This is a genomic window from Sporosarcina sp. P26b (assembly GCF_002743245.1).
GTDB classification, from domain to species: Bacteria; Bacillota; Bacilli; order Bacillales_A; family Planococcaceae; genus Sporosarcina; species Sporosarcina ureae_C.
In genome coordinates this window covers 230686-393615 of the sequence record NZ_PDYW01000001.1, presented here as the reverse complement: position 1 = coordinate 393615, position 162930 = coordinate 230686, and the positions used below count along the sequence as shown (strand labels likewise).

At 40.9% G+C, this 162930-nt stretch carries 150 protein-coding genes, 2 tRNA genes and 2 other annotated features (1 of these 154 only partly in view); of the genes, 20 read left to right on the top strand and 132 right to left on the bottom strand.

From position 1 onward, the window contains the following. Nucleotides 1-106 precede the first annotated feature (106 nt). From CSV69_RS01905 to CSV69_RS01840, 14 genes are all read right to left on the bottom strand, one after another. The gene (locus tag CSV69_RS01905) at nt 107-1798 is read right to left on the bottom strand and encodes a dynamin family protein (RefSeq protein WP_143560789.1); all 1692 of its coding nucleotides are present in this window, start codon (nt 1796-1798) and stop codon (nt 107-109) included. Nucleotides 1799-2057: 259 nt separating this feature from the next. Further along, nucleotides 2058-3353: a glutamate-1-semialdehyde 2,1-aminomutase gene (gene hemL, locus CSV69_RS01900; protein WP_085426433.1), complete on the bottom strand. Its 1296-nt coding sequence runs from the start codon at nt 3351-3353 to the stop codon at nt 2058-2060. Nucleotide 3354: 1 nt separating this feature from the next. Further along, nucleotides 3355-4335, bottom strand: coding sequence for a porphobilinogen synthase (hemB, locus tag CSV69_RS01895; RefSeq protein ID WP_085426434.1), 981 nt, complete (start codon nt 4333-4335; stop codon nt 3355-3357). Beyond that, nucleotides 4332-5096: a uroporphyrinogen-III synthase gene (locus CSV69_RS01890; RefSeq protein ID WP_099692615.1), complete on the bottom strand. Its 765-nt coding sequence runs from the start codon at nt 5094-5096 to the stop codon at nt 4332-4334. Before CSV69_RS01890 ends, hemB begins: the two co-directional genes overlap by 4 nt. Beyond that, nucleotides 5089-6018, bottom strand: a complete 930-nt coding sequence (gene hemC / locus CSV69_RS01885) for a hydroxymethylbilane synthase (RefSeq protein WP_099692614.1) — start codon at nt 6016-6018, stop codon at nt 5089-5091. Before hemC ends, CSV69_RS01890 begins: the two co-directional genes overlap by 8 nt. Before the next feature lie 15 nt (nt 6019-6033). Further along, nucleotides 6034-6864, bottom strand: a complete 831-nt coding sequence (gene ccsA / locus CSV69_RS01880; protein ID WP_099624617.1) for a cytochrome c biogenesis protein CcsA — start codon at nt 6862-6864, stop codon at nt 6034-6036. A gap of 222 nt (nt 6865-7086) precedes the next feature. Further along, entirely contained in the window at nt 7087-8463 is a 1377-nt protein-coding gene (gene hemA, locus CSV69_RS01875; protein WP_085426438.1) for a glutamyl-tRNA reductase, read from the bottom strand. A 131-nt stretch (nt 8464-8594) separates the two neighbouring features. Further along, a complete protein-coding gene (gene yihA, locus CSV69_RS01870) occupies nt 8595-9176 on the bottom strand; it encodes a ribosome biogenesis GTP-binding protein YihA/YsxC (RefSeq protein ID WP_085426439.1) in 582 nt (193 codons plus the stop codon). After that, nucleotides 9173-11494, bottom strand: a complete 2322-nt coding sequence (lon, locus tag CSV69_RS01865) for an endopeptidase La (protein ID WP_099692613.1) — start codon at nt 11492-11494, stop codon at nt 9173-9175. Before lon ends, yihA begins: the two co-directional genes overlap by 4 nt. 132 nt (nt 11495-11626) lie before the next feature. Beyond that, on the bottom strand, nt 11627-12895 hold the full coding sequence (gene clpX, locus CSV69_RS01860) for an ATP-dependent protease ATP-binding subunit ClpX (RefSeq protein WP_085426441.1): 1269 nt from the start codon (nt 12893-12895) through the stop codon (nt 11627-11629). Nucleotides 12896-13103: 208 nt separating this feature from the next. Then, nucleotides 13104-14390: a trigger factor gene (gene tig / locus CSV69_RS01855; RefSeq protein WP_085426442.1), complete on the bottom strand. Its 1287-nt coding sequence runs from the start codon at nt 14388-14390 to the stop codon at nt 13104-13106. A gap of 244 nt (nt 14391-14634) precedes the next feature. Then, entirely contained in the window at nt 14635-15609 is a 975-nt protein-coding gene (locus tag CSV69_RS01850) for a tetratricopeptide repeat protein (RefSeq protein WP_158232584.1), read from the bottom strand. Between the two features lie 78 nt (nt 15610-15687). Next, nucleotides 15688-16614, bottom strand: a complete 927-nt coding sequence (locus tag CSV69_RS01845; RefSeq protein ID WP_099692611.1) for a diacylglycerol/lipid kinase family protein — start codon at nt 16612-16614, stop codon at nt 15688-15690. A gap of 70 nt (nt 16615-16684) precedes the next feature. Then, the gene (locus CSV69_RS01840; protein WP_099692610.1) at nt 16685-17314 is read right to left on the bottom strand and encodes an SIMPL domain-containing protein; all 630 of its coding nucleotides are present in this window, start codon (nt 17312-17314) and stop codon (nt 16685-16687) included. Between the two features lie 146 nt (nt 17315-17460). On the opposite strand from CSV69_RS01840, the gene CSV69_RS01835 reads away from it, so the two are divergent. Beyond that, a complete protein-coding gene (locus tag CSV69_RS01835) occupies nt 17461-17652 on the top strand; it encodes a hypothetical protein (protein WP_099692609.1) in 192 nt (63 codons plus the stop codon). A 328-nt stretch (nt 17653-17980) separates the two neighbouring features. Here CSV69_RS01835 and CSV69_RS01830 read toward each other — a convergent pair whose 3' ends face one another. The 3 genes from CSV69_RS01830 to CSV69_RS01820 all read right to left on the bottom strand — a co-directional run bounded on the left by CSV69_RS01830 (nt 17981) and on the right by CSV69_RS01820 (nt 20315). Continuing rightward, a complete protein-coding gene (locus CSV69_RS01830; RefSeq protein WP_099692608.1) occupies nt 17981-18607 on the bottom strand; it encodes an HD domain-containing protein in 627 nt (208 codons plus the stop codon). An 82-nt stretch (nt 18608-18689) separates the two neighbouring features. After that, nucleotides 18690-19805: a peptide-methionine (R)-S-oxide reductase MsrB gene (gene msrB, locus CSV69_RS01825; protein WP_099692607.1), complete on the bottom strand. Its 1116-nt coding sequence runs from the start codon at nt 19803-19805 to the stop codon at nt 18690-18692. Between the two features lie 18 nt (nt 19806-19823). Further along, nucleotides 19824-20315 (bottom strand): redoxin family protein, encoded by a 492-nt coding sequence (locus CSV69_RS01820; protein WP_099692606.1) that lies wholly within the window; start codon nt 20313-20315, stop codon nt 19824-19826. A 220-nt stretch (nt 20316-20535) separates the two neighbouring features. Between CSV69_RS01820 and CSV69_RS01815 the strand changes: the two genes are divergently transcribed. Together CSV69_RS01815 and CSV69_RS01810 are read left to right on the top strand one after the other, a co-directional pair. Continuing rightward, on the top strand, nt 20536-21171 hold the full coding sequence (locus CSV69_RS01815) for a helix-turn-helix domain-containing protein (protein ID WP_085426450.1): 636 nt from the start codon (nt 20536-20538) through the stop codon (nt 21169-21171). 90 nt (nt 21172-21261) lie between these two features. Beyond that, the gene (locus CSV69_RS01810; protein ID WP_099692633.1) at nt 21262-22296 is read left to right on the top strand and encodes an LCP family protein; all 1035 of its coding nucleotides are present in this window, start codon (nt 21262-21264) and stop codon (nt 22294-22296) included. 198 nt (nt 22297-22494) lie between these two features. Here CSV69_RS01810 and CSV69_RS01805 read toward each other — a convergent pair. The 3 genes from CSV69_RS01805 to CSV69_RS16750 form a co-directional block, all read right to left on the bottom strand. Next, nucleotides 22495-22568: transfer RNA gene (locus CSV69_RS01805), tRNA-Arg, on the bottom strand. A 58-nt stretch (nt 22569-22626) separates the two neighbouring features. Beyond that, entirely contained in the window at nt 22627-23025 is a 399-nt protein-coding gene (locus CSV69_RS01800) for an SET domain-containing protein (RefSeq protein ID WP_085426451.1), read from the bottom strand. 34 nt (nt 23026-23059) lie between these two features. After that, nucleotides 23060-23200: a hypothetical protein gene (locus CSV69_RS16750; RefSeq protein WP_158232583.1), complete on the bottom strand. Its 141-nt coding sequence runs from the start codon at nt 23198-23200 to the stop codon at nt 23060-23062. Between the two features lie 233 nt (nt 23201-23433). Here CSV69_RS16750 and CSV69_RS01795 point away from each other — a divergent pair, with 233 nt between their 5' ends. Beyond that, a complete protein-coding gene (locus tag CSV69_RS01795; RefSeq protein ID WP_099692605.1) occupies nt 23434-24288 on the top strand; it encodes an Rv1352/Rv1906c domain-containing protein in 855 nt (284 codons plus the stop codon). Between the two features lie 44 nt (nt 24289-24332). Here CSV69_RS01795 and CSV69_RS01790 read toward each other — a convergent pair whose 3' ends face one another. From CSV69_RS01790 to CSV69_RS01710, 17 genes are all read right to left on the bottom strand, one after another. Continuing rightward, nucleotides 24333-24686, bottom strand: a complete 354-nt coding sequence (locus CSV69_RS01790) for a DoxX family protein (RefSeq protein WP_099692604.1) — start codon at nt 24684-24686, stop codon at nt 24333-24335. Nucleotides 24687-24851: 165 nt separating this feature from the next. After that, complete coding sequence (locus CSV69_RS01785) at nt 24852-26540, bottom strand: FAD-dependent oxidoreductase (RefSeq protein ID WP_099692603.1); 1689 nt, start codon at nt 26538-26540, stop codon at nt 24852-24854. A 107-nt stretch (nt 26541-26647) separates the two neighbouring features. Further along, the gene (locus tag CSV69_RS01780) at nt 26648-28600 is read right to left on the bottom strand and encodes a hypothetical protein (protein WP_099692602.1); all 1953 of its coding nucleotides are present in this window, start codon (nt 28598-28600) and stop codon (nt 26648-26650) included. Nucleotides 28601-28861: 261 nt separating this feature from the next. Continuing rightward, entirely contained in the window at nt 28862-29089 is a 228-nt protein-coding gene (locus CSV69_RS01775) for a helix-turn-helix domain-containing protein (protein WP_085426457.1), read from the bottom strand. A 15-nt stretch (nt 29090-29104) separates the two neighbouring features. Then, on the bottom strand, nt 29105-29596 hold the full coding sequence (locus tag CSV69_RS01770; protein ID WP_085426458.1) for a DUF2975 domain-containing protein: 492 nt from the start codon (nt 29594-29596) through the stop codon (nt 29105-29107). 331 nt (nt 29597-29927) lie between these two features. Further along, nucleotides 29928-30326, bottom strand: coding sequence for a VOC family protein (locus CSV69_RS01765; RefSeq protein WP_085426459.1), 399 nt, complete (start codon nt 30324-30326; stop codon nt 29928-29930). A 71-nt stretch (nt 30327-30397) separates the two neighbouring features. Next, nucleotides 30398-30895, bottom strand: coding sequence for an SRPBCC family protein (locus tag CSV69_RS01760; protein ID WP_085426460.1), 498 nt, complete (start codon nt 30893-30895; stop codon nt 30398-30400). Nucleotides 30896-31050: 155 nt separating this feature from the next. Continuing rightward, on the bottom strand, nt 31051-31479 hold the full coding sequence (locus CSV69_RS01755) for a VOC family protein (RefSeq protein ID WP_099692601.1): 429 nt from the start codon (nt 31477-31479) through the stop codon (nt 31051-31053). A 123-nt stretch (nt 31480-31602) separates the two neighbouring features. Continuing rightward, entirely contained in the window at nt 31603-31995 is a 393-nt protein-coding gene (locus tag CSV69_RS01750) for a VOC family protein (protein ID WP_099692600.1), read from the bottom strand. A gap of 367 nt (nt 31996-32362) precedes the next feature. Continuing rightward, nucleotides 32363-32731 carry an iron chaperone gene (locus CSV69_RS01745; RefSeq protein ID WP_099692599.1) on the bottom strand — a complete coding sequence of 123 codons (369 nt, stop codon included), beginning with the start codon at nt 32729-32731 and terminating at the stop codon, nt 32363-32365. 460 nt (nt 32732-33191) lie between these two features. Further along, the gene (locus tag CSV69_RS01740) at nt 33192-34736 is read right to left on the bottom strand and encodes an acyl-CoA carboxylase subunit beta (protein WP_099692598.1); all 1545 of its coding nucleotides are present in this window, start codon (nt 34734-34736) and stop codon (nt 33192-33194) included. A 26-nt stretch (nt 34737-34762) separates the two neighbouring features. Further along, nucleotides 34763-35545 (bottom strand): enoyl-CoA hydratase, encoded by a 783-nt coding sequence (locus tag CSV69_RS01735; protein ID WP_099692597.1) that lies wholly within the window; start codon nt 35543-35545, stop codon nt 34763-34765. Nucleotides 35546-35549: 4 nt separating this feature from the next. Beyond that, nucleotides 35550-36467 (bottom strand): hydroxymethylglutaryl-CoA lyase, encoded by a 918-nt coding sequence (locus tag CSV69_RS01730; RefSeq protein WP_099692596.1) that lies wholly within the window; start codon nt 36465-36467, stop codon nt 35550-35552. Between the two features lie 20 nt (nt 36468-36487). Further along, complete coding sequence (locus CSV69_RS01725; RefSeq protein ID WP_198166208.1) at nt 36488-36700, bottom strand: acetyl-CoA carboxylase biotin carboxyl carrier protein subunit; 213 nt, start codon at nt 36698-36700, stop codon at nt 36488-36490. A 17-nt stretch (nt 36701-36717) separates the two neighbouring features. After that, nucleotides 36718-38079, bottom strand: coding sequence for an acetyl-CoA carboxylase biotin carboxylase subunit (locus CSV69_RS01720; RefSeq protein WP_099692595.1), 1362 nt, complete (start codon nt 38077-38079; stop codon nt 36718-36720). A gap of 95 nt (nt 38080-38174) precedes the next feature. Further along, nucleotides 38175-40148, bottom strand: coding sequence for an acetate--CoA ligase (locus CSV69_RS01715; protein WP_099692594.1), 1974 nt, complete (start codon nt 40146-40148; stop codon nt 38175-38177). Between the two features lie 41 nt (nt 40149-40189). Then, nucleotides 40190-41329, bottom strand: a complete 1140-nt coding sequence (locus CSV69_RS01710; protein ID WP_099692593.1) for an acyl-CoA dehydrogenase — start codon at nt 41327-41329, stop codon at nt 40190-40192. 225 nt (nt 41330-41554) lie between these two features. On the opposite strand from CSV69_RS01710, the gene CSV69_RS01705 reads away from it, so the two are divergent. After that, on the top strand, nt 41555-43363 hold the full coding sequence (locus CSV69_RS01705; RefSeq protein WP_099692592.1) for a helix-turn-helix domain-containing protein: 1809 nt from the start codon (nt 41555-41557) through the stop codon (nt 43361-43363). 259 nt (nt 43364-43622) lie between these two features. Here the strand turns inward: CSV69_RS01705 and CSV69_RS01700 are convergent. The 23 genes from CSV69_RS01700 to zapA form a co-directional block, all read right to left on the bottom strand. Next, nucleotides 43623-43696, bottom strand: a tRNA-Arg gene (locus CSV69_RS01700). 73 nt (nt 43697-43769) lie between these two features. Continuing rightward, the gene (locus CSV69_RS01695; protein WP_085426472.1) at nt 43770-44261 is read right to left on the bottom strand and encodes a metallophosphoesterase; all 492 of its coding nucleotides are present in this window, start codon (nt 44259-44261) and stop codon (nt 43770-43772) included. Further along, a complete protein-coding gene (locus CSV69_RS01690) occupies nt 44258-44872 on the bottom strand; it encodes an XTP/dITP diphosphatase (RefSeq protein ID WP_099692591.1) in 615 nt (204 codons plus the stop codon). The genes CSV69_RS01695 and CSV69_RS01690 overlap by 4 nt, the downstream gene beginning before the upstream one ends. Beyond that, nucleotides 44869-45627: a ribonuclease PH gene (gene rph / locus CSV69_RS01685; RefSeq protein WP_085426474.1), complete on the bottom strand. Its 759-nt coding sequence runs from the start codon at nt 45625-45627 to the stop codon at nt 44869-44871. Before rph ends, CSV69_RS01690 begins: the two co-directional genes overlap by 4 nt. Before the next feature lie 129 nt (nt 45628-45756). Then, on the bottom strand, nt 45757-46545 hold the full coding sequence (racE, locus tag CSV69_RS01680) for a glutamate racemase (RefSeq protein ID WP_085426475.1): 789 nt from the start codon (nt 46543-46545) through the stop codon (nt 45757-45759). A gap of 9 nt (nt 46546-46554) precedes the next feature. After that, complete coding sequence (locus CSV69_RS01675) at nt 46555-46977, bottom strand: MarR family winged helix-turn-helix transcriptional regulator (protein WP_099692632.1); 423 nt, start codon at nt 46975-46977, stop codon at nt 46555-46557. Between the two features lie 175 nt (nt 46978-47152). Next, on the bottom strand, nt 47153-47365 hold the full coding sequence (locus CSV69_RS01670) for a helix-turn-helix domain-containing protein (RefSeq protein ID WP_085428963.1): 213 nt from the start codon (nt 47363-47365) through the stop codon (nt 47153-47155). A 75-nt stretch (nt 47366-47440) separates the two neighbouring features. Beyond that, nucleotides 47441-47890: an acyl-CoA thioesterase gene (locus tag CSV69_RS01665; protein ID WP_085426476.1), complete on the bottom strand. Its 450-nt coding sequence runs from the start codon at nt 47888-47890 to the stop codon at nt 47441-47443. Between the two features lie 597 nt (nt 47891-48487). Next, nucleotides 48488-49285 carry a succinate dehydrogenase iron-sulfur subunit gene (sdhB, locus tag CSV69_RS01660; protein ID WP_085426477.1) on the bottom strand — a complete coding sequence of 266 codons (798 nt, stop codon included), beginning with the start codon at nt 49283-49285 and terminating at the stop codon, nt 48488-48490. A gap of 6 nt (nt 49286-49291) precedes the next feature. Continuing rightward, a complete protein-coding gene (gene sdhA / locus CSV69_RS01655) occupies nt 49292-51046 on the bottom strand; it encodes a succinate dehydrogenase flavoprotein subunit (protein WP_085426478.1) in 1755 nt (584 codons plus the stop codon). A 50-nt stretch (nt 51047-51096) separates the two neighbouring features. Continuing rightward, a complete protein-coding gene (locus tag CSV69_RS01650; protein ID WP_085426479.1) occupies nt 51097-51705 on the bottom strand; it encodes a succinate dehydrogenase cytochrome b558 subunit in 609 nt (202 codons plus the stop codon). A gap of 416 nt (nt 51706-52121) precedes the next feature. Next, complete coding sequence (gene uvrC, locus CSV69_RS01645) at nt 52122-53924, bottom strand: excinuclease ABC subunit UvrC (RefSeq protein ID WP_085426480.1); 1803 nt, start codon at nt 53922-53924, stop codon at nt 52122-52124. Between the two features lie 52 nt (nt 53925-53976). After that, nucleotides 53977-54291: a thioredoxin gene (trxA, locus tag CSV69_RS01640; protein WP_029052960.1), complete on the bottom strand. Its 315-nt coding sequence runs from the start codon at nt 54289-54291 to the stop codon at nt 53977-53979. Between the two features lie 85 nt (nt 54292-54376). Beyond that, on the bottom strand, nt 54377-55351 hold the full coding sequence (locus tag CSV69_RS01635) for an electron transfer flavoprotein subunit alpha/FixB family protein (RefSeq protein WP_085426481.1): 975 nt from the start codon (nt 55349-55351) through the stop codon (nt 54377-54379). A gap of 36 nt (nt 55352-55387) precedes the next feature. Beyond that, nucleotides 55388-56161 carry an electron transfer flavoprotein subunit beta/FixA family protein gene (locus tag CSV69_RS01630; RefSeq protein WP_085426482.1) on the bottom strand — a complete coding sequence of 258 codons (774 nt, stop codon included), beginning with the start codon at nt 56159-56161 and terminating at the stop codon, nt 55388-55390. Nucleotides 56162-56184: 23 nt separating this feature from the next. Further along, entirely contained in the window at nt 56185-56958 is a 774-nt protein-coding gene (locus CSV69_RS01625) for an enoyl-CoA hydratase (protein WP_085426483.1), read from the bottom strand. 26 nt (nt 56959-56984) lie between these two features. Then, nucleotides 56985-57569: a fatty acid metabolism transcriptional regulator FadR gene (locus CSV69_RS01620; protein WP_085426484.1), complete on the bottom strand. Its 585-nt coding sequence runs from the start codon at nt 57567-57569 to the stop codon at nt 56985-56987. 89 nt (nt 57570-57658) lie between these two features. Further along, nucleotides 57659-59362: a long-chain-fatty-acid--CoA ligase gene (locus CSV69_RS01615; RefSeq protein WP_099692590.1), complete on the bottom strand. Its 1704-nt coding sequence runs from the start codon at nt 59360-59362 to the stop codon at nt 57659-57661. Nucleotides 59363-60110: 748 nt separating this feature from the next. After that, nucleotides 60111-60524, bottom strand: coding sequence for a DUF350 domain-containing protein (locus CSV69_RS01610; protein WP_099692589.1), 414 nt, complete (start codon nt 60522-60524; stop codon nt 60111-60113). Nucleotides 60525-60587: 63 nt separating this feature from the next. Then, on the bottom strand, nt 60588-62945 hold the full coding sequence (locus CSV69_RS01605) for an endonuclease MutS2 (RefSeq protein WP_099692588.1): 2358 nt from the start codon (nt 62943-62945) through the stop codon (nt 60588-60590). A gap of 16 nt (nt 62946-62961) precedes the next feature. Beyond that, a complete protein-coding gene (polX, locus tag CSV69_RS01600; RefSeq protein WP_099692587.1) occupies nt 62962-64668 on the bottom strand; it encodes a DNA polymerase/3'-5' exonuclease PolX in 1707 nt (568 codons plus the stop codon). A gap of 86 nt (nt 64669-64754) precedes the next feature. Next, nucleotides 64755-65294, bottom strand: a complete 540-nt coding sequence (locus tag CSV69_RS01595; protein WP_085426490.1) for a CvpA family protein — start codon at nt 65292-65294, stop codon at nt 64755-64757. A gap of 10 nt (nt 65295-65304) precedes the next feature. Next, nucleotides 65305-65565, bottom strand: coding sequence for a cell division protein ZapA (zapA, locus tag CSV69_RS01590; protein WP_085426491.1), 261 nt, complete (start codon nt 65563-65565; stop codon nt 65305-65307). Nucleotides 65566-65739: 174 nt separating this feature from the next. Between zapA and rnhC the strand changes: the two genes are divergently transcribed. Beyond that, entirely contained in the window at nt 65740-66678 is a 939-nt protein-coding gene (gene rnhC, locus CSV69_RS01585; RefSeq protein ID WP_099692586.1) for a ribonuclease HIII, read from the top strand. 58 nt (nt 66679-66736) lie between these two features. Here the strand turns inward: rnhC and pheT are convergent, their stop codons facing one another. The 3 genes from pheT to CSV69_RS01570 all read right to left on the bottom strand — a co-directional run bounded on the left by pheT (nt 66737) and on the right by CSV69_RS01570 (nt 71339). Further along, nucleotides 66737-69148 carry a phenylalanine--tRNA ligase subunit beta gene (pheT, locus tag CSV69_RS01580; protein WP_099692585.1) on the bottom strand — a complete coding sequence of 804 codons (2412 nt, stop codon included), beginning with the start codon at nt 69146-69148 and terminating at the stop codon, nt 66737-66739. A gap of 12 nt (nt 69149-69160) precedes the next feature. Further along, a complete protein-coding gene (gene pheS / locus CSV69_RS01575) occupies nt 69161-70198 on the bottom strand; it encodes a phenylalanine--tRNA ligase subunit alpha (protein ID WP_085426494.1) in 1038 nt (345 codons plus the stop codon). Nucleotides 70199-70280: 82 nt separating this feature from the next. Then, nucleotides 70281-70515, bottom strand: a binding site (T-box leader). Between the two features lie 53 nt (nt 70516-70568). Continuing rightward, nucleotides 70569-71339, bottom strand: a complete 771-nt coding sequence (locus CSV69_RS01570; RefSeq protein ID WP_099692584.1) for a TrmH family RNA methyltransferase — start codon at nt 71337-71339, stop codon at nt 70569-70571. 83 nt (nt 71340-71422) lie between these two features. On the opposite strand from CSV69_RS01570, the gene sspI reads away from it, so the two are divergent. Then, the gene (gene sspI, locus CSV69_RS01565; protein ID WP_085426496.1) at nt 71423-71638 is read left to right on the top strand and encodes a small acid-soluble spore protein SspI; all 216 of its coding nucleotides are present in this window, start codon (nt 71423-71425) and stop codon (nt 71636-71638) included. 236 nt (nt 71639-71874) lie between these two features. On the opposite strand, the gene CSV69_RS01560 is transcribed toward sspI, so the two are convergent. The 5 genes from CSV69_RS01560 to CSV69_RS01540 all read right to left on the bottom strand — a co-directional run bounded on the left by CSV69_RS01560 (nt 71875) and on the right by CSV69_RS01540 (nt 77516). Beyond that, nucleotides 71875-73497, bottom strand: coding sequence for a long-chain fatty acid--CoA ligase (locus CSV69_RS01560; RefSeq protein ID WP_099692631.1), 1623 nt, complete (start codon nt 73495-73497; stop codon nt 71875-71877). 223 nt (nt 73498-73720) lie between these two features. Further along, the gene (locus CSV69_RS01555; protein WP_099692583.1) at nt 73721-74179 is read right to left on the bottom strand and encodes a small multi-drug export protein; all 459 of its coding nucleotides are present in this window, start codon (nt 74177-74179) and stop codon (nt 73721-73723) included. Nucleotides 74180-74282: 103 nt separating this feature from the next. Then, complete coding sequence (gene argF / locus CSV69_RS01550) at nt 74283-75248, bottom strand: ornithine carbamoyltransferase (protein ID WP_085426498.1); 966 nt, start codon at nt 75246-75248, stop codon at nt 74283-74285. 147 nt (nt 75249-75395) lie between these two features. Then, a complete protein-coding gene (locus CSV69_RS01545) occupies nt 75396-76481 on the bottom strand; it encodes a M42 family metallopeptidase (RefSeq protein WP_099692582.1) in 1086 nt (361 codons plus the stop codon). A gap of 48 nt (nt 76482-76529) precedes the next feature. Beyond that, a complete protein-coding gene (locus CSV69_RS01540) occupies nt 76530-77516 on the bottom strand; it encodes a diaminopimelate dehydrogenase (protein WP_099692581.1) in 987 nt (328 codons plus the stop codon). Between the two features lie 156 nt (nt 77517-77672). Here CSV69_RS01540 and CSV69_RS01535 point away from each other — a divergent pair, with 156 nt between their 5' ends. Next, the gene (locus CSV69_RS01535) at nt 77673-78842 is read left to right on the top strand and encodes an MFS transporter (RefSeq protein ID WP_099692580.1); all 1170 of its coding nucleotides are present in this window, start codon (nt 77673-77675) and stop codon (nt 78840-78842) included. Between the two features lie 283 nt (nt 78843-79125). Here CSV69_RS01535 and recQ read toward each other — a convergent pair whose 3' ends face one another. From recQ to pssA, 3 genes are all read right to left on the bottom strand, one after another. Further along, nucleotides 79126-80898, bottom strand: a complete 1773-nt coding sequence (gene recQ, locus CSV69_RS01530; RefSeq protein WP_099692630.1) for a DNA helicase RecQ — start codon at nt 80896-80898, stop codon at nt 79126-79128. A gap of 30 nt (nt 80899-80928) precedes the next feature. Then, on the bottom strand, nt 80929-81348 hold the full coding sequence (locus CSV69_RS01525) for a hemerythrin domain-containing protein (protein ID WP_085426502.1): 420 nt from the start codon (nt 81346-81348) through the stop codon (nt 80929-80931). Between the two features lie 106 nt (nt 81349-81454). Next, nucleotides 81455-81988, bottom strand: coding sequence for a CDP-diacylglycerol--serine O-phosphatidyltransferase (gene pssA, locus CSV69_RS01520; protein WP_085426503.1), 534 nt, complete (start codon nt 81986-81988; stop codon nt 81455-81457). 57 nt (nt 81989-82045) lie between these two features. Between pssA and asd the strand changes: the two genes are divergently transcribed. After that, nucleotides 82046-82825 carry an archaetidylserine decarboxylase gene (asd, locus tag CSV69_RS01515; RefSeq protein ID WP_099692579.1) on the top strand — a complete coding sequence of 260 codons (780 nt, stop codon included), beginning with the start codon at nt 82046-82048 and terminating at the stop codon, nt 82823-82825. 17 nt (nt 82826-82842) lie between these two features. After that, nucleotides 82843-83331 (top strand): DedA family protein, encoded by a 489-nt coding sequence (locus CSV69_RS01510; RefSeq protein WP_099624653.1) that lies wholly within the window; start codon nt 82843-82845, stop codon nt 83329-83331. 152 nt (nt 83332-83483) lie between these two features. Here CSV69_RS01510 and cydC read toward each other — a convergent pair whose 3' ends face one another. The 5 genes from cydC to CSV69_RS01485 form a co-directional block, all read right to left on the bottom strand. Then, nucleotides 83484-85211, bottom strand: coding sequence for a thiol reductant ABC exporter subunit CydC (cydC, locus tag CSV69_RS01505; protein WP_099692578.1), 1728 nt, complete (start codon nt 85209-85211; stop codon nt 83484-83486). Beyond that, the gene (cydD, locus tag CSV69_RS01500; protein WP_099692577.1) at nt 85208-86929 is read right to left on the bottom strand and encodes a thiol reductant ABC exporter subunit CydD; all 1722 of its coding nucleotides are present in this window, start codon (nt 86927-86929) and stop codon (nt 85208-85210) included. Before cydD ends, cydC begins: the two co-directional genes overlap by 4 nt. Beyond that, nucleotides 86929-87945, bottom strand: a complete 1017-nt coding sequence (cydB, locus tag CSV69_RS01495; RefSeq protein WP_085426507.1) for a cytochrome d ubiquinol oxidase subunit II — start codon at nt 87943-87945, stop codon at nt 86929-86931. The genes cydD and cydB overlap by 1 nt, the downstream gene beginning before the upstream one ends. Beyond that, nucleotides 87932-89335 carry a cytochrome ubiquinol oxidase subunit I gene (locus CSV69_RS01490; RefSeq protein ID WP_099692629.1) on the bottom strand — a complete coding sequence of 468 codons (1404 nt, stop codon included), beginning with the start codon at nt 89333-89335 and terminating at the stop codon, nt 87932-87934. The genes cydB and CSV69_RS01490 overlap by 14 nt, the downstream gene beginning before the upstream one ends. Nucleotides 89336-89688: 353 nt before the next feature. Further along, complete coding sequence (locus CSV69_RS01485; RefSeq protein WP_143560788.1) at nt 89689-90174, bottom strand: hypothetical protein; 486 nt, start codon at nt 90172-90174, stop codon at nt 89689-89691. 343 nt (nt 90175-90517) lie between these two features. Between CSV69_RS01485 and CSV69_RS01480 the strand changes: the two genes are divergently transcribed. Next, nucleotides 90518-91942: a catalase gene (locus CSV69_RS01480; RefSeq protein ID WP_232319618.1), complete on the top strand. Its 1425-nt coding sequence runs from the start codon at nt 90518-90520 to the stop codon at nt 91940-91942. 685 nt (nt 91943-92627) lie between these two features. Here the strand turns inward: CSV69_RS01480 and CSV69_RS01475 are convergent. Both CSV69_RS01475 and CSV69_RS01470 read right to left on the bottom strand, forming a co-directional pair. After that, entirely contained in the window at nt 92628-93443 is an 816-nt protein-coding gene (locus CSV69_RS01475; RefSeq protein WP_085426510.1) for a DUF368 domain-containing protein, read from the bottom strand. A gap of 192 nt (nt 93444-93635) precedes the next feature. After that, entirely contained in the window at nt 93636-95015 is a 1380-nt protein-coding gene (locus tag CSV69_RS01470) for a polysaccharide deacetylase family protein (RefSeq protein WP_085426511.1), read from the bottom strand. 389 nt (nt 95016-95404) lie between these two features. On the opposite strand from CSV69_RS01470, the gene trhO reads away from it, so the two are divergent. Then, on the top strand, nt 95405-96379 hold the full coding sequence (trhO, locus tag CSV69_RS01465; RefSeq protein WP_099692576.1) for an oxygen-dependent tRNA uridine(34) hydroxylase TrhO: 975 nt from the start codon (nt 95405-95407) through the stop codon (nt 96377-96379). A 94-nt stretch (nt 96380-96473) separates the two neighbouring features. Here the strand turns inward: trhO and pstB (CSV69_RS01460) are convergent, their stop codons facing one another. The 6 genes from pstB (CSV69_RS01460) to CSV69_RS01435 form a co-directional block, all read right to left on the bottom strand. Continuing rightward, a complete protein-coding gene (pstB, locus tag CSV69_RS01460; RefSeq protein WP_099692575.1) occupies nt 96474-97250 on the bottom strand; it encodes a phosphate ABC transporter ATP-binding protein PstB in 777 nt (258 codons plus the stop codon). 12 nt (nt 97251-97262) lie between these two features. Continuing rightward, on the bottom strand, nt 97263-98063 hold the full coding sequence (gene pstB / locus CSV69_RS01455) for a phosphate ABC transporter ATP-binding protein PstB (protein WP_099692628.1): 801 nt from the start codon (nt 98061-98063) through the stop codon (nt 97263-97265). Nucleotides 98064-98106: 43 nt separating this feature from the next. After that, nucleotides 98107-98991 carry a phosphate ABC transporter permease PstA gene (gene pstA / locus CSV69_RS01450; RefSeq protein ID WP_099692574.1) on the bottom strand — a complete coding sequence of 295 codons (885 nt, stop codon included), beginning with the start codon at nt 98989-98991 and terminating at the stop codon, nt 98107-98109. Further along, nucleotides 98991-99920 (bottom strand): phosphate ABC transporter permease subunit PstC, encoded by a 930-nt coding sequence (gene pstC / locus CSV69_RS01445; protein ID WP_199170380.1) that lies wholly within the window; start codon nt 99918-99920, stop codon nt 98991-98993. The genes pstA and pstC overlap by 1 nt, the downstream gene beginning before the upstream one ends. A 42-nt stretch (nt 99921-99962) precedes the next feature. Beyond that, entirely contained in the window at nt 99963-100871 is a 909-nt protein-coding gene (locus CSV69_RS01440; protein ID WP_099692573.1) for a phosphate ABC transporter substrate-binding protein PstS family protein, read from the bottom strand. 238 nt (nt 100872-101109) lie between these two features. After that, a complete protein-coding gene (locus CSV69_RS01435) occupies nt 101110-101814 on the bottom strand; it encodes a response regulator transcription factor (protein ID WP_099692572.1) in 705 nt (234 codons plus the stop codon). Between the two features lie 282 nt (nt 101815-102096). Between CSV69_RS01435 and CSV69_RS01430 the strand changes: the two genes are divergently transcribed. Then, complete coding sequence (locus tag CSV69_RS01430) at nt 102097-103122, top strand: NADP-dependent oxidoreductase (RefSeq protein WP_099692571.1); 1026 nt, start codon at nt 102097-102099, stop codon at nt 103120-103122. Nucleotides 103123-103272: 150 nt separating this feature from the next. Here the strand turns inward: CSV69_RS01430 and CSV69_RS01425 are convergent, their stop codons facing one another. Both CSV69_RS01425 and CSV69_RS01420 read right to left on the bottom strand, forming a co-directional pair. Continuing rightward, nucleotides 103273-104256 carry an NAD(P)/FAD-dependent oxidoreductase gene (locus CSV69_RS01425; protein ID WP_085426519.1) on the bottom strand — a complete coding sequence of 328 codons (984 nt, stop codon included), beginning with the start codon at nt 104254-104256 and terminating at the stop codon, nt 103273-103275. 109 nt (nt 104257-104365) lie between these two features. After that, the gene (locus CSV69_RS01420) at nt 104366-104653 is read right to left on the bottom strand and encodes a DUF6509 family protein (protein WP_085426520.1); all 288 of its coding nucleotides are present in this window, start codon (nt 104651-104653) and stop codon (nt 104366-104368) included. Between the two features lie 170 nt (nt 104654-104823). Between CSV69_RS01420 and CSV69_RS01415 the strand changes: the two genes are divergently transcribed. Then, nucleotides 104824-106515, top strand: coding sequence for a M3 family oligoendopeptidase (locus CSV69_RS01415; RefSeq protein WP_099692570.1), 1692 nt, complete (start codon nt 104824-104826; stop codon nt 106513-106515). A 63-nt stretch (nt 106516-106578) separates the two neighbouring features. On the opposite strand, the gene CSV69_RS01410 is transcribed toward CSV69_RS01415, so the two are convergent. The 5 genes from CSV69_RS01410 to CSV69_RS01390 form a co-directional block, all read right to left on the bottom strand. Continuing rightward, nucleotides 106579-108060, bottom strand: coding sequence for a GGDEF domain-containing protein (locus tag CSV69_RS01410; protein ID WP_158232582.1), 1482 nt, complete (start codon nt 108058-108060; stop codon nt 106579-106581). Between the two features lie 177 nt (nt 108061-108237). Next, the gene (locus CSV69_RS01405) at nt 108238-109917 is read right to left on the bottom strand and encodes a formate--tetrahydrofolate ligase (RefSeq protein ID WP_085426523.1); all 1680 of its coding nucleotides are present in this window, start codon (nt 109915-109917) and stop codon (nt 108238-108240) included. A 34-nt stretch (nt 109918-109951) separates the two neighbouring features. After that, nucleotides 109952-110935: a zinc-binding dehydrogenase gene (locus CSV69_RS01400; protein WP_085426524.1), complete on the bottom strand. Its 984-nt coding sequence runs from the start codon at nt 110933-110935 to the stop codon at nt 109952-109954. A gap of 365 nt (nt 110936-111300) precedes the next feature. Beyond that, entirely contained in the window at nt 111301-111789 is a 489-nt protein-coding gene (locus tag CSV69_RS01395; protein ID WP_158232581.1) for a helix-turn-helix domain-containing protein, read from the bottom strand. Nucleotides 111790-111911: 122 nt separating this feature from the next. Then, the gene (locus tag CSV69_RS01390; protein WP_085426526.1) at nt 111912-112397 is read right to left on the bottom strand and encodes a dUTP diphosphatase; all 486 of its coding nucleotides are present in this window, start codon (nt 112395-112397) and stop codon (nt 111912-111914) included. 94 nt (nt 112398-112491) lie between these two features. Here CSV69_RS01390 and CSV69_RS01385 point away from each other — a divergent pair, with 94 nt between their 5' ends. After that, entirely contained in the window at nt 112492-112872 is a 381-nt protein-coding gene (locus CSV69_RS01385; protein WP_085426527.1) for a sigma-w pathway protein ysdB, read from the top strand. Between the two features lie 42 nt (nt 112873-112914). Here CSV69_RS01385 and CSV69_RS01380 read toward each other — a convergent pair whose 3' ends face one another. The 20 genes from CSV69_RS01380 to citZ form a co-directional block, all read right to left on the bottom strand. Continuing rightward, complete coding sequence (locus CSV69_RS01380; RefSeq protein WP_085426528.1) at nt 112915-113205, bottom strand: DUF1294 domain-containing protein; 291 nt, start codon at nt 113203-113205, stop codon at nt 112915-112917. 78 nt (nt 113206-113283) lie between these two features. Then, nucleotides 113284-113643: a 50S ribosomal protein L20 gene (rplT, locus tag CSV69_RS01375; protein WP_029052910.1), complete on the bottom strand. Its 360-nt coding sequence runs from the start codon at nt 113641-113643 to the stop codon at nt 113284-113286. 43 nt (nt 113644-113686) lie between these two features. Further along, on the bottom strand, nt 113687-113887 hold the full coding sequence (gene rpmI, locus CSV69_RS01370) for a 50S ribosomal protein L35 (protein ID WP_029052909.1): 201 nt from the start codon (nt 113885-113887) through the stop codon (nt 113687-113689). Between the two features lie 26 nt (nt 113888-113913). Next, on the bottom strand, nt 113914-114420 hold the full coding sequence (gene infC / locus CSV69_RS01365; RefSeq protein ID WP_143560340.1) for a translation initiation factor IF-3: 507 nt from the start codon (nt 114418-114420) through the stop codon (nt 113914-113916). 491 nt (nt 114421-114911) lie between these two features. Beyond that, nucleotides 114912-116846, bottom strand: coding sequence for a threonine--tRNA ligase (gene thrS, locus CSV69_RS01360; protein WP_085426530.1), 1935 nt, complete (start codon nt 116844-116846; stop codon nt 114912-114914). Nucleotides 116847-116892: 46 nt separating this feature from the next. Then, nucleotides 116893-117123 (bottom strand) — a binding site (T-box leader). Nucleotides 117124-117226: 103 nt separating this feature from the next. Then, nucleotides 117227-118168 carry a primosomal protein DnaI gene (gene dnaI, locus CSV69_RS01355; RefSeq protein ID WP_085426531.1) on the bottom strand — a complete coding sequence of 314 codons (942 nt, stop codon included), beginning with the start codon at nt 118166-118168 and terminating at the stop codon, nt 117227-117229. Between the two features lies 1 nt (nt 118169). After that, complete coding sequence (locus CSV69_RS01350) at nt 118170-119531, bottom strand: replication initiation and membrane attachment family protein (RefSeq protein ID WP_099692568.1); 1362 nt, start codon at nt 119529-119531, stop codon at nt 118170-118172. A 33-nt stretch (nt 119532-119564) separates the two neighbouring features. Further along, nucleotides 119565-120032, bottom strand: a complete 468-nt coding sequence (nrdR, locus tag CSV69_RS01345) for a transcriptional regulator NrdR (protein ID WP_085426533.1) — start codon at nt 120030-120032, stop codon at nt 119565-119567. A gap of 120 nt (nt 120033-120152) precedes the next feature. After that, nucleotides 120153-121175, bottom strand: coding sequence for a glyceraldehyde-3-phosphate dehydrogenase (locus CSV69_RS01340; RefSeq protein ID WP_099692567.1), 1023 nt, complete (start codon nt 121173-121175; stop codon nt 120153-120155). A 129-nt stretch (nt 121176-121304) separates the two neighbouring features. Next, nucleotides 121305-121904: a dephospho-CoA kinase gene (gene coaE / locus CSV69_RS01335; protein WP_085426535.1), complete on the bottom strand. Its 600-nt coding sequence runs from the start codon at nt 121902-121904 to the stop codon at nt 121305-121307. A 12-nt stretch (nt 121905-121916) separates the two neighbouring features. Continuing rightward, nucleotides 121917-122789: a bifunctional DNA-formamidopyrimidine glycosylase/DNA-(apurinic or apyrimidinic site) lyase gene (mutM, locus tag CSV69_RS01330; protein WP_099692566.1), complete on the bottom strand. Its 873-nt coding sequence runs from the start codon at nt 122787-122789 to the stop codon at nt 121917-121919. Nucleotides 122790-122799: 10 nt separating this feature from the next. After that, the gene (polA, locus tag CSV69_RS01325; protein WP_099692565.1) at nt 122800-125424 is read right to left on the bottom strand and encodes a DNA polymerase I; all 2625 of its coding nucleotides are present in this window, start codon (nt 125422-125424) and stop codon (nt 122800-122802) included. Between the two features lie 98 nt (nt 125425-125522). Then, nucleotides 125523-126548: a protease modulator HflC gene (hflC, locus tag CSV69_RS01320; RefSeq protein ID WP_085426538.1), complete on the bottom strand. Its 1026-nt coding sequence runs from the start codon at nt 126546-126548 to the stop codon at nt 125523-125525. Then, nucleotides 126545-127522 carry an FtsH protease activity modulator HflK gene (gene hflK, locus CSV69_RS01315; protein WP_085426539.1) on the bottom strand — a complete coding sequence of 326 codons (978 nt, stop codon included), beginning with the start codon at nt 127520-127522 and terminating at the stop codon, nt 126545-126547. The genes hflC and hflK overlap by 4 nt, the downstream gene beginning before the upstream one ends. Nucleotides 127523-127591: 69 nt before the next feature. Further along, nucleotides 127592-129007: a two-component system histidine kinase PnpS gene (gene pnpS, locus CSV69_RS01310; RefSeq protein ID WP_099692564.1), complete on the bottom strand. Its 1416-nt coding sequence runs from the start codon at nt 129005-129007 to the stop codon at nt 127592-127594. After that, nucleotides 129008-129709, bottom strand: a complete 702-nt coding sequence (locus CSV69_RS01305; RefSeq protein ID WP_085426541.1) for a response regulator transcription factor — start codon at nt 129707-129709, stop codon at nt 129008-129010. Then, entirely contained in the window at nt 129699-130184 is a 486-nt protein-coding gene (locus CSV69_RS01300) for a MaoC/PaaZ C-terminal domain-containing protein (RefSeq protein WP_099624675.1), read from the bottom strand. The genes CSV69_RS01305 and CSV69_RS01300 overlap by 11 nt, the downstream gene beginning before the upstream one ends. A gap of 149 nt (nt 130185-130333) precedes the next feature. Beyond that, the gene (mdh, locus tag CSV69_RS01295) at nt 130334-131272 is read right to left on the bottom strand and encodes a malate dehydrogenase (RefSeq protein ID WP_085426543.1); all 939 of its coding nucleotides are present in this window, start codon (nt 131270-131272) and stop codon (nt 130334-130336) included. A 69-nt stretch (nt 131273-131341) separates the two neighbouring features. Further along, nucleotides 131342-132610: an NADP-dependent isocitrate dehydrogenase gene (gene icd / locus CSV69_RS01290; RefSeq protein WP_099692563.1), complete on the bottom strand. Its 1269-nt coding sequence runs from the start codon at nt 132608-132610 to the stop codon at nt 131342-131344. Between the two features lie 71 nt (nt 132611-132681). Further along, entirely contained in the window at nt 132682-133797 is a 1116-nt protein-coding gene (gene citZ, locus CSV69_RS01285) for a citrate synthase (RefSeq protein ID WP_085426545.1), read from the bottom strand. 96 nt (nt 133798-133893) lie between these two features. Here citZ and CSV69_RS01280 point away from each other — a divergent pair, with 96 nt between their 5' ends. Continuing rightward, a complete protein-coding gene (locus CSV69_RS01280) occupies nt 133894-134946 on the top strand; it encodes an AI-2E family transporter (RefSeq protein WP_085426546.1) in 1053 nt (350 codons plus the stop codon). Here CSV69_RS01280 and CSV69_RS01275 read toward each other — a convergent pair. From CSV69_RS01275 to CSV69_RS01240, 8 genes are all read right to left on the bottom strand, one after another. Beyond that, on the bottom strand, nt 134939-135322 hold the full coding sequence (locus CSV69_RS01275; protein ID WP_085426547.1) for an FxsA family protein: 384 nt from the start codon (nt 135320-135322) through the stop codon (nt 134939-134941). The genes CSV69_RS01280 and CSV69_RS01275 overlap by 8 nt on opposite strands. A 58-nt stretch (nt 135323-135380) precedes the next feature. Next, nucleotides 135381-137141, bottom strand: coding sequence for a pyruvate kinase (pyk, locus tag CSV69_RS01270; protein WP_099624679.1), 1761 nt, complete (start codon nt 137139-137141; stop codon nt 135381-135383). Between the two features lie 38 nt (nt 137142-137179). Continuing rightward, nucleotides 137180-138139 carry a 6-phosphofructokinase gene (pfkA, locus tag CSV69_RS01265; RefSeq protein ID WP_099692562.1) on the bottom strand — a complete coding sequence of 320 codons (960 nt, stop codon included), beginning with the start codon at nt 138137-138139 and terminating at the stop codon, nt 137180-137182. 63 nt (nt 138140-138202) lie between these two features. Then, entirely contained in the window at nt 138203-139156 is a 954-nt protein-coding gene (locus CSV69_RS01260) for an acetyl-CoA carboxylase carboxyltransferase subunit alpha (protein ID WP_085426550.1), read from the bottom strand. Continuing rightward, nucleotides 139153-139974: an acetyl-CoA carboxylase, carboxyltransferase subunit beta gene (gene accD / locus CSV69_RS01255; protein WP_099692627.1), complete on the bottom strand. Its 822-nt coding sequence runs from the start codon at nt 139972-139974 to the stop codon at nt 139153-139155. The genes CSV69_RS01260 and accD overlap by 4 nt, the downstream gene beginning before the upstream one ends. A 47-nt stretch (nt 139975-140021) precedes the next feature. Beyond that, nucleotides 140022-140684: a FadR/GntR family transcriptional regulator gene (locus CSV69_RS01250; RefSeq protein ID WP_099692561.1), complete on the bottom strand. Its 663-nt coding sequence runs from the start codon at nt 140682-140684 to the stop codon at nt 140022-140024. A 226-nt stretch (nt 140685-140910) separates the two neighbouring features. Next, entirely contained in the window at nt 140911-143979 is a 3069-nt protein-coding gene (locus CSV69_RS01245) for a DNA polymerase III subunit alpha (RefSeq protein WP_099692560.1), read from the bottom strand. 19 nt (nt 143980-143998) lie between these two features. After that, nucleotides 143999-144940, bottom strand: coding sequence for a DHH family phosphoesterase (locus CSV69_RS01240; RefSeq protein ID WP_085426554.1), 942 nt, complete (start codon nt 144938-144940; stop codon nt 143999-144001). Between the two features lie 119 nt (nt 144941-145059). Here CSV69_RS01240 and CSV69_RS01235 point away from each other — a divergent pair, with 119 nt between their 5' ends. Then, nucleotides 145060-145389 (top strand): YtpI family protein, encoded by a 330-nt coding sequence (locus tag CSV69_RS01235; RefSeq protein ID WP_085426555.1) that lies wholly within the window; start codon nt 145060-145062, stop codon nt 145387-145389. A gap of 10 nt (nt 145390-145399) precedes the next feature. Here CSV69_RS01235 and CSV69_RS01230 read toward each other — a convergent pair whose 3' ends face one another. Both CSV69_RS01230 and CSV69_RS01225 read right to left on the bottom strand, forming a co-directional pair. Further along, the gene (locus CSV69_RS01230; protein ID WP_085428967.1) at nt 145400-146707 is read right to left on the bottom strand and encodes a DRTGG domain-containing protein; all 1308 of its coding nucleotides are present in this window, start codon (nt 146705-146707) and stop codon (nt 145400-145402) included. A gap of 126 nt (nt 146708-146833) precedes the next feature. Next, complete coding sequence (locus CSV69_RS01225) at nt 146834-147511, bottom strand: metal-dependent hydrolase (protein WP_099692559.1); 678 nt, start codon at nt 147509-147511, stop codon at nt 146834-146836. Nucleotides 147512-147617: 106 nt separating this feature from the next. Between CSV69_RS01225 and CSV69_RS01220 the strand changes: the two genes are divergently transcribed. Beyond that, nucleotides 147618-148712 (top strand): M24 family metallopeptidase, encoded by a 1095-nt coding sequence (locus CSV69_RS01220; RefSeq protein ID WP_099692626.1) that lies wholly within the window; start codon nt 147618-147620, stop codon nt 148710-148712. Nucleotides 148713-148838: 126 nt separating this feature from the next. Here CSV69_RS01220 and ald read toward each other — a convergent pair whose 3' ends face one another. After that, complete coding sequence (gene ald / locus CSV69_RS01215; RefSeq protein ID WP_085426558.1) at nt 148839-149960, bottom strand: alanine dehydrogenase; 1122 nt, start codon at nt 149958-149960, stop codon at nt 148839-148841. A gap of 242 nt (nt 149961-150202) precedes the next feature. Here ald and CSV69_RS01210 point away from each other — a divergent pair, with 242 nt between their 5' ends. Then, a complete protein-coding gene (locus tag CSV69_RS01210) occupies nt 150203-150658 on the top strand; it encodes a universal stress protein (RefSeq protein ID WP_085426559.1) in 456 nt (151 codons plus the stop codon). Nucleotides 150659-150798: 140 nt separating this feature from the next. Here the strand turns inward: CSV69_RS01210 and CSV69_RS01205 are convergent, their stop codons facing one another. From CSV69_RS01205 to sppA, 5 genes are all read right to left on the bottom strand, one after another. Beyond that, on the bottom strand, nt 150799-152025 hold the full coding sequence (locus CSV69_RS01205; protein WP_099624684.1) for an acetate kinase: 1227 nt from the start codon (nt 152023-152025) through the stop codon (nt 150799-150801). Nucleotides 152026-152178: 153 nt separating this feature from the next. Then, nucleotides 152179-153093, bottom strand: coding sequence for a class I SAM-dependent methyltransferase (locus CSV69_RS01200; protein ID WP_085426561.1), 915 nt, complete (start codon nt 153091-153093; stop codon nt 152179-152181). Between the two features lie 51 nt (nt 153094-153144). Continuing rightward, nucleotides 153145-153648 (bottom strand): thiol peroxidase, encoded by a 504-nt coding sequence (gene tpx / locus CSV69_RS01195; RefSeq protein WP_085426562.1) that lies wholly within the window; start codon nt 153646-153648, stop codon nt 153145-153147. 28 nt (nt 153649-153676) lie between these two features. After that, nucleotides 153677-154222, bottom strand: a complete 546-nt coding sequence (locus CSV69_RS01190; RefSeq protein ID WP_232319574.1) for an RDD family protein — start codon at nt 154220-154222, stop codon at nt 153677-153679. 17 nt (nt 154223-154239) lie between these two features. Then, nucleotides 154240-155244: a signal peptide peptidase SppA gene (sppA, locus tag CSV69_RS01185; RefSeq protein ID WP_085426564.1), complete on the bottom strand. Its 1005-nt coding sequence runs from the start codon at nt 155242-155244 to the stop codon at nt 154240-154242. A 105-nt stretch (nt 155245-155349) separates the two neighbouring features. Between sppA and CSV69_RS01180 the strand changes: the two genes are divergently transcribed. Then, nucleotides 155350-156150, top strand: coding sequence for an NAD kinase (locus CSV69_RS01180; RefSeq protein WP_099692558.1), 801 nt, complete (start codon nt 155350-155352; stop codon nt 156148-156150). A gap of 81 nt (nt 156151-156231) precedes the next feature. On the opposite strand, the gene mbcS is transcribed toward CSV69_RS01180, so the two are convergent. From mbcS to ezrA, 5 genes are all read right to left on the bottom strand, one after another. Beyond that, nucleotides 156232-157806 (bottom strand): acyl-CoA synthetase MbcS, encoded by a 1575-nt coding sequence (mbcS, locus tag CSV69_RS01175; RefSeq protein WP_099692557.1) that lies wholly within the window; start codon nt 157804-157806, stop codon nt 156232-156234. Between the two features lie 754 nt (nt 157807-158560). Next, nucleotides 158561-158764: an alpha/beta-type small acid-soluble spore protein gene (locus CSV69_RS01170; RefSeq protein ID WP_085426568.1), complete on the bottom strand. Its 204-nt coding sequence runs from the start codon at nt 158762-158764 to the stop codon at nt 158561-158563. A gap of 77 nt (nt 158765-158841) precedes the next feature. Continuing rightward, a complete protein-coding gene (gene thiI / locus CSV69_RS01165; protein ID WP_099624687.1) occupies nt 158842-160044 on the bottom strand; it encodes a tRNA uracil 4-sulfurtransferase ThiI in 1203 nt (400 codons plus the stop codon). Further along, nucleotides 160041-161174 (bottom strand): cysteine desulfurase family protein, encoded by a 1134-nt coding sequence (locus CSV69_RS01160; protein WP_099692556.1) that lies wholly within the window; start codon nt 161172-161174, stop codon nt 160041-160043. Before CSV69_RS01160 ends, thiI begins: the two co-directional genes overlap by 4 nt. Before the next feature lie 75 nt (nt 161175-161249). Beyond that, nucleotides 161250-162930, bottom strand: the 3' portion of a protein-coding gene (ezrA, locus tag CSV69_RS01155; protein WP_085426571.1) for a septation ring formation regulator EzrA. It continues 11 nt past the right edge of the window; 1681 of the gene's 1692 nt are visible here — the last part of the coding sequence; its start codon lies beyond the right edge, outside the window; it ends in the stop codon at nt 161250-161252.

The following is a 162930-nucleotide window of genomic DNA, read 5'->3' as shown; positions in this document are numbered from 1 at the left end:
AGGATAGCATTCGGATGAAATACAGAAAAACCCTTTTTAAAGAATGAAGTGTTGAGTCTTAATTGATGAAAACTGTTGAAAGTTATTTATCGAAAACTGTTGAATTCTACTTGACGGTTACATCTATAGGCATATCAAAAGATTCTTCCTGAATAATTTCGAATAAGTATTTAGCTTTTTGGTATTCGAAATTAAATTTAATTTCTTCGTATTCTTGTCCAAAAAACATTGGCATTTCATTTATAAATACATCACATGCATGCTGTATTTTTTTTATTCCCTTTAAGTTGGGAAGTGAAATCTTTGATAACTGCTGATTTTGTTCGTTCCATAATTCATACCATTGTTTTTCAGCTTCATCCCTATAGTCTAAGACATCTGCATAAATAGAGTGAATAGCAGCTGTTAGACTTTTCGCATAGGCTTCTAAATCCTTTTCTGCTTCTGCTAATAAGAATTCCGCTTCATTTTCTAATTCAATAATTTCTGTACGTTTATTATTAAATTCATATTGCTTTGTGAAGATCATTTCCAAAGCATGCTTTCTTAGAAAAGCAAACTTACTTTCTTTCTGCCAACTTCTTGATACATTTTCTCTAAAAGACTTTAATTTTATACTTTCATTATCTATCTGTTGATGAATATCATTGATTCTATTGATACTATTCCAATTATACTTTGGTAGTTGACCAATTAAACCAAATTCCAGTAAGGTTGCTTTTAATTCTTCATGGTAAGTGTGATCTAGGTACCTAACATCTTCATACAAAACATCCGCTAATGCTAAGCAAAGTCTATCGAAAACTTCTATCTTCTTTTTTAGTTGAAGATGTTTTTTAAAGGTGCTTGGTAAATTTCCGTCTAATAATTCACCCATTATACTTCCATAAAAAGTAATTGGGTATTTTGTCTTTTCCTTCTTAAGCGTCGTGTGAAAGTACTGAAAGCATTCTACTAATTTAGAAAGCACTCTATTAGTTCTCTGGTCTTGCGTTAGATGAAGACTTTTTATTAAATCTTCAACAACTTCGAAATTACTACTTCGATATAATTCCTGGTCATTTTTTACTTTTCCTTCATATGCATCAAGAGCTGATATACAATCTAAAGAAATAATCAGTTTACCTAGTGCATTTTTTAAATTAATGATGATTCCATCGTCTTCTTCTCCATCATTAACTTGCATACTACTTCTGTCTCTATCATTATAAATTCCATGTACTGGAACTTTATTTTTTTGGAATAACTTCAGCATTTCTATTGTTGAGGCTGCATTTCTATCTACTAGCACAATAGCGAAATCGACTTCATCAATAATTTTCTTTGATACGTCATCATGATGAGTATTGATAGATGAAAATCCTGGAGTGTCAATAATGACTTTATTTTTCAATCGTTCATCGGGTATTTCACAATTAAAATATTCTATATTATCTCTTTCAGACCTTGTTTCAGGAATTTCTATAGAAAGTTTACTATATAATTCTTTACTTAGACTTCTTGATGTCCCATCTTTGTATTGGACTTCATATTTATTTTTCATACCATATGTATACTTAGTTGCGACTGCAGTAGTTGGTCTATCACCTTCTATCGCTAATTTCTCGCCTAATAAAGCGTTAAGAAAAGTAGATTTACCGACTTTGAATTCCCCAAATATCCCTATCACTGTATTTTCTTCCGCTTGCATATAATTTAGAAGCTCTGAAAGGTTTAGACCTTCCCACTTCTGATCTAATGATTCTATATCTTGCTTCCATACTCTTAAAGTTTCTGATAAATGTTCTTTCCAAATCACCAAGGCATTTGCTCCTTATTTTTATTTTGAAGAACATAACTCTAATCACAGTTCTTTATATCTAATATTAACAGATAAAGGTACGACCTTCTACCCTTTGAAATAAGTTATAATGTACTACTCATTGTTAATAATTATAATATAACAGAATTTTTAATAGTTGATTATAGAACCAGAATTTTGGAAGCCGAAAAGAGGGAGTAGCATAAGCTACTCCCTCACCGAATTAAGTTATTATTTTAAGATTAGTTTTTCCTAATTATCGTTTCAATTTAGCAAACACTGTATGGAATGCTTCCACAGTTTTCGCGATATGCTCTTCTGTATGAGCCGCTGACAAGAACATTCCTTCGAATTGGGAAGGTGGTAAGAAAATACCTTCTTCCGCCATCAGACGGTAATATTCTGCGAATAGTTCCAAATCAGATGTTTTCGCTTTATCGTAATTATTGACGCGTTCATTTGTAAAGAAGAACCCAATCATCGAACCTGCACGATTGACAGTATGCGGAATATTATTAGCTTTCGCTGCTGCGCGGAAACCTTCTTCCAATTGATCGCCAAGCTTAATGAAATGTTCATATGTTTTCGGCGTTAACTTTCTCAATGTTTCAATTCCCGCTGTCATCGCTAACGGATTACCAGACAATGTACCAGCTTGATAAATAGTTCCTGCTGGTGCAACATGCTCCATAATCTTGCGTGAACCGCCATACGCTCCTACAGGCAGTCCGCCACCGATTACTTTACCTAGACATGTAATGTCCGGTTTGATGTTGAAATGACCTTGTGCGCATTTATAACCAACACGGAATCCAGTCATCACTTCATCAAAGATGAGTAATGAACCGTTCTCTTCGGTCAAATCACGTAAGCCTTTAAGGAAGCCGTTATCCGGTCCTACAACACCCATGTTTCCTGCAACAGGTTCTACAATAATCGCAGCCAAGTCGTCTCCGTACTCTTTGATAGCCAATTTAACACTTTCCAGGTCGTTATATGGAACCGTAAGCGTGTTTTGCGCAATCGATTCAGGTACTCCAGGGCTATCTGGTAAACCTAATGTAGCGACACCCGATCCCGCTTTAATAAGCAAAGAATCCGCATGTCCGTGGTAGCAACCTTCGAATTTAAGGATTTTATTACGCTTCGTATAGCCACGTGCTAAACGAAGTGCACTCATTGTCGCTTCCGTACCTGAAGATACCATACGTACCATTTCAATTGACGGAACACGGTCGATGACAAGCTCAGCTAATTCATTTTCTAGAAGAGTCGGTGCTCCGAAACTTGTACCAGTTTCAGCTACTTTTTGGATTGCTGATACTACGTCAGGGTGTGTGTGTCCTAGGATTAGAGGACCCCAAGATAAAACGTAGTCAATATATTCATTGCCATCAATATCCTTAATGATCGCCCCTTTACCACTTTCCATAAAGATCGGATCCATATTGACTGATTTGAATGCACGAACTGGTGAGTTGACGCCACCCGGCATTAAATCAACTGCTTTTTTGAATGCTTGTTCAGATTTCGTATATGATTTATGTCCCATATTACTTCTCCTCCAACCAGCGAGCAGCATCTTTTGCATGATACGTCATGATGATATCTGCGCCTGCACGCTTCATACTTGTTAACGTTTCTAGTACAATTTTCTTCTCATCTACCCAGCCGTTTAATGCAGCTGCTTTGACCATTGCGTATTCTCCACTGACGTTGTACGCCACGACAGGCAATAGTACATGATTCTTTACGTCGCGAATGATATCAAGGTAAGACAATGCCGGCTTCACAATAAGGAAGTCTGCACCTTCAAGAATATCGGATTCCGCTTCACGCATAGCTTCCATTCGATTTGCTGGATCCATCTGATACGTTTTACGATCGCCGAATTGTGGAGTGGATTGCGCTGCTTCACGGAATGGACCGTAATAAGCAGATGCATATTTCACCGCATACGACATAATCGGAATGTTCTGGAATCCTGCATCGTCAAGTGCTTGGCGAATGACCGCAACAAATCCGTCCATCATATTCGACGGCGCAATGATATCTGCTCCTGCTTTCGCTTGACTGACTGCCGTCTTCGCAAGCAATACAAGGCTTGCATCGTTATCTACATCATTATCGTGAATAACGCCACAGTGACCGTGATCTGTATACTCGCATAAACATGTATCCGCCACTACAACTAATTTTGGATGACGTTCTTTTACAGCACGTGTAGCACGTTGGATGATTCCCTCATCGTCATACGCTTCAGATCCGGTAGCGTCTTTTTCATTAGGGATACCGAATAAAATAATCGATGAAATACCTAGTTCAACTACTTCATCCGTCTCTTTCAATAATAAATCAATTGAAAACTGATCTACTCCTGGCATCGAAGCGATTGGATTACGTACGTTCTCGCCTTCTGTAACAAAGATAGGATAAATGAAATCCGCTGCTTTAATTTCTGTCTCCCTTACCATCGCACGCACTGTTGGGTGTGTACGAAGTCTACGATGACGCTTAAATTCTATTGGATTCATTTAAATTCTCCCTTTCGTTTGGCTAATTCGTGAACTAGCTCGACTAATGTATACGTTTCAGGTTTGACGTGAACAGGTGCACCTACTTTTAACAATGCACGTTCCGTAACATGTCCGATCGCACAAACTGTAAAGCCGAACCACGTCGTTTTCGGTGCAATACGTGAAGAGAACACTTCCACCGCTGACGGGCTTGCGAACAAAACAGACACCTGATTTTTATGAAGTATAAAACGACTCAATTTATCTATTTCACTCGTTGCACTTTTTGTCTCATAGACTGTCCATTCCGATACATGAAACGGCAACTCCTCGCGAATCAGACTACCCGCAAGCGTACCTTTCAAAAAGACCACGTGCAACCGTTCTGATTTTTTCGGATTAAACTGTTTGACGAAAACATCTGCACTAAATACGCTTGGTATGAAAGACACAGCAAAACCAAGTTGATCTAGCGCAGCGGCTGTTCGAGTTCCGACCGCAGCAACTTTTCCATTGTACGCATCAGCCGTTACATTGAACCGCAACATTTTCGCACGGAACGCAGCAACTGCTGATTGGCTCGTAAAAATGAGCCAATCAGCTTTCATTGCTTGTTGCAACTTTTGCTGATCAGCCTTCTTCTGTATTTCTTCTACTTGAATAAGTGGAATCGAAATCGGAATGCCACCGTACTTTTTCACGAGTTCAGCAGCTTCCGAAGATTTTGGTGTGCCGGTGAAAATAACCGTTTCTCCTGCTAACGGTAATGCGTTACGCATCCATCTCCGCCTTCACTTTCTCGATAACTTCAGCAGCACCTTGGTCACGTAAAATTCTACTGACTTCTTTACCGACTGCAACAGGATCTGTTCCTTTCACCGTTTCACGGAATACTTGAACTGCATCCGGAGACGCGATGAAACCAGTCATTTCCACTTCATTACCATCAAACGTTGCAAATCCTCCGATTGGTACTTGGCAAGAACCGTCCATTTCGTTAAGGAACGTACGCTCAGCCTGTAGCTCAATCCATGTGTTCTCATCTGTTAATTTCGCTAGTTCATTTAGCAATTCTGTATCATCTTCACGACATTCAATTGCTAATGCACCTTGTCCTACTGCTGGAATACAATCTTCGAGCGATAGGTGTTCTGTGACGATGTTATCATCCCAGCCCATACGCTTAAGTCCTGCAGCAGCCAAGAGAATTGCATCATATTCACCATCTTGGAGTTTACGAAGACGTGTGTCAATATTGCCGCGTATCCACTTAATTTCAATATCCGGACGTAACATCAACAACTGTGAACTACGACGTAGACTGGATGTACCGACAACCGCTCCGATTGGTAAGTCCATGAAGCGAACATGGTCATTTGCGATGTACGCATCACGCGGATCTACACGTTTAGGGATACAACCGACAGTCAAGCCGTCAGGAATTACCGCCGGCATGTCCTTCATGCTATGTACGGCAAAATCAATTTCTTTATCAAATAATGCTTGCTGGATCTCTTTTACGAATAATCCTTTACCGCCAACTTTTGACAACATGACGTCCAATATTTGATCGCCTTTCGTCACAATCTCTTTCACTTCAAACTCAAATGGTGCACCCGCTTGCTTCATTTGTTCGATGAACCATTTCGTTTGAGTTAATGCCAGCTTACTTCTACGTGAACCTACAATAATTTTTCTCACAAAACTCTTCCTCTCTTATATCCATAAATGAAATTGTGACAGCGTACTGCCCAAAAAGAAATTAACGACCGTTAAGAGAAATGCAAATATCGTCATCCAAGCGAACTCCACTGATTGGAGCTTGCCCTTGTAGTTGTAAAAAACCACTGACGAGTAGATGAGCAATACCGCAAATGATCCCATGATTTTCACATCAAACGGAGACCAGTCTTCTAGCGCTACATATGCCCATTGCACACCAAACAACAAACTAACAAATAAAATCGGGATGCCCGTGTAGATCGACATTTTCATGCCCATCATCGTTTGATGCAAATTCGGCAGACTAGAAAACCGCTTACCAAGTTTCTTACTTTTCAATACGTTATATACAATCAAATATAATATCGCGAAAACAAATGCTAATGCGAACACCGCATACGAGAGGATTGCTGATGTAATATGAACAAATAACACTTCTGAAATAAGCGAATCACCTACAGTGGACGCTGTATATTTTAGATTGGAAAACACATGAATCATTAAAAAAGCAAAACCAATGATATTTGTAAAAAATACCATGAAATTCACTTTATAAATCAACTGGAACACGATGGATAGTGTAACTAGTAACCATACATAAAAGTAAATTCCTTCAACTAGCGATAGCACGGGAAAACGTTTCATTTCAAAAATGTAAAAAGATAAAATAATCGTTTGCGTAACCCATACAGAAACGATGAGCCAAAAAGCAGTACGTTGCACGACTTTTGACTTTTTAAAGTAATCAATTAAGTAAAAAACAAGACCGAGGGCATAAAGAACAATCATGAATTCCTGAAGTCTTGCGACGGTTAAATCAACCATATGCTATTCTCTGCCTTTCAAGCGAAAACCTCTCTTTTGCTAGTAAGGAGTGTTCGTTTATATTGTCTCAAATGAGAGGGTGTTACTGCAAATATTTGCATCCATAGAAAGCATATTTCTCATAGTGCCACGAGTATTTATACATTTCTTGCTTATTTAACTGCATTAAAAAAAGTGGACCTGTATCGTTCTTGTGAAAGACAGATACAGAACCACCAGGGATTAGTGTTGATAATTTAAGTTCGTCACATCAACGACATCTGATTTTTCATCAGCACGTTTTTGGAGACGTTCTTTTGCCTGTAATGCCAGCTGTTCCTTTTCTGTTACGACATCTTCAGAAATCCCAAAGATTTGTTCAAAAAGTGCGAGTTTCTCTGCTGCTTTTTTATCAGTAGATAATTCTTTAGCTTGTAAAATAGGCTCTTTCAGCAATTGATTGATAATCGATTTTGTATGCTTGTTCAGAACTTTCTTTTCACGTTCTGTTAAATCCGGCATTTTATTTTCGATGCTAGCCATTGTTTCACTCTGAATGCGACTTGCCTTCTTACGCAATGCAGAAATCATTGGCACGACACCAAGTGTTGTCAACCATTCTTTAAATGCAACTACTTCTTGTTCAATCATTAAACCGATCTCATCAGCTGCACGCTTACGTTCGGCCAAGTTTGCTTCGACAATACCTTGAAGATCATCGATATCGTACAAGAATACACTGCTCAGTTCACCGATTTTTGGATCAAGATCACGTGGTACAGCTATATCCACCATAAATAGCGGCTTGCCTTTACGTAGTCTCTCTACAAAATCCATCAATTCATAATCGATGACATATTCAGTAGCACCAGTTGAACTGATCAAAATATCCGCTTCGAGTAACAAACACTGCAACTCTTGCATAGATTTCGCTTCACCATTAAATTTCGCCGCTAGAATTTCTGCCTTAGAGAATGTTCGGTTGATTACAGTAATCTTCCCAACACCGCTTCCTTGCAAGTTCTTGACTGCTAATTCACCCATCGTACCAGCTCCAAGAATGGCAATATGCTTATCTTTGAGAGAACCGAAAATCTTTTTCCCAAGTTCTACGGCTGCATAGGAAACTGACACGGCATTTTCACCAATTGCTGTGTCGGTATGTGCTCTCTTCGCTGTTGTGATCGCTTGTTTGAACAATTCATTGAATACGGTACCTGTTGTACCAATATTTTGTGCAGCAAAAAAACTACTGCGAACTTGTCCTAGTATTTGCGTTTCACCCAGTACCATGGAATCAATGCCTGCAGTTACACGTAATAAGTGTTCTATTGCACCATCTTCTTCATGAATAATCAAGTGACTGGAGAATTCCTCAATAGGTATCGAAAACCAATCGGCAAGGAATTTCTTTATATAATATCGTCCTGTATGAATCTGATCGACCACCGCATAAATTTCTGTACGGTTACAAGTAGAAATAATGATGTTTTCTAAGATGCTCTTTTGCTGTTGCAATGTTTGCATCGCTTGTGGCAAATCAGCTTCGACGAATGATAGCTTCTCTCTAATTTCGACAGGGGCGGTTCGGTGGTTAACACCGACAACGACTGTATACATTAGGTGCTCACACCTTTCGGAATCTTTTTCGTACATTCATTATAACATACATAGCGCTTTAGTCGGAATGTAAATTGTGAACATCATTTGAAGTCATAATGTAGCAATTCCCCCCGAAACTATCGCGTTATTTACATGCGACTTTCAATTTCACGCCATGCTTCATCCATACCCATTCCTTTTTCGGATGAAAACAAGATCAGCGGCTCATGGACTTCCATGTTAAATGTTGTACGAACGACTTTCTTATGCTTCTCCCATTTACCTTTAGGAATTTTATCGGCTTTTGTCGCAACGACAATTGTAGGGATATTATAGTGGGCTAGGAAATCATGCATCATGCAGTCATCTTTTGTTGGTGGATGGCGCAAATCGACAATTTGCACTACCGCACGCAACTCTTCACGTGACGTAATGTATTGCTCGATCATACCGCCCCACTTTTCTTTTTCTGTTTTAGACACTTTCGCATAGCCGTAACCAGGTACGTCAACGAAAAATAATTGTTCTTCAATTTTATAGAAATTGAGCGTTTGGGTCTTTCCTGGTTTTGAAGACGTACGAGCTAAGCTCTTGCGTCCGATCATTTTATTGATGAATGAAGACTTCCCTACATTCGAGCGACCGGCTAACGCAAATTCAGGATAGCCTTCTGTTGGATATTGTTCAGGTCTAACGGCACTCATAATCATTTCAACGTTATGGACTTTCATTTCTTTTCCTCCAAAGCGATATCGAGTACTTCATGAGCATCCGACACGAGTTTAAATGTTAATTCTTTTCTTACACTATCTGGAATATCATCTAGATCACGTTCATTATCAGACGGGATGATGATCGTGCGAAGACCTGCACGGTGGGCACTTAGTGTTTTTTGCTTCAGTCCACCAATAGGCAACACTCGTCCACGCAATGTCACTTCACCTGTCATACCGACTTCACGGCGTATCGGGCGTTCCGTCAATGCGGATACTAGTGCCGTTACGATTGTTATACCGGCGGAAGGTCCATCTTTTGGTGTGGCGCCTTCTGGAACATGTATATGGATATCCCACTTTTCATGGAAATCTGGATCTATATCAAATGTCATAGCTTTAGAACGCACATACGACAATGCTGTTTGTGCAGATTCCTTCATAACATCGCCAAGTTTTCCAGTCAGCAATAATTTACCTTTACCTGGTGATAAGGATACCTCAATTTGCAATGTATCTCCACCTACTGATGTATAGGCTAACCCTGTTGCTGCTCCGACTTGATTGACCGTTTCTGCCTGTCCGAATCGGAAGCGTTTTTTGCCAAGCAATGTTTCCAATGTTTTCGGGCTCACAGTCAAGCTTTTCTTATCACCTGCGAGGATCTGACGAGCAGCTTTACGACAGATACTGGCGATTTCACGTTCCAATGAACGCACACCCGCCTCTCGCGTGTAATAACGAACAACTTCCAGTACGGCTTCATCTTGGAAACGTAGCTGGGATTTCTTCAGGCCATGTTCTTTCATTTGTTTGGGAATCAGATGATTGATGGCAATCGATTGTTTTTCATGCTCCGTGTAACCTGGGATCGATATGATTTCCATGCGATCACGTAGCGGTCCAGGAATAGCCCCCAGATCATTCGATGTAGCGATGAATAAGACACTTGAGAGATCATACGGTTCTTCAATATAATGATCGCTGAAGGTGCTGTTTTGTTCAGGATCCAGCACTTCTAACATAGCAGACGATGGATCACCTCGGAAATCATTCGACATTTTATCAATTTCATCGAGTAAGAAAACTGGATTCACAGTACCCGCTTTCTTCATACTTTGAATAATACGTCCGGGCATAGCACCTACATACGTTCTACGATGACCTCGAATTTCTGATTCATCCCGTACGCCGCCTAGAGACAAACGGACAAATTTGCGTCCTAATGACTCGGCAATTGAACGTGCCAATGATGTTTTACCAACCCCTGGAGGTCCATCCAAACAAAGGATAGGACCACGGAGTGAATTGGTCATCTGACGCACCGCTAGATACTCAAGAATCCGTTCTTTAACGTTTTCCAAGCCTTCGTGGTCACGATTCAATATTTCTTCAGAACGCTTCAAATCCAATTGGTCTTTTGTAGCATCGGTCCACGGCAGCATGATCAGCCACTCGATATAGTTACGGATGATACCACTCTCTGCGGAAATAGAAGGAATTTTTTCATAGCGTTCTAGTTCTCGCTCTGCTGTTTCTCTTACAGATTGAGGCATATTCGCTTCTTCAATTTTCTTATTCAGCTCCGTCACTTCAAGACCTTTACCGTCTTTATCGCCCAGTTCTGTCTGAATTGCTTTCAATTGTTCACGTAAATAGAACTCTTTTTGTGTACGTTCCATTGCTTCTTTTACGCGTTCATTAATTTTTTGTTCAAGCTCCATGATTTCCTGTTCATTATACATACGACTAATTAGCCATTCCAAACGTTCAGGTACATCGATCATTTCAAGCACTTCTTGTTTCGCTGTTAATTTTAACGGTAAATTCGATGCGATCATATCCGCTAATCTTCCCGGTTCTTGAATACTCTCAACTGTTTCGAGTGTTTCATCGGAAATACGTTTACTGTTTTTCGCGTATCGTTTAAACTGTGCAACGAGTGAACGCATCAGCGCTTCTGCCTCAGCATCTTTTTCATCGTTCTCTTCGTAGCATTCCACATTCACAACGGGATATAGATCCGCTTCCTCGTAACCACACCACTTGGCTCTATGTATCCCTTCAATCAATACCCGATAGGTACCATTTGGCAATTGCGTCATCGATTTGATATTCGCTAACGTACCAATCGTTTGTAAATCATCTTTTTCTGGATTTTCTAAGCTTAAATCTTTCTGCGTTGCTAGGAAAATTTGATGATCACCTGCTAAAGAATGTTCAATAGCAAAAATCGAACGCTCTCGACCTACATCGATATGTAAAAGCATCGTCGGATATACAATCACTCCGCGAAGTGGCAATAATGGGATGTTCTGTTTTTGAATCGTCGGCATGATAAGCCACCTCCAAATAAATTATGTCTAAGTATGTATATAGTTCATAAATAAAATCTTATGTAAGAAAAAGCCGACTGCCGAACGTATAGGATACGCATCGGTGGAGCCGGCCTTTTTGCCATTTCGGCGTTATGCAGTATTTTTTTCGTTATCTGCTTCGTAAATTGATCCGTCTTCTTTATACAAGATCGGAGTAGATGTACCAGTGACAGAATCTTTAGTGATGATACATTTCTTTACTTCTTCAAGTGAAGGAAGATCATACATTACGTCCAACATGATATTTTCGATAATCGAACGAAGTCCACGAGCACCCGTTTTACGAGCAATTGCTTCTTTCGCGATTTCGATTAATGCGTCATCTTCAAATTGAAGTTCAACATCATCAAGTTCGACCATCTTCTGGTATTGTTTAACGATCGCATTTTTCGGTTCAGTTAGAATTTGATACAATGTATCCGCATCTAGTGTATCGAGAGTTGCGATAACCGGCAAACGACCGATGAATTCCGGAATCAAACCGTATGATTGTAGATCTTCAGGAATCAATTTAGCCAATAGACTATCTTGTTCATTGATTTCTTGCTTCGATTCAGAACCGAAACCGATGACTTTACGTCCAATACGGCGTTTAACGATATCTTCAATGCCGTCAAATGCTCCACCCACAACGAACAAGATATTCGTTGTATCGATTTGCAAGAATTCTTGATGAGGATGCTTACGACCGCCTTGTGGTGGTACGCTTGCAACTGTTCCTTCCAAAATCTTCAGCAAGGCTTGTTGTACACCTTCACCAGATACGTCACGTGTAATCGATGCGTTCTCGGATTTACGAGCTACTTTATCGATTTCATCGATGTAGATAATTCCTTTTTCAGCTTTATCGATATCGAAATCCGCTGCTTGAATTAATTTCAAGAGGATATTCTCTACGTCTTCCCCAACGTAACCTGCTTCAGTTAATGAAGTCGCATCTGCAATCGCAAATGGTACATCCAAAATACGAGCCAATGTTTGAGCGAGTAAAGTTTTACCGCTACCTGTTGGTCCGATTAAGACGATATTGGATTTAGCCAGCTCGACTTCATCAATTTTACTACCTGAATTCACTCGTTTGTAATGATTGTATACTGCTACTGCAAGTGATTTCTTTGCACGATCTTGCCCGATGATATAATCATCGAGGATACTTTGGATCTCTCTTGGTTTTGGAACGTCTTTTAGTTCAAAGCCTTCTTCAAGACCGACTTCCTCTTCCACGATTTCCGCACAAAGTTCAACGCATTCATCACAAATATAAACACCTTGACCAGCTACTAGTTTGCGGACTTGCTCTTGAGATTTCCCGCAAAAAGAACAGCTCAAGTTATCGTTTTCATCATTAAATTTGAACATTATGCTCACCCCTATTCAAGTGAATATACTACAAGATTACTTTGACTTAATCAACTAATTAGAACTTAACGACCAACACAACCAGCCTGATATGTATGGTTATTTACGCTCTAGCTTATGGAGTTTAGAAAACTCTATACATGAAGTCTTTTATTTAAGAAAAACAAGGTACGGGCAAACCGTACCTTGTTTTATCTATATAGAAAGATTAGTCGACGATTTTAGCGCTGTCAACAAGTAGTTGAACTGTTTTGTTGAAACGAAGATCGTTTTCAAGTACAGATGTGCCACCAAGAGTAGTCTTGATTTGCTCAACGTCCATACCGAATTGCTCAGACATCTTTTCAAGTTCTGCATTAATATCTTCTTCAGGAACTTCAACGTTTTCAGCAGCACCGATTGCTTCAAGTGTTAATGAAACGCGTACGCGGCTTAGAGCGTCGTCCTTCATTTGGTCGCGAAGTGTTTTCTCGTCTTGACCAGAGAACTGGAAGTAAAGATCCAAGTTCATGCCTTGCATTTGTAGACGTTGTTCGAAGTCCTGCATCATACGATCCGTTTCTGAATCGATCATCGCTTGTGGAATTTCCATCTCAGCGTTGCTTGCAGCCTGTTCTACTAGATCGTCACGAAGAGCTGTTTCAGAATCATTCTTCTTCACTTCTTCAGCTTCTTCTTTCAACTTCGTGCGTAGCTCTTCTACTGAAGAAACGCTCTCGTCGATTTCTTTTGCTAACTCGTCATCAAGTTCAGGTACTTCTTTAGACTTGATTTCGTTAACTTTCACTTTGAATGTAGCAGGTTTACCAGCTAGTTCAGCAGCATGGTATTCTTCAGGGAAAGTGATTTCAATATCTTTTTCTTCTCCTGTTTTCATGCCTACTACTTGCTCTTCGAATCCTGGAATGAATGAACCAGATCCAACTTCAAGTTCGTAGTTTTCTGACTGTCCGCCTTCGAATGCTTCGCCATCAGCGAATCCTTCGAAATCGATTGTAGCTGTATCGCCATCTTCAACAACGCCGTCTTCTTTGACTACCATTTCTGCTAGTGCTGCTGTACGTTGTTCAAGCTGTGCTTCAACTTCCTCGTCTGTTACTTCAACTGATTGACGAGTCACTTCAAGACCTTTGTATTCGCCAAGTTTCACTTCTGGCTTAAGTGCGATAACTGCTGTGAATACAACCGGCTCGCCTTTTTCTAACTTTTCGATGTCAATCTCAGGTGCAGCGATTGGATCAACGTCTGCTTCGTCTACTGCTGCAGAGTATGCTCCAGGTAGCACGATATCGATTGCATCGTTGTAAAGTGATTCTTCACCGTACATTTGGTTGAACATCTTACGTGGCATTTTTCCTTTACGGAAACCAGGTGCTTGTACTTTCTTTACTACTTTTTTGAACGCTTCATCTAGTGCTTCGTTGAAACGCTCTACGGAAACTTCAAACGTAAGTTTCCCTTCACTGCCTTCTAATTTTTCCCATTTAACTGTCATATGTATGACCTCCAAATCATTTGCAATACTTTTATTTTTATTTTAATCAATTATACCTTCGCATGATTGTATCTAAATTTTTTCTGTACTTCCTAAAAAATCTTCGACACTCTTTGAAGGCTTTACCTGAATCAGCTCATTTTGTTGTGCCTATTACAAGCAACAACGTTACTGAATACAGATAAGCAGTTGACAACCATTTTAGTATAACATAGTCTATTCATCTTTCAAGAATTAATCACTGTTAGCTTTCCATTTCTTCATCGACCGAACGTATGAACGTTAGCAATGAAGATTCCTCTGTCGGCTTACCGTATAATAACTGCTTCGTATACGCTACATATGCGCCCGCCACTTCGTCCGCCGTATAAGGACCCCAGTGGAACGGAAACAGCAAAACACTGTATTTCAATATCAGGTTCACTACTAGCTCACTCGCTGTAGGATCTTTCTCAAATTGTGCCTTTGCAAGAAACTGGACCTCCCCAATAAATTGATCTTCTTCAGGGGACACAAGTCTCGATGGATTCGTCTCCGTCTCAAAGTGATACTTGCGAATAGCTAATGTTTCTTGATAACCCGTTTGCTGCAGTAAAAGTAAGGCATATGTCTTCACAACAGGTAATGTATCCTCTGCTTCGATGACATCCACCAGCAGCGGAATATACGGTTGCAGTTTCTGATGTTGCAACGACAATAAAAATTCTTGTTGCTCCATCGATCCCATCTTATAAAAATGGCTACTTGTAATAGAAGGCTCCTCAATAGAAGGTTCTTCATAGCGATCGGATAATCGTCCATTTAATTCGCGTAAATATTGAAACTTTTGCAAGCTACTTTTCGGAATCATTTCTTTTTCTAGAAGACCTTGTATCGTCAGCTCCACTTCATCATATTGCTGGAGTTGGATCGAAATTGAAAGATAAAGCTCGAGTAATTCTATGTAATCGCCTGCTTGATTTTGCATAGCAAGCAAGGCAAATTCTTTCGCTCGTTCATATTCTTTCATTTCGTATAAGGAAATGGCCATACCGTCGAAAACAGAATAATCTTCGGGGTCAATTTCCAATACAGATTCAAAATGGCGGATCGCATCTTCATGCAAATCACGTTCCATTGCCTCTCTACCATCTCGGTGAAGACGCTCGAGTGTTCCGGGAAAGACTACCATATTTCCTTTTTTAATGACTTGTCTACGTTTCTTTTGCACTGTACTCACCTGCCTGCTTTGTTACTTTCACTATAGCACAGCATTCTAAAACGATTCCAGCTTGAAGCAAAGAATGAAGGAAGACGGTTATACTGACGACTGATCCGCCACATACCACTTTCGCTCGTCCACCTTGCAAATAACGGGTCGGTCTGAAGTGGTTCCAATATACTCTCCGTCAGTGTGGCAACCTACTACTCGATCGGGTTCAATGATGAACGTATCACTCTTATAAGTAGAAACTCCCTTTAACTTCGTATGACTTCCATTAAAGACAGTTAAGAATACGGTGAGGAATTTCAGCGTGGATATGGAATGAACGACTGTCAGCTCAAACTCTCCATCATCGTAAATGGAATGCGGAGAAATTTTCATGCCGCCACCGTAATACTTTTGATTGCTCACTGTGATCATCCAAACTTTACGGAACACGCGAGTATCCGAATCTATTCGAATTTCCGCGTTAAAAGGTTTGAAAGCTAGTAGACTCTTTGCAACCGTCAATGCATACACTACGCTACCTAGCTTCCATTTATTCAATGTCTTTTTAATAGTAGATCGACTAGCTGCCAATGAAATATCCGCATCCAAACCAAATCCACTATTACTCGCAAAATAGCGTTGATGAACAGTGTCTAATTGAACCGATCCAAAGTCTACCGTTTTTCGCTTAATCGGTTTGGTTGCGATATAGTTTTCAATTTCCTGCAAACTAGTAAACGCAGGGAACTCCCTGGCGAAATCATTACCCGATCCTGCTTTCATGACCCCGACGGTTACATGAGGATAACCTACCACCCCATTTAGCACTTCGTGAATCGTGCCATCCCCGCCTATCACGATAAGCAACAATGACTCAGAAGTTTGTCCAGCCAGTTGCTTTGCCAGTTCTATCGCATGACCACGCCGCTCTGTCAGATGATATGGATAGTTACTATTCTTCCGCAGGATCGCCCACACTTTAGCCCCTTTACCGTCACCAGCCTGTTCATTAATAATGAAATGCACTTCCATGTGTACCGCCTCTTTCGAAAGCCTTTTTCATCATAGTAGCAGACTGCCAAATGACATACTAGCTAATTTATTAGATGATTTGATACTTCACTTGTAGACTTGCGCTAATCGTAATAGTACCAGATTCGATCGGCGTTCTACCTGTATCCGCCATGGCCATCGCTCGAAATGCAACTGGCTGAGACGTATGCTGTTCTTCAATTTTCATTGGAATCGGCTTATTTTGTAACTTCAATGAAGTACCAATTGTAATCATTTTTGTTTCAGCGTCTGTAAGGGCTAGCGCCAAAGCTTGTTGATATCGGTCATCTTGATCCTGCATAGTGAATTCAATACTCCCCACTTGATTGACACCATTTTTGACTGCGAGATCGACTAGTTCACCCGTTCGTGACAGTTCGTTGCTTGTAATCCGGATGGAGTTGATCACTTCGTAGCCTTGAAATCGTTGTTCGCCATTGACGTATTCATAGACTGGTCGAATTTGAAAATCTATTGTTTGAATGGATGATTCTTCTATTCCTACTTTTTTCAGTGATTGGATGACTTGGTTCATACGACTAGCATTTTCTTGTTGGATATCCTTAAGTTCCATTCCTCTTGTGGTAACAGATAACACCATATGAACCGTATCAGGTGAAACTTTCACCGCACCTTCGCCAAAGACAGTAATAGTTCGTGTTTCTTGTTCGTTATACATACAAAACACTCTCCTTTTTTTACAGTACTATCATTTCTATGCAACACCTGTACCTATTCATACTTCATTTATGGCTTAATTACTTAGTTGAACGAGAACAAAGATTTTATCATAACTTATAAGAAAACAGTTAAGGAGAGTTCTCTATGAGTGAAAATGAAAAACAGATTGCTAAATTGGCATTGCTCGGTGAATCCATCGGCTTGTTCGGCCAAGCGATTACAACATTAGCTGCCTATCTCGCATTAGAAGAAGAGAAGATTGAAGAAGATCAATTGGCTAAAATGCAGGAACAGATAGATTATGTGTTAAAAGAACTTATACAGATAAAAAAATGAATCTGGAGACATCCGGACATCTACATAGATAACCGGATGTTTTCTGTTTTAGAGAAGTAAATTAAATCAAAGTTTCGCTAAATCCAAATAAAAATAGCCCTCGATCTAGTATGACCGATGAGCTACGAATATTGGTGATTATATTAAAATGTAATGAATCCTTTTTGCACGGCGAATCCACCTAATGTAAACAAGGCGATGACAACGAGTGTAATGATGAATAATCGATTATTTCTGTCCAAGACGTCACCTATTTCTCTATCGAATAGATTATTATTTCTAGTGACTTCATTCTATCCTATCAAGTTCAGTATAAGCAATCTAATTTTCATTCAATTTCTTTCTTTAACTGATTCAAAAAAACTACCATAAACTCATGTCGCTCTTCCGCCAGCCGTGTCCCTTCTTTCGTTACCATCAACTCTTTCAACAATAGTAACTTCTCGTGAAAATGTGTTACTGTGGCCGTTTCTTTTTTGCGGTATTCCGACTCTGACATATCCATTCGTGCTTCTTCTTGTTGGTCATAGAGTTTTCTACCACGCGCACCTCCAAATGCAAATGCACGCGCTATTCCTACTGCTCCGATCGCATCCAAACGATCAGCATCCCTAACGATGGCTCCATTAATTGAAGTAAGTTCTTTTGCGTTGCCTCCACTGAATGAAACACTTTCAATCGCAGACAGCACTTGATTCGTAATCGATTGCGTCGCACCTATTCTTTCAAGTAATTCCACAGTCGTTGCCTCATGCATCTTTTCATACTTCGTATCTTCTACGTCATGTAACAGAACAGCTAGTTTAACGACTAGTTCATCAGCATCCGGCTCTGTCATTAAGATTTTCTCTGCATTTTTCATTACGCGGTCAATATGATCGAGATCATGGCTTGCATCAAATTTATTGTAAATCCCTTCGACTTCCGACCTGCACTTCGCTATCATTTCTTTCATTGAACCCGGTCCCTTCTTTTTATCGTGTAAAAAGGAAAGGTTGCCAAGGAGGCCCCTTTCCTTTTGTTATATTCAGTGTACATTATTTCACATAACTTGTCAGATAGCCGTATCCTTTAGCTTCCATCTCTTCTAGAGGTACGAAGTCGATCGCTGCGCTATTTATACAATAACGTAATCCGCCGCGATCTTTCGGTCCATCAGGAAAGATATGGCCAAGATGACTATCGCCCGCACGACTTCTCACTTCAGTTCGCACCATATTGAAACTTTTATCTGTATGTTCCGTCATAACTTCTGGTATGATCGGCTGCGTAAAACTCGGCCAACCACATTGCGAGTCATACTTATCCGCACTTGAGAATAAAGGTTCCCCTGTTGCGACATCTATATAAATGCCGTCTTCAAATGTATCCCAGTACTCATTCGAGAATGCCGCTTCTGTATTGTTGTCTTGTGTCACTTGATATTGAGCTTTCGTCAATTTCTTTTTCAATTCTTCATCGCTCGGCTTCGGATAGTCCGCAGCGTCAATTACAGACGGAATGTCTTGATCTTCAAGTGTATCGAACTCTACATGACAGTACCCATCTGGATTTTTCTCTAAGTAATCTTGATGATATTCTTCTGCCAAAGTATAGCTCGTTAATGGCTCTACTTCTGTAACAATTTTCTCGTCATAACGCTCTTGTTCTGTCGTAACGACTTCATCAATGATTTTTTTGTCGTCGGGATTCGTATAATAAATACCTGAGCGATATTGTGTACCACGGTCATTTCCCTGTTTATTTAAAGATGTCGGATCTACAATCATGAAAAAGTGCTCCACAATTGTTTTCAAGTCTGTACGCTCTGGATCGAATTGCACATGCACTGTTTCCGCGTGACCTGTTTTGCCTGTAATGACTTCATTGTATGTCGGATTTTCCGTTGTGCCGTTCGCAAATCCTGATGTCACGTCATATACACCATACACTCTTTCCATATAGGCTTCTACACCCCAGAAACAACCTCCAGCCAAATAGATATCCTGAAGATTTTCTTCATCAAATGTTAAATCTTCGTTCGGATTGGCTGGATACTTAGAATCTGAGGATACAGTCAGTGAACCTAGACTAGTGGATGAATCTGAATTTCCTATGCCACATCCTGCAAGCAGCAAGATGCAAAATAAACTAAGTATATATTTCAGTTTCATAATAAAGGACTCCCCTCATTAATTAATTTGTGCCATAGCATCGATGATTTGTTTATTCGATAAGTGTCCTGGTTGTGAGCGGACTAGTTTTCCTTTTGTATCAATGAAAGCAGATGTTGGATACCCTTTTACATTGAAGTCTTGCACTAGACTGCCACCATCATTTAATAACACCGGTAAATCGTCCACATTTTGAACACCTTTGAACCATTTTATGAAGTCATCATGTTTCTTTTCATTATTATAACCAGGTGCTACTACAGTCAGCACTTCGAAATCAGTAGATTCTCTAGCTAATATATTCACTTCATCGAGACCTGCTAAACAGATAGGACACCAAGAAGCCCAAAACTTTACATACACTTTCTTGCCTTCATAATCCGCAAGACTGACGGTTTTTCCATCAAAGTCCTGTAAAGCAATGTCATTCGCGCTACTCGCTGTATCAGAAGACGAACAAGCACCTAAAACGGCAACAATTGCCAACAACATAATGAACTTTTTCAACATGGTGATTCCTCCTTTTTCCTATTCATATACCTAGTATAAAATGAATACATGGTAGAACGTATTGAATAAGACTCGGAAAAAATTTAAAATGAGTAAATGCCGACATTTTCCGACAAAAAGTAGTTCTTCGCCTATAACTGTTGACAATTTGTCAACAAGCATTTATTATTTTGAGAGCGAAGAAATTTTTGCGTTGTCTTGGAAAAGGAGGGATAGTATCATGTCAGAAGGCAGCCTTGGTTTGAGTATAGGGCAGTTATTGCGTGAAGTATTAGAAGAACGTTCATTGTCCATGCGTAAACTAAGCGAACTTACAGATATTGATACTGCGACGATCTCCCGAATCATCAACGACAAACGAAAAGCAACACTTGATCATCTGGAGAAATTTGCGACGATTTTAGACATCCCATTAGCAAAACTACTTCAAGCGGCAGGCTATCCAGTTAATCAAAAAAACGCAAAGCGGACAGCTTATGACGAAACCATTCAACAACTGGTTGATACATCAGAACTTCTATCTGCTGATATCTCCATTGAAAAAGTAGAACTCCAATTGGCAGGTTACGAAGCGTATGTCCAGACGAATGAAGGAAGAGAAAGAATTTTACATGACTTTGACAAGAAGTTAAAATTGGCTGGCGGAGTAGGTCCGTTCGTCGATCAAATGAAGGAATTATTTACACGGTTCAAAATGCAAGATGTTGCAAAACGTGATCTTGCCATTATCGGTAGCGCATTATTGTACTTTATCGTTCCAGTGGACGTTATTCCCGATTATATATTCGCGGTCGGGTATTTAGATGATGCGATAGCAGTTCAAATTGCTTCAAGCGTACTAACAAAAAATTCATAATCTGATGAGTAGGTGGCACTATTGGAAAACAGAGAGACAGAAAAGCGTCGTAAGAAAAAACTTAAAAGAAAATATAAACGCGTAATCTTCATGATATTCACGTTGTTACTATTAGCGGGTGGCGGATATGTGGCTGCGCAATATTCAAACGGCCTATCCTTTGCGAATGATGACAAAACCAATGATATACATACAGAACTTAGCGATAGCAGTAATACATTTTCCGATAGTGATTCGGCTTTTGATGATTTTGAAGGTGGAGAATCACAGTTCGGTGAAATCAATGTGTTGCTGATCGGTGATGACGCAAGAGGCGACGAAGAAGACACTCGTTCAGATGCTTTGATGATCGGTCACTATGACCAAACAACCAATCAAGTGAAGTTAGTCTCTCTCATGCGTGATACATACGTTGAAATCCCCGATCACGGCATGGAAAAAATTAATGCGGCCTATGCTCTTGGTGGACCCGAATTAGTCCGTAAAACTATTAAGCATAATTTTGATGTAGACGTACAATACTATGCGATCGTAAACTTTGAAGGTTTTTCAAAAATGGTTGATGTAATTGCTCCTGAAGGAATTGAAGTGGATATTCCCTATGAAATGTCACATGGTTTAGGTTTGACGCTCTATCCTGGTCAACAGAAACTAAATGGTGACCAATTACTTGGATATGTGCGATTCCGTCACGATATCCATAGCGATTATGGACGGGTGGAACGGCAGCAAGAAGCTTTGTCGAAGCTTAAAGATGAAGCGATTAGTTTCCAAACAATCGTCAATTTACCTAAGTTATTAGGCGTAATGGAGCCTTATATCAATACAAACATCGATAAAAAAACGATCTTCTCAATCGGTAAAGGTATGTTAACCGGTGGTAAAGATAATAAAATGGAATCACTGCGTATTCCAGTCGAAGGTTCATTCGGTGACTTACGTACAGATGTAGGGCAAGTACTTGATATTAATCTAGAACAAAACAGACAAGCATTGCGGGAGTTTTTATCTTTAGAGGATGAAAACGAGCAAAATGGTGAGTATGTTGAAAATCTTGAAGAAGACCAGAATATGGATTATCAAGAAGAAACAGAAGAATATACTTCTAATACAAGAAACTACTGAGATTCCACAACATAAGATCAATAATTCTATACTAAAAAGAAGTTGTCTATAAAAGACAGCTTCTTTTTTTGTATCATGCAAAAGCACCGAGGATTCAAACATAAAGCGCATTATATGAAAATGCAAAAAAGTGCACTTAGGAAGTTAGATTTACATACTAACTTCTCAAGTGCACTAAAATCATAGACACGTATTTGACGTCCCAGAAGGGATTCGAACCCCCGACCTACGCCTTAGGAGGGCGTTGCTCTATCCAGCTGAGCTACTGAGACATGATAAAAACGAGAAACACTTTGACTATACATCGCATCAAAGCGTTCTCATGATTTATTAATCGTTGGCCGTACCATCATAATCTTCATTGAACCATAATTGCTCATCATCATCCACATCGCCATTATAGTTGATCAAAATCTCTTCTCCAGCTTTAATATCTCTATACGCAAAGAAATCAAATGTGTGATTGTCGAAATTAATGTCATATGTCGCGTTCGGTTCGTAGGAATGATTGAATAACATTCCGTAGCCAAGTAGTACCGCTGTATGGTTAGCTCCATACTCAAAAGCGTAATCAGCAAGAACCGTTTTCTCGATATGTTGATGTTGTTCGTTTGGATAGGAGATCACAGGCGCTTCGTGTAATAGCTGCCCTTCTTTGATATCGCATTTCGCGAACACACCCCTATTGAATTCGCCTTCGCCAATTGGAGAAAGTTTTACTTCTATCATATCTTTCACCTACTCGCTTGTAAATTATACTTGGCTAGTATACCATTAATCCGGCTAGATTGCTGATTTCTTTTCTCGTGATAAAAATAAAATCATTCTCTTCTTTTTGTGTAAGGAGTCCCGTAATGAAATGATCGGGTATACTCAATAAATCACTACAGTTTAAACGCTTCATTAGCCAATTCTTCACTTTACATAATACTATTATTTTTAAATATATTCATTTATAGAAAATCTAGTGAAGATTTTTACCTTTAAGAATTTCTCACTTATTGAGTTGGAATTGACTGTATATTAATTTATACGTACTAATATTTTCAGCTTTCCAAAAATACCCTATAAGTAGATTCCACCATAGACTATCATGTATCATATAGACATCATGATAAAAGTGAGGTTACATACTATATGAACAAAAAACAATTAAGTTGGGCAGCTGTTGGTGCAGCTGTATTATTGTTCGCGTTGATTATAGCGATCGTAAGCAACAAAGAGACAACTGAAACTGTGATGAAAGAACCTATGATTACTGACACTTCGACACCGGACACACTTGAGGAATCTAGTGAGGAACTTGTACTTCAAGAAGAGTCTAAGAAAGATCAGTCTGAAGTTGAAGCCCCTGATAAAGAAGTGCCAAATCGCGAAGAATCAAAAAAGGAACAATCAACAAATCCTGATACAGATTCATCTAAAAACGTTCAAAGCACACCAAAAGCACAACCGTCAACATCTGCACCTAAGCCACCCGAACCACAAAAACAACCTACTTCGGCAGCTACGACACCAATAAAAGATGGTACCTATCAGGTGGGGGCTGATATTGAACCAGGTGAATATCTCGTTTTTTCTAACGGCATTACGCTACTCGAAAACACAAAAGATCAATCGGGGAATCCTGACAGTATAGTGTTCAACGTTGCACTAGATGGTCGTTCCCACACGTATGTAACACTATTGCAAGGAGAATACTTCACATTAAAAGGTGGAGAAATGTATCCTGTAGCTTCTGCACCTGATATTAAACCAGCTAACGGAATATACAAAGATGGACAATATAAAGTAGGAACAGATATCCCCGCCGGTACACACACTTTGAAGGTGGATGATCAAAACGATATAGGTTTTTATGAAATCAGTAAAAACAGCAGACAAGATATGATAGACCTTCTCGTAAGTGATGTAGTAGAAGGTGAAACGTCTATTAACGTAACGGATGGTCAATATTTGACGATAAGGAATGCTTATCTAGAAGCACAATAAAAGAACACGCAAAACCATCACTGGTTTTGCGTGTTCTTTCGCTTTTATACTTTTCGAACCTTCAACACCCACCAAATTAATACGAATTGTAATGGAAGTCGAATCCACAATGCCGCTGCAGGCAAATCATAATTTTCTGCTGTGAGTGCCATATAAATATTAACCGGTAATACAAGAACTAAAAATACCGCAATTAAAAAACCAGTAACATAGCGCGTTCTCTTCAAAAATAATCCGATAGCCAATGCAATTTCCATTATACCTGATATGTAAACAATGGCTTTTCTAAATGGTATCCATTCGGGCATGGCCCCTGTAAAGAATGACTCCAATGCAAAGTGTCCAATTCCTGCTGCAAAAAAGAACAAACAAAATGCATATAATGCAAATTTTTTCATAAAGTGATCTCCTTACTTTCCTCTACTTTGCTTGTGCCCTTTATAGCTCCCTCATAAACCTCATTTCACTAGATTATTATATCAAAATATAATACGAGCTACTACTGATTTAAATTCATTAAAAAAGCCTACATTCCTTAAAGGAACGTAGGCTGCAAAGTATAATTAATTAAAATTATAAGCTGTCAAAATTTTCTCCCTATCCGATACTACATCATTGAAGTATTCATACAAAGAAATGCCTAGGAATGAACCTGAGATATTGACAATATTATCAAAACCACTATTTTGCAACGCCATTAACACGTTATAACTGCGTTGTGAAGATCGGCAATGAACATAGACCGGTACATCCTTTGGCACTTCATTCATGCGGTCGCGCAGCTGGCTGAGTGGTATGTTTATCGCATTCACTAAGTGACCATTCGCAAATTCATTCTCTTCACGCACATCAATAATTACAGCGTTTTGCTCTACCAATTCACGCACTTCGGATACATGAACTTGATTAAAACGACCATACAATATATTCAATGCAACAAGTGCTGCGAGATTGACGACATCTTTAGCTGTGCTATACATAGGCGAATAGGTCAACTCTAGTTCTTTTAGATCTTCCAGCGTTCCACCCATTGAAATGAGAGTTGCGATGACATCAATCCTCTTATCCGCATTTCCTTTACCAATTGCCTGAGCCCCTAATACTTTTCCTGTTGGTACTTCAAACACTAATTTGAAGTGAAGTGGATTACTGTTAGGCATTAATGAAACTTTATCAGCAGCGATTATATACACGCTGTCATGTTGGATTCCTGCTTGTGTCGCCATTTTTTCATTGAGACCTGTAGAGGCTGCTGCCAAGTCGAAAATCTGTATACTCGAAGAGCCAATGACACCTTTATTTTGATGAGGAATTCCATACATATGATCCGCCGCGGCACGCGCCTGACGCTGTGCAGGTCCCGCTAGAGCCAGTCTTGTTGGTTTATGAAGAAGTTGATGGTAGACTTCAATCGCATCACCAACAGCATAGATCGAACTGTCGCTTGTTCGGTAATTAGCATCTACTTTTATTCCGCCAAGCTCACCGATTTCCAAATCTGCTTCTTCCGCTAGTCTTGTTTCAGGGCGAACACCAATGGCCAAAACAACGACCTGTGCTTCTACTTGTTTACCAGAATTCAACGTAACGTCTGTATCAGTTATTTTAGCTAAACCATCTTCAACTATTACATCGATTCCTTTATCGATCATTTCCTTATGCAGAATTTGAACCATATCATAATCAAAAGGCATCATGATTTGATTGGCAAATTCAATCAACGATACATTTCGTCCAGCGAGCTTTAAGTTTTCTGCTACTTCGACTCCGATGAACCCTCCGCCAATTACCGCAATATTATTGATATCTTTTGTTTGAATATAATTTTGCAGATGCTCTATATCTTCCACGTTGCGAACTGTAAAGACATGTTTTGAATTGACACCTTCTAGATTCGGCACTATTGGACTCGCTCCAGGTGATAGCACTAGTCGATCGTAGCTTTCTTCATACATTTCACCTGTCAGCATATTCAAAATGGTCACAGTTTTTTCTTTCCTATTAATCGTTGTTACTTCTTGTCTGACACGCGCTTCGATATTATATTTATTTTTAAATGCTACTGGATCCATTAATACGAGCTTATCGCTATCTTCCACAATCCCACTGAGATAAAACGGTAAAGAACAGTTGGAGAAAGATACGTGCGGTCCTTTTTCAAACATAATAATTTCCGCTTGTTCATCCATACGTCGAATTCGCGCAGCTGTGGATGCTCCCCCTGCTACTCCGCCAATGATAACAAATTTCATTTTGCCATCCCCTTGTTTTGTAATTAACCTTAAATAAACTATATACCCCTGCGGGTATATAGTCAATAAATTCATTTTAGACTCGAAGTTAATTTAAAGTGTAGGGATTAATTCGACATATCTGCCAGTAAACGTCTTAGAACGACTAATGTTTCTCTTCTCAAAACGTGAGCTTTTTCAATTGATAACTCACTGTTCTTGTCAAAAGATGAAGCACGAACAGTATGTACCCAACGCGTCATATATTCTACAACTTTTAGTTTATCTGCATCCGTTTTTAACAAGCTTGTACCGTTTTCTCTTAAATAATGATAAAGACTTCCGAGCGTAATATAGTGATAGTATTGCTCACTGCCGATTTCAACAGAAGTTAATCCTGTTTCAGGTATCACTACATCTAGTAAAGGCATATTCTCTTTTTCTGCTTTCGCTTTAATCAGAACATGACTGAGAAACTCTTCTACTGCTTTTACATAATCCGCGATAACAAAAGCGAGCTTCTGACTCGGTTGCTGATTGTCTAGTGGCATGTCTTTAGTCAATTCATGCCACTTTGCTTCAGCAGAAGGCAATAGACGTTTCACTTCTTGTGATTTTACTAAACGTGATAATTGAGATCCTGCTTTTTCAAAACGTTCTTCTTCTGATTTTGTGAAGAGTAACGCACTATGGGAGTGCAATGATGTAAAGGATTCTTCCAACAAAACCATCGCCTGCTTTTGGTCGATTGGTTTCAGATCGTATTGTTCTGCCTTTTGTATGACCGCTTCTACTTCATGGGATAAGTCATCCAAGTAAAACTCTGTCAAGAATTCATCCAATTGTATCAACGCATCGGAAATCATGATTTCACGGTACGTGATTCCTTCGTCAGGTATTAATGACAGAACACGATTTCTCAACTTCATGCCTTCATTGCCCAGTTCCCAGCCAATTAGTAAATTTAGCGCAGGTTCCTTCGTGTTCCCTTCTTCAGACGTCAATGTTTTATCTGCTTTATAAAAACAAATCATTGCATTTAATAAGTTTCTTAACATCACGTCTTGATCTTCAAACGGTAATTCAGAAAAATTCACTGTACACATTTCTTCAATTTTACATTCATAAAAGAAGAAGTTGAAATCGGCCTGGATAAAGGAATCTTCATTGATTTTCCCGCCATGTTGCTCTTCAATAACATTCTTCATTCGTAAAATGTACTCGGAAATCTTTGTTAATTGGGAAACGATATCCCCTTTATATTTTTCAATACGGTATTGAACTGCTTGTATATCACCATGAAGAACATGTACGGCGTGATAATCATGTGCAGACTTGGAAAGATTCACTAGACTAATGACAGTCGGAATATCATTCAAATCAAATAGATCGTTAAACGTGATATAGAATTCCAGCCCGACGCTATGCATGTCCTTATATTTCATCATATGAATCAAACGCTCACAAAAACTCCGCTTTGTCGCGAAGTCGATCAATGTATCGTTATGGACGACTTGCAGAAATAGATCATACAGATTCATGATGGTCTTTTTCGTAACACTTTCCAAAATATCCGGATTCCTTGTTTTTTCCATTAAAACACAAAGCTCATTAAAATATCTCGCTAGTGTCTGCATGTGATCGGCACGTGTATGAATCAATGTTGCACATAATGGATAGATCTTTTTATTGAATAACTCCCAAGACTCTGCCACATGTCCTTCATTATTGAAGAAATAGAACCACAGATGATATCTCCAATCTCCTTTGGCCTTCGTGTCTTGATCCAGCTCAAAAGGATCGAAATCTTCACCATAAGCTAGTGCGAGCAACGTTTCATTATATTGACTCGCTAGCGTAATTTCACTCTCATACAAGTCAGATAGTTCTACGAGCAATGCATATCGGTCATCATCCCTGCATTCGTTAATTACTTTCGTAAACGAAGGATGGTCGATGACATGACAAACATCCAAGTGACGCCCTTTTAGCAACCACTGACGCAGCATATAATCCAGAAACTCTTCCGAATCTAAATATGCCCCAAAATGTCGGGCTGAAAATTCCTGATAAATATCCAAACTAATTCCCCCTTAACCTCTACCCACTCGTTGATCTGTACGAATAACAAACTTTATTCAAAGTATAATAAAGTTTGAGCTATCCCTATCATATCGCGATTACCTATTTTTCTCTACCTAGAAATCATAGTTTCAAGAAAGCTAGACTGACAGTGATATAAATTTATTTTATTATAGACAAAAATATAGAACATTCCATATTCCACGGAAGTGCTCTATATTTTTAAAATTTTTTATAAAATTATTACATTCACTTACTTTCTAATCTGGACTTACTGTATCTTCCTCCATTTTGTATTCTAATATATCGCCAGGCTGACACTCTAAAGCTTTACAAATCGAGTCCAATGTTGAAAGTCGAATGGCCTTCGCCTTTCCATTTTTCAGTATTGAAATATTGGCCATTGTAATTCCAACTCGCTCGGAAAGTTCTGTAACACTCATTTTTCTCTTAGCTAACATTACATCAATATTGATTATAATTGTCATGTTATTCACCTCAGCTCAGACTATTAAATCATTTTCCTCTTTTATATCTATCGCTTCTTTTAAAAGCCTTTGCAAAACAGCAGCAAAAACGGCAATCACTATGGATGCAAAGATAGGGATCATTCCGACTATAACGAGACCCGGAGCGTCATCTATCTCCGCCATGATAAAGACGAATGGAAGAGCTACTGCATACAAGCCGCTGATTATGATCGCACAGTATTTAATTTTCTTTAAAGCCCTAACAGATATCTCAGAGAAAGCTTGATTTTTATCAATAAAGTTTAATAAGTTAAAGGTCTGATATAATGCGAAATAAAATGGAATCACCGAAATATACATGACTGCTAAAATACTATATACCACATATGCAAAATCCCAACCTCTACCTGCAGCTTCGCTTGCCTCATACGCTAACTGCGGCAATAAAAATATGCATAAAGCTAGAACTGGAATTCCTATAAATATAACAGCTAACTTTAAGAATAGCGTTGTTCCTCGTTTCATAAAACGCACCTCATTTATTTTCTATATTGTAAATTTCACTTTAACACTTAATTTATCGATTAACAATAAATATATTTCGTTTATTAATATATTATTATCGCTAAGCATCTAACATATCTTCTTTTCGAAACAAAACGGTAGAAAATTTCTTGAAACTGTAAATATCTTCATGACGCTCTCGTAATATTGTTAATTGAAAAACGCTGGCCTCATTTATATTAAATAAATGGGGTCAGCGTTTAATTGTACATTATTTTGTCTACAAAATAAAAAGTATGTCTAGGCTTTCAATTAAGCAGCCGATTGTGAAATATCTCAAATTCCTTTTACATTACTCTGGTAAGTTCAACTGCCAAGAAATTCCGAATTGGTCATTCAGCCATCCGAATTTTTTACTGAAGCCATAGTTATCTAAAGGCATGAGTGCTGTACCATTTTGCATCATTTTTTCATAAAGTCTGTCAATTTCCTCTTCAGAATCGCATGTTAAATAAATAGAAAATGATGGCGTAAACGTAAACTCATGATCGATATGGCTGTCGATACACATGAACTCTTGTCCTTTTAACGAAAATACCGCTTGTATGACTGTACCTTCTTCACCAGGCCCTTCCGCTCCGTATCGAATAATACTTTTAATTTCTGAATCCTCGATGAGTGAAGTGTAGTATTTCATAGCTTCTTCTGCGGTACCGCCTTGAAACATTAAAAAAGGTTTGACGTCTTTCATATATAACTTCCCTTTCTTTACATTAACTTTATTTTTGATTAAACTATTTTAACTAGCTATTTCAACATGTATTACCCTTTGTAGCTAACTTCACCTGTTTCAACTAATTCCTTCAGTCCCATAAACATATAATTCCAGCCTACTTCAGTACCATCACGCATTTCGTCAAGTGCTATTTTAATCTCAGGATCTGTCGAATTCAATTCTTGAGCAACATGGATCAATTGTAAGAATGTCATCTCGCAGCCTTTCTCTAGCTCTTTTAGCTCAACTGTTAGCGTATCTTCTAAATCGCTCATTTCTGGCATCTTAAAAGTGAGCTTGATTTTTTTAGGAGAATCAAGTTCAAGGTATTCGCCAATCGCACGGTAATCTTGTCCTCCTCTGTGGTCAATAATTTCCCAAGTACCGCCCACTTGAGGATTATTTCGAGTCACTTTATTCGTTCCTTCCAACGTGAAGAACCATTTTCTCATCATTTCTGGTTTTAACCAAGCATCAAATACTATTTCAGGTGCCACTTCAAAATTTCTTATCATTTTCAAACTTGTAGATGAAACTTTACTCATACTTACACCCCTTATACTTAATTATTGTATTGCTCAATAGCAATTTATCGTAAACATAATTTTTTTCATTCATTAATGAATGTATGAAATATAGTTGAAACAGCTAATCAATACAAATAAATCACGAATTATTAAGCAGTTTAAATTTAGCGCTATTAATAAGCTGCGAGTTCTTTGTTTACACTCAATTGCCAAATCACACCGAATTTATCAGTGATACTACCATAAAGATTTGCCCAGAATGTCTCTTGGAGCTCCATCCCAACAGTTCCACCTTTTTTTAGTTTTTCGTAAATCGTTTGTAACTTTTTCACTTCGGTGCATTGGTAAGCTAGGCTTATATTGTTGCCAAGCGTGAAAGGAGAACCAGGGAACGTATCTGAAAACATCACAGTGCTACCTTCGATAGCTAAACGAGTATGCATAATTAAGTTTTTGGCTTCTTCTGGAAGAGGGTATTCTGGATTTGGTGATTGATCCCCAAAAGTCATAATATTAGGTTTTTCTGTTTCAAAAACCTCTGTGTAAAATTCAACAGCTTCACGGCAATTTCCATTAAACGTTAAATAAATATCAACAGCCATATTCTACCACTCCTTTAATTTAATCAAAACTAATGTAGTTGATCTGCAAATAAATCCATTAAAATCATTGCAGAACAAAACGTCTCTTTAGTTTAAGATTATATTCCCCACAAAAAAACCTTATCATTTTGCATTTTTATCTGGTTGATGAAGCCCAAAAACATTACCCTCGGTATCCAAATAATAGCCTTGCCAAGCCATTCCTGGCAACGCGTATTTAGGTAATGCAACACTGCCTCCACCATCAATAATTTTTGCTTCCGTTAAATCGTAATTATCGACTCCTATAGTACAAGCATAGCCATTTAGTGGTTGGTTACGTTCTGGACGTGGACCTTGACGTTGCATTAATGCTCCATCCACTCCAAGGTCACTATCACCAGTCACTGCTCCGTAGTAAGGCATTCCTGCATACTCACTCCAGTCCTGAAAGGTCCATCCGAATACATCCCCATAAAACTTTTGTGCCCTTTCCATGTCGTCTACGAGAATTTCAAAGTGAACTACTCTTCCCATCTTTTCCCTCCTCCTTTTAGTACAGAACATGTTCCCCATTTATATCCAATCGTTCTTACTCCGATAATTAAAAGCAGCTAGATTTTGATATATACCCATTTTTAACTTATCAGTAGTAATTAGTATGTCTTCCTCTTGCGCCTTCTATCCCTCACTACTCTCGGAGGGTAGCATTTCACAGAATGGATTACTAGTAAAATTGAATTACTAAATAAATTAATCAAGACAATTTCTTAGAGTCTTAATTGCCGGTTTAAGGGTGATTAGAAGACGTTTATTTAACAATTCTTTGAGAGTAGCTATTCTCTATTTGCTCTTCAATGGTTTTGCCAGAATGATTAAAATATCAGTGGGTAGTTTCGCTTGTCTATTTCCGCCAAAAGCTCGTAACGTCCATTTTATCCTCTATATTAAACTCAATAATTTTCTTAAGCAGTTCGTAATTGATTGGCTTATTCCACTGAATTCTAAACAAGCCTTTAGTTGCACTGTAGCCGTGTTGCGCAATATCATCTGCAAATTTCGTGATCCCTGCGTATTCGGGTGAGATGCTCATATGTTGCTTTGCTACGGAAAAACCAATTATAAAAGTGCCGTGATTAGAAAACATTGGTGTATTCCATTTGATGATTGGTTCCAAATCGGGAAATTCATTAGCAACCCACTTCAGTACTTCCTCCATCCGTTCACGATGGTCGGGATGATCGATACTTGCCAGGTATTTTGAAAAAACCATAACGTGACCTCCTTTAATATAATTAATAATATCATCTCTATTAACGGGAATGTATGTTCTAATTATAGCAGATGAATATATACTTTGGCTAGTACCAACCGACATTCATCTTACGCTTACTCATGGGGGCAATGAACGATTCATTCTATTTAACAGGGGTCTTCTGCCGGAAGTTAGAGAAATATTTGTGAGGGACCAAATCTCCTTGACAGTGAAAAAATATAATTCGGGTATGTGTTGAATAGTCCAATCTGAGACATAGTGAACACTTGGATTTAATTTTAACATTTTACGTTGATGTTCATTGAAAAATATTTCACTCACTTAAAACACTTTGATCCGAATAGTTACCTTTAGTATACAGAAGAAGTGACATATAAAAACCCCAAATGGAGTCACTTTTTAAAGTGTCTATCATTTGGGGTTCAGTTCACGGTGACGCGGTACACGTCACCTTGCATCATACCGGATAAACCGGATGCTTGCGGGTTGTAAACTGGATATATTTCGTTGCATATGCTTCGTAACGCGTAATCAGCTCATCGCGCAGTGAGTCCGCCGGGACAATGCCGTCGATAATCAATTCTGAAGCTAAATGGTAAATATCGATATCTTCTTTGTATTCGTTACGCTTCTCTTCAATATAAGCTGCTCGCTCTTCTTCAGGCAGCGCAGCGATTTTATTTGCGTAGACTGCATTGATAGCTGCGTCCGGCCCCATAACAGCGATGGAAGCGGTCGGCAGTGCTAAACAGGCGTCTGGTTCAAATGCCGGGCCTGCCATGGCGTACAACCCTGCGCCATATGCTTTGCGTACGATGACAGAAATCTTTGGCACTGTCGCTTCTGCCATCGCAGAAATCATTTTCGCCCCATGACGGATGATACCTGCACGTTCTACTTTTGTTCCGATCATGAATCCAGGCACGTCGACTAAGAACAGCAGCGGAATGTGGAATGCATTGCAAAGGTTGATGAATTTCGCTGATTTGTCAGCAGAGTCGTGGAATAGCACGCCACCTTTTACGCGCGGTTGGTTCGCGATAATGCCGACTGCTTTTCCATCGATGCGCGCAAGGCCAGTAATGAGCTCGCCTGCAAACAGTTTCTTAATTTCAAAAAATGAATCTTCATCGATAATTCCTTTAATCAAGTCGTGCATATTAAACGGAGCATTTTCATTTTTAGGAATGATTTCTTCGAGTGTTTTATCCAGCTGTTTCGGAGACACTGCGTCATGTACAGGCGGCTTTTCCGAAAAGTTTGCCGGGAAATACGATAAATATCTTCGCGCCGCTGCGATTGCGTCTTCTTCGTTTTTTGCTAGCACATCGCCACAGCCTGAAGTTGAACAGTGCATGCGCGCGCCGCCCATTTCTTCGAGCGTTACTTTTTCACCGATAACCATTTCCGCCATGCGCGGCGATCCAAGGTACATCGATGCATTTTTATCGACCATAATGACGATATCGCAAAACGCTGGAATATATGCACCGCCAGCAGCTGATGGGCCGAACAATACGCAGATTTGCGGAATACGTCCAGATAATTTCACTTGATTGTAGAAAATTCTACCAGCACCGCGGCGACCCGGGAACATTTCAACTTGATCGGTAATCCGTGCGCCTGCTGAATCGACTAAGTAAATGAGCGGTACATTCAATTTTTCAGCAGTTTCTTGGATTCGGATAATTTTTTCCACTGTCCGTGCGCCCCATGAGCCTGCTTTAATTGTGGAATCATTCGCCATGACGCAAACGACTTGGCCGTTAATCTTCCCCATGCCTGTTACAACACCGTCAGCAGGAAGATCGCCCGCCATGCAGTTCGCGAATTGGCCGTCTTCGATTTCGAGATCTGAATCGAATAGTAATTTCAAGCGATCACGAACGAATATTTTCCCTTGTTCTGCATTTTTTTCATGGTATTTTGGCGCTCCACCTTCTTTTATCTGCTCTACTCTTTCATTCAATGCTTGCTGCAAAGATTTCGTATCTGTAGTCATCGTCCTGCCTCCCTTATGATCATTCCTCATTCGCCAGTGTATACGGGCTTACGTTTTTCTTTAAATGCCTGCAGTCCTTCAAGCCGGTCTTTGGAAGGAATCGTCACTTCATAGGCGTTCTGTTCGATGGCGAGTCCCGTCTGCAGTTCGACGTCATAACCGTGGTCAATCGCGAACTTCGCCTGCGCAACAGCAAGCGGTCCGTTCGCCGCGATTTGTCCTGCCACGGCAAGTGCTTTATCCATCAGCTGATCAGGTGCCACAATGTATTCAGCCAGCCCGATTTCCAATGCTTCTGCCGCTTCGACTCTGCGCGCAGTGAAAATAAGCTCTTTCGCCCGTCCTTTGCCGATCAATCTTGGCAGTCGCTGCGTACCTCCGGCTCCCGGAATAATACCGAGCGAAGTTTCCGTCAATCCGAACTTTGCCGTATCTGCTGCAATACGGATGTCACATGCCAGCGCCAGTTCTGTACCACCGCCAAGCGCAACTCCGTTAATTGCAGCGATAACCGGCTGCGGCAGTGATTCAATACTGTTAATTGTCTGGCGGATCAATGAAACTGTCTTGCGGACATCAATCGGATTCATTCCTGAGCGTTCTTTTAAATCAGCGCCCGCACAAAATGCTTTTTCACCGGCGCCTGTTATAATAACTGCCCGGATCTCCCCGTCGTAGCGACATTCTAGCAGCGCACTATAAAGTTCGTTCAGCATCTCGACTGACAATGCATTCGCCGCTTCGGGACGATTCAATAAGATGACCGCAATTCCGTCGTCGCGCCTCTTTACTACCACTTTATTCCCCATTCACTCACGTCCTTCGCTTATCATGCGCACCGGCAGCCTGCAAGTTTTTACTAGGAAGTGCATAGCCGATTTTTTTTTGAATAAACGCGGATGCCGCTAAAATCTTTTCTTCATCGACACCGGTATGAATGCCCATACCGTGCAACATATACAATAAATCGTCCGTCGCGGCGTTGCCTGAAGCACCGGGTGCGTAAGGACAGCCTCCGAGACCGCCAGCTGAACTGTCGAACACCGTAATGCCCATATCAAGCGAGGCTAGGATATTCGCTAAAGCTGTCCCACGCGTGTCATGGAAATGCATCGCCAATTTGTCTACCGGAAAACGTTTCAGTAACACGTCAAGTACTTCCTGGACTTGCCTCGGATTTGCAACGCCGATTGTATCTCCTAACGATAATTCGTCAATACCCATGTCAAACAGCGATTCCGATACGCGGACGACCGCTTCTGTATCAACCACACCTTCGTATGGACAGCCAAACACTGTAGACACATAGCCTCTTGTCTTCTTGCCCGCTGCATTCGCATCTTGGACAATTTCTTTTAATACAGGCAATGTATCCACGATCGTCTTATTAATGTTTTTCAAGTTATGTGTTTCGCTCGCTGACATGAACACAGCCGCTTCATCGATATTCGCAGCAAATGCTCGTTCAAGCCCTTGGCGGTTTGGGACGAGTGCTGAATAAGTGATCCCAGGCTCCCGCTTAATGCCTGCCATCACAACACTTGCGTCCGCGAGTGCCGGTATCCATTTCGGATTGACGAAAGACGTCACTTCAATCGATGACAGGCCGCTTTTGGAAAGCTTATTAATCCAGGCAATTTTGTCTTCTGTCGGAATGAAGATTTTTTCATTTTGCAGTCCGTCGCGCGGTCCTACTTCTTTAATCGTAATCGTTTCAGGCCACTTCATCATTTCATCTCCTTCTACAGGAATTATTCAATGATTGCGATGACGTCTCCTTCGTTGACGAATTCGCCTTCGTTCACTTTTACCTCTTTTACGACTCCATCAAAATCAGTAGCAATCGGTATTTCCATTTTCATCGATTCCAAGATTGCAATGTCTTGGTCTTCTTCTACTTCGTCTCCTACTTTGACGAGTACTTTCCAAACGCTTCCTGCCATGCTTGCTGTAATTTCAGTCATACTAATTCCTCCCAAAGTCATTTCGTCTGCTTTTGTTTTTTCTTCACCAAATATTTTTCCACGAATTCGGTCGTCGTATCTCCCAAACGGAATGCTTCATGCGCTGCTACTTCCTGAAGCATAGGAATATTCGTCTTTATACCTTCTATATGGTAATTCGAAAGCGCTTCTTGCAGTCGTTCGATTGCTTCGTCCCGGTCTTTGCCTTTGACTACGAGTTTCGCGATCATTGGGTCGTAAAATGGTGTGACGACTGACTCACCGTGAACTGCCAATTCGTGGCGGATGCCTGTTCCTTCTGGTAGCTTCAGTTTCGTGATCGTTCCCGGCGAAGGGAAAAATGTTTTCGGATCTTCGGCGTAAATTCGCACTTCAATTGCGTGCCCGTCACGTTTAACGTCTGTCTGCCCAAATGAAAGTGTTTTCCCAGCTGCAATATCCAACTGCTCTTTTACTAAGTCAAGCCCAGTAATTTCTTCCGTAATCGGGTGCTCGACTTGCAGCCTTGTATTCATTTCAAGAAAATAGAAGTTTTGATCTGCATCGACTAAAAACTCGATTGTTCCGGCATTTTTATAGCCGATGGACTTAGCTGCTTTAACCGCCGCTTCGCCCATTTTTCTTCGCGTCTCTTCCGAAATGAATGATGACGGTGCTTCTTCCACGACTTTTTGGTGGCGGCGCTGGATTGAGCATTCGCGCTCCCATAAGTACACTGTATTTCCTTCATTGTCCGCTAAAATCTGAATTTCAATATGGCGTGGTTTTTCAACGAATTTTTCAATATACATTGCACCATCTCCGAAGAAATCAGTAGCTCGTTTTTTATTGCCTTCGAACGCTTTGCTTATTTCGTCAGCGCCGTAGACGACTTGCATACCGATTCCGCCACCACCTGCAGATGCCTTCAGCATAACTGGGTAGCCAATACTATCCGCCACTTCGATTGCTTCTTCCGCGTCTGCTAGCGAACGGGTGACACCTGGTACGACTGGAACACCGGCTTTTTCCATCGCCTTGCGTGAAGCAATTTTGCTGCCCATTTCAGAAATAACTTCAGGTGAAGGCCCAATGAACACGAATCCTTCTTCTTCGCAACGTCGCGCAAATTCCGCATTTTCAGAAAGCAGACCATAGCCTGGATGGATCGCTTCTGCTTTTGATTTATGTGCTGCTTCTAAAATTTTATCGATTTTCATATAGCTTTCCGTTACACGCGGTCCTCCGAGCAAATATGCTTCATCCGCCTGCTTAACGTGGACAGCTTCCGCATCCGCTTCCGAATAAACTCCGACCGTTTGAATGCCTAGAACTTTGCATGTACGCATGACACGGGCCGCTATTTCCCCGCGATTCGCAATCAAAATTTTCTTAAACATGATGTTCACCCTTTCAATTAATCATGTAGTCTAGCTTTTATGTGCAACAATTTAGGAAAAGAGGAGGCTAGCTGTAAAGAGGCCCGCTCCACTGTTCATTTTATTTGTCCCGCAGGTTTTGCTTCCATGACACTCTGAAGTTCCGCAACTGTCGACGGATCTTCAAGCCCCGTCACATCGCCTGCGACACTGCCTGTCGTAACGATTTCTTTAATTAAGCGGCGCATAATTTTCCCACTCACTGTTTTTGGCAGAGAGTCAGTTACAACGATTTCTTTCGGCTGGGCTATTTTTCCGATCTGGCGGATGATGTTTTCTTTAATCCACTCTACAACTTCTCGCCCATCTGCTACATCTTCAGAAAGGCGGACAAAAACGAAAGGCACTTCTCCTTTAATTTCATCCGGCACACCAATGACCGCGCATTCCGCTACGCCTGCACATTCAAGCACGGCACTTTCCATTTCCATCGTGCTCAAACGGTGACCTGCAACGTTGAACGCATCGTCGGAACGGCCAACCACCCAAATATAGCCATCTTCATCGATCAGCGCGAGATCGCTTGCATAGTAGCTTCCATCGACTTGGCTGTAGTATGAACCGTAGTAACGTTCTGGCTCTCTCCAAATCGTCCGGCACAGCATCGGAAACGGCTGTTTAATGATCAAGTTGCCGAGCTGTCCGGCTTTCACGGGTTCGCCCGCTTCATTGACGACATCCAACACTGCGCCTAAAAATGGTGAGCCGGAAGAGCCGGGTTTCATCGGCGTCAGCCATGCTGCTCCTGCAATCGGTGAGCCGGCTGTTTCGGTCTGCCCCCACGTGTTGTTAATATAAACTTTTTTCTTGCCAAGCACTTCATATGTCCAGTGCCATGTCTCCGCATCGAACGGCTCGCCGACGAGTGCGATCACGTCAAGACATGTTAAATCAAACTGCTCCATCGGCTTCTCGCCCATGCTTTTCAACATACGCAACGCTGTTGGAGCGGTAAATAGTTTATTGACACGATATTTTTCAATGATTTCATAAAAACGTGTCTTCTCTGGATAATCAATTGCTCCTTCGTAAACGACTGTCGTGACGCCGTTCGCAAGAGATCCGACGATACCCCAAATATGCATCGTCAACCAGCCGATATCCGCTGTACACCAAAACACGTCGTCATCGCGATGGTCGAGATGATATTTTGCGTATACATAGTTCTGCACTACAAATGCCGTCCCTGAATGCACGATCCCTTTCGGCTTGCCTGTTGTGCCACTCGTGTAGAAAACTATGCCGCTTTCATTTGCTTCAAGGCGTTCGGGTTCGCAATGGATGCTCGCTTTTTCCGTCAACTCATGCCACCAGTAATCCCGGCCTTCTTGCATATCGATATCAATGCCCATACGATTGACAACGATGACTGCTTCAACTGAAGGAGTAGACGGCACCACTTGATCGACTTTTTCTTTCAAGCGAATTTCTTTGCCTCGGCGTATTGTCGCATCTGCCGTGACGATGACTTTCGGTTCAAAGCTTGCTAGCCGATCGGATAAAGAGCGCTCAGAATAACCAGAAAATACTGCGTTATAGATCGCCCCGACACGGAAACAAGCGAGCACCGCTATGACTGACTCCGCTAAGTTCGGCAGATAAATCGCAACACAATCACCTTTTTTCACGCCAAATGACCGAAGCACATTGGAAAAACGGTTCACTTCCGCAAGAAGCATCGAATACGTGTAAAATTTCGAATCGCCGTTCTCACTTTCCCAAATGAGCGCTGTCCGGTTACCAGCACCATTTTGAATATGCCGATCGAGTAAATTGATACTCGGATTCGTAATACCATCAACGAAAAACTTGAAATCAGGGAGTGTGCCGCTGATCGTCTCTGTCCACGGTTCATACCATTTGAGCTCACGGGCCTGCTGATCCCAAAATGCAGCCGGATCTTCTTGGGACTGCCGGAGAAGTTCTTGGAAAGCTTCTGCGCTGCCGATCGATGTCGAGCGCGCCTTTTCTTCACTAGGATAAATAAGTTTACTATTTGCCGCTAATTGTAAAACTCGTTCAATATCCATTCAATCGCCCCTTTGTTAATTCATAAAAATTTTTTCACAAATCAGCAGCCGATCTGTTTTGCAATGACCATGCGCTGAACTTCGGACGTGCCTTCACCGATTTCTAAGAGTTTCGCATCGCGGAAGAAACGCTCGACTTGGTATTCTTTAATATAGCCATAGCCACCGTGAATCTGCACTGCTTGATCGCAGATCCGCATGCACATTTCAGAGGCGAATAACTTTGCAAATGCCGCTTCTTTTTTGAAAGCACGACCTTGATCTTTCAGCCAAGCAGCTTTATACACCATATTGCGTGCCAGTTCGATATTCATCGCCATATCCGCGAGTTTGAACTGAATCGCCTGGAAGTTCGAAATGCTTCTACCAAACTGCTTTCGTTCCTGCGCGTAATTTAACGCCTTCTCGTACGCTCCCTGTGCGATGCCCACACCCATCGCTGCGATGCCAATGCGTCCGCCGTCAAGCGTCGCCAAAAATTGTTTGTAACCGTTTCCAATTTCACCAAGAAGATTTTCTTTTGGCACACGAACATTCTCCAAAATCAATTCCGTCGTGTTGGAAGAATGAAGTCCCATCTTTTCGTAGTTTGCGATAACTGTAAATCCTGGCGCATCAGTTGGCACGATAAATGCACTGATACCGTTCGTACCTTTCGAACGGTCTGTAATCGCCGTTACGGCAAGATGTTTCGCATAACTCGCATTCGTAATGAAACATTTCGAACCATTTATGACCCACTCATCGCCTTCAAGTACAGCTGTCGTTTCTGTACCGCCAGCATCGGACCCAGCATTCGGTTCAGTCAATCCAAACGCCCCGAACGATTCGCCCGTACAAATCGGCGTGAGATATTTCTCTTTTTGCTCCGGTGTGCCGAATAAATGAAGTGGCGCTCCGCCAAGTGAAATATGCGCAGAATACGTGATGCCTGTCGAAGCGCAGACACGGCTCAATTCTTCTGTAACAATCGCAAAACTCGTCGTATCCGCTCCGCCACCGCTATATTCTTCCGAGAAAGGCAGTCCCATCAAGCCAAGCTCGGAAAACTTTTCAAAAATCTCTTTAGGGAATTCTCCTGTACGATCGCGCTCATCCGATCCCGGTGCCACTTCGGCTTCCGCAAACTCGCGAACGAGCTTACGCACCATTTGTTGTTCATCTGTCAAATCAAAATTCATATCCAATACCCTCCATTCTTTCATTGCCACACATTGTTTTGCTAATGCTTAAATTGCAAACGCTTTCATCTATACGTATACTTTCAATAGACCAGCTTTCATTTTATTTCCAGTTCACTTATAATTATAAACAATAAGAAAAATCAATTCTATGTATGATCTTCTGAAAGAATTTGTGTGTTTTACACAAAAAATATAAATACTATAAGGTTAGGATGATAGATTATGCAAGACACGTTAACTCACCGTCAGCTCAAATCTCTCGTACATGTTTCCACTGTTATTAACTCTTCATTAGAAATTGAGACGATTTTCGACTTGATAATTGGTGAAGCAATTTCTGCAGTAGACGCAGCAGGAGGCGGTTCAATCTGGGTTTTCGACCAGCAGAAACAGCGCTTGATGGCCAAATCCGCGCATGGCTTGTTTTATCCACAAATCTTTAAATCGATTGAATTAAGCAACGGTGAATCTATGACAGGCATGACATTTCAAGCGAAAAAAGGGTTAGTGTTTAAAAATGAAGAAGAAATCAAACAGGCGCTCGATACACTCACTCCTGGCAACCGAACGTTGCTCGACGAATCGATTCCTGGTAATTTCCATTTCACTTCGATCATTTCATCGCCAATTTTATTGAAAGGAACATGCATAGGCGTCATTACGCTTGATTCATTCGATAAATCGCTAAATTTCAAAAAAGAGGATATGCAGCTGTTAGAGGCGATCGCACAACAAGCCGCCATTGCGCTCGAAAAGTCGAATATATATTATGAAGAAAAAAAGACCGTTCAGCAGCTGTCGCGCTCGATTGAAACACAGCGCAACATTGCCAATCTCGTCGTCAACGGAGAAGGAATACAATCCATTATCGACTATATTTACGAAACAATTGGCGAGCATATTTTCTTATTCGATGAAATAGGCGAATTGACCGCTTCTGCCTGCCGCACGCCTGTTACAGAAGAGATGAAAAGCGAGGCGCAACGTTTTGCGAAACATAACGAGCAGTCGCCCGGCAGCCCGTACAGCGTCTCTGAAATCACGCTAGGCCGCGAAAACTATCAATTTATCGCGCTATCGTTACAATCGAAAATGAAGACGCTTGGCACGCTCATCATCGTCTCAAAAGATCCAATCGGACAAGCCGAAATCAACGCGCTCGAACACATCTGCACTGTTATCATGCTCGAGCTAGTCAAAGTACAAACTGTCTCTGAAACACAGCAGCGTCTACAGAGCGAATTCATGATAAAAATTTTATCCGGTCAGGCAATGGATGAAACATTAAGAAAGCAGGCAAAAAATCTACAATTCGACTTGAACCGCAACTACATCGCCGTCAGTGTTAACGTCGAAAACAAAGACAAATTGCAGCACGGTGCTATCAGCGAAAACGTCATCAACAATATGCTGCAAATGACGAACAAATACTTCCTAGGAAAAAACTCGCAAGATGCCGCGCTCATCGATCACAACAAACTTGGTGCCTTATTCTCCTACCCTGCTAAACTGCAGGCAACAAACCAAGTAGGCGATATTAAACGACTCGCCTTACACTTGCAACAGGAAATCGAAAAAACATACAGCGAACTCGACATCACTATCGGCATCGGCAGAATGAAATCAAACCTTGCCGCCGCCCATGAATCATTTAATGAAGCTGAAAAATGCATCACATTCATGAAAAGCTACCATTTCGAAGAACGTGCCCTGTCCTACACAGATCTCGGTATCCAGCGCTTCATCTTACAAAATTCAGAAGAAGAACTACTGGATTTCGTCCACGAAGTCATCGGCTCGCTTATTCAATATGAACAAACCCGCAAAGGGGACTTGTTGCAAACATTACTTACCTATTTTCGTCAAAATCAAAACATCAAACGAACCGCTGTCGCCCTTCACGTCCACACCAACACACTGAACTACCGCCTGAAACGAATTGAAGAAATTCTTTCAGCCGATCTGACTGATGGCCAGCAATTATTTAACATTCAGCTAGCGGGGAACATTTACCGTTATATTAAACGGTGACAAAGGGATAGGCTCCTTGTCATCGTTTTCATCTAAATAGCTGGGTTGCCTAACTCCCCAATTCTTTTACACAATGAAGTTTGTAAGCATAAACATGTTCAAAAGTAAAATCTATATGGGGATTATGGACAGCAATGCCCGCGTGGTTAAATTTCAAAAATACTAATTGCTGTTTTACCTCACAATAAAAAGCGCTGCGAACGTCATTTTTCAACGTTTACAGCGCTTTTTATATTATCTTCCAATACATTTTTCATGACGTCCCAGGAGGGATTCGAACCCCCGACCGATGCCTTAGAAGGGCATTGCTCTATCCAGCTGAGCTACTGAGACAAACACCTGCAACCACAGGCACAAGAACTATTATATGCATAATACAAAGAGAAGTCAACACTATTTCATAAAACTATTTATTTAATATAATTTGGTCTATTAAGTCGTGGTTCATGCTATAAAAACTCACGGTATACGCATCAGCTATTTCGATGACGGCGTATGTCGCTACCCTGCCGCCACGTGGTTGAGTCGTGCTTCCCGGATTAACAAACAATACATCGTTGATCATCTCTGCGCCATATAAATGGGAATGTCCGAATAAAGCAATGGTTGCTTGTTGTTCATCTGCTGCGTAAGAAAGAGTGAGCATAGAGCGCTTGACGTTGTGCTCATGGCCGTGGACGATGAATATAGTCTCATCGCCCACTTTCTGTACAATGGTTGCTGGAAACTGATCATCACCGTCACAGTTACCACGAACAATATGAACTCCATTAAGCAATGGATCTTCTGCCGATAACTCACTGTCGCCACAATGGAATATGGCGTCTGCTTGCAATGATTTAATCTGCTTCACTGTATTTACGTCGCCATGTGAATCACTTAAAACAATTAGCTTCATTTTATTTCACCTAACCTCGTGATAAATTCTGGTAGCTGTTCTTTTAGCTGAGCTAATGCCGCACCGCGATGAGAGATCGCACTTTTCTCTTCTGCAGATAATTCGGCCATCGTCTTTTCTTTATTAGGTACATAAAATATTGGATCATAGCCGAATCCATTCGTTCCTTGACGTTGATCAGTAATGACGCCCTCGCAACTGCCGGAATAAGTAGTTGTCTCGATATTAGGACCCGCAATCGCCAAAACGCACCGAAAACGAGCTTGACGCGCCGTTTCAGGTACTTCCACAAGATTAGCTAGCAACTTATCGATATTCGCTTCATCGTCTGAAGGCTCGCCTGCATAGCGTGCAGAGTAGACACCCGGTTCACCGTTGAGTGCATCAACTTCTAGCCCACTGTCATCTGCAATTACTACTTTTCCTAGTAAATTTGCAACAGTCTCCGCTTTTAGAACGGCATTTTCAACGAAAGTGGTACCCGTTTCTTCTACATCAATTGATTCTTCTATATCTTGCAATGTCAGTACAGTGATACCTAAAGGGCGAAAGAGAACTTCAAAATCTTTCGCCTTACCTTTATTATTCGTTGCAATTAACACTTCTTTCATTGCACTTCGCCTGCCTGTTGTCCGATCTTATCCGCCAACTCACCTAACACTTCTTTTTGAATCGCAATCAATTGTTCAATTCCCGATTCAGCCAGCGTCAATAAATCATTCATTTCTGCGCGAGAAAAAGTAGCTTCTTCGCCTGTCCCTTGCAGTTCCACGAATTGCCCTTGTCCCGTCATTACCACATTCATATCGACGTCAGCTGAAGAATCTTCTACGTAGTCCAGATCTGTGATCAATTGACCGTCAGCCAGTTTCCCTACGCTTGTAGCAGCAAGGAAGTCACGAACTGGGAATACGGGCAGATTCTTTTCGATTTGTAATTTATTCGCAGCAATGACCAATGCAACGAATGCACCTGTAATAGAAGATGTACGTGTTCCTCCATCTGCTTGAATAACATCACAGTCGATCCAAATCGTACGCTCACCAATAGCATCTAAATCAACTACCGCGCGTAAAGCCCGTCCAATCAAACGCTGTATTTCCATTGTACGACCGCCGACTTTACCACGGGATGATTCACGAATTGTTCGTTGTCCTGTAGCACGCGGCAACATGGAATACTCAGCAGAAATCCAGCCCTTTCCACTATTACGCATAAATGGCGGCACTCGATCCTCAATCGTCGCTGTACAAATCACTTTTGTATTTCCAACTGAAATCAGTACGGAACCTTCTGGGTGAATCAAATAATCTTTCTCAATTGTTACTGTACGAATATCTTCTGTAGCTCTTCCATCATGTCTCATGCGCTTTCCTCCGTTATGGTTCATATATTTGTTGTGACCAGTTCATCAAGTCTACATTCAACCTATCTTACCATAAACACAACAAAAAACCCGAAAACAACGTACTGTTTTCGAGTCCTGCCTTCTATTTTAAAACGTTAATAAGCGTACGTCAGGTTGAGGAATGGAAAGCCAATCTTCAACAATGACTTGAAACTTATCCATCGAGCCTGTTGTATAAAATATAGGCTCTTCAGCTGAAACAGACAGCATATTTGCCGCTTCAAGAATACGCTCCACGTCAATCACAGTCTCCACTGCTGAAGAAATAACATTTTTCTGATGAGAGAAATGGGCTTCAATATGATCTTGTAATAATGGATAATGCGTACAACCAAGTATAACAGAATCAAACGAATGGCTGTGCAAAGGCAATAATGTCTGATCTACAATATCTCTTGCCGCCTGTGTACGATATTCTCCACTCTCTACGATTGGTACAAATTCCGGACACGCAAGCGAATGAACAATTGCTTGTGGTCTCAGCTCATGTATTGCTTCTTCATATGCTTTACTCTTCACGGTGCCTATTGTACCAAGCACAGCGATTTCACCTGTTTGCGATGCGTTAACAGCGGCTCTGGCCCCCGGTTGAATAACTCCAACCACAGGAAAGTCAAATTGTTTTCGTACTTCTTCAAGCGCAATAGCAGTCGCAGTGTTACACGCAATAACGAGCATTTTTATACCCATTTGCGCTAAACTATTTACCATGTCCATCGTAAATCGCAACACTTCCTCCGCAGGCCGAGGACCATACGGACAACGTGCATCATCGCCGATATAAATTATAGGTTCATTCGGCAAATATTTGCGTAACTCTCTAACTACTGTAAGCCCGCCGACTCCTGAATCAATTACTCCAATAGGTGCATTCAATGTAATCCCTCAATCTCTTATCATCTGTTCGTGCAATTTAGCTAGCAATCCTGAAAACTGCTGAATTTCTTGTTCATCTGAGTTCACAAGGACATCCTGTAAATACTCTTGTCTCTTCTGTATAACCTCTTCAATGATACGTATACCTTCAGGTAATAAATGAACGCGAACAACACGACGATCGTTTTCATCTCGCACTCGCTTTACTAGTTGATTATTTTCCATTCGGTCTACTAAATCAGTCGTTGTACTAAAAGCCAAGAACATTTTATTGGATAGATCGCCAATTGTCATATCTCCATATTCCAGCAGCCATTGTAAAGCGCTAAATTGAGGAGGTGTAATCGTAGAGTTTTTTAATATTTTTCGTCCTTGCTCCTTGATAATGGATGCAATGTAACGCAGATCTTTTTCCATCTTTGCGATATCCATTGATATGTTTTGTCGTTCATTCAAAAAAAATCAGCTCCCTGAAATGAATCCTATCTTTTCATTGTACCGTTTTCGTTGATGAACGCAACAATTTTACAAGCGATCTTTTGCTAGAGAGAGAGTGACCGACACGGTTTGCACAAAATTAGACAATCATCCTAGGGGGGTAGTACTTTTAGTTCAGTTGAAGTTCTCCTAAACGTAGTAACTCAACAATAGCCTGTGCTCTGCCTGATACGCCAAGTTTTTGAATCGTATTCGAAATATGATTTCTTACGGTTTTCTCACTAATAGTCAGCTGTCCAGCAATTTCTTTTGTTGTAAAATCGTCTACTAGCAAAGTGAAAATTTGTCGTTCCCGGTTTGTTAATAAAGAACGGTTTTGCATTTCATCCAAGATGCGCCCCTCCTCTTTACGCTTTCACCTTAAGATATGTAAGCGCAAGGGCGGCTGTGTAGGCTTTTAAGAGTTTTTCAAGAACACTAACTTTTCTTCTTCAGTCCAAGCAACAGGTTTACCGTCTTTTCTTCCCACTTGAACAATTGCGCCTCTACCCGTACAGACAATTTCATTACGTTCATTTTTTGCCATGTAGTGCAAGTCTACGGAACTATTGCCCATAGAATTAGCCTTCACATAGATTCGAAGCTTCTCGTCAAAGTATACTTGTTTGACGAAGTCGCATTGTAAATCCGCGACGATTGGTATTGTTAAACCTTTCGGGTCCAACCATTTCGCCATATGATTCAGGTCTTTTAAATACTCGATGCGTGCGTATTCAAAGTACGCGAATACCTTCGTGTTGTTTAGATGTCCATACATATCCGTTTCCGAAAATCGTACAGAGACATCAGCGTGAAATTCAAACCCTTTTTCCCATTGCTCTGCATCTTCGATATAACTTGCTCTCATTTACATATCCCCCTTTTTCTACAAATGAATGACTATTCATTCTTTCATTATATCAAAATATGTATGAACGTCAAATGACATAAAAAATGTTACTGTGTTTGAACGGGTTTAAGTTCATTAGCTAGTGCTTGAGAATAGCGAGTAAGATTGTGAGTACTAGGTATGGAAGCTCTAGCTGGCGGTCGCTTTCTCATGGGTCCGCCAGCTGGAGCTTCCATCCTACTTTATTAGTGCTAGTACTTAGATGACTCACTGTAAGTAGTGTGAGAATTATTGTTTTGTCTTAACTTCTTTAGTTTCAAGTTCTACAGTTCAATACCCATTACAACACTTTCTTTAATGCACAACAAAAAGTATCACCCACTTACACTGCAAGGGATTGGCACGTAGGAGGGGCGACTCCTGGAGGATCAGTTCGACAGATGAGACGACTAAGAGAGCGCAGTGAACAGTCGGCTCATCATGAACCCTCAGGAAAGCGTCCCCTCCGAAGTGCTAATCCCCAACACCGTTCTCCCAATCCATTAATAAACAACAAAAAAGCTGTCGCAAGAAGTCGTAGGTTTACGACTTCTTGGACAGCTTAGTTTATAGAGATTAATCTACTTGGTGGTCACTTCCGAAGAAGTTCTTGAACATTTGGATCGTTGTTGCTCTACCAATTGCACCAAGAGAAGTTGTCAAAGGAATTCCTTTAGGACAAGCCACTACACAGTTCTGTGCGTTACCACATTCAGTGATTCCGCCGTCTCCCATTACTGTAGCCAAACGCTCATCTTTGTTCATTGAACCCGTTGGATGGGCGTTGAATAAACGTACTTGTGACATCAATGCAGGTCCCATGAAGTTCGTCTTGTCGTTAACGTTCGGACAAGCTTCTAGACATACACCGCAAGTCATACATTTAGACAATTCATATGCCCACTGGCGCTTACGCTCAGGCATACGAGGGCCTTCACCAAGATCGTACGTTCCATCAATCGGAACCCAAGCTTTGATACGCTTTAACGAATCAAACATGAATTCACGGTCAACAATTAAGTCACGAACGACTGGGAATGTACGCATAGGCTCAAGTTTAATAGGTTGTGTCAACTGATCTACCAATGCAGTACATGACTGACGAGGACGACCGTTGATTACCATTGAACATGCTCCACAAACCTCTTCCAAACAGTTCATATCCCAGTTAATTGGCGTAGTCTTCTCACCTTTTGCATTTACAGGGTTACGTCTGATTTCCATTAAAGCCGAGATTACGTTCATATTCGGGCGATATGGAACTTCAAATCTTTCAGTATAAGGACTTGAAGTGGCATTATCTTGACGTTGAATGTCAAACACGACAGTTTTTGTAGCAGTTGCAGTTGCACTTGCTGTTTGTTGTTCGCTCACTTTTTATCAATCTCCTTTCTTCGCTGAGTAATCGCGGATACGTGGAGGAATGATAGAAGTATCTACTTCTTCATAAGATATAATTGGTGCAGATACTCCGTCAAATTCCGCAATTGTTGTTTTCAAGAAGTTCTCATCATCACGATTCGGGAATTCTGGCTTATAGTGCGCGCCACGGCTCTCGTCACGATTTAATGCACCTAATGTGATTACACGTGCTAAATATAGCATGTTCTTCAACTGGCGTGTAAACATAGCTCCTTGGTTAGACCAAAGTTGTGTATCTGTTATGTTAATGTTTTCATAGCGCTCAAGTAACTCGACAATTTTTTCGTCTGTCTGCTTCAACTTATCATTGAAACGAACAACCGTTACGTTGTCAGTCATCCATTCGCCAAGCTCTCTGTGAAGAACGTACGCATTTTCTGTACCGTCCATCTTAAGAGTGTCTTCCCATTTCTGTTGCTCTTCTTTAACCGCATCTTCGAAGATCGTTGCAGGAAGTTCATCAGCAGTACGCTTCAGATGCTTCATGTAATCGATTGCGTACGGTCCTGCGACCATACCACCGTAAATAGCGGATAGCAATGAGTTAGCACCTAAACGGTTTGCACCGTGTTGTGAGAAGTCACATTCGCCTGCTGCGAATAGACCAGGGATACTTGTTTGCTGATGATCGTCAACCCATAGTCCGCCCATTGAATAGTGAACAGCTGGGAAGATTTTCATTGGCAATTTACGTGGATCATCTCCTGTGAACTTTTCATAAATCTCGATGATTCCACCAAGTTTAATGTCCAGTTCTTTAGGGTCCTTGTGGGAAAGATCCAAGTACACCATGTTTTCTCCGTTAATACCTAGTTTTTGGTTTACACACACGTCGAAGATTTCACGTGTTGCGATATCCCGTGGAACTAAGTTACCGTAGTCTGGATATTTCTCTTCCAAGAAGTACCAAGGCTTACCATCTTTATATGTCCAAATACGTCCACCTTCACCACGAGCAGATTCACTCATTAGACGAAGTTTGTCGTCTCCAGGAATTGCTGTTGGGTGAATCTGAATGAATTCGCCGTTTGCATATTTTGCACCTTGCTGATAAACGATGGAAGCTGCAGAACCTGTATTGATTACAGAGTTTGTAGACTTACCAAAGATAATCCCAGGGCCACCTGTTGCCATGATGACAGCATCCGCTTTGAATGCTTCGATTTCCATTGTCTTCATGTTTTGAGCTTTGATACCGCGGCAAGTTCCATCTTCGTCTTTGATGATTCCAAGGAACTCCCAGTGCTCATACTTTTGAACAAGTCCTGCTACCTCATGAGAACGAACTTGTTCGTCAAGAGCATACAGTAACTGTTGTCCTGTAGTTGCACCCGCATACGCTGTACGATGGTGAAGTGTACCACCGAAACGACGGAAATCTAATAAACCTTCTGGTGTACGGTTGAACATAACACCCATACGGTCTAATAAGTGGATGATTCCAGGAGCTGCTGCCGTCATTGCTTGTACTGGTTTTTGATTCGCTAGGAAGTCTCCACCGTAAACTGTATCATCAAAGTGAATGTCGACCGAGTCACCTTCACCTTTTGTGTTTACAGCACCGTTAATGCCACCTTGGGCACATACGGAGTGGGAACGTTTTACTGGAACTAGCGAAAACAAGTCAACCGGTACGCCAGCTTCTGCTGACTTGATGGTAGCCATTAGTCCAGCTAGTCCTCCACCGACGACAATCAATCTGCCTTTTGCCATTATTGTTTCACTCCTCAATTATACGTAATTTCATTAGTTGTTTTAATTAATTATACAAATGCTAGAAGTGCTTGAACTCCAATTACAGAAAGTATTAAGAAAATAACGATTGTGATGTAAGATACGATCTGTTGTGATCTTGGTGATTGTGCAATTCCCCAAGTAACACAGAAAGACCATAGTCCGTTTGCTAAGTGGAAAGTAGCAGAAACAACACCTAGGATATAGAATACAAGCATAAATGGATTCGACAAGATATCGGCCATCATGTTGAAGTCTACTTCAGTTCCAAGCGCTTTTTGAATACGAGTTTCGTATACATGCCATGCAATGAAGATGACTAGGAATACGCCTGTGAACCGTTGGAGCGTGAACATCCAGTTACGGAAAGTACTGTAATGGCCCACATTGTATTTCGCTGAAAAAGCTATGTACACTCCGTAAAAAGCGTGGAACATGAGTGGAATATAAATAATAAACCATTCCAAGAACAATACAAACGGTAAGTTCCCCATAAAGTTAGATGCTGTGTTGAATGCTTCTTCACCGCGCGTTGCAAAGTGGTTAATGACTAAGTGTTGGGCAACAAATAGACCAACTGGAATAACTCCAAGCAACGAGTGTAGACGGCGTAAGAAAAAATCTGATTCTTTCGACAAGTCTTTTACCCTCCCTTATTTCTGAGAATATACTGCAATGATGCGATTCTCTATTTGGTCCGCATTCACCAGTATCTCTCTTCGTGGTATAATATGATAACATGTACATTGTACTCCTCTGTTTAGGGCAGGTCAAGATGCTGTCAACTTTTTATACTATATTATGACTTTTCTAATAATGTCGTTTCACCACATAATTGACCGCATGATACGACAGTTGCTGACAATGTACGAAGCCTTTAGTAACGCTCTTTTAAACAGGTTATCATGACTTGTTAATCGAAAGTAATATATAATATGATCCAAATTACATCCTAGACAATAGGTGTCTGACTATTCCGAAAAATTGTGACGGAATTGAAACATATTTTTTGTTTTTAGAAGATTAAAGACTTCTACTATAGAAAAGCCCTTGACTACTCAGTCAGGGGCTTTTGACTATCTTCAGGTTTTTGGAAGTGAGCGATCAAGTCATCTGCAACTTTTTTAGGCATTCCAGACTCTTTCAATTGCTCGGGTGTCGCTTCACGTATGGCTTTCACTGTTTTAAAATGCTTCAATAGTTGTTGCTTACGTTTAGGCCCAATGCCATCAATACCATCTAAGGACGATGTTAGTGATGACGCGCCCCTACGCTGTCTGTGAAACGTAATAGCAAAGCGGTGAACTTCATCTTGAACCCGTTGCAATAAATAAAATGCTTCACTCGTCTTCTTCAATGGAACGATTTCAGGCGGGTGACCGTATAGCAACTGCGCTGTATTATGCTTGTCATCCTTTGCAAGACCCGCAATAGGAATCGATAAGCCGAGTTCATCTTCAATGACTTCTCGGGCTATTTCCATTTGCCCTTTCCCACCATCGATCACAATCAAATCCGGTAAAGGCAATTCTTCTTTTAATACACGTGCGTAACGTCGTCTAACTACTTCCCGCATAGCACCATAATCATCGTGAGCTGCAGCTGTTTTCGTTTTATACTTTCGGTAATCTTTACGATTCGGACGCCCATCCACAAATGATATCATCGCGGATACCGGTTCCACGCCATGTGTATGAGAGTTATCGAATGCTTCTATTCGAAGAGGCGTACTAATATTCATCGCTTCTCCAAGTTCTTCACAAGCACCAATTGTACGTTCTTCTTGTCGCTCAATTATTTGGAACTTGGCATTCAATGCAATAGACGCATTTTTGGCAGCAAGTTTGACAAGTTCTTTTTTCTTTCCACGTTGCGGTATTAACACCGTTGTATCGAGCAATTGATCTGCTAACGCAAAATCAACGGTCTCCGGAAGAAGTACTTCTTTAGGCAATAAATGTTGGGCTTCTCCATAGAAACGACCCAGATACGTAAGTAATTCATCTTCAGGATCTCTATAGGCTGGAAAAATAGATACATCACGTTCTATCATTTTACCTTGACGAACGAAGAACACTTGCACGCACATCCAACCTTTATCAACCGCATAGCCGAAAATATCCCGGTCAGTAAAGTCGTTAGCATTCATATTCTGTTTTTCCATAACGGTTTCGATATTTGTGATTTGATCACGATATTCTTTCGCGCGTTCAAACTCCAACTCTTCAGCTGCTTTATTCATTTTTTGCTGGAGTTCTTTTTTGACTTCCTTATAACCACCATTTAGAAATCGTGTAATGTCCGTAATCATTTCTGTATATGCCTCTGCAGGTACCTCTTTAATACAAGGTGCCAAACATTGTCCAATATGATAGTACAAACACGCGCGCGTCGGAATACTTTGACACTTACGGTACGGATACAGTCGATCCAATAACTTTTTGGTCTCATGCGCCGCAGTGGCATTTGGGTAAGGTCCAAAGTATTTACCCGATTTCTTATTTACTTTACGAGTAATAATCAATTTCGGGTGTCTTTCATTGGTGATTTTCAGGTAAGGATAAGTTTTATCATCCTTCAGCATAATATTGTATTTGGGATCGTATTTCTTAATCATGTTCAATTCCAGAATCAAGGCTTCAATTTCAGAATTGGTGACAATATATTCAAAATCCTCTATTTCTCCGACCAATCGCTGGGTCTTACCATCGTGAGATCCCGTGAAATAACTGCGAACACGATTTTTTAAGACTTTTGCTTTCCCTACATAAATGACGGTGCCTTGGCGATCCTTCATTAAATAACATCCTGGTAATTCGGGGAGGATTGAAAGTTTATGTTCAATAATTTCATTCATTATTTTCACCTACTAAAAGACCGGGTGCTAAAGCAGCCCCGGTCCAATGTATTTATGCGTGTTTTTCAACTAGTTGTGCAAGTGCTTCTTTAGGTTGGAAGCCTACTACCTTCTCAGCTACTTCTCCATCTTTAAAGAGTAGAAGTGTTGGGATCGACATGATGCCGAACTGGCTAGCAGTTGCTTGGTTGTCATCAACGTTTACTTTTACAATGTTCGCTTTTCCTTCTAATTCACCTGAAAGTTCTTCAAGTACAGGAGCGATCATCTTACATGGTCCACACCAAGGTGCCCAAAAGTCTACTAGTACTACGCCTTCTTTTACGTTTTCAGCAAAGTTCGAATCAGTTGCATTGATAATTGCCATTATTATTTCCTCCTTAGTGTTTAACTATATTCGTATTATATCACGGAGGTATAGAAGGGGCTAAAAAAATGCCTGTACCGAAACATTAGCTGACTTTAATCTTTTTAATTTCTTCAATCATGATCGGAATGATCTCGAAGATGTCACCCACGATACCGTAGTCTGCAATTTTAAAGATGTTCGCTTCTGGATCTTTATTGATCGCGACAATGACTTTAGAGTTGGACATACCGGCTACGTGCTGGATTGCTCCAGAAATTCCAGCTGCGATATACAAGTCTGGAGTAACAACTTTACCCGTTTGACCAATCTGTAGTGAATAGTCGCAGTAATCTGCGTCACACGCTCCACGTGAAGCACCAACCGCACCGCCTAGAAGATCAGCCAATTCTTTTAAAGGCTCAAATCCTTCTGGTCCTTTAACTCCACGACCACCCGCTACGATTACTTTTGCTTCAGATAAATCTACGCCTTCTGTTGATTTACGTACTACGTCTTTGATAACAGAACGAAGATTTGTAATATCTACAGTTTTTGCTGTTACGTCCCCTGAACGGCTTGCATCATGTGCTAACGGCTCAATGTTGTTCGGACGGATTGTGATAAATTGTAAACCTTCTTTAATTTCCACTTTCTCAAATGCTTTACCAGAATAGATTGGACGGATGAATTCTGCATCATCGCCTTCTCCTTCAATTTTCGTTACATCTGAAATCAATCCTGTTCCAAGCTTACTTGCAATTTTGGGTGATAAGTCTTTACCCATAGCTGTGTGACCGAACACTACGCCGTCTGGAGACTCCTCTTCGTAAACCGCCATGAATGCTTGACCGAAACCGTCCGGCGTGTAGTACTTCAAGTGCGGGTGCTCAACCGTTACTACTCGGTCCGCTCCATAATGAATCATTTCTTCACCTAGTGACTGAACTTGATCGCCAATAAGAACAGCGACAACTTCTCCACCGCCTGAAATATTTTTTGCTGCTGCAATTGTTTCAAATGATACGTTACGTAGTTCTCCATCACGTGCTTCACCTAAAACCAACATTTTCTTTGACATAATGTAGTCCCTCCTAATTACGGTTCTCTATATGAATTAAATTACTTTCGCTTCGTTACGCAATAATTTTATAAGTTCAGCCGCTTGATCTGCTGGCTCTCCTTCAAGTACACGCCCCGCTGATTTTGCTGGTGGTAAGAAGACTTCCTTTGTTTCCGTCTTCGCTTCTACATCATCTTCCTCTAGATCTAGGTCATCGAACTCTAAGTCTTCAAGAGGTTTCTTCTTTGCTTTCATAATCCCAGGCAAAGAAGGATAACGTGGTTCGTTCAGACCTTGTTGTGCTGTAACTAGAAGTGGTAGGGATGTTTCAATAGTTTCTGAATCCCCTTCAACGTCTCGTACAACTGTTGCGTTCGTTCCGTCTATTGTTAATTCAGTAATTGTCGTAACATAGTTAATCCCAAGCAATTCTGCTACACGTGGTCCTACTTGTCCTGAACCGCCGTCGATAGCTACGTTACCCGCTAGAATCAAATCAGCATCTTTGTCTTTTAAGTAATCTGCAATGACTTTTGCTGATGTATATTCGTCAATATCATCAATGTCGTCTTCAATATTGATGAGTACTGCTTTATCTGCACCCATTGCCAATGCCGTACGCAATTGTTTCTCGGAATCTTCGTCACCGATTGATAATACAGTAACTTCCCCACCGTGTTCGTCACGTAGTTTAATAGCTTCTTCTACTGCGTACTCATCGTATGGGTTGATGATGAATTCTGCACCATCTTCAGCAATGGCACCGTTTGAGATTGAAATTTTTTCTTCCGTATCAAATGTTCTTTTTACTAATGCATAAATGTTCATTAATAGAACCTCCTATTCGATAATTACTTCCCGGTAAATGTAGGTTGACGCTTTTCAATAAACGCTTGAATACCTTCTTTTGCATCTTCAGAAACAAATACTTCTCCGAATGACTTTGCTTCTGCTTCCACACCATCATAGAATGACTGGTCTTTGGAATAAGAAAGCATATGCAATGCATGCTTCACTGCAATCGGACTCTTTTGAGAAATCTTCTTCGCAAGCTTCAATGTCTCATTTGAAAGGTCTTCATCTGAATACGCATGATTTGCAAGACCCCATTGTACTGCATCTTCACCTGAAATCGGATCGCTTGTCAACATGATTTCTGTTGCTTTCGCTACACCGACTAAACGTGGCAAACGCTGTGTTCCTGCAAATCCAGGTATTAGCCCGAGTTGCAATTCAGGCAAGCCAAGTTTAGCACTTTTCGTTACCAATCGGATGTGGCACGCCATTGCCAACTCCAAGCCGCCACCAAGTGCTGCACCATGAATGGAAGCGATTACAGGTTTAGGGAAGTTTTCTAAGCGTTCGAAAACTTCTTGACCTTTACTAGATAGATTCGTGAACGCTTCACCCGTGTGTACTGTAGTGAATTCTTTAATATCCGCACCAGCTGAGAAGAAACGACCTTCTCCATAAAGAACAATAACACGAATATCGTCGTCATGCTCTACGCTAGTTAACAGTTGGTCCACTTCTTCAATCAATTTCGAAGACAGTGCGTTCGCGGGTGGATGGTCAATTTTCGCTAATGCGACATGACCGTCTTTCTCCAAGTTAATCAATGTCATCTACTATCTCTCCTTTAGTGCAATGCTTACTGCTGTTTGTAGCCATGTAGTAGCATATCGCTAACTTTAGGCGCTAAGCTGACTAAATTAAACTTCTGTTCGTTCATCACCCAAGAGGTAATTGTCTCATCCATTGTGCCAAATAACATCTGTCTTGCTAGTCTGAGATCTAGATCAGGAGATAACTCCCCCTTCTCTACCCCTTCTTCAAGCAAAGTATCCAACAAAACCATATATTCTTTCAACACATTATTGATTTGGAATCGCAGATCTTTATTTGACTGTCTGAGTTCCAATTGTGTGACGATCGCTAAGTGAGGATCTTCTTGCAGCACTCTAAAATGACTTTCTACAACCAGTTGCAACTTTCCTGCAATGGGAAGATCTTTTTTTAATATCTCTTTAATATTCTCTACGAAAATCGCCATTTTTTCCCTGAATACGGATATAAGAATATCTTCTTTATTTTTAAAATACAAATAAATCGTTCCATCAGCGACTCCAGCTTCTTTAGCAATTTTCGAGACTTGCGCTTGGTGGTACCCATTTTCCGCAATAACAACTACTGCAGCATCTACTATTTGTTTATATTTAGGTTTTGTCCGCTTCATTATGTTTCACCACCAAAAAAGAAAATATGAATGATGATTCATTCATATTTTCATAGTAATATTATTTTGAGTTTTAGTCAAGCATTTTGTTACGAACTTTTTAATGTATTCTTATCTTCTGTTAATTTCTTTCGTTCTTCTTCTACTAATGTTCTGCGTAGAATTTTTCCTACCGCCGTTTTGGGAAGATCTTCACGGAAATCATATTGCTTTGGTACTTTAAATGCCGCTAGTTGTTTTCTGCAATACGTATCTAATTCTTTTTCCGTTACTGAATGTCCTTCTTTTAAGACAATATATGCTTTAACTGTTTCACCCCGGTATGGATCAGGCACTCCTGCGACGATACATTCTTGAATAGCTGGATGTTCGTAGAGGACTTCTTCGATCTCACGTGGATAGACATTAAATCCACTTGCGATAATCATATCTTTTTTACGATCCACTATATAAAAGTATCCGTCTTCATCCATATACCCTAGATCTCCAGTCAAAAACCATCCATCACGGAAAGACTCTTGTGTATCATCGGGTCTATTCCAATAACCTGTCATGACTTGAGGTCCTTTTACCGCAATTTCACCAATTTCTCCAACTGGCAACGGTTCCGTAGCCCCTGGTCCTAGTACGCAAGCATCCGTGTCAGGCCATGGAACGCCAATAGAGCCACGTTTCTCAAGTCCATCCCACACAAAGTTCGCCATTGCAACTGGAGATGTTTCTGTTAAGCCGTACCCTTCTACGAGTTTTCCACCTGTTATCGCTTCGAATTTCTCTTTTACTTCAATTGGTAAAGCAGCCGATCCGCTAATACAGGCTTTAATAGAAGATAGATCGTATTTTTCTAGATCCGGATGATTCAGCAAACCTATATAAATAGTAGGTGCTCCTGGAAATAGGGTCGGTTTGAGTTTGTCAATATCTTTCAACGCAGTCTTAAAGTCGAATTTAGGTATCAGTACCATTTTATGACCCTTCATTACTGCGAAGATCAGTACAGTCGTCATTCCATAGACGTGGAAGAATGGTAGAATACCCATAATCGTTTCTTCGCCATCTGTCGTTTTGTACAACCACGCACTACACATTTCAGTATTGCTGATTAAATTGGAATGTGTCAACTCCACGCCTTTTGGTGGTCCTGTAGTCCCCCCAGTGTATTGCAATAAAGCAATATCGCCTGTCTCATAACTTACATGGATTGGATCTGCACTCGTCGTTTTCATTATTTCAGTATATAAATGATGAATACCACGATGTTCCACTCTTACAGTGAGTTTGTGTTCCTTCTTCTGAATAAATGGATAGACTAGATTCTTCGGGAATGGAAGATAATCTTTAATCCCCGTAATAATAATATTCTCAAGCGCTGTTCCATTCATTGCTTTTGAGACACGCGGGAACAAGATATCAAGTGAAATAATAACTTTTGCACCCGAATCGGATAGCTGATAATGTAGTTCGCGTTCTGTATATAGTGGGTTTGTCTGAACAACAATTCCACCTGCATAGAGAATACCAAAGTACGCAATGGCCCCTTGCGGACAGTTCGGAAGCATGATGGCTACGCGGTCACCCTTCTCTACCCCCAGTTTTTGCAAATAGGTAGCAAATTTCAACGCAGACTCCTGAAATTCTTTGAACGAGATGTCTTTCCCAAGAAAATGAATTGCCGTTTTGTTGGCATATTTCTTGCTGGACCTTGTTAAATAGTCTTGCAATGGAATATTTTCATATTCCAAATGTGTTGGGATTTCTTTTGGATAAGTAGCAAGCCAAGGTTTTTGTGTCATCTTCACAACTCCTTTACAATATTGTAATTGTTTGAACATTCCTTGTTCATTAGTATATCGATAAACTATTTAGTTTACAAGATAAATATGAAAGCGCTTTAATTATTTGGTTAAATACCTCTTAATCTATGTAAGTGTGAATACTATTATGCATTTAGTGATATAGAGAGGCTGGCAGGGTGTTGGGGTGGGAATTTGCGCTTCGGAGGGGACGCATTTCCGGAGGGCGGGCGGTGAACCACACCCCTTCGCTTCGCTCGCAGGGTGTTTCACCTGTCCCGCTTATCCTCCAGGAGTCGCCCCTCCTACGCTCCAATTCCTTGCAATGCAAGCGGGTGAGACTTTTTGTTGTGCATTAAAATAAGTGTTGTAATCGATTTTGAACTGTAGAACTTGAAACTAAAGAAGTTAAGACAAAACAATAATTAACACACTACTTACAGGGAGTGATCTAAGTACTAGCACTATCAACGTAGGATGGAAGTGGAAGTTGGCGGCGAACTGGTTGGCTCACCGCAGGCCCATGGGAAAGCGTCCGCCGACTGGCGTTTCCATCCCATTATACTCACAAATTCGCTCACCATTCCCAAGTACTCGCTTTTGAATTTAAAATAACCTCCCAAAACTAAAAACACACCAAGACCAAGGTCAAGGTGTGTTGTTGAAGAGCCAGTATACTCCGACGAGCACGAAGAGTACACAGACTACCAATAATATCTTAATTAATCTCTCCATAATATACGATCTCCTATGAAATACTGGCGCCGATGACGAATGACAGACCTACGGAAATGCAAAGTGAGATGAAGCCGACGGAGCGATTGTCTGCCTGGATCTCCTCGTCCACTTTAAACTTAGGCGTCAGGAACTCGAACAGTAAATAAGCGAATACAAGAAGCACGAAACCGTATAAGCCCCAGGCCATCATCTGCGGTAAGCTGTTGTGCTGCTCGATAGAATAGCGGAAAATATTGGCGACACCAAAGATCTTTCCGCCTGTCGCCATAGCCACTGACAAATTCCCTTTACGAATCTCTTCCCAGTTTTTATATTTTGTTACGATTTCAAATAACACCATTGACACGATCAAGCACAGTGTAACAACACTGAAATAGCCCGCCGTCTCAACTAATGGATGACTCCAAAATCCCGTATGATTCATAATTTGGCACCTTCTTTATGTTCTCTTGCTTGTCATACGGTCCAAGCGGCAGAAAGGTTTCATTTATTTTAATTCCACGACGGTTACGCCACTACCGCCTTCTCCTGCTTCACCAAAACGATACGACTTTACTCGCGAATGCTTCTTCAAGTATTGCTGGACACCTTGTCGTAGTGCACCTGTCCCCTTACCATGAATGATATTCACTTGGTGGTAGTTGGATAGCAACGCATCGTCAATATACTTCTCTGTACGTACTAGCGCGTCTTCGTATCGTTCACCACGTAAATCTAGCTCCATCTTCACATGTTCGGAACGACCACGCACTGCAGCAGCCGTAACATGTTTCTTTTCTTTTTCAGGCTTGGTGTATTGCAATCCGGATTCAGGTAATTTCATCTTCAAAATTCCGATTTGAACAACCCATTCTTTATCGGATACTTTTTCGACGAGAGTTCCTTTTTGTCCGTAAGCTAATACTTTCACTTCGTCTCCTGTTTGTAATGGACGAGGTCCTGCTTGCGCCTTAATAGTCTTCTTTTTCTTTTCTTCAGGTGCAGCACCTTCTAAACGTTTTCGAGCTTCAATTAACTCGTGCTCTTTGACGCTAGCTCCTGCATTCATTCGAAGTGCACGTAAGTCTGAAATAACCGCTTCGGATTCAGTTTTGGCTTGTTCCACGATTTTTTTCGCTTTCTCTTTGGCTACTTCTGTTAAACGGTCTTTCTGTTCTTCAAATTCTTGTAATTTATCATGTAATTCTTTTTTCAATTTTTCTGTTTCCAGGAGTATGTCGTGTGTACGCTCAGCATCCTTTTCGGATTGCACACGGCTCGTTTCAAGAGAAGCAATCATAGAATCTACTTCCCCACGGTTTTCTCCTGTAAAACTCTTTGCACGTTCGATCACATGATTATGCAATCCTAGTCGTTTTGAAATTTCAAATGCATTACTACGTCCAGGCACACCGATTAGTAATCGATAAGTCGGACTTAGCGTATCAATATCGAATTCAACACTCGCATTGGCTACACCAGGACGGTTAAAACCATACGCTTTTAGTTCTGGGTAGTGAGTAGTCGCCATCACACGTGCGCCACTCCCATGCACTTCGTCAAGAATTGAAATAGCAAGTGCGGCACCTTCTTGCGGATCCGTTCCCGAACCTAATTCATCGAATAATAAAAGAGAACGATCATCAAACTTTTTCAATATATTGACGATGTTGACCATATGAGAAGAGAATGTACTCAAGCTCTGTTCGATCGACTGCTCATCGCCGATATCGGCATAAATTGAATCAAAGACGGCAATTTCAGAACCATCTAGTACTGGAATCGGTAGACCCGCTTGCGCCATCAATGTGCAAAGTCCAACCGTTTTTAGCGTGACGGTCTTACCACCCGTATTCGGACCGGTAATAACAATCGTCGTAATGTCCTGACCGAATTCAATCGTATTCGCTACTGCTTCATCTATCGGCAAGAGAGGATGACGTGCTTTTGACAGGCGCATATAACCGTCTGCGTTCACAGCTGGCTTGGTACATTTATTTGCAGTACCGTATTTGGCTTTCGCTAAGATGACATCTACTTCTGCTAATAATTGCACCAATGTGAATAGCTCATGTGCGATTTCCTGAACACTGGCAGACAAGGCAAGCAAAATCTTTTCAATTTCCTCTTGCTCCTTGACTTTCAACTCGCGAATTTCATTATTCGCCTGAACAACTGCATCGGGCTCGATAAATAATGTTTGGCCTGATGAAGACATGTCATGAATCACTCCACCATAATGAGAGCGATATTCGGCTTTTACAGGAATACAGTAACGATCATTACGCATTGTTACAATTGCGTCAGAAAGCATTTTCGATGCGTTCTTCCCTCTTGTGTAACTTTCAAGACGTTCACGTACACGGCTTTCTTGGATACGTAAGCTTTGGCGAATTGAACGTAATGCGGACGAAGCACTATCCATTACTCGACCATTATCATCGATAGCTGCGTTCACTTCATGCTCGATTGCAGTGAGGATGGGCATCGCTTCTTTACGTGCAATTAAATGCGGAATGGAAATCTCATCTTCAGCTGTAACAGCTTCTAAAAATTGACGAAGAATTCTACTGGCACGGATTGTGTCTGCAATTTCTACTAGTTCCATCGCACTCAGCATTCCACCAATTTGTGCGCGTTTGGCATGAGATCGAATATCATGAATCCCACCCATCGGTACATTTCCGCGTATCCGTAATAGCGCCAATCCTTCATCAGTCTCTTCCAGTAAGCGACTGACCTCTTCGAGACTCGTTGACGGTACTAATTGTTCTATGTGAGCACGCCCAGCAATGGACGTACATTGTGCTGATACTTGTTGAATGATTTTATCAAATTCAAGTGTTTTTAAGACACGCTTTTCCAATGTCTTACACTCCCTTTCATCTACGAATCACTTTCTCAATAAACGTTTCAAGCGGCCATGTGTTGATGACCTGTTCTGCAGGAAGCCATGCCTTTTGTGCGTACTCCACGCCAATCGGCATAATATCCAGTTGTTCTATCGCATGCGCATCTGTATTGATCGCAATATTGACACCTGCTTCGATTGCTTGGATTAAGTGTTCCGTGCGTAAATCCAAACGGTATGGACTCGCGTTTACTTCTAATATTTTACCGTATTCGCTCGCCCACTTGATGAGCTGCTCAATATCGGGATTATAGCCTTCACGTTGACCAACAATACGGCCAGTAGGATGAGCAATCATGTGTACATGCGGATTTTTACATGCGGCATGCAAACGCTCCATAATCTGTTCCTGAGGTTGATTGAAACTAGAATGAATGGAGGCAATGACAAAGTCTAGCTGTTCCAGAATTTCGTCTTCGAAATCCAATGTCCCATCCGGAAGAATATCCATCTCTGTTCCACAGAATACTTCTATGTCAGCGTACTTTTCATTCACTGCACGAATTTCTTCAATTTGCTTTAGTAAACGTTCGGGTGTTAATCCATTTGCTACTTTTAAATAATGCGAATGATCGGTGATGACCATGTGTGAGTAGCCTTTTGCACGACAAGCTTCCACCATTTCTTCTATGGAATATCCTCCATCTGACCAAGTTGTATGCATATGCAAGTCAGAACGGATCAATTCCGGTGTGACAAGTTTTGCAATTTCATCTGTTCGATCAAGTTCCGTTCCATCCTTACGAATACTTGGTGGAATGAATGGCAAATCAAAATGCGCAAAGAATTCCTTCTCACTTGAAAATGTCTGCACATGCCCCGCTTCATCTTCTACACCATACTCACTGATTTTCTGTTTGCGACTTTTAGCTAGCTGCCGCATTCGTATGTTATGTGCAGCGGAACCTGTAAAGTGATGGAGAGCAGTTGCGAATTGGTCTTCAGTGACAAAACGAAAGTCTGCGTCGATTGGATGTTCTGTATCAAGTGAAATGGATAATTTGGCATCGCCTGCCGCAATCACTTTTTCGATTGGCAATGCAGCTAGTATTTTCTCACGAACAATTTGTGGTTGCTCTGTTACAAGAATCCAGTCCACATCGGAACTCTCTTCTTCACGCCTACGGTGGCTACCCGCCACTTGATACTTCTGAATCTCATCAATCAATTCTAATTCAGCCTGAACAATGTCAACAACTTTTGCAACTTGCCAAATCGGTGTCTTACCAGATCGTTGTGCAAGTATTTCAATTTCGCGCAGTAAGTTTTCTTCCGTCTTTTTACCGAAACCGGGAACCTTGCTTACTTCTTGTCTTTCGCAAGCCGCTTGAAGAGATTCAATTGAATCTATATTCAACGCTTCACGGAGCTTAGCTATTTTCTTTCCACCAAGACCTGGGATATCCAACAGAGGAATTAAACCTTTGGGCACCTTCTCCTCTAGTTCAGTTAATGCATCTGACGTTCCTTTTTCCATTAGATCGATAATAACGGCACCCGTTCCTTTACCGATTCCCTTCAATGAAAGAATATCATCCATTTCAGCAAGACTTCTGGTATCCAATTCTAGGATCGAAGCCGCTTTTCTGAACGCTGCTACCTTGAAATGATTTTCTCCAAGTAACTCCATGTATAATGCGATTTTCTCAAACGTGCGGATTATAGTCTTTTTATTCAAGTCAGTATCCTCCTCACTCTGTTAAAAAAGCTTCCACGCGTTCGGGAAGCTTTTGGTTCATATGTACAGTACATTATTTACTTGCGTTAGCCTATATAAACGAACCACCAATTTTTTATTGCCGAGGAAATAATCGGTGTGTGTTCAAACATTGCTTTCGCTAGCATAGAATGACTCAATGAATTCTGGATTACCTCAATCGGCAGCATGGCCAGTAAAGATAATGCAAAAAAGATAAGTACGTAAAATTCAATAAAGCCTAGTGCAGCACCAATCAGACGTGCACCGAAACCAAGTATTGGTAAATGCTTCAAAAAGTCCAACATGGAACCAATTAATTGTAGAATCAATTTCATTCCGACAAATATCAATATAAATGCGATTAGCCGGTAAAACGTCATATCCATATCCAAGTTTTCGAATGTCCAGCTAAGTGCATCTGCCGCAGTCGCACCAGGATATGGTATCCATAGAATTAATTTTTCTGCTAGAGGCTTGTAGAACTTATACGCTACAATCACCGATAAGATCAATCCAAACATGTGGATGAGCTGTACGATGAATCCACGTCTAAATCCTGCGATTAAGCCGCCTACCAGCAATAAAATGATGAGTAAATCTATCATGTTTTGCCCCTCAACCCTTCAATTTTTTCAATTCTTCTTCTAATTCTTTTACTTTGTCCCGCATTTTCAAATATTCATTTACACTATTTACCGCCGTCAGAACAGCAATTCTTTTGCTGTCAAGATGCCGGTTATGCTTACTAATTTCGCGCATTTTTTCATCAACGAGCGAGGCTACATAACGCACATGTGAAGCCGGTTCCGTACCAACAACCGTATATGTTTGTCCGTAGATATCAACTGTCACTCTTGCCTTTTTTTTGTCCGCCATTGTTACGACCTCCCCCTAAAAACCCTCTCATAATCATACCATGAAAATCGATTACTTGTGAATCAATTATGCCTCATATTGACATGAGGTTCGAATTTTTGACATTATTCTTCAGTACAGACTCTAGTTTCAGGTATACTGAGGAATAGATTATTTCAAGGAGTGGGTAAATATATGAGCCATCAAGTCATAGTTCTGTCTGAAAAAGAAATGCCAGAAGTAGTTCGCTACTATGGAACGAATAAAGTGATTCGCAATGCACCAGGTGTCATTTTCGCAGCAAAAACTTCCGATACATCCATCACTGCCTACCGTTCGGGAAAAGTGTTATTTCAAGGAGCAGGTGCGGATAGAGAAGCTGCACGCTGGAGTGCTAATGTTTCTATTTCTGCAGTAGCGAAACCGAAGCCATCAGGAGCAACAGGAGATACGCTACCCGCAAACTTTGCATCACTATCTGTTCTTGGATCGGATGAAACAGGTACCGGCGACTTTTTCGGCCCTATCACAGTAGCTGCTTGCTTTGTCAGTAGCGATCAAATTGAATTGGTAAAGGAACTAGGAGTAAAGGATTCCAAACAACTGACGGATGCGTACATGCAACAAATCGCAAATGACTTAAAGGAAGTCGTCACCTACTCTGTAAAAACGCTCGATAATGCTGCGTATAACGACATTCAAAGCCAAGGATGGTCGCAAGGAAAGATTAAAGCGATCCTTCATAACCAAGCACTTCAGGAAGTATTGGAAAAAATAGATCCAGTCGTACCGGAACATATTTTAATCGATCAGTTTGCTCAACGAAAAACCTATTTCAATTACTTAAAAGATGAATCCAACATCATTCGTGACAGGGTTCTTTTTTCAACAAAAGCTGAAAACCTCCACGTATCGGTAGCTACTGCCTCTATACTGGCACGGGTTGCTTTCCTCGAAGCAATGGATCAATTAAGTATTGAAGCAGGTGTAACACTACCTAAAGGTGCAGGACCAAGAGTTGATCAAGTAGCTTGTCAGATTATCCGCAAAAAGGGTGAGCCTTTTTTACACTCCATCACGAAAGTTCACTTCGCCAATACTCAAAAAGCTTTGAAATTAGTGTATAAGAAATAATTTAACGGTATCAAAAGAAAATCTGGCCGCCCGAATGGGTAGCCAGATTTTCTTTTGATTATGAGCGAAGTTGTGCATTTGCTTGGACTGTTAATGCATCCAATACTTTACTATGCGCATTGACGACATCTTCGTCCGTTAATGTACGTTCAGGATCAAAATATGTGAGTGAGAACGCAACAGACTTTGTTCCTTCTTCCACATTCTTTCCTTCGTATAGATCAAATAACTGAACTTTTTTCAGTAATTTACCGCCCGCTTGATGGATAATCTTCTCTAACGTAGCAGCCGATGTATCTCGATCAACAACCAAAGCAATATCGCGGGATATAGATGGGTAGCGAGGAACAGCTGTATACAACAGTTCTTCCGTTGCAGCTTGCATAATAGATTGCAAGTTCATTTCCATAACGTACGTTTCCTGCAAGTCCCGTTGGTTTTGTACTGTCGGATGGACTTGACCGATGATTCCTACTGACTGATCATCCAACCAAACTGTCGCAGTACGACCCGGGTGCATTTGATCGACAGTCGCTTTTGTGAATTGGACTCGCTCAAGCAAACCTAATTGCTCAAATAGCCCTTCTACAATTCCTTTCATGACGAAGAAATCAACTTTTTTCGTTTCACCTTGCCAAGCGTGATGAACCCATTTGCCCGTCACTACTGCGGCAACGTGTTCTACTTCTTTCGGCAAGCCATCTTCTTCGATACCTAGGAAAACAGATCCTGTTTCGTAAAGTGCAATCGATTCATTTCGACGTGCCACATTATACGTTGTTGCATCTAGTAGGTGTGGAATGATACTTTGACGAAGAACACTGCGTTCTTCACTCATTGGCATAAGTAATTTCGTTACAGGTGCGGTCTCCAATGCAAAAGCCTGTGCATCTTTTGGTGAAGCTAATGAATATGTCAGTGCTTGTGAAAGACCTGCCGACTCAAGGAATCCACGAACGATGCGACGTTTTGCTTGATAAGGAGTCAAACCTCCTGGTGTACTTTCTACAACCGGTAATGTTTTTGGAATTTCATCGTAACCATATAGTCGTGCAATTTCTTCAATCATATCTTCTTTGATTTTCAGATCTTGACGACGTGTCGGAATATCCATTACCAGTTGGCCATTGATTAGTTCGGTAGGTATTTGCAAACGGTCCATGATCGTTTTCATTTCATCCATTGCAATCTTCATACCCAAACGATTATTCACGTAATCTGGAGAAAGAATGATTCTTACAGGTGTTTTGTCAAGTTCGTCGAAGATTACAGACCCTTCTAGAACTTCTCCACCTGCAAGTTCTGCCATCAATTGCGCAGCTCGCTCTGCCGCTTCGGCTACACGATTCGGATCGACACCTTTTTCAAAACGAGTGCTTGCGTCGCTGCGTAGACCTACCTCTTTAGACGTTTGACGAACAGAACCTGGTGCGAAATAAGCAGACTCAATAACAACAGTCGTTGTTCCTTCATATACTTCCGAATTAGCGCCACCCATCACTCCAGCAAGTGCAACGGGCTCTTTGCCATTCGTTATAACCAATTGACGATCATTCAATGTACGTTCTGACTGATCAAGCGTCACCATCTTTTCACCTTCACGAGCATGACGTACGACAATCTCTTTTGTTTCGAGACGATCATAGTCAAACGCGTGAAGTGGCTGACCGTATTCCAACAATACATAGTTCGTGATATCAACCACATTATTATGCGGACGAATACCTGAAGACATCAACGTGTTTTGCAACCACTGAGGTGATTCTGCAACCTTGATGTTTTTCACTACTTTGGCCACGTACATTGGATTGTCTTCAGGCGTTTCAACTGTAAGTTTCAAAGCATCTTGAGCTTTCTCTGCAGATGCTACATAAGAAATTTCCGGAAGTTTGATATCTTTCGATAAAATGGCTCCTACTTCATATGCCACACCAAGCATACTCAATGCGTCAGAACGGTTTGGCGTTAAATCGAATTCTAAAACGCGATCATACAAACCAAGATGAGTCAAAGCGCTATCTCCAGCACGGACATCATTCGGTAAAACATAAATTCCTTCTGCGTACGCTTTCGGAACCAATTTGCCTTCTATGCCGAGTTCTTGCAATGAACAGATCATACCGTTAGACTCTTCGCCACGAAGTTTTGCCTTTTTGATTTTCATGCCACCAGGTAAAACAGCGCCTGGACGCGCGACAATTACATTTTGTCCTTCTGCAATATTTGGTGCTCCACAAATAATTTGTGAGATTTCTCCACCTACATCTACTTGACAGATATGTAATTTATCCGCTTCTGGATGTTTTACACAATCATTTACGTGTCCAATGACGATATTGTCCATATTGAATGAACGATCAATAATACCATCTACTTCTATACCGGCACGAGTGATTTTCTCAGCCAGCTCTTCTATGGAAAGTTCATTCCATTCTACGTAATTACTTAACCAATTTGTTGATACTAACATCAGTATTCCTCCTTATGCCTCTGTCCGGTGGAATTGTGAAATAAACCGAATGTCATTCGTATAGAAATGACGAATATCTTCCACTCCGTATTTTAACATCGCGATTCTTTCAGGCCCCATGCCGAATGCAAATCCTGTAACTTCTTCCGGGTTGTAGCCAGCCATTTCCAAAACGTTAGGATGCACCATACCCGCTCCTAATATTTCGATCCAGCCTGTTTTCTTACAAACGTTACAGCCTGAACCGCCACATTTGAAACAAGATATATCCATTTCAACTGAAGGCTCGGTGAATGGGAAGAAACTTGGACGCAAACGAATTTCACGCTCAGCACCGAATAACTTCTTCGCGAGTAGATCAAGCGTACCTTTCAAATCACTCATGCGGATGTTTTCACCCACGACAAGTCCTTCAATTTGAGTAAATTGATGGGAATGCGTCGCGTCATCTGAGTCACGTCGATATACTTTACCAGGACAAATGATCTTAATAGCCGCTCCGTCTTTCGCTTCCATAGTTCGCGCCTGGACAGGAGACGTATGTGTGCGCAATAAAATATCTTCTGTAATATAGAAGGAATCCTGCATATCGCGAGCTGGATGACCTTTTGGCAAGTTCAATGCTTCAAAGTTATAATAATCTTTCTCTACTTCTGGGCCTTCTGCAATTTCATACCCCATACTGATGAAAAAGTCTTCGATTTCTTCTACAACACGAGTCAGTGGATGGTGGTTACCAAGTTCAACAGGACGACCTGGTAATGTAACGTCTATTGATTCATTTTCCAGTTGTTCCTGAATTGCTTGTTGTTCAAGCATCACTTTACGTTCTTCAAGAATTTCCGTAACACTTTCACGGATTTCATTGACGAGCGCCCCCATCTTAGGACGTTCTTCAGCAGGCAGTTTACCCATTCCTTTTAACAGGTCAGTAATTGGACCTTTTTTCCCAAGATACGCTACGCGTACATCGTTCAATTCTTTGACAGTATTGGATTCTTTGATTTTCAGCATGACTTGTTCTTTTAGTTCGTGCAACTGTTCTTTCATGTGTACTTGCTCCTCTCTCTATTTCAGTCGTAATCGCATACTTCCCGTTAATTTATCGGAAAACAAAAAAACTCGCCCCTATAAAAGGGACGAGGTCGATTTCGCGGTACCACCCTGATTAGTTTGCATCAAAAATATGATACAAAATCACTTGAATTGGAATAACGGTCCTTTGCCGGCACGCCTTTACATGTCTGGTCCAAGCGTGCAGCTCGCGGGGTGAACTTCAATGGAACATCGTTTTCCACACTTTCAGTCGAGGTGTGAAATCCCTGATCACGTGTTGGCCATTTACTTTTCCCGGTCATTGCTATTTTCTTTGATTCGCCTTCTAGTATACCGTAAAACGTTTACGCCTTCAATAGCGATATCATGACTGACGCAGTGTATAGAGCAATATGCCTGTCGCAACTGCCACATTTAATGATTCAGCCTGACCGTATAATGGAATTTTCACTACATGATCTGCTTGGGATAGCAACTCGTTATCGACACCGCTTCCTTCATTGCCTACTAGTAACGCAAATGAGGATTGTGCTTGCAATTCGTTAAGAGAAATTGCTTGCTGCAAACCTGTACCGATGATCGGAACGTTGTGATCTTTTAGACGTTCGATCCACACCGTCAATTCTTCTCGAACTACAGGAATGTGGAAGTGTGAGCCTTGTGCTGACCGTACCGTTTTCGGATTAAACGGATCTGCACATCCCTTGCCGAGTACCACTGCATCAAGACCTGCTGCGTCTGCTGTTCGAATCATCGTACCGATATTGCCTGGATCTTGTACAGCATCAATTAGTAATACTTTCTTCCATTGATGTTGATCAGCTTCCTCATATTGTGGCTGTTTACAATAAGCAAAAACACCTTGCGTTTGTTCCGTTTCAGAAATTTCTTTTGCAACTGCCGCTGTCAGTTCAATAATCGGCGCATTCCAGTGTGCCGGAATTTCAATATCTTCGCGTGCAAGCAATTGAATAACCAAATCCGGCTGTTTAATAGCTTCTTCTACAAGATGAAAACCTTCCACAAGAAACTCTTTCGTCTGATCTCGTTCTTTTCTCGTCGTCACTAATTTCTTCCAATGCTTCACTAAAGAATTCTGAGTTGATTCAATTCGTTTATTCAAGAGGCTGTACATCCTTTTTTTCTTTTTAGTGTACCAAATCAGCGTATATTTAGCGACTTTTGTGGAAAAGATACGAATAAAGGAGGCTGATGCAAATGAATTTCCAAATACGTGATGCAATTACAGCAAACATGACAAACAATAGTTCCACTGACGTTCGAGGTGTAATAGACGACGCCATACAAAGAGGAGAAGAACACCTTCTACCTGGACTAGGCGTATTTTTTGAACAACTATGGAAGCGTTCCGACGAAAAAGAAAAAGAAGAAATCACAAACGAACTTTCCCAATCATTCGCACAAGCACAATAAAAAGGTGTGTGAGGAAAGGCAAAAGAGATGCCACAGTCATTACAATGGCATCTCTTTTTGTCTTAACTTATTCAGATTCAAGTACTGAAGTTCAAAATAGATTACAGCACTTACTTTAATGCGCAATAAAAAGTATCTTCTATTCGCATTGCAAAGGATTGGTGTGGAGGAAAGGGACAATTACTTTATTTTTTATCCATCTAAAAAGTAGTGAAGCGATGCATCTCCGTGTCCTTTTACTTGCTCGTATAATGCTCCTTCAACTGATCACGCAACGCAGCTTTCAAGAACTTTCCGACTGACGTCTTCGGAATCTCCTTCACAAACAAAACTTCATCCGGAATCCACCAACTCGCAAATTGTCCCTTTAACGAATCCTTCAACTCTTGCACCTTCGCATCATCTTCCGCCACATTTTCATTCAACACTACGCAGGCTAGCGGACGTTCCATCCATTTCTCGTGGGGAACCGCAATCACGGCAGCCTCGTAGACATCTTTATGTGACATTAACGCATTTTCCAAATCGACTGACGAAATCCATTCGCCACCACTCTTGATAAGATCTTTCGTACGATCCATCAACTTTAGGTAGCCATCTTCTGTCATAGCAGCAATATCTCCTGTATACAGCCATCCGTCTTTGAATGCTTCTTCCGTACGTTCATCCTTATAATACTCGTCCGCGATCCATGGACCCCTAACGGTTAATTCGCCCATCGTCTTACCATCCCATGGCACTTCCCCGTTTTCATTGATTATCCGAATGTCGAGTCCCGGCATAACTAAACCTTGCAACGCACGCGTGTTGATTCGTTCTTCTGTCGACAAGTTGTCCATAGAGGAAGTAAGAACCGATAGACTAACGAGTGGTGTCGTTTCCGTCATACCATAGCCAACAATAAACGGTATGTTGTATTTTTCTTCAAATGCACGAATCAAGCCTTTAGGAGATGCGGAGCCACCACACACAATGGCACGAAGTGATGAAATATCATGTGATGCTTGCTCGAGCTCTTTTAATATAGCTAGAAAAACGGTTGGAACGCCAGCTGTCATTGTCACTTTTTCACTTTCAATCATGTCAAGAAGTACGGAAGGATTGAATCCCGGGCCAGGTAATACTTGGGTTGTCCCATAGAACACACCAGCGAATGGAATTCCCCACGCATTTGCGTGGAACATCGGCACGATAGACATCGCGACGTCACGTTCGCACAGCCCCATAGCATCTGACAATCCGAGTGCATAACTGTGCAGCACTAATCCTCTATGAGAATAAATCACGCCTTTGGGCTGACCTGTAGTAGCCGATGTGTAACATAAGCCTGCTGGAGTATTTTCATCTAAATCTTCTGGATAGTCATATTCATCCGAAGCACTTTCCAATAACGCTTCATATGAATGGACGTTTTCTAACGTAGTTTCAGGTATTTCCTTACTGTCACTCATGACGACAAAATGCTTTACCGTTTTCAACATAGGTGCCATTTTCTCAAGATGAGGGAAAAACTCTTCATCTACTAGCAAGATTTCGTCTTCTGCGTGATTAATGATATACATAATATGTTCAGGCGATAGCCGAATATTGATCATGTGCAAGACTGCTCCCGTACAAGGCACCCCAAAATAGGCTTCCAAATGGCGGTGATGGTTCCACGCAAATGTACCCACTTTTGTTCCATTTCCCATTCCTAGCTTTGTCAATGCATTTGATAGTTTACGTGTTCTCTTCGCCCATTCACGATACGTAAAACGCTGTATGCGTTGCTCTCCTGTACGTGAAATGATCATCTTGTTTGGAAAGAATCGTTCTGCCCGTGTAATAAATGTTGATAGAATCAATGGGGTTTGCATCATATCCATCCGCTCCTCTTTTTTAGAAGTGAAATTATCAATCCGTCGTGCATGATTCAAAGCATGTACTCTTCATTTCAATGAAATCGATGCGCAGATGGAATGATTCTCAGGATGTACTCTATGCGCAAACGAGTAGTACTATGAATAGTTGTTAACGTTACTTTCTGAATATAGTATATACGTTGTCAAACTATTCTGTCTACATAATTCTGTAGTATATCGCTTACGCTAATTTTTGACGTGTCCAAAAGAATACGTCAACTCCCATAACCGTTAACGTTCCAAATACAACTGACCAGATCGCAAGACTAATTAGTAGCCAAATGGCGGTCTGAGATTTGGAAGAACCGAGCGCCAACGCTAAAAATGTAGCCAGATGAGAGCCTATGAGAACCGGACCGAGAAGGGCAAGGCCAGGAATACCAAAGCGCTTCCAAATACTTTCAGCTCGTGCAGTACGTTTTGACGGAGCATTCGCATCCGTTTTCTTTCTACTTTCCCACCAGTCTTTTAACTTTTGAAAGATCATAATTTCTAGAATTATAGTCAAAGCATTTCCTGCAAATCCAATTAGCACGGCAGTTGCCAAAGGCATTCCACGTAAAATGCCGAGCGGAACTGCCACCAGCACTTCAAACCCTGGCGCTGCACCTGCTAGAAACACAAGTAGATATGTTAACAAAAAGTTTCCTCCCCTACTTCGATTCCATTCAGTATATCAAATGAAAGGTAGCAGAGCATAAAAAAACTGTTTTCCTCGTAAAGGAAAACAGCTAATCAATTTATTATAGTAATGAAGCAATTACCGCTTTTTGTGCGTGCAGACGATTTCCTGCTTGTTGGAAGACATACGAGTTCTTACCATCGATTACGGAAGTCGATACTTCTTCTTCACGATGTGCTGGAAGACAGTGCAAGAATACATAATCTTTTTTCGCATGACCGACCAATTGATCATTGATCTGGAAGTCTTTAAAGTCGATCAAACGCTGCGCCGCTTCTTCTTCCTGCCCCATACTTGTCCAAGTATCTGTATAAATAGCGTCTGCATCAGTAGAAGATTCGATTGGGTCGTATGTTGACGTTACGCTACCGCCGTTCAACTCGGCAATTTTCTTTGCCTTTTCAAACAAACCCGAATGATATTCATAGCCTTTTGGTGTTGCGACAGAAACGTGCATACCCATATGTGCACCTGCAATCACTAATGAATGCGCAACGTTATTTCCGTCTCCAATATACGAAAGTTTCAAGCCTTTTAAATCCCCTTTAACTTCTTTGATTGTCAGTAGATCTGCCATCGCTTGGCACGGATGGAATAGATCCGTTAAACCGTTAATGACAGGAACTGTTGTATGTTCTGCCAATTCTTCCACCATTTTATGAGATTTCGCACGGATCATCACGCCATCCAAAAACTCGGACAATACTTTTCCAGTATCTGAAACGGATTCGCCACGCCCAATCTGTAAATCACGCGCATTCATGAAAATGCCATGTCCGCCTAACTGGATCATGCCCACTTCGAATGAAATACGTGTACGTGTGGAGTTTTTTTCGAAAATCATACCGAGTGTCTTACCTGCTAAAATGTCCGGCGTCTTACCAGCCAATGTATCCTGTTTCATGTCATATGCCAGTTGTACGAGATACGCGACCTCTTCGCTAGAATAATCGAGTAGTGTTAAAAAATCGCGTCCTTTTAAGCTATCTTTTTCTATAAGTGAAGTTGTTTGATTTGTTTTTACCATTTTTTAATCCCCATCCATCCATTTGAAGTATGTATAAACTAGTATACATATGTATATTTATGAAGTCAAATGAATTTTTATAACTTATCGTATAATTTAATTAAAAAGACAACGATACTTTTGAGCATCGTTGTCTACTAGTATTATTTATTCAAATGTAATGTTTTTTACTTCATTTGCACCAAGGCGTTTAACGACTTCCACTAAAAGTTTCACTGTGTTTTCAAAGTCTTTACGGTGAAGCATAGCCGCATGACTATGAATGTAGCGTGTTGGGATACAAATCGCCAATGTCGGAGTTCCTGTTCCGCTTACATGAATTGATCCGCCATCCGTGCCGCCACCGGACATAGTTGCAAATTGATACGGGATATTCAGCTCTTCTGCTGTATCCACTACAAAGTTGCGTAATCCTCTATGAGACACCATCGAAGCATCATAGAGTAAGATTTGTGGACCTTCGCCCATTGTTCCAATAGATTCTTTCGCAGTAACACCAGGTGTATCACCAGCAATACCTACATCGACAGCGAAACCTATATCCGGCTGAATTTTATTCGCCGCTGTTTTAGCTCCACGCAAACCTACCTCTTCTTGAATTGCTCCCACACTATACAAACGGTTCGGATGTTTCTCATCTTTCAACTGCTTCATCACTTCAATCGCGATTGCACAGCCGATACGATTATCCCATGCTTTTGCGAGCAAGTAGTTTTCATTTTTCATCACGGTAAATTCGAAGTATGGCACAATCATATCGCCTGGAAGAACGCCCCATGATAGAACCTCTTCTTTTGTCTCAGCACCTACATCAATGAACATGTCTTTAATATCGACAGGTTTCTTGCGAGCTTCAGGTGTCAGGATATGTGGCGGCTTTGAACCAATCACGCCTGTAATCGTCTCGCCTGAACGTGTAACGATGGACACTCTCTGCGCAAGCATAACTTGTGACCACCAGCCACCAACTGTTTGGAAGTAAATGAAGCCTTTATCATCGATTCGTGTCAACATGAAGCCTACTTCATCCAAGTGTCCTGCGATCATAATCTTCGGTCCGTTTGCATCGCCTTCTTTGCTTGCAATAAGTGAACCGAGTCCGTCATGATCGATTTCATCTGCATAGGGTTTAATGTGCTTCGTCATGACGTCCCGTGCTTCACGCTCATTGCCCGGGATTCCTCGTGCATCTGTTAAATCTTTTAGCATCTCTAATGTTTCATCCAGTTTCATAAAAGATTCTGCCTCCTCATTTTACATTCCAAAATAATTTGTCTGGTATTACAGTAATTCTTTGCGAATAGCTGCAGGTGATTTAGGTGATAACAAGCCTGGTGCGATGTCATAAACTGTTTTCGCTCCAGTATCGCCTTTTTGCTGCAATTTATAAGCTGCTCTTGCATATGCGACAAGGACGCTTGATGTAAATTCGGGATTGCTATCTAATTTAAGCGAGAACTCTATGACTTGATCTGTGTGCTTACCCGTGTTGCCGCTGCGAATGACGAAACCGCCATGTGGCATCTTAGCATGGTCAAGACGAAGCTCTTCTTCCGTAATAAAATGAACGATCGTATCGTAATCTGCGAAGTAATCAGGCATCGTAACAATCGTTTCACGTACTTGATCTGCACTAGCTCCTTCTTCAAGAACGACATAACATTCACGTGTATGTTTATCTTTTGTCGAAAGCTCAGGGTGCTCACCGTTACGCACACGGTTGATCGCATCTTCAGCTGGCAATGTGTACTGAACGCCTGCTTTCACGCCGTCAACACGACGCACTGCATCTGAGTGACCTTGACTTAATCCTTTACCCCAGAACGTATACGTTTCACCTTCTGGCAAAATGGATTCACCCATTAAGCGGTTGATCGAAAATAAACCTGGATCCCATCCAACAGAAATGATAGCTGTTGTTCCTGCCTCTTTAGCCACTTCATCAACTGCCGCGAAGTACTCTGGAATCTTGGCATGCGTGTCGAAGCTATCTACCGTTGTAAAGTGCTTTGCAAGGGCTGGCCCTTGTTCTGGCAAGTCGTTTTTAGAACCACCGCATAAAATCAAAACATCAATATCCTCTTTAAATGATTCTATTTCGTCCAGCTTATGAACGGGTACTTGCTCTGAAAGTAATTGTACGTCTTTCGGTTCTCTGCGCGTGAATACGCCAACTAATGTCATATCTTCATTTTGACTGATTGCTGACTCTACGCCACGCCCTAAATTACCGTAACCAGCGATTCCTACTCGAATTTCTTTCGTCAAGATCACTCATCCCCTTATGCTTTGTTGTTTACGTTTTTCATTTTACCGTGAAGGATGATAGATTGCGAATATTTATCTTTGAGCAGTTCAGTTCTATTCGGAAAGTTTCATGTTAAAATAGATAGTAGTTGAATTTTTTGTAAAGTGAGGATCATTATGCGCTTTTTTGTCTATCTAATTGTTTTCTTCTCGTTCTTTGATTTGTTTTCACAGTTGCCCATCATGAGTCCGTTCGCTACAGGTCTCGGCGCTTCTGCTTTTATTGTCGGATTATCGGTCGGTATTTACTCGTTTGCGAATATTTTTGGTAATATCATTTCAGGTATTTTGACAGATCGCAAAGGACCATTCTATATTCTATTATTCGGTTTGTTTACATCCGCTTTGTCGTTGTTCTCATATGGGTTGATTTCTGGTTCAGGAACATTAATCGGTATTCGTTTTGTGCACGGCTTAACGGAAGGTTTAATCATTCCAGCAGCCTTCACGTTTCTTGCGAATGGTTCCGAACGTTCCAAGCGTGGTAGAAATGCTGCAATCTCAGGTGCGTTTGTCGGACTTGCTGCCATTTTCGGACCTGCTTATAGCGGGATCGTTTCCGTTAAGACAAGCGTTGTAACAATCATGGCGATCAATGGGGTCTTCATGGTTCTGCTGACAATTGGCGCCGTTATATTTTTACGTTCATTTACATACGTAAGAAAAGTAAAAACAGCGAAACAAAAAGCAGTTAAGCCGTTAGCATTTTTCCGCCACCCAGGTATCATACGAGCGTTTCTTGGCGCGTTCTTCCTGATGTTCTCACAAGGCGTGTTGGCCTTAGTACTCCCACTAAAAGTCGAGCACCTTCAGTTTGATGCAAAAACGACAGGCATGCTGCTTAGTGTTTTCGGTCTAGTCGCTGTGTTGATTTTCGTTTTGCCGATCAACCGTATTTTTGATATCGCTCGTCCGATGGTCACATTGGCAGTCGGCTTGATTTTGATGAGTGGCAGTATGTTGTTCTTATCACAAGTTGACGAACTGTCTTTGATGATGTTGGCGATGGTCGTCTATGGAACTGGATTCGCATTTCTGTTCCCATCTATTAACTCATTGCTTATTGATTCTACGGAACCGGAAACAAGAGGGAAAGCGTACGGATTCTTCTATGCGTTCTTCTCGTTTGGCGTTGTAGTAGGTTCTAGCGCTATCGGTATATTGGACTTGGAATTCCATCATGCCTTTATGCTTGCAAGTGCGATTTTGTTGATCGCAGCCATTTTTACATTAATCGGTTTGCGAAAAGATACTCGTCCATTCGAGGGTCAACGCTCTGCACAGTAAATAGTATAAAAAAGGTATGTCTGTTGAAGTCATTTGACTTTAATGGGCATACCTTTCTTATGCGGAGAATATCGATTAATAGGTAATTTGTGAACTCGTTAAGTTCAAGGGCAAGCACTTGGAAAAAATGAGTTACTTAGTGAGTATGAAGGGATGGAATTTCCAGCTGGCGGACGCGCCCCCATTCCTAACACCATTACGAGACTTCTAGTTCACAAACCTAGAAATGAAAAAGAAGATGCCACAGGAAGTCGTTGCTTCACGACCTTCTGGACACCTTCTATTACGCTTGCTGTGTTGAAAACGAATCGATAATCTCAAGGAACACTTCCCCGTAACGTTCAAGCTTCGTTTCGCCTACCCCTTGCACAGTTAATAACTCTTCATTAGTGGCAGGCATTTTGGCAACCATATCTCGTAATGTCTTGTCCGAGAAAATAACGAATGGTGGGACACCAGCTTCTTGTGCCAGTTTCAAACGCATCGCTCGCAGTTCGTTGAATAACGGATCGTCTTTAGCGACGACAGTTGTCACCATCTCGCCTTTACGCCAGACTTTTACTTTCCCTAGTAAGACGTCTTTCCCATCTTCACTGACGAAAATAGTAGGATACGGCCCACTTTCAACTTGTAGATAATTCTTCGAAATCAAAAATTCGATAAAATCTGCCACGTCTTTGGCATTGCGCCCTTTCATCAATCCATATGTCGATAGCTCATCAAAGTTCAATTCTTTGAGCTTCTTATTTCTCGATCCTGTCAGTACTTGCGCAACCATCGTCTTACCGAAGCGTTGCCCCATGCGAATAACACAGGAAAGCACTTTTTGCGTATCAACAGTTACATCAAACTGCTCGCGCGTGTCGGTGCAGTTACCGCAACGACCACAATCTTCAACGTCATCCTCGCCAAAATACTTGATGATATGTTTTTGCAGACAGCCTTCTGTATGGCAGTAATCTACCATCACTTGCATCTTTTTAATTTCATTCGATACACGGGAAGGATCTGGAGACTGTTCGATGAGGAAGCGTTGTGTTAAGACGTCTTGCGAAGAGAATAACAAATAACAATCACTGTCAAGCCCGTCACGCCCTGCTCTTCCAGCTTCCTGATAATAACTTTCCATATTCTTCGGCATTTGATAATGAATGACGTAGCGAATATTGGATTTATCGATTCCCATACCGAACGCGTTAGTTGCGACCATCACGCGTGCATCTTCCATGATGAATCGGTCTTGTTGCTGTTGGCGTTCATCAATTGATAACCCTGCATGATACTTTGCAGCTGGAACACCACTTTTTTCAAGTAATAAATAAACTTGCTCCACTGCTTTTCTAGTAGCAGCATAAATAATGCCCGATTCATTTTTGTTTTTCAGAACATATTCTTTAACGAATTGATCTCGATTTTGACCTTTGACTACAGAGAACACCAAATTGCTTCTTTCGAAACCTGTTACGACACGACTTACAGGCGGGATATGCAATTGCTGGCATATATCATCCTGAACTTCCGGTGTAGCTGTTGCGGTTAGTGCAAGAACAATGGGCCGGTTGTTTAAATAATCAAAGATACGATGGATATTTCGGTAACTCGGCCGGAAATCATGTCCCCATTGTGAAATACAATGCGCTTCGTCGATCGCTATGAGCGGAATCGTCATCCGCTGTAATTGATTAAGAAAGGATTCGGAATCCAATCGCTCTGGAGCGACATATAACAGTTTATATTTTCCTTCAAGTGCATTATCCATCGTACCAAAGTATTCTTCCGATGATAATGTACTGTTAATATACGCCGCCGGAATACCTAACTGATGCAATGCGTCGACTTGGTCTTTCATCAAGGAAATAAGCGGCGAGATGACAAGAACCGTTCCTTCCATCGCTAGCGCAGGTACTTGATAACAAACAGACTTACCGCCACCTGTGGGCATGACGCAGAGTGAGTCATCACCTTGCAATACTTGATCGATGACTCGTTGTTGTCCCTCACGAAATGCTGAATAGCCAAAATACTTGTCCAATATATCTAACGGATTTTGAATGATCGCTACCACCTCCTCTTAGTCATTCATGTTTTATGATTCAAATAATATCCGTTCTTCTTCTCGGCTATGTAATTCATTCACTACAATTAATCCGTTGAACTTTTGTAGAATTTCAGGTGTCACAGTTGGATCTTCTTCTCGCAACGCTTCTATATCTGCTACGAGTATTCGCATGAGATCATGATCTCGTGTGAGTTGAATAATATCTCGTTCGAGTTCAGGTTTTTCTTCCACCATTTGTTTGTAGAAACCTTCTTCTTCCGCATCTGCATGACTGATGACTCGTGTCTTCCAATAATCCAATAAATGATCGCAAGCTTGCTGAACCATTTCTGTTTCACCTTGTTCGAAGTACTCCAATAAATCATCTGTTTTCATGACGGCTCCCGAGAGTCCGCCTTCATGAATAGCCTTATGTGAATGAAGCTGTCTTAATGCGGGTCCTGACATAGTGACCACTCCTTATAGTTTTCTTAAGCATAACAGAATTCATGTTTTAGTGATAGTTTCCCCTAATGAAAAATGCCTCGCAGAAACTTTCTCCGCAAGACATTATTTATACTTTTGCTATACGAAAGCGACTGACCATCAACCAAGCTAGCACACACATATAAATCACAAAATAAGGTGCGATCAAATACGGTACGGCAAAATATCCCAATGTAAGCAATACTCCAGCTGCAGTAATGGGCAAGCCATAATAAGAACCGTCAAACTCTTCTACATTATAGCGAGCCAAACGAACAGCACCTGCTAAAATATAAAAAATTACAGCGGACAAGCCAATCCACATCGTATCGGACAATGCTGTAGAATATAGTAGAATAGCAGGAGCTACTCCAAAAGAGACTAGATCACTAAGTGAGTCAAGTTCCTTGCCGAAAGCTGATTCCGCTTGGTAGTGCCTAGCTACCATACCGTCAAACCGATCAAATAAAGCAGCAAAGAAAATAAACATTAAACTCATATGCGCATGACCCTGTAGCACAAGCAATATCGCTATAATCCCTAAACTCAAATTAAAAAGTGTAATGATATTCGCCAATTGGGATTTTAGTTTAGTATAATCAAAATATCTAAATGAAAACAAATTACAGCCTCCTCATTATATCTCTCTAGTATATGCTTTTAATGAAAGGAAGAAAAGATGAAAACACGTATTTTTAAATCATTTGTTGAATTAACCGGATCACCGATCGGTTCTGCTTTGCTAAAACAATTAACTACTTCACGAATTAGTAAACCGTTAATCAAGCCTTTTGCATCTTTTTATCATATTCAACTAGACGAAGCTAAATACTCAATAGAACAATATAAGAGTCTTAATGACTTTTTTACTCGCTCATTACAACCTGGTAAAAGACCGATTGACAACAATCCAAACAGTTTGATTTCACCAGTAGATGGTGTACTTAGCGATTCAGGAATGATAGACTCGCAACAGCAATTTATAGTAAAAGACAAAACATATAGTCTGACTTCACTGCTTGGTGACTCAAAAAAAGCTTCTCGCTATACACATGGCTATTATTATTTATTTTACCTTTCACCTAGACATTACCACCATTTCCACTACCCTGTTTCAGGAACGTTAGTGAACCGTTATGCATTAGGTTCTACTTCGTATCCTGTTAACGATTTAGGTATTCGTATGCGTAAAGATGTATTTTCTTCCAATCACAGGGTTATTTCTGAGCTTTCCACAGATTTTGGACAGGTGGCAATTGTTAAGGTTGGTGCATTAAATGTAAATAGTGTCCGCATTGCAAATTCTGAAACTACTTGTGAAAAAGGACAAGATTTTGGTCATTTTGCATTTGGTTCTACTGTTATTTTATTCATTGAACAGAGTAATATATTTACGCCCGAAGAAATGCCTTTTACAGAAGTCCAAGTTGGTGATAGGATCGGAGTGTGGCAATCTTAAGTAGATGAGGTTTTATCATGGAACATCTCCAAGAATATATAGTGCAGTATGGCTATCTTTCTATATTTTTCTTTTTGGCTCTTGGTATTTTCGGGTTGCCTATGCCGGATGAGTTGCTTGTAGCATTTGCCGGTTATTTAACTTCAGCAGGTACATTTCATTTTGTATTCACGATAATCTTTACAATATCCGGTGTAATGGTCGGAACATTGTTCACGTATATGATTGGTAGAAAAGTTGGTAAACCTTTAATTCGGCGTTTTGGAAATTACTTCTTCCTCACGCCTCGACGTATGCAAAAGATTGAGCGTTGGTTTATGACCTATGGCTCGTGGACGGTGACTTTCGGTTATTTTGTTCCGGGCATGCGCCATTTAATTTGTTATATTTCAGGCATGAGCGGCATGAGCATTCGACGATATGTGTTGTTCGCTATTCCAGGTGTTATTGTTTCCACTACGGTTTGCTTGTTGCTTGGCTACTTCATTCGTCTACCATTTTTCTAAACAATAGCGAATGAAAGCAGATGGCATAGTTGTTTAAACATGCCTTTTACCTTCTCGATAGTAAAATTTAAAAGGACGACACCATTTCTGCTTAAGAAATGGCGTCGTCCTTTTTATAAGTCGTTCTTAGTCTGAATTGTAATTCAAGAAATTCACATACCTTGATCCAATGCATATAGCTGTTGATATCTTTCATTCGTAGCTAATAATTCTTTATGTGTCCCATCCATGATGATTTCACCATGATCCATGAAAATAATACGGTCCATTTTTTCCATACCCATTAAGTGATGTGTAATCCATACGACCGTTTTATCTTTTAGAGAGTGATGAAGAGTTTCTACAAGAGAATGTTCAGTCACAGGATCTAACCCAACAGTCGGCTCATCCAAAACGACAACCGGCGTTTGTTTCAATAAAATTCTAGCCAGTGCAAACCGCTGACGCTCTCCACCTGAGAATCGTTGTCCTGTTTCCTCCATTTGGGTTTTCAAGCCCTCAGGAAGTGATTGCAAGTACTCATACAAACCAACTTGTTCAGCTACTCGTTGTACATCTTCAGTAGTTGCGAATGCATCGCCAAGTTTAATATTGTTTTGAACAGTTGTTGCGAAAAGATAAGGTTTTTGATTTAAGACGCTCATCACCTCATATATAGAGTCGCCATACAGCGATGCAGGTTTTTGATTGACATGTACGTGTCCGCTTGTTGGCTGAACTGTGCCTAATAAAAGCTGTATGAGAGTAGACTTACCTGCGCCACTTTTACCAAGTACAGCAACTTTTTCTCCAGGTTGAATCGTCAGTGAAATATGCTGAACCGCATTTTCTTTCTGACCTTCATACCGATAACTTACATTGTCGAGTTCAATAGTCGCTTCTTCTACATTACCAAGCTCCATTGCTTTTTGATCCACTGCAGTATTTTGCTGATGGATCGCATCAATCCTTTGCAAGGATGCTTCATAAGCAGGTAAACGTTCTATTGCAAACGATATGGGAATCAATCCTTCTAAAATCGGCAACGTAACCAATGTAAATGCAGCAATATACGTTGGCGCCAATGAACCTGCTGCGGCTTGCTGTCCTGCCCAAACTCCGACGACTAAGACTAGTAGCCCTGAGAAAATTTGCAATTGCATCGTCCGAGACTGTTGCCAATACGCCAGTTTTTTATCAATAGCGTGGCTTGCATGACTTTCCTCTTTAAATGACGCAAGGAATTGTTCTTTCCTGCCACTGATGATCCAGTCACGTAAACCAAAAATACCTTCTGTCATCGTATTATACAACTGACTGTGAAGTTTTTTCGATTGCAGCTGGTTTTTCTTCATCATATAAAGTGACAGCATAGGATACATAAACGTCACGATTGCTAGTAACACAGCCATAATAAGCGCAAACTTCCAGTCATAGATTGCCAGCACAATGACAGAGAAACTGAATAAAAATAAACCGATGACGGTCGGAAACAGCGTACGGATATAGACATCCTGTAAATGTTCAATATCATCCGCTAGTGCCCCAAGTAAATCACCCGTCTGAAAACGTGAACGGATGAATAATGCTTGCGGCTCTAGTACGTGATATAGCTGCACCCGCATATCCGCAATAATTTTCAATACAGCATTATGGCCAAGTAAACGCTCTACATATCGTAAGGCTGCACGCGAAATACCGAATGTCCGAACTGCCACGATCGGAATATAAACGAGTAGTATCGTTTCAGGCCTTTCCGATGTACGGGATATTAAATATCCTGACGTAAAGGTCAACATCGCAGCTGAGAGAATGGTCAGTGTTCCGAGCAGTATAGTCGATAGTATCGTTTTATTATATTTACGGGCATAGGGAAGTATATGTTGTTGGTACAAGTTCATACAGCATGCCCCCTTCCACGCGCTTCCAGTAAACGACAATAGGCTCCGTCTTGTTTCAATAATTGTTCGTGAGAGCCCGTTTCTACCACTTTACCGTTTTCAAGTACTACTATGGTATCCATTTCTTGCATCCAATGAATACGATGCGTAGCAAACACAACGAGTTTATCTTTTAGAAGCGGTAAAATCATTTGCTTTAATTCATGCTCTGTTTCAATATCTAAGTGTGCAGTCGGCTCATCGAATAATAAAATCTGACGACGTTGCAGTAACGAACGCGCTAAAGCAATCCGTTGTTCTTCCCCACCACTAAGCACGCGTCCACCCGCACCGATCCGTTCTTCGTAACCTAAAGGGAATGTCGCAATTAACTGATCCAAACCTACACGTTCTGCTGCATCCTGTACTTCCTGCAAAGAAGCGTCGGGTTCATAAAAGCGAATATTTCCAATGACAGTATCCGGAAATATCGTTGGATGTTGTGGAATGTAAGCAATTTGATTTTGCCAGTCTGCAACAGCGAGATGCGGTAATTCTTGTCCGTCAAGCCTAAAACTTCCGGCCGTCGGAAGTGTGAATCCAGATAGTACATCAATCAACGTTGACTTTCCTGCACCTGAATGACCGATGACACCTACTTTTGTAAATCCGTTTAATTCTAAATTCAAGTCTTCAAAAATGGTTTGTTCCCCCATTTTGACTTCGACCGTACGCAATTCAAGTCTTGATTTGTCATTCCAAGCTGCAATCGGTGAAGCAACTACTGGCTGAACCTTTGTTTCCTCTTCTAATATACTGTGGATTTGTAAGCTCGCGTCCTTACCATCAGCTGTCGCATGGAAGTCATTCCCCAACTCTCTAACAGGTGAGAAAAATTCCGGCGCTAAAATCAAAATAGCTAATGATGGTTCAAGAAGAATTTGTCCATTGATCAATCGCAGGCCAAGTTCAACCGCCACTACCGCTACGGAAAGACTTGCAAAGAAATCCAATGAAAATGAAGATAGAAACGCATAGCGCAATGAACGATTTGTCGCAATGCGGTATTTATTGCTTACAATCGCAATAGATTCTTCGTGTGCTCGGCTGCGTCCCAAGTATTTCAACGTCACAATACCCCGTAAAGAGTCAACGAAATGTCGAGATAATAAACGGTACGTATCCATCTGTTCATCAATTTTCTTCTTCGAAACCAATCCGATCAAAATTAAGAAAATGATGAGAATTGGCAAGACTATAATGAGCGTCACAGCTGACATAATATCTAGAGTAAAGACATATACCACAATAACAAACGGAACAACGGCCATCGCTAACGTCCGCGGTATAAGCAATTCTACATACTTTCTGAACTTCGGGACACCTTCTAAACCAAGCGTCACCAAATGTCCAGAACCATATTTCCCCACAACTTGAGGACCAAGATCAAAGATTTTCTTTACTAATTGTTGCTCATAATCCTTTGCTGTTAGATCGGCAAAGCGATATGAAATCCGTTCCTTCGACCATTGGATCACGTGACGTACACTGTTTGCTACGACAAAAATCACAAATGACCGAAGTGCTTCACTCCAATCTGCACCTTGGAACAATTGTGTAATCGCTTTTGCTAAATAAATCGCTTGAAAAACAATGGCAATAGACTGAACTACAGTAAGTAGTCCAATCAATGCCATCACTTGTTTACTTCCTTTGTATTGAAGCAAGTATTTATCCATTAGTATTCTAGATGCTCCTTATCACCTGTCAACCGTTTACGGAACACGTAATAACTCCAAATTGTATACGCCAAAACGATTGGCACCATAGTAAACGCTACGATCGTCATGATTTTCAGTGAATATTCTCCTGAAGCTGCTTCTGCAATCGACATATTAAATGCAGGATCCATTGAGCTGATCATCACATTCGGGAATAGCGCGATGAAAAAGTTAGCCATAACAATGATTAACACTAAACCAGTCATTGTAAAGCTCAGTCCTTCTCGTTTAGTTTTCAAGAAGAAGAACAGTAAACCGTACAATATAACCGCCAAACTATACAGAGGAATCAAAATAGCTCCATGATCTGTAAAGGCGTCTGTGTCCAAATATGTGAAGATGATGAACAATACGAGGAACACGCCTGTCAATGCATACACTTTACGTGCCGCTGTATTTGCTCGCTCTCGTAACTCGTCTACCGTTTTCAATCCAATGAACAGCAACCCGTGCAAATACGATAATAGAACAAACGTCACACCGCCAATAACTGTGTAGACATTTACGAAATCGGTAAAGCTCGCATACATGTTCATGTCTCCATCAATCGGTAATCCACGGATTAAACTCGTGAAGAACACCCCAAATAGGAATGGTGGTAAGATACTACCGATGAAAACAGCCCAGTCCCATGTTTTGACCCAAGCTTTTGAATCCACTTTATTGCGAAACTCAAAGGCAACGCCTCGTATGATAAAAGCCAATAACAGGACGACGAAAGGAAGATAAAACCCACTGAACGCTGTCGCATACCAGTGTGGGAAAGCTGCAAACATCGCGCCCCCTGCAGTAATCAGCCACACTTCATTCGCATCCCAAACAGGTCCGATTGTATTCATCACGACCCGCTTTTCCAAATCATTACGTGCTAAGAACTTCGTGCTCATTCCTACACCAAAGTCAAACCCTTCCAAAAAGATAAATCCTGTGAAGAGGACACCGATCAATATAAACCAGATATCACTTAATGGCATGTCCTGCACCCCCTGTTTCAAACGGATCAGTTGCCGATACATCCTCTTCCGGCTGCTCTTCTGGACCTCGTTGAATAAATTTCACAAATAATACGACCATGATGATACCTAGGATCGTATAAATAGTAGAGAAAGAAATGAGTGAAAACAGAATCTGCCCCGCTGAAACGTTTGGTGAAATACCATCAGCCGTTTTCATCAAACCGTTTACTACCCAAGGTTGTCGTCCCATTTCAGACATGATCCAACCAAATGAGTTACCTATGAACGGTAAGAATATCCCTACTATTAGAAGTCGCAAGAACCAAACAGATTCTACTATCTTCTTACGGAACAACAAGAATAGACCCATTGCACCTAACCCTAGTAGTGTTCCGCCCGTAACCACCATTATACGGAAGCTCCAAAATGTTGTTTTCACTGGTGGAAGATATTCGCCTTCTCCATGCTTATCAATCATTTGTTGTTCCAGTGCGTTCATACCTGAAACTTTCCCTTTAAATTCACTATATGTTAAATAGCTCAACATGTAGGGTATATCGATACGTTTCGTTGTCTCACGATTTTCCACGTCAATCTTGGCGAACAACGTCCAAGCAGCCGGGTCTCCACTATCTTCCCACAGCGCTTCCGCTGCAGCCATTTTCATTGGTTGAGCATGCATCAAATACTGTGCTTGTGCGTGACCAGTAAATGCTATTCCAAGACCTGATAACATACCGACTACTAGTGAAATCGTTAAAGACTTCTTAAAGAAATCTACTTTACGTTTTTTTATCAAGTACCATGCGCTGACACCAACTACGAAGAATGCACCGGTAGCAAAACTACCAAAAATCGTATGTGGGAACGCAACCCATAGTTTTTCATTTGTTAAGACAGCCACAACATCATTCATTTCCGCACGGCCATTTTGTAATACATAACCTGTTGGATTTTGCATGAACGAATTCGCAGCTAAAATCCAGAAGGCTGACATGACCGTACCGATCGATACTAACCAAATACACGCTAAGTGTAATTTCTTCGGAAGCTTATTCCAACCGAAGATCCAAATCCCAATAAATGTAGACTCTAAGAAGAATGCTAGTAACGCTTCTACTGCTAGTGGAGCTCCGAAGATATCTCCAACGAATCTCGAGTAGGCTGACCAGTTCATTCCGAATTGAAACTCTTGAATGATTCCCGTTACTACACCAATCGCAAAGTTTATAAGAAAGAAAACACTCCAGAATTTCGTCATTTTTAAGTAAATTTCATCTTTCTTCACTGCATACATCGTTTGCATGATCGCAATGATCAGTGCCAGGCCGATGGACAAAGGGACGAAAATGAAGTGAAACAATGTAGTAGATGCGAATTGGATTCTAGCTAATAAGACTTCTTCCAACATGTTGTTGATCTCCTTTCGATCTGTGTTTCTATTATCTAGAATAACGCAGAAGGAAAAAAAGTTCGTGAAGTATGTACGATATTCCTGTTACAAACCTGCGAACTTATGTCAAAACTGTCTATAAGTTATGGCAGCTTTGTAACAAGGTCCAAAAAGTGCCGGTTTGAATGGATTTCAGTGGATTTCCTCTCTAGATCTACCAGTAGCAGTTGTTTGAAAGCGAGAAGACAATTCACATTAGGCGAAAGTCTTCTGCCTGTAATGTCAATAAACAGTACCTCCCTCTTTCTTTAACCACGCTAATATATAAAAAAACTTGCTACCTATATAGTAGGAAGCAAGTTGTTAATTTAGATTTTATCTATTACTTTCATAATCTCATCATAATCAGGGTGTCCTTTATGCAGATGTATAATGAAGTTATCTATTCGTCTTACGGCTAATTTCTCTGTCTTACTACCAATATATACAGGAAGATTCCCTGTCTCGTCGACTATTTCCAAACGCTTGTCAGATGGATCTAATTTATAGAGATGTAATGGAAGTAAAGCATCGCCGTTAATATTCAATGTCATGCCACTTTCCGCCCTAAACATATCGATTGCTGCTTCTGCTGGTTCGCTTACTGTGAATCCTGCTACCTCGAGTTGACTAACCACTTCTTGAAATATCTTTTCATCTTCCACAGCAGGAACTATGATTTCCTCTTCTTCTGGAATCTCAGGAGTTAGTTCAGGTGTCTTTTCTTTTGGTGCTGCTTCTTCTTTGTCACTGCACGCCACTAACGCTACCGATAAACAGCTAAGTACAACGGCATACAAAATCCATTTCTTCATAAAGCTCATAGATTGATGTCCTTTCTATTAAAACAATTTCTATTATTATTATACATCATTCTACAATTATACTTAATTTAATTCGTATTTCTAGACAAATGGTTGGCAACAAATTATGATGAATATACAGTACATAATAACCTATACTTATTAATAACTATTACCAGTTGATAATTATTATAAATAAGGCTATCTTTTTTGATTTAGCTTTAGTATAATAGTATTCATAGATTATAAACCAACAACCGGGGAGGAATGTATTTTGAATAACAATGATAGTAATTCTCAAAAAAGAAAACTAACAACCGCTGCGGGTGCACCTGTAGTTGATAACCAAAACTCTATGTCAGCGGGTCCACGTGGCCCACTTTTATTACAAGATGTATGGTTGCTTGAGAAATTGGCGCATTTTGACCGTGAAGTAATTCCTGAACGTCGTATGCACGCAAAAGGCTCTGGAGCATATGGTACTTTCACTGTAACGCATGATATTACAAAATATACGAAAGCAAAGCTATTCTCAGAGATTGGTAAACAAACTGAGATGTTCGCACGCTTCTCCACTGTTGCGGGCGAACGTGGTGCAGCAGATGCAGAGCGCGATATCCGCGGATTTTCTTTGAAGTTCTATACTGAAGAAGGAAACTGGGACATGGTCGGAAACAATACACCTGTATTCTTCTTCCGTGATGCATTGCAATTCCCTGACTTGAATCACGCAGTAAAACGTGATCCACGTACAAACTTACGTAGCCCAACAAACAACTGGGATTTCTGGACTGGACTTCCTGAAGCATTACACCAAATTACTATTTTAATGAGCGACCGCGGTATTCCTCGTTCATTCCGTGAAATGCACGGTTTTGGTAGCCACACATTCAGCATGATCAATGCAAACAACGAACGCCACTGGGTGAAGTTCCACTTCCGTTCCCAGCAAGGTATTGAAAACATGACAGATGAAGAGGCTGCAGCAACAGTTGCAACAGATCGTGAGAGTTCACAACGCGATTTGCTAACTAACATCGACAATGGCAATTTTCCTAAATGGAAAATGTACATTCAAGTTATGACAGAAGAAGAAGCAATGAACATGCCATACAATCCATTTGACTTAACAAAAGTTTGGTATAAAAAAGACTTCCCTTTAATTGAAGTCGGTGAATTTGAATTGAACCGCAATCCTGAAAACTACTTTGCTGAAGTAGAGCAAGCAGCATTTACACCAGCAGCGGTCGTTCCAGGTATTGGATTCTCACCTGATAAGATGTTACAGGCTCGTCTATTCTCTTATGGCGATGCACAACGTTACCGTTTAGGTGTCAATCATCACCAGATTCCTGTTAACGCACCTAAATGTCCGTTCCACAGCTTCCACCGCGATGGTGCAATGCGCGTTGATGGCAATTTAGGCTCTACTACTCACTACGAGCCAAACAGCTACGGTGAGTGGCAAGAACAGCCGGACTTCAAAGAGCCGCCACTAAAAATTCATGGCGACGCAGACCACTGGGATTTCCGTGAAGATGATGATGATTACTTCACACAACCAGGAAAGTTGTTCAATTTATTGAACTTGGAGGAGCAGCAGCGTTTATTTGATAATACTGCGCGTAATATGGGTGATGCACCGAAAGAGATTAAAATCAAGCATATTCGCCACTGCTACTTGGCAGATCCGAAATACGGTGAAGGTGTAGCAAAAGCTTTGGATATTCCAATGGCTGATGTAGATATTGAAAACACGACAACGATTGTTGAAGAGTAAGTTTATATAAAAAAGAGATGTCCCGAAAGTTACAATGGGGCATCTCTTTTATTATGGGATCGAGTTTATAATCTAATGAAGAGTTAAGTTCAAGGGCGATTGCTTTAGAAGTTGAGAGCGAGTTTGTGAATGGTTCGGGATGGAAGCTCCAGTTGGGGGATGCTTTCCTATGGGCCCGCGGTGAGCCAACCAAGTCGCTGTGCTCCTTTTTGGTTGTCTCACCTGATCGGGCTGATCCATCAGGAGTCACCCCCAACTTCCGCTACCATCCTTCTTATTGTGTGGAGGTACTTAGATAACTCACTGAAGTTGGTAACTGAATTATGATTGTGTTTTTGATTTATTTAAATTCAAGACCAAAATTACAATACCTATTACAAGCTTAAATTTAATGCGTCACAAAGATTATCTTTTCTAACTTTGCAAGATATTGGAGTGGCAAGCGGCTCTGGGCGAATTAGTGGAACAGGTGAAACACCCGCCCTCCAGAACGCATCCGACTAGAGCGAGGGCCATAGCGAAGTACGGCTTTTGCGAGCATAAACGAAGCGTTGAGAGAACATCATTTACAATCCAAATTCCAACTACTATCTCTCTTCTCCTCTCCTCATAATTTCTTACATTAAAAAGAAGCTATCACTAGATGTCATAAAAGTAATGACTTCTTCGATAGCTTCTTTTCATTCTATGCTTTATCGCCTACACCATTTAAAATGTTAGCAATCAACAGCCCAAGTACGATGGCGATTACACTCATGACGAACGGTGTACCACTCTCAGGCATTCCTGGGAAAATTACGAAAATCGACCCTAGGATTAATCCTATGATGACAGCAAACATTCCCGTGTGGAAATGGGAAAGTAAATAACGTATGACTTTACTGCTAATGATAAATCCAAATACGATTCCGCATCCTGTTGCAATGATAATCGGTATATTAAAGTCTGATATTGCCGTAATGACCGTCGCATAAACGCCTAGCAACAGCAAAACGAATGATCCACTTACTCCTGGTAATAGCATTGCCATACTGCCTGCCCATCCTGAAAGGAATAAGATGATAGTACTCTTAACTGTTAGATGTGTAATAGTTATTGGAGCAATAGGATTCAAAAAAGCGGTAGAAGCCAATGCTGCGGCCACTAGTAGCATTAATATTATATGATGTAATTTAAAATTTTGTTTTAAGCCTGCTTGCTTTGAAACAAATGGAATGACACCAATAATTAATCCTAAAAAGAAGTACTGAGTAGGTTCGTGATAATGCTTCAGCAAATATGAGATGACCTTACTGAATAGAACGATCGTTGCGCCCATCCCGATACCAAGAGGTAGAAGAAATCCGATATGCTTCTTCCAGTCCTTACTAAAAAATCCACTAATCGAGATGAGTAACTGATCATAGATCCCTAATATGAATGCAATTGTTCCGCCACTAACTCCAGGAACCAAGTCACTGATTCCCATCAAAAAACCACGATATAAATTTCTCCATTCCATGCCTGTTGTTCCCCCAATGATTTCATTCTGTTTAGTATATCATGCTGTGCTGCACTATTTACAGTTCACAACTTTTTCTTTCTTTAGATATTACAACTGTTTGAACACTATATGAATATCCGTACCTAAATAGGACTATACAAAACAAAAGTTGTTCCATTGTTAAACTAAAACAATGAAACAACTTCACGATTAATAATCGTCCATTTCAGATACTGTCACGAATTTATAGCCTTGAGACTGTAGATTCTCGAGCACCGCGTCCAGTCCATCTGCTGTAGATTTATGAATATCATGCATTAAAATTATGCTTCCTGCACGGGTTGCTTCCGTAACATGTTCTAATAACAGCTCTGGATCATGATGCTCCCAGTCTAATGTATCCACGTTCCATAACACCACAGGTAATTTCGTGCTTTCTCGTACACGATCATCAATAGCCCCATATGGCGGTCTGAAAACAGTAGCCGTTTTTCCTGTAGCTGCTTTTATTATATCTGAGGTGCCTGTCACTTCACTTAAAAGTTCAGTATCCGTAACCCCGGTCAATGAAGGGTGATTCCATGAGTGATTACCTATCTCATGGCCAGCTTCTGCTACCTTCTTGGCAATTGCAGGGTATGAATGGACTCTATTGCCAAGCATAAAGAATGTAGCTTTCGCATTGTATTTATCAAGTGTTTTTAAAATTCTTTCTGTATATATAGGATCCGGTCCATCATCAAACGTCAACGCAATCGTCTTTTCTTTTTTGGTATCATCTGTTGCTACTTGGAACCTCTTCGCAATGAATGGATTCAATTTATTCAATGGAATCTCTACTGTTGCCGGTCCAGCTTGACGTTTAGTAAATTCACCAGTTCCAAAGTATAAAATTAAGGAATCATCGGTTAAAGCAAAGTTCTGATAGTTTACCCACATCGGCTCTGTTGGTTGCCACACGCTTTCGTCAATCACATCATCCTTAAGTAAAGGACTATGATGAATTTCGTCACGCACTACACTCGCCATACGCTTTAACTTTTCCAGGTTATGATCCACAATATCCTGAATCGCTAATTCGTTGCCAGTTTCAGGATTGATATGAAACGTATGCATTTCCACTTGACTATCCTTATCAGCAAAATATGTCACAGCCCGCATGACAAACGAATAGTTCCCCGAAAGATGCTGAAGCGTTTCAAAAGATACATCCAACTTTGACACTCGGTTATTCTTTTTTTGCTCTGTAGCATACGTTGTTTTTAATTCTTCTACATAATCTAGCACTTGTTGATTGAACCCATCATACTCGGTTTGTGGATAGTGAATGGTAAACGGATACTGTGCTCCATTAGCTGTCTCCACAAACTCTTTAATTCCTGGATAGGATGATGTAATGGACTCTACTGCTACTTCTTGTTTTGGCTCAGGTATAATCTCGTGCGTTGCTTGTTTAATAGGCCCTTGATCTTTATGGTTTTTCATTACATTCATTATTAATATAAAAGCAACAGATGTCATGACGACAATCGCTATGATAAATATCTTGTCAATCCATGGTGAACGTCGTTTTGTATTTGTGATTTTCATAAAAAACTCCTTTATAACACAGCGCCCTACATTTAAGAGCTAATTACAATTTATTTGTAATTGACCTACTATACCCTTTAAAACACAAAGCTATTCTACATTTTAATGATATATTCTTATGCAGCTAAAAGCTATAACTTTCCTGTTTTTCTATCTACTAGTATACAATAAATAATGGGTGATACAAGGTTGCGCCCATTCCCGCTAGTTACTTTATACTGAACAGTTATGTGAAATAACTTTAGAATCCTTTTCTCAAAAATAAAATTATGCTATACTATTCAAGGCTCGAATTTTGCAACTTCGGGTTCAAGGGATAATTATCCCTTTGTACACACCGATCTCGGCTGTTGTCTATTGCAAAGATTAAACAGAAGGCGGTAATTTATATGGAAGAGAAAGACTATCGGGTTTTATTGTTTTATAAGTATGTAACGATTGAGGAACCTGAAGAATTTGCGGCTTCACACTTGGCATTTTGCAAAGAAACTGGATTAAAGGGACGTATCCTAGTTGGATCAGAAGGAATCAATGGTACTTGCTCTGGAACAGTTGAACAGACGGATGCGTATATGGAGCATATGAAAGCCGATCCTCGATTCGCTGATGTATGGTTCAAGATCGATGAAACAGATCGCCATGCTTTCAAAAAAATGCATGTTCGCTATCGTCCAGAGATTGTAAACCTAAGCTTACCTGAAGACGTCAATCCATTGGAACTGACGGGCGAATATCTAGAACCTGAACAGTTTTTACAGCAAATGCAAGAAGAGAATACGGTTATATTAGATGCTCGTAATGATTATGAGTATGACCTAGGTCATTTCCGTGGTGCGATCCGCCCGGATATTGAGAACTTCCGTGATCTTCCTGAATGGGTAAATGAAAACAAAGAACAACTTGAAGGTAAGAAGATTCTTGCCTATTGTACGGGTGGAATTCGTTGTGAGAAGTTCACAGGCTGGTTAAAGCGTGAAGGATTTGAAGACGTTGCACATTTACATGGTGGAATTGTTTCTTACGGTAAAGATCCTGAAGCAAAAGGTCAGTTATGGGATGGCCAGTGCTACGTATTTGACGAGCGCATTGCCGTTCCGATTAACCAAGTAGAACATGTCATTGTAGGTCGTGACCACTTTGATGGAACTCCTTGCGAACGATACGTTAACTGTGCGAATCCCGAATGTAATGCGAAGATTCTATGTTCCGAAGAAAATGAACACCTTTATATGCGTAGCTGTTCAGACGATTGCCGCACACATCCTCGTAACCGTTATTTCGTTGAACACGATATGACAGTGGACGAATACGATGCACGTATAGCTAAAATCAAAGAATTACACGCAAGCGAAATGATTTCTTAATAGATGAATAGCCAGCTTCCTATAACAGGGAGCTGGCTTTTTGTTATCATATGTAATGTATGATTAAAGTACCGATATATTATTCACCCCATACTTAACCAAATTTTCCTGCTATGTAGTCTTTTGTTTCAGAAAATACGGGTTCGTTAAATATTTTTTCTGTCTGTCCATACTCTTTGACTTCTCCATTTAAGAAAAATGCTGTGAAGTCAGAAATTCTCGCGGCTTGTTGCATATTATGCGTTACAATGATGATTGTATACTGCGCTTTTAACGTTTGTATCAGCTCTTCCACTTTCGCAGTAGAGATAGGATCCAATGCAGATGTTGGTTCATCCATTAATAATATACTCGGTTTAGTTGCTAGTGTGCGTGCAATGGTTAACCGTTGCTGCTGTCCACCAGATAAACCAGTGGCAGATTGATGTAATTGATCTTTTACTTCATCCCATAGTGCGGCAGAGCGCAAATTCTCCTCGACGATATTATCGAGTACTGTTTTATTGTTTTCTCCGTGAATACGAGGTCCATAAGCGATGTTCTCATAAATCGAAAACGGAAAGACAGAAGCATGTTGAAACACCATTCCTACTTTCTTTCGAAGCTCTACCGGATCAATAGAAGTATCTGTTATATTTTCTTCACCAATCCAGATTGCTCCTTCCGTTCGCACTCCAGGAATCAAATCATTCATACGATTTATTGTTCGTAAAAAGGTGGATTTTCCACAGCCAGATGGTCCTATGAGTGCAGTGATTTTCTGCTCTTCGAACTTCAAATTTATATTCTTCAGTGCATGATAGCTGTCATAAAAGAATTGTAGACTTTCAGTTTGAATAACTGTTTGTCTTCTAGTTTCCGCTACCTTCATCACTAATCTCCCCTATCCTATACGTCCATTAATGTAGTGTGCGGTTTGTTCATGACGTGGATTATTGAAAATCTGTTCAGTGGAACCATGTTCAACTACACGCCCCATGTAAAAATAGGCTACTTCATCAGAAATACGCGCGGCCTGTTGCATATTATGTGTCACAATCACGATTGTATAGTCTTTTTTTAACTGTGAAATCAGTTCTTCTATTTTTGCTGTAGATACAGGATCAAGTGCAGATGCAGGTTCATCCAGTAATAATACGCTCGGCTGCATCGCAAGTGCTCTAGCGATACAAAGGCGTTGTTGTTGCCCACCAGAAAGGCGCATGGCTGAAGTATGTAATTGATCTTTCACTTCATCCCACAGTGCGGCTTTTTTCAGACTGTCTTCTACGATTCTTTGTAATTCTGCCTTATCCTTCACTCCATGTCGTATAGGTCCAGAGGCAACGTTTTTGAATATAGATTTGGCAAACGGTATAGGTCTTTGAAATACCATTCCAATCTGTTTGCGTATCTCATGTAAATTCACACGAGGTGAATGTAGTTCTATCCCCTCATAAAAGATTTCTCCTTCCGTACGACATTGGTCGATGTCATCATTCATTCGATTAATCGAACGCAGGAAAGTCGATTTACCACATCCCGATGGACCGATTAATGCCGTAACGGATTGTTTCGGGAAGGTTAGACTAACTTGATCCACAGCACGATGGTCACCATAATACACCGACAAATTAGTAGTTTGCAGCACGGAACTTTGTTGAAAATCGGGACTGTCTGCCAGTTTGGTTCTATTCGTTTTCATTGTAACAGGCTGTAATGCAACTGATTGCATATGGATCCTCCTTTTAGTTGGCACTCATCTTTTTAAACAGTACATTCCCAATAAAACGTGATGTGAAATTAAAGAATAAAATTGAAATAATTAATAATGCAGCTGCTCCGTCAGAAATAGCTGATGCGTCCGGCATAATACCTTCTCCGTTAATTTTCCAAATATGAACTGCCATTGTTTCGGCCGGTCTAAATGGATTTAAAGGGGATGTAGGTGACAGTGGATTCCAATTAGTGAAGTCTATAATCGGTGTACTCATTCCGGCTGTGTAAATTAGAGCAGCTGCCTCTCCGAATACTCTTCCGGATGCCAGTATGACACCTGTGACAATACCAGGAAGAGCTGCTGGAAGTATGATAGTCGTAATTGTTTCCCATTTTGAAAAACCGAGCGCCCACCCTGCTTCGCGCTGCGATTTAGGGACGTTACTGATTGATTGTTCAACCACTCGGACTAATAAGGGTAGATTGAACACGGATAGTGCAAAGGCGCCCGATATAATTGAAAAACCCCAACCCATATACAAAACGAAAAACAAAAATCCGAACAGTCCTACTACAATCGACGGCAAAGAAGAAAGCACTTCGATGAGTACACGAATACAACGAATGAACCAATTGTCTTTTGCATATTCCGCTAAATAAATTCCAGCCCCAATCGCAATGGGGATCGAAATAATCAGTGTCAACACGAGTAAATAAAATGAATTAAACAGTTGAGGGCCAACTCCGCCACCCTCTTTAAAAATCTGTGGAGGAGACGTGATAAATTGCCAGCTGAGTTGCGGAATTCCTTTTACAAAGACAAATCCAAGCAATCCTGCCAAGACCGTAATGATCATTCCAACAATTACATATAATCCAACTGTAGCGAGTTGATCTTTACTTTTTGCTGACATTAGCTACTTTTCCCCTTTCCAATCATTCGAACTGTAATCGTGAAGAATAGGGACATCACCAAAAGTATGAGTGCAAGTGACCAAAGCGCATTATTTTCTACTTGGCCCATCACGGTATAACCCATGCCCATTGTTAAAATACTAGTAATCGTCGAAGCTGGCTCAAATAATGAATGTGGAATGACAGAAGCATTCCCGATGACCATCTGTACAGCTAGTGCTTCGCCAAATGCGCGTGCCATTCCGAATATAATAGCCATCATCAAGCCAGGTTTCGCTGTTTTTAATACGACTTTACAAATCATTTGCCACCTGGTGGAGCCTAGCGCCAAAGAGGCTTCACGCAATGAACGGGGAACCGCTTGAATAGCATCTAGCGCTAAACTTGTGACAGTTGGTAAAATCATAATAGATAGTACAATCGTACCTGCTGCAATACCGAATCCACTGCCGGGAAACAGATTACGCAGAAATGGTACAACTGCAGTTAAACCAATAAATCCATACACAACTGAAGGAATTCCTACTAGCAACTCAATAACCGGTTGCATGATTCTCTTTCCAGTTTTTGGTGCGATCTCGCTCATGAAAATTGCGGCACCGATTGCAAGTGGTGCTGCAATCAACGCAGATATTCCTGTAACGGCTATCGAACCTAATAAAAAGGGTAAGGCGCCAATAAAAGGCTTACCCAGGGAATTTACTTCCGCTGGGTTCCAAGTAGTACCTGTAAAGAAATCTTTAATACTGCCATCATTTATAATGAAAGTAGATAGGCCTTTCGAAAACACTAAAAATAGAATGGCTGCGGTAATCGCTGCTGTCAAAGCAACTGAAAGGAATGTCATCCACTTACCAATACGCTCCATACGCATTTTACTGCTTTTTCTATACAGTGGATGTTCCATTTCTTTAATCATTTTTGCCATCCTATACACTCCTCCCGAAATTAGTGAAGTTTATAGATACTATCACTTTTTCGTAACAGTTCCTTCTGCATCTCGTTCGACTTGCATACCTGTTACCGGTAGGTAGTCCATTTCGGGAAGTAATGTTTCTTGAATCTCATCTGAGAGTATATAGTCGATCAATTCCTTGGATAGTCCCGTTGCTTCACCGTTTGTATACATATGCTGGTAAGCCCAGATTTTCCATTCATTCGACTCGACATTTTCACGATTTGGTGTAACTCCATTGACTTTTAAAGCTGTAGTTGTTTGATCGAAGTATGAAAATGCTAAGTAGCTGATTGCTCCTGGTGTTTCACTGACAATTTTACGCACTGTGCCTGAAGAATCTTGTTCTTGTGCATCGATCGGCTGTTTTCCATCTAGAGCAAACGCTTCAAAAGTAGCTCGCGTACCAGATCCTTTTGCACGATTGATAACAATAATTTCTTGATCATTTCCGCCAAGCTCTTTCCAGTTTGTGATGTCTCCAGTAAAGACTGCAATCAAATCTTCAGATGAAATATCGGTTACACCTGTCTCTGGGTGACTCACTGGTGCCATTCCGACAACAGCTACCTTATGGTCAACTAAGTTACTTGCGTCCACGCCTTCTTTTTCTTCAGCGAATATATCAGAGTTTCCGATATCTACTGCATCTTCGCTGATTTTACTTAAGCCAGTTCCACTTCCGCCGCCTTGAACGTTAATGATCGAACCTGGATTTTTTATCGTATACTGCTGTGCTGTTGCTTCCACTAAAGGTTGTAGTGCACTCGAACCTACTGCCGTGATCGACTCAGTTGTTTGCTTCGTTTCTTGTTTGGATTCTTCTTTTTCACCTTCATCTGCTTTCATACTGCTACAAGCTGCGATCACCCATGTACAAAGTAAAACAAACACCAATACAGTAATTCGATTACGCTTTCTCATCAATGTGCCCCCTAGGAATTTTTGTTTTAGTAGTAGCTCGCTTTCTACTGCTTCTTAACTATAATCAAGGAGTATTGAGGAGTGATGGATGAAACGTAAAGGTTGTGTAAAGACTCTGTATAGAAAATATAGTACGTTAGAGAGAGGGATGAAAAGTATGTAAATGCCAATGCAAATAAAAACTGAAGGTCAAATCCATTTGGGATTCACCTTCAGCTTCAATATGTATATACATAATTTATTTTATTACTTCCTCAAATTTATAACCAAAGCCCCTAACAGTCTTGATGTAGACGGGACGTTTTGTATCAGGTTCAATCTTTTCACGCAGATGACTGATATGGACATCTACAATACGGGAATCACCTGTGTAGTCGTAATTCCATATCGCATTCAGCAGCTGTTCACGGTGTAATACTTTACCTGAATGCCGCATTAAGTATAGCAGTAGTTCAAATTCTTTTGGTGTCAGCTCTAAAAGATTCCCATCCAAAAAAGCTTCAATTCGATCTGGATGGATTAGTAAACTACCATTACGTAGCTCTGTTGTCGGCTCGATTACTTGAATAGAATCCTGTAGTTCTATTCTGCGCAAAATAGCTTTCACACGAGCGAGTACCTCTCGTGGACTGAATGGTTTTGTTAAGTAATCATCTGCTCCCAATTCTAATCCAAGAACTTTATCAAATTCCTCACTTTTCGCTGTTAACATTAAAATCGGTGTATGAATCTTTTCTTGACGGAGCTTTTTACATACATCCATACCATCCATTCCGGGTAGCATAATATCAAGAAGTAGTACATCCGGTTTTTCCGAAAGTGTCATAGAGATTGCGGTATTTCCATCTCGGGCTACGTACACTTTGTATCCTGCATGTTCCAAATTATATTGCAAAAGAGTAGCTATTGACTGTTCATCTTCTACAACCAAAACCTTTTTCATTTGGTTAGCTCCTTTACGGCTAAATCATTAATATTTCTGAATGTCTACGTCTTTACTGTACGATGATGCCAAGTAAATGTCTACCAAAATTCTATTTTGTTAGGTTTGTATTCTAACAATCCATTCAAAGTTATTAAGTTTAAGCTGTTCTAACAACTATGAATGACATTTTCATTTCAGTGCAATTAATTGACTTCCCTACTTCGTCCTAGTAATCTTATCATTAAGCTTACTTTTAGTTAGTTGTTGAAATTAATTACACATAAAACTGGAGGAATTACTATGACTCAATACACACAAAAAGAAATTCATTTAGCTAACCGTCCTAAAGGATTACCTACTATGGAAACATTCAATTTCGTAGAAAAATCAATTCCTGAACTGAAAGAAAACGAAGTACTTGTACGTACGCTATACGTTTCTGTCGATCCATACATGCGAGGAAGAATGATAGATGCAAAATCTTACATTCCCCCATTTAAACTAGACGAAGTGATTGCAGGCGGAGTCGTCGGAGAAGTGACTGAATCTAATTCAGAAGCATTTGCACCGGGAGATTTTGTTGTAGGAAACCTTAACTGGGCAGAGTACTCAGCTGCAGCCGCGAAAGATCTACGTAAAATCGATCCGAGTGTTGCGCCGATCACTACTCATTTAGGTATTCTTGGAATGACGGGTCTAACTGCATACTTTGGTTTACTCGATATCGGTAAACCACAAGAAGGTGAAACTGTTGTGGTATCAGGTGCTGCCGGAGCGGTTGGTTCAGTAGTGGGTCAAATTGCGAAAATGAAAGGCGCCAAAGTGATCGGGATTGCTGGCTCTCAGGAAAAGATCGATTACCTGAAAAATGAACTTGGTTTTGATGAAGCCGTCAATTACAAACTAGATAGCTTCAAAGATGACTTAACTCAAGCCGCGTCAGACGGAGTGGATGTTTATTTCGATAACGTCGGCGGTGAAGTTACCGACGCGGTGTTCACTTTATTGAACAAACATGCACGTATTGCTCTATGTGGCGCTATTTCTTCATATAACAAAGAAGGTCAAGATGTGGGACCACGACCACAGTCGACGATGATTAAAACAAGTGCGTTGATGAAAGGTTTCACAGTAGGAGATTACGCAAAAGACTTCCCTACTGCATCAGCTGACTTAGGGAAATGGTTATCGGAAGGTAAGTTGAAATACGAAGAAACCATTGTGGAAGGTTTTGAAAATATTCCAGATGCATTTCTTGGTTTATTCGAAGGGACTAATTTAGGGAAGCAACTAGTTAAAGTAGCAGATCCCAAAACTGCAAAGTAATATTTGATTAACAATAAAAATAGGCTGTTCCAAGGAGTCATAACTTCTTGGAACAGCCTTTTGCATTTCATAATCTCTTGGTGTAGCTCACTACATATAAAAAACACCTTGTACGGAGAAAACTTTCCGTACAAGGTGTTTGCTCGTCTATTAACCAAATACACTTGTACTGTGCAATGGTTGTACTTTCGCTTTAGGATCCAAGAACGCTTTCGCGTGGCTTATGGCAACCGGCGCTTCACCCATACCTACCGCAATTAATTTTACTTTGCCGTCGTATGTAGTTACATCACCTGCAGCATAAATACCTTCAATATTCGTTTCCATGCGAGAGTTTACTTTAATGGAATTACGCTCCATATCTAATCCCCAGTCCTTTAATGGTCCTAGAGAAGAAATATTACCGTAATTGACTACGACATGATCGAATTCAAGTTCTTTTACACTGCCGTCTTTTTCTTTCAGAATTACTTTGTCCATTTTATCTCCGTCACCTTGTAACTCACTTACAGCATGTGAAGTTAACACGTTGACACTAGAATTGTGCAATTGATTGACACTTGTTTCATGTGCAGTGAAACGTTCTCTTCGGTGAACAAGTGTTACTTGGCTTGCGATATCTTCAAGCATTAATGCCCAGTCAAGCGCAGAGTCTCCTCCACCACAAACACAGATATTCTGGTCTTTAAACAAAGACAAGTCTTTGATACCGTAGTGCAATGTTTTACCTTCAAAAATAGGTTCTTCTTTCAATCCAATTTTACGCGGTTGAAAAGCACCTATACCTGCCGTCAATAAAATAGTACGTGTTAAATGTTGTCCTTTGTCTGTCGTCAGAACAAAATGATCGTCTTTCTTCTCGATAGACAATGCAGCCTCACCTAAACAAATTTCAGGTTTTGCATAGTGTGCTTGTGTAACGAGATTAGACACTAAGTCTTTCGCCAAAATTTTAGGGAACCCACCAACGTCATAAATGTACTTATCAGGATATAGTTCGATCAATTGGCCGCCAAGTTGTGGCAAACTATCAATGATTTTAACAGACATCTCACGCATACCTGCGTAGAATGATGAAAATAATCCAGTGGGTCCGCCACCGATAATCGTAATATCCACTATTTCTTGATTCATCTAAAACACTCCTATATTTAATTCTTTAATGAGAAGCTATTGGGGTGCACCATTTATATTTCTCTAGTACATTATCCTCTATTTTAAAAAGAATAACATCTATTTTGTATTAGACTGCTGGGAAAATTTCTGCACAATATTGCTCTGCTGCGGCTTGTTCTTCTTCGTCCCATTCTACATCAAATGGACTTTCCGTTGCCAATTCATAAAAATGGTACGTTAACATCTTTCGCTGGCCATCTTTCACAGAATATAGCATACGTAAGCCGGTACCTTCTTCATTGAACAGTTCATCTTCTTCATCGAACTTAACTGTCAAAAGAAATTCGTAGCGCTGACCATCGATTATACCTGTTGGATCGACCAATTCTTCCACTTTACCATTTACTATTTGCATTAAATTTCTCCTTCTTCCCGCTCACTAAGAGTTTACTCTCTCTATCCTACATCATTTCATAAGTTCGTGGCAATTTATGTACGTCTTTTCCGGTAAATAGTTTGCTTTTCTATTACTGTTACCGGAAAATGAAGAGATAGTCACACTATATGCAAACTAGGAGGACTACAATGCTTACTTTTGAAGATTATGAGTACACTCGCCCGAGTATCGAAAAACTACAAACTGAATTCAAAACAGCACTTACCCAATTTGAGCAATCCAGCTCATTTGAAGATCAATCCAAAATTATTGAGCACATTAACCAGTTGACAAGTGATTACAGTACACAAGAAAACATTATGTATATCCGATCTTCCATTGATACGAATGACATATTTTATCAAGATGAGCGGGATTATTTTGATGAGATCGGCCCTCAATTCCAAGCTTTGCAAAGCGATTATTATAAATCCTTGATCGCCTCTCCTTTCCGTTCTCAGCTCGAGGATAAATGGGGAGCCCAGTTATTCCATCTTGCTGAAAATGCTATTCGATCCTATTCAGATGAAGTCTTACCCCTCTTGCAAGATGAGAATAAGTTGATCTCCGAGTATTCCAAACTCGTGGCTTCAGCTCAAATTCCGTTTCAAGGTGAAACGCTGACATTAGCTCAACTCGGTCCATTTAAGGAATCACTTGATCGTGCCGTAAGAAAAGATGCGATGAATGCTACTGCCGATTTCTTTGCATCACATGAAGAAAAATTCGACGAAATTTTTGATCGTCTTGTAGCAGTACGTCATAAAATCGCTACTGCACTTGGATTTACATACTTTACTGAATTAGGTTACATTCGCATGGACAGGATTGGCTATGATACGGATATGGTAGAAGATTTCCGTAAACAAATTCGGATGCATGTTGTACCATTGACCGAGAAAATACGTGGTATGCAAAGCAGACGAATTGGTATTTCTCAAATGAAGTTTTATGATGAACCTTTGCAGTATCCTGAAGGAAATCCAAAACCAAAAGGTACGCCTGAATGGATTATAGAAAACGGACAGAAAATGTATTCCGAGTTGTCCCGTGAGACCGGGCGCTTCTTTGACTATATGAAGCGTAAAAACCTTTTGGATTTGGTCGCGAAAAAAGGGAAAGAAGCTGGTGGTTATTGTACTTTTATCGATAACTACGACTCCCCATTCATATTTTCAAACTTTAATGGAACGTCGGGTGATATTGACGTCTTGACCCATGAAGCAGGTCACGCATTTCAAGTTTACTCAAGCCGTTCGATCGGAATACCTGAATATATTTGGCCGACAACTGAAGCAGCGGAAATTCATTCCATGAGTATGGAGTTCTTTACGTGGTTCTGGATGGATCGTTTCTTCGGTACTGATGCAGACCGTTATCGCTATGCACACTTACTTGAAGGTGTACTATTTTTACCATATGGTGTGGCAGTAGATGAGTTTCAACAGCGCATCTACGATCACCCTGAACTGACACCTGCTGAACGTAAGGCAGTATGGAAAGATTTGGAGGCCACCTATTTACCTAAACGGGATTATGATGGACATCCCTATCTAGAACAAGGTGGTTTTTGGCAGAGACAAGGTCATATATACGAAGTACCGTTTTATTATATTGATTATGCTTTTGCACAAATCTGTGCTTTTCAATTTTGGCAACGTTCATTGGAAGACTTTGATGACGCGTGGTCAGACTACTTGGCGTTATGTCAATTAGGAGGAAGTAAATCATTTCTGGAACTTGTAGAGACCGCCCATCTGAAATCCCCTTTTGAAGAAGGAACTATTGAATCCATTATGGATTTCATCAGTAAATGGATGGTCGATCATAAGATTTATTAATCCAAGAACATAAAAGAGGATGTAACAGAATGTCATAATACTGACGTCTGTACATCCTCTTTTTTATAATTCATTCGAGTCATATAAGGAATATTGATCTTTACCTTTTTTCTTCGATTGATACAACGCCAAATCGGCTTTACGATAAAGTGTATGAATGGTATCTTTCTTCTTCGCCACAGCAATCCCAATACTGATAGATAATTCAATGCCTTCCGTTTCCAAATAGCTAAACGACTCTCTCATCGTTTCTAGCATACTATTTGCACGCTCTATGACGTGGTCATCGGACATACGTGAAAACAACACGACAAATTCATCGCCGCCAATTCGAGCAGCTAAATGATCTTTCCCACTTTCCTTATCAATAATATTCGCGGCTCGCACTAATAATTTATCGCCTTCTCCATGTCCTAATATGTCATTTACAGATTTAAAGTTATCTAAATCAATAATCATAAACTGTAGTGGACCTTTTTTCTGGCGAAGCCACTCTACTGCCGTATCGTCAAAAGCAGCACGGTTTTTTAATCCCGTAAGCGCATCATGGAATGCCAAATGGACAGGTCTTGCAATCATTCTCGCAAGAATAATCGACATGACTATAGTAGTAAATGCAATGAAGGCCGTTTGAAATAGAAACTGATTACGATAGGATGTCAGCACGCTAGAGAATGGAACATCATAGTACGCAATTTCTACTACACGATTCGTAGAAAGTCCAGGCACTGTATCCGCTTTATAGGGTATGTACCGATAGGTTATAGTTTGACCGTTCTCTTTTACTGTTATCTCTTCTTTTTTTAAATTTTTATAAGCAGCTGTAAAAATTGGTTTTCTGGAAGGATTGATTTCTTTTTCCTTACCGGTTCCTCGATCTCCAAGTAGTAGACCTAAGTAGTTGTATAGTTTAATGGATTTTATTTGATCATTTTCATTTTCTAATTTGTGCATCGTATCTAGAAAGTTGAATTCTTTAAACACAAGTTTATCTTCCAATAGATATCCCAGTTCAATTATATAATTCCGATCAGGGGTGGGCATATAGCTAAACTTTTTAAATCCACCTGTGTTCTGTTGAACATCGAGTGCATCATGCGCGAATACCCCTAGTTTCCTACGCTCAGTTAATAGTGAACTGAATTTTGAACAACATAAATTAAAATCCAGTCCTATATCCGGTTTATAACTACTTTCAATCACTACATTGTTTTTATCAATTATAAAGATATCCATACCCATCTTTTTTTTCAATGCTTTATAATCCCATGTTGAAAAATCAGGTTGTTTTTCATACAATTCAAGTAGATCTTGGGAATACTCTCTCATATCCCTCTCTCGTTCAACGTCTAAAACATTATATACTTTATCAATAGTTGCAAGACTCGTAATGATCTCATCTTCTGCCACCTGAATTTGCATTTCCAAACTGGTTTCCACATTCTTTTTCAATCGAATATAGTCTGTCACGATAATAACCAATGACAAAAGCAAAGTAAATGAAATGAGGATGCCAGTTAACTTTAGACGAAAGCTTTTATCCACTACATGGCACCCCTTCTCTTCAGCATTTGTACAAAACGTCAAAGAATAGTATAGCATAACAGTAGTTCAATGGAACCTTTTTTAAAGGTATTTTTTACTTTTTCATATGACTTTTTTCAACAAAAAAACAAAGAGCTGAAAACTCTTTGCTTTTCATGACATCATTTTATTAATACATCACATTAACCCTTTAGCATTACCGTCCGCATCTACATCCATATTCAGTGCGGCTGGTTTTTTTGGTAAGCCAGGCATTGTCATAATATCGCCTGTTAGACAAACTAAGAAACCCGCACCTAGTTTCGGTAAGATACTGCGTATTGTAATCGAAAAGTTTGTTGGTCGTCCCAACTTTTTCGGATCATCAGAAAATGAGTACTGAGTTTTCGCCATACAGACAGGCAACAGATCCCAGCCATTTTGTTTAATCACAGCTAAATCTTTCTTTGCTTGATCCGTAAATAATACCCCTATACCACCGTATACTTTTTGCACAATTGCTGTCAGCTTTTCCTCAACTGATTGCTCGACTTCATAAATCGGCGCGAAGTTATTTGGCTCATCCATCACTTTCAAGACTTCTTTCGCCAATAGTTCTCCGCCTGCTCCACCGTCTAGCCATACGTCAGTTAATGCCATTCTCACTTCATTGTCTTGACACCACTTCTGAACCTTTTGTAATTCGCTGTCAGAGTCTCCAACAAAACGATTGAGCGCTACTACAGGTTGCACTCCGAATGCCAGAATCGTCTCTATATGTTTTTCTAAATTAACTAACCCTTTTTCTACCGCTTCACTATTCTCTGCTTTTAATTCCTGTTTCGCTACCCCGCCGTGCATTTTGAGCGCACGGATTGTCGTCACGAGAACTACTGCATCCGGCTGAAACTTACCAATGCGCGCTTTAATGTCCATAAATTTCTCTGCACCCAGATCCGATCCGAATCCTGCTTCGGTCACAACATAGTCCGCCAGATTACGCGCTGTATTCGTCGCAATCAATGAGTTGCAACCATGTGCAATATTCGCAAATGGTCCACCATGAATTAAAGCTGGTGTGCCTTCGATTGTTTGTACGAGATTGGGTTTGAACGCATCTTTAAGAAGTAGTGTTAACGCTCCCTCAACTCCTAAATCGCGCACAGTTACTGCTTCTTTAGTATACGTATAGCCGATGACAATATCGGACAAGCGCTCTCTCAAGTCCTTTAAACTACTCGCTAGACAGAAGACTGCCATGATTTCTGATGCTACTGTAATGTCGAAGCCATCTTCACGTGGGACACCTTGTGAAGGTCCACCTAAACCAATCGTTACATGACGCAGTGCACGGTCATTCATATCCATTACTCGTTTCCAAGTAATACGGCGAGGATCGATATTTAACACATTTCCTTGATGCAAGTGGTTATCGATCATAGCACTTAACGCATTGTTTACCGTCGTAATGGCATGAAGGTCACCAGTAAAGTGTAAATTGATATCTTCCATCGGCAATACTTGGGAGAAGCCGCCTCCTGTCGCTCCACCTTTGACACCCATTACAGGGCCCAATGAAGGTTCGCGTAATGCGATCATGGTTTTCTTACCTAAACGTGAAAGTGCATCTCCAAGGCCAACTGTCACTGTCGATTTTCCTTCTCCGGCTGGAGTTGGACTCGTAGCAGTTACGAGAACTACCTTAGCTTGTGAAGTTTGTCTAGGTATAAGATCTACGTTAATTTTCGCTTTGTATTTACCATACAGCTCAAGTGCATCCAATGGAATTCCTGCTCGATCCGCTATGTCTTCAATTGGTTGCATCGTTGCTTTTGAAGCGATTTCCAAATCTGTCAGTGTCTTTACTTCTTTTGTCACTAGTTCCACTGCCTTTCTATGCTGGTCATATAGTTTATTTCGTAATTTCTATAACGATTTTACCGAATTGAACGCTGTCGTCCAACTTGGTAAATGCCTCACTAGTTTTTTCAAGAGGAATTACGGAATCAATTACAGGATGGATTTGATGTTCTTCCATCAAAGTCAACATCTCGCGTAATTCTTCACGACTTCCCATCGTAGTGCCTAGTAGCGAATACTGACCATAAAAGAATTCGCGTAAGTTCAGTTCGACGGTGTCTTCTGTCGTTGCACCGAATACTACGATATGACCGCCTTTTTTAAGAATTTCAAGCGAACGATTAAATGTTGCTCTACCTACACTTTCAATCACCAAATCCACTGTTTCTTCTTTTAGTTCTGCTGGCCAATCGCTGTTCGTATCAATTGCCCTATCTGCACCGATTTTCATAGCATGATTTCTTTTTTCTTCGCTTCTTGAGGATACGATAACACGCGCTCCCATTTTCTTTGCGAATTGAATCATAAACGTTGCGACGCCACTCCCAGCTCCGGGAATAAAGACCGTTTGTCCTTCTTCTATACGACCTCTAGTCACCAATGCACGATAACCGGTAAGCCCTGATAGAGCGATGACTGCGGCTTCATTCCACGTAAGATGTGATGGCTTTTTCTCTAGCTGTTCTGAGGATATGCAAATTTTTTCAGCAAACGTACCATGATCTGGCATACCTAGAATATCAAATTCAGTTGGTGGCGCATCGCTTTCTTTGAACCATCGAAGTGATGGATTGATAATGACTTCATCTCCAACATTCCAACCAGTTACACCTTCACCGATTGATTCGATCGTGCCTGCGCCGTCTGAGCCTAGTGCCAATGGTTCTTTGACGTCTCCACGTCGTTTGGGTATAGCTGTATCACGTCGGTTGAGTCCTGCTGTTTTCAATGCGACAATTACTTCACCGTTTCCAGCTGAGGGATCGGCGATATCTGTATAGTGCAACTCACCATTTTCATGAACGAATGCTTTCAATCAACTCATCCTCCTTGGGTTTATCTACGACTCTATCATAACGCATTTCATTCTATATTCCTACATTTCACGCTGTTTGATTAATAATTATTTGGGAATAAAGGGGGTGGCTGACGGGGTGTTGGGGTAGGGATTTGCGCTACGGAGGGGACGCTTTCCTAGAGGGCTCGCGGTGAGCCAACCAGTCTCGTTGCTCCCTTGGTTGTCTCGCCTGTCGAGCTGATCCTCTGGGAAAGCTTCCGCCAACTGGAGCTTCTATCCCTTCGTACTGTCAAACTAATTCATTGTACTTACCTGATTTAGATTGTAAGCCTCAGATTATACAAAAAATAACCCTAGAAGCATACTAACTTCTAGGGTTATTTTTATAGCGTACGTCTTTTATATTTAGCAAGCTCGAGTAGTTCTAGTACATCTTTTTTTGGTAGACGGATAGCCAGCTCCATTAGCTCTTTTTCAGCTGAGCGACGTCCTTTACCGCTGCGATACTTCTCTTTGTTCACAGAGTCAATTTCTGCATATAGCTCATCAGTCTCTGTTGGCCACGTACCTGAGGTTTCGACATTCATCGTTTCACGAAGGCGATCATAGAGTGATTCTACTGTATTACCTGTCGTTTTGATATACGGTGTAAAAGTCACCTCGCCCATGATCAATTCATCCGTGGAAACAGAGAAACGCTCTGAAATTTTAGCAATCCATGCAGCAGATGGAGCATTTTTACCGCGCTCCCAATCTTTAATTCGGCTGGCTGATGTACCAATAGCCGCGCCAAATGCCATCATTGACAGTCCACGACGTTCTCTCAGTGCCTTTAAACGCAATCCAAAATCATCTTTACTCCATTCGTTCAACGAAATACCCCCTGTATGACCTATGTTGTATTAATTTTATTATCAAAACAGTCTCTTTGTCAATTTATTTTTATATGAAATGTCTTTTATAGCTTAATTTGTGACAAGCCTACTGTTACCGCTTAGTATCCGCTTCTTTGACGAGCGTAGTTCTCTTCATTTTTATCAATATAAGCTTGAATAATTTGATCTTCGGTAAATCCAAGCGTATTCGCAAGTGCACCGTAATTCACCCATATATTTTTATAATCTTCAAATGTTAATGAATCCAAGAATGTATAAATGGATCGACCTGTTTGAATGAATAATTGAGTCAAGTTTTGATCAGTACTTTCCCCTGCAGGCCATTCTTCCAATCCGTCAAAGTTTTTTTCGATTCCTAGAGATAATAAGAAATGAATAGAATCTACATACTCTTCTAAGATGACGTCATTAGCGGAAGGGCCTTTAGTGCTCCAGAATTTAAAACAACGGGTTTCATTAGCCAACTCAGAAAGTTCGACTACTAGTGCCAAACCTCTTTCCGTGAAAGTTTCATCCGTTTGATGATTTTTTTGTATGTATGTATCGAGCGCTCTTTGCATTTCAAATAGTTGATGTAATTTCATTTGAATCCCCTCCAACGTTTTGCTTTAAAATGAAACCTTCTATGCTGCTCATCCGTATAGTACAGTACTATATAATTTGCAGGAGCTGATTTCATTGATTTTATTGATTCGTGTCTTCATTATAGCACTTGTCATTTATTTATTTTATGCCGGCATTCGCTATTTGACTGATGCCAAGCGAAAGCTGGACGAAGCGTATGAAAAAGAACAATATTATTTTTATGATGACGCCAAAAATATCCGTAAAAACTTCTTCATTACGTACAAAGGTGCAATGTTTGAAGGTGAGAAGTATTTAGGCACTACACCCAATTCATTTGATGTAGTTTCCATCTTTATTTGGGTGAAGAACGAATCCAAATTACAAGGTATGACAAAAGAAGATTTTCACTTCCTGGAATCGGAAGTCCAGACGTATTATCCATATGCCGAAATCAATTGGAAGAATCCAATTGAACAGTTAATGAAATCCTAATTTTAAGGAAATAGTTGCTCGCGACTATTTCCTTTTTTTATGTCAAAACATAACAGTAGCCGGTAATTTCACACCGTATGCTGCAAGTAAAATTACAATATCAAGTAGCATCAGAAGTAGAAATCCAATACGAAAATTGGTTTTTCTCGTTTTGTGGTGAAAGAACTGCATACCAAAGTACGCTCCTACTCCCCCACCAAGCAAAGCCAGCAACCATAGATTTCTTTCTGGTATGCGCTGCTTTTTCTTCTTAGATTGTTTTTTATCATATCCCATTGCTGCGAATGCCCAGATAGACAGGATTACCATATAAATCAATAGAGTTTGCGCCATTTCAGCCATTCCTCCATACGAAAAAATCCACCTTCATTTCCATATAAGAATGAAAACGAAAGTGGATTTTGGTTCATCTTATTTTGCTACAGATTTTTTTGCTGTCTCTGCAAGTTGTGCAAATGCTGGTGCATCTGTCACTGCAAGTTCTGCAAGCATCTTACGGTTTACATCGATGCCAGCTACTTTCAAGCCGTGCATTAATGTGCTGTATGAAATACCATTCACACGAGCAGCCGCGTTGATACGTGTGATCCATAGTCTACGGAAATCACGTTTTTTGTTACGACGGTCACGGTAAGCATAGTTATAAGATTTCATAACCTGTTGGTTTGCTACCTTATATAGTCTATGTTTTGAACCGAAATAACCTTTTGCTAATTTTAATACTTTTTTATGACGCTTGCGCGTTACTGTTCCACCTTTTACGCGTGGCATAGTGCATTACCTCCTGCTTATCCTATAAGTGTGTGTTTCGATCTTACTTCATGTTTGTTAGCATTTCGCGAATACGCTTGTAATCGCCTGAAGAAACTAGTGAAGACTTACGTAAGTGACGCTTAGCCTTCGTAGATTTGTTAGCAAAAAGGTGACTTGTGTAAGCACGGCCACGCTTTAATTTACCAGTTCCAGTTCTTTTGAAACGTTTCGCGGAACCGCGGTGAGTTTTCATTTTTGGCATGTTCTGTTCCTCCTAAATTGTTCGTCTTACTGTTTTTCGGCTAGCGGTGCAAGTATTAAGAACATGCTCCGGCCTTCCATCTTGGGCTTAACTTCAATAGTTGCTACTTCCTTGCAAGCTTCTGCAAAGCGATCAAGAACTCTTTGGCCAATTTCTTTGTGTGTAATCGCACGGCCGCGGAAACGAATTGAAGCTTTTACCTTATCCCCATTTTCAAGGAACTTGATTCCGTTACGAAGTTTCGTTTGGAAATCATGCTCATCAATTGTTGGACTAAGTCGAACTTCTTTCATGTTGATGATCTTTTGGTTCTTACGTACTTCACGCTCTTTCTTTTGCTGTTCGAACTTGAACTTTCCATGGTCCATAACACGAGCTACTGGGGGCTTCGCTTGTGGAGCAACAAGAACTAAGTCCAGGTTTGCTTGAGCAGCAATTTCTAAAGCTTCATTACGCGTTTTGATACCGAGTTGCTCGCCGTTGTGATCAATTAATCGCAGCTCACGTGCTCGGATACCATCATTTACGTACATGTCTTTGCTAATAGTAATCCACCTCCGAATATTGTCTCGTGAATACACGTTTTGGTATGTCGGATTGTCCGACTTAAAGGTCCCACAGGTCCATCCATTTTACGAAATAAAAAAAGTAGACAAATTATGATTTGTCTACCCGCGCAAGTAACCTATGCACGTATGCATAGAAATCACTAAATGTGCTAACCTGGCAACAACTACATTGCGTCGATCAGGTGAGAAGCGGGTAGCCTCTTCTTATACCACAAACTGTATTCAGTTAACCTTATTTATATTACCATGTTTCGTATCTTTTGTCAACAACCCTGTAGAACATGTTGTCGGATACATAGGTTATGTTTGAATTAATTCAACTTTGTAAGTATAGCGCATAGTGTTTACTATTGCAACTATTATTTTCATTTGTACTTTCATAGCAAGCGCTAGTTACGCTTTTAAACTTACTAAAGGGCTTGCGGGCGACTGCCGCAAGCGCCTTCTTCTATCTATTAGTCCTTCTTGACATCTTCTTTAATCGCCTCAAGAAATGCTTCGAACGACATGCTTTCGGAATTTTGTTCGCCGTATTTACGAACGTTCACTTCGCCAGCTTCCATTTCACGATCACCTAGTACAAGCATGTATGGAACTTTTTGTACTTGTGCTTCACGAATTTTATAGCCAAGTTTTTCGTCACGACTGTCAACATCTACTCGGAAACCAGCCATCGTTAGCTTTTCTTTCACATCTTCTGCATAGTCGAGGTGAACATCAGACGACACGGGAATCAGTTCAACTTGGATCGGTGCTAACCATGTAGGGAAAGCTCCTTTATATTCTTCAATTAAGAATGCCACAAAACGTTCCATTGTAGATACTACACCACGGTGGATTACGACTGGACGATGTTGCTTGCCGTCTTCACCGATATATGTGAGATCAAAGCGCTCTGGCAATAAGAAATCAAGCTGAGCAGTAGAAAGAGTTTCTTCCATACCAATTGCTGTTTTAACTTGTACATCAAGCTTTGGACCGTAGAATGCTGCCTCGCCTTCTTCTTCTGTATATGGAAGTTCCATCTCATCCATTGCTTCTTTTAACATAGCTTGTGCGCGTTCCCACATTTCATCGTCATCAAAATATTTCGTTGTATCTTCAGGATCGCGATACGATAGACGGAATGAATAATCTTTGATATTGAAGTCTTTATATACTTCAATGATCAACATGACAACACGTTTAAACTCTTCTTTAATCTGATCTGGACGCACGAAGATATGCGCATCGTTCAATGTCATTCCGCGTACTCGTTGAAGACCTGAAAGTGCTCCAGACATTTCATAACGGTGCATTGTGCCGAGTTCTGCCAAACGAAGTGGCAAGTTACGGTATGAATGAATACCATTTTTATAAATCATCATGTGATGCGGACAGTTCATCGGACGCAGTACTAGATCTTCATTGTCCATGCTCATTGCAGGGAACATACTGTCCTGGTAGTGATCCCAGTGTCCTGAAGTTTTGTAAAGTTCTACACTTCCTAGTACTGGAGTATATACGTGCTGGTAACCTAATCTTTCTTCTTTATCTACAATATAGCGCTCTATTACGCGTCGGATGGTAGAACCTTTTGGCAACCATAACGGAAGACCTTGACCGACTTTTTGTGAATTCGTGAAGAGGTTCAATTCTTTACCGATTTTACGATGATCGCGCTCTTTCGCTTCTTCAAGCATGCGTAAATGTTCTTTCAGCTCATCTTTTTTGAAGAAAGCTGTTCCATAGATACGCTGAAGCATTTTATTATCCGAGTTCCCTCTCCAATACGCCCCTGCGATGCTTAACAATTTAAATTCTTTTAGTTTACCTGTAGACGGGACGTGAATACCACGGCATAGGTCAAAGAATTCACCTTGTTCATAAATAGAGACTTGTTGATCTTCAGGAATCGCTTCAAGAAGTTCCAATTTGTATTCATCATCGATTTCTTTAAAACGCTTTTCCGCTTCCGCACGAGATACATCGTGACGAATGATCGGCAAGTTTTCACCGATAATGCGTTTCATTTCTTTTTCTAATTCAGGTAAGTCTTCAGCTGTAATCGGTGTAGGTGAATCGATATCATAATAGAACCCATTATCGATAGTAGGACCTATTCCTAGTTTCGCATCTGGGAATTTACGTTTGACGGCTTGCGCCAAAAGGTGAGCCGTACTGTGGCGTAAAATGTCCAATGCTTCATCTGATGTTGGAGTAATGATGCTAATATCTCCATCTGTATGGATTGGAGTTTTTAAATCGATTAATTGGTCTCCAATCTTCCCTGCCAATGCGCTTTTGCGTAATCCAGGACTGATGGAGCCTGCGATTTCTTCCGTTGTTACACCGTTCTCAAATTCTTTTACTGCACCGTCTGGAAATTTTAATTGAATGTTTTCTGACATTTGTATGACTCCCTTTCTTTTTTTGAACGCAAAAAAGCCTCATCCCTAAAGGGACGAGGCTTGAGCTCGTGGTTCCACCCTTCTTCCTTCCATTCGCAAAAAAGCGAAAAGACCGAAGCTTTCGATCGGCTAACAGGCCGTTACCGTCATCAGCTACTTACTTTCACTGATGCTGCTCGGAGGTGGTAAATTTATTTTCTGCCTACAAGGGTCTCAGCCATGCCCCTGTTCTCTGGATAGGTGAAAAATAAATTATTGTCCTCTTCAATGCATTTAGACATTTTATTTATGTTGAACTGTGTAAATAGTATAGAAAAGTCTGAGCGTAATTGCAAGTATATTTTATTAATTATTTCAACAAAGCCGTGTATGTTGAATAATTAATCCCGCCAGTTCTCGCCACCAAGTTTGAATGGTTGGCTGACCATGCGGATCCTCTCCATAATTCGCGCAGCTTTAATAGGCTCTTTTTCTCCACGTTGACTCGTTGTTAGATGGTGTTCCAATTCATTGTAATTAAAATTGGAGGTGAAGAATACTGGCAACTTTTCAGCCATACGGTACTGCAGGATGGTACCTAGCACTTCATCCCTTGTCCACGTTGACATCGTTTCCGCACCGATATCATCGAGCATCAATACTGGAGCTCGTTTTACGAATTCCACTTTTTCGTCCAGCGTTTGGTTTTGGATAGATTGTTTCATTTCACGAAGGAATTCTGGTACATAGACAACGACGGTCTGTATACGTCTAGTCGCCAATTCATTCGCTAACGCACCTAAAATGAAGGACTTTCCAATGCCAAAGTTTCCGAATAGGTAGAATCCACGTTCCGGAACCTTACCGGTAGACTCGATTTGATTCAAGAAGTCTTTAGCAGCCCGCATAACGATCACGCGACTATCTTCTGAAAGGAAGTCAACGTCAGATAAGCGCGCTTCCATGACTTCTCTAGGCATGTACATACTATTGACCATTTTAGAGATATTTCTACGTTCATCTTCCAATTGCTTCGTAGGACAGATGATGTAGTCAATATCAATAAGGCGCTGTGCTATGACTAATTTCGGCTCAAAGCCTTTCATGACATTTATGCATCCATCCAGATTCGGACAGCGCTCACAGGCATGGGAAGCGGTAGTGTATTCATATAACTTACCCAAACTGCGGTTGACTACTTCTGTGTTTATTTCATCTGAATGTTCGTGAATGAAATGTTGGACACCTGGATCTTCCATCACTTCTGTTCGAAGTTCGTCGTATTTTTGGGCTAATGAAGGAGCATTAACTACTCGTTTCATCGCATCTCCAATTCGTTCCATATTATTTCACCTCTGATTCTTGAATCCCCAATTCTTTCAATAACTTTTGGCGCTCTTCTTCAACATTGAAATCATTAGGTTTTTCGGATTTCTCGTTCTTTTTATCATGCTTATTAAACCATTCGGGAACTTTTTCTTCCCTAGTTGTTTTTCGATTTCTTGGTGTCGATTGCTTGCCTTCTTTAAGCCATTTCATGTATTGATCATGTTCTTCCCTAGATAGCTTCAAAGCCGTTTTAGCATCATTTACTTGTTTATTCGCCCAATGCGAAGCTATACGTTCCACAAAACTACTTGTAATTTTACCGTCATTACGCAACATTACATATTGTAACAAGACATTGACGACGCCAACCGGAAACTTGTGTAAATTGATCAATCGTTCAGCGAGCTGGATATCCACTAGGAAAGGTTCTTTCTTACTCACTTTGCGCAACATTTCTTTCGGCGGTGTATGTTCCAAATAGAATAGTAATTCTTCGTCACGACTCATGTTCTCTTTTGGTACTTCATCAACAACGGGCTGTGTAAATACTGACTGCAATTTAGGCGGTTGCATTGACGTATTCATCTTATAAAACTCCGCTGCTGCCTTTCGAACTTTCTCTTCTGTCAGCTGATGATTTTCATCCATCGCAATCATGACGACTTTTTGCATATCGAGCGGGCTGAGTGAATACAAGAAAGCCAGCATCGCAATCATTTCCTGAGAAATAGTTCGTAACGAAGCTTTGGGGATCATTTGTTCCGATAGACCGTTATAAAATAAATCGAAATTAAAATTAGCTACATAAAAGGGTATGCCGGGTGGTTCACTTTTCCCTTGAAACTGCATTCCTGCAGTCAATTCCATCGCTTGATCGCCTCTTGCTGGTTTATAGACATCTAAAAACGTCCTTGAAATGTCGTGATACTCTTCTTTCGCAATCGGCTCTTCTAAAAATCGGCCACGCAATTGACGATACGGCTGCTCCCCGATCTTACTGAATAAAAATGTAGATAAAAGCGGGTCATTAAAAAAAGAAGGTGCGTCAAGCGGCGGTAATAGTTCATAAAGGAAAGACCGCTTATCCACTTCATGTTTTTTCTTATACGTACGTAATAATCCTATAGCTTCCAATGAAATCCGTGCTTCAAAAATAGACTGAAGTGGAAAAGAAGACATATTCATTAAGTAATAGTGGGTATGTTCTTGCGGTTCCTTACTCTCCGCATCCGTCCAGAGCGTCATAAACAAACTGATCGCTTCAGGACCGATAAGTGGCTGATAGAATAATGTAAGCATCTGTCGGTCATACGCAGAAAAAGGATGTGCTAATTTCACTTCGAAGGAATCGACAGGCTGCAACTCGGTGTAAAGCATTTCGACAATCGCCTCCCCTTCTAGTTAAACGCCTTACTTTTGTTCATCTTTCCTGTTTTGTAATTGTTGTAATTCGTCAATAAAGACTGTGATGTCTTTGTAGTGGCGATAGACAGATGCGAATCGAACATACGCTACCTCATCTACATCTACTAAGCGTTCCATCACCATTTCGCCTACTTGTTCAGAATCTATTTCGACATTTCCTGAGCTTCTCAGTTCTTTTTCGATAGAAACTACGATTTCTTTTAATTGTTCAATCGGGACCGCACGCTTTTCGCAAGCGCGAATTAACCCTCTCAGCAACTTTTCACCGCTGAATTCTTCGCGTGTCTTATCTTTCTTTACGACAACTAAGGGAGAATGCTCCACTTTTTCAAATGTAGTGAAACGAAAACTGCATTTTTCGCATTCACGTCTTCTTCGAATTGAATGGTTTTCTTCCGCAGGCCGTGAATCAATCACGCGTGTTCCGTTGTAGTGACAAGCTGGACATAACATAGTTAGTTCCTCCGCATATTCATTAGTACTTTTCATTATAACAGAAACTATCCGTACAACAACAAACGGACATAGAAAAGCACTTCATCTCGTAAGATGAAGTGCCAATTCATTCATTAATTAAGAAGTTACTTTGTCCGTTAATGCAGCAGCGACTTTTTTCGCCAATTGCACAACACGAGCTGAATAACCCCACTCATTGTCATACCAAGCAAGTACTTTGATTTTACGATCGCCCATAACCATGGTAGAAAGTCCATCAAGTGTTGCAGATTCTGTTGTCGTATTGAAGTCGATCGAGACAAGTGGTTCAGTAGTAAAGCGAAGAATGCCTTTCATCGAGCCTTCTGCTGCTTTACGGAACGCATTGTTTACATCTTCAACCGTCACATCTTTCTCAACGTCTACTACTAAGTCCACTAGTGAAACGTTCGGTGTTGGGATACGCAGTGCCAAGCCGTGAATCTTCCCTTGAAGCTCAGGCAGTACGAGTGACAAAGCTTTTGCAGCACCTGTTGATGTTGGAATGATGGACTCACCACAAGAACGCGCACGACGTAAATCTTTATGAGGGTTGTCTAGGTTCTTCTGATCATTTGTATACGCATGTACAGTTGTCATGAGGCCGTTTACGATACCAAATTCATCATTCAATACTTTTGCGACCGGCGCCAAACAGTTTGTTGTACAACTTGCGTTTGAAATTACACTATGTTTTTCAACATCTAATTTGTCGTCATTCACTCCGAGAACGATTGTTACATCTTCATTTTTACCTGGAGCCGTTAAAATTACTTTCTTCGCTCCTGATTCCAAATGAAGTGCAGCTTTTTCGCGTGAGTTGAATACACCTGTTGATTCGATCACGATATCTACACCAAGTTCTTTCCAAGGCAATTTCGAAGGGTCGCGCTCAGTAATCAGTTGTACACGTTTACCGTCAACAACGATTGCGTTTTCTTCCGCTATAATCTCACCATCGAACACGCCATGTGTTGAGTCATATTTTAAAAGATGTGCAATAGTTTCTGCTGGATATGTAGCATTTACCGCAACTAGATTCACATCATCTTCCTTAATAATTTGACGGAATACCATTCGTCCAATACGGCCGAGTCCATTAATAGCAATTTTTGTAGTCATGAAAGGGATCCTCCTGCATATATGTTATATGTTATACTTTATATCTTTAATCGTTCATTAGTATAACACATATTATCGTTATGCCAACACTATTGCATCATAAATCTACAATTTAATTTCCTAACGTAATTATTTGGCTACAGCTTGCCATTTTTCTAGGATGTTTTCCAACTGTTTTTGAGTTTCTTCCACCGTATCGTTGTTATGAATAACCGCATCCGCACCTTGTTCTTTGATGCTCATATCCAATTGGGAGGCAATTCTAGCATCTGCCTCCGCTTCCGTTAGTTCATTGCGCGCGATCAGTCTCTGCTTTTGAATTTCCTTCGTGACAGAAACAACGATAATTCTTTCTACATAGTCATGGAGTTTGCTTTCAAAAAGTAATGGAATGTCCATGATGACAGTTTGATAGCCTTGGTTTACATAGTCTTCCTTTTGTTTGACCATTTGGCTTCTAATTGCAGGATGCATCAATTCATTTAACTGTTGCCTTTTTGTTTCATCACCGAAAACAATTGCTCCGAGCTGTTCACGATTTAGCGTTCCATCTTCTCGCAACACATCTGCACCGAATGTTTGCTGGATCTTATCTAGCAATGGGCTGCCTGGTTCTACAACTTCTCTCGCAATGACATCCGCATCCACAATCGGATATCCTTTTTCACGCAACATATTGGCCACGGTACTTTTTCCGCTCGCTATACTTCCTGTTAATCCAATTATCATATTCATCGCTCCTTATTTCTGGCAAGATGGGCAATAGACAGACGTTCTGCCCGCAATCTGTTTACTTTTTGTCGGTGTGTCACATTCCAAGCACGTTTTTTTCCCATACATATGCAGCCGATTTTGCATCGTACCTGCGTTGCCATTAACTGAACGGTAATCGGATATCGTACTGCCGCCTGCATCAATACTTTCTTGCAAAACTCGTACGATTTCTTCGAATAATAATTTTTTGCGCTTTCTGCTAATCCTTTCGGCAGAACGAGCAGGATGAATTTTCATATGGAATAATGCTTCTGTAGCGTAAATATTACCGCATCCTGAGATCACTTTCCCATCCATAATTACTTCTTTGATCGGTTTTCTTTTATACTTCGGAGTTTCTGCCATCGATAAAAAATGTTCCAGTGCTTCATCAGAAAAAGGTTCTGGTGCCATCTCTAACAAAGGAGGAAAATCTTCTTCCGTCTGCAAAAGGCGCATTTCACCGAATCTTCGTATATCTGAGTAGACTAGTAAACCGCCATCTTTCATTTCTAAAAAGACATGCGCATGTTTGCGAAATTTCTCTTCTGTAATTTCATCAGGAGAATTTACGACAAACCAAGCGCCCGTCATGCCAAGATGGCTGACGAGCAAGTATGGTTGATTTTCTTTCATCAAATGAAAATAAATATATTTACTGCGACGCACAATTTTCTCGATTTGCATATTTTCCATGCCGTGAAGAAAGTCGTCTACAGATTTCCCTTTAATAATCGTTTCTTTTCCAGCTGTTTTAGAAGTGACGACGGTATCCGATACAGATAGTTGCTTCACCGTCCGTCCTTCCACGAGTGGCGCAAGATCTCGCACCACTCCTTCTACTTCCGGTAGTTCTGGCATGTATATCCACTCACTTTGTTTCGTACCAAGACTTGCCATAATTCCAATCGACTTTCAATGGAACGTCAAGTTGGATTGTTTGTTCCATGACTTCCGGTACGATTTCTTTTAATTTTTCCAGTTCGTCCAAAGGTGCTTCAAAGATTAATTCATCATGCACTTGTAGTAGCATTCGTGCTTGCATATTTTCTTTTTCGAGTCTGGCATCCATATCGATCATTGCTTGCTTAATGATGTCTGCTGCAGTCCCTTGAATCGGCGTGTTCATCGCTGTACGTTCAGCAAAGCCACGCAAGTTGAAATTGGAACTTGTAATATCCGGCAAATACCGTCTGCGTTTCAAAAGTGTCGTTACATAGCCTTTTAGCTTGGCATCCGTAATACTGTCATCCATGTATTGCTTGACGCCTGGGAAGCTCGCCAAATACGTATCGATAAATTCCCCTGCTTCTTTACGAGTAATATTTAAACTTTGTGATAATCCATAATCACTGATTCCATAGACAATACCAAAGTTGACGGCTTTTGCTGCGCGACGCATATTGCTATCGACTTCTTCTTGCTTGACACCAAAAACATCCATTGCGGTTTTCGTATGAATATCCGCACCTTGCCGGAATGCTTCAATCAATTTTTCATCTTGCGAAATATGTGCAAGTACACGCAATTCAATTTGTGAATAGTCGGCCGCAAACATAATCCATTCTGTTTCTGATGGAATGAATGCCGCACGTATTTTACGTCCTTCTTCTAAACGGATCGGGATGTTCTGCAAGTTCGGATTGATCGAGCTCAATCTCCCCGTCTGTGTTAAAGCCTGTTGGAAACGTGTGTGGATCTTTCCGTCTTCATGGATCTCTTTCGTTAGTCCTTCAATATATGTTGAATTTAATTTACCAAGCTGTCGATATAATAAAATATGTTGAATGATTTCATGTTCACTTTCAAGCTTCTCTAGCACATCCGCAGCTGTTGAGTAACCTGTCTTTGTTTTCTTGATCGGAGTTAAACCGATTTTCTCAAACAGAATAACGCCCAGCTGTTTAGGCGAGTTGATATTGAATTTCTCACCAGCCATTTCGTAAATCGTCTTCTCAATGACTGCGAGACGTTCCGATAGCTGTTCTCCGATCGTTGCTAGCACATCCACATCCGTTTTCACACCGGTTACTTCCATTTTACCTAGGATCTTTGCCAAAGGTAGTTCCAAATCATGGAACAAGTCTTGCTGTTCATTGTCTTCTAACTGTTTTGTGACGATTGGGAACAGTTCCCACACTGCATGTGCTTTTCGCGCGGTATGGTTGGCAAGTTGTTCAGATGCCGGTACAGTCCGTTTAGCACCTTTGCCATAGACTGCTTCATCGCTTTCTACACCATGGTAGCCAAATGAACGTGCGATTTCAGAGACTTCATTCGTTGAAAATGAAGGATTGACGATGTACGCCGCCAGCATGAGATCGAATTCTGCACCGTTTAGTTCCATGCCAAGTCGTGCAATCGCTGCATAGGCTGATTTAGAATCCGAAACGTATTTACGAGTAGCATGATCAGAGATCCAGTTCTTAAAGAGATCAGAGGATGTAGCTAATTCTATAGAAAGAAAGTACGTATCTGTTTCATTCGATAGTCCAATACCTAAAATGTCTTCGGATAAATAATTATCTCCATCTATTTCGACATGTAGAGACATCGTATCCGTCAGCATCGCTGAAGTAATTTCTTCTACAGTGTGAACGGCAATTTCTTCTAGTGGTTGAACTTCGATAGGTGCATCCATCTTTTCAAGTAATGATTTAAATTGTAACTCTTTATAAAGCTGGATAACTTCTTCTTCATTACGACCCGCATAGTCCAAATCGTTCAATGACACCGTAATCGGCGCATGTACTTCAATCGTCGCAAGTTCTTTACTCATGAATGCTTGATCTTTATTATTCACAAGATTTTCTTTCATTTTCTTTGCGGTGATTTGATCGATCGATTCATAGACTTTTTCGACGGAACCGTATTCCTTCAATAATTTCAATGCCGTCTTTTCACCAATTCCAGGCACGCCGGGGATATTATCAGATGCATCGCCCATCAAACCTTTCATATCGATGATTTGTAACGGTGCAATTCCGTATTTTTCTTCGATATGCGCTGGTGTGTATTTTTCGAGATCGGTAATACCTTTTCTTGTAATACATACTGTCGTCTGATCATTCGCAAGTTGTGTTAAGTCTTTATCACCTGAGATGATGACAACTTCTGCTTCAGCATCACTGCACTCCCTGCTCAATGTACCGATAATGTCGTCCGCTTCATACAAGTCAAGTTCATACTGTGTAATTCCGAATGCTTCAATGAGTTTACGAATGTACGGGAATTGTTCCGATAACTCTGGTGGGGTTTTTTGACGTCCACCTTTATATTCCGTATACGTACTGTGGCGGAATGTCGTTTTCCCTGCATCCCACGCCACAATCACATGCGTCGGTTCTTCATTGGCTAAGATAGTCTCCAACATCATCGTAAAACCGTATACCGCATTTGTATGAACACCTTTTTCATTCGTTAATAAAGGTAAAGCAAAAAATGCACGGTATGCTAAGCTGTTTCCATCCAATAAGACGACTTTCTGTTTTGTCAAAATTCATCCCACTCCTTCATGTTCGTCACTATAAAAAAACGTCATTTTCATTTAGTTTACCACGTTTGGCAACTCTAATGAAAATGACGCACTTATGATTACTCCATATTGCCTGTTAATAGCTTGGCATACGGTGAATCTGCCGGAAGAATGATCATCGTTTCATCATTCACGACTTTTGTATAAGACTGAAGTGTTCTATACAGTTTATAGAACTCAGGATCTTTTGCATACGCGTTGTTATAGATTTTTGCAGCTTCTGCTTCACCTTGCGCCGTTACAATTGCTGCTTCTTTTTTTGCTTTTGCTAGCATTTCTTGCACTTCACGATCTGTTTCTGCTTCAATCTTCTGCTTCTCTGCATCCCCTTCTGAGAGGTATGATTGAGCAGTCGAATCACGTTCTGAAATCATACGTGTATAGATCGATTGTTCGTTTTCTTCCGGTAAGTCGATGCGCTTCATACGGACATCCACTACTTTGATTCCGTAGTTGCCATCATCCAAGAATTTATTTACTTTTGCTGTGACATCGTCATTCAAACTTCCGCGAGAAGAATCTTCGTCATTGACAACATTGACGTAATCTAGACGTCCCATTTCATTTCGGACAACAGAGTAAATAAACTCTTCCATTCTCGCTTCCGCATTGACGATATTACGTGCGTTCGAAATCATTTTTGCTGGATCTGTAATATGCCATATTGCATAATTATCAATGATGATCCGCTTCTTATCTTTTGTATTGATTTCAGCTTCTGACACGTTAGAAGTCATACGGTTTTTCGGCAATGTACTAACACTTTGAATGAACGGTATTTTCATATTCATACCAGGTTTTTCGATAATTCGTGTAATCTCACCAAACTGACGGACGACACGGTACTCATTCTCTTTTACGATAAATAAGTTGGATAACAGAATAACAAGAATCGCAAAAACTACTGTTAGCGAGATAATGAGTTTCGTATACTTTTTCATATCAAATGCTTTTTTCGGTCGCATCTGTGTAACTTTAGGATCTGATTCCGGCCCCGGCTTCTGTGCACTTCTTTTTTGATCAGTTTCCCCCATCTTCTTGAGGGCATCTTCTATCTTTTTGAAAGGGTTTTGTTCGTTACTCATGAAGCTTTCCCTCCTTTTTCAGCTGACGTATCCTTTTCTTCAGTAACCGGCGGCTGATCTTTTTGCAATTGCTGGAGTGGTAAATACTTCATCGTTTCTCCGCTATCATTCATAATATAAAGATTCGCTTTAGGAAGAACTTGCTCCAATGTCTCTAGAATCAGACGCTCACGTGTGATGTCTTTACTTTTTGCATATTCATTATACAAATCGGTGAATACCGCTACATCACCACGTGCTTGTTCAATACGCGCAGTCTTTTTCCCTTGTGCTTGTGATTTGATCGCATCACGTTCACCAATTGCTTCTTTCGTTCTCTGGTTTTCATATTTCTTCGCTTCGTTAATTTTTGTATTCTTCGTTTCACGCGCATCCGTTACAGCGGTAAATGCCGCACGTACTTCTGCGTTCGGTAATTCAACGTCTTGCAATTTTACGCCTTGTACTGCGACACCGATATCATATTTCTCTACTAAACTAGTCAATAAATCACGTGTCTTCGCTTCAATTTCAGCTTTTCCATCCGTTAACGCGGCATCGATTGTGGAACTACCGATAACAGAACGAATAGAAGCAGATGCTGCGTCTCTTAAGATTTCAATAGGATCTTCTGCATTGAATAAATACTTCTTCGGATCCACAATACGCCATTGTACTGTTAGATCGGTCAGAACGATATATTCATCACCTGTAATCATCTTCGTTTCCTTATCTACGATTTCACCCGATTTATCTTGCTTGTAACCGAAATGGATACTATACGTTTCCTTGGATAAAATCTCTGTTTTTTGAATCGGCCACGGCAATTTGAAATGTAGACCTGAGTCCGTTACAGGTGCACCCGCTTGTCCAAATGAAATGACGACAGCTTGTTCAGACTCGTCAACTGTGTACCATGTAGTAAAGACGATCAACAAAAGTAATAATCCAGTGATAAACAAACCGATTGTCACTAGGATCCTTTTTGTGCTCATATCTGTTCCCCCTTTTCTATGTATAACTACTGTACGGAACAGTAGTCAAATAAGTTTCAACTTTCTTTACTACTGTTGTTCATGGATAGGCAAGTGTATGCGGAAAACCGTGCCGACACCGACTTCACTTTCTACTGTGACGATTCCATGATGTGCTTCCACTATATGTTTAACAATCGCCAGACCTAGCCCTGTCCCGCCTGACTCTCTACTTCTAGCGCGATCTACACGGTAAAAACGTTCAAATAAACGTGGTAATTCTGATGGCATGATACCTATTCCTTGATCGCGAACCGTAATTTCCACGTACTCCTCCACTTCTTCCACCAAAACTGTCACTATCGTTTCTTCTTGTGAATAGGCAATCGCATTATTTAATAAATTCACCATCACTTGTACTAAACGATCATGATCGGCAGGAATCATTACTTGTTGCGGAATATGCAAATCGATACGCATATCTTTTTCCTGAACTTTTGCTTGTACAATTTTGATGGATTGCTGAACAACGTCAACCAAATCGACAGGTTTTCGTGTAATTTCAAAACTGCCTCGTTCCATGCTGGACAAGCGCAATAAATCCTCGATCAATAATTGCAAACGATTACTTTCTTTATACATGATCTCCAGGAATTCACGTTTGATAACAGGATCTTCTACCGCTCCGTCTAGCAACATTTCTGAAAAGCCTTTAATAGACGTAACAGGTGTTTTGAGTTCATGAGAGACATTAGCCACAAAATCTTTGCGCACTTGCTCAAGTCGAACTAGCTCTGTAATATCATGCATAATAATCACAATTCCGAGCCAGTTACCATTCTCACCAATTACAGGAGCTCCATATACTTCTAAATGACAAATACCTTCCTCAAGCAATACTTTCGATTGGAATGTACGCACTTCTTCCGTCAAGAAAATCTTTTCAATTTCAATTTCAATATCTGAAGGTAATCCAATATCTTTAAATGTTTTCCCCATCAGTTCTTCACCGTCACGATGAAAAGTTTCTTCAAACACGCGATTGACTAAGTTCACTGCGCCATGTCTGCCGAACATCAGGAGACTACTGCCAATGCTACTAACCAATGTTTTTAAGCGCTCCTGCTCCATTGCACGAAGCGCAAAGTTGCCTTGTAGTTTCTGTGCGACTGTATTGATTGAATTCGTCAGTTGGTAGTTCATCTCACTGTCTTCATTATTTGCTCTTGCCAAGTAATTTCCCTGCGCCAACTGATGCGCAACACCCATGAAGTGGTCAATCGGTTGAACATACTGTTGAATAATCTTCGCCAACACGAACATCATGACTATAAACACTAGGACGAGCGTGAACAGTAAGTAGACCCAATACGTTTGTTGTATGCCCGCATCCACATTTTCTCCGAATAAATGAAAAAATTGTCCTAAGATAATTCCTAGCACAATTAACAGAATGGATAAAATGACCGCGGAAGCCGTTAAGAGTTTTGTATAATAGTTCTTCATCTAGTTTTGCTCCCCGAACTTGTAGCCAACGCCTCTCATTGTTTTGATATAGCGCGGCTTTCTCGTATTTTCTTCGATTTTATCGCGCAGATGACTAACATGTACGTCGACAATTCGTGTATCTCCCGCAAAGTCATAATTCCAGACAGCTTGAAGTAGCTGATCTCGAGTGAATACGCGATGTGGATTCTTCATAAAATAAACGAGCAACTCAAATTCTTTCGGCGTGAACTCGAGTAGTTGGTTATCTAAATAGACTTCCATGCGTTCAGGATAGACTGTCAATTGACCCGCTATCAATTTCTTTTCCACTGTATTCTTACGTTCTCCTGTTCGCCTCAAAACTGCACGTACTCTAGCTGCCACTTCACGGGGACTGAAAGGTTTAGTCATATAATCATCGGCGCCCATTTCAAGTCCAATGATTTTATCCATTTCTTCTCCTTTGGCGGTTAACATAATGATGGGTGTTTCAATGTCTTGTTTTCTCAACATACGGCAGACTTCTAAACCGTCTATTTTGGGCAACATTAAATCCAAAATAATCAAATCGGGGTGTTCATCCAACACTTTTTCTATCGCTTCTTCTCCATCATTCGCAAGTACCGTTACGAAGTTTGCTTGTTGCAATGTAAATTCAATCAGCTTTTGAATGGATTGCTCATCTTCTACAATCAAAATCTTTTGTTGTTTAGTTTCCATCCGCAAGTTCCTGTGTCTGGCTTTGTTTAGAAGGAAGCTTTTGTGGGGCGATGACCACTATTTCTCCACTCATTACTCGCTCACCTTCTTGATCCGTTGCATCCACTTGAATCGTTACTTGGTTCATTGCAACGTCAAGCTTCGTAACTTCTAGGACGAATTCTACAATAGCATAGTGGTAGACCGGTTTAGGGAAATGCAATTGTTGGTTAATAATATGTGCACCTGGTCCCGGCATGTGTTTGGAAATAGCCGCCGTAACAATCCCGGTCAACATGATAGGCGGTACAATCGGCTGTCCATATATCGTCTCCGCTGCATAATCATGTTGTAAATAAAGCGGATTCGCATCGTTTGTCAATCCTAGATACAGCATTAAATCTTTATCCTCGATCTTTTCGGTCAAATGTAGCCTCTCACCTAGTTCTAACTCCGTTATATCTTTTCCTATAGCCTTACGTTTGCTTTTCAACAAATAATCTCCTCCTCTATTTCTTCAATCTTCAATGAAAAAGCTGAAAATTACTTCAATAAGTAAATTATAACAATCCGTTCTTCAAAAATCGAGTTAACACGAAAAAAGATCGAACAGCCAAATAGCCGTTCGATCTTCAACCTATACGCTTACACTAGAACACTCATTACCGTACGTACAGAATCAGCAGACTTTTGAAGTCCAATCTTCTCATCGTCAGTTAATTCAAGTTCTATGATTCTTTCAATACCGCCTGCACCTAGAACAGTCGGTACGCCTAGATAAATGCCATTCATGCCATATTCGCCTTCTAAGAATGCGATAGATGGCAATACACGTTTTTGATCTTTCAAAATAGCTTCTGTCATTTCAACTAACGCAGCGGCTGGCGCATAATACGCAGACCCATTGCCTAACAAGTTGACGATTTCAGCTCCACCTTTGCGTGTACGATTCACAATTTCTTCTAAGCGACCAGCTGAGATCAAGTTTTCTAATGGTACACCACCAGCAGTAGAATAACGTACTAGAGGTACCATATCGTCTCCGTGACCACCCAATACGAAGCCTGTCACGTCTTTTACCGACAGGTTTAATTCCTGCGCGACAAACGTACGGAAACGAGCCGTATCAAGTACACCCGATTGACCGATTACACGTTCTTTAGGGAATCCTGATTCTTTATAGACTGTATACGTCATAGCATCAACCGGATTCGTCAAGACGATGATTTTCGTGTCAGGAGAATACTTCACAATTTCAGCTGTTACGGATTTCATTACTTTTTGATTTGTCTGTACTAAGTCGTCACGGCTCATTCCAGGTTTACGCGCAATACCTGCAGTAATTACCACTACATCAGAGTCTTTCGTATCTTCGTAATTGGATGTACCAATGATGTTGGCATCAAACCCTTGAACCGGACCAGCTTCCAACATGTCCAATGCTTTGCCTTTCGTAGGATTTTCCATAGCTGGAATATCTACGATGACGACATCACATAATTCTTTTTGAGCTAAAAGGAATGCAGTTGTTGCTCCAGTAAAACCAGATCCGATAACCGATACTTTTTTACGCTTCAATGACATGCAAAACTCTCCTTTGTCAGAACAATATAGTAGAAAGAGGAGGATTTTCATCCCCCTCTCGTTTACTTCTTATAGGTTTTTGATTAATTCGTCAGCGAATCCAGAAGTGCTTACTTCTTCTGCATTGTCCATTAGACGTGCGAAGTCGTATGTCACTACTTTAGATGCGATAGACTTTTCGATAGAAGCAGTGATTAGATCACCTGCTTCAGTCCAGCCAAGGTGTTGAAGCATCATAGTGCCTGATAGCAATAGGGATGAAGGGTTAACTTTATCCAGTCCTGCATATTTAGGTGCTGTACCATGAGTCGCTTCAAAGATTGCATGACCTGTTTCGTAGTTAATGTTCGCTCCCGGAGCAATTCCGATTCCGCCTACTTGTGCAGCAAGAGCATCAGAAATATAGTCTCCGTTCAAGTTCATTGTAGCTACTACGTCGAACTCTTTAGGACGAGTAAGGATTTGTTGCAAGAAGATATCAGCAATTGCATCTTTAACGATGATTTTGCCAGCAGCTTCTGCATCAGATTGTGCTTTGTTCGCAGCATCTGTTCCTTCTGCGTCTTTAATGCGGTCATATTGCTTCCAAGTGAATACTTTGTCGCCGAATTCTTCTTCAGCTAACTCGTAAGCCCAGCTTGCGAATGCGCCTTCTGTGAACTTCATAATGTTACCTTTGTGTACAATTGTTAGAGACTTGCGTCCTTCTTCAATTGTATAGTTCATTGCAGCACGTACTAAACGCTTCGTACCTTCTTCAGAAATTGGTTTGATACCAAGACCAGAAGTTTCAGGGAAACGAATATTTTTAACACCTAATTCAGTTTGAAGGAAGTTAACTAATTTTTTCGCTTCGTCAGAACCTTTTTGGTACTCGATCCCAGCATAGATATCTTCAGTGTTTTCACGGAAAATAACCATGTCACAATCCTCAGGACGTTTCACGGGTGAAGGTACTCCTTCGAAATAACGAACCGGACGCAAGCAAGTGTAAAGATCTAGTTCTTGACGTAGTGCTACGTTCAATGAACGGAATCCTCCACCGATCGGCGTAGTAAGTGGCCCTTTAATCGCAATTAGATATTCTTCAATTGTGTCAAGAGTTTCTTTTGGAAGCCAGTCACCAGTTTCGTTGAATGCCTTTTCTCCTGCAAGAACTTCTAACCAATTAATCTTCTTTTTTCCGTCATAAGCTTTTTCAACAGCTGCTTCGATTACGCGTGAAGCTGCATGCCAAATATCCGGACCTGTGCCATCGCCTATAATGAAAGGAATCGTTGCGTGATCTGGGACGTTTAAAACACCGTTAGTTACTGTAATCTTTCCATCATTAGCCATTATTGATATCCTCCTGAGTTCAAAATCAGTGGGCCGGTATACGAGATACCGCCCCACGAATTTACTTTTTTTTATCGTTCATTGATTGGAACATACTTCTGCATGCCTGGTCCAACGTACTCTGCACGTGGGCGGATCAAGCGGTTGTTTTCGTATTGTTCTAGGATATGTGCAATCCATCCTGAAAAACGAGAAACTGCAAAAATAGGTGTGAAAATATCATGATCGATGTCTAATGAATGATATACCGAAGCGGAGTAGAAATCAACATTTGGAGGCAATTTCTTTTCTCCAGTGACAATTGCTTCGATTTGTTCAGACATATTGTACCACTTTTCTTCACCGCGAAGAGTAGTCAATCGCTTAGACATTTCACGTAAGTGCTTCGCACGTGGATCACCTTGACGGTATACACGGTGTCCGAAGCCCATGATTTTTTCTTTGTTAGCAAGCTTTTCACGAATATATGAATCGACCTTATCTTCATCGCCGATTTCCATTAGCATATTCATAACCGCTTCGTTTGCACCGCCGTGTAATGGACCTTTAAGAGCGCCAATTGCAGCAGTTACGCCAGAATACATATCAGATAGAGTCGCTACACAAACACGCGCAGTGAACGTAGATGCGTTCAACTCATGGTCTGCGTGTAGTACAAGTGCTTTATTGAATGCTTCTTCAGCGATATCAGCAGGCTCTTCCCCAGAAAGCATGTAAAGGAAGTTTGCCGCATAGCTTAAACCTTTTTTAGGTGCTACTGGCTCTTGTCCTTTTCTGATACGTGCGAATGCAGTAACTACTGTTGCAACTTTAGCCTGAAGCTTAACTGCTTTCTTGTAGTTTTCTTCTGGTGACATATCTTCCGCTTTTTCATCGTATAATCCTAGAAGCGAGATTGCTGTACGAAGTGCTGCCATTGGATGCACTTTGTCGATTGGGTACGTTTTGAAGTGATCAAGAACCCCTTGTGGAATTTCTGCGTTATCTTCTAACTGCTGTTTCAATTCAGCAAGTTCCTTTTCGTTTGGCAAACGTTTGTGCCAAAGTAAGTAAACTACTTCTTCAAAACTAGCATTTTCTGCCAGATCATCGATGCCGTATCCTACGTATGTAAGAGTGTCATCGATAATGGAACTGATTTGAGTTTGTGCTGCCACGATACCTTCCAAACCTTTTGTTGCTGTCATGATATTCGCTCCTTCTTCCCAGTTTGGTCATCTCCCTGAAGCGGAGTGCAGAACGATGACCATCTGCTAATTATATTTTTATCTAAAACGCTTACAATGACCATTATAAGCAACTTTAACGGTTTTGTGAATGGTAAAGATGTTTTTTATTTATTATTACCCGAAAGGAATGGACAAATCCGTATGATATCCATCGACTCCAAGCGCTTCCAAACCTATGCTCGTCAATGGTTGCCGGCTATATTAATCGTGATTTTCCTTATCGTAATCCCACCTATAGGATTTGCGATAGTTTTCGCTTTCTTCACTGCTCCGCTTATGAATTCTTTAATTGCGCTTACAAAACTGCCGGCTTTTCTAGCTGCTTTACTCATAATGGTGGTGCTTGCCTCTTTAGTATACACCTTTCTATTTCTATCAATCAACGGATTGATTTCTGTCATATGGACAATGGAAGATCAATTAGGTGTAATTATCGAAATGATGGATAGCAAAGGCTGGAATTTACATGCCGCCGCAGAACAATTTATTCAATTAAGTCATGAGGCAATGGAAGGGATCATTAGTTTACTGCAAAAAACGTTCCAGCAGATTTTCAGTACATTTTTATTCATTATCGCGTACTTTTTCGCTTTACGAGAAAGTGCCACCAATCGTTTTTGGTTTTTAGTTTACTTCCCTAAAAACTTCAGACAGGTAGCACGCAAGATTTTTGATAGGTCAAGCCGTTTAATGGGGCATTTCTTCTCGGTCCAAATCCGCTTATTCTTCATGACCTTTATATTGATGGTGATCGGTTTTTGGCTACTTGATTTTGAATCATTCTTAACAAAAGCATTCTTAATATCGTTAGTTGACAGTATTCCATTCCTTGGAATAGGACTAGTTTTTCTTCCGATGATTGCTTTTTCTTTCTATATTGATGATATACACATCGCGATCGGCTTATTGGTCCTATACATCGTACTACTCGTCAGTCGTCAGATGGTTGAATCACTTCTTTGGGCACACGCATTTAAATTGCGAACCGTACACTCCTTCATTATTACCGCTTGTGCAGTGTATTTATTCGGGTTATACGGTATCATGTTTTTACCTTTTTTCTTATTTATCGCATTGAAAGTTAAAGAACATCCGACATTTACATAACTCGGATTTGGCCATTACGGATTTTATTGTAAATCCATTTGACGATAAACGGATACAAAATTTTACGTGGACCACTGAACAATAATAATAGTCCTGCAATATCTGTTATGAAACCTGGCATTAATAATAATAAACCACCCAGTAAAATACACACACTGTCGACTAGCGCTTTACCAGGCGTTTCTCTATTGGCCATACGAAACTGTAAATCGCGCCATGCACGCAAACCTTGTTTCTTGGCTAGGTAAGCACCGCCGATACCGGTCGCGATAATAATTAAAATTGTCGGCATGATCCCAAGTGTTTTACCCGAAAACATTAATAATGCCAGTTCAGAAGTTGGCACAATGATGAATAATGCTAGTAACCATTTCATATAGGAACCTCCAAAAAAGACCGCTCTCTCTTTACGAGAAGCGGTCTATATATTTTTATTACAATACTTTTGCGTGACCGTTGTAGATTACACCGCTCGCTGCATCCATTGTAATGTCACTGCCATTCTTAATAACCGATGTAATGTTTTCAGCACCTACGATTACAGGTATACCTAGACTCAAACCAACAACTGCTGCGTGGCTAGTTAGTCCCCCTGTTTCGGTGATGATGCCTGCGCATCGCTCAAGAGCAGCAAACATATCACGGTCTGTAGAATGCGTGACAATGATGTCACCATCTTTGATTTGTGTTAATGCTTCTTGTGAGTTCTTGATAATCTTCGCTTTACCGAAGGCGACGTTTTTGCCGATACCTTGGCCGCGACCAATTAAATCCCCAATAACGTGTAATTTCATCAAGTTAGTTGTACCCGCTTTACCGACCGGTACACCTGCAGTGATGATCACTACATCGCCATGAGTGACATATTGGTGTTTAACACTTTCTTCGACTGATTCCTGAAGAATACCGTCGATGTCGAGTGCTTTCTTTCCAACGATTGGATAAACACCCCAAACAAGTGTCAGTTTATTGGAAATCACTTCTGAACGTGTTACCGCAATAATAGGAACACCCGGACGGTACTTCGCGATCATTGTTGCAGTTTGACCACTTTCCGTTGGTGCCAAAATTGCTTTAACATTCAAGTTAAGAGCTGTATAAGAAGCAGCTTGTCCAATTGCTTCTGTAAGATTCCCTTCTTTTTCTCTCGTTCTTGTGGAAACGACAGAATGGAAGTCCATGGATTCTTCAGTAGACAAAGCAATTTTGCACATTACTTTTACAGATTCGACGGGGTACATCCCAGCAGCTGTTTCACCAGAAAGCATGACAGCATCTGAACCGTCTAAAATCGCGTTGGCCACATCACTTGCTTCAGCACGTGTAGGACGTGGGTTTCTTTGCATAGAATCCAGCATTTGTGTCGCTGTAATAACAGGTTTACCATACTGGTTACATTTACGGATCATCATTTTTTGTACCAAAGGAACTTCTTCAGCGGGAATTTCTACTCCTAGATCTCCACGCGCAACCATTAGGCCATCAGACAATTGAAGAATTTCGTCTAGATTGTCTACGCCTTCCTGATTTTCAATCTTTGGTACAATATGGATATGTCCACCATTGTTATTTTCAAGTAATTCACGGATTTGAATAACATCAGTTGCACGACGCACGAATGAAGCTGCGATAAAATCAACGCCCTGCTCAATACCGAACAAGATATCCTCTTTATCTTTATCCGTAATTCCTGGCAATTGCACAGATACATTCGGAACGTTGACACCTTTATTATCTTTTAAAGGGCCTGCGTTAATTACTTTTGTATGAATTAATCCTTTTTCGATATCTTTGCCTGTTACTTCAAGTTCAATCAAGCCGTCGTCTAAAAGTACGAATGAACCGCGATCGACGTCATGGATTAACTGTTCGTACGTAACAGAAAATGTTTCTGCAGTACCGAGTACTTCTTGCATCGAGATATCTACTGCTTGTCCTCTTACCAACTCGATTTGACCTTCTGTCATTTTATGAGTCCGAATTTCAGGGCCTTTTGTATCGAGCAGGATCCCAACTACTTTTTCTTTTTCAGCTGCCGCTTTGCGGATTCTTTCAATACGTATTCTATGCTCTTCTTGGGTGCCATGGGAGAAGTTCAGGCGTGCAACGTTCATCCCTGCGTCAATCAATTCTAGCAGTCCTTCGTAAGATTCACTTGCTGGACCGATTGTACACACGATTTTTGTCTTTCTCACTACTTATCGCTCCTCTGCGTCATGTCGACTCTGACTAATTAGATGGATAGTGTTTCTGCCAATTCTAATAATGACAAGTCCAACTTTTCTTGTTTAATAAAGACTTCTTCTAAATTATAGTCTACCACTTTATGATTTCTCATTCCAACAGCAGAACTTGTTTTTCCAGACAATAATGTTTCAACCGCTCTTGCTCCGTATTGGCTGGCAATTACCCGGTCACGTGCGGATGGTGAACCACCACGTTGTATATGTCCTAAAATAGAAACTCGGGTTTCGACTCCCGCTTCTTCTTTCAAAATATCTGCCAACTGTGTAGCAGACATTATACCTTCAGCCAGTACAATAATGCTGTGTTTTTTTCCACGACTTGTACTTCGCTTAATCCGATTGACAATAGAGTTCACGTCAAACGGCTTCTCGGGTAATATGATGGATTCGGCACCGCCGCCTAGCCCTGCCCATAATGCTAAATCTCCTGCGTCACGACCCATTACTTCAATAATAAATGAACGCTCGTGGGATGTTGCCGTATCCCGGATTTTATCGATGGCTTCGACGACAGTGTTTAGTGCGGTATCGAACCCAATCGTAAATTCCGTACCGGTTATATCATTATCAATCGTAGCAGGTACACAAGCACACGGAACACCCATTTTAACTAATTCGTACGCTCCTCTAAATGAGCCGTCCCCACCAATGACTACCACTCCATCGATACCATGGAGCTTGATTTGCGCAAGAGCTTTCGCACGACCTTCTTCCGTCATAAACTCCGGGCATCTAGCGGATCGCAGTACAGTTCCACCGCGCTGGATAATATCTCCAACAGAGCCAAGCTGGAATTGCTCAATTTTGCCATCAATCAACCCTTGATAGCCATTGAACACACCAGAAACTTCCAATCCTTCATAAATCGCTTTTCTGACTACGGAACGAATTGCCGCATTCATTCCCGGTGCATCGCCACCACTTGTTAAGACCGCAATTTTTTTCATGTCGATCCCATCCTTTAATCATGACTTGTATGTACGAGCAAAAGACGCGGTTGCCCGCATCTTTTATTCCGAAAACACGCCAATGCTCCGGAATTTATTGTATCGGTTATCAATCAATTCTTCTGATGATAAATCGCATAATTCCTTCAATGATCTACGTATAGTACAACGGATCTCAATAGCCTGTTTGTTCGCATCACGATGTGCACCACCAAGTACTTCAGGAATGATTTCATCAATGATGTTCATATCTTTCAAATCGGGTGCAGTGATTTTCATCGCTTCCGCCGCCTGTTTAGCAAGTGATGGATCTTTCCACAAGATAGAAGCTGCGCCTTCAGGTGAAATTACAGAGTACGTGGAGTTTTCAAGCATATGGATATGATTTGCAACTCCTAGAGCCAACGCACCCCCACTGCCTCCTTCTCCAATAACGATTGAGATCACAGGAACTTTCAAGCCTGCCATTTCAACGAGATTGCGAGCAATCGCTTCACTTTGTCCACGTTCTTCTGCCGCCTTACCAGGATACGCACCTTTAGTATCAATGAAACAGATAATAGGACGATTGAACTTTTCCGCTTGTTTCATCAGACGAAGTGCTTTACGGTACCCTTCAGGATGTGGCATACCGAAGTTGCGTTTAACATTTTCTTTCGTATCTTTACCGCGCTGATGTCCGATAATTGTAATAGGCGTTTCTTCAAATGAAGCAATTCCGCCTATTATGGCTTCGTCATCTCCAAAGTTGCGGTCGCCATGAAACTCAAGGAAGTCTTCAAACAAACGAGTAATATAATCTTTCGTTGTAGGTCTTTCCGGATGCCGAGCTACTTGTACACGATCCCACGGCTCCATGCCTTCATAGATATCTTTTTCTAACTTCGACAAGCGATTTTTCAGATTGACAATTTCAGAAGAAAGATCTACGTCATTCATTGCTGTATACTCTTCTAATTCATTGATTTTTTCACGCAATTTTACGATAGGTTCTTCAAATGCGAGTGTTTTACTCATACAATTTCGATCTCCTTCCGTGCGTGAAGGCTCAGGATTTTATTCATCACTTCAGGCATTTCATTGCGATGAACTACCGCATCCAATTGCCCGTGACTTAATAAAAACTCTGCTGTCTGGAAATCTTCCGGCAGTTTTTCACGTACTGTTTGTTCAATTACGCGACGTCCCGCGAACCCTATTAGAGCTTTTGGCTCTGCCAAGTTGATATCACCAACTGAAGCGAAACTAGCCGATACGCCACCTGTCGTCGGGTATGTCATAATAGAAATATACAATAAGCCTTTGTGGGCATGTCTTTCAAGGGCTACACTTACTTTAGCCATTTGCATTAGACTAATGACCCCTTCTTGCATACGGGCACCGCCACTTGCCGAGAAGATCAACATAGGAATTCCTAATTCAGTAGCTTTCTCTACAGCTCTTGTGATCTTTTCGCCAACTACCGAACCCATGGATCCCATACGGAAATGTGCATCCATTACAGCAACAGCTACTCGGTTCTCTTGAATGGTTCCGACACCAGTAAGCACGGCTTCGTTGAGTCCAGTTGCTAATGCGTCTTTTTCAACTTTTTCTGTATAAGCAGGGAAATTTAGCGGATTCTCTGTCTTTAAATGATTATCCATTGATTCAAAGCTGCCTTCGTCAAATAAATGATCGATTCGTTCTTGCGCCGTCATTTTATAATGATGCTGACAAGAAGGGCAAACTTTACCATTCTTCAACAAGTCCTTTGTCAAAATTACATGCTTACACTCGGGACATTTTGTCATGATTCCTTCTGGTACATCTGCTTTACTTTGAGCAGACGGCATTGTATGTTGGTCAACTTTTGGTTTCTTTTTAAATAATTGCTTGATACTCAATTCGTTCCCCTTCTTTCTCCCTCAACTTGATGCATCCATTTTTCATACCAAGTTAAGGCTTTTTCCGTATTACCTGCCATTATTTCGTCCAGCAGTTCATGCACAGTTACTATTTCTTCATCTGTTGCAATAGCTACATCGAAAGAAACTCCACTATACTGTTTCAATAAAAACCAAATTTTCAAGGAGAGTCGATTTTCAGTAGCGACAATAGTTTCGCGCACTATATCTTCACGCAAAAACACAGACTCTTCTTCTCGCAATTTACTTTGCATGCCTTTCCATACAGGCAGCATACGCAGTTCTTCATTTTCTGTAACCGTTGTAATAGCTGCGCGTTCATGAATCATCCTTGTATCAACTACATCTTGGATAGATCGCGCTTGCTGCATAATAAACGTCGAGAGAACTTCCACTAACTGATGTTTTTTGAAATCGGATAGAAATGTTCCTTCGCCTCGTCTTGTTTCAATGAGGCCAAGCAATTCCATACTTCGTAACGCCTCGCGTACTGCCGTTCTGCTTACTTGCAGCTTTTCCGCCAGATGACGTTCAGATGGTAACTTATCGCCATACTCGATTTTTTGTTCGCTAATCAGTAATTGTAGTTCTCCGATAATATCCAAAAAACGCTTGGATGATGATTGTGGATTTTGCATGAGGAGAACTCCTTTTTCGTTCCATAAACAGAGTGGTCTGACCACCCTGCATACTAGCATACAAAAAAGTCGGCACTACGTAAAGCAATATCTTGAAATTACAAGTGTTTTTATTTCGTCATTTTTCGTACCGACTGAACGCTCGCTTAGTAAAAAGTCGAAGTATAGTCCATCATGGCGCAGATTGCGTCATGATGGACTATACAAGATTTTGCTCCTACACTTTTCAGTCTCCCGAAAGACTCAGCGACGCTAATTGCTCGACAATGAGTTGAACAGATTGATTACGAAAATCGATGCTACCTGACACTTGAACAAACGCTTCTTCTTTTAACTGGACGCTGATCTGTGCATATTGTTTCGGAAATACTGTACACGATATTTCTTCAGTCTCGTCCTGTATCGTTAGAAAAGCCATAGCTTCCCCCTTTTTAGTACGAATACGTTTGATCGATAAGATGATTCCTATACACGTTGCATTCGTTCCTCGGTTCAGAGAAAACAGTGACGCGATCGATGGGATGTGACTCGATGCATTTCTTTTTAATTGTTCCACGGGATGTTCGGATAAATAAAATCCTAACGTATCATGTTCGAAACCAAGCTTTGTCATCTGATCCATTGTGCCGCCTGGTGTATATTTGGGTTGGGAATTAAATTGAAATTGATCACTTAATGCATCATCTCCTATGAAGAGTGCATGCGAATGAGCAGCATCTATTGAAGCAAGAAGAACTGAGCGTTTTTGATTAAAGTCGTCAAGTGCACCTGCTTTAATTAACGGGATGATGGCTTTTTCAGAAAAATGATCGGCTCCTAGTGAGATGGCCATGTCAAACATCGATGACCAACTCCCCTTTTCCCGAGCAGCCGCCAATTGCTGATAAAATGCGAAAGTAACTCCTTTAATTGCGCCTAAACCGAGACGAATCGCATGTCCTTCCACTGTATGTGAATAACGGCTAGTCTTGACAGATGGCGGTAGTATCGGGATACCTTTTGCTTTCATTTCACGAATTACTTCCATCATCTTGTCTTTGCTACCAGTTAATGAGGAAAGGAATGCTGCATAAAAGTAAGTAGGTTCATTTGCTTTAAAAAATGCCAATCGATAGGAAATCATTGAATAGGCTACCGCATGGCTTTTCGGAAATCCATAATCCGCGAATTTAACAATTAAGTTGTATACATTATTCGCTTTGATTTGATCAAACCCTTTTTTACTTGCCCCCGCAATAAAGTGTTGCCGTTCCTCTTCTAATACTTGCTGATTTTTCTTACTGATTGCCCGTCTTAGAAGATCCGCTTCTGCCATCGTAAAACCGGCAATTTCCACCGCAAGTTTCATGATCTGTTCTTGATAAATGATGATACCGTATGTCTCCGAGAGAATAGGTTCTAGCTCTGGTATGTCGTAGACAGTTGGCTCTTGTCCATTTTTCCGACGACTATACAGCGGGATGAACTCCATAGGACCCGGTCGATATAACGCGTTCACTGAGTATACATCTTTGAAATTATCCGGCTGTATAGTCTTTAATGCACGCCGCATGCCTGGCGATTCAAATTGGAAGATTCCTGTTGTGTCGCCTTCTTTAAATACTCTGTACGTTGCCTGATCATCGAGTGGAATGCGTTCGAAATCAATGACCTGCTTTTTATTGTATTGAATCATTGCACGGATTCTGTCGAGTAGCGTTAAATTACGCAATCCCAGGAAGTCCATTTTCAATAAACCGACTTCTTCCACGTCTTTCATCGCCCACTGTGTCAGGAATACTTCATCTGAACCTATCTGCAACGGAACGTAATGTACGAGGGGATTCGCTGCAAGGACGACACCAGCTGCATGCGTCGATGCATTTCTCGGTAAATCTTCCAAGCGTTCCGCAGCTTGCCGCCACAGCTCTCTACGTGGCTCCACTTGAATCCAGTCACGTAGTTTCTTTGACTGGATAATCGTTTCTTTGAATGACCGGCCACTATTTAATTCATTGGACATGAATCGAACTTCTTCAGGCGTGAAGTCTAGCACTCTGGCCACGTTTCGTGCGACCGCTTTCGTTGACAACGTACCGAAAGTGATAATCTGTGCGGCATATTGTTTACCGTATGTACTTGCCACATAATTCACCACTTCTGTTCTGCGATTATCCGCAAAATCGATATCAATATCGGGCATCGTTACACGTTCGGGATTTAAAAAACGTTCAAAAAGCAATCCATATTTGATTGGGTCGACTTCTGTAATTCCGAGAGCGAACGCTACTAAAGAACCTGCAGAAGACCCACGACCAGGGCCGACTAGGATGCCTTCCGTTTTTGCGTAACGCACATAGTCTTCTACTATTAGGAAGTAATCGGTGAAGCCCATCTGATCGATGATGGATAGTTCGTAGCGAAGACGTTGTTCATATTCTTCTGACAGTGACTGGAAACGTGCTTGAAGTCCGTTTCGGCAATTTTGCTCGAGAAGTGAAATAGGCGCTTGACCGTCTGCGACTGGAAACTTTGGCATGAGGAAATCTTCTTTTTGGATAGTCACTACGCACGAATCCATAATGCCTTCTGTTGTCCGTAACCATTCTGGATGATCACCAAACCAATTAACAAGTTCTTCACGTTCTGGTAAATAAGCTTGTCGATAACGATTAGGGGGCTTTTGTGAATCATTCAATTTATAGCCTTTGCGTATGGCTGTCGCGACTTCGTAAGCTTGAAAATCTTCCTTATGAAGAAAGCGCGTTTCTTGACAAGCAGCGATCGGCAATTGACTTTCTTCACTTAATTGAATAATGCTTGCTTCGTCAGTATGCGCTCCTCCACCAGGCCTACCGATTCCAATGAATGTTGAAGCGTTAGAATCTTTTTCTGCCACTAGCTGCAAGACATGTAGATCACGCGCGTTCGCCCATGAGGAATCTGTCATCGCGCATATGATGATGCACCCTTCCCTGTAAGCTTGAAGCCAGTTGAGTGGGAGGTTTTCTTCTTCTCGCGTAGAAATGGCGCTGCTCATTTTCATTAGATTAGAGAAGCCTGTTTCGTTTTGTGCATAAATATAAACAAGTACTTCATGATCTTCGACTTCCAATGTGACGGACAAACCAATTACAGGACGGATGCCGTATTTAGCTAGCATTTTGCTGAACGATCGGACACCATATAGCTTACTATTGACGATAGCAGCAGAAGAAGCCCCTCTTTTTTGCAAAAGAGGAGCCAGTTCATCTAACTTTACAATTCCACGCAGTAAGTCTGCGCCCGTTACGATTTGCGGATACATCAGGTTCATTTCAATCCCTCAGCTCTGCTTAATAGTTTCTGCAAAGTTCTTGCAGTTTGACGATGATTTCATCTACTTCTGTCCATGAATATGCGGAAGCGCCTGAGGCCAGCGGATGACCACCACCATTATGTTGCATCGCTAACGTATTAATGACAGGTCCTTTCGAACGGAGACGGACACGAATTTGATCATTTTCTTCAATAAAGATGATCCAAGCACAAATTCCTTTTACATCGCCAAGTGACCCTACTAATTGCGAAGTCTCTGACACTGTGACATCGAATTGATCCAGAATTTCCTGTGTTAGTTTAATATACGCTGCTCCATTTTCATCGATTGTGAAGTTTTGATACACATAACCTTGTAGATGCAAGATTTTACGATCGACTTCGTACATCCCAGCAAACAACTCGGTGCGATCGAATGGTTGCTTGATCAATGAACTAGCTACTTCGAACGTTTTTTCAGTCGTGCTTTGGAACATAAAACGGCCTGTGTCACCCACGATCCCGGCGAACAGGAAACGTGCTGCTTCCGGAGACATTTCCCATCCGAAGGACGCGTGACCTTCCTCATAAATCGTATAGATCATTTCAGAACAAGAACTCGCGTCTGTATTCACCCAGCGCTCATTACCGTATGGATCTTCATTCGGGTGATGATCGATTTTCAATACATACGCACCTTTATCGTAAAGCGGTCCGTCAATACGGTCCGTGTTTGCAGTATCGGTGACAATAACAAGTGCACCTTCGTAATCTGCTTCAGTTACTGCATCCGGTTTTCCTAAATAACTTAATAGCTCATCATGTTCTCCTGCTGCGAGTACTTGCTTTTTAGGGTAATTCTTTTTGATAAGTTCTTTCAACCCCATTTGCGATCCGTATGCATCCGGGTCCGGTCGGACGTGACGGTGGATGATGATTTTTTCGTATTGTTCAATTGTGTCAATGATTTGTCGTTTCATGTATATTCCCCCAGGTTTCTGTACAAGTATTCGCAATTCCTTTTAAAAGCCGCTACAATGTATAGTGAACCTCGACGCGTAGGCCACAGGTTATTTTTCATGTAATGGAGGCTTTTTTGATGGAAATGGTTAATTTTATTTTTGTATTTGGTATAATCGCTTCCGGCGTATTCTATTTCGTTTTCAAAACGCGCCAATTCCGCACAAGCCCTATGTTTCCCATCCGTAAAAAGATGTATGCAAGCATGGCAGGCACAGCACTTGGTGCGCTATTGATTTTTTTCGGAATCAATCAATTACTTATCTTTGACGGTGCTTTAACATATATCGTGTCCGCTATCTTCATTTTATTCGGTGGCTATGTTGCGATATTTAACTTTAATGCTCAAAAACATTATAAGCAATTCGTAGCTGAAGAACGTGAACTAAACAAAGCTGATGTCAATTGACGTCAGCTTTTTATTTTTCAAAAAGCTGGAACGTCCCCATTGCTTTCGCTACAATACCATCATTTGATATCAGTTCGATTTCTAGCTTGATGAATCGACGGCTCAAGTGAATAATCTTCGGTTCGACTGTGACCGACGCACCAAGTTGTACTTGTTTGATGAAATAGATCGTCACGTTTTCTGGTACACTTTCGCCTCGTTTTTGAAGCTTGATCGCACGACTACCCGCTTCCGTCAAAATCGTTAACATTGCTCCATAGGATAGTGAACCAAATTGATTGGTCATCTGCGGCACAACGGCAAACTCTATTTTTTCAGGTGAATTGGAGATGGCTTTCATTTGATTCTTGACAATATCATCAATTGTTTCGCCTTGCTGTGGTTGACGTTGTGTCATTTGCAATGCTTTTAAGACATCTTGTCGACTGATGATTCCCTCTAAGACTCCGGCATCATTAACGACTGGCATTAAGTCGATACCTTCCCAAATCATACTGTGCCCTGCCGATGCGACACTCATTTTACCGTTAACAGTAATCGGACCAGGCGTCATGACTTTCCCTATGATATCCACATGCGGTTTACTGACGACATCACGAGACGTAATAATTCCTACTAATGTGCCATCGGCTTTTACGACAGGATAAGCGGAGTGTGATGTTTGGTGATTTACTTCATAGAATTGGTCAACTGAATCCTCAGGCGATAAAGTGACTGTACTGGCTAGAGGTGTCAAAATATCCTCCACCAATAAAATTTCCTTTTCAATCAGCTGATCATAAATTGCACGGTTTAGCATAGTGGCGACTGTGAAAGTATCATAACTTGTTGATATAACAGGCAAATTCATCTCGTCTGCTAGTTGCTTGACTTCATCAGTCGCATCGAAGCCACCTGTCACGAGTACAGCGGCTCCTGCTTTAATCGCTATTTCATGCGCTTTCAAACGATTTCCAACAATCAACAAACTACCCGCATCAATATAACGAATCATATCCTCGAGTTGCATAGCTCCGACTACAAATTTCGTTAATGTTTTATGTAATCCATCACGTCCACCCAGTACAACACCGTCTACAATGTTGATGACTTCTGCAAATGTCAGACGTTCAATATTTTCTTTTTTCTTTTTCTCGATTCGAATCGTACCTACACGTTCAATCGTGTTTACCAATTTTTGATTTTCCGCTTCTTTTATCGCCCGGTAAGCGGTTCCATCACTGACTTCCAATGCTTTCGCAACTTGTCGTACAGAGATCTTTTCGCCCACTGTCAAGCTTTCTATATAACGCAAAATCTGTTCGTGTTTAGTTGACATGATTTCACCTTTTTCTTCGACCTGATTTAAGGTTTCGGCTTTTAGAATATCATACCATAAGTCCATCAAAAATACGGTCTAGGACGCTAACAATGCGTCTTAGACCGTATTTATTTATTTCCTATTTTATAGCTCGACGGAATCCCCTGGTTGCATTATTTTCACTTCATGATTCGTCACAAGTGATTTGAAGTCTTCAGGCTCCAATTCAATCGGTGGGAACGTATTGAAATGAACAGGAACTGTTAGCTTAGGATTCAGCAACTCGACTGCTTTCGCAGCATCTTTAGGGCCCATCGTGAAATTATCTCCGATAGGTAGGAACGCAACATCAATTCCATCTTCTCCGTACAGTTTCATATCGCTGAATAAGGAAGTGTCCCCTGCATGATAAATAACTTTATCTTCAATCGTCAGCAGTAAACCTGCAGGCATACCCGTGTAAATAATTTCATTGTCTTCTGTTGTATAAGAAGAACTATGGAAAGCTTGTGTATATTTTACGGTACCGAAATCAAATTCCTTTGCTCCTCCGATATTCATGCCATGTGTTTTCAATCCTTGGAATCCAAGATATACGGCTAATTCATTTGGAGCAACGACTAGGATGTCTTCTCTTTTCGCGATCTCCATCGTATCCCCTACGTGGTCATTATGGCCGTGCGTCAGTAAAATCACGTCTGGCTTTTCGTTTTCTGCCTTTAGATCCGTTAATTTATTCCCTGTAATAAAAGGATCGATTAAAATAGTCTTTCCTTTTGTTTCGATTTTAACGATCGAATGGCCATGATATGAGATTTTCACAACGATCACACTCCTATTTTTAATCACTTATACACTCTATACCTTCTACAACACAGCGTAAAACCCTCTTTTTTGTTATACTAAGCAAAACAGAGGAGGTAACATGTTGATGAACATTCAAAAAGTACAAGATTTCTTAGTAAAACATAATATTGATGCAGCACTTATAACGAATCCAGATAACATATTTTATTTAACAGACTTTCGTAGTGATCCACACGAACGATTACTTGGTGTAGTGGTTTTCCAAGATGCTGATCCTTTCGTTATTTGCCCAGCGATGGAAGTCCCAGATGTAAAAGCAATCGGCTGGCAGCACGAAGCAGTAGGATATAAAGACACAGATAATGCGTTTAAGTTCCTAGAACAAGCCATCAATGAACGTATTCCTGCATTGTCATTACTCGCAATCGAAAAAGAACATTTGACTGTGGATCGATTTGAAATTCTCCAAGAGCGCTTCCCTGCTTTACAATTCGCTAAGTTGGATGACGAATTAGCTAAAAATCGTCTGATTAAAGATGATAAAGAACTTCAGCACTTGCGCAAAGCAGCGGAATTAGCGGATTATGCGATCGAAGTAGGTTGCAATGAAATCGCCGAAGGGAAAACCGAACTGGAAATAGTTCAAGCCGTGGAGCAAGCTGTTAAACAAAAAGGTGCGGAGAAGATGTCGTTTGAAACGATTATTGTGTCGGGCACAAAAACGGCATCACCACATGGTATTCCAGGAGAGAAAAAAATCGAAAAAGGTGATTTCATCTTATTTGATCTCGGTGTGGTCTATAAAGGTTATTGTTCAGACATCACACGGACGATAGTGTTCGGTGAGCCAACAGAGGAAAAGCGTAAAATTTATGAGACCGTTCAGAAAGCACAACAAGCAGCAATTGACATCGTGCGTCCGGGTACGTTAGCAATGGAAGTTGATCTAGCAGCTCGTTCTATTATCGAGGAAGCTGGTTACGGCGAGTTATTCCCACATCGTATCGGGCATGGTCTTGGTATTTCTGTTCATGAGTTCCCTTCTTTAACAGCTACGAATGATATGCCACTTCAAGAGGGTATGGTGTTTACAGTTGAGCCAGGCATTTATGATCCGACAATTACAGGTGTACGGATTGAAGATGATTTGTATGTGACGAAGGATGGCGTTGAGGTATTGACGAAATTCCCTAAGGATTTGAAAGTAGTTAAGTGAGTTAAAGACTGGCAAATGAAATTGAACCGTTAATTTCATTTTATATAAAAAAACTGAAGGCACTCCCTATTGCGGGGATGCCTTCAGTTTTAGGCCGTTACTTTACGTAATGGTCTTTTTTGTTGATTAAACAGTCTCTAGTACGTCTTCAACAGAAACGTGTTCTAGGCCTTGTGCTTCTGCTACTGCTTTGTATGTTACGTTTCCAGCTAGTGTGTTGATTCCTTTACGCAGGACTTCATTGTCTGTACATGCTTTTTTAACGCCTTTATTGGCAATTTGAAGAGCGTAAGGAATTGTAACGTTTGTTAGTGCCATTGTAGACGTTTGTGGTACAGCGCCTGGCATATTAGCTACAGCATAGTGAATGACACCGTGTTTTGTATAAGTCGGGTCGTCATGTGTTGTGACGCGGTCGGAAGTTTCAAAGATTCCGCCTTGGTCGATTGCAATGTCAATCACTACAGAGCCGGGGCTCATGGATTTAACCATTTCTTCTGTTACAAGAGTTGGCGCTTTTGCTCCTGGGATTAAAACACAACCGATTACCAAGTCTGCGTCTTTTACTGCGTTAGCGATATTGTATGGGTTAGATACCAACGTTTGAATGTTCTTGCCGAAGATCTCGTCAAGCTGACGAACACGCTCTACGGATAGATCTAAGATCGTTACGTGTGCACCGATTCCGATTGCAACACGCGCAGCATTCGTACCTGCTTGTCCCCCACCAATGATTGTTATTTTGCCGCGTGATACGCCAGGTACTCCAGCAAGCAAAATCCCTTTTCCGCCTCTAGTTTTTTCTAAGTATTGTGCACCAATCTGCGTCGCCATGCGTCCCGCAACTTCACTCATCGGTGCCAATAGAGGCAATCCGCCACCTGGTAATTGTACTGTTTCATAAGCAATTGCTGTTACTTTGTTTTCAAGTAGTGCTTTCGTCAATTTTACTTCCGGTGCTAAGTGAAGATACGTAAATAGGATTAATCCTTCACGGAAATACTGATACTCTGATTCTGCAGGTTCTTTAACCTTCAGTACCATATCTGCTGCCCATGCCTCAGCCGCTGTATCGACGATTGTCGCGCCTGCTTCTTTATACTCTTCATCTTGGAAACTTGAACCGATTCCAGCACCCTTTTCAATTACTACTTCGTGGCCAGCCGTTAGTAACGTTAATACACTTGAAGGGGCTATTGCCACTCGGTTTTCATTGTTTTTAATTTCTTTTGGAACACCAATACGCATGCAAAATCCTCCTAGAATTGTAATTTCTTTTCATTCGTTTTTTATTATCTCATTGTCGATTCATGACTATTTAATCTTATCAGAAAATAGCTAGATTTACCTCATTTTTTCAACGTTTTTCCATACAAACTTCATTTTCTAAATTTTTATAAAACATTTCGACAAAAAAGAAGGACTATCATAATCCACGTAGAATAAGAATAGTGTAGAAAGAATTTAACTTTAAGGATGGAGTGGTAATTATGGCACTTACGTACAAAGACATCATCGTAGCCGTGGATGGTTCAGATGAGGCTAAATGGGCTTTCAAGAAAGCGATCGCGATTGCAGATCGTAACGACGCAACTCTTCACTTGATCAATATTATTGATACGCGTTCATATGCGGCAGTTGAAGCATACGATCGTTCAATTGCTGAGCGTGCGCAGAAATATGCTGAAGAATTGTTGACTGACTACCGTAAAGAAGCAGTTGAAGCAGGCGTTGCAAATGTTGAGATTCACGTGGAGTATGGTTCTCCTAAGACATTGATTCCACGCGATATCGCGAAGAAACTCAATGCAGATTTGATTATCTGTGGTGCTACTGGACTTAACCGTGTAGAACGTTTCTTAATCGGAAGTGTTTCCGAGAATATCGTGCGTTCTGCGAAGTGCGATGTACTTGTTGTACGTACGCCTGAACATCTACAAGGCTAATATGTATGTAAAGGCTGTCCGGAAAGTCGTTCATTCGATTTCCTGTGACAGTCTTTTTTCTTCTATAGTTAGATGACGTCATAATACCAAGTTCGTTAAAAATGTCCCGCCTGTCGGTTAACAGGCGGGACATTTTGTATTTATTCAGCTGCTACTTGTAATGCTTCTTCCGGTAGTGGAATGTTAGCGATTCGCACTGTGTCGCGAGCTAGCATGATTTCTTCGTTTGTTGGGATGATAAGTACTTTAACTGGTGAGTGTGGGAAGCTGATGTATGCTTCTTCACCACGGATGTTGTTTAGACTCGGGTCGAAATATACGCCCATGAATTCTAATCCACGCATGACTTTTTCACGAACAATCGTACTGTTCTCGCCAATTCCTGCTGTGAAGATAATGGCATCTACTCCACCCATCCCTGCAGCATATTGTCCAATATGTTGGTGAATACGATCTGTGAATACGTCGAGAGCCAATTGCGCCCGGTCGTTGCCTTGTTCTGCTGCTTCTGTAATATCGCGTAAGTCACTAGAGAATCCACAGATACCAAGTAGTCCGGATTTTTTATTCAGTACATTGACTACTTCTTCGGCTGTTTGGTTCGTACATTCCATCATGTATGGAATGAGCGCAGGGTCAATGTTACCTGAACGCGTGCCCATGATCACGCCTGCTAACGGAGTGAAGCCCATAGACGTGTCCACTGACTTACCGCCTTTAACCGCTGCAATACTAGCACCGTTACCGAGGTGGCAAGAAATAAGACGTGTATCTTCAAGCGGTCTATTTAAAATCTTGGCAGCCCGCTCCGTTACGTATTTATGGCTTGTACCATGGAAGCCGTATTTACGGATTCCGTATTTCTCATAGTACTCATATGGTAACGCGTACAAAAATGATTTCTCAGGCATTGTCTGATGGAAAGCAGTATCGAATATTGCGACTGCTGGTATATTTGGCAACGCTTTCTTAAAAGCCTTTATTCCGACAATATTAGCTGGATTATGCAAAGGTGCAAAGCTTGATATTTCTTCAAGTTTCTCGATTACTTCGTCTGTAATTAACACTGAGTCACTATATAGTTCTCCCCCGTGAACTACTCGATGACCGAGTCCGTCAATTTCATCATAAGAAGAAACGACTCCCTCGCTTAGTAAATGTTCCAATAACATTTCAACAGCCATAGAGTGATCAGTAATATCTAATACTTTTTCGATTTTCTTTTCATCCGTTGCCATTGTGAAAATAGAATTCTCTAATCCAATGCGCTCGAATAATCCCTTAGTAATTTCTTCTTCGTTCGTCATTTCGATCAATTGGAACTTTAAAGAAGAACTTCCCGCATTTATCGATAATATTTTCGGCACAAATACCCACCCCTTAAAATAATTACGTCGTAGAACGTTAAAATTTATTATAGTAGCTAACAATTTTAAAAGCAATTGAATTCGAGTAATTAGCGCTTTCTTTTTATTCAAATATTCTTGAAATATAAAAAAAGAAGGAAGTGTGACGTAACGTCACTCCCCTTCTTCTTCCATCCAAACACTTAATTTATCAAAGAACTTTTGCATGGCCTTTGCATTTCCCAGCTCAGGTATTTTCGCTAACAAAACATCCGGCATGACATAGTTTTCGTTTGGCGGTTGTTGTAACAATAAAATACTTTTTGCAAAACGTTGATCCGCAAATATTGAATCCGGTAATTCAAGCAAACCTCTCAATAATTTATGCTCTTTGACAAAGTTCAGGATAGGTTCGGCCCCTTCAGCCGTCAATAGTTTGGAAGGGACGATGAATAATCCGTAACCACCCGGCTTCACATAACGCATTGATTGTTCAATATATAAGTAATGTGAAAAAGCATGACCTTCAGATGCCATGAGTTCATACTCCATAGCGACTTCATCATCTGGATAATAGCCTACAGGTATATCACTTACCACTGCATCGACTACATCGATAGGCAATGGACGAAGTGCATCTTGTAAATAAAATGATACTGGTAACTCCAATAAATTCGCAGTTGCAACAGCAATTTGAATCAATACATCATCGATTTCAACTGCGCTGGCAGAAGCGGAACCTTTATATTGATTCATTACAGTGAATAATAAATTCCCCGTTCCTGCAGCAGGATCCAAGAAGGTTACAGGTTGCTTTGTATCCACTAATTTATTGATTAGATAACCTATCAAGAAGCCGATTGTATCAGGCGTCATTTGGTGATGAGCTTGTGTAGACTGCTTTAATCCTTTTAATAAGGCGAGCTGGATACCTTTACGAATTTCTTCCTTATCAGGATCTTGCAAGTCTACTGCCGACGGTTGATCCAACCATTTTTCACTAGCTTCTAACACAGCGTCCAAATATAACCCATCAGTCGCTGCTGCATGGTTGTCGTAATACGTAAACACTTTTTCCATATTGCTCATTCAAAATTCCTCCAAGAAGAAACCCACCTCTTGTTCAGGTGGGTTTTTTAATTAATTCAATTCTTTTACTGCTTTAATCGCTGCATCATAATCGGGGTGGTCAGTTGCTTCGCTCACATACTCTACGTACGCTACTTTGTCGTCGCGATCGACTACAAAAATAGAACGAGTCAATAGACGCAATTCCTCAATCGCTGTACCGAATGCTTTACCGAATGAAAGATCACGATGATCAGAGTACAAATGTAAATTTTCTACCTTCTCATCTTCTTTCCAACGCCCTTGTGCAAACGGAAGATCGCAAGAAATCGTCATGACTTCCACATCATCACCAAGTGACGTTGCTTCATCGTTGAAACGCTTAGTCTGGATAGAACATACACCTGTATCAACAGAAGGCACTACACTAATCAAACGTACTTTACCTTTTGAATCGTCAAGTGTAACAGGATTCAAATCATTCGCAAGCACTGTGAAGCTTGGTGCCTGATCTCCAACTTTCACTTCTGAACCTAACAGATGAACCGGATTATCTTTGAATGTAACTTGTACCATAACTAACCACTCCTTTTAAACTAGTGTACTAAACCGTAGGGTCTTCATGCAACTGATGATGTTCAGGTTCAATGATTTTCTGTATTTCTTTTCTCTCAAATGTTCGTTCATGCACGACAACTGTGTCAGCAAAGACGTCGTGAAGTGCTTTCTTTTGAGGTAAAAACAAAACAAGTAAATAGGGAATCCATAACATTTGTGAAATAAAACGACCGAAACCTTCTCGGAAGATAACAGAACCCCACGTTGCCTTTTCCCCGTTTGATTTCATTACACGAATTCCCATGATCATTTTCCCTACCGTCTGTCCTGCAATTTTCGTCATGATGATAAAATATAACAATAACAAGACAAGTGCCGTTACTTTATACGGGCTAAATAAAAAGGCAGAAGGCTTAGTAATCGCGATATCGAGTACGCGGAATACTGGCTTGACAAAGATGCCGCTAATAGCCGAAATGATCAGCATGTCGATTAAAAATGCCCACAGTCTGATCCAGAATCCTGCATATTTCGGCACGAGCATCTGTTCAAGTCGCATGGTTGGTTGCGTATCCAGCAGTTCATTCGTCATGATTATTTCCCTCCTTGTTATTCACCGTATAAATACATCATGCGTGGCGCCGTATTTTCAGTCAGTAATTTTTTCAAAATTTGTGATTCAACATCTCCATTAAACACGTCATGTGCTTTCATGGAAAGAATAGCTTTCAAATTAGTCGGCATTCCATATTCGAATACTTCCGCTTTTTCTAAGTGATAATCTTCTTTCATCGCGGAAACAACGATTGGCAACTTGCCATAATCATCTGCAAGACCCGCTTCGATTGCTTGACGACCATTCATCACACGTCCGTCCGCAACTTTGCGAACAGCCTTTTCTGACATACCACGGCCATCTACAATAATATCAACGAAACGTTTATACGAATCATCAATCATTTCTTGTAACATCGCACGTTCTTCGGGTTTCATTTCTCTAGTCGGACTCATCATATCTTTATAAGGACCTGACTTGATTGTTGGGAATTCCACACCGTATTTCTCAGCTAATTTACCGTAATTGACAGATTGCATGATGACACCGATAGATCCTGTCAACGTTTCAGGGTGAACATAAATTTTATCGGCTGGTGCTGAGATGTAGTATCCACCTGAAGCCGCCATACCGCCCATCGCTACATAAATCGGAATCTTTTTCGAAGCTTGAATTTCTGTCAGTGCATCGTAAATATCAGATGACTCCAATACGCCTCCACCTGGAGAATTCACCGAAAGTACAATTCCTTTCACGGTTTCATCGTTTGCCAACTCATTCAATTGCGTCATAAATTGTTGATGGTTGTACTCAGCGCCACTGAAAATAGACGCTTCACCCGTATCTTGGATGACTCCATCCACTGTTAACACAGCAATTCTTTCGTTAGCACTTCCTTCTTCTACTACCGTTTCCTGCACTTGCGTTTCCATCAAGTTGATCTCACTAACAAAACTATTCCAGTCTCTAGTGAAAACCCATGACATGGCATTAATACCTACCGATACTACGATCAAAATCGCAGCAACCGCTACGGCTATCCATCTTTTTGCATTCATAAGTAAAGTTCCTCCTTTGTCCACATCTACTTATACGTTCCTCATCGTCCAAATGTTTCATTCATGCTACACTTATTCTATTAACTGAAAAAGGAGACGATTCAAATGACTACCCAACACGTAATTTTTCTTTTCAGCCGTCTTGATGAAGACACTATCCATAAAAAACATTTCGTTGGACAACGACTTAAAAGTGAAGGCTTCAAACTAACCGAAGACCACAGAGAAGCAACGGTCATTATTAGCATCGGAAGCGATGGAACTTTCCTCCAAGCTGTCCGCAAAACTGACTTTCGACAGGATTGTCTGTATCTAGGAGCGTCTGTGAAAGGTGCACATGGTGTATATTGCGATTATAAATATGATGATATCCGCTCACTTGTCGAAACATTACGGCAAGAGACTATTGAAGAACGACATTATCCATTACTTGAAGTAACCATTAATCAACATAAACCATTTTTATGTCTAAATGAATTCAGCATCCGTTCTACTATTATCCGCACATTCGTCATGGACATTTTCATTGATGATCTATTATTTGAAACTTTTCTCGGCGACGGTATGATCATCTCTACACCAACGGGCAGTACTGCTTATAACAAATCCGTTAAAGGTGCTGTGATTGACCCACGACTCCCTTCATTCCAAGTGACTGAACTTGCGTCGGTCAACAACAATCGCTATCGCACACTTGGCACTTCGTTCATCCTCAGTAACGAGAGAACGTTAACACTCAATGTCCAACAAGAAGGTAATGAATTCCCCTCCATTGCGGCAGATAACGAAGCACTCGGTATTAAACAAGTAGAAAAAGTGGAGGCGCGGTTAAGTCATAAAGTGGTTCGCACCGCAAAACTGCCAAATAACTCCTTCTTCGAAAAAGTGCAACGTACATTTTTCTGAATCAAAACCAAAAGGACTGGTCAATCGTCGAATTAAAACGACTTTCGGCAGTCCTTTTTCCGTACTAGTAGTGGATCAGTATCATTGATTTTGTTCTTTTTTACGCAATTCAATACGCATGATTTTTCCTGAAGAAGTTTTTGGTAACTCTTCCATAAACTCGATTTTACGTGGATACTTGTAAGGTGCCGTCAACTCTTTCACGTGATTTTGCAATTCTTTTACAAGCTCTTCAGTTGAATCTATAGAATCGTCACGTAGAACAACAAATGCTTTTACAACATTTCCACGTTCTGGATCAGGACTTGCGACAACTGCACATTCACGAACAGCCGGATGTTTAATTAACGCATCTTCCACTTCAAATGGTCCAATTGTATAACCCGAACTTACGATAATATCATCGCCGCGTCCTTCGAACCAGAAATAACCGTCTTCATCCTTTTTCGCGCGGTCACCTGTAATATAATAATTTCCTCTAAATTGCATCTTCGTACGTTCAGGATCATTCAAATACTCTTGGAATAACGCTGGTGTGCTCTTATGAACTGCAATGTCTCCAACTTCATTCGCGCCCGCTGGTTTGCCTTCATCGTTGATGACATCGACGATATTGCCCGGCGTCGGTTTGCCCATCGATCCAGGACGCGGTTCCATTCCGATCATTGTACCGACCAGAAGCGTATTTTCTGTTTGGCCGTATCCGTCACGCACATTTAGGGAAAATTGTCTTTCAAAAATATCGATGACTTCACGATTTAATGGTTCCCCAGCTGAAACAGCGCTTTTTAAGGAAGCCAATGAAAACTCATCCAGATTCTTCGCTTTTGCGATAAAACGATATTCAGTTGGTGTACAGCATAAAACATTTACTTTGTACTCATCTAAGAAATGCAAATATTTATCTACGTCGAACTTGCCATTGTAGACAAACCCCGTCGCTCCACTTCCCAGAACTGATAAGAACGGTGTCCATATCCATTTCTGCCAACCTGGTGCTGCAGTAGCCCAAACTATGTCACGTTCTTCAATGCCCAACCAGTTCGGTGCAGTCGTTCTTAAGTGTGCATATCCCCATCCATGAGTATGTACTACGCCTTTTGGCTTGCCTGTCGTCCCAGACGTATACGATAAAAACGCCATATCGTCACTAGCGGTATCGCATGCAGTAAATTCAGAAGAAGCATTTTTCTCTTTTTCGGCTAAAGATACTTCTCCTTCTTTTGCTTCACCGATAATATAGACTGTCACTTTGTCTAAGTTATTTACATGTTCTAATTGATCGGTGAATGCGTCGAATGCAATGATCGCTTTTGCATCACTATGTTCGATTCGATATTCAATATCGGAGGAACGCAACATTTCTGAACTAGGGATCACAACAAGTCCTGCTTTAAGTGCACCGATATATGTAACGTATGCTTCAATCATGCGAGGCACCATCACCAATACTACATCACCTTTTTGTAGCCCAGTCGATATCAGCGCATTCGCTGTTCGGTTGGCTGCTTTGATGAGTTCATCGTATGTCACTTCTTGTTGTTGATTTTGCGCGTCTACATAAATTAATGCTTTTCTACCGTCACCCGTTGCATATTTTTCGAATTCCGAAACGATGTTATAACGGTCTGGCGCAAGTAGTTCTTCACGGTTCATTTTCATTCCCCCTTTTACTTAATAGTACAAGTATACAAATAGAATCGTAATATTTCAAAATTTTATTTACTATTCACTATTATATTGTTCCAATATGTATAGTATGACGTGTTTTTGGCTTGGAAGTGAGTAAGGCTAAGTTGGGTACGTTAGGGGATTTGCGCTCTAGGCGGAAGCGTTCGGGAGGGTGGGCGGTGAACCACCCCCCTCGCTTCGCTCACCGGGTGTTTCACCTATCCCACTGATCCTCCCCGAGTCGCCGCCTGCCGCTCCAATCCTTGCAATGTAAGCGGGTGATATCTTTTGTTGCACACTGAAGTTAGGATTGTAATTATTTGAACTAGAACTGGAAATAAAAAAGTTTAAAACACAACAACCCATCACATACTAACGCCAATAAGTTATCAACATCCATCCACTATCAAAGTAGGATGGAAGCGGAAGTTGGCGGCGAAGTGCAAAGATGTGCTCCTAACATTACGCTTTTACTCGCAAAAGCCGTCCTTCGTAACGACTCTTCCCGATGGATCAGCTCGATCAGGTGAGACAACCAAAGAGAGCAAAGCGAACTGGTTGGCTCACCGCGAGCCCATGGGAAAGCGTCCGCCAACTGGAGCTTCCATCCCCATATACACTCAAACTCACTTACTACTCTTAAAGCATTGAACTTGAGCTTATGCTTAAATCTAAACCAATCCAAAAAAAGAATGCCCCAGAAGCGTTGTGGCTTCTAGGACATCCCATGTCTTACGATTTACTTAGTATAACCGTTCATTTGTGACTGAGCCTGACGCACTAATCGCTTTGTAATTTCTCCGCCGACGGATCCGTTGGCACGCGATGTTGAGTCTGGTCCAAGTTGTACTCCAAATTCAGAAGCAATCTCTTCCTTCATCTGGTTCAAAGCCTGTTGTACTCCTGGTACTAGCAGTTGGTTCGAGTTGTTGTTGTTTGGCATGTCGCTCACCTCCTTGTGACATTAGAATGGTCACTTTTGAAAATATCATGCAAGGAAGGTGATAGGTAATATTTTCTTTACAACAAGTCTTCGAAGTCGTCTTCCGTCTGCTGGCTTGGGATCGTTGTTACACGCTGGCTTGCGACTTCCGCCACCATGTCGTCGAACTCCTGGAAGCTTTCGTAGTACGCGACTTTTTCAACGCGCGGTTTCGTTTTATTGCTTGGTGGCGTGAATACAGTACAGCAATCGTCGTATGGACGGATAGAAATATCGTATGTTCCGATTTTTTGAGCGATCTCAATAATGTCCAATTTATCCATTGCGATAAGTGGTCGTAGGACAGGTGTATTCGTTACTTCATTGATAGCGGTCAAACTCTCGAGTGTCTGACTTGCTACTTGTCCAAGACTGTCGCCTGTGATCAATCCAAGCGAATTCGTGTCTTGACGTACTTGATCCGCGACTTTCATCATCATTCTTCTCGTAGTGGTCATCGACAAGTTGCTCGGTACTTGTTTCACAATCGCCTGCTGCAGGTCAGTGAAAGGAATGACGTGCAATCGAATGACTGCACCGAATTTCGCTAGTTGTCGGACGATGTCTTCTACTTTTTCTATTGCCAAATCACTTGTGAATGGAGGAGACGCAAAGTGAACTGCGTCGAAGGAGACGCCACGCTTCATCATCATATAGCCTGCTACCGGGCTGTCGATACCTCCTGACAATAACAATATAGAGTGACCATTCGAACCGACAGGCATACCTCCTGCACCTTTGTAGGTGTGTGAAGAGATATATGCTGCTTCGTGTTGGATCTCTACGTACAATAATATTTCCGGCTTTTTCATTTGTACGATTAAATCAGGGAACGTTTTCAATACATGTCCACCCAATACTTGTTGCAATTCCCCTGTATCAAGCGGGAATCGTTTGTCTACACGTTTGACGTCTACTTTAAAAGTCTTTCCCGTAGTTTCGTTCTTACCGAGTACCTTTAACGAAGTTTCTTTAATGACTTCTAATGTAGGTTCGCAAATTACAATTGGGCTGAATGATTGAATACCGAAAATAGAAGGCAAAATTTCAACTGCACGATCCAACTCTTCAGGTTTTTCTGTGTAAATGAACATCCGATCACGCTCTGCGCGCATTGTGACTGTGCTTAAATCCGACAAAGCCGCTTTAATATTCGTTTTCAGTTTACGTATAAATTTACTCTTGTTTTTTCCTTTAAGTGACATTTCACCATATCTAATCAAAATGGTATTCCAGTTCATTTCCCTACTCCTTTTCTGATCAGTTCGATTAATTGACGAACCGCTACTTTTAATTGTTCGATTTCTTCTATTGTTTGATCTTTACCTAAGCTAATTCTGATAACACCTTTTTCAAATTTCTGTGGTATGCCGACAGCTTCAATCACGTGACTTACATCGGAATTCTTGGATGAACATGCACTGGAAGTTGAAACGATCATGCCTTGCTGTTGCAAGAAATTAATCGCGATCTCTCCGGTAATCTGAGCAAATGCTACAGATAATATATAGGGTGCACTTGCATTCGGTGCCAATACCCTGCATTCGTCAAATTCCGAGAAAAACTCCACCAGCTCGTTTCGCCATTGTTGAAACTGTTGCAAATCCACTTCTTCCACTAGTAAACGGACCGCTTTCGCAAGTGCTGCTGCATGCGGCACCGACACCGTTCCACTGCGCAACTTATGTTCTTGACCACCGCCAAACACAATCGGTTGTAGTTGAATGTTTTTACGGTATGCTAGGAATCCACTATTTTTTATTCCGTACATCTTGTGAGCTGATAATGAAATCAGATCTGGGCCATCTGTAAAATCAACAAATGATAACTTTCCGAAACTTTGCACACAATCTGAATGGAATTTCGCGCGTGGAAATGTATGAATGATTTTCGCACATTGCTCAATCGGCTGGATTGTGCCTATTTCATTGTTGACATGCATGATACTAACTAAAATTGTATCATCCTGCAACGTTTCTTTGAGTTCGTCCAATGAAATTCGTCCTTCTTGATCTACCGTTAAATAATCGACAGTGAAGCCTTGCTTTTCCAAGTCTTGAAAAACACGTAACACGGAAGGATGTTCGATACTCGTTGTGATCAGATGACGTCCTTTGTGCTGATTCGCATATACATAACCTAGTATGGCAAGATTATTGGATTCTGTCCCGCCCGAAGTGAATATCCCTTCAGTCAGTTCAAGCCCTATCGCCGAGAGTACTTGAGTTCGCGCACGTTCCAGCAATTTCTCTGTACGTTTTCCTTCGGCATGAAGCGACGCTGGATTCGCGAAATAGGATACAGAAGCATCCATAAAGGTGCGAAGAACTCTCTCATCTGGTTTTGTTGTTGCGCTGTGATCGAAATACATATGTAAACCCTCTCTTTTCCTTGGGATTTAGCGAAACAAAGCCACCGGAAAACCGGTGGCTTTGTCGGAATATAGTTAGGCTTTGACCTGAATCATACCTTGAATTTTTTTCAAGGCTCCTGGTTCAACTTCTTCAACCGCGGTACCCGCTTCTTCCAATGCTCTTAAGTAGCGGCATTGCATGAAGGACTCTTCTGCTTTTAACAATTTATTGTGAACTTCAGGATGTGACGCACGGTAACGGTTACCGTATTGGATGATTCGTTCTACAAGCAATGCATTTTCAATCATGTCTTCAGCTTTCGCACAGACATCTGTGACGACGGCATCTGCTTTTTGAACATATGATTCAACCAATGCCATATTAAGCGGCACTTCTTCTAAACTTTGTTTCACGATAAAAATTTGTTCATCAGCTTCTTCAAGTTGTACATTCATATCATCAGGAATTCCTGGGATATTGGCACGGTGTAAATTACGATCTGCAATTTGAAGTTGTTGTGCAAGTGTCACAATGCGAGAGCGTACAAGATTTTCGTCAATGCGAAGGTTTTTGATGCGGTTACTGAACTTAGAATGTGCTTCAGAGATTGCATCCAATTCTTCCACTAGCTCTTGCAACTCGATTTGTTGAGCTGAGTAAGCTAAGTTTTTCGCGTCCTGACGTTCGATGAATATTTCTATTCGTTTCGCCAATGCGTTCAACTTTTGCAATGCCATTTGTGGAATAATAACCTCGTTTTCATTCAAACGATAACTTTGCTGAACGAATTTCACTTCTTCAATCGTATCTGGAATTGCATATTGAAGCTCTTCAAACAGATCCAACATTTGATCCAAATGCTCATCTACGTAATGACGGGAGCTAACTTCCTCTTCCAACACATCATAGAATGATTCGATTTCATCATGAATTTCATTCACTTCCGCTGCTACTTCTTCAACATCCAAACGCGCTAATAACTGTCGAAGATCCGCAATTTGTTGTTCGATTTTGTCGAAACGTGAAGGCATTTTCAGATGTCCTAGATAGTACTCCTGACCTTCCATTTCGATGATCCCTTTTCGCATTTCTCGCAATGCTGCAGGTATTTTCGTCTGCAACTCATTAAGTAATGTAGGAATCTCATCAAGTAAAAACGAAAAGCGTTCTTCTTTTGCTCCTAACACAATAACTATTTCACGAGCTTGTAGGTAATTACCATTTTCGATAAGTGCGTCATACTCCTCAAATCTTGGATTAAAGGATTCCCACTCTTTTTCTAAAGGCTCCACTGCCGGTCCGAATGCGTACTGATGAGCTAAGATCTTTTTGCGCGCTGCACGGTGATGTTCTTTTACCGTTTCTATTTCGAACCGATTTCTTTCTTCACTACCAATCAGTTCGTTTAGTTCCTGCAAGATCGTTCGCATCTCTTTTTCACATTCATTCAAGATTTCGCGGATTTGTTTTTCTGTTTCCGTAGCTTTCTTAAAACGGAAACGATCTACTTGCCCTTCAGCATCCAGTAAAAGCAAATCTACGTTATGAAGACGATCATCGACTACTTCAGTCCAAGTGTTGCGCCATCTCTCGAACATTTCTTCTGTTTCGCCCGTCATATTCAACTGCTTTACCTTCGTCATTTCTTCGAATATTGGCTCGCTTTGAATTTGTAATTTTTCTTGTTCCATTTCACTGATTTCTTGTATATGCTTTCGCCTAGACAGAAATGCCATCACCGTTAAAACAATGATGATAACTAATGGAATGATG

Bases quoted from the DNA above. Each gene is read 5' to 3' on its own strand.
- CSV69_RS01785 (WP_099692603.1), bottom strand. From the start codon at position 26,540: ATGAAATTTGTTATCATTGGCGGAGTAGCAGGGGGAGCATCCACAGCT.
- pheS (WP_085426494.1), bottom strand. From the start codon at position 70,198: ATGAAAGAACAGTTGCACGAACTAAAAGAACAAGTCATGCTGAAAATC.
- CSV69_RS01190 (WP_232319574.1), bottom strand. From the start codon at position 154,222: ATGACGAATGAACTGCTGGATACGCAACCAACCATGCGACTTGAACAG.
- CSV69_RS01200 (WP_085426561.1), bottom strand. From the start codon at position 153,093: ATGAGCAATATGGAAAAAGTGTTTACGTATTACGACAACCATGCAGCA.
- hemA (WP_085426438.1), bottom strand. From the start codon at position 8,463: ATGTATACAGTCGTTGTCGGTGTTAACCACCGAACCGCCCCTGTCGAA.
- CSV69_RS01425 (WP_085426519.1), bottom strand. From the start codon at position 104,256: ATGAATCAAGAAATAGTGGATATTACGATTATCGGTGGCGGACCCACT.
- citZ (WP_085426545.1), bottom strand. From the start codon at position 133,797: ATGACAGCAACAAAAGGTTTGGAAGGTATCGTGGCAGCACAAACTCAA.
- CSV69_RS01615 (WP_099692590.1), bottom strand. From the start codon at position 59,362: ATGACACAAAAACCTTGGCTTGCTACTTATCCAAAAGAAATCCCAACA.
- uvrC (WP_085426480.1), bottom strand. From the start codon at position 53,924: ATGAATGAAATTATTGAACATAAACTTTCAATCCTCCCCGAATTACCA.
- rpmI (WP_029052909.1), bottom strand. From the start codon at position 113,887: ATGCCAAAAATGAAAACTCACCGCGGTTCCGCGAAACGTTTCAAAAGA.
- CSV69_RS01160 (WP_099692556.1), bottom strand. From the start codon at position 161,174: ATGTATTTCGATCACAGCGCAACAACAAAACCAGATGAGAGAGTTCTT.
- lon (WP_099692613.1), bottom strand. From the start codon at position 11,494: ATGCCGACGATTCAAAAACAGAACATCCCATTATTGCCACTTCGCGGA.
- pnpS (WP_099692564.1), bottom strand. From the start codon at position 129,007: ATGAAGAACTATTATACAAAACTCTTAACGGCTTCCGCGGTCATTTTA.
- CSV69_RS01350 (WP_099692568.1), bottom strand. From the start codon at position 119,531: ATGCTTTACACCGAGTTGCAGCCTGTCGATTCCTTCGAAGTGAAATTA.
- infC (WP_143560340.1), bottom strand. From the start codon at position 114,420: ATGTACGTAAATGATGGTATCCGAGCACGTGAGCTGCGATTAATTGAT.
- trhO (WP_099692576.1), top strand. From the start codon at position 95,405: ATGGAAGAGAAAGACTATCGGGTTTTATTGTTTTATAAGTATGTAACG.
- zapA (WP_085426491.1), bottom strand. From the start codon at position 65,565: ATGGCGGACAAAAAAAAGGCAAGAGTGACAGTTGATATCTACGGACAA.
- CSV69_RS01525 (WP_085426502.1), bottom strand. From the start codon at position 81,348: ATGTCAGGACCCGCATTAAGACAGCTTCATTCACATAAGGCTATTCAT.
- CSV69_RS01730 (WP_099692596.1), bottom strand. From the start codon at position 36,467: ATGATGAAGTGGCCTGAAACGATTACGATTAAAGAAGTAGGACCGCGC.
- pstB (WP_099692628.1), bottom strand. From the start codon at position 98,063: ATGAAAACGAATAGAACCAAACTGGCAGACAGTCCCGATTTTCAACAA.
- CSV69_RS01820 (WP_099692606.1), bottom strand. From the start codon at position 20,315: ATGTTGAAAAAGTTCATTATGTTGTTGGCAATTGTTGCCGTTTTAGGT.
- CSV69_RS01260 (WP_085426550.1), bottom strand. From the start codon at position 139,156: ATGAGTAAAACACTCGCATTTGAAGAACCTATCGTAAAATTGCGTGAA.
- CSV69_RS01210 (WP_085426559.1), top strand. From the start codon at position 150,203: ATGGCACTTACGTACAAAGACATCATCGTAGCCGTGGATGGTTCAGAT.
- CSV69_RS01675 (WP_099692632.1), bottom strand. From the start codon at position 46,977: ATGGATATCGCAAAGATGGAAAAAGATCTGCGTTACATTGCATCCATT.
- CSV69_RS01800 (WP_085426451.1), bottom strand. From the start codon at position 23,025: ATGATAGAAGTAAAACTTTCTCCAATTGGCGAAGGCGAATTCAATAGG.
- CSV69_RS01750 (WP_099692600.1), bottom strand. From the start codon at position 31,995: ATGGGAAGAGTAGTTCACTTTGAAATTCTCGTAGACGACATGGAAAGG.
- asd (WP_099692579.1), top strand. From the start codon at position 82,046: ATGAAAACACGTATTTTTAAATCATTTGTTGAATTAACCGGATCACCG.
- sppA (WP_085426564.1), bottom strand. From the start codon at position 155,244: ATGAATGCAAAAAGATGGATAGCCGTAGCGGTTGCTGCGATTTTGATC.
- CSV69_RS01545 (WP_099692582.1), bottom strand. From the start codon at position 76,481: ATGAAACTGGATGAAACATTAGAGATGCTAAAAGATTTAACAGATGCA.
- CSV69_RS01595 (WP_085426490.1), bottom strand. From the start codon at position 65,294: ATGATAGATTTACTCATCATTTTATTGCTGGTAGGCGGCTTAATCGCA.
- cydB (WP_085426507.1), bottom strand. From the start codon at position 87,945: ATGCCATTAAGTGATATCTGGTTTATATTGATCGGTGTCCTCTTCACA.
- CSV69_RS01635 (WP_085426481.1), bottom strand. From the start codon at position 55,351: ATGTCAAAGAAAATGTTGGTTTTAGGTGAAGCACGTGATGGAGAACTA.
- CSV69_RS01775 (WP_085426457.1), bottom strand. From the start codon at position 29,089: ATGACAATTATAATCAATATTGATGTAATGTTAGCTAAGAGAAAAATG.
- rnhC (WP_099692586.1), top strand. From the start codon at position 65,740: ATGAGCCATCAAGTCATAGTTCTGTCTGAAAAAGAAATGCCAGAAGTA.
- CSV69_RS01480 (WP_232319618.1), top strand. From the start codon at position 90,518: ATGTCAGCGGGTCCACGTGGCCCACTTTTATTACAAGATGTATGGTTG.
- thiI (WP_099624687.1), bottom strand. From the start codon at position 160,044: ATGAACTGGAATACCATTTTGATTAGATATGGTGAAATGTCACTTAAA.
- CSV69_RS01755 (WP_099692601.1), bottom strand. From the start codon at position 31,479: ATGGCTGTTGATATTTATTTAACGTTTAATGGAAATTGCCGTGAAGCT.
- CSV69_RS01670 (WP_085428963.1), bottom strand. From the start codon at position 47,365: ATGCAAAACCGTTCTTTATTAACAAACCGGGAACGACAAATTTTCACT.
- CSV69_RS01230 (WP_085428967.1), bottom strand. From the start codon at position 146,707: ATGTCAACTAAACACGAACAGATTTTGCGTTATATAGAAAGCTTGACA.
- CSV69_RS01890 (WP_099692615.1), bottom strand. From the start codon at position 5,096: ATGCGTAACGCATTACCGTTAGCAGGAGAAACGGTTATTTTCACCGGC.
- CSV69_RS01735 (WP_099692597.1), bottom strand. From the start codon at position 35,545: ATGGGGAATAAAGTGGTAGTAAAGAGGCGCGACGACGGAATTGCGGTC.
- pheT (WP_099692585.1), bottom strand. From the start codon at position 69,148: ATGTTAGTATCAACAAATTGGTTAAGTAATTACGTAGAATGGAATGAA.
- tig (WP_085426442.1), bottom strand. From the start codon at position 14,390: ATGACAGTTAAATGGGAAAAATTAGAAGGCAGTGAAGGGAAACTTACG.
- CSV69_RS01665 (WP_085426476.1), bottom strand. From the start codon at position 47,890: ATGAGAGCAAGTTATATCGAAGATGCAGAGCAATGGGAAAAAGGGTTT.
- CSV69_RS01690 (WP_099692591.1), bottom strand. From the start codon at position 44,872: ATGAAAGAAGTGTTAATTGCAACGAATAATAAAGGTAAGGCGAAAGAT.
- CSV69_RS01280 (WP_085426546.1), top strand. From the start codon at position 133,894: ATGACCATTATAAGCAACTTTAACGGTTTTGTGAATGGTAAAGATGTT.
- CSV69_RS01470 (WP_085426511.1), bottom strand. From the start codon at position 95,015: ATGAAAATCACAAATACAAAACGACGTTCACCATGGATTGACAAGATA.
- CSV69_RS01235 (WP_085426555.1), top strand. From the start codon at position 145,060: ATGGAAATGGTTAATTTTATTTTTGTATTTGGTATAATCGCTTCCGGC.
- rph (WP_085426474.1), bottom strand. From the start codon at position 45,627: ATGAGACATGATGGAAGAGCTACAGAAGATATTCGTACAGTAACAATT.
- tpx (WP_085426562.1), bottom strand. From the start codon at position 153,648: ATGGTACAAGTTACATTCAAAGATAATCCGGTTCATCTGTTAGGTTCA.
- CSV69_RS01475 (WP_085426510.1), bottom strand. From the start codon at position 93,443: ATGGAATGGAGAAATTTATATCGTGGTTTTTTGATGGGAATCAGTGAC.
- nrdR (WP_085426533.1), bottom strand. From the start codon at position 120,032: ATGTTATGTCCAGCTTGTCACTACAACGGAACACGCGTGATTGATTCA.
- CSV69_RS01430 (WP_099692571.1), top strand. From the start codon at position 102,097: ATGACTCAATACACACAAAAAGAAATTCATTTAGCTAACCGTCCTAAA.
- clpX (WP_085426441.1), bottom strand. From the start codon at position 12,895: ATGTTCAAATTTAATGATGAAAACGATAACTTGAGCTGTTCTTTTTGC.
- CSV69_RS01275 (WP_085426547.1), bottom strand. From the start codon at position 135,322: ATGAAATGGTTACTAGCATTATTCATCATTGTGCCAACTTCTGAACTG.
- mbcS (WP_099692557.1), bottom strand. From the start codon at position 157,806: ATGAACCGTGAAGAACTACTTGCGCCAGACCGTTATAACATCGTTTCG.
- CSV69_RS01725 (WP_198166208.1), bottom strand. From the start codon at position 36,700: ATGACTGAAATTACAGCAAGCATGGCAGGAAGCGTTTGGAAAGTACTC.
- hemL (WP_085426433.1), bottom strand. From the start codon at position 3,353: ATGGGACATAAATCATATACGAAATCTGAACAAGCATTCAAAAAAGCA.
- dnaI (WP_085426531.1), bottom strand. From the start codon at position 118,168: ATGGAACGAATTGGAGATGCGATGAAACGAGTAGTTAATGCTCCTTCA.
- ald (WP_085426558.1), bottom strand. From the start codon at position 149,960: ATGCGTATTGGTGTTCCAAAAGAAATTAAAAACAATGAAAACCGAGTG.
- CSV69_RS01715 (WP_099692594.1), bottom strand. From the start codon at position 40,148: ATGGATATTGAACGAGTTTTACAATTAGCGGCAAATAGTAAACTTATT.
- CSV69_RS01765 (WP_085426459.1), bottom strand. From the start codon at position 30,326: ATGAAAGACGTCAAACCTTTTTTAATGTTTCAAGGCGGTACCGCAGAA.
- CSV69_RS01835 (WP_099692609.1), top strand. From the start codon at position 17,461: ATGAGTGAAAATGAAAAACAGATTGCTAAATTGGCATTGCTCGGTGAA.
- hflK (WP_085426539.1), bottom strand. From the start codon at position 127,522: ATGAGCACAAAAAGGATCCTAGTGACAATCGGTTTGTTTATCACTGGA.
- CSV69_RS01180 (WP_099692558.1), top strand. From the start codon at position 155,350: ATGACTACCCAACACGTAATTTTTCTTTTCAGCCGTCTTGATGAAGAC.
- ccsA (WP_099624617.1), bottom strand. From the start codon at position 6,864: ATGGTTGATTTAACCGTCGCAAGACTTCAGGAATTCATGATTGTTCTT.
- mdh (WP_085426543.1), bottom strand. From the start codon at position 131,272: ATGTCATTGAAGCGTAAAAAAGTATCGGTTATCGGATCTGGTTTTACT.
- CSV69_RS01305 (WP_085426541.1), bottom strand. From the start codon at position 129,709: ATGGAAACTAAACAACAAAAGATTTTGATTGTAGAAGATGAGCAATCC.
- CSV69_RS01815 (WP_085426450.1), top strand. From the start codon at position 20,536: ATGTCAGAAGGCAGCCTTGGTTTGAGTATAGGGCAGTTATTGCGTGAA.
- CSV69_RS01390 (WP_085426526.1), bottom strand. From the start codon at position 112,397: ATGAAATTACATCAACTATTTGAAATGCAAAGAGCGCTCGATACATAC.
- pstB (WP_099692575.1), bottom strand. From the start codon at position 97,250: ATGAAGGTAGCGGAAACTAGAAGACAAACAGTTATTCAAACTGAAAGT.
- accD (WP_099692627.1), bottom strand. From the start codon at position 139,974: ATGCCGTCTGCTCAAAGTAAAGCAGATGTACCAGAAGGAATCATGACA.
- CSV69_RS01510 (WP_099624653.1), top strand. From the start codon at position 82,843: ATGGAACATCTCCAAGAATATATAGTGCAGTATGGCTATCTTTCTATA.
- CSV69_RS01245 (WP_099692560.1), bottom strand. From the start codon at position 143,979: ATGAACCTGATGTATCCGCAAATCGTAACGGGCGCAGACTTACTGCGT.
- CSV69_RS01770 (WP_085426458.1), bottom strand. From the start codon at position 29,596: ATGAAACGAGGAACAACGCTATTCTTAAAGTTAGCTGTTATATTTATA.
- CSV69_RS01535 (WP_099692580.1), top strand. From the start codon at position 77,673: ATGCGCTTTTTTGTCTATCTAATTGTTTTCTTCTCGTTCTTTGATTTG.
- CSV69_RS01845 (WP_099692611.1), bottom strand. From the start codon at position 16,614: ATGGAAGTGCATTTCATTATTAATGAACAGGCTGGTGACGGTAAAGGG.
- CSV69_RS16750 (WP_158232583.1), bottom strand. From the start codon at position 23,200: ATGAAGCGTTTAAACTGTAGTGATTTATTGAGTATACCCGATCATTTC.
- CSV69_RS01830 (WP_099692608.1), bottom strand. From the start codon at position 18,607: ATGAAAGAAATGATAGCGAAGTGCAGGTCGGAAGTCGAAGGGATTTAC.
- CSV69_RS01710 (WP_099692593.1), bottom strand. From the start codon at position 41,329: ATGAATTTTGATTTGACAGATGAACAACAAATGGTGCGTAAGCTCGTT.
- CSV69_RS01485 (WP_143560788.1), bottom strand. From the start codon at position 90,174: ATGAAGAAATGGATTTTGTATGCCGTTGTACTTAGCTGTTTATCGGTA.
- pstC (WP_199170380.1), bottom strand. From the start codon at position 99,920: ATGGCAAAAATGATTAAAGAAATGGAACATCCACTGTATAGAAAAAGC.
- sspI (WP_085426496.1), top strand. From the start codon at position 71,423: ATGAATTTCCAAATACGTGATGCAATTACAGCAAACATGACAAACAAT.
- CSV69_RS01340 (WP_099692567.1), bottom strand. From the start codon at position 121,175: ATGACTACAAAAATTGCTATTAATGGACTCGGCCGTATTGGACGAATG.
- mutM (WP_099692566.1), bottom strand. From the start codon at position 122,789: ATGCCAGAACTACCGGAAGTAGAAGGAGTGGTGCGAGATCTTGCGCCA.
- CSV69_RS01560 (WP_099692631.1), bottom strand. From the start codon at position 73,497: ATGATGCAAACCCCATTGATTCTATCAACATTTATTACACGGGCAGAA.
- CSV69_RS01415 (WP_099692570.1), top strand. From the start codon at position 104,824: ATGCTTACTTTTGAAGATTATGAGTACACTCGCCCGAGTATCGAAAAA.
- CSV69_RS01790 (WP_099692604.1), bottom strand. From the start codon at position 24,686: ATGAAAAAATTTGCATTATATGCATTTTGTTTGTTCTTTTTTGCAGCA.
- CSV69_RS01810 (WP_099692633.1), top strand. From the start codon at position 21,262: ATGATATTCACGTTGTTACTATTAGCGGGTGGCGGATATGTGGCTGCG.
- argF (WP_085426498.1), bottom strand. From the start codon at position 75,248: ATGGTAAAAACAAATCAAACAACTTCACTTATAGAAAAAGATAGCTTA.
- sdhA (WP_085426478.1), bottom strand. From the start codon at position 51,046: ATGGCAAAAGGCAGATTGATTGTCGTCGGTGGAGGACTAGCTGGACTA.
- CSV69_RS01745 (WP_099692599.1), bottom strand. From the start codon at position 32,731: ATGGTTTTTTCAAAATACCTGGCAAGTATCGATCATCCCGACCATCGT.
- rplT (WP_029052910.1), bottom strand. From the start codon at position 113,643: ATGCCACGCGTAAAAGGTGGAACAGTAACGCGCAAGCGTCATAAAAAA.
- CSV69_RS01620 (WP_085426484.1), bottom strand. From the start codon at position 57,569: ATGAAGCGGACAAAACCTAAATATAAACAAATAGTAGATGCTGCAGTA.
- CSV69_RS01720 (WP_099692595.1), bottom strand. From the start codon at position 38,079: ATGTTTAAGAAAATTTTGATTGCGAATCGCGGGGAAATAGCGGCCCGT.
- thrS (WP_085426530.1), bottom strand. From the start codon at position 116,846: ATGTCAGAAAACATTCAATTAAAATTTCCAGACGGTGCAGTAAAAGAA.
- CSV69_RS01630 (WP_085426482.1), bottom strand. From the start codon at position 56,161: ATGAACATTTATGCATTAGTAAAAAGAACATTTGATACGGAAGAAAAA.
- hemB (WP_085426434.1), bottom strand. From the start codon at position 4,335: ATGAATCCAATAGAATTTAAGCGTCATCGTAGACTTCGTACACACCCA.
- icd (WP_099692563.1), bottom strand. From the start codon at position 132,610: ATGGCTAATGATGGAAAGATTACAGTAACTAACGGTGTTTTAAACGTC.
- CSV69_RS01440 (WP_099692573.1), bottom strand. From the start codon at position 100,871: ATGAGAAAGCGTAATCGAATTACTGTATTGGTGTTTGTTTTACTTTGT.
- CSV69_RS01795 (WP_099692605.1), top strand. From the start codon at position 23,434: ATGAACAAAAAACAATTAAGTTGGGCAGCTGTTGGTGCAGCTGTATTA.
- pstA (WP_099692574.1), bottom strand. From the start codon at position 98,991: ATGTCAGCAAAAAGTAAAGATCAACTCGCTACAGTTGGATTATATGTA.
- coaE (WP_085426535.1), bottom strand. From the start codon at position 121,904: ATGATAATTGGATTAACAGGAAGTATAGCGAGCGGAAAAAGTACCGTG.
- trxA (WP_029052960.1), bottom strand. From the start codon at position 54,291: ATGGCAATTATCAATGCAACTGATTCGAACTTTGCTGAAAACGTAAAA.
- cydD (WP_099692577.1), bottom strand. From the start codon at position 86,929: ATGGATAAATACTTGCTTCAATACAAAGGAAGTAAACAAGTGATGGCA.
- CSV69_RS01760 (WP_085426460.1), bottom strand. From the start codon at position 30,895: ATGAGTAAAGTTTCATCTACAAGTTTGAAAATGATAAGAAATTTTGAA.
- CSV69_RS01420 (WP_085426520.1), bottom strand. From the start codon at position 104,653: ATGCAAATAGTAAATGGTAAAGTGGAAGAATTGGTCGATCCAACAGGT.
- CSV69_RS01695 (WP_085426472.1), bottom strand. From the start codon at position 44,261: ATGAAGCTAATTGTTTTAAGTGATTCACATGGCGACGTAAATACAGTG.
- CSV69_RS01170 (WP_085426568.1), bottom strand. From the start codon at position 158,764: ATGCCAAACAACAACAACTCGAACCAACTGCTAGTACCAGGAGTACAA.
- msrB (WP_099692607.1), bottom strand. From the start codon at position 19,805: ATGAAACTGAAATATATACTTAGTTTATTTTGCATCTTGCTGCTTGCA.
- CSV69_RS01840 (WP_099692610.1), bottom strand. From the start codon at position 17,314: ATGTATAACGAACAAGAAACACGAACTATTACTGTCTTTGGCGAAGGT.
- cydC (WP_099692578.1), bottom strand. From the start codon at position 85,211: ATGAACTTGTACCAACAACATATACTTCCCTATGCCCGTAAATATAAT.
- CSV69_RS01240 (WP_085426554.1), bottom strand. From the start codon at position 144,940: ATGAAACGACAAATCATTGACACAATTGAACAATACGAAAAAATCATC.
- CSV69_RS01610 (WP_099692589.1), bottom strand. From the start codon at position 60,524: ATGAATCATACGGGATTTTGGAGTCATCCATTAGTTGAGACGGCGGGC.
- CSV69_RS01435 (WP_099692572.1), bottom strand. From the start codon at position 101,814: ATGAAAAAGGTTTTGGTTGTAGAAGATGAACAGTCAATAGCTACTCTT.
- CSV69_RS01570 (WP_099692584.1), bottom strand. From the start codon at position 71,339: ATGTACAGCCTCTTGAATAAACGAATTGAATCAACTCAGAATTCTTTA.
- yihA (WP_085426439.1), bottom strand. From the start codon at position 9,176: ATGAAAGTCCATAACGTTGAAATGATTATGAGTGCCGTTAGACCTGAA.
- CSV69_RS01705 (WP_099692592.1), top strand. From the start codon at position 41,555: ATGCAAGACACGTTAACTCACCGTCAGCTCAAATCTCTCGTACATGTT.
- pfkA (WP_099692562.1), bottom strand. From the start codon at position 138,139: ATGAAAAAAATTGCGGTCTTAACAAGTGGTGGCGATGCACCGGGAATG.
- CSV69_RS01380 (WP_085426528.1), bottom strand. From the start codon at position 113,205: ATGGCGCAAACTCTATTGATTTATATGGTAATCCTGTCTATCTGGGCA.
- CSV69_RS01625 (WP_085426483.1), bottom strand. From the start codon at position 56,958: ATGACATTGATTAACTTGGAGAAAGACGGTCATGTCGCATTAGCGAAA.
- hflC (WP_085426538.1), bottom strand. From the start codon at position 126,548: ATGAGTAACGAACAAAACCCTTTCAAAAAGATAGAAGATGCCCTCAAG.
- CSV69_RS01740 (WP_099692598.1), bottom strand. From the start codon at position 34,736: ATGACTACAGATACGAAATCTTTGCAGCAAGCATTGAATGAAAGAGTA.
- CSV69_RS01250 (WP_099692561.1), bottom strand. From the start codon at position 140,684: ATGCAAAATCCACAATCATCATCCAAGCGTTTTTTGGATATTATCGGA.